Here is a 230,686-nt window from a genome sequence, read left to right on the forward strand (position 1 = left end):
GTGCCAACGCGGAAGATGCCAGGGATATTGCCCAGAGGACGCGTCCGGACGTGATGTTGATGGACGTCAATATGCCGGGCGATGTGTTCGCCGCGGTGCGGTTCATTTCCACGCAGTTGTCGGTGAAGGTGCTGATGCTGACGGTTTCAGAATCCGAAGATGACGCCTTTTTGGCACTGGAAGCCGGCGCGCGCGGGTATGTGTTGAAAGGTGTCAGCGGACCGGAACTCGTCCAGGCGATCAGGTCGGTTGCCAAGGGTGAGACCTATATCACCCCCGAGGTTGCCAACAAGCTGCTGAGTAACATCAAGGAACACGAAGCGGAAGTTCACCCGCTGGATCTGAGCCATCGTGAGGAGCAGGTCATCCGTGAAGTTTCAACGGGGCTGACCAATAAGGAAGTTGCATCAAAGCTGTTGATCAGCGAACAAACCGTCAAGAACCACATGAGCAGCGTGATGCAGAAACTGCACGCCCGAAATCGTGTCGAAGCGGTCGCTGCCCTACGGCGTTATTGGGAGCGCGAAGCGGTTGGGCGACTTCATCCCGGCGCGGGAAAAAACCAAGTGGATCCCCGGAGTGGCTCCTGACTAGAGTTTGAACTGTGCATTGACCGACGTGCCAGAGGCGCAGGAGTCGATGCTGAACAGCCCGCCCAGAGACTCAACGCGATAACGCAATCCGGCGAGCCCCAATCGGGTTCTGCCGGATTTTTCGAGCAGCATGGCATCCGCCGCCATGCCTGGACCCCTGTCCCTGACGCTGATGTTCAATACGTCATCACTGTATTGCGCCTGGATGACCTGACCCTCGCCGTTGGCATAACGGTAAGCGTTGTTGAGGGCTTCTTGCACAAAACGGTACAAACAGAGTTTGAGCGGCAGTGGCGCGACCTTCGGTAGCCGCGCCAGGTTTAATGTGACCTTGGTGCCCGTGCGTTGCTCGTGCCGTTGTGCCACCAGTTGCAACTCTTCCACCAGGCTCAAGTCGTTGATTTCCGGAAGTGCCAGGCCTCGGGACAAATCGCGGACTTCACGCAATGCGTCGGTGGCGGCGCCACGAATGGTTTCCAGCGATTCCTGGTCGACAGCGGAGCAATTTTCGACCAAGTCGTCGAGCCGGATCAGAATCAAGGTCAGTAACTGCGCCGGCCCATCGTGCAGGTCTGCACCAATTCGCCTCAAGGTGAGTTCGTTGACACGGGAAAACTCCTGGGTCGCCGTCGCTATTTTGCGCTGGAGTTCGGCATTGCTGATGTGCAATCGGGTTTGTTCCTGCAGCCGCAAGCGCAGTGCCACTTGTTGTTGTTGGATAATCTTGTCACCGCGTCGCACGATGAAGAAAAGCAGCGTCAGCATGGCCAGCGTCGCGGCGCCAACGACCACCCATACCTGCTCCCGAACCTGATTGACCTCGCGCTTCAGGCTATCGGCCTTTTCATAAAACTCGCCCACCGCGATGATTTTTCCGGAACTGGAGTCCCGCAGGGGTGCGTAGATTTCATAGAGCGGCAGGTTGAGCTCACGTTCGAACTCGTTCTCATCCTCGTCCAGGTCTTTAAGGTCGGTGACCACGTTGCCCTTGAGTGCCTCCCTGATCTCATCGAGTGGAAATTTGTGGTTGGTGATGGCTTTGTTCGTGCTGTAGACCACTGTGCCATCGGCTCGCCAGATCTTGATCGAGACAATGTGCTGTTTTAACGAACGACTTTGCGTGAGGCGGTCCAGGGACTGGACGCTTTCAGCCGAAAGGCCATTGTCCCGGCTCATTTCCTGGACATAGGGCTCCAGAAACGTATCCATGTACTGAGCGCCTGCTTCGGCCGCGCTTTGTACCGCGGCATTTTCTATGCCTACGCTTACCAGATTGCCGACGAAGAACATGGTCAGTCCCAGGATCAGTGCGGCGGCAATGACAAACTGAGTCGAGCGACTCAGATCGCGCGCCTGTGCCGTGATCCGGGTGCGCCAGATTCCGTTGCGGGCCGCATCGGAAACCGGGGCAGGTCCGATCAAATTCTCAGTCTCCTGCGCGATAAAAGTCCCGTTTTTTGATTCGACGTCTGCATTTGGCATCGGCCTGGTTCCCTGAACGTGATCAGTCGGTTGGAAAACCTTGCAACTCAACGGACATCTGGAAAATGCCGGGGCGGGTGTCCCGTGGGCACCACGCCCATGACTGACAGTAGTTCACTGTAGAGCGATTCGACAGCTTCACGGGGGGCTGACAATCTGTGGGTATTGGGGGCAGTGTGACAAGGTCGTGGTGGCGATGCCGGTCTTGCGCCGGTTTATGGGCTTACGCCAGAGCAAGAGGTGACCCAAGTCTTCTACAGCGGCGACTCCCTCGACGATGAAGGAATGGGCTATTCCCTGAGGATCATTGAGTTTGCAATCACATCTCACCGCGCTTCGTGAGATTTTTAAACTGTTGAATGGCATATTCTAAATGTAGGAAGTTTCCCTCAAGCCGCGTCCACATCGCCCACCTTGTTCCACCCCAGCCGCCCAGATAACCTTCTTCCCGTCGCTGCAAAATCAGCGACAAGGGTGTGGAAGCCCTTCACAAGATCTAGGCGCACAGGCGCCACCTAAATTTAAGCAGGCGCTTTTTTCATGTCTGCTGTTAAATTATGGCGGCTGTGCGCGGGGCACTTTCGGGTGCGCCGGGTTCCTAGATCCCCGGTCTTCCACACCTGCGCACAGCTGCCACCCATCATGTGGAAGTGATGCTGGCAGTTCCTTTAATTAATTCTAGGAACGCAAATAATGAAAAAAATAACGCCGGATCCTCCGGAAGCGCCAACTGCTTCCGATCTCGATCAGCTCTCCAAAGCCAGTCATCGCGCTGTCAGTAAACGCCTACGCAATCCGAATCACGCCGATCCCATCTGTCACGTGTTTACCATCGTTCCCAACGTCGACACTGAAACCTTGCTTTGTCACGCCTGCGAAACGCTCGCATCGCTAAACGTCCTCACCACCGACCTGGCTTGTAAGCTCGAAGGTTCACCGCGCAGTCTGGCGTTGTCGATTCAACAGTTGGCGGTAGTTGGGGAGCTGTTGGTGAATCGGGCACTGGATAATGTCGACCCACCCGAAAGTGTATGAATGCACGGCTGGCAATTCTTGTTGGAGGAGGACGCCCATAAGAGGCGTCCTTTTTATTTAAGAACCCACCGCACCTGAACCAACGCTGTCACCCCACAAAGTTTCATCATTCCCGCCGGGCGAACGGCCTAGGATAAAAGCATCAGGTCAACCCATCGCGCCTCCACCCAACAGGACATAGAAAATGATCTCAAACGTCATCAAGGTCGCACTCGTCACCAGTGCTGTGCTGTTGAGCGCCTGTTCGGGGGTGAGCACCACAAACCGCTATTCCGAAGAAAGCGTGCCGTCAGCCGGCTTCGGCCCGGGGCCCACCAATAGCCCCAACAAGATGAATTTCCACGGCAGCGCGCTCGGCAACAGCTTCGGTGAGTACAGCTCGGGCCTGCTGCACGATGACTGATCAGTAACAAATCACCTGGCATCCGCAACGAAAAAGGGCGCCCCTGAAGAGGGACGCCCTTTTTACTGTTCGAAAAAATGTTCTGTCATTTAGCCTCAGGCACCGCTATCCACTGCCCCAAAACCTTCTGATAATTCCCCGTCACTTTGGCCAAATGCAGCCACTGATCCACATACAACTTCCACGTCATATCATCACGCGGCAGCAAGTAAGCCTTCTCCCCATATTGCATGTACTGCGTCGGATTGACCGCACACAACCCCGGTTTGAGTTTCTGCTGGTACAGCGCTTCCGAAGCATCGGTGATCATCACGTCAGCCTTTTTGTCCAGCAGTTGCTGAAAGATGGTGACGTTATCGTGCAGTTGCAATTGCGCCTTGGGCAGGAAGGCATGGACGAAGGCTTCGTTGGTGCCGCCAGCGGGTTCGACCAGGCGAACCGTGGTTTGGTTGATCTGGTCGATGGTTTGGTATTGCGCCTGCTCTTCGCAGCGCACCAGCGGGATTTTGCCGTCGACGTCGAGGGTGGTGCTGAAGAAGGCTTTTTTCTGCCGTTCCAGGGTGACGGAGATGCCGCCCATGCCGATGTCGCATTTGCCGGCGAGCATGTCGGGCATCAGGGTTTTCCAGGTGGTGGGCACCCACTCGACCTTGGCGCCGAGGCTGTCGGCCAGGGAGCGGGCCATGGCGATGTCGATGCCCGAGTATTCGCCGTCCTCGGCTTTAAAGGTATAGGGTTTGTAGTCGCCCGTGGTGCAGACGCGCAGTTGGCCTTGTTGAATGACGCTGTCCAGGTGCGAAGGGCCTTCCTGAGCCTGGGTGCCAAACGATAGCGCGAGCAGGCCACTGAGCATCAGGGGGGTGTTGATGTTTTTCATTGTTGTCGGGCTTTTGTGATGGAGTGGTTTTGAACGGGGGAGTGTAGTGAAACTTTCAGGGAAAACGGGCGCCCGCTACAGGTCGCCGATTTCTGCTTCCGGGCTCAAGGTTCCAAGCCACGCCACCAATCCCACAATCAACACCGCTGCTGCGAGCTCCACCATGACGCTGCGCCGCAACGCATTCGCCGCCACTCGATACTGCCCATCGCGCAAAGAACGCTCAAGCGTCGGCCCTAAATGAAAGCGGTTCAGCGCGGCGAGTACGAGCATGCCTGCAAACAGCGCCACTTTGACGAACAGCAAAATACCGTAGGTGCCGAGCGACAGTTTGGGCCCGGCGATGTAGAGGTAGTTCACAACCCCGCTCACCGCGATGACAACCACGATCACTGCGCCGATGGATTCAAACCGGGTAACGGCTCGAGCCAGCAGACGGATGCGATTTTCGGTTTGCAGTGCGTCGGTCTGTGACATCCAGGCAAACGCAACCAGTGCACCAAGCCAGGCGCCACCCGCTAGCATGTGCAGAATGTCCGCGGTGAAATGCCAGGCGCCTTCATCCATTGCCCCGTGGCCACTCCAGGCCAGGGAAGCAAGGGCGATGCCGCCAGCGATAGTCGCGACGAGCAAGCTGGCGCCAGGTGCACGTCGGTTGAGCATCATTGCGATTGCAGCGACAACCAGCACAATGATCCGCACCAACCAGGCCCGCCCAACGTCCGTTTCCAACACCATCATTTCAATGTGCGGGTACAGTGCGGCGATATTTGATTCACCGCTCATGGCACTTGCCAGCAAAAACATGCCGGCGACGGACAGCAATACGCCGAGCATGATGGTTCCCCTCAATAGCGAGCGAAACGGCAACACCATCCCCGAAATCCGTTCCTGCCCTCTGAGGCTGTACAGACCAAAGAGCGCCACTCCAAACAGCAGCATCAAATCCGTGTACAGCACAAAACGCAGGGTGATGTTGGCCAGTTCGCTCATCGATCACTTCACTTTGAACGCGACATTGCCGGTGATCGGGTGGGTGTCCGACGATACCGCGCGCCACTCGACTTTGTAGGCGCCCGCAGGCAGCGGAGAGACGGGGGTGATGAGCATGGTTTTCGGATCGCCGCCGCCGCTGACTTTGGCTTTCATGGGCATGGGCGAGTGCGCCATGCCGGGCATTTCGGTCATGACCAGTTTCGCCCCGGAAAACTGGGTCACGAGGTTTTCGGAAAAGTGCAATTCGATGGTTCCCGGCGCTGAGCCCTCCGTGCCTTCGGCGGGTATGGAGAAGAGCAGTTTCGGGTGGGCCTGGGCGAGGGCGCTCAGTAGCAGTCCGCTTGAAAATGCGATGGCAATAGCGATGGTTTTGAACGTGCGCATGCAGGGCCTCTTGCCGCTTGAAGCGGCTGATTGTGGGTGATTGGATGATTGGGGTCAGAACCACATGCGCACACCGAGAACCAGGCGTGCCTCGCTGCGGTCCTCGCCTTCGTCGGTGGCAAAATCGGCGGTTTTGCCGTAAGTGCGGTTCCAGGTCACACCGATGTAAGGTGCGAATTCCCGGCGGATTTCATAGCGCACGCGTAGGCCGGCTTCACTGTTGGACAGCCCGGAACCGATACCGCGCTGCGGGTCGTTTTTGCCGTGAAAGTTGAGTTCGGCGGTCGGCTGCAGAATGAGTCGATTCGTCAGGAGGATGTCGTAGTCGCCCTCCAGACGCGCAGCGGTCTGGCCGCCTTCGCCAAGGAAGGCCGTGGCTTGGGCTTCAAAGTTGTACAGCGCCATGCCTTGTACGCCGAAGGCGGCCCAGGTTTGCGGGGGGCCGGGTTTGAAGTCCTGGCGCACGCCGCTCACGAGGTCCCACCACGGCGAAATGGCGTGGCCCCAGAGTGCCTGGATTTCAGCATCTTCGGTCTTGCCGTTGGTGCGTTCGCCTTCGGATCGCAGCCACAGGCGATCGATGTCGCCGCCGATCCAGCCCGACAGATCCCAGGCCAGGGTGCTGCCGTCGTCGGCGTCCTGCCACTCAAGCTTGTCAGCGAGCAAGAGTGAGTTGAGCGCGCGGTCATGCACGGTGTGGCCCTTGGGGCTTGCGTAGACAGCGACGCGGTCGGCTTCGGTCAGCGGCGGGATGGGTGTACGGCTTTCGGCCGGTGCAGCGGGCTGCATTTGGCCGTGATCCATGGGCTGCATCTGGCTATGGTCCATTCCGGTCATCTGGCCATGGTCCATGCCCTGCATGTCATGGGTGGCTGCTATCGCCGACGAAAGCGTCGGCCCGAGGGTGACGAGGGCCAAGGCGATGGGGGCCAAGGCTATAGGGGTGAGCCTGATCATGGGTAGCGCCTCATTCTTCCACGCGAACTTCACGGAACATGCCCATTTCCATGTGGTACAGGAGATGGCAGTGATAAGCCCAGCGCCCGAGCGCATCGGCGGTGACCCGATAGCTGCGTCGGGAGCCCGGTGGCATGTCGATGGTGTGTTTGCGCACCCTGAAATCGCCGTTCTCGTCTTCGAGGTCGCTCCACATGCCGTGCAGGTGGATGGGGTGCGTCATCATCGTGTCGTTGACCAGCACCACCCGGACGCGCTCGCCATATTTGAGGAGCAGCGGCTCGGCGTCGGAAAACTTCACGCCGTTGAACGACCAGGCGAACTTCTCCATATGCCCGGTGAGGTGCAACTCGAGGGTGCGGCCGGGCTCGCGGCCATCCGGATCGTCGAAGGTGCTGCGCAGGTCGGCATAGGTCAGGACCCGGCGACCATTGTTTCTCAGGCCGAGGCCCGGATCGTCGAGTTTGGGTGAGGTGGTCATGGCCTGCATGTCCACCAATGGGTTGTCGTTTTCCGACGCGGGATGGGCTTGCATGCCGGGCATGGCCATGGCGCTGTGGTCCATGCCGGCCATGCTGCCGTGGTCCATCCCACCCATTCCCATGTCATCCATGGTGACCAGGGGACGCGGATCCAGGGGTGGCACAGCCGCCGACAAACCGGCCTTCACCGCCAGCGTGCCACGGGCATAACCCGTGCGATCCATCGATTGGGCGAACAGGGTGTAGGCGTCGAGGGTCGGCTCGACGATCACGTCAAAGGTCTCCGCCACCGCGATGCGAAACTCGTCGACATCCACCGGTTTGACGTAGAGACCGTCGGCAGCGACCACGGTCATTTTCAAACCGGGAATGCGCACGTCGAAGTAGGTCATCGCGGAGCCGTTGATGAACCGCAGCCTCAGTTTCTCACCGGGACGGAACATTCCCGTCCAGTTGGCGTCCGGCGCCTGGCCGTTGATCAGAAAGGTGTACGTGGCGCCACTGACGTCGGCCAGATCGGTGGGGTTCATCTTCATCCCGGCCCACATCTTGCGATCGGCGATCGTCGCGCCCCAGCCGTTCTCGCTGACATCGTGGATGAAGTCGCCGACGGTGCGTTTGTCGTAGTTGTAGTAATCGGATTGTTTTTTAAGGGTCTTCATCAGACTGACCGGATCTTCGTCGGTCCAGTCGGTCAGCATCACCACGTAGTCGCGGTCGTACTGGAAAGGTTCCGGTTCCCTGGCATCGATCACCAGCGGTCCGTAGACGCCGGCCTGTTCCTGCAAGCCGGAATGACTGTGGTACCAGTAGGTGCCGTTTTGCCGGACCTTGAATTGATAGACATACAGGCCACCGGGCTCTATGCCTTTGAAACTCAGGCCCGGTACGCCGTCCATGTTGGCGGGCAGCAGGATGCCGTGCCAGTGAATGGAGGTGTTGTCCTTGAGTCGGTTCTTTACCCGCACGGTCACCGTGTCGCCTTCACGCCAGCGCAGGAGAGGGCCGGGCAGGCTGCCGTTGATGGTCATTGCGGTGCGTGGGGTGCCAGTGATGTTGACCGGGGTTTCGCCGATGAACAGCTCGAAATCGCTGCCGGCCAGCACCTGTGGCTCGCCAGGGCTGGTGATCGCCCAGACCGGTGTGCGCCATAACCCGAGGCCGCCAAGCAGTCCGCCGGCGGTCAGCCCTTTGACGAAGGTGCGTCTTGAAGTGTTGGAGTGCATGCCGTTTTTCCGTCAGCCTGGTGAACGTGTCGACGAGGCTAACGGGCGCTGCCTTTCAGCAGGCTGAGGCGGGGATTACAGTTTTGACAGGCGGGGCGGTGGTTACTGACGCGTCGTAGTCTTTTCGGAGGACGCTACCGTGCCGCTCCCACAATTAATGTATGAAGAAGACTTCAGCCAGCGTTGATCGGGATAGTAGGAAAACAGCAACTGCCCGTCCTTCATTGAGTCGATCAGCCGATGCGCAATCGCCGGCCTTACTGCAGGGCAGCCGAGGCTTCTGCCGATTCGGCCGTTGGCACGAGCCAGTACCGGACTGACGTACGGTGCACCGTGGATGACGATTGCCCGGTCAAAGGCGTTATCGTTGAAGCCTGGCTCCAGCCCTTCCATGCGCAAGGAATAGCCATTTTGGCCGCGATAGCTTTCCTGAGTGCGGAACAGGCCGAGGCTGGTGGCGTAGCTTTCGTTCTGGTTGGAGAATTGGGTGGCCATGTTTTCGCCGCTGTTGCGGCCATGGGCGACGAGTTCGTGGAACAGCAATTTGCGCTTTTTCAGGTCGAACACCCATAACCGTTGCTCGGTCGAAGGGAGGGAGTAGTCGATCACTGCTAGTCTCTGTGCCGGGGCCGCGCCCAGGGCGCGGGTGCATTGGGTGGCGCGTACCGCTAGGGCGATGACCTTGGCATTGGCATTGGGGGCAGCTTTGGCCAGCGCGACTTCAAGCGAATCGGCGTAGGCTGTGGGTATGAAGGCCGACGTCAACAGCAGCGCTGTGAGTAGAAAGCCAAAGCGATGTAGCGCCATAAGTAAATCTCATCAGGAATATATCGAGTCTAGCAGCGAGTGGAACGCTAGCTTTTTGATTTGCGGGAGATTAAGGATTATCCATGGTGCAATTAACAAGGTTATTCGTCATAAGCCGCGTATTTTTTATGGTCTTTCTGATCAGCGGCACTGCTTTTGGTGAAACTTCGCCGATCGTGCAGGTATCTCCTCCAGTTAGCACGGTGTCCGCGGCGCCTGACGATGGGGTTGGCCAGGCGATCCAGGCGGTGCTGGAACCTCTGCAATCGGCGTTCCCGCCACTGCTCACTTCTCGCAAGCACCAGCGGACGGACATTAACCGCGTCGTCCTGGATTTCTATTCCCATCGCAACTATCGTGCCGCCTGGACGAATGGGCGCGATGTCACCCAGTTGTTCAAAAGCCTGAACGAGACCGCATTCGATGGCTTGAACCCTGCGGATTACCGGGGCACTGAACTGCTCCAGGCGCAACTGGCAATGCAGGCTAGCGCGCCAACGCCGGCGCAATCGGCGGCTTTCGATATCGGGTTGACCCGCACCTACATCACCGCGCTGCTGCAATTGCGGCGCGGTAAAGTCGATCCGTCCCGGCTGGATTTTCACTGGAATTTCGACCCGGTGGGGGTTGATCCCCGTGAAGATGTGAACAGTTTCTTCGTCGCCCTCGATGATCACGACGTGGCAGGCGCGTTTGCAAAAGCTCCGCCGCAAGAGGCGGTTTATCGCAGCATGCGCGAGGCGCTGGCGCAGTTGCGTCAGGTTCGGGATGCGGGCGGTTGGCCGAAAGTCGCCGAGGGGCAGTCGCTCAAGCCGGGGATGGACGGTGTTGCAGTCGCCCAGTTACGGGCCCGCCTGGTGGCCGGGGGGTATCTGGAGCCACATAAGAGCAAACGCAGCGATTACGACGATAAAGTCATCGCGGCGGTGAAGAAATATCAAGTCGAACAGTACCTGGGCGCGGATGGGGTGGCAGGGGCGACGACCCTGGCGGCGCTGAATGTGCCGGTCGAGGCTCGGATCGATCAGGTCCGGGTGAACATGGAGCGGGCGCGGTGGTTGCTGTACAAGCTTCAGGGCACTTTTGTCGTCGTCGACATTGCAGGCTACAAAGTGGCGCTGTACCGCGACGGTCAACCGATCTGGCGTTCCCGGGTACAGGTCGGCAAGCCGATTCGCAGTACGCCGGTGTTTCAGTCCGAGATCACCTACGTCACCTTCAACCCCACCTGGACCGTGCCGCCGACGATTCTGGTCAAGGATATGCTGCCCAAGATTCAACAGAACCCGGATTACCTGGCGGCCAACCGGATCAGAGTCCTGGATCGCGACGGCAACGTGCTCGATCCGGCGACTGTCGATTGGTACAACGCTCGCGGTCTGACACTGCGCCAGGATGCTGGTCCTGATAATTCATTGGGGCAGGTGGCCATTCGCTTCCCCAACGACTATGCGATCTATTTGCACGATACGCCCCATCGCGAGCTGTTCGCCAAGTCCGTACGTGCCACCAGTTCCGGCTGCATCCGGGTGGAAAACCCGCTGCAATTGGTCGAACTGTTATTCAACGACCCGGCACGCTGGAACAGCGAGGGCATTCAAAAACAGTTGGCCAATGGCAAGACTGAAAACATCAGGCTCCCGGTCAGGGTGCCGGTGCTGTTGGCTTACTGGACGGTCGACCTGAGTAAAGAAGGGCGGGTAACGTTCAAACCGGACGTTTATGGTTACGACACTCCGGTGCTGCAACAGTTGAACTTGCCTTCGAAACTGCCGGCCCTGGAAATACCGCAGGCAGAAAACCCACTGGTGGTGACAGGGAAAGGCGAGCAATAGTCGTCGGAAAAAAAGTCCGGATGCTTTCCGATGAAAACTATCGTAATGAAAACGAGTCACAGATGATCGTTCGGCATGGATAGGGAATTCAAAGATGGTCGTTGCGCAGAAAAACTCGTCATTCACCAAAGGTCAGCCTCGTGTGCATGGCCTCGATGAGTGCCGCAACATTCAAAAAGGTTCAGTGTTCATCATTGCTTCAGGGGCATCGGCCAAAGATTTTCCTTTGCACAGGTACGCCGATGTTCCAATGATTACCATGAACGGTGCCATCTCGAAATTTACCGGGACAGGTATCAAGCCGTTTTTTTATGTGTGTACCGATCAGGGTTTTTCCGAACAGCAGCCAGATCTTTTTACGCAAGCCATGCGTCTCAGCGAGCGGGTTGCACTATGGGAAAGCCATGTCTGGCATACCACGCTCAAGCCCCAGGGGGATTTGTATCTGCTGAGGCGGGCGCCGAAACTGACATGGCGAGATCTGTTCCGTAGCGATGACGAGCTGATCAGAAGCCGTAAACTTGGCAATGGCCGCAATAAAACCCTGGGCTTCAGCAAGAATCTCAAGCGCGGTTTCTTTGATGCTCGCACGGTCGCTTATCTGGCATTACAACTTGCCTATCACGTGGGGTTCAGCAAGGTATTCCTGGTGGGAGTCGATCTGGACCCGTCGGTGGGCCGATTCTACGAAGTAGCAGGCAAGTTCACCTCTCCCTGTGTGCTCGATGAGCATTTCTTTACGAGAATCCTGCCGTCGTTTGAGATTTTGTCGAAATACGTCATGAACAAGGATTTTCAGGTCTACAACTTATCCGCTAACTCAAGGATCCCTACAAATCTGGTTCCTCGAGTGACGCTCGATGAACTTGACAGGCTCATCTGACTCCCGTCCTTGATCGGTAAACAAACAGGCGCTTTTTTTGCTTGTACCTGGCTCTATTTCACCCGCAAAAACGCCACTGGCGCCCATTGTGCTCTGCTTGATGCGCGATCGGGCAGGGGGCGACCACAACGTATCTGAATCGCTTGATCGGGGACTCCCATTTATCCCCGATAACCCCGTAGACTACGCGCACAAAAATTAAGGGCTTTTGGGCCGGTGCCCAGGCGTTGCCCTTGAAGGATGAGCTTTTTTGCCCACACGCTTTCACGACCCGCACCCCACCCCCGGCGTTGCATTGAAACGCATACCGCTGCGCAAGGCAGCGGTATTGTTTATTGCCACGGTGTGTCTGTGCCTGTGCGCCTTGCTTTATCTGCAACTGGAGCAATCCCGGCGTCATGACCTGAGTCAGGCCCAGGTCGCCTCGTCGAACCTGACGCGGGCGATGGCGCAGCAGGCCGAAGATACGTTCATGAAGGCCGATCTGGTGTTGACCAGTCTAGTGGACTGGATCCAGGTCGACGGTTTCGATGCGCCTCTGCGGCCCCGCCTGCAAAAAACCTTCGCCCGGCGGGTGCAGGCGCTGGACCAATTACACGGGATCCTGCTGTTTGACCAGAAGGGCCAATGGGTCGTGACCTCGTTCGAGAGTCTGCCCCGTGGTCCCGGCGTGGCGGATCGCGAATACTTCAAGTTCCACCAGCAGAATGTGACGTCCGTGGCGCACATCGGCCCGGCGATTCGCAGCCGGGAAAATGGCGAATGGATCATTCCGGTTTCCAAGCGGGTGAACGACAGGAACGGTCAGTTCCAGGGTGTCTTGCTGGCCGGTATCAAGATGTCGTACTTCGACCAGTTCTTCAAAAGTTTCAGCATTGATGACAACGGTTCGATGTTCGTCGCGTTGACCGATGGAACGCTGCTGGCGCGACGGCCGTTCGTGGAGTCGCAGATCGGTACGTCGTTGGCCCAGGGCGAAATCTTCCAGAACCTCCTGCCCCAGACGCCCTCCGGTAACGCGATGTTTACTTCGATGGTGGATGGCGTCGTGCGGTTGTTTGGCTACCGGCAGCTGGAGGCTTACCCGCTGGTGGTTTCGGCGGCATCGTCCAGGGATTCGATTCTGGCGGGGTGGTACGACACGGCGTTTCGCTCCAGCGTCATTGTCGCGTTGGTCATGCTCGGCGTCGGTCTGTTCGGCTGGGTCTTCATCCGGCAGGTGCGTGTCGGTGAGCGGGTCGAGGCGGATTTGCGCGAGGCTCAGCAAGCGCTGGAGCTGATCGCCACCCACGACAGCCTGACCGGCCTGGGCAATCGCCGGTTGTTCGAGCGGGCGCTGGAGATCGAGTTCGGACGCGGCGCACGACAGCAAAGCTCGTTGAGCCTGATCATGCTCGATATCGATTACTTCAAATGTTACAACGACACCTATGGCCATGTGGTCGGGGATCATTGCCTGGCCCAGGTCGCGAGGGCAGTAAAAGGTTGCTGTCATCGCAAGGCCGACCTGGCGGTGCGTTACGGCGGTGAAGAGTTTGCGGTGTTGCTGCCCGACACTGACATTCATGGCGCCATGACCATTGCCGAACAGATCCGCCGCAGTGTCATGGGCAAGAACATCAGCCACACCGGATCGCCCATTGGTTATGTGACGGTCAGCCTTGGTTGCTATTCGTTCGTGCCGACGGGGCAGGACAGCATGGACGTGTTCGTTCAGCGGGCGGACGCGGCGTTGTATCAGGCCAAGCATTCGGGGCGCAATCGTTCGGCCGTGCTGTCGATGGAGGGCGGCGTCGAGGCGCTGATGCGTTCGGATCGTTGAGCGCTTGTCCTGTTGTTTCATCTGCGCAACACCCCGGCGAGCCGGTCGTCCGCCTGTCAGTTCCCGTTCATTTGATCGTCTAGAGTTCCGTTAGCGCTGCCGGCTTCGGCAGGTGTTCCCACCGCACGGACGATCGCTAACATGTTGATAACCCGAGCATTGACAGCCGTAGCTCTCACCCTTGCAGCCTCCGCTATCTTTCCACTGGCCAGTCACGCGCAATCGAAAATCACTTCCGAGGAAGCCCACGCCATTGGCGTTGAAGCCTACGTTTATTTCTACCCGCTGCTGACCATGGACATTACCCGCAAGCAGTTCACCAACATCGAGCCGGGCAAGGAGTTTGGCAAAGGTCCGATGAACATGTTTGTGAGCGTGCCGCAGTATCCGCCCGCGAGTTTCAAAGGGGTGGTGCGCTCGAATTTCGACACCCTGTATTCGATCGCCTGGCTCGACTTGACCAAGGAACCGCTGGTCATCTCCGCGCCGGACACCGCCGGGCGTTTCTATTTGCTGCCGATGCTCGACATGTGGAGCGACGTGTTCGCCTCGCCAGGCTGGCGCACCACAGGCACCGACGCTGCGCAGTTTCTGGTGACGCCACCGGGTTGGAGCGGCACGGTGCCTGCCGGGTTGAATCACTTGCCGGCGCCGACGCCTTTTGTCTGGGTCATCGGCCGGACCAAGACCGACGGCGAGGCGGACTACGCGGCCGTGCATAAGATCCAGGCGGGCTACACCGTGACGCCGCTGTCGCGACTCGGTAAAAGCGCGGAACCGGTCAGTGTCCAGATCGACCCGGCCGTGGACATGAAGACCCCGCCGAAGATCCAGGTCGACACCCTGCCGGCGGCCAAATACTTCGCTTATGCCGCCGAATTGCTCAGCGTGCATCCGGCCCACAGCACCGATCAACCGATGCTGGCGCAGATCAAGCGGATCGGCCTCGAGCCCGGCAAGCCGTTCGACATGGACGCGCTGGAGCCTGAAATCAAGGCTGCGCTGCAAACCGTGCCTGAAGAAGCGCAGGCGTTGATGAAGTGGAAAGTGGAAACCCTGGCACGAGTGGTCAATGGCTGGTCGATGAACACCGATACCATGGGTGTCTATGGCAACTACTATCTCAAGCGCGCGGTCGTTGCCCAGGTGGGGCTCGGCGCCAATCTGCCCGAGGATGCGATTTATCCATTGAACATAGGCGATGCAAACGGCAAGGCGCTCGACGGTGCAAACAAATACGTGCTGCATTTCCCCAAAGGGGAGGCGCCGCCGGTGAACGCGTTCTGGTCGATCACCCTGTACGATCCCGAAGGCTTTCAGGTCGGCAATGGGCTCAACCGTTTTGCGGTGAGCAGCTGGATGCCGTTCAAGAACAACGCCGATGGTTCGCTGGACCTCTATTTCCAGAAAGAAAGCCCCGGCAAGGAGCTTGAGGCCAATTGGCTGCCGGCGCCTGAAGGGCCGTTCAACCTGACCATGCGCCTGTACGGGCCGAAGGCGGAGGCGTTGAACGGCAAGTGGAACCCGCCGCCGGTCAAGCAGATGTAGGTGTCAGGTAGTGGAAGCAGCCGACGACAGTTCACCATCGGCCGCCTTTACGCGTTCAGGTGCCTGTCCCACCGCCAGCACCACCGGTTCCACCGCCTGCCGACCCGGTGCCGCCACCGGCACCCGAACCAGAGCCGGAACCGCTGGCGCCACCGGCACTGCCGCTTGAGGATCCGGTTGAACCGCCATCACCGGCATTGCCGCCGGAGGGCGAGGCGGGGGTGTTGTCGGGCGGCATGACGGGCCCGCTGGTTGCGCGGGATTTGGTGCCTGTCGCATCCGCGTCCTCGCCCGATGCGGCAAAGGACGCCAGCGACGTTGCAGACAATAATCCGGCGAGAAAGAGTGAAGCGACTTTGATGTTCATCATGGTCCGTCTCCCAAAAATGAGTCGTTACCTGATGTTGGTGTGAAAGGCGGGCGGGTTGGTGCCGGCTGGATGACGAGTGGTGTGCGTGGAGTAAAAAGGCAAACCTCCAACCATCGCAACCACCGTCAGGCATCAAGGTCACAACCTTGACACCCGGCCAAATGGAGCGGCGACCATGAAAAAACTGCGGATTGCGACCTTCAACGTTAACGGCATGCGTGCCCGGCTGCCGAACCTGCTGGCCTGGCTTGATCGCGAGCAGCCGGACATTGCCTGTTTGCAGGAGCTCAAGTCGGTCGACAGCGCCTTTCCCGCCGCCGAGCTTGAGGCCAGCGGCTACGGTGCTATCTGGCAGGGCCAGGCGTCGTGGAACGGGGTGGCGATTCTGGCGCGGGATGCACAGCCATTGGAGAGTCGGCGAGGGTTGCCGGGCGATGAGGGCGACAGCCACAGTCGCTATCTGGAAGCCGCCGTGCACGGGGTGGTGGTGGGTTGCCTGTACCTGCCCAATGGCAACCCGCAACCGGGACCGAAATTTGATTACAAGCTGGCGTGGTTCGAGCGGCTGATCCGCTATGCGCAGGTGCTGCAAAGCAGCGAACACCCGGTGGTGCTGGCCGGTGACTACAACGTGGTTCCCACCGACCTGGACATCTACAACCCGCGCTCCTGGCTCAAGGATGCCTTGCTGCAACCGCAAAGCCGCGAGTGTTACCAGCGTTTGCTGGATCAAGGCTGGACCGATTCCTTGCGATATTTGTATCCGGAGGATCGGCTCTACACCTTCTGGGACTACTTTCGCCAGCACTGGCAAAAGAACTCCGGGTTGCGCATCGACCATCTGCTGCTCAATCCGGCGTTGAGCCCTTACTTGCAGGACGCTGGCGTCGATGCCTGGGTGCGCAACGAACCCCATGCCAGTGATCATGCGCCGACCTGGATTCAACTGGACTCGCGAAAGCGTCGTTGATGTTTCCGGCGGGGCGATTGGCTAAATCAATTGTCGGCGGCAGCGGTTCATCCCTTATACATAGCGCCCATTGGCGGAACGATCCGTCGCCTGCGTGCATAAGGACTGAACGATGAGCGAGACACGCCTGACGAGCCGTGGACTGTACCTTCAACGCCTGGGCTTCGATGCGCCCCCGGCGCCGACCCTGGAGACTTTGCGTCAACTTCAACTGCGCCACACCGGTGCCTTCGCGTTTGAAAACCTCACCACGCTGTCGGGCGAACCGGTGCTGATCGACTTGCCATCGGTAGAGCGCAAGGTCCTGCACGGCGAGCGCGGCGGGTACTGCTACGAACTCAACAATCTGTTCCTCGCCTTGCTTCAAGAGTTGGGTTTCGACGCGCGTGGCATCAGCGGCCGCGTGGTCATGGGCCAGCCCGAGGGTGCATGGACTGCCCGAACGCATCGCTTGAGCCTGGTGACCCTGGACGGTGTGCGCTACATCACCGATGTCGGCTTCGGCGGCATGGTGCCCACCGCGCCACTGTTGCTCGATAGCCGGGCTGAACAACTCACTCCCCACGAACCCTATCGCATCGAGCAGCACGCCGACGGCTACACCCTGCGTGCCAAGGTCGGGGACGAGTGGCGAGCGATGTACATCTTCGATTTGCAGCGCCAGGAAGATATCGATTACTCGGTCGGCAACTGGTACGTCTCGACCCATCCCGAATCATCGTTCGCCAGGCAACTGATGGTGGCGCGGACCGGGGAGGGGTGGCGACGCACCCTCAACAATGGCAATTTTGCGATCCATCGCATGGGCCGCGACAGCGAACGCCGGCAGGTGGCCGATGTGCAGGAGCTGACCGCATTGCTGGAAAACGAATTCGGCATCCGGGTGCCGGCCAATGAGACGTTGATGCGTACGCTTGAGCGCCTGATCGAGCCGCAATAAGCGCGTTATCGCGCACACAAAAACGGGGCAGATTGAAACAATCTGCCCCGTTTTGCATCAGGCCTAGGGCCTGGCCTCAGGCTCCAGCACGCGATGAATTTCCCTGAGGGCTTCCGCAAGTTTTTTCTCCAGGTTTTTCAGCTCCGAATTCGTGATCCCCTTTTTGAGGTGCCCGGCAGTGCCGGGCTCTGTAACTTTGCCCTGCTCGGTCAGCAGCGCCCGGCGCAGGGTGTTGTTGATTGCGGTCTGGTAACCATACCCCTCGCTCTCTGCCAGGGCGCGTGCAGCCTCGATGACGACATCATCGAGCATGATGGTGATTCGGGTCTTGCCTTTGCTGGTGGCAACGGCCCCACGCTTGGCAAGGCTGAAGTCGTACTCGTCTTTCATGGGTCAAGCCTCCAGATACTGGCGGCGCTCGTTTTTGCTGGCGAGGCGCGCCGAAATAATTCGAACGAAATTTGGATCACGCCACGTGTACACAACCACCAGCAAACGACCTTTGCCATCGAGTCCGATGGTGATCCAGCGCTGTTCATCATGGTGATCGTCCTGAAGGGTCAGGGCGTATTCGTCATGGAACACCGGTTCTGCGTCGGCGAGGCTGATGCCCTTGTGCTTGAGTTTGTTGGCTGCGTTCTTTGCCTTGTGAAACTGAATTTCGAATGGCTTCATTATGCATACTTTATATGTATATGAAAGAGGGGCGACCATGCCCGAGGGTCGCCAGGAACTCAAAAGACTAGCGGGCGCAGGGGAGAGGACCGGGAGGATGTATTTCAAGGTTTATGGCGCGATGGCACACAGCCTGCATGACCAACCGTTCATAATTTGAATGGCAAGTTGTATACAACTCTATAGACATTTGTCCTGAGTCTTGCATACAGTGTGCGCATAACAAAAACCAGGGAACCCCCTAACATGAAAACGCCCCATGTTTCACACCAACGGCCCGAAGACGAAAATCTCGGGATCGGCGCGAATATGGCTTACGGCCTGCAACATGTTCTGACCATGTACGGTGGCATCGTCGCGGTGCCTTTGATCATTGGTCAGGCTGCCGGGCTGTCGCCGGCGGACATTGGTTTGTTGATTGCTGCTTCATTGTTTGCGGGGGGGCTGGCCACGTTGCTGCAAACCCTGGGCTTACCGTTTTTCGGTTGTCAATTGCCGCTGGTGCAGGGCGTGTCGTTCTCCGGCGTTGCGACAATGGTGGCGATTGTCAGCAGCGGTGGGGAGGGTGGGTTTCAGTCTATTCTGGGGGCGGTGATTGCGGCGTCCCTGATCGGGTTGCTGATCACGCCCGTGTTCTCTCGAATCACCAAGTTCTTTCCACCACTGGTCACGGGGATCGTGATCACTACCATCGGCCTGACCTTAATGCCGGTGGCCGCACGCTGGGCCATGGGTGGCAACAGCCATGCCCCTGAATTCGGCAGCATGGCCAATATCGGCCTGGCGGCGGTGACACTGGTGCTGGTGCTGTTGCTGAGCAAGATTGGCAGCGCCACCATCTCCCGCCTGTCGATCCTGCTGGCGATGGTCATCGGCACGATCATCGCGGTGTTCCTCGGCATGGCGGATTTCTCGTCCGTGACCCAGGGCCCGATGTTCGGTTTCCCCACACCGTTCCATTTCGGCATGCCGACCTTCCACTTCGCCGCGATCCTGTCGATGTGCATTGTGGTCATGGTGACCCTGGTGGAAACCTCGGCGGACATCCTGGCGGTCGGTGAAATCATCGGCACCAAGGTTGACTCCAAGCGGCTGGGCAACGGATTGCGGGCCGACATGCTGTCGAGCATGGTTGCGCCGATCTTCGGCTCCTTCACCCAGAGCGCGTTCGCCCAGAACGTCGGGCTGGTGGCGGTCACCGGAATCAAGAGCCGTTATGTAGTGGCTACCGGAGGCCTGTTCCTGGTGATTCTCGGCTTGCTGCCATTCATGGGCCGGGTCATCGCCGCCGTGCCGACCTCCGTCCTCGGCGGGGCCGGAATCGTGTTGTTCGGCACCGTAGCCGCCAGTGGCATTCGTACCTTGTCCAAGGTCGACTACCGCAACAACGTCAACCTGATCATCGTCGCCACCTCCATCGGCTTCGGCATGATCCCGATTGCCGCACCGAACTTCTACGACCACTTCCCAAGCTGGTTCTCTACGATCTTCCACTCGGGCATCAGCTCCTCGGCCATCATGGCCATCGTGCTGAACCTGACCTTCAACCACCTCACGGCCGGCAACTCCGACCAGCAGTCGGTGTTTGCGGCGGGGACCGAGCGGGTCTTGCGTTATCAGGATCTGGCGGCCTTGCGCGAAGGGGATTACTTCAGTGACGGCAAACTGCACGATTGCGACGGGAAAGAGATTCCGGTGGTGGAAGTAGACCACGGGCATGGAGAGCCGCGGGCGGTGCATGCCAAGAGCGGTGAGCATGTCTGACGTTCATTGCGAATGAAAAGGGCCGATCTGTTGAATAGACAGATCGGCTTTTTGCTGTTCTATCGACCACAAAAACCCCTGAGCCGCCCGGTCAAAGGAATCGCCCTTACCACGCGTCAGACAAAACCTTCTGAATCAATGGTTTACAGCCTTCCAGCGCAGCTGCAAAACAGAAAAACGGCCAGCCATTTGCGCTATCCCTATTAAAGAAGGAAGGGCCGCTGCCGCTTGCCCCGACGCCAGTTACTAAATGTTTCCCTGATCCCTAAAGTATCAAATGGCCATGTCGATAAACTCTTCGAACATGGCACAGACTCGTGGATTCGTTTTGCGGCGATGCGAGAGTGATTAAGGGTGCCAGCTACTCAATTCTTCCAAGGAACGTTAACCCTATGACCTCCATCGTCACGTCAATGTCAACGGCTCAAATTGCCGTTTTGTCAACCAAGCAGATCGCGGCACTGTCGACTTCCGATATTGCCGCACTCAGCACTGCGCAGGCTGCGGTTCTGACCACCAGCCAGATTGCCACGCTGTCGACTGCCGACGTTGTCTCGCTGAGCACGGCCGCCATTGCAGCCTTTAATGCCTCGCAGCTGGGCGCGCTGAACACCCAGGATGTCGCCGCACTCGCTACTGCCCAGGTTGCCGCGCTGACCACCACTCAGGTGGCTGCGTTTTCCACCACCCAGATTTCCGCCCTGACAGCGACTCAGGTCGGTGCACTGGCCATCAACATGACCACTGCCCAGATCGGTGCACTGTCGGCGACTCAGGTCAAAGGCTTGTCCACCACTGTGCTGGGTGCCATGACCGCCACTCCAGTGGCAGCGTTCAGCACCAAAGCCATCGCGGCGCTGACGACCGCCCAGATCGGCGCTCTGTCGACCACGGCCGCCAGTGCAATGACCACCGCTCAGGTCACCGCGCTGACGACTGCGCAGGTTGGCGCCGTTGCCACCAAGCTGTCGACCGGCCAGATCGGCACACTGACCACCGGTCAGGTCTCGGGTCTGACCACCACCGCACTAGCGGGCCTGAGCACTGCTCAGTTGCAGGCGATCTCGACCAAGGACATTGCTCTGCTGTCGACTGCACAGGTATCGGGCCTGTCGACTTCCGCGTTGGGCAACCTGACCACCGCTCAGCTGCAAGCCATTTCGATCACGGACGTTGCCGCGCTGTCGACCACTCAGGTCGGCGCCCTGTCGACTGCCCAGGTTAACGCGCTGACGACCATCCAGGCGGGCGCGTTGACCGGTACCCAAGTCAGCACCCTGGCGGCCAAACTGACCACCGCCCAGGTCGGCGCACTGTCGGTCACGCAAGCAACAGGCCTGAGCACCACGGCAATGGCCGCGCTGTCCACCACTCAGCTGGCGGCCATTTCGACCAAAGACATCGTGGCACTGACCACTGCCCAACTGGGCGCCATTGCCACCGCAGACGTCGCCTCCCTGACGACTGCCCAGGTCACGGCAATGACCAACACCCAGGTCGGCGCTCTGGCGGCAAAAATGTCGACCACGCAGATTGGCGTACTGACTGCCGCTCAAGCGGGCAGTTTGTCGACCACCGTTCTGGGCTCGCTGAGCTCGAACCAGCTGCAGGCCATTTCGACCAAGGACATCGCTGTCCTGTCGACGGCGCAGGTAGCGAGCCTGTCGACCACCGCACTGGGTAACCTGACCACCGCTCAACTTCAGGCCATTTCGGCCAAAGACGTTGCCGTGCTCTCGACCACTCAGGTCGGCGCCCTGACCACGGCCCAGGTCGGCTCGCTGGTGACCACCCAGGTCGCAGCACTGACCAGCACCCAGGTCGGCACTCTGGCTGCCAAACTGACCACCGGTCAGATCGGTACGCTGTCCACGTTGCAGGCTGCGGGTCTCACGACCACCGCGTTGGCCGCCCTGAGCACCGCTCAGGTCGCCGCGATTTCCACCGCGGACATCGCGAAGTTGACCACCACCCAGTTGGGCGGTTTGACAACGGCAGGTGTCGCCGCGCTGACGACCGCCCAGGTCACAGCATTGACCACCGCCCAAGTCGGCGTACTGGCGACCAACCTGACGACCGGTCAAATTGGCGCGCTGACCGTCACTCAGGCAGCAGGTCTGTCGACCACCGTTCTGGGCTCGCTGAGCACCGCTCAGTTGCAGGCGATCTCGACCAAGGACATTGCTGCCCTGTCCACCGCGCAGGTCTCCGGCCTGTCGACCACGGCGCTGGGTAACCTGACGACTGCTCAGCTTCAGGCGATCTCAACCAAAGACGTGGCCGCCCTGTCGACCGCGCAATTGGGCTCGTTGACCACCGCCCAGGTCGGCGCTCTGGTCACTGCACAGGTTGCAGCACTGACCAGCACCCAGGTCGGCACGCTGGCCACCAACCTGACCACTGGTCAGATCGGCACACTGTCGACCACTCAGGTAGCGGGTATCAGCACGACTGCCATCGCTGCCCTGAGCACTGCCCAGGTTGCTGCCATTGCCACCCGTGATATCGCGTCGCTGACAACCACTCAGTTGGGCTCTCTGGGAACAACCAGTGTCGCCGCCATGACAACTGCCCAGGTGGCAGCGCTGACGACCACTCAAGTCGGCACGCTGACCGCCAAGCTGACCACTGGCCAGGTCGCTGCACTGAACATCACTCAGGTCACCGGCCTGGTTGTCGGTAGCCTGAGCACCGCCCAGGTGGCAGCGGTTTCGACCGCTGATATCGGCGCACTGTCGACCACGCAGATGACGGCGATGTCGACCGCTCAGGTCGGTAGCCTGACCACCGGCCAGATTGCAGCCTTGAAGTACACCCAGGTCAGCTCGCTGGGCCAGAACTTCACCACCACCCAGCTCGGCGCTCTGACCACGGCTCAGGCCGCTGGTTTGACCACCTCGCTGCTGGCCGGGTTGAGCACGACTCAGTTGCAGGCGATCTCGACCAAGGAAATCGCAGCCCTGTCGACCACCCAGGTATCGGGTCTGGCGGCTTCGGTGCTGAACGGCCTGAGCACCACTCAGGTTCAGGCGATCGAGGTAGCTGATATCGGCGCCCTGACGACGGCCCAGGCCGGCGCTCTGGCAAGTGCCCAGGTCACCGCCCTGACCAGCAGTCAGGTCGCTGCCCTGAAGTACACCCAGGTCAGCGCGCTGGGTACTAACCTGTCCACCACTCAGGTCGGTCAGCTGTCGGTCGCGCAGGTAGCGGGTATCTCGACTTCGACTCTGGCGGCCATGAGCACCGCACAGGTTGCAGCGATCACTACCAAGGATATTGCTGCCCTGACCACCACGCAGGTGAGCTCGCTGACCACGGCGCAGATCGGTGCACTGTCGACCTCCCAGGTCGGTGCACTGACCCACACTCAGGTCGGCGCCATGACCTCCACCCAACTGGGTACGCTCTCTACAACTCAGATCCCGTATCTGACCCTGTAAGGACGCCGCCCAGGCTCATGAAACGACGCTTGTCCATGCCGCGCATCAGCACGGCATGTTCAAGCGCCGGTGCATCGAGTGCTTTTGAACGCGGGGGTTCGGCAGGCGACTGCCGGCCTCCTGCTTTCACCCCCTGGTTCTGGACGAATCCGGATGTGCCCATTTAGGATGAGCCGCTGCTTTGACTCCTGAGGTACCTCCCGTGGTCCGCCTGCCAGTTTTTTTTCCAACACCGGACATCGCCGGATGTCTTCGTCGCGACCTCGCGATCATTTCTTTCGAAAACCTGACCCTATGACCAATCCAGAAGGGCGTCTTGCGGCGCTACTCGAACAGATCACTGGCGGCCGTTCTGCCGAGGCCTTGCCCGAACTCGATCAATTGCTGAGCCAGCAGCCGGAACATCCTGCCCTGCTTGGGCTCAAGGCCGAAGCCTTGCGCCTGACCGGGAGCTTTGTCGAAGCGGTGGCGGTGTTCAAGCAAGCGGCCGAGAAGGGCGCCGGCGTGCGCAACTGGCTGGCTGCCGGCGTGTTGCTGGCCGCCATGCGCAGCACTGACGACGCCTTGCAGTGCCTGCTCAAGGCCCAGGAGGAGGTCCCCGACAGCGATGAAGTGCTGGACGCGCTGATCACCACGTACTTCAACGCCAACCGCCAGCAGGAGGGCATCGAGTTTGCCCGCCGCCAATTGACGGTCAGTTCCAACCCAAGGCTGTTGACCCACGCAGCCCTGCTCCTGCAAAGCAATGACCTTTACGCAGAGTCCTCCGGCGCCTTCAAGAAAATCATTGAGCTGGCGCCCGAAGACCCTGCGGTGGTCGGTGCGGCCCTGGTGCCCGCGCGCTTCACCTGCGAGTGGGAATGGGTCGAGGCGCTGCAGCAAAAGATCGGTGCCTGGTACGATCAGGGCGTATTCGATGCGCCTCAGGAATACCCGCTGACACACCTGACCTGGTGCCCGGACGAAGCGCGTAACCTCGGCGTGACCCAGGCCTATGTCAAGCGCATGGTGCCGGCGGCCGAGCCTTTGCCGGTGCAGGCTGTCGCTCCACGCCAGGGCAGGCGGATTCGTGTGGGTTACGTTTCCTGCGATTTTCGCAATCACGCGACCATGCACCTGATGGCCGGGCTGTTCGAGTCCCACGACCGTGATCGCTTCGAAGTGTTTGCCTACGATTACAGTGCTTTTGATATTTCCGAGTATCGCCAGCGATTCATCAATGGCTGTGAACATCTGGTCGCCATCCACTCCATGAGCGACCAGCAGGCCGCCGAGCGCATCGCCGCCGACCAGCTGGATATCCTCTTCGATCTGAAGCTCTACACCGGCGGTGGTCGTCCGGGCATCATGGCTTACCGACCGGCACCGCTGCAGGTGGCTTACCTGGGTTACCCGGGCAGCGCAGCGAACAACGACATCGACTACATCGTCTCGGACCGCTTCGTTACGCCTGACAGCAGCACGCCTTTTTATCCCGAAGCGTTCTGCCGCCTGCCGCACACCTACCAGTGCAACGATCGCAAGCGCAGTGCCGCCGCTCAGCCGGCCAACCGCGGTGCCCACGGTCTACCGGACGACAAGGTGGTGTTCGGTGCCTTCAACCAATCCTACAAGATCGATCGCACCAGCTTTACCGTTTGGCTGCGGGTGTTGGCCGAAGTGCCGGACAGCGTGCTTTGGCTGCTGGGCCAATGCGACGAGGCGATTGCCAACCTGACCCATTATGCGCAGCTGGCCGGCGTTGATCCGCAACGCCTGATCTTCGCTCCGTTTGCTGCACCCCAGGATCACCTGGCCCGTCTGCAACTGGCCGACGCTGTCCTCGACACCCTGGTGTGCAACGGCCATACCACCACCTCCGATGCACTCTGGGCCAGTGTTCCGGTGATCACCTCCCGCGGGAAGCATTTCTCGTCGCGGGTCAGCGAGAGCCTGCTCAACGCCATGGAGCTGCCGGAGCTGGTGGGTGTCGACCATGACGACATGGTGCGCATCGCCAGGCGCATCGGCACCGATGCCGGGTATCGGGCGGCGCTGCGTACCAAAGTCGCTGCCAATCGCTTGACGACACCGCTGTTTGATACGCTGCGGTTTACCCGTAACTTCGAAACGGCGATCGAGATGATGACCCGTCAGCATCGTCGAGGCGAGAAGGGGGCCCATATCGATGTGCCGGACTGCGGGCCGGTCGAACCGCCGAGCATCGATCAAGCAAAAGTCGAGGCAGTCGCGACGCCACTGCAAGAAACCTATCCGGCCTGCCCGTTGTGCCAGGGCAGCAGTGAAGCGGTGGGGTTTGCCAACTGCACCGGGCATGAACTGTGGCATGCCGCTCTGCCGCCTTCTCTTGAGTGGATGAAATGCGCGTCATGCGGGCATGTGCATACGCGTCACCATTGGACCTCGGCGGGCGCTACCGAAGTTGCGCGCAAGGCCGACGCCAATCGGCTGGTCATTGCTGCTGATAATTACGACGCCAGGCGGACGGCCTGGGCGCCGGTGGTGGATAAGGTCGTGAATGTGTTGGGCGGCTACCGTACAGTGCTGGGCTCGTCCCGCCAGCCAACCTGGGTGGATGCCCGCTGCGGCGACGGTTCGTTGCTCATGCTGGCGGCTGACTACGGTTTTGCCAGTGCAGGCCTGGATGCACGCCAGGAGCCTGTCGCGCGAATTCGGCAATTGGGCTTCAACGCCGTGCATGAAGACTTCATGGTCCACCTGTTCGATGCCACCTTCGATGTCATTTCGATGATGGATATGCTGGAGCATGTGGCTTATCCACGGGAGGCGCTGCTCAAGGCCGCCCAACTGCTGCGCCCGGGTGGCGTGCTGGTGCTTGGCCTACCGGATCTGAACTCTTCGAGCTGGAAAGTCATGGATGCGGCCGGCACTAATCCGTATTGGCAAGAGTTGGAAAACTTTCACCACTTCAGCCGCGAGCGCCTGATTGCCTTGCTGGCCGAGTGTCATTTCGAGGTGGTCGACATGGCCATCCCGAATCGCTACAGGGCCCATATGGAACTGTACGCGCGGCGCAAATAAGCGCAGCGGTGATGCAAAACGCCCGAGGCATTGGAAATTGCCTCGGGCGTTTTTGTTTATCCGCATGCTCCAGCCACAAAAAAGCCCCTGAACCTTTCGATTCAGGGGCTTTTCGGTATTGCTGTCTGGCTCCACGACCTGGACTCGAACCAGGGACCCAGTGATTAACAGTCACTTGCTCTACCAACTGAGCTATCGCGGAATGGCGCCTATGTTACTGATTCAAAAAGAGAAGTCAAGCATGTGATTGCAAATTGACGGATTCAATGGGACAGACGGTGGTTTATCGGTGATTGGCGGTTACCAGAATCGCTTCATGGGTCTACCATGACCGCCCGGAAGTGGTTGCACGCGCTACCGGCCATTCGCCGAAAAGGTACGCGCCATGACTCACTTGACCCCTTCAATGCCTCGAATCAATGAGGTGTTCCCATGAGCATCGCTCAGATCAGCCTGCCCAAAGGTGTCGGCCCTCACGCCGAAAAGCTGTTCGATGCAATCACCCAGGCCAATACTGCTGAACAATTGAATCGCGCGGGTGGCAAGGCCGAAGGGTTTGTCCTGGGTCTTGAAAGCACCAAGGCGATCAAGAGCCAGGTCGCTGAATCGCTCTATGTCGCGTTTGACGATGCCGCCAGCCAGCGCGCGACCGAACTGGCTTAACCGCCGAAGGTGATCGTGCCGAGCATCAGCTTGGCGTACAGCGCAGTGGCGCCCAGTTGCACCAGCCACAAGGCCAGCCCGCCGAGAAACACGCCGGCTGCGACTTGCATCACCAGGTTATTGCCGCGTTTGGCCGGGGTGCGGGGGATGAAGTCATCCAGGTCGTCGCGGTCACCGCGATCAGCGCGTAGGTCATCGATTTTCATGTCGTTCTCGTCAGAGTCGGGGTGTACATAAAACCTGTAGGAGCGAGCCTGCTCGCGAAAGCGTCAATTCGGTCAATGATGTGTTGAATTCATTACCGCATTCGCGAGCAGGCTCGCTCCCACATTTAATTTATGTGCAGTTTAGAGGTCTCGGTCAGTCCATCGGGAATTATCTGCAGCCATAAAAAACGGGAAGCCCAAAGGCTTCCCGTTTTTCGTCTCACGATGCGGTTCAGATCACCTGAACGATCGCATCCGTTACAACCTTGATGTTGCTCTGGTTCAGCGCAGCCACGCAGATGCGGCCGGTGTCCAGGGCGTAGATGCCGAATTCGTTGCGCAGGCGGTGAACCTGTTCGACGCTCAGGCCGGAGTAGGAGAACATGCCGCACTGACGTCCGACGAAGCTGAAATCGCGCTGCGGGGCGTTTTGCGCCAGCAGGTCGACCATCTGGGTACGCATGCCCTTAATACGCAGGCGCATTTCGGCCAGTTCGGCTTCCCACTGGGCGCGCAGTTCCGGGCTGTTGAGTACAGCAGCGACGATGCTTGCGCCGTGGGTCGGCGGGTTGGAGTAGTTGGTGCGGATCACGCGCTTGACTTGCGACAGTACGCGCGCGCTTTCTTCTTTCGATTCGCTGACGATCGACAGTGCGCCAACGCGCTCGCCGTACAGCGAGAACGACTTGGAGAACGAGCTGGAGACGAAGAAGGTCAGGCCCGATTCAGCGAACAGGCGCACGGCAGCGGCGTCTTCGTCGATACCATCGCCAAAGCCCTGGTAGGCCATGTCGAGGAATGGTACGTGACCTTTGGCTTTCACGACTTCCAGTACGTTTTTCCAGTCCGCCGGGCTCAGGTCGACGCCGGTCGGGTTGTGGCAGCAGGCGTGCAGCACAACGATCGAACCGTTTGGCAGGGCGTTCAGGTCCTCCAGCAGGCCAGCGCGGTTCACGTCGTGGGTCGCCGCGTCGTAGTAGCGGTAGTTCTGCACCGGGAAGCCGGCGGTTTCGAACAGTGCGCGGTGGTTTTCCCAGCTCGGGTCGCTGATCGCCACGACAGCGTTCGGCAGCAGTTGCTTGAGGAAGTCGGCACCGATTTTCAGGGCGCCGGTACCGCCAACGGCCTGGGTGGTAATAACGCGGCCAGCGGCGATCAGCGGCGAGTCATTGCCGAACAGCAACTTTTGCACGGCCTGGTCGTAGGCAGCGATGCCGTCGATTGGCAGGTAGCCACGGGAAGCGTGTTGAGCGACGCGAATCGTCTCGGCTTCGACAACGGCGCGCAGGAGTGGAATTCGCCCCTCCTCATTGCAGTAAACACCAACCCCCAGGTTGACTTTGTCAGTACGGGTATCGGCGTTGAATGCTTCGTTGAGGCCCAGGATTGGATCGCGTGGTGCCATTTCGACAGCGGAGAACAGGCTCATTTTTGCGGCGGCTCTGATAGGGGAGTGGACGGACGTGTCGCGCTCCAGCCGAATGCACTAGAGCGGTGCACAAACGGGGAGCTAGTATAGAGGCCATCTGCAATCGATGGCGACAGACGATTCGGGTTTTGAGCTAAGTTTTTCGGATTATTTTTCGACCGTTAGTCGATTGACTGCGTCAAAGACTGCAAGGGATGTAGGACGTTTGCCTTGAAAGCGCGGGCAATCGACACCACATTGAGCACAATCAAGTTTTTTCCTCGGGCGACGTGTGTCGTTTGCGGCCTTTCTCGTTCCTGTCGGTTTGACTGTGCAGGTGCGATTCCCTGCTCCGAGAACCGAGAGGTATACATGTCTGAATTTCAGCTCGTCACCCGCTTCGAGCCTGCCGGCGATCAGCCGGAAGCTATTCGCCTGATGGTCGAGGGCATCGAAGCCGGGCTGGCGCACCAGACGCTGCTCGGTGTGACCGGCTCGGGCAAGACCTTCAGCATCGCCAACGTGATCGCGCAAGTGCAGCGCCCGACACTGGTGCTGGCGCCGAACAAGACCCTGGCCGCGCAATTGTATGGCGAGTTCAAGTCGTTCTTTCCGAACAACGCGGTGGAGTATTTCGTTTCCTATTACGACTACTACCAGCCCGAAGCCTACGTTCCGTCTTCCGACACCTTCATTGAGAAAGATGCCTCGATCAACGACCACATCGAGCAGATGCGCCTGTCCGCGACCAAGGCGCTGCTGGAGCGCAAGGACGCGATCATCGTCACCACGGTGTCGTGCATCTACGGTCTGGGCAGTCCGGAAACCTATTTGAAGATGGTTTTGCACGTGGATCGCGGCGACAAGCTCGATCAGCGTGAGTTGCTGCGGCGTCTGGCCGACCTGCAGTACACCCGCAACGACATGGAGTTCGCCCGAGCGACCTTCCGCGTGCGCGGCGATGTGATCGACATCCATCCGGCAGAATCCGATTTCGAAGCGATCCGCATCGAGCTGTTTGACGATGAAGTGGAAAGTCTGTCGGCGTTCGATCCACTGACCGGCGAAGTCATCCGCAAGCTGCCGCGTTTCACCTTCTACCCCAAGAGCCACTACGTGACGCCGCGGGAAACCCTGATGGGCGCCGTCGAAGGAATCAAGGTCGAATTGCAGGAACGCCTGGAATACCTGCGTTCCAACAACAAACTGGTGGAAGCCCAGCGTCTGGAGCAACGCACCCGTTTCGACCTGGAGATGATCCTCGAACTGGGCTATTGCAACGGTATCGAAAACTACTCGCGCTACCTGTCCGGGCGCGAAGCCGGGGCGCCGCCACCGACCCTGTACGACTACCTGCCGGCCGACGCCTTGCTGGTGATCGACGAATCCCACGTCAGCGTGCCGCAGGTCGGCGCCATGTACAAAGGTGACCGCTCGCGTAAAGAAACCCTGGTGGAATACGGTTTCCGCCTGCCTTCAGCGCTGGATAACCGGCCGATGCGTTTCGACGAATGGGAAAGTATCAGCCCGCAGACGATCTTCGTCTCGGCGACACCGGGCAACTATGAAGCCGAGCACGCCGGGCGCGTGGTTGAGCAGGTGGTGCGGCCGACCGGCCTGGTGGACCCGCAAGTGGAAATCCGCCCGGCACTGACCCAGGTCGACGATTTGTTGTCGGAAATCAGCAAGCGCGTGGCGGTAGAGGAGCGGGTGCTGGTCACCACGCTGACCAAGCGCATGGCCGAAGACCTGACCGATTACCTGGCTGACCACGGCGTGCGCGTGCGCTACCTGCACTCGGACATCGACACCGTCGAACGGGTTGAAATCATCCGCGATCTGCGTCTCGGCACCTTCGATGTGCTGGTGGGGATCAACTTGCTGCGCGAAGGCCTGGACATGCCGGAAGTGTCGTTGGTGGCCATCCTCGATGCCGACAAGGAAGGCTTCCTGCGCTCCGAGCGCTCGCTGATCCAGACCATCGGCCGGGCGGCGCGTAACCTCAACGGTCGGGCGATTCTGTATGCCGATCGCATCACCGGCTCCATGGAGCGGGCGATTGGCGAAACCGAGCGTCGTCGCGACAAGCAGATCGCCTTCAACCTCGCCAACGGCATCACGCCAAAAGGGGTGTTCAAGGACGTTGCCGACATCATGGAAGGCGCCACCGTGCCGGGTTCGCGCAGCAAGAAGCGCAAGGGCATGGCCAAGGCGGCCGAGGAAAACGCCAGGTACGAAGCCGAACTGCGCTCGCCGGGCGAGGTCGCCAAGCGCATCAAGGCGCTGGAAGAGAAGATGTATCAGCTCGCCCGAGATCTGGAGTTCGAGGCTGCGGCGCAGATGCGCGACGAAATTACCAAGTTGCGGGAGCGGTTGATTACGGTTTGATCTCTAGCGTCTGATCGGGCCTCTTCGCTGGCAAGCCAGCTCCCACAGGGTTATTGGTTGTTCACACATTTTGTGCTCGACGCCAATCACTGTGGGAGCGGGCTTGCCCGCGATGAGGCCGGTGCAGGTGCTACAGAATCAATGGGCTTCCCCAGCCTTCAACCCCGCCGGCAGCTTTTTGGTCAACAACACCGCCAACATGCTGATCCCCAACGCAATCCCGACAAAGTGAAACGCATCGTTGTAGGCCATGATCGACGCCTGCTGATGGGCGATCTCGCTGAGTTTGCCCAGTGCCGCCGTTTCGTTGCCCAGTGTATTGGTCAGCGACGCCAGGCGTTCGGCCACCTGCGGGTTGCTCGGCACAATGGACTCGCGCAAATAGTCGAAGTAAACCTTGGTTCGCGCATCCAGCAGGGTAGCGAGGAGGGCAATGCCAATCGCGCCGCCGAGGTTGCGCAGGATGTTGAACAGACTCGATGCCGACCCCGCATCCTTCGGCAGGATGTACGAAGTCGCGATCAATGAGATGGTGACCATGATCAGTGGCTGTCCCAGCGCGCGGATGATCTGGATCTGATTGAACTGCGGTCCGGCGAAGTCCGGGTTCAGCACGCCTGAGGAAAAACTCGCCAGGCCAAACAGGCCGAAGCCAATCGTGCACAACCATTTTGGGGAGACAACCTTCATCAACTTGGGTACCAGCGGAATCAAGAACAGCTGCGGCACGCCCATCCACATGATCACTTCACCGATCTGCAGGGCGTTGTAGTTCTGGATCTGCGCCAGGTACAGCGGCAACAGATAAATCGAGCCATACAGGCCGACCCCCATGCCGACGCTGGAAATGCTCGACAGGCCGAAATTGCGATTGCCCAGGATGCCGAGGTTGATCAGCGGATTGGGCTTGGAAAACTGCACGATGACAAAGGTGATCAGGCTGATCAGCGCAATGCTGCCGAGGGTCACGATCAGGTCGGATTCGAGCCAGTCCTTGCGATGGCCTTCTTCCAGGAATACCTGCAGGCAACCCAGGCCGACGCCGAGGGTGACAATCCCGGCGTAGTCAGTGCTTTTCAGCAATTCCCAGTGCGCTTCTTTCTTCTCCAGGCCGTACATCAGGCCGCCGATCATGATCAGGCCGGGGGGGATGTTGATGTAGAAAATGTATTCCCAGCCCCAATTTTCAGTCAGCCAGCCGCCCAGAGTCGGTCCGATGGACGGGGCGAAGGTCGCGGTCATGGCGAACATGGCCATGCCTTTGGCGCGATGATGCTCGGGCAGTTTGATCAGTGTCAGGGTGAACGCCAGCGGAATCAGCGCCCCGCCGGTAAAACCCTGAAGTGCGCGAAAAACGATCATGCTTTCCAGGCTCCAGGCCATGGAGCACAGCAGCGAGGCGACGAGAAAACCGAGGGACACCCACACCGCCAAGCGTCGCGCCGAGAGCAACTGCACCAGCCAGGCAGTCAGCGGGATCATGATGATTTCCGCCACCAGGTAGGAGGTGGAAATCCACGAGCCTTCTTCCAGGGTGGCTGACAGCGCGCCCTGAATATCCTTGAGTGAGGAGTTGGTGATCTGGATGTCGAGTACGGCCATGAAGGCGCCGAGCATCACGCTCATCACCGCGATCCAGTCCCGGCGGGTCGGTTCCCCGACCGGTCGGATCAGTTGATCACCGGCCATCGTCAGGGGTGTCTTTGCTGCTTACCTTGGGTGTGACGGCTTCAGGCGCGTCCTTGATGTTCACTTTGGCAGTGACCGACATGCCCGGCCGGATCTTGCCACGCAGTGGATTGTCGGCGGCGAAGGTCAGTTTTACCGGTATCCGTTGCACGACTTTGGTGAAGTTGCCCGTGGCATTGTCCGGCGGCAACAGGCTGAACTGCGCGCCCGAGGCGGCGAACAGGCTGTCGACCCTGGCTTCGATCGGCGTATCGCCGTAGGCGTCAAAGATCAGTTCGGCTTTCTGGCCGGGTTGCATGTGGCCGATCTGCGTTTCCTTGAAGTTGGCCTGAATCCAGATGTCTTCATCGGGCACGATCGACAGCAAATAGGCACCGGCCTGCACGTATTGACCTTCGCGGGCCGCGCGCTGGCCGATCAGGCCGCTGATAGGCGCATGGATCTCGCTGCGAGTGAGGTTCAGTTCGGCCTGGGCCAGATCCGCCTTGGCATTGGCGATCTGCGCGTCGAGGCGTTTGATCTCGGCGGTCAGCGCGTTCACTTGCTGGCGCTGACCCTGGGCGTCCGCCTGGGCTTTGCTCAGTTGTGAGCGGGCGATATGGGATTCGGCGGAGAGGGTGGTGACCCGTTCTTCCGACACGTAACCGGGTTTGCGCAAGGTCTCGGCCCGGTTCAAATCAATCTGCGTACGGCCCAGGCTGGCCTGGCTGGAGGCTACCTGCGCATCGCTGGCGGCAATCAGGCTGGCCTGTTGGGTCAGTTTGCTCTGGGCTTGCAGGCGTTCGGCCTGGCGGGTGGCGAGGGTGGCGCTGGCGCGGTCGACGGCGAGGCGGAAATCGTCACCCTCGAGTCTGATCAGCAGCTGGCCTTTTTCGACGTGCTGGTTGTCCTGTACCAGTACCTGGTCGATGCGCGCGCCCAGCTGGCTGGACACGCGGGTGATCTCGCCCTGGACATACGCGTTGTCAGTGCTTTCATAAAAACGTCCCTTGAAGAACCAATGGGCAAAAAAGCCCCCGGCAATGAGCAGGACGATCAGCAGGAAAATGGACAGGCGACGCTTGAGTTGGGCAGGCATGGGGCAAACTGTAGTCGAGAATATATAAGGAAAGTTACCAGCAGGTGAATCTGGCATACAGCTGATAAACGGTAAATGCCATCGCTTGATATTCGGCCATTCACCGCGGCATACGGGCGTTACAGACGCAAACTTGGCTTAAATGCCCTGTTCACTGGAGCGGGGTGGGGGTCGCCTGTTACCATTCGCGGCTTGATTGTTCTTTGCTTTTCATTCTTTTCGAGACATGCCATGACCACCGTCCGCACTCGCATCGCGCCATCGCCTACCGGGGACCCCCACGTAGGTACCGCCTATATCGCCTTGTTCAACTACTGCTTTGCCAAGCAGCACGGCGGTGAGTTCATCCTGCGGATCGAAGACACCGACCAGTTGCGTTCGACCCGCGAGTCCGAACAGCAGATTTTCGACGCCCTGCGCTGGTTGGGCATCGACTGGAGCGAAGGTCCGGATGTTGGCGGTCCGCACGGTCCGTATCGTCAAAGCGAGCGCGGCGATATCTATCAGAAGTATTGCCAGCAATTGGTCGACCTGGGTCATGCCTTCCCGTGCTTCTGCACCGCTGAAGAGCTGGACCAGATGCGCGCCGAACAAATGGCCCGCGGCGAAACTCCGCGCTACGACGGTCGCGCGCTGCTGCTGTCCAAGGAAGAGGTTGCGCGCCGCCTCGCCGCTGGCGAACCGCACGTGATCCGCATGAAGGTGCCGAGCGAAGGCGTCTGCGTGGTTCCGGACATGCTGCGTGGCGATGTTGAAATCCCGTGGGATCGCATGGACATGCAAGTCCTGATGAAGACCGACGGCCTGCCGACGTACTTCCTGGCCAACGTGGTCGATGATCACCTGATGGGCATCACCCACGTGCTGCGTGGCGAAGAGTGGCTGCCATCGGCGCCGAAACTGATCCTCCTGTACGAATACTTCGGTTGGGAACAGCCGGAGCTGTGCTACATGCCGCTGCTGCGTAATCCGGACAAGAGCAAGCTGTCCAAGCGCAAGAACCCGACCTCGGTGACCTTCTACGAGCGCATGGGCTTCATGCCGGAAGCCATGCTGAATTATCTGGGGCGTATGGGCTGGTCGATGCCAGATGAGCGGGAGAAGTTCTCGCTGCAGGAAATGGTCGACAACTTCGACCTGAGTCGCGTTTCTTTGGGTGGGCCGATTTTCGACATCGAGAAATTGTCGTGGCTCAACGGCCAGTGGCTGCGTGACCTGTCGGTGGGAGAATTCGCCGCACGCGTGCAGAAGTGGGCATTCAACTCCGAATACATGATGAAGATCGCGCCGCACGTACAGGGTCGCGTTGAAACCTTCAGCCAGGTCGCACCGCTGGCCGGCTTCTTCTTTGCTGGTGGAGTTAACCCGGACGCCAAGCTGTTCGAATCGAAGAAACTCTCGGGCGATCAGGTTCGTCAATTGATGCAGTTGATCCTCTGGAAGCTCGAAAGCCTGCGTCAGTGGGAGAAGGACAGCATTACGGCGACGATTCAGGCGGTGGTCGAATCCCTGGAGCTGAAGCTGCGCGATGCCATGCCACTGATGTTCGCGGCGATCACTGGCCAGGCGAGCTCGGTGTCGGTGCTTGATGCGATGGAGATTCTCGGGCCGGACCTGACCCGTTTCCGCTTGCGCCAGGCGATTGATCTACTGGGCGGCGTGTCGAAGAAAGAAAACAAAGAGTGGGAAAAGCTGTTGGGCGCGATCGCCTGATCCTGCGCACCTGACCTTGTAGGAGCCAGCTTGCCGGCGAAGGCGACCTTGATGCTTGCATCGATCTTGCGGGCCTCTTCGCTGGCAAGCCAGCTTCTACAGTTGGAAAACCCCGGATTTGCGGGGGGAGGGTGGTAAGTGGTTGTTATGTCGGCAAAAAATTTCAAATATTTTGAAAAATAAGTTTGACAGCCTTTCGATACACCCTTAAGATTCGCCCCGTCCTCAGCGATGACATCAACGATGAGGGGCTATAGCTCAGCTGGGAGAGCGCTTGCATGGCATGCAAGAGGTCGACGGTTCGATCCCGTCTAGCTCCACCAATTTACACTTCAAGGTCTGGCCACACCGACCTTGAAGCGATCAACACTCAGCGTTGATCAGTTGTATAGAAGGGTTTGCGTCCCCTTCGTCTAGTGGCCTAGGACACCGCCCTTTCACGGCGGTAACAGGGGTTCGAGTCCCCTAGGGGACGCCAGTTTTACAGAAGCGATGTTGCACGATGTCGCTCCGCCGCGAGGCGAAAAATCCGGGGCTATAGCTCAGCTGGGAGAGCGCTTGCATGGCATGCAAGAGGTCGACGGTTCGATCCCGTCTAGCTCCACCAATTTTACAGTTCAAGGTCTGGCCACACCGGCCTTGAATCGATCAGCTCTCAGCACTGATCAGTTGTATAGAAGGTTTGTGTCCCCTTCGTCTAGTGGCCTAGGACACCGCCCTTTCACGGCGGTAACAGGGGTTCGAGTCCCCTAGGGGACGCCACGATTACCCGCTCTGCGGGATTTTATAAGGGTCATTCAATTATTGAATGGCCCTTTTGTTTGTCTGGCGTTTGGCCAAATCTCCCTCTCTCTTTCACACTGTTCTTCAGACCAGCGGTCACATCCACGACTTGCAGAAAATTATTATGAGAATAATATTCTAGTCGTAATATTCGGAGGCATCGATGAACGATAAAAAAGCTCAAACCCGCGAACGCATCCTCAAGGCTGCCAGCGCAGCGCTGATTCAGCGCGGCCCGGCCGAGCCGAGCGTGGGCGAAGTCATGGGGGCGGCCGGCCTGACCGTCGGTGGTTTCTATGCGCACTTCGAAAGTAAGGACGCGATGATGCTGGAGGCGTTCAAGCAATTGCTGGGTCGTCGTCGCGACCTGATTGCCGACATGGACGCCGAGTTGACCGGAGAAGAGCGTCGCGCCCTGGTCGCTGCGTTCTATCTGTCGCGCAAACACCGTGATTCCAGCGAGTCTGCGTGCCCGATTCCGGCCTCGATCGGCGAGCTCGGACGTCTGCCGGAGACGTTCAGAATTGCACTGAACGAGCATTTGGAACTGATGGTCGCGCAGTTGGCGGCCAGTCCTGAAGACACCGACAAAGCCCTGGCCGATATGGCCTTGATGGTGGGCGGTCTGGCGCTGGCACGGGCGCTGGGTCCCGGTGATTTATCCGATCGATTACTGCGCGCTGCCAAGTCGGCGGTGCGTTGACCTGAAGGCAGCAGCCTGAGGAAAGAGCGATGAGCACGTTGAAGTGGGTTCGTGGCGTTAATGGCACCTTGGGTTGGTTTGCTCCGCAACTGGTCGCAAGCAAAATGCGCCTGGCGTTCATGACGCCGCGAGATTTTCCACCGCGTGATTGGGAATTACCGCTGCTGGCCAAATCCGAGCGGATCACCTTGCGTTTCGGCCTCTCGGCATTGCGTTGGGGGCAGGGACCGGCGGTGTTGCTGATGCACGGCTGGGAAGGTCGGCCCACACAATTCGCCAGCCTGATCACCGCGCTGGTCGATGCCGGTTACACCGTGGTTGCCCTCGATGGCCCGGCGCACGGTCGCTCACCGGGAACCGAGGCGAATGTCGTGTTGTTCGCCCGCGCCATGCTCGAAGCCGCCGCCGAGTTGCCACCGCTCCAGGCAGTCATCGGTCACTCCATGGGTGGCGCCAGTGCCATGCTTGCCGTGCAATTGGGCTTGCGTACCGAAACGCTGGTCAGCATCGCCGCGCCGGCACGGATCCTTGGCGTACTGCGCGGTTTCGCCCGCTATGTGCGATTGCCCCCCAAAGCCCGTTCCGCCTTCATTCGCCAGGTCGAGAAGGATGTTGGCATGCGTGCCGCCACGCTGGATGTCGCGCATTATCAACTGGACATGCCCGGGCTGATCGTTCATGCCGAGGACGACAATCAGGTGTCAGTCAAAGAGTCGCAGCTGATCCACGAGGCCTGGTTCGACAGTCGCCTGTTGCGCCTGGAGGAGGGCGGTCACCAGCGGGTCCTCGCTGATCCCCGGATGATTGAGGGTGTGTTATCACTGTTGGCCGGTCGCAGTCTGCAATCGCGCCAATCGGCCTGAGCATCCGTTACACTGCGCCGGTCGAAATCATCTGACCGGGAGTGGGGCATGGGCTGGGATCGGGCAACGCCATTTATCATTGATCTGCAAGTGGGCGCCGAGGACATCGACGGCCTGGGGCACGCCAACAACGCGGTGTACGTGACCTGGCTCGAACGCTGTGCGTGGCGCCATTCCCAGCGCCTTGGCCTGGATCTGGTCGAGTACCGTCGACTGGACCGGGCGATGGCGGTGGTGCGACACGAGATCGATTACCTGGCGGCGGCCTATGAAGGTGACGAACTGCAATTGGCGACCTGGATCGTCGATTGGGATCAGCGTCTGAAAATGACCCGTCACTTCCAGTTGAAGCGCCCCAGCGATAATTCGACGTTGCTGCGTGCGCAAACCACCTTTGTCTGCATCGAACTGTCCACGGGCAAGCCCAAGCGCATGCCGGCGGAGTTCATCGAGGGCTATGGCCCGGCGTTGCTGTCGCAAAATCCGGAAGCAGCCAAGATCTAATGTGGGAGTGAGCCTGCTCGCGATAGCGGTCTGTCAGATACATTGATGTTGGATGTGCAATCGCCATCGCGAGCAGGCTCGCTCCCACAGGGGAATCTGCGATGTTCTGCAGATTCCTGCCGAAACCAGTAAACTGCCGCACGTTTTTCGTTGAGTGTGTTTTTCATGCAAATTGCCCTGGCGCCCATGGAGGGGTTGGTCGACGACATCCTGCGCGACGTGCTGACCCGAGTGGGTGGCATTGACTGGTGCGTGACCGAGTTCATTCGTGTCAATGATCAGTTGCTCACGCCTGCCTATTTCCACAAGTTCGGTCCTGAATTACTCAATGGAGCCCGCACGGCGTCCGGCGTGCCGCTGCGTGTGCAGTTGCTGGGTTCGGACCCGGTGTGCCTGGCGGAAAACGCCGCGCTGGCCTGCGAGTTGGGTTCTGAGGTCATCGACCTGAACTTCGGCTGCCCGGCCAAGACCGTGAACAAGTCCCGTGGCGGCGCGGTGCTGCTCAAGGAACCCGAGCTGCTGAACCGGATCGTCGAGCATGTCCGTCGCGCCGTTCCAGCGCATATTCCGGTGACCGCCAAGATGCGCCTGGGCTTCGACAGCCCGGACGGTTCGCTGGTGTGTGCCACGGCCCTGGCCGAAGGCGGCGCGGAGCACATCGTGGTGCACGCGCGGACCAAAACCGACGGCTACAAGCCGCCAGCGCATTGGGAGTGGATTCCCCGGGTGCAGGACGTAGTCAAGGTTCCGGTGTTTGCCAATGGCGATATCTGGAGCGTCGAAGACTGGCGCCGTTGCCGCGAGATCAGTGGCGTGGAAGACATCATGCTCGGCCGCGGCCTGGTTTCGCGCCCGGATCTGGCCCGGCAAATCGCTGCGGCGCGTGCTGGTGAGGAAGTCGTCGAAATGACGTGGGCCGAGCTGATGCCGCTGCTCCAGGACTTCTGGCTGCAAGCCAAGGCGCAGATGACGCCACGTCAATCGCCGGGTCGCCTGAAGCAATGGCTGGCGATGCTGACCCGCAATTATCCCGAGGCGGTAGAGCTGTTCACCGTCCTGCGTCGGGAGACGGAGCCGGATCAGGTTTCGCGCTTGCTGGGTTTGCAGGTGGCAGAAGCCGCCTGAGAAAAATCTGAAAAAAACCTCTTGAAAAGCAATCAGTGGTCCCTATCTAAGGGTTACGCGATGCCGAATTCGGGTCGCGGAGACAAAAAACCTTGCTGATTGTTTTCAGGAGATTTGAATCATGACTACTGCATTTTCCCTGGCGCCTCTGTTCCGTTCCTCGGTAGGTTTCGACCGTTTCAACGACTTGTTCGAAACCGCCCTGCGCAACGAGCCAGGCAGCACCTACCCACCCTACAACGTCGAAAAACACGGTGACGATCAATACCGCATCGTCGTGGCAGCGGCCGGTTTCCAGGAAGAAGACCTGGAGCTGCAGGTCGAGAAGGGTGTACTTACCATCAGTGGCGGCAAACGTGATGCCAGCGAAGGCGTGACCTTCCTGCACCAAGGCATTGCCCAGCGTGCCTTCAAACTGTCCTTCCGTCTGGCGGACCACATCGAAATCAAGGCCGCCGGCCTCAGCAACGGTCTGTTGAGCATCGACCTGCTGCGGGTTGTTCCGGAAGAGGCCAAGGCCAAGCGCATCCCGATCAACGGGACGCAAAAACCGGCTCTGCAACACTAAGCCGAAGCAACAGGAAGGGCGCCAATGGCGCCCTTCTCTGTGGGAGCAAGGCTTGCCCGCGATGGCGATCTCAAGGACCTCATCGCGGGCAAGCCTTGCTCCCACAGAAGGTTTTTTTACGCCATCACCTCAACAGCTTTTGAAATTCCTCCACCGGCAACGGCTGGCTGTGCAAATACCCCTGGTAAAAGTGACAGCCCAACCCCTGCAAGAACTCAAGCTGCTCCGACGTCTCCACGCCTTCGGCAATCACTTTCAATTCCAGGCTGCGAGCCATGGCGACGATGGCGCGGATGATTTCGGCGTCGTTGGGGTCGGTGGTGGCGTCGCGAATGAACGACTGGTCGATTTTCAGGGTGTCGACCGGCAGGCGCTTGAGGTAGGTCAGCGAGGAATAGCCCGTGCCGAAATCGTCCATGGCAAAACTCACGCCGATTTTTTTCAGGCGGCGCATTTTGCTGATGGTGTCTTCCAGGTTCTGGATGACGATGCCTTCGGTGATTTCCAGTTTCAGCAACGAGCAGGGCAGGCCGTAGCGGGCGAGGCTTTCTTCGATGCGCTCGACGAAGTCATTCTGGCGAAATTGTCGCGGGCTGATGTTCACGCACAGGCTGAAATCCTGCGGGTCCACCCGTCCGGTGGTGATCAGTTGCCTGAAAGCCTGGCAGGCTTCGTCGATGATCCAGGTTCCGACCTCCAGGATCAGGCCACTGTCTTCCAGCACCTTGATGAACTCGGCGGGCGATTGCGCGCCGAGTTCCGGATGGTTCCAGCGCACCAGCGCTTCAGCGCCGACGATGCGGTTGTCCCGGGCGTCGAGTTGCGGCTGGTAATGCACGCGAAATTCACCCCGGGACAGTGCCAGACGCAGATCAGTCTCCATGCGCAGGCGCTCGCTCGCGGCCTTCTGCATGGTGTTGTGGTACATCTGCGCGGTATTGCGCCCCGAGTCTTTGGCGCGATACAGGGCGATGTCGGCGCGCTTGAGCAGGTCGGTCGGCGTCGAGCCATGATCGGGAATCAGCGCAATGCCGATACTCGGTGTCACTTGCAGGCGCTGGCCGTCGAGGAACATCGGCTCGGACAGCAATTCGCGTAACGTATCGGCCAGTTCGCGAACCTGGGTGCTGACCTCGTTTCGCGAACCTTCAAGGCCGCTGAGCAGCACCACAAATTCGTCACCGCCCAGGCGGGCGACCGTGTCTTCCATGCGTACGCTGGCTTCGAGGCGCGCAGTGATGATTTTCAGCACCGTATCGCCCACTGGATGACCGAGCGAGTCGTTGATGTGCTTGAAGTGGTCTAGATCCAGGAACATCAGTGCGCCGCGCAGGTTGTGGCGCTTGAGCAGGGCAATCTGCTGGCTCAGGCGATCCATCAGCAGCGCGCGGTTGGGCAGGTTGGTCAGCGGGTCGTGGTAGGCCAGGTGGCGGATCTGCGCCTCGGCGTTTTTCAGCAGGCTGACGTCCCGTGCGGTCAACAGCAGGCACGCGGTTTCATTGAGGGTGATTGGTTCCACCGAGACTTCGACGGTCAGCAATTCGCCGCGCTTGTTGCGTCCAAGCATTTCCTGGTGATGAACCCGGCCCTTGATCTGCAGTTCGGCCAGCAATGCCGAGCGTTGCTTCTCTTCGGCCCAGATCCCGACCTGGTACACCGTACGACCAATCACTTCGTCTGCGCGATAGCCGGTCAGGCGGCAGAAGCCGTCGTTGACTTCCAGATAGCGGCCGGTATCGCGTTCGGTGATGGTGATGGCGTCGGGACTGGAGTGAAATGCCTTGGCAAACTTCTCTTCACTGGCCTTGAGTGCCGCTTCCGAGCGTTGCTGCTGGGTGATGTCGCGCAGGGTGGTGACGATGCATGGCTGGTCGCCCACGCTGATCTGGCGGCTGGAAATCACGCAGGTCAGCGATTGCCCGTCCTTGTGCTGGACAAGGATTGCTACATTGTTCAGCGCCTGTTCGCGGATCACCTGTTCGATCCGTTGCAGGCTTTTCGCCGAAGCATCCCACAAGCCGATTTCGTCGGCGCTGCGCCCGATGACATCCGTAGCGCTCCAACCGAAAGTCTGGGTGAAGCTGGAGTTGATCTCGATGAACTGCCCGGTGTCCTGGCGGGTCACGCAGATCGGGTCCGGGCTGACTTGGAACAGCGTGGCGAATTTCTCCTCGGAAGCCACCAGCAGTTGTTCGCGTTCGACCTGATCGGTGATATCGAGCAAAGTGCCGGCCATCCGCAGCGGCAGGCCGTTTTCATCGCGATAGAGCCGGGCCCGGCTTTCCAGGTAACGCGAGCTGCCGTCCGGCAGTTGCACCTGATAGGTCAGTTGATAGTTACCGGCCGGGCCTTCGCGCAGGGTGCGGTAGGCATCGCGCATGGAGTCGCGCTCTTCTCCGGGCACGCCCTCGAAAAACTCTTCGAAGGATTCATGGAAGGGTTTCGCCTCCAGCCCGTGCAACTGTGCGGCGCGGGCCGAGCCGTAGAGCATGCCGCTGGGTATGTGCCAGTCCCAGGTGCCCAGTTGTGCCGAGTCCAGGGCCAGGTCGAGGCGTTCCTGGCTGTCCTTGAGGGCGTGTTCGGCGGCCTTGCGCTCGGTGGTATCGAGGAAGGTACTCAACAGATAGGGCTGTCCCTCGAGTTCGACCTTTTGCGCGCTGAGGATGCCATCGTGAATCTGCCCATTGCTGGCGCGAAATTGCACCTCCATGTTGATCAGTTCGCCTTTGGCCTTGGTGGCCTTGACCAGTTGTGCCCGCTGCTCGGGGTGCACCCACAGGCCCAGCTCCAGGGTGGTGCGCCCGATCGCGTCCTGCACCGGCCAGCCGAACAGGCTTTCGAAATACTGGTTGGCCTCGGTGATCAGGCCATCATCCTGGCGGGTCAGCAGGACCATGTTCGGGCACAGGTGAAACAGCGTGGCGAAGCGCTTTTCCGAGCTGCTCAAGGCCTGTTCGCGCTGGCGCTGGTGGGTGATTTCGCGGATCACGCCGATCATGCGTGGGCGACCGTGCTTGTCCGGCAGCAGGCTGCCATTGATCTCCAGCCAATGCAGGCTGCCGTCAGGCCAGCGAATGCGGTGGTGCATCGCTTGATCCAGTGGTGCGCCGGCGATCACTGCGTGGAAGGCGCGGACGGTTTTCGCCCGGTCTTCCGGGGGCAGCAAGTCCAGGTATTCCAGATCGGCCGGCAATGGTTGGCGCGGGTCGAAGCCGAATAGCGCCTGTGTACCCCGTGACCAACTGATTTGCCCGCGCTCGATATCCCAATACCAGGCACCCAAACGTGCGCCGTTCAGGGCAGCCAGCAATTGTGGGGCGCTTTCCCAGCTCTGCTCGGAACGCTTGGGGTCAAGTGCCTGAATACGCGGCATCGGCGGAATACGGTCAACAGATTTCGGCATTGGCAAGCCTTAGGCTGAAGTGGGCATTGGGCACAGGATTTCGCGGCTCTATAGGCGTAGCACAAGTTAGCCATGAGTCCCTGGCAGATCGATTTGGGCATCCAGCAAGGCCATGAAAGCCCGTGCTGCATTCGATAGCGTCCGTTCTGTGTGCAGGATATAGCCTAGCTGGCGAGACAGTTGTATGCCCGGCAGCGGTATTCGTGCAACTTGTTCATCAAGCATGGTGCGCGGCAAGACGCTCCAGGCCAGGCCAATTGACACCATCATCTTGATGGTTTCCAGGTAATTGGTGCTCATGGCGATGTTCGGCGTCAGGCCCTGGGCCTCGAACAGTCGCTGGACGATATGGTGGGTAAAGGTGTTTCCGCCAGGGAATACCGCGGGATGGCGGGCGATGTCTGCCAGGCTGACCTTGCCGTTGTTGAGCAGCGAATGTTCCGGGGCGACCACGAAGTCCAGCGGGTCATCCCACACAGGCGTGGCCTTCACCAGCGCGTGGGGCTCCGGCGCCAGGGTGATGACCGCCAGTTCGGCGCGGCCATGCAGGATTTCCTCGTAGGCCACTTCCGAATCGAGAAACTGAATATCCAGCGCGACGTCAGGGAAGCGTCGTGTGTACTCCCTTAATAACGGTGGCAATCGATGCAGGCCGATGTGGTGACTGGTGGCCAGGGTCAGACGACCGGTCACTTCGCCGGTGAGGTTGGTCAGGGCGCGGCGCGTATCATCAAGGACGTTCAGGATCTGGTAGGCGCGGGGCAGCAGGGCGCGACCGGCCTCGGTCAGCCCCACCTCACGACCCAGTCGATCGAACAATCGCACCTTCAATTGTTGCTCCAGCCCGGCGATGCGTTTGCTGATCGCCGGTTGGGTCAGGTGCAGGCGTTCGCCCGCGCCGGAGAAGCTTCCGGTCTCGGCAATGGCGATAAAGGCATTGAGATTGGCCAGGTCCATGGATGTATTCCAGTTGGTTATTCAAAGCATAAAAAATATGAATTTGAGTTATTCAATGTAACCCCATAGGATCAGCCTCACAAGCCAAAGGGTTATTGAAATCGTCAAGGCCCGGGGCATAGAAACAAGCTGATGAGGAAACCGTCTGATGGCCGGCAAAACGCTCTACGACAAGCTCTGGGATTCGCATTTGGTCAAGCAGCGCGACGATGGCTCTGCGTTGATCTACATCGACCGTCACATCATCCACGAAGTGACCTCGCCGCAAGCCTTCGAAGGCCTGCGTCTGGCCGGGCGCAAGCCTTGGCGCATCGATGCCAACATCGCGACCCCGGACCACAACGTACCGACCACCCCGGAACGCAAGGGCGGCATCGCAGCCATTGCCGACCAGGTCTCGCGCTTGCAGGTTCAGACTCTCGACGATAACTGTGACGAGTACGGCATTGTCGAATTCAAGATGAATGACGTCCGCCAAGGCATCGTCCACGTGATCGGCCCGGAGCAGGGTGCCACCTTGCCGGGCATGACCGTGGTCTGCGGCGACTCCCACACCTCGACCCACGGCGCGTTCGGTGCCCTGGCTCACGGTATCGGCACTTCCGAGGTCGAGCACGTGCTCGCCACCCAGTGCCTGGTCGCCAAGAAAATGAAGAACATGCTGGTACGCGTCGAAGGCCAATTGCCGTTCGGCGTGACCGCCAAGGACATCGTCCTCGCCGTGATCGGCAAGATCGGCACCGCCGGTGGTAACGGCCACGCCATCGAATTCGCCGGCAGCGCGATTCGCGACCTGTCCGTCGAAGGCCGCATGACCATCTGCAACATGTCCATCGAGGCCGGCGCTCGCGTAGGCCTGGTGGCAGCTGACGAAAAAACCGTGGCCTACGTGAAAGGCCGTCCCTTCGCCCCGAAAGGTGCGGAGTGGGACTTGGCCGTCGAAGCCTGGAAAGACCTGGTGTCCGACGCCGATGCGAAGTTCGACACCATCGTTGAACTGGACGCGACCCAGATCAAGCCGCAAGTCAGCTGGGGCACCTCGCCCGAGATGGTGTTGGCTGTCGATCAGAACGTGCCGGATCCGGCAAAGGAAATGGACCTGGTCAAGCGTGGTTCTATCGAGCGCGCCTTGAAGTACATGGGTTTGACCGCCAATCAGGCGATCACCGACATTCAACTGGACCGCGTGTTCATCGGCTCCTGCACCAACTCGCGGATCGAAGACCTGCGCGCGGCTGCGGTGATCGCCAAGGGCCGCAAAGTGGCCTCGACCATCAAGCAGGCCATCGTGGTGCCCGGCTCGGGCCTGGTGAAGGCGCAGGCGGAATCCGAAGGCCTGGACAAGATTTTCCTCGAAGCCGGTTTCGAATGGCGCGAACCGGGTTGCTCGATGTGCCTGGCGATGAACCCGGACCGTTTGGAAAGTGGCGAGCATTGCGCTTCCACCTCGAACCGCAACTTCGAAGGCCGTCAAGGCGCCGGTGGTCGTACTCACCTGGTCAGCCCGGCCATGGCCGCCGCCGCCGCTGTGAACGGTCGTTTCGTCGACGTCCGTGAATTGATCTAAAGGAGCGCAGCATGAAAGCTTTTACCCAGCACACTGGACTTGTCGCGCCTCTGGATCGTGCCAACGTCGACACCGACCAGATCATCCCGAAACAGTTCTTGAAATCGATCAAACGCACCGGTTTCGGCCCGAACCTGTTCGACGAGTGGCGCTACCTGGATGTGGGTCAACCATATCAGGACAACTCCAAGCGTCCGCTGAACAAGGACTTCGTGCTCAACGCCGAACGTTACCAGGGGGCCAGCGTATTGCTGGCCCGCGAGAACTTCGGTTGCGGCTCCAGCCGCGAACACGCGCCGTGGGCGCTGGAAGAGTACGGTTTCCGCAGCATCATCGCGCCAAGCTATGCCGACATCTTCTTCAACAACAGCTTCAAGAACGGCTTGCTGCCGATCATCTTGAGCGACGCTGAAGTCGATGAGCTGTTCAATCAGGTCGAGGCCAATCCGGGGTACCAGTTGCAGATCGATCTGCAAGCCCAGACCGTGACCCGTCCGGACGGCAAGGTGCTGAGCTTTGAGATCGATGCGTTCCGCAAGCACTGCCTGCTCAATGGCCTGGACGATATCGGCCTGACCTTGCAGGACGGCGATGCGATTGCGGCGTTCGAGGCCAAGCACCGTGCGAGCCAACCTTGGTTGTTTCGCGACGCGTAAGTATGCGTAAGGCGTGATGACGCCTTCGCGAGCAGGCTCGCTCCCACATTTGAAATGCGTTTTCCTGTGGGAGCGAGCCTGCTCGCGAAGAGGCCCGAATAAGCACCACAAGACTTAACCCAAAAAGGAAGTCCCCCATGACCAGCACCGCCCAGCACAGCCAGGTAGTCCAGAAACAATTCGGTGAACAGGCCTCGGCCTACCTGAGCAGCGCCGTCCACGCTCAAGGTACCGAATTCGCGCTGCTACAGGCCGAACTGGCAGGGCAGGGCGATGCCCGTGTGCTGGATCTGGGTTGCGGCGCCGGTCACGTGAGTTTTCACGTCGCCTCGCTGGTGAAGGAAGTGGTGGCCTACGACCTGTCGCAGCAAATGCTCGATGTGGTCGCCGCAGCGGCTATCGATCGTGGCTTGAGCAATGTCTCCACGGTCAACGGTGCCGCCGAGCGCCTTCCATTCGCCGATGGCGAGTTCGACTTCGTGTTCAGCCGTTATTCGGCGCACCATTGGAGCGATCTTGGCCTCGCGCTGCGGGAAGTGCGTCGAGTGCTGAAACCGGGCGGGGTGGCGGCCTTCATCGACGTGTTGTCACCGGGCAGCCCGTTGTTCGACACTTACCTGCAAAGCGTCGAAGTGCTGCGCGACACCAGCCATGTGCGTGATTATTCCGCGGGTGAGTGGTTGCGCCAGGTCAGTGAGGCGGGGTTGCATACTCGCAGTACCGCCCGTCAGCGGTTGCGCCTGGAGTACAACTCCTGGGTCGAACGCATGCGCACACCGCCGGTGATGCGTGCGGCGATCCGCGAATTGCAGCAGTCGATGGGCAGCGAAGTGCGCGAATATTTTGAAATTGAGGCCGACGGTTCGTTCAGTACCGATGTGTTGGTGCTGTTCGCCGAAAAATGAGCCCCGAACGGTAGACTTTTTCCGGGTGCGCCCAAGGGCGCACCGACTGATGACATGAGGAAAGCATGAGCAAGCAGATTCTGATTCTCCCAGGTGACGGTATTGGTCCGGAAATCATGGCCGAAGCGGTCAAGGTGCTGGAACTGGCCAACGACAAGTTCGCCCTGGGCTTCGAGCTGAACCACGACGTGATCGGTGGCGCGGCCATCGACAAGCATGGCGTGCCGCTGGCCGACGAAACCCTGGAGCGTGCCCGCACCGCCGATGCCGTGCTGTTGGGCGCCGTGGGCGGCCCGAAATGGGACACCATCGAGCGTGACATCCGTCCTGAGCGTGGCCTGCTGAAAATCCGTGCGCAACTGGGCCTGTTCGGCAACCTGCGTCCGGCGATCCTCTACCCGCAACTGGCCGAAGCTTCCAGCCTGAAGGCGGAAATCGTTGCCGGCCTGGACATCCTGATCGTTCGCGAGCTGACCGGCGGCATCTACTTCGGCGCGCCACGTGGCACCCGTACCCTGGAAAACGGTGAGCGCCAGTCCTACGACACCCTGCCGTACAGCGAAAGCGAAATCCGTCGCATCGCCCGTGTCGGCTTCGACATGGCCATGGTGCGCAACAAGAAGCTGTGCTCGGTGGACAAGGCCAACGTACTGGCGTCCAGCCAGCTGTGGCGTGAAGTGGTCGAGCAAGTCGCCAAGGATTACCCTGAAGTCGAACTGAGCCACATGTATGTCGACAACGCCGCCATGCAACTGGTGCGTGCACCTAAACAGTTCGACGTGATCGTGACCGATAACATGTTCGGTGACATTCTGTCGGACCAGGCGTCGATGCTCACCGGTTCCATCGGCATGCTGCCGTCGGCGTCCCTGGACACCAACAACAAAGGCATGTACGAGCCGTGCCACGGTTCGGCGCCGGACATCGCGGGCAAGGGCATTGCCAACCCGTTGGCGACCATTTTGTCGGTGTCGATGATGCTGCGTTACAGCTTCAACCAGCAGGCTGCGGCCGATGCCATTGAAAAAGCTGTCAGCCTGGTGCTGGATCAGGGCTTGCGCACAGGCGACATCTGGTCGACCGGTTGCACTAAAGTCGGTACGCAGGAAATGGGTGACGCAGTAGTCGCCGCGCTGCGGAATCTGTAATCTTTCGGGCCCGCTGCAAAATTCAACCATGAAAGCAGCGGTCCACATTTCAAGAAGGTGTAGTTGCGATGAAACGTGTAGGTCTGATCGGTTGGCGCGGTATGGTCGGTTCCGTGCTCATGCAGCGGATGCTGGAAGAGCAGGATTTCGATCTTATCGAGCCGGTGTTTTTCACCACTTCCAATGTCGGTGGCCAAGGCCCGTCCGTGGGCAAGGATATTGCTCCGCTCAAGGACGCTTACAGCATTGAAGAGCTGAAAACCCTCGACGTGATCCTGACCTGCCAGGGTGGCGACTACACCAGCGAAGTGTTCCCGAAGCTGCGCGAAGCCGGCTGGCAGGGTTACTGGATCGACGCCGCTTCCAGCCTGCGCATGCAGGATGACGCGGTCATCGTGCTGGATCCGGTCAACCGCAAGGTTATCGACCAGCAGCTCGATGCGGGTACCAAGAACTACATCGGCGGCAACTGCACCGTCAGCCTGATGCTGATGGGCCTGGGTGGCCTGTTTGAGGCCGGTCTGGTGGAGTGGATGAGCGCCATGACCTATCAGGCGGCTTCCGGTGCCGGCGCGCAGAACATGCGTGAACTGATCAAGCAAATGGGCGCGACCCACGCCGCTGTCGCCGATCAACTGGCCGACCCGGCCAGCGCCATCCTCGACATCGACCGCCGTGTCGCCGAAGCCATGCGCAGCGACGCGTACCCGACCGAAAACTTCGGTGTACCGCTGGCCGGCAGCCTGATCCCGTGGATCGACAAGGAACTGCCGAACGGCCAGAGCCGCGAAGAGTGGAAAGCCCAGGCCGAGACCAACAAGATCCTCGGTCGCTTCAAGAGCCCGATCCCGGTGGACGGCATCTGCGTGCGCATCGGCGCCATGCGTTGCCACAGCCAGGCGCTGACCATCAAGCTGAACAAAGACGTACCGATCGCCGATATCGAAGGGCTGATCAGCCAGCACAACCCATGGGTCAAGCTGGTGCCGAACAGCCGTGAGACCAGCATTCAGGAGCTGAGCCCGAACAAGGTCACCGGCACCCTGAACATCCCGGTTGGCCGTCTGCGCAAACTGAACATGGGTTCGCAATTCGTCGGCGCGTTTACCGTTGGCGACCAGCTGTTGTGGGGCGCGGCCGAACCGCTGCGTCGCATGCTGCGGATCCTGCTTGAGCGTTGATCGATTGATGTAATGAGAAAACCCGCGCCTTGAAAGGGGTGCGGGTTTTTTTATGGATTTGTGTCGTGAGCCAGGCCGCCATCGCGAGCAAGCTTTGCTCCCACAGGAGCAAGCGCGCCGCAACCCGGTGGGAGCAAAGCTTGCTCGCGATAGCGTCGGTTCAGTCACCACAGATCCCCATCGAATTGCCTGCATGCCCACCACCCGGTAAAGTGCCGCTCCCCCCGTTTCGCCAGAGGTAAAACCATGAGCCAGTCCTTTGATATTGCCGTGATCGGCGCAACCGGTACTGTCGGCGAAACGCTGGTGCAGATTCTTGAGGAACGCGATTTCCCGGTCGGCGATCTGCACTTGCTGGCCAGCAGCGAATCCGCCGGCAGTTCGGTGCCGTTTCGCGGCAAGAACGTGCGGGTGCGGGAAGTCGATGAGTTCGACTTCAGTAAGGTGCAGTTGGCATTTTTTGCTGCCGGCCCGGCGGTTTCGTTGAGTTTTGCTTCCCGTGCGACCGATGCCGGTTGCTCGGTAATCGATCTCTCCGGTGCCTTGCCGGCAGAAAAGGCGCCACAGGTTGTGCCCGAGGCCAACGCTCAGGTGTTGGCCGGCTTGAAAAAGCCGTTTCAGGTCAGCAGTCCAAGTCCTTCAGCTACCACCCTGGCGGTAGTGCTCGCACCGTTGATGAATTTGCTCGATTTGCAGCGCATCAGCCTGACCGCCAGCCTGGCGGTATCGGCCCAGGGCCGCGAAGCCGTGAGCGAGCTGGCCCGGCAAACCGCCGAACTGCTGAATGTGCGGCCACTGGAGCCGAAATTCTTTGACCGGCAGATGGCCTTCAATCTGTTGGCTCAGGTGGGCAAGCCGGATGAACAGGGCCATACATTGCTGGAAAAGCGCCTGGTGCGTGAGCTGCGCCAGGTCATGGCGTTGCCTGAATTGAAGATTTCCGTCACTTGCATTCAAGCCCCGGTGTTTTTTGGCGATAGCTTTAGCGTGACCTTGCAGTCGGCGAGCGAGATCGACCTGGCCAAGGTCAATGCTGCGCTGGAAGATGCCCCCGGCATCGAGCTGGTCGAAGCCGGCGATTACCCGACGCCGGTCGGCGACGCGGTAGGGCAGGATGTGGTTTACGTTGGTCGGGTTCGCCATGGTATCGACGACCTGTCGGAACTAAATGTGTGGCTGACGTCAGATAACGTACGCAAGGGCGCCGCGCTCAATGCTGTGCAGCTGGCCGAATTGTTGATAAAAGACCTGCTGTAAAAGATACTTGGCAACAAATTTTCGAATGGTTCCGGGCGGGCGTTATGCTTGGCCGGAATGCTGAAGGCGAGTCACCCTGAGGGGCTTTCCGGGGCATGCACGAAACGATCGCGCGCGACGACCCTTCGCCGCCGCGCGCCATGCCTTATGGCAGCGGCATCAACACCTTCTCGCTGGCCGAGGAATGTTCAAACTAAGGATGAGCTATGGTTCAAGTTCGCAAACTGGTGTTAGCAATAGCGGCCGCCTCGGCGCTGTCCTCCGGTATGGCGCATGCCCTCGGACTCGGGGAATTGACCCTGAAGTCGACGCTCAACCAGCCGCTGGTGGCGGAAATCGAGTTGCTGGACGTCAAGGAGCTCACCGCTGCCGAAGTGGTGCCGAGCCTGGCTTCACCTGAAGATTTCGCCAAGGCCGGTGTCGACCGCCAGGCATTTCTCAACGACCTGACTTTCACCCCGGTGTTGAACGCCAGCGGCAAAAGCATCCTGCGTGTGACCTCCAGCAAACCCCTCTCCGAGCCGATGGTGAAATTCCTGGTTCAGGTGATGTGGCCCAACGGTCGTCTGCTGCGCGACTACAGCGTGCTGCTCGATCCGTCCAAATTCTCGCCGCAAACCGCTGAAGCGGCTGCGCAGCCTGCACCGACCCAAGGTACAACACCGGTTACCGGTGCGAGCAAGCCATCCCAGTACACCACCACGCCGCGCGATACTTTGTGGGAGATCGCCGCGAAGGCACGTAACGGCGGGTCGATCCAGCAAACCATGCTGGCCATCCAGGCGCTGAACCCGGATGCCTTCATCGACGGCAACATCAACCGCCTGAAAACCGGGCAGGTGCTGCGCTTGCCGGATCAGACGCAGAGCACCAGCCTGCCGCAACCCAAGGCAATTGCCGAGGTCGCTGCACAGAACACTGCCTGGCGCCAGGGGCGTCGCTACGTCGCTAAACCGGGAACGGGTCAGCAACAGCTCGATGCCACCAACCGCGGCCGCGGTGAAACAATGTCTGCGCAAGCCGGTCCGGATAAGCTGACCCTGGTTTCTGCCGAGTCCGCAAAGGGTCGCGGTAAAGGTGCGGCAGGTGATGCCAAGGCCTTGAACAACAAACTGGCGGTCACCCAGGAAAGCCTCGATACGACCCGTCGTGACAACGCCGAACTGAAAAGCCGCATGGCCGATCTGCAAAGTCAGCTCGACAAGCTGCAGCGCTTGATCGAGCTGAAGAACAATCAGCTGGCCAAGTTGCAGGCCGAAGGCGCTGCGGATGCACCCGCTGCCGCTACTGCCCCGGCCGCTCCGGCGATGTCCGCTGAACTGGCGGCCAGCCCTGCACCAGCGCCCGCCGAACCTGTGCCGGCAGTACCGACTCCGGCTGCGCCTGAGACAGCGGCGGCTCCGGTTTCGGCCGAGCAACCCGCCGAGCCGACGCCGGCAGCTTCCGACGAACAGAAATTCAACGAATTACTGACCAATCCATGGCTGCTGGGTATGGCCGGTGGCGGGGCAGTGGTGGTCTTGCTGTTGCTGTTGTTGCTGGCCCGTCGCCGCAAAGCCCAGCAGGAAGCCGAGAAGCACCTGCGCATGGCTCGCGCCCTGGCTGAAGAACAGCCATTTTCCGCTGATCTGGACCTGCCGGAAAGCAGCTTCGAAGGTCTGGAGGTTCCGCCGCCGAGCGTGAAGCGCGCCACTGTGCCGCCACCTTCACCTGCACCAGCCCCGGCTCCGGCGATTGAGCCGGTGGTGGTGACGGCACCGATCGCTGCACCACTGGTGGCTCCGGCGGCGGAACGTTCCGGCGACGTGTTGGGCAAAGCCCAGTCGCACATCGACGCCGGTCGCCTGAATCAGGCTGCCGCGCTGCTGGAAGAAGGTATCAAGCAAGAGCCGCAGCGCAGCGATGTGCGCCTTAAACTGATGGAAGTTTATGGCCTGCAGGGCGACCGAGATGCATTTGTGGTTCAGGAGCGTCAGTTGGTGGCCAATGGCGACAACTTTGCCCAGGTCGAAAAACTGAAAAGCCGTTTCCCGGCCATGGCGCTGGTCGCTGCCGGTGGTATCGCCGCTGCGGCCGTTGCTGCCGAACTGGACGCGCAATACGTCAAGGACCTGCTGCTGGACGAACCGCAAGCCCCGGCCCCGGCTGCAATTCCAACCGATGACGATTTCGACAGTGCGTTCGATCTGAGCCTGGATGACCTGGATAACATTACGCCGGCAGCCGCGACCCCGGCGCCGCAATCGCAACCTGAGCCTGAGCCTGAGCCGGAAACTGCAACCCTGGACGAGCTGGAAGATTTCCCGCTGGACGACGATTTGAGTTTCGAGTCGGTGCTGCAGCAGCAAACTGAAATCAAGGAAAACCTCGACGATCTGTCAGATTTCGATCTGGACATGGACCTCGGCGGCGAGCCTTCGCCAGCGCTTCTTGCTGAAGACGACTTCCTGCTGGATCTGGATCTGGATGAGGGGGTGAAGGATCTGCCTGTTGCTGAGGCGCCGGCAGTCCCTGAGGTGACATTGGACGATCTGGAGTTGCCCGCTGATTTCGACCTGTCCCTGGCTGACGAAATGGACGCTTCAAAGGCACCGGATGCGTTTGCCGCCGAGCTTGACGACGTCAACGCCGAGCTGGATCGCCTGTCCCAGAGCATCAGCGAGCCGACCTTTACCGTGGACGACGCCCTGGCGACCGTGGACGACGAGCCGGAATTCGATTTCCTGTCCGGTACCGACGAAGTCGCCACCAAGCTCGATTTGGCTCAGGCCTACATCGACATGGGTGACAACGACGGCGCCCGGGACATCCTCAATGAGGTGGTGACCGAAGGTGACGACGGTCAGAAGAGCGAAGCCAGGGAGATGCTTGCGCGTCTGGCTTGATGATATGGCTTTAAACAGGACGGCAGCCCGGTGAGGCTGCCGTTTTTGTTTCTGGCGATGGCGTGATGATGTCTGTCGGGCCGCTTTCGCGAGCAGGCTCGCTCCTACAGTGGACCCGGTTAACCACCATTTGTGTCTCACGCCAATCCTTGTGGGAGCGAGCCTGCTCGCGAAGGGGCCATAACATTCAACACTGTACTGACCGTTGCACTGGCATCCCCGCCCGACAACCTTATAATGCCCACCTTTGCGTACATCAGCAGGCTGTCCCTCCTTGGCAAACATAGATAACCCGGCCGCCGAAATGGCAGCGGAAGGCTTTTTCCGGATCGCATTGGGCGTTGAATACAAAGGCTCGCGTTATCGCGGCTGGCAGCGCCAGGCCTCCGGTGTGCTCACCGTGCAGGAAACACTCGAAAACGCCTTGTCCAAAGTCGCCGATTCACCGGTTTCGCTGCTTTGTGCAGGGCGTACCGATGCCGGCGTGCACGCCTGTGGACAAGTGGTGCATTTCGATACCCAGGTCGAGCGGTCGATGAAAGCCTGGGTCATGGGTGCCAACATCAACCTGCCGCACGACGTCAGCGTCAGTTGGGCCAAGGTCATGCCGGCGCATTTTCATGCGCGGTTCAAGGCTATCGCCCGGCGCTACCGCTATGTGATCTACAACGATCAGATCCGCCCGGCGCATCTCAACGAAGAAATCACCTGGAACCACCGTCCACTGGACGTCGAGCGTATGGCCGAAGCGGCGCAATATCTGGTAGGCACCCATGACTTCAGCGCCTTCCGCGCCGGTCAGTGCCAGGCCAAGTCGCCGATCAAGCAATTGCATCACCTGCGCGTCACCCGTCACGGCAAGATGATCGTGCTGGATATCCGCGCCAATGCCTTCCTGCACCACATGGTTCGCAACATTGCCGGGGTGCTGATGACCATCGGCGCTGGCGAGCGCCCGGTGGAGTGGATGAAGGAGGTGTTGGAGAGCCGCATCCGTCGTACCGGCGGGGTGACGGCGCATCCGTTTGGCCTGTATCTGGTGCAGGTCGAGTACCGCGACGAGTTCGAATTGCCCGAGCGATATATCGGGCCGCACTTCCTCACCGGTTTCTCCGAACTTGACGGCTGACGCCCTCGAGCGCTTTTGTTACCATCCGGGACTTTCCCGGATTTACCGTGAGGTTTTCTCGACATGTCAGCCGTTCGCAGCAAGATTTGCGGGATTACCCGCATAGAAGATGCGTTGGCAGCGGTCGAAGCCGGGGCCGATGCCATCGGTTTCGTGTTTTACGCCAAGAGTCCGCGGGCGGTGACGTTCCAGCAGGCGCGCGCAATCATCAAGGCGTTGCCGCCGTTTGTCACGACCGTGGGTTTGTTCGTCAACGCCAGTCGCTGCGAGTTGGGGGAAATCCTCGACGCCGTGCCGCTGGATCTGTTGCAGTTCCATGGCGATGAAAGCGCTGAAGACTGCGAAAGTTGGCATCGTCCGTACATCAAGGCGTTGCGGGTCAAGGCGGGTGACGACATCGCCGCCGCTTGTGACGCGTATCCAGGCGCCAGCGGTATCCTGCTCGATGCCTATGTCGAAGGTATTCCCGGTGGAACCGGCGAAGCGTTCGACTGGTCTCTGATACCGCAAGGCTTGAGCAAGCCGATCATCCTGGCCGGTGGCCTGACTCCGGATAACGTTGCCGAAGCGGTGGCGCGGGTTCGGCCTTATGCCGTGGACGTCAGTGGCGGGGTAGAGGCGAGCAAGGGCATCAAGGATCACGCGAAGATCAAGGCGTTCATCAAAGCGGCACGCGGATGATGTGACGGCTGGCACACTGCCGCCGTCCACTGCACTGTACAAAACGGCTGAGGATTGATGGGTCGTACGCAGGTCACGCTTCACTGACCCGGCCATCCATCGAACATCGCCGCACACATGAATTTAGCTTTAGGGCATACGCGGGGCTGCGAACCAGAGCGTTCGGGCCGCCGGTACTGGAGAAAGAAAGCATGAGCAACTGGTTGGTAGACAAACTGATCCCTTCGATCATGCGTTCCGAGGTCAAGAAGAGCTCGGTGCCTGAAGGTCTTTGGCACAAATGCCCATCTTGCGAGGCAGTGCTGTATCGTCCGGAGCTGGAAAAGACCCTGGACGTTTGCCCCAAGTGTAATCACCACATGCGTATCGGCGCCCGCGCCCGTATCGACATTTTCCTCGACGTTGAAGGTCGTGCCGAATTGGGTGCGGACCTGGAGCCGGTCGACCGCCTGAAGTTCCGCGACGGCAAAAAGTACAAGGATCGCCTGACCGGTGCACAGAAGCAGACCGGCGAAAAAGACGCGCTGGTGTCCATGAGCGGTACGCTGCTGGGCATGCCGGTGGTGGTTTCTGCGTTCGAATTCAATTTCATGGGCGGCTCCATGGGTGCCATCGTTGGTGAGCGCTTCGTGCGCGCCGCCAACTACGCGCTGGAAAAGCGCTGCCCGATGATCTGCTTCTCCGCCTCCGGCGGTGCGCGGATGCAGGAAGCGCTGATCTCCCTGATGCAGATGGCCAAGACCTCCGCGGTACTGGCGCGTCTGCGTGAAGAGGGCATTCCGTTCATCTCCGTGTTGACCGATCCGGTCTACGGTGGTGTGTCCGCCAGTCTGGCGATGCTGGGCGACGTGATCGTCGGCGAACCGAAAGCCCTGATCGGCTTTGCCGGTCCGCGCGTCATTGAGCAGACCGTGCGCGAAAAACTGCCGGAAGGCTTCCAGCGCAGTGAGTTCCTGCTGGAGCACGGCGCCATCGACATGATCATTTCTCGTCAGGAGCTGCGTCCGCGCCTGGGCAACCTGCTGGCGCAAATGATGGGCCTGCCGACGCCAAAATTCGTCGCCGCACCTATCGAGCCGATCGTCGTTCCACCGGTGCCTGCCAACCTATGACCCAACGTACCCTTGGCGAGTGGCTCGCCTACCTCGAGCAGTTGCACCCTTCGGCCATCGACATGGGCCTTGAGCGCTCGCAACAGGTAGCGTCCCGCATGGGACTGGGCAAGCCGGCGCCTCGGGTGATCACAGTCACCGGCACCAACGGCAAAGGCTCCACCTGCGCGTTCGTGGCGTCGTTGCTGCGGGCTCAGGGCCTGAAAGTCGGTGTCTACAATTCCCCGCACCTGCTGCGTTACAACGAGCGGGTGCAGGTCAATGGCGTCGAAGCCACTGACGCCGAGCTGTGCGAGGCCTTTGTTGCGGTCGAGGCGGGGCGCGGCGATACTTCCCTGACCTATTTCGAGATGGGCACCCTGGCGGCGTTCTGGCTGTTTCAACGCTCCGGGCTCGATGCCGTGGTGCTGGAAGTCGGTCTGGGCGGGCGTCTGGATACAGTCAACGTGGTAGATGCCGACATGGCGCTGGTCACCAGCATCGGCGTCGACCATGCGGACTACTTGGGTGATACCCGTGAATCCGTGGCCTTCGAGAAGGCCGGCATCTTCCGCCGGGGCGCGCCTGCGCTCTGTGGTGACCTGAATCCTCCACAACCCCTGCTGGATAAAGCGCGCGAGCTCAATTGCCCGTTCTTCCTGCGTGGGCGCGATTTTGATCTCGGGATCACCGACCACAATTGGCAGTGGCGCGGTATCGACGCCCAGGGTCGTGCGGTCGAATTGCACGATCTGCCCTTGCTCGATCTGCCGATGGAAAACGCTGCGCTGGCGTTGCAGGCCTATCTGCTGCTCGGTTTGCCTTGGGTGGATGCGCAGATTATCCAGGCGCTGCAAGCGACGCGGGTGGTCGGTCGTCTTGATCGTCGACAGTTTGACTGGCAAGGCAAGCGTCTGAATCTGTTGCTGGATGTGGGGCATAACCCCCATGCGGCAGAGTATCTGGCCCGGCGTCTGGCCAGTCGTCCGCCGGCCGGTAAGCGCCTGGCAGTGTTCGGGTTGCTGGCGGACAAGGATCTGGATGGTGTTGTTGACGAATTGAGTGCTAGTGTCGAGCACTGGGCTGTCGCCCCGCTGGATTCACCGCGGGCGCGGCCGGTTAGCGAAATTTACGAATCGTTGCACAGACGCGGTGCTTCAGTTACGTCTTATGGCAGCGTGGCCGCCGCCCTGGAAGGGCAGTGCGCGCTGGCGACGGGCGACGACGAAATTTTGTTGTTCGGATCATTTTATTGTGTCGCCGAGGCCCTGGATTGGCTGGCCCGGCGCTCCACGGAGGAAGCGGCAGATGGCATTGCTGGATAAAGCCTATAAACAGCGTATGGTCGGCGCCCTGGTTCTGGTGGCGCTGGCCGTGATTTTCCTGCCGATGCTGTTTTCCCGTCAGGACGAGCAGCGTCAGGTGACAGTTGATGTCCCTGCTGCGCCACAAGCGCCTGCGATGCCGCAAGTGCAGGTCGAGCCGGTGGTGGTGCCTGAGCCGCAAGCCTTGCCTCAGGAGCCGGTGCCGAGCGACGACGAAATTGCTCAGGACATGCCGGCAGTACCGACTGCTCCGGCTGTGCCCACTCCGGCGCCAGCCGCCAAACCAGCGGCGCCTGCTCCAGTTCCGGCGCTGGCCGCTAAACCGACGACAGCGCCTGCTCAGCCGATCACGGCTGCGCCAGGCAAGCCCGACACCACGCAAAGCCGCGTTGACGCCAATGGCCTGTCGGTCAGCTGGTCGGTGCAACTGGCCAGTCTGTCCAATCGTGAAAGTGCGGAAAAACTGCAGAAAACCCTGCGCAGCCAGGGTTACAACGCCTATATCCGCTCTGCCGATGGCAAGAACCGGGTGTTTGTCGGGCCGCTGATCGAGCGTGCCGAGGCCGATCGTCTGCGTGACTTGTTGAACCGCCAGCAGAACCTCAAGGGGTTTGTGGTGCGCTTTCAGCCAGAGCGCGGCTAAATCTATCGCCCTGATTTGAAATGCACTGACAATCGCAGCTTACCGATAAGCATGGGCTCTGCTAAAATGCGCCGCCTTATCCGTCTGTAGGCTGCACTGTGCCATTTACCTGGGTTGACTGGGCGATCGTTGCAATCGTCGCCATCTCCGCATTGATCAGTCTGAGCCGTGGCTTTGTCAAAGAAGCACTGTCGCTGGTGACCTGGATCATCGCAGGAGTCGTTGCCTGGATGTTCGGTGGTTCATTGTCCGAGTACCTCGGCGGGTATATCCAGACACCTTCGGCTCGCGTGATCGCGGGCTGTGCCATCATGTTTGTCGCCACTCTGGTGGTAGGCGCAATGATCAATTATCTGATCGGCGAGTTGGTACGCGTCACCGGGCTATCCGGGACCGATCGATTCCTCGGCATGGCTTTCGGCGCTGCGCGTGGCGGGTTGCTGGTGGTCGTGGCGGTCGGGCTGTTGAGCCTGGGGCCGGTACAACACGACGAGTGGTGGCAACAGTCACAGCTCGTGCCAAAATTTCTATTGGTCGCGGACTGGTCCAAAAACCTGATTCTCGGGTGGAGCAGTCAGTGGCTTGCCAGCGGAATCAGCGTACCCGCTGATATACCGTTCAAGGAGCACCTCTTGCCGATGGCCAAAATGCCTCAGTGAGTTGTGTTCAGTTCAGATCCATTAAGTAGGGGTTGCGTCGCATGTGTGGCATCGTCGGTATCGTCGGTAAGTCGAACGTCAATCAGGCGCTGTATGACGCGCTAACCGTGCTCCAGCACCGCGGCCAGGACGCTGCCGGTATCGTGACCAGCCATGATGGCCGGTTATTCCTGCGCAAGGACAATGGCCTGGTGCGTGACGTGTTCCAGCAGCGTCACATGCAGCGTCTGGTTGGCCATATGGGTATCGGCCATGTGCGCTACCCGACCGCGGGCAGTTCGACCTCGGCCGAAGCTCAACCGTTTTACGTCAACTCGCCTTACGGCATCACCCTGGCGCACAACGGCAACCTGACCAACGTTGAACAACTGGCCAAGGAGATTTACGAATCCGACCTGCGCCACGTCAACACCAGTTCCGATTCGGAAGTGCTGCTCAACGTGTTCGCACACGAATTGGCCCAGCGCGGCAAGTTGCAGCCGACTGAAGAAGACGTCTTCGCCGCCGTCACCGACGTGCACAACCGTTGCGTGGGTGGTTACGCAGTCGTGGCGATGGTGACCGGCTACGGCATCGTCGGTTTCCGCGACCCGCATGGCATCCGCCCGATCGTGTTCGGCCAGCGTCACACCGACGAAGGCGTCGAATACATGATCGCCTCCGAGAGCGTGTCCCTGGACGTGCTCGGCTTCACCCTGATTCGCGACCTGGCACCGGGCGAAGCGGTCTACATCACTGAAGACGGTAAGCTGCACACCCGTCAGTGCGCGACCAACCCGTCCCTGACCCCGTGCATCTTCGAACACGTCTACCTGGCGCGTCCGGATTCGATCATCGACGGCGTGTCGGTGTACAAGGCCCGTCTGCGCATGGGTGAGAAGCTTGCCGAGAAGATCCTGCGCGAGCGTCCTGATCACGATATCGACGTGGTCATTCCGATCCCGGACACCAGCCGCACCGCGGCCCTGGAACTGGCGAACCACCTGGGTGTGAAATTCCGCGAAGGCTTCGTGAAGAACCGCTACATCGGCCGTACCTTCATCATGCCGGGCCAGGCGGCACGGAAAAAATCCGTACGTCAGAAGCTCAACGCCATCGAACTGGAGTTCCGCGGCAAGAACGTGATGCTGGTGGACGATTCCATCGTTCGTGGTACTACCTGCAAGCAGATCATTCAGATGGCACGGGAAGCGGGCGCCAAGAACGTTTACTTCTGCTCCGCAGCGCCAGCCGTACGCTTCCCGAACGTCTACGGCATCGACATGCCGAGCGCTCATGAGCTGATCGCGCACAACCGTTCGACCCAGGACGTGGCTGACCTTATCGGTGCAGACTGGCTGATCTATCAGGACCTGCCTGACTTGATCGAAGCGGTCGGTGGCGGCAAGATCAAGATCGAGAAGTTCGATTGTGCGGTGTTCGACGGCCAGTACGTCACCGGCGACGTCGACGAGGCTTACCTGAACAAGATCGAACAGGCACGCAATGATGCCTCGAAGGTCAAGACCCAGGCGGTCAGTGCGATCATCGATCTGTACAACAACTGAGTTTCTACCGGCCCTGAGGGGCCGGTTTTGTATCTGGCTTTTAATTTACGAGAATAGGGAAGGAGTGACAGCATGAGTCAGGATTGGGATGCCGGTCGGTTGGACAGCGACCTCGAAGGCGTAGCGTTCGATACCCTGGCGGTACGTGCCGGTCAGCACCGCACGCCGGAAGGCGAACACGGTGATCCGATGTTCTTCACTTCCAGCTATGTGTTCCGCACCGCCGCCGACGCGGCCGCGCGTTTTGCAGGGGAAGTGCCGGGCAACGTCTACTCGCGTTACACCAACCCGACAGTGCGTGCCTTCGAAGAGCGCATTGCTGCCCTGGAAAGCGCCGAGCAAGCGGTGGCCACCGCCACCGGCATGGCGGCGATCATGGCCGTGGTGATGAGCCTGTGCAGCGCCGGCGATCATGTGCTGGTGTCGCGCAGCGTATTCGGCTCGACCATCAGCCTGTTCGAGAAGTACTTCAAGCGTTTTGGCGTCGAAGTCGATTACGTGCCCCTGGCGGATTTGTCCGGCTGGGATGCGGCGATCAAGGCCAACACCAAATTGCTGTTCGTCGAATCGCCGTCCAATCCGCTGGCCGAGTTGGTGGACATCGCGGCTCTGGCAAAAATCGCTCACGCCAAAGGCGCAATGCTGGTGGTCGACAACTGCTTCTGCACTCCGGCGTTGCAGCAACCACTGAAAATGGGCGCGGACATCGTCGTGCATTCGGCCACCAAGTTCATCGACGGCCAGGGGCGTTGCATGGGCGGTGTCGTGGCGGGTCGCAGCGAGCAGATGAAAGAAGTGGTGGGCTTCCTGCGTACCGCTGGGCCGACCCTGAGCCCGTTCAACGCCTGGATCTTCCTCAAGGGCCTGGAAACCCTGAACCTGCGCATGAGGGCTCATTGCGCCAACGCCCAACAGTTGGCTGAATGGCTGGAGCAGCAGGACGGTATCGAGAAAGTCCATTACGCCGGCCTCAAGAGCCATCCGCAGCATGAATTGGCCCAGCGTCAGCAGAAGGGCTTCGGCGCCGTGGTGAGTTTTGAGGTCAAGGGCGGCAAAGAGGGCGCCTGGCGCTTTATCGATGCAACCCGACTGATTTCGATCACCGCCAATCTGGGTGACAGCAAAACCACCATCACACACCCGAGCACCACCTCCCACGGCCGTCTTGCGCCGCAAGAGCGTGAGGCCGCGGGGATTCGTGACAGCCTGATCCGCATCGCGGTCGGTCTGGAAGACGTGGCAGACCTGCAAGCCGACCTGGCGCGCGGGTTGGCTGCCTTGTGATCGAGTTGTCTACGCCAACCGCCTCCAATGGTCGTGTAGCGCTGGTGACCGGCGCTGCGCGGGGCATTGGTCTGGGTATTACCGCCTGGCTGATCAGTGAAGGCTGGCAAGTGGTGCTGACGGATCTGGACCGGGTGCGAGGGTCGAAGGTGGCGAAGGTGCTCGGCGACAACGCCTGGTTCATCGCCATGGACGTCTCCAATGAGGCGCAGGTCGCCTTGGGTGTTGCCGAGGTGCTGGGGCAATTCGGGCGTCTGGATGCGCTGGTGTGCAATGCGGCGGTTGCCGATCCGCACAACACCACTCTGGAAAGTCTCGATCTGGCTTACTGGAATCGGGTGCTGGCGGTCAATCTCAGTGGGCCGATGCTGTTGGCCAAGCACTGCGCGCCCTACCTGCGCGCCCACAGCGGGGCGATCGTCAATCTTGCCTCGACCCGTGCCGGGCAATCGGAACCCGATACCGAGGCGTATGCGGCAAGCAAGGGCGGCCTGTTGGCCCTGACCCATGCCTTGGCCATCAGCTTGGGGCCGGAAATTCGAGTCAATGCGGTCAGCCCGGGCTGGATCGATGCCCGCGACCCTTCGGTGCGCCGCGCCGAGCCGCTGACCGATGCCGATCATGCGCAGCATCCGGCGGGCAGGGTAGGGACGGTCGAGGACGTGGCGGCGATGGTGGCCTGGCTGCTGTCAAAAAATGCCGGTTTCGTCACAGGGCAGGAGTTTGTGGTGGACGGTGGCATGACCAAGAAGATGATCTACAGCGAGTAGATTGAGCTGAAACTCAGGCATTGATGTTGAATCAGCCGTCGTCTTCGCGAGCAGGCTCGCTCCCACATTAGAAATGCGATCCACTGTGGGAGCGAGCCTGCTCGCGAAAGCGGTCAATGCAGTACCGATTGAAAGAATTTTGTCTTTTTCAGAAAAACTTCAATCCTGCTATTGACTTAGGTTCGTTACCTGCGTAAATTTCGCGGCCTCGGAGATGCAAACGGGTGATTAGCTCAGCTGGGAGAGCGTCTGCCTTACAAGCAGAATGTCGGCGGTTCGATCCCGTCATCACCCACCACTCCCGAGAAGCTTGCGAAAGCAAGAGGTAGGCTGAAATGCCTCCACCGACGCGCAGCGGTAGTTCAGTCGGTTAGAATACCGGCCTGTCACGCCGGGGGTCGCGGGTTCGAGTCCCGTCCGCTGCGCCATATTTTCCGAGTCAGGCTCGCCTGGTTCGAGATTGAAAAGCTACTGAGTTTTCAATCAGACGAGTTACTTGGGCGAAAGTCCAAAGCGATACGCAGCGGTAGTTCAGTCGGTTAGAATACCGGCCTGTCACGCCGGGGGTCGCGGGTTCGAGTCCCGTCCGCTGCGCCATATCTGCATCAAGGCCCACTGAACGCCTTGGTGCTACGAAGCTAGCCATCAGTGCTACTTCGAGTCGATAGCAAAGACCCTGGTCGAAAGACCGGGGTTTTTTGTTTCTGAAATTTGATTTTTCCCTTCCTGTATTTTTCCTGTCAGTTCTCTCTGCATGTCTATCCTCAGATAGAGCCATATTTGCGCGCAAGCGCGACGGGGCGAATCCTGTTCTCGTGTTTGTCGAAATCCACAGCGCACTGTGCCAAAAAGTCGCGGTTTTTTGATCTTTTGGTCAGTTTTTAGTTTTCCGCAAGGTCGTAAATCTATAAACTTAACCCTTCAGTCAGCTTTGCACTGTCATTTCAGCCCTTGAACCGTCAAGAAGGGCTTCTGCAAGACTCGAGAATTCCAGTACATAACCAGAAGGGCGGACCCCGTAACCGCCCAGAGGATGATCCATGTCCAACCGTGAAATATCCCGGCGTTCGTTCCTTCAGGGCGGGCTGGTGGCGGGTGTGAGCGTCACGCTTACACCGCTGAGCAGCCAGGCGCTGGCCGCCTTGATGGAAAACAGCGTGACCGTGCCGTCCGAGCAATGGCTTGGCAACAACGGCAAGGCGCGCGCCCGTAACGATGCCTTGTCCAAGGTCTGCGGCAGCAAGGTCTTTGCCCGCGACATCCGCGCCAAGGACATGCCGGGCTGGCCGCAGCAGCAAGGCCACGCCATGCTGCTCAAAACCATCAAGGCTGACCGTATCTACGACGGCTACGACCTGTCGTGGTTGGGCGCCGAGTTGCAGCCGGACCGGATCGTCACCGCCGAGGACCTGGTCAAGGACGGTATCGTCTTTCCGGAAGAACACGCCCCCGATCCACTGTTGCCGGCTGGCAAGGTGCCGATGTTCATCGGTCACCCGGTGGCGATCCTGATCTGGAACGACTTCGAGCGTTTCCGCCAGGCCAAGGCCCAACTCAAGTTCAACGACAAAGCGATTCGTTACGGCGCTCAGGTGCCGTTCTACGAAGGCGATCCCTACGGTAGCTTCCGCTACGTGCGTGTCGGCGGCGCGACCTCGGCAGATGAAGACGAATTCGCCAGCCTCAAGGATTCGATCCTGTTCCCGATGCTGCGCAACCGCCGTCCGGTGTGGAATTCCCAGCCGAACCTGCACGGCAACCTGACCGAGCGCGGCCTGTTCTACGCTGAGCGCATGAAGCAGCAGATCGACACGCCGCCAGACAACTGGCTGGTGTTCGACGAGCGCTACAAGACCCCATCGATCGAACCAGCAGCAATGGAGCCGGACAACGGCAACGGCTGGTACGACCCGGCGACCAAGACCCTGCATTTTGTGGTGGCGACCCAGTGCCCGCTGGAAACTGCGACCGAGACCGCGAAGATGATCGCGCCGTCGCGTTTCGGCCTGGCCAACCTCAACATGCGCCCCGGTTACACGGTCGGTTACGGCTCCAAAGACCACAACATTTTCGTCTACTACGCAGCGCTGGCGGCCTTGTACGGTGCCGGTGTGCCTGTACGTCTGGCCAACGACCGCTACGAGCAGTTCCAGAGCGGCATCAAGCGTCATCCGTTCGACATCCGCTATCAGCTGGCGGTGGACAAGACCGATCACAGCTTCAAGATTTTCCGCGCCGAAATGAGCGTTGACGGTGGCGGCCGGATCAACTATAGCCCGTCTGTGGCCGCGGTTGGCGCCACGGCGGCGCAGTCGATCTACTACATGCCGCAGAACGACCTGCAGGTCACCGCCTACCATTCCCGTGCCGTAGAAGCCGGATCGATGCGTGGCTACGGCACCCTGCAGAGCATGGCGTCCACCGAGATGATGGTCGATGAAATCGCCGGTCGCCTAGGCATCGATGCCATTGAGCTGCGCCGCAAAAACGCCCTGCGTTCGGGCATGAAAAACACCCAGGGCGCGGTCCCTGCGGGCGCGTTGCGCTTGCATGAAATTCTCGACAAGGCCGCTGCACACGAGGTCTGGAAAAAACGCGACCTGATCAAGATGCAGCGTGAAGCGGCTGACCCTGATCACTGGTATGGCGTCGGTTTTGCCATCTGCCAGAAAGACTTCGGCACCGGTTCCGAAGCGCCGATGGCCAGTATCGAATTCACCGCCGAGGGACGTATCAACCTGCGTCACATCGGCATCGAAATCGGTACCGGCATGTCCACTTCGCAAGCGATGGTCGTGGCCGATTTCCTCGGTCTGCCTGCGCATGAAGTGAAGACCGGTGAAACCGACTGGAAGGAAATGCAGCTGATCACCGGCGGCAACCCTTACATCATGAGCCAGGCTGAACAGGACAGCTTCCTGCGCAACCCGCGCTGGGTCGGCAAGATCGCATCGGCCTCGTCGGCGACCAACTCCGCCTACTACTTCAGTCACGCCACCCGTGAAGCGGCGCGTGTGCTGTTCAACCACGGCCTATGGCCGGCGGCGCTGGAGATCTGGCGACAAGGCCCTTACGGCGGCCAGGCCAACCCTTATGTGGTGCGACGCGAAGACGCTCATTGGGTCGACGGCAAACTCACCGCCAACGGCATGGAGCCATTGCCGTTTGCGATGCTGGCCAAGCGTGCCCATGAGCGCGGTCTGGTCACAGGCGCCACCGTGCACGGTTTCAACCGCTGGAGCTGGGCCGAGGCCGAGTACAGCATCGACGGCGTGCATGAGCGTTTGCCGCTCGATGGCCTGGCGGTCAAGTACGGCGACGGTGCACCGAAGGCGAAACTGGCACAGATGAGCAGCGCCGGTTTCCATCTGCTGGATCGGCAGAACATCGCTTACCCGGTGACCCAGTTGAACAACGCGGCGGTGACTTACTACAGCCCCGTGGCAACGCTGGTGGAATTGAAAGTGAACAAGGGTTCGGCGGAAGTGACAGTGCTCAATCATCACTCGTGGGTCGAGTGCGGTCGGGTGCTGGTGGAAGAACTGGTCAAGGGCCAGATCGAAGGCGGGATCGCCATGGGCATCGGCCACGCGCTGATGGAGGAAATGCCGCTGTACGAAGGTGGGCCGGGGGAGGGTGACTGGAACTTCAACCGTTACCGCTTGCCGATGGCGCGGCACGTGGCGGTCTGGAAACAGACCGCGGAGATCCTGCCGCCGCTGTCGCCGAGCGATCCGTCCAAGGGCATCGCCGAGGTGGTGATGATTCCAGTGGTCGGCGCCATCGGCAACGCCGTGGCCCATGCCATCGGCAAACGTGTCCGCGACCTGCCTATCACTTCTGCACGTATCAAGGAGGCCCTCAATGGCTAACCGTCCGCTTCAACTGACCCTCAACGGTCAATCCGTCGGCCCGGTGGACATCCCTGATGACCTGCCGATGATCGATTACCTGCACGAATACAAGAACCTCACCGGCTCGCGCCTGGGCTGCGGCCAGGGTATCTGTCACGCCTGTGTGGTGATCGTCGATAACCCGGATGGCACCAGCGAAGAAGTGCGTACCTGCATCACCGGCGCGCACTATTTCGAAGGCAAGAAGGTGCGGACCATCGAAGGCCACGCGACCCGTGACGAACAGGGCAAGGTCACCGAGCTGAACCCGATCCAGCAGCGCTTCGTCGACGAGTTCGCCTTCCAGTGCAGCTACTGCGCGCCAGGTTTCGTCAATGCCGCGACGGTGCTGGTGGAAAGGCTGCAGCGTCAGCCAATCGTCAAAAGCCAGCTGGAACAAGTCATCGAGGACAGCCTTGGTCATCACATCTGCCGCTGCACCGGGTACGTGCGCTACTACAGTGCCACGCGCAACGTGCTGACGGATCTTGGCCTGGTCAAGGAGGGTTGAGCATGAAGCATCTACTGACCCGCCTTGCATTGGCGGTCGGCCTGGCTGCGCCTGTGTTGCTGGCGCAGGCGGATGATCAGGTCAAGCGCGGCGAATACCTCGCCCGTGCCGCCGATTGCATGGCCTGCCACACCGCACCGGGCGGCGCGCCGTTTGCGGGCGGTTTGCCGATCGTCTCGCCGTTCGGCACGATCTACGGCACCAACATCACCCCGAGCAAAGAGCATGGCATCGGTTTGTATAACGATGACGAGTTCTTTGCCGCGCTGACCGAGGGCAAGCGCCGCGATGGTGCCAACCTGTACCCGGCGATGCCTTACACCTCGTATCACCTGATGCCCCGTGAAGACTCCGACGCGATTCACGCCTACCTGAAAACCGTCGAGCCGATCGAACGTGCCGCGCCGGTGACCAGCCTGAGCTTCCCGTTCAATGTTCGCCCGGGCCTGATGGGCTGGAACATGCTCTACGGCAAAGACGTGAAGCTGGCGCCGGCCGAGGGCAAAAGCGAAGCCTGGAAGCGTGGCCAATACATGGTCGACGTGCTTGGCCACTGCGGCGAATGCCACACGCCACGGGGGCTGCCGGGGGCGATGCAGCAAGACAAGCGCATGACGGGAGGTCTGCTCAACGGTTATCTGGCGCCGAGCTTGCTGGCCACTGACCTGGCGGCTCGCGGCTGGAATCATCAGGACCTGAGCTCGTTCCTCAAGCACGGCATGAGCGCCCAGGGCACGATGTTCAACGAGATGTTTCCGGTATTCCACAACAGCACTCAGGGCCTGAATGATCCTGATTTGGCGGCCATGGCGACCTTCCTGCTCGGTGATCAGCCACTGGCGGCGAAAGTGCTGACTGATATGCCGTTGGACAAGCTCAGTGCAAGCGCCCAGCGCGGCCGTCAGGAATATTTGAATGTCTGTGCCGGTTGCCATGCGGTCGGTGGCGAAGGCAAGCCGCACATCGCGGTGGCCATGCGCGGCAACACTACATTGCGTCTGGAAGATCCGCGTAACCTGGTGCGGGTGATCGACGATGGCATCGGTGAACAGAAGTTTGCCGGGTTCGAACACATGCAGCCAATGCCGGGCTTCGCCGAAAAACTCAGCCACGAGCAGCTTACTGATTTGTTGAACTACCTGCGTCAAGGGTGGGGCGGTCAGGCGGGTGATCTGGCGGTCAACAAGGTGCAGACGCTGCGCGCAGATGCGCCGCCGCTCGAGCACAAGGCGCACTGACATGCAGCATCTGGATCTGCAAGTGGTGCGCCGGGCGCTGGAGTGGTCGGCGGGCGGACATCGAGTCTGGCTGTGTACTGTCCTCGCCACCTACGGCTCGGCACCCCGTGCGCCGGGTTCGTTGCTGGCGGTGAGTGCAGATGGACAGTGGATCGGTTCGCTGTCCGGCGGCTGTGTCGAGGAAGACTTTCTCGAACGCGTCGCCGAAGGTGCATTCGAGCAAGCGGTCAGCGTCGTGCGCTACGGCGAAGGCGATGACCCGCGCTCGCGGGTCAGCCTGCCCTGTGGCGGCGTACTGGATGTGTTGGTCGAGAAGCTTGAGCCTGATTGCGACGTGCAGTCGCATTTGCGCGAGCTGGAGTCGGCACTGTTGGGACGGCGTCGGTTGATCCGCGAAGTCGACCTGGTTAGCGGCGCACGCAGTCTGTTCGACGATCGCGAACAGGGTGCGCGCGTAGAGCGCGAGATCGACCGGGTTCGACTGCGCGTCGGCGCGGCACAGCGTTTGCTGTTGGCCGGGTACTCCAGCGTGGCGCAGGCTTGCGCGGAATTTGCCGTGGGCCTGGGGTTCGAGGTGATTTTGTGTGATCCGCGTGACGAGGTGCTGCAAGGCGTGGTGCTGGACAACGTGGAGATCCGCCGTCAACTGCCGTCGGTGTTCATCGCCGACGGTGGCTGCCACAGCGATACGGCAGTGGTCGCCCTGACCCACGACCCGCGCATCGATGACCTGGCAATGATGGAAGCGGTGCGAACCGAGGCGTTTTACATCGGAGTGATGGGCTCCCTGCAGACTTCGCAGAAGCGCTTCGAGCGCTTGCGGCGAATTGGTGGTCTGGGGGATGTCGAACTGACGCGGATTCATGCGCCAATCGGTTTGAACCTGGGCAGTAAGACACCGGCGGAAATTGCCTTGGCGGTGCTGGCCGATATCCTGCGGATTCGCAGCGGTATCGCGCGGGATCGGCTCTAACCCCAATACCACTGTGGGAGCGAGCCTGCTCGCGAAGAGGTCGTGTCAGTCAGCATTGATATGTCTGACACACCGTCTTCGCGAGCAGGCTCGCTCCCACACAGTTTTGCAGTGTTACTTAGTAGCCAAACTTGTCCCGCAATCCGTAATACCAGGCGCCCAATGCCGCAAACGGTGTGCGTAGCAATTGACCGCCAGGGAAGGGGTGGTGCGGCAGGTCTGCAAACGCGTCGAAACGCTCGGCCTGGCCACGCAGCGCTTCAGCCAGAACCTTGCCTGCCAAGTGCGTGTAGGTCACGCCGTGGCCGCTGCAACCCTGGGAATAATAGATGTTGTCACCCAGGCGTCCGACCTGCGGCAGGCGCGACAGGGTCAGCAGGAAGTTGCCGGTCCAGGCGTAGTCGATCTTCACATCTTTAAGCTGCGGGAAGGCCTTGAGCATTTTCGGCCGAATGATTGCCTCGATGTTCGCCGGATCCCGCGCGCCATACACCACGCCGCCGCCGAAAATCAGGCGCTTGTCACCACTCAGGCGGTAGTAGTCGAGCAGGTAGTTGCAGTCCTCGACGCAGTAGTCCTGAGGCAGCAGGCTTTTCGCCAATGCATCGCCCAAGGGCTCCGTGGTAATGACTTGAGTGCCGCATGGCATCGACTTGGCAGCCAGTTCCGGTACCAGATTGCCCAGGTAGGCGTTGCCCGCCACGATGATAAATTTTGCCCGGACCTTACCTTGTGGCGTATGCACTACCGGATTCGCGCCACGCTCGATGCGCACGGCCGGTGATTGCTCGTAAAGGGTGCCGCCCAGCGACTCCACGGCAGCCGCTTCGCCCAGCGCCAGATTGAGCGGGTGAATATGCCCGCCACTCATATCCAGCATGCCGCCGACGTATTGATCGCAGGCCACCACTTCACGGATGCGTCGCTGGTCCATCAGTTCGAGTTGCGTGTGACCGAAGCGCTCCCAAAGGCGCTTCTGGGATTCCAGGTGGCCCATCTGTTTAGGGGTGATGGCGGCGAACACACCACCGTCCTTCAAGTCGCACTGGATGTTGTACCTGGCGACCCGCTCACGAATGATCCGCCCACCCTCGAACGCCATTTGCCCCAGCAACTGAGCCTGCTTGGGACCGACACTGCGCTCGATCACATCAATGTCGCGGCTGTAGCTGTTCACGATCTGGCCGCCGTTACGTCCCGACGCGCCGAAACCCACCTTGGCCGCTTCCAGCACCGTTACCCGGAAACCACTCTCCAGCAGGAACAGCGCCGCCGACAGTCCGGTGTAACCGGCGCCGATCACACAGACATCAGTCTCAACATCATCCTGCAGAGCCGGGCGCGGCGGCACCGCATTGGCCGATGCGGCGTAGTAGGACTCTGGGTAGGGGGTGTTCGCCATCCTGCTGCCTCTGTTTAATATATTTTACGAGTGTGTCGATCCTACCCGAGTTAAAAAACCACCGCCAGCCACCGGAAAATCTTCTTTGCAGCCGAAAAATTAAATATTTTGCATATTCATAGGGTTAGCTCGAAAAAAAGGTGTTGACACCCCTCCGGAATTCCGTAGAATGCCGCCTCACAGCAGGCACGTAGCTCAGTTGGTTAGAGCACCACCTTGACATGGTGGGGGTCGTTGGTTCGAGTCCAATCGCGCCTACCAAACAAAATCCGCTCTGCTGGGCGGTCTAGAAGGGCTCACCGAAAGGTGGGCCCTTTTTTGTTGTCTGCGATTTGCAAAGCTTTTGCGAAACACGGCTTACCTCCCCATTTGAAGCGACTCTCCAGACCTACTCAATAATTTTCAACCCTACCGTATTCCTTGCCAATTTCGCGCGTTCGCTCCAGGCGATGGTGTGGCTGGCTTTGTTCCAGCGCACTTTTCGAATGTCACGATCCGCAGCTCTTTCCATGGCGTCAGCGATGAACCGGATATTGATAGTGGCTCCTGCGCACTCTCCCTGATGGAGCAGGGCTGCTTTCCAGGCCTCGAGGTCGCTCATGTTCGAGCGCTCGACGATGACGACCTTCTTGAACCCATTGGCCACAAAATGGATCTCGTAACGCTCCCTCATCACGCATGCGTCCCGGTGCTGATTTCATATGATAAATATTATCATTTGCGAGCGACGGATCGAAATGAGTTTGATCGAATGAAAACCAATTCGTTTTGATATTGAACTGATCGCACCGAATGGCATCCAACCTGAACACGTGACCAAGTGCTTCGCTGGCTTTTGTGCGGGAGACCAATATGGGGAGGCGAGGGATGATCAAGTTCTATGCGACTTATTTGTCCATTTGCCTTCTGCTTCAATGGATGGTGGTCAAGTCGTCCTCGTGGATCGCGTCTCATGTTCTTCTGAAGTGGATTTTGTAACCCGATAACCAGTCACTGTCCTGACAGGTCATGCCGCCACAGTCACACCGCCATTCAGGCGTAGAATGGGCAGTACTACCTCATCTAAGGAGTCGAACATGATCTCCGACCAAATGAACAAGCAGTCATCCGAATCTAAAACCGTCTGGGATCAATACTTCTGCGCGGCGTTGATTGCCGAAAGCAATCTGACAGCACCGGTTGTCGGCGGCGCTACTCACGAAGACAGGCAGAACCTGTTGATCGAGAGGGCCAAAGCCCTCGCTGACAAAATGATGGAAAACAGAAAATAACCAGAGCCCAGCCATCGCGCTGGGCTCTTCACATCTGATACGCCTCACCGATGCTGTGTCGAGTCAGGCAATCAGTTCGACTTTGCCGGTCGCCAGTCGATAGATGCCCCCGACTATTTTCAGTTTGCCGTTACCGAGCGCGTCGGTCAGCAGAGGCGTGGCCTTCTTGAGGCGGTCGACTGTGTTTTTGACATTCTGAACGGTTGCGTTTTCCACCAGGTCTCCGGGCTGGTTGATGACTGTCTCGATAGAGGGTTTGAGTGCGTCAGTCAGTTTCTGGATTTGCCCAGGGAACACGGTGTGCTCTTTTACGGCTTTTATACCGGCCTCGATGGCGCCGCAGCTCTCATGCCCCAATACCAGAATGAGTGGCGCACCCAGCACGGCAACGCCGTATTCAAGACTGGCCAGACCTTCATCTGTGACGAAGTTACCAGCGACGCGTATGGCAAACAGATCACCTCGTGCGGTATCGAAAGCGTACTCGGGGGCGATGCGCGAGTCGGAGCAGCTCAATACTGCCACGAACGGATTCTGGCCGGAGACCAACGCTTCACGTTCGCTCTTGAAGTCGTGTTTCTTGGAGTTGCCACTGATATATCGCTCATTTCCCTTCATCAACCGTTTCAGGGCTTCATCCGGGTTGATCACGTTTTTAGGTTTTGGCGGCGCTGAGGTTTTTTCTGCTGCCTGAATGACCCGGTCGGGCAGGATACCGGCAAGTAGCAGGGCACCGGCTCCTAGCCCGGCAACCCGAAGAAAATGGCGACGATCATTCATTTTTGAAGCAGAGTTTGAATCGCATGATTCACACATGATGTCGTGTACTCAGTTCAATTCGGTGGGAATGACAGCTGTTGGGGGTAGTGTCTGCAGGGCGCTGAGGCACTGGAGTGTTGAAGTCTAGCCGGTCTGCAACGTTATGTTTTCCGCAGCCTCCGGGAGCGCGTCGACGGAGCGTAAACTCGTGAATGGCAAAGTGCGAGGTGGGTGCAAACCCATGGGACATGGGCTACTACTGACAGGTTGATTCAACGACGTCCTGACAGGAGTTTCTCGATGCTGACTCACTGGTTTCTTGCGGCAGTGCATCTTTTGGCGTTTGCGCTTGGGTTCTGGGCCGTTCTGGTTCGTGGTACGAATTTTCGGCGTCTGGCAGTCGGCACGGGGGAGGCTCGCAGCGTGTTGATCGCGGATAACCTGTGGGGGATTTCTGCGCTCATTCTGCTGGTTACCGGTGGGGTGCGAGCCTTTGGCGGGTACGAGAAAGGTACGGATTACTACCTGCATCAGCCGTTGTTCCACCTCAAGATGACGCTCTTCGTTCTTATCCTGCTGCTTGAAGTGACGCCGATGGTGACCTTGATCAAGTGGCGGGTGGCGCTGGCGCGTGGCGCGGGAATCGATACCGGGCGCGCGACGCTGTTTGCGCGCATCAGTCATGTCGAGGCGTTGCTGCTGTTGCTGATGGTGATCGCGGCCACTGGCATGGCACGCGGCGTGACGTTTGGCTAGTCGGGGATGGTCGGGTGCGTCGGCGCTTGAATCTTTAGCCAGCCGTCATTCCGGGGTGAACGGGCTGGCTACTGACTGCATCAGAATTCAGGGAGTTTGTGGCTTGTCCGGGGCGGTCAGGCCAGCCTGAATGCGCTGATAGATCTCTTCACGGTGCACCGCAACGTCTTTCGGGGCGTTGATGCCGATCCGGACTTGCTGACCGCTTACGCCCAGAATGGTGATCGTAATGTCATCGCCAATGTTTATGCTTTCACCGACTTTGCGGGTGAGTATCAGCATGGTCTTCTCCTTGATTGCTTTATGGGGCACCTGATTCGGACAGTGCAGAGGTCGGTGGTATGTATAGATTAGTGCGAAGTCTCACGGTTTGGGTGCCTCTTTCTGACGTGCAGATGCAGCATTAATTCCCAAGGCGTAACTATACAGAGGCCGCAACCATCATTCTCGTTGTTTTGCGCCCATTTTGCGGCACTCGGGACGTAATCATGAGTGTTAAAATCTTCGCTTTAAGCATTCAGAGGGCAACGCTGTGCGCAAAATGGTCTTGGTAATGGCGGTACTGGCGCTGGCGGGATGTGGTGAAGGCAAGCGCGCTGACGCACCGAAGCCGCAGCCGGCAACGATCGCCGCACCTGCGCAGGCATCAGCGCCGCAATGGGACCTGGAAGTGCGGGGTGAATCATCCCAGGCAGTCAGCGACATCAGTGGCTGGTTGATCGAGCACAATTTCATGACCAATGTCGTCCGGGAGAATGGCAAGGTCCGAGTGCTGATGGGGCCGTTCAATTCAAAAGCCGAGGCCGAGGCCAAGCAGGCGGAGGTCAGCGCGGCCATCACCCGGGCGAAGCAGAAGAACATAGAGCTGCTGGTGCTGGAGCGACCGGTCGCTCAGTAACAACGCAATGGCTGTTTCGCGATCAAGCCAGGGCAGTCAAACCAGGGCAGTGCAAGTGGACTTGTTGATGGTCGAGCCCACTGGAAACACAAAGGCCTCGGGGTTGAACCCGAGGCCTTTGTGTTTTTAATGGGCGTTTAACCGCAGGCTTTCATGTCGACCGGGCCGACAAACTCGTTGCCGCGTCCCATGACGCACGCCACGCTCTGGTTGCGTTGACGTTCCCAGGCCTGAACCGGATAGGTTTTGTCCCAGGCTTCATACAGTTGGCGATCCTGTTTCGACAGGCGCAATCCGTACTGCTTGCTCATGTAGAAATAAGTCCGGGCGATCATGCCGCGAATGGATGGGCGAGGCATGACCTTCTTCGCCTTGAAGTCGACCTGAGTCAGGCACGAACCATATTGACCCGATTGCTCCGGCAGCCAGCCGAAACTGAAGTTGCTGCGATCGCCATTCACTTCACCGATGCTGGGCACCAGGTTATGCAGATCGGCCTCGGCCTTCTGATAGACGGAATCGTACCGCGTGCAATTCTTGCGTCCGCCTTCTTGCCAGCATTGGCGCTGATGACCAATCTGCCAGGCGGGAACAATGTGCTCCCACTCGATGCGGGCAGCGCGCTTGGCATTTTTGCGCGGCACATATCCACAGGCCGCGAGGTTCACCCGGTTGCCGGTGTATTTACAGCCGCAATAAAACTCGGTGGATTGTGGTGCGTACAGCTTCCAGGCCACTTTCTTGGCTTCGTCGAAAGTACGTGGCGCATCGGCCTGGGCGCCCATGGCGAACAACAGAAACAGCAAAGCAAAACAGCGGACACTCATTGACTCAATCTTCCTTCGGCACAACCCAGAAAATCTGCACGCCACCATCGTCGCGATAGGCGAGGGTGACGTTGTCGTTCTCGTCGATTTCTTCGAGCAAGCGCTCCCACTCATCCGCGGGCTCGTCCGGAAGACGGAAAATCAGGGCTGCCTTGGCTTTTTGAGCAGTGGGGGAGTTGATGATTTTCTGAACGCGCAAGCCCATGCGGACATAGGCGTCAGGTGAAGCGGAAGTGGTGTCCACGGAATTTTCCTTATTAAGCTGTACGTGCATACAGTATTTAACTGTAGGCATTTTCGCAACTGCTTAAAACTCAAGAAAATCTTCTGACAGCCGTTTTTTCGTTTTGGCGTAGGGCGAAGGGCGATTTTTTATCGGGGGGAGGTGAGAGCCACTCGCCAAGGCTGGCGAGTGGTGAAATCAGTGCCCGACCGAAATCGTTCGGGCGAGGGCGAATCAATACTCCCAGAACATCCTTTGCAACTCTTTACTGTCGTTGGTCTTGGTCAGGGCAACCATGGCCAGGATGCGTGCTTTTTGCGGGTTCAGGTCGTGCGCCACGACCCAGTCGTATTTGTCGTCAGGCTGCTCGGCGTTGCGCAGTACGAAGCCACCGGCGTTGACGTGGGAAGAACGAATGATTTGCACGCCGTCCTTGCGCAGGGCTTGCAGGCTTGGAACGACCCGCGAGGACACAGAGCCATTGCCGGTGCCGGCATGGATGATAGCTTTGGCTCCCGACTGAGCCAGTGCCTTATAGGCGGTGTCGCCAACGTTGCCATAGGAGTAGGCGATTTCAACGTCAGGCAGGCTCTTGATGGTCTTGATGTTGAATTCCGAATCCATGGTGTGGCGCTTGGCTGGCAAGCGGAACCAGTAGGATTTGCCTTCCACCACCATTCCGAGCGGACCCCAAGCGCTTTTGAATGCCTCGGTCTTGATGTTGACCATTTTGCTGACGTCACGACCTGACTGGATTTCATCGTTCATGGTCACGAGCACGCCTTTGCCGCGTGCCTCTTTACTGCTGGCCACGGCCACGGCGTTGTAGAGGTTGAGCATGCCGTCGGCAGACATGGCGGTGCCGGGACGCATGGAGCCAACGACGATGATCGGCTTGTCGGTTTTTTCCACCAGGTTCAAGAAGTAGGCGGTTTCTTCCAGGGTGTCGGTGCCGTGGGTAATCACGATACCGTCGACATCTGCGCTGTCGGCCAGTTCGGCCACGCGGTGACCCAATTGCAGCAGGTTGTCGTTGGTGATGCTCTCGGATGCGATCTGCATGACCTGTTCGCCGCGAACGTTAGCCAATTGGCTCAGTTCCGGAACGCCGGCGATCAATTTGTCGACGCCGACTTTTGCCGCTTGATAGGTAGCGCTGTTGGCCGTGCTGGCACCGGCGCCGGCAATGGTGCCGCCGGTGGCCAGGATCACCACGTTCGCCAGTTTCTGTTGGGTTTCGACTTCTTTTGCCTGAAGGGCTGTTGGCAGGAGTAGCAGGAGGGCCAAGGCGCCCGGAACAAAAGTCTTGATAGCAGATGTCATTATTTTTCTCTCTAGTCGTGACGGTGCTGATGCAGGTTCATCTAGATGTGCCCCGGCGAATCTGAACGCTTGGGGTGCTGGAGAAGAGCAGGATCTGTACCAGTCATGTGTTGCATGGAGAAAAACCTTTAACCTATTGATTTGTTTAAATATTTAAACGAGTCATGCGAAGTGCGGACGCTTGGGATGTCCGGTTATCCGACCGTCTGGCGTTTTTGTGTTCGGCTCACCGAAAAGGATGGCTGTTGAACAGGTCTTTCTGACGGCTCGTGAAACAGAGCTAAAGAAACCCGTGCACAGGTCGATCTTCTTCCTGAGGAATTTTTAATTCATGGAGTTCATATGTCGTTGACTGTCGGTTTTCCAAGTGCATTCGTGATCAACATCGGTGGGAAATCACCGGCGCCCGTCGAATCGTCGACTGAGGTGGAGGGGGGTGAGAAAAAGGCAGTCAGCCCCGGTGATGTTCGCGGTTCTGAATCCGAAAGCGGTGACAGTCAAAGCATTGCGGTGAAGACGCTGCTCAAACGCATGCAGGAACTGCAACAGCAACTGCGCGAACAGCAGCAGCAATTGGCGGCCACGCAAGCCGCGGCGTTTCCAACACCGGACGCCAAGTCGACGGCAGTGATGGCGATTCAGGGCCAGATTGCCGATACATCGGCCGCCCTGTTGCAAGTGACTGCCGCCCTGGTAAAGGAATTGACCAAATCCGCGAGTACGGGAAGCGTGATCAGTACGACGGCATGATAAAAAACAGTCGGTTTTTATCCAGGCTTCGAGCCTGTAAAGGGCATTTCCGGTCGTTGACAAATTTTGACAAGGTTCGCATAGTTCGATCAACGCAAACGTTTGCGCGGCCATGACGGTGGACAAAATCCATCGATAGCGCCAGGTAGCTTACGTCGGCGCAAGCGTTGCTCACAATAATCATAAGATCGGAGTGAACCCATGAAGCTGCCATTCGCTGGACGTCTTCTTGCTGTCGCTATGCTGGCCGCCGCTGCCGCCGCGTTACCTGTCTCTTCGGCTTTTGCCGAAACACCCGCCAAGCCTAAAGTCGCACTGGTCATGAAATCCCTGGCCAACGAATTCTTCCTGACCATGGAAGACGGTGCCAAGGCCTACCAGAAAGACCACTCCAGCGAATTCGAGCTGATCTCCAACGGTATAAAGGACGAAACGGACACCGCCAACCAGATCCGTATTGTCGAGCAGATGATCGTTTCAAAAGTCGATGCGCTGGTCATCGCGCCAGCTGATTCCAAGGCCATGGTGCCGGTGATCAAGAAAGCGGTCGATGCCGGTATCACCGTGATCAACATCGACAATCAGCTTGACCCGGCGGTGGTGAAAAGCAAAAACATCAGCGTTCCGTTCGTAGGTCCGGATAACCGCAAAGGGGCGCGACTGGTGGGTGAGTACCTGGCCAAGCAGCTCAAGGCCGGTGATGAAGTCGGCATTATCGAAGGCGTGTCCACCACCACCAACGCCCAGGCCCGCACCGCGGGTTTCAAGGATGCGATGGAGGCTGCGCAGATCAAGGTGGTGTCCGTGCAGTCCGGTGACTGGGAGATCAACAAGGGCAACCAGGTTGCCTCCGCCATGCTCAGCGAATACCCGCAAATCAAGGCCCTGCTGGCCGGTAATGACAGCATGGCGGTCGGTGCAGTGTCTGCCGTGCGCGCCGCGGGCAAGGCCGGCAAAGTGCAAGTAGTCGGCTACGACAATATCAATGCCATTAAGCCGATGCTCAAGGACGGTCGTGTGCTGGCCACTGCCGATCAGTTCGCGGCCAAACAAGCGATATTCGGTATCGAGACCGCGTTGAAAATGATCAAGGGCGAGAAAGTCGACAGCGCCAACGGTGTGATCGAGACACCGGTAGAGCTGGTTACAAAGTAATCCTCTGGCGACACAGCAGTGCTCGTCCGCCCGGGCGGGCACATGGAGAGTTTTTATGTCCGTTCGCGCCCCGAACGCTGTCCTGTCAGTCAGCGGTATCGGCAAGACCTACGCCCAACCGGTGCTGACCGGCATCGACCTGACGCTCATGCGCGGTGAAGTGCTGGCGCTGACCGGTGAAAACGGCGCAGGCAAAAGCACGCTGTCGAAAATCATGGGTGGACTGGTCGCGCCGACCACTGGCCAGATGCAATTTCAGGGACAGGATTATCGTCCTGGCAGCCGCACTCAGGCGGAAGACCTGGGCATCCGCATGGTCATGCAGGAACTCAATCTGCTGCCCACCCTGTCGGTGGCGGAAAACCTCTTTCTCCATAACCTGCCTAGCAACGGCGGCTGGATCAATCGCAAGCAATTGCGCAAGGCCGCGATCGAAGCCATGGCTCAGGTCGGGCTCGACGCGATCGATCCGGACACGCTTGTCGGTGAACTCGGCATCGGCCACCAGCAAATGGTCGAGATCGCCCGCAACCTGATCGGCGATTGCCACGTGCTGATCCTCGACGAACCGACCGCGATGCTCACGGCCCGGGAGGTCGAGATGCTGTTCGAGCAGATCACCCGTCTGCAGGCGCGTGGTGTGTCGATCATCTATATCTCCCATCGCCTCGAAGAACTGGCCCGGGTCGCCCAGCGCATTGCAGTGCTGCGCGATGGCCATCTGGTGTGCGTCGAGCCGATGGCCAATTACAACAGCGAGCAATTGGTCACTTTGATGGTGGGCCGAGAACTGGGTGAACACATCGACATGGGGCCGCGCAACATCGGGGCTCCGGCGTTGACGGTTCAGGGCCTGACCCGTGCCGATAAGGTTCGTGATGTGTCGTTCGAGGTACGCGCCGGCGAGATCTTCGGCATTTCCGGCCTGATCGGGGCAGGGCGCACCGAATTGCTGCGCCTGATCTTCGGCGCCGATACCGCGGACAGCGGCACGGTGGCGCTGGGCTCGCCGGCTCAGGTCGTCAGCATCCGTTCTCCCGTGGATGCGGTCGGTCATGGCATCGCCCTGATCACCGAGGACCGCAAGGGTGAAGGCCTGCTGTTGACGCAGTCGATCAGCGCCAACATCGCGCTGGGCAATATGCCCGGCATCTCCAGCGGCGGCTTCGTCAACAACGGCGACGAGACCTCCCTGGCCCAGCGTCAGATCGACGCCATGCACATCCGCAGTTCCGGTCCGACACAGTTGGTGTCCGAATTGTCAGGCGGCAACCAGCAGAAAGTGGTAATCGGTCGTTGGCTGGAGCGCGATTGCTCGGTGCTGCTGTTCGACGAGCCGACCCGGGGCATCGACGTCGGTGCCAAGTTCGACATTTATGCGCTGCTCGGCGAATTGACCCGCCAGGGCAAGGCACTGGTGGTGGTGTCCAGCGACCTGCGTGAATTGATGCTGATCTGCGACCGGATCGGCGTGCTGTCGGCGGGGCGTCTGATCGACACGTTCGAGCGCGACAGCTGGACCCAGGATGATTTGCTTGCCGCTGCATTTGCCGGCTACCAAAAACGTGATGCGCTGCTCAACGAAGCAGCGCCTAGGGATCTTCCATGAAAACCGCTTCTTTAGCCGGCAAACCCAGCGGCAATTTTTTTGGCCTCGGCACTTATCTGGGCCTGGCCGGTGCCTTGCTGGCGATGGTGGTGCTGTTCTCGATCCTGAGCAGCCATTTTCTGTCTTACGACACCTTCAGCACCTTGGCCAACCAGATTCCTGACCTGATGGTCCTGGCGGTCGGCATGACCTTCGTGTTGATTATCGGCGGCATCGATCTGTCGGTGGGGTCGGTGCTGGCGCTCGCTGCGTCGACAGTCAGCGTGGCGATTCTCGGCTGGGGCTGGAATGTCCTGCCCGCGGCATTGCTCGGCATGGTGGTGGCTGCGCTGGCCGGAACCCTCACGGGTTCGATCACCGTGGCGTGGCGCATACCGTCGTTCATCGTTTCCCTCGGCGTGCTGGAGATGGCCCGCGGCGTGGCGTACCAGATGACCGGTTCGCGCACGGCGTACATCGGCGATGCCTTCGCCTGGTTTTCCAATCCGATCGCCTTCGGTATTTCGCCGTCCTTTATCATTGCGTTGCTGATCATCTTCATCGCCCAGGCCGTGTTGACCCGTACCGTGTTCGGTCGCTACCTGATCGGCATCGGCACCAACGAAGAAGCGGTGCGGCTGGCGGGGATCAATCCCAAGCCTTACAAAGTCCTGGTGTTCAGCCTGATGGGGTTGTTGGCCGGGATCGCCGCGCTGTTTCAGATTTCGCGCCTGGAAGCGGCGGACCCGAATGCGGGCTCCGGCCTGGAGCTGCAAGTGATCGCCGCAGTGGTGATCGGTGGCACCAGCTTGATGGGGGGGCGTGGTTCGGTGATCAGCACGTTCTTTGGCGTGTTGATCATTTCCGTATTGGCGGCCGGCCTGGCGCAGATCGGCGCAACCGAACCCACCAAGCGCATCATCACCGGCGCGGTGATCGTGGTCGCGGTGGTGCTCGATACCTATCGCAGTCAACGCGCAAGCCGGCGGACCTGAACCATGGCAACGATCAAGGATGTAGCAGCACTCGCGGGGATTTCCTACACAACGGTTTCCCACGTGGTGAACAAGACCCGGCCGGTCAGCGAAGAGGTGCGGATCAAGGTCGAGGCGGCGATCAAAACCCTGGACTATGTACCCAGCGCCGTGGCCCGGTCCCTCAAGGCCAAAACCACGGCGACCATCGGTTTGCTGGTGCCCAACAGTCTTAACCCGTACTTCGCCGAGCTGGCCCGGGGCATCGAGGATTGCTGCGAGCGCAATGGTTATTGCGTAATCCTCTGCAACTCTGACGATAACCCGGATAAGCAACGCAATTACCTGCGGATGCTGCTGGAAAAACGCATCGACGGGCTGATCGTCGCATCGGCGGGTGGTGATAGCGGGTTGGCGCAGGGCTTATCGGGCGTACGCACGCCGATGGTGATCGTAGACCGCGGGCTGGAAGGCGTCGATGCGGACCTGGTGCGCATCGATCACGAATACGGTGCCTACCTGGCGACCCGGCACCTGCTGGAATTGGGGCACCGTGACATCGCCACCATCAGCGGTCCGGCAACGACCCGCGTGGCGCAGATGCGTCTGGCCGGTTTCCGCCGGGCACTGAAAGACGCGGGCATCGAAGTGCGCGGCGAGCGCATGCTGGAAAGTGACTTCACCAGCACCGGTGGCTACAACGCTGCCGCGATCCTGCTGGAGCGCAACCCGCCCAGCGCCATCTTCGCCGCCAACGACATGATCGGTATCGGCGTGCTGCGAGCTGCCGCCGAGCGCAATGTGCGCGTACCGACGCAGCTGTCGGTAATCGGCTTCGACGATATCCAGATGAGTCGTTATGTCTATCCGGCGTTGACCACGGTGGGGCAGTCGATCCTGCAGCTTGGCGAAATGGCCGCCGAAGTGCTGCTGCGCCGGATCGCCACGCCGGATCTGGCGACTGAACAGCGGATCGTGACGCCAAGCATTGTTATGCGTGAATCGACCGCGCCACTGGCCGGTGTGTTTGCCGAATACCGCTAAAACTGATTAAACGAGTAGTGATGAATGCCAGCAAAAGTAGTGGTTATAGGCAGCCTGAACATGGACCTGGTGACCCGGGCCCCGAGGCTGCCGCAGGGTGGTGAAACGTTGATCGGCCATTCGTTTACCAAGGTCTGCGGCGGCAAGGGTGCGAATCAGGCCGTGGCCGCCGCGCGATTGGGGGCTCAGGTGTCGATGGTCGGCTGCGTGGGGCGCGATGCCTATGGTGAAGAGCTTCGCGCGGCCCTGTTGGCCGAGCAGGTCGATTGTCAGGCGGTCAGCACCGTGGACGATTCCAGTGGTGTGGCGTTGATTGTGGTCGATGACAACAGCCAGAACGCGATCGTGATCGTCGCGGGTGCCAACGGCGCACTGACGCCGGCAGTGGTCGGCTGCTTCGATTCGGTCCTGCAGGCCGCCGATGTGATTATTTGTCAGCTGGAAGTGCCGGATGCCACGGTGGGCCACGCGCTCAAGCGCAGTCGGGAACTGGGCAAGATCGTGATCCTCAATCCGGCACCGGCCAGTCGCCCGTTGCCTGCAAATTGGTATGAGAACATCGATTACCTGATTCCCAACGAGAGCGAAGCGTCGACGCTGAGCGGTTTGCCGGTGGACTCTCGGCAAACCGCGCAAGCCGCTGCAAGCCGCCTGATCGAGTTGGGCGCCGGCAAGGTGATCATCACCCTCGGGGCCCAAGGCTCGCTACTGGCCGATGGCCAACGCATCGAACATTTCCCTGCGCCAACCGTGAAGGCAGTCGACACCACGGCGGCCGGCGATACGTTCGTCGGTGGTTTTGCCGCTGCGCTGGCGGGCGGTAAAGGCGAAGCCGAAGCGATCCGTTTCGGCCAGGTTGCCGCAGCGTTGTCGGTCACCCGAGCCGGCGCGCAACCCTCGATTCCCACCTTGTCCGAAGTGCAGGCGTTCAAGACACCATGAAAAAGACACCCTTGCTCAACGTTGCACTGTCGAGGCTGATCGCTTCCCTGGGGCATGGCGACACCGTGGTGATCGGCGATGCGGGTCTGCCGGTACCGCCCGGTGTCGAGTTGATCGACCTGGCCTTGACCCACGGTATTCCGGATTTCATCGGCACCCTGAAAGTTGTTCTCAGCGAGATGCAGGTTGAAAGTCATGTGCTGGCCCGGGAAATCCTGGAGAAAAGGCCGTCGGCACTGGCTGCTCTGGATGAGCTGAGTGGCGAGGGTGCCCTCGGGCAGCGTGATCTGCTCAGTCATGAGCAATTGAAGGTCCTTAGCCGACAGGCCCGGGCGATTGTTCGGACCGGCGAATGCCAGCCGTACTGCAACATCGTTTTGGTCGCCGGGGTGACGTTCTGACAGGTTTTTATGCTCTACCCTGCACAAGGAGTGCGCCCTGTATCGTTATGCCCGGAAACTGCCTCATCTGCTTCGGAGTCTGCTGCTTTTGTCCCTGATTACCGCAAACGGCGCCCACGCGGCGGAAAAGATCGACTTGATCATCGACACCGACCCCGGTGCCGACGATGTGATTGCCCTGCTGTTTGCACTGGCATCGCCGCAGGAGTTGAGCATCCGCGCATTGACCACTGTCGCCGGCAACGTACGCCTGGACAAGACCTCGCGTAACGCAAGGCTGGCTCGTGAGTGGGCTGGGCGCGAGGACGTACCGGTTTATGCAGGAGCGAAGAAGCCGCTGATGCGCAAACCCATCTATGCCGAGGACATCCATGGCAAGGAAGGGCTATCGGGCATCACTGTCCATGAGCCGAAGAAAGGCCTGGCCGAGGGCAATGCGATCCAGTACCTGATCGACACCCTGATGGCGGCCAAGTCCCATAGCATCACCATTGCCATACTCGGACCACAGACCAACCTGGCCCTGGCACTGATCCAGGAGCCGGAAATAGTCCGGGGCATCAAGGAAGTGGTGATCATGGGCGGCGCGCACTTCAACGGCGGCAACATTACGCCCGTGGCAGAGTTCAACCTGTTCGCCGATCCTCAGGCAGCCGAGGTGGTGCTCAAGAGCGGTGTGAAACTGACTTACCTGCCGCTGGACGTGACCCACAAGATCCTCACCAGCGACACGCGTCTGCAGCAGATTGCGGCATTGAACAACAACGCGAGCAAACGGGTGGTCGACATTCTGAATGAATACATCAAGGCTGATATGGAGCACTACGGCATTCCGGGTGGTCCGGTGCATGACGCAACGGTTATCGCCTATCTGCTCAGGCCGCAGCTATTCAGTGGTCGTGAGGTGAATGTCGTGATTGATAGTCGCGAAGGTCCAACCCTTGGCCAGACCATCGTCGATTGGTACGACAGTCTCAAGGCGCCGAAAAATGCCTTCTGGGTTGAAAATGGCGATGCCCAGGGCTTCTTCGATTTGCTGACCGAGCGCCTTGCGCGCCTGAAGTAGCCCTCGGACTGCAGGTGCCTGCCGGCGGTTTTTTACGCCTTGCCGGTATGGGGTGCACCCAAGTGATTGATTTCGTATTTTTCGAAAATTTGCGCGATAAATTGCTGGGCTGCTTCGGTTCCCAGTCCTTTGACCAATAGATCGATACCGATGATTGCCAGCTCTTCCGGACTGCCCGGACTGTAAGAGCTGTGGCCTTGTGGCCACTTGACAGTGATGTTGGCGTCGATGCTTACGGTGGTCATGATGGCGCTCGTGCAGTCGGAAAAGTCGAAGTGTCGAGTTAACCATTTTGCGGCGCTTTTGGCACTCCGACTTAGGAATGAGTAGAGGGCTATGCGACACTGGGTCCTTGATGACTTTTCAAGGACTGTGCTGTGCAGATCGATCTGAACACCCCTGACGGCTTGACCCTTGACGCAGTGCGTCAGCTGCTGGCATCAGCCAGCGACGATGAGCACACGCAATTGCGTGTGACCAAGGGCGGCATCGCCTATATTTCTTCGGGGGTCGTGGGCGGCACCGATATCGACGGATTGCTGTTCCGACTGGAAACCTGGGCCAAGGGTTCCGGTTATGTCGGGCGTGTCGCAGCCAGCGACGAGGTCTGGGTGATGCAGATTTTCAATGCGCTGAAACAGAACTGGCCGAAACCGGCCTTTGATTACATCGACGTCTATTGAGCGTTATTAATATTCAGTCACGATTGAAGGGTGAAGTGCAGGGTAGTGCTCAGGCAAACTCGCCGTTTGTCCGTAGTCAAAGGGCAGATCGTCAGTCTTCCCGTGAAACCAAACGCCGGAATGGCGGTCGCACGATCTCAGCTTAACTCTCGAAAATAGGAGGCTTCATGCCTTGGAAGCTCGCGTCATTGGGTACTTTGTTGGCCGTTGCCATGCTGGCCGGCTGCAGCACTGCCACCACCGAGTCGGCAACTGACCCTGTAACGACGACTGACACAGGTTACAGCCGTTGCGAGGCCAAAGCGGCCGAATTCACCATTGGCAAACAGGCTTCACCTGAATTGCTGGAGCAGGCGCGTACACGGGCCGGCGCACAGAATGCGCGGTTCCTCCTGCCTACCGACATGGTGACGATGGAGTACCGCTCAGATCGTCTGAACCTCAATACCGATGCCAATCGGATCGTCACCCGCGTCAACTGCGGCTGATCGTTCAGGCTTTTGCATTGCCCACAAAAAACCCCGTCACATGGACGGGGTTTTTTTAGTGCGCCTGGATATTACTCTGGGCGAACTTGAGCAGCTTGCATACCCTTTTGGCCTTTCTCAGCCACGAAGGAAACGGTTTGGCCTTCTTTCAGGCTTTTGAAACCGTCGCTTTCGATAGCTTTGAAGTGTACGAACAGGTCGTCACCGCCACCTTGAGGAGTGATGAAGCCGAAGCCTTTTTCATCGTTGAACCATTTAACGGTGCCGGTTTGGCGATTAGACATGGTGTATCTCCAAGAAACATATATTTTCAGTAGTACTGTGCTGCTCAGGCCAACTGGGCACACCGGGGTATCATAGTCGAAATGTTCGCTTTGGGAGCCCCCCGCGGGTGCTGTTTGCCCTACAGTCGCACATTCTTTGTTGCCTGATATGGCTGAAAGCCCCGGTTTTAAAGGCTTTCAGTCGAAAGTAAAGGTGATAAAAAAAGCTGTAAAACCTGCATAAATCGTAGGAAAAAGCGATTTTCAGAGGCCATTCATCAGCTGAAAGCGCTTTTTTACCGCCTTGCCAGGCTTATTTTTTCGCCGGGTTGGTGGCCTTGCACTTGGAAATCTGGGTCAAAGCCTGTTGCTGCAGTTCCGCGCTGGCTTTGTTCTCCATCAGGGATTTCAGGTCGCTGGCCGGGTACGATTTGAGTGCGTCGGCGCCACAAGCGCAATGGGCTTTTGCCGCGGCCTCACCGATAGTTTGTGCGGCCGCAGGTACGCATTGCGCCATGTATTTCTCGCGTTCGCCCTTTGGCCAGTCAGCGTGGGCGGCTAAAGGCAACAGCAGGGCGATGGGTGCGACTACAGCGAACAAACGATTCAGACGCATGCTGGGATACTCCTTGTGGGTCAATGTGTAGTTATCTGAGGGGTAGACCGGGCTTCAAGTTCAGCACTCTGGCATAAAAACGATTGATTTACCCCGTTGGAAAAGCTGTATCCCGCGACGACCGTTCATCTGTGTTAGCATGCTTGGCTCGCGTGTTTACAGGTATCGGTTGACCTTCAGTCCCGGCCGCGGTGAGCGCGCGAATAACCCTGATTTGAATCCCAGTCACTCTGGTTCGGTTTTCCGGTTGGCCGCAAGGCTCCTGCCGCTGTAAGGCAGGCGTTCGTCATTGAATGGCCTGGACCGGATCTTGTACTGGCTCATCCCAACCCACGTGACCTTTGGTAGGGGTCACCACTAGGAGAGGAGGCGCCATGCCAACTATTACTCTTCCCGACGGCAGTCAACGTTCATTCGATCACCCGGTTTCCATCGCCGAGGTCGCCGCATCCATTGGTGCTGGCCTGGCCAAGGCCACCGTGGCCGGAAAGGTCAATGGCAAGCTGGCCGATGCCAGCGACATCATCGACAGCGACGCTTCGCTGCAAATCATCACGCCAAAGGATGAAGAGGGGCTGGAGATCATTCGCCACTCTTGCGCCCACCTGGTGGGTCACGCGGTCAAGCAGTTGTACCCGACCGCCAAAATGGTCATCGGTCCGGTCATCGACGAAGGTTTCTATTACGACATCGCCTTCGAGCGTCCTTTCACTCCGGACGACCTGGCCGCCATCGAACAGCGCATGCAGCAGCTGATCGAGAAAGATTATGACGTGATCAAGAAAGTCACTCCGCGCGCCGAAGTGATCGAAGTGTTCAAGGCCCGTGGCGAAGACTACAAACTGCGCCTGGTCGAGGACATGCCGAACGAACAGTCCATGGGGCTGTACTATCACGAAGAATACGTCGACATGTGCCGCGGTCCGCACGTGCCGAACACTCGCTTCCTCAAATCCTTCAAGTTGACCAAGTTGTCCGGCGCCTACTGGCGTGGCGATGCCAAAAACGAGCAATTGCAGCGCGTTTATGGCACGGCGTGGGCCGACAAGAAGCAGCTGGCTGCCTATATCCAGCGCATCGAAGAAGCCGAGAAGCGCGATCACCGCAAGATCGGCAAGCGCCTGGGCCTGTTCCACACCCAGGAAGAGTCTCCGGGCATGGTGTTCTGGCACCCGAACGGCTGGACCCTGTACCAGGTGCTCGAGCAGTACATGCGCAAGGTGCAGCGCGACAACGGCTACCTGGAAATCAAGACGCCTCAGGTCGTTGACCGCAGCCTGTGGGAGAAATCCGGGCACTGGGCCAACTACGCCGACAACATGTTCACCACCCAGTCGGAAAACCGCGACTACGCCATCAAGCCGATGAACTGCCCTTGCCACGTGCAGGTGTTCAATCAAGGCCTGAAGAGCTACCGCGAGTTGCCGATGCGTCTGGCCGAGTTCGGTGCCTGCCACCGTAACGAGCCATCGGGCGCATTGCACGGCATCATGCGTGTGCGTGCGTTCACTCAGGATGACGCCCACATCTTCTGCACCGAAGAGCAGATGCAGGCTGAATCCGCTGCGTTCATCAAGCTGACCATGGACGTCTACGCCGATTTCGGCTTTAAAGACGTCGAAATGAAGCTCTCCACTCGTCCGGAAAAGCGCGTCGGTTCCGATGAGTTGTGGGATCGCGCAGAAGCGGCACTGGCTGCAGCCCTTGATAGCGCGGGCCTGCCGTACGATCTGCAGCCGGGTGAGGGCGCGTTCTATGGTCCGAAGATCGAGTTCTCGCTGAAAGATTGCCTCGGCCGTGTCTGGCAGTGTGGTACCCTGCAGCTCGATTTTAACCTGCCTGTCCGTCTGGGCGCCGAATACGTCTCCGAAGACAACAGCCGCAAGCATCCGGTGATGTTGCACCGGGCGATCCTGGGTTCCTTCGAGCGTTTCGTCGGAATTCTGATCGAGCACTACGAGGGTGCATTCCCTGCGTGGCTGGCGCCGACCCAGGCAGTGGTGATGAATATCACTGATAAACAGGCAGATTTTGTCGCCGAAGTGGAAAAAACTCTCAACGAAAGCGGGTTTCGTGCCAAGTCTGACTTGAGAAATGAAAAGATCGGCTTTAAAATCCGCGAGCATACCTTGCTCAAGGTTCCCTATCTCTTGGTTATTGGAGATAAGGAAGTCGAGATGCAGACTGTCGCTGTGCGTACTCGTGAAGGTGCTGACCTGGGCTCGATGCCCGTCGCCCAGTTCGCCGAGTTCCTCGCGCAAGCGGTTTCCCGGCGTGGTCGCCAAGATTCGGAGTAATTATTATTAAGCGTGAAATGAGACAAGATAAACGAGCTGCACCGAAAGCCCCGATCAACGAGAATATCTCGGCACGCGAGGTTCGGTTAATTGGCGCTGACGGCGAGCAGATTGGCATCGTCTCGATTGATGAAGCGCTTCGTATTGCTGAAGAAGCCAAGCTTGATCTGGTAGAAATCTCCGCCGACGCTGTCCCGCCTGTTTGCCGGGTGATGGACTACGGCAAATCGATCTTCGAAAAGAAGAAGCAGATTGCTGCGGCGAAGAAGAACCAGAAGCAGATTCAGGTAAAAGAAATCAAGTTTCGTCCAGGGACGGAGGAAGGGGATTACCAGGTAAAACTGCGCAACCTGGTACGTTTCCTGAGTGACGGGGACAGGGCCAAGGTATCCTTGCGATTCCGCGGCCGTGAGATGGCCCACCAGGAGCTGGGGATGGAACTCCTCAAGCGAGTTGAAGGTGACTTGCTCGAGTACGGTTCGGTCGAACAGCATCCTAAGATGGAAGGACGCCAGCTGATCATGGTCATCGCCCCGAAAAAGAAGAAGTAATCAACAGGGCACGGCAGGCCTTCTGATTATGTTTATCAACTGAATGCGGAGTATCCGAACATGCCAAAAATGAAGACCAAAAGTGGTGCTGCTAAGCGGTTTCTGAAAACTGCTAACGGTATCAAGCACAAGCACGCTTTCAAGAGCCACATCCTGACCAAAATGTCGACCAAGCGTAAGCGTCAACTGCGCGGTAGCAGCTTGCTGCATCCGTCTGACGTGGCAAAAGTCGAGCGCATGCTGCGCCTTCGTTAATTTTAGTCAAGAATAGAGGAAGTAACTCATGGCTCGTGTAAAGCGTGGCGTCATTGCCCGTAAGCGTCACAAAAAAATTCTGAAACTTGCTAAAGGCTACTACGGCGCACGCTCCCGCGTATTCCGTGTTGCCAAGCAAGCGGTAATCAAGGCAGGCCAATACGCCTACCGTGACCGTCGTCAGAAAAAACGTCAGTTCCGCGCTCTGTGGATCGCTCGTATCAACGCTGGTGCTCGTATCAACGGTCTGTCCTACAGCCGTTTCATCGCCGGCCTGAAAAAAGCGTCCATCGAGATCGACCGTAAGGTTCTGGCTGATCTGGCAGTGAACGAAAAAGCGGCGTTTGCTGCGATTGTCGAGAAAGCTAAAGCCACCTTGGCTTAAGTACCCCCGACAGTCACCCGGCCTCACCTCTGTGGGGTCAGGTGTTAAACGTCATAAATAGGGGAAGAGCCTTCAAGCTCTTCCCCTATTTTGTATCTGGAGTCTGTACATGGAAAACCTGGACGCGCTCGTCTCTCAAGCTCTAGAGGCTGTGCAAAGCGCTGAAGATATCAATGCCCTGGAGCAAATCCGGGTTCACTACCTTGGCAAAAAAGGTGAATTGACTCAGGTGATGAAGACCCTGGGGAATTTGCCGGCAGAGGAGCGTCCGCAAGTCGGCGCGCTGATCAACGTCGCCAAGGAGCGTGTCACAGAGGTTCTCAATGCGCGCAAGGCGTTGTTCGAGGAGGCTGATCTCGCAGCCAAGCTCGCCGCCGAATCCATTGACGTGACCCTGCCTGGCCGCGGCCAGACCTCAGGCGGTCTGCATCCGGTTACCCGGACTCTGGAGCGTATCGAGCAGTTCTTCACCCACATCGGCTACGGCATCGCCGAAGGCCCTGAGGTCGAAGACGACTACCACAACTTCGAGGCGCTCAACATCCCAGGCCATCACCCGGCCCGGTCGATGCATGACACCTTCTATTTCAATGCCAACATGTTGTTGCGCACCCATACCTCGCCGGTACAGGTCCGCACCATGGAATCGAAACAGCCGCCGATCCGCATCGTCTGCCCAGGCCGTGTGTATCGCAGCGACTCCGATATCACCCACTCGCCGATGTTCCACCAGGTCGAAGGCCTGCTGGTCGACCGCGACATCAACTTCGCCGACCTGAAGGGGACCATCGAAGAGTTCCTGCGCGTGTTCTTTGAAAAAGAACTGGCAGTGCGCTTCCGTCCTTCGTACTTCCCGTTCACCGAGCCATCCGCTGAAGTCGACATGGAATGCGTGATGTGCAGCGGTAAAGGCTGCCGTGTCTGCAAGCAGACAGGCTGGCTGGAAGTCATGGGTTGCGGCATGGTTCACCCGAACGTGCTGCGCATGTCCGGGATCGACCCGGAAGAGTTTTCGGGCTTTGCCTTCGGCATGGGCGTTGAGCGTCTGGCCATGCTGCGTTACGGCGTGAACGACTTGCGTCTGTTCTTCGACAACGACTTGCGGTTCCTCGCGCAATTTCGCTAGTCGTAACGAATTCTTAGGAGAGCAGGATGAAATTCAGTGAACAATGGCTGCGTGGCTGGGTAAGCCCGCAGGTAAGTCGCGACGAGCTGGTTGCTCGTCTGTCGATGGCCGGTCTTGAGGTCGATAGCGTAACGCCGGCCGCCGGTGTTTTCAGTGGCGTGATCGTGGGCGAGGTGCTGAGCACCGAACAGCACCCGGACGCCGACAAGCTGCGCGTTTGCCAGGTCAGCAATGGCTCGGAGACCTTCCAAGTCGTGTGTGGCGCACCCAACGTGCGCCCAGGCCTGAAGATCCCGTTCGCCACCATCGGTGCCGAGCTGCCGGGCGACTTCAAGATCAAGAAAGCCAAGCTGCGTGGCGTCGAGTCCAACGGCATGCTGTGCTCGCAAGCCGAGCTGCAAGTAGGAGAGGGCAACGACGGTCTGATGGAGCTGCCGGCCGATGCGCCGGTCGGTCAGGACATTCGTGAATACCTGAACCTGGACGATGCCAGCATCGAAGTCGATCTGACGCCGAACCGTGGCGACTGCCTGTCTCTGGCTGGTCTGGCCCGCGAAGTTGGCGCGCTGTACGCCGCTCAGGTCACCCGCCCGGTGGTTGCACCTGTTCCACCTGCGCACGATGAAGTGCGTTCGGTTGAAGTGCTGGCACCCGCTGCCTGCCCGCGTTATCTGGGTCGTGTCATCCGTAACGTCGACCTGACCAAACCTACACCGTTGTGGATGGTCGAGCGCCTGCGTCGCGCCGACGTTCGCAGCATCGACGCTGCCGTCGACATCACCAACTACGTGATGCTGGAGCTGGGTCAACCCCTGCACGCATTCGATCTCGCCGAAATCAACGGCGGCATCCGCGTGCGCATGGCCGAAGAAGGCGAGAAGCTGGTACTGCTCGACGGTCAGGAAGTCAGCCTGCGTAGCGATACCCTGGTGATTGCCGACCACACCCGCGCGTTGGCAATCGCCGGCGTCATGGGTGGTGAGCACAGCGGCGTCAACACCGCGACCACGCGTGACATCTTCCTGGAAAGCGCGTTCTTCGATCAGATCGCCGTCGCTGGCAAGGCCCGCTCCTATGGCCTGCACACCGATGCGTCGCACCGCTACGAGCGCGGCGTGGACTGGAAACTGGCCCGTGAAGCCATGGAACGCGCCACTGGCTTGCTGCTGGAGATCACTGGCGGTGAAGCCGGCCCGATCATCGAAACCGTCAGCGAGCAGCACTTGCCGTCGATCGCGCCGGTCACCCTGCGTGCCCAGCGCATCACCCAGATGCTGGGTATGGAAATGGACTCGGCTGAAGTCGAGCGTCTGCTCAGCGGCCTGGGTCTGACGATTACGGCCGACGGAGCAGGGCAGTGGCGAGTAGAAGTGCCAAGCCATCGCTTCGATATCAGCCTGGAAGTCGACCTGATCGAAGAGCTGGCCCGTCTGTACGGTTACAACCGTCTGCCGGTTCGTTACCCGCAAGCGCGCCTGGCGCCGCAAGCCAAGGCCGAAGCACGTAGTGATCTGCCGGAACTGCGCCGTCTGCTGGTTGCCCGTGGTTATCAGGAAGCAATCACCTACAGCTTCATCGATCCGAAACAATTTGAGCTGTTTAATCCGGGTGTTGAACCACTGCTGCTGGCCAACCCGATATCCAACGACATGGCTGCCATGCGCTCGTCGCTGTGGCCTGGCCTGGTCAAGGCGCTTCAGCACAACCTGAACCGTCAGCAGGATCGCGTTCGTTTGTTCGAAAGCGGTTTGCGTTTCGTCGGTCAGCTCGAAGGCTTGAAGCAAGAGCCGATGCTGGCGGGTGTGGTTTGCGGTAGCCGTCTACCGGAAGGCTGGGCGCAAGGTCGCGATGTCGTCGACTTCTTCGACGTCAAGGCAGACGTGGAAGCTGTGCTGGGCTTCGCCGGTGCACTGGATGCGTTCACATTCGTGCCGGGCAAGCACCCAGCGTTGCACCCGGGTCAAACCGCGCGCATCGAACGTGAGGGCCGACTGGTCGGTTTCGTCGGCGCCATCCACCCGGAACTGTCGAAAACCCTGGGTCTGGATCGCCCGGTATTCGTTTTCGAGCTGGTTCTGGCGGAAGTGGCGTCGGGCAAAATGCCAAAATTCCACGAGTTATCGCGTTTTCCTGAAGTGCGTCGTGACCTTGCCCTGATTGCGCACAAAGACGTCGCAGCCGCGGCAGTACTGGACGTAATCCGTGAAAATGCAGGCGAATGGCTGACAGACCTCAGGCTATTTGACGTGTATCAGGGTAAAGGCATTGATCCTGATAGAAAAAGCCTCGCAGTCGGCTTGACCTGGCAGCATCCATCGCGCACTCTTAATGACGATGAGGTGAATTCCACGACGCAAAACATCCTCACCTCGCTCGAACAAAGGTTGAACGCCACGTTAAGGAAGTGACGTATGGGGGCTTTGACGAAAGCTGAGATGGCGGAACGTCTGTACGAAGAGCTGGGCCTGAACAAGCGGGAAGCCAAGGAATTGGTCGAACTGTTTTTCGAGGAAATCAGGCACGCTCTTGAAGACAACGAGCAGGTCAAATTGTCCGGTTTCGGCAATTTCGACCTTCGGGACAAACGCCAGCGGCCTGGCCGCAACCCGAAAACGGGTGAAGAAATCCCGATCACGGCTCGCCGTGTGGTCACCTTTCGTCCAGGGCAGAAGTTGAAGGCCCGAGTTGAGGCTTATGCTGGAACCAAGTCATAACGACGAGCTTCCCGTCATCCCAGGCAAACGCTACTTCACCATTGGTGAAGTCAGCGAGCTGTGTGCGGTTAAACCGCACGTGCTGCGCTATTGGGAGCAGGAGTTTCCTCAACTCAACCCCGTCAAACGCCGCGGAAACCGTCGGTATTATCAGCGCCAGGACGTGCTGATGATCCGGCAGATCCGCGCGCTCCTTTACGATCAAGGATTCACCATCGGCGGCGCACGTCTGCGCTTGTCCGGTGATGAAGCCAAAGACGACACAACGCAATACAAGCAAATGATTCGCCAGATGATCGCTGAGCTCGAGGATGTTCTGGTGGTCCTCAAGAAATAAATTCTGCTTTTAAATACTTCCAGTTTTCAAAAGCTTGCGATATATTCTTGAGCGTTCCTCGAGAAGAGGAACAGGTTACACGCCTAGTCGGGGCGTAGCGCAGTCCGGTAGCGCACTAGCATGGGGTGCTAGGGGTCGAGTGTTCGAATCACTCCGTCCCGACCATTATTCCTGAGTAAAATCAGACACTTAAGCCGATCAGCTAGATCGGCTTTTTTGTGCCTGTGAGAAACCTCCACTTTAGGGCACATATAGGGCGCATGAGGAACATGTCTAGAACTCTCGCAGTTTTTGTCCTGCATGTGCTGCCCTAACATCGGTTGAAAACCTTTTCCTGTGCGTGTCTTTTTTCTCCGTGTGTTGAATTTCGGGATGTCTTTCAAATGCCGTTTTTTGGCGTGATTTCGGGGCTCACTTTGGTCGTGCCACGTCTCGTAAGAGTCAGTGAGGCGTTTTTCGACTCGCGTTATCCATCGGGCGCTCGGTATGCATCATGAGTTTGCCTGCGCTTTGAGACGGCTTTTAGGGCTTGTATAGCGCTGATAGTCTGATGCTCCGTCTAGCACTCGTCTCTACTTTGTTTCGATCCATCGTCCTTTGACTCCGCATCCCTTTCCAAGGTTTCTGCGTCGGCGCCTGAGTTCGCGCCAGAAGCTTCCTCACCTTTTTTATCGGCCTTGTCCTCCTTGGCTTCTGTACCGCCCTGGTTCACACCAGGAAGAGCTGCTGGAGGCACGGCAGAAGCTCCAGTCTTTTCGACAGCAAGCGCAAAGAGTGGGCAAAAGGAAAGCAAACCTGCGAGTGTGAGTGCAGTAGCTCTTTTGTTCGTCATGATGGCGGCCTTTCAGGAAAGACGAGTTACTGCATTGGAAGGGTGTGCAGAGTAAAGGTGCTGAAAGAGTGACGAGTGGCAGGAACGAAAAAGCCCGCCCAGGGCGGGCCGTCTTTTGCCATTTGCTGCCTGTCGCGAAGGGTGGCAATCGACTCAAAGCGGCCGGTGACGGTATCTACGAAATATGGGCGATTCAAATTGACCTTAGTCGACTTACAAAAAGCATTGTGACTAATCTTTCTGAGTGATGGCTTTTTGATATGATCAGGTTTTCCAATGGGGAGCTTGGCGCACTGAAGCGCCGAAAAAACGCTGTCTAGCTTCCAGCCACTGTCCTTCCTGGTAAGTGCAAAAATGCAGAAGTTGAAGCGATTCCCCCAGTTAGCGTCGGTGACTGTGATCACGGTATCCAATTGAATGCGTGCGATATGGAAAGGAGTCATGGAGTGAGTATTCCTGAAGGAGCTGCCAGCGGTGTTGTTCGCAGCTTTGTAGAGTCAAAGGCATACGGATTTATCGATGGTGACGATGGCGAGAGTTACTTCGTGCACATCAAAGAAGTGCAGGGCGGTGTTCCCCTGGTTACCGGGCAGCAGGTCTGGTTTATCCCTAAACCCGCTCCCAAAGGGTCAAAGGCTACTCAAGTCGTTGCCGGTCAAGCACCAACCCTCATTTATATTGAGCCCGACAATTTCATTGTGAGCAAAGCGCCTGTTCCGAATGGCGTTGAGGTGATTGTGGTTGTCGGCAACGGGTGGGCCGAATCGAACGACCCTCATCGCGCACGGGAGGACCTGATCCAGTTGGCCAAATCGTACGGTGCCAACGCGATCATCAACAACAACTTGGAGCGATACACGCAGCAGCAGACCTGCTCCAATTACAAATTTACGATGCACCGCCAACATGGTGATTTCGCGGTAGTAAAAAGAGTTGGCAGCAGCTCAGATCCGGCCGTCATTGAAGCCGCCCAGCAGCAGATGCAAGCTCTCATCGACTGGTGGGAACAGAAGAACCCACCGACTCCCGAAATCATCGCCGAGCCGCGAGAGCCGGTCAGCCTGAGCACCTTGGTGCCCCCAGCAAAGGTCAAGTTTGTCGCGGTACTCCTCTGGAGTTGGTCGTGCACGGTCGTGAAAATCATGTGGCTAATAGGGCGTCACTTTGCGGAGAAGGGCATCGCCAAGTTCAGGGGCGCTCAGAACATCTGATCGGATGCTCCAATTGGGGCGTTACTCGCAAAAAGAAAATTTGCCAATCACAGAATTGCCAATACTCAAGGAATGCAAGGATGAAGACCGCTCTCTGGTCCTACATGCGGGGTCTCGCGTCTGGCATGGTTATCGCTGGCGTGCTGGCGGGTTGTAGCACTGGTGGTGCTCGCGATGAAAGCGGGCAACTGGTCGAGGATGTTTTCGGGGCTTTCACGAAGGGCGAGATCCGCTTGCATTGCGAACTTAGTTGCTCCGGATCGAAAGGAACGAAAAGTAAGCGATGGACCGCGCTATACAAACAACAGGCTTGGCGCGATCTCGCTATTGAAGTGGCAGAACTCAATTTCGCAAGCGATCATGAGTACTTCTATCTGGCGCGCTCAGCCGAGGGCCTGGGTTTTAACCAAGCGGCGCAGACCTATTACCTACTCGCAAAAAACGCCGCTCACAAATGTGAGAGCTACACCTGCAAGGATGTAGACGTGGCAGAGGAGGTCCATCGTGGTCTGGAGCGCGTTGACGCCGCTATTGAATCGCATACCTTGATTGCTTTGCCTGCAATTGAACCGATCAGCACACCATCGCCTTCGACTGCTCCCACAAGCAACGCATTACCGTCGCCCAACTCCGGTCTTGGTGGCCGCACTGAGGAACAAGTGACCGTTACCTACATGAATGACACGGGTGATACGGTCTACAACCTTGATTATCACTTCAAGTCGGATCACAAAGGTGATGCGGGCGGCGGCGTACTGTCGCTCGCTGCGGCGGGCCAATCGGGCACCATGGGGTATGGGTTGTTGGTGCAGATCGGTTACGTCTCAAGCCAAAGCTACAAGTACCGCACCGCGCGGGATGATTCGGGCAAGTTGCTGGAATATTCGCCATTTGTGGACGAAGTAATTTCCTGCAAAGGCTCTAAGTGCGTGCGAAACGAAGCCGCGCGAATCCCATTGCCGCGCTCCTACCTCGAAGCGCGTGCGACGACGGGCCTGAAGATTCATTTGAAGGGCAAAGGCGGGACGCAATCCATCGAAGTCCCAGCGTCGGTTGTCACTCAATTCCTAGGCTCGGTACCGTAATAGCGTCAATCGTGCGGTGGGAGGCTTCCCCCTTTCGAGGCTGCTGTTGGCCGTGAACTGCATTCCGCTAAGGGCAGCTAATGGCCGGTTGCTGCCCGTCACCACCGGTTGCAATCGACCCAAAGCAGACGTCCACGGAGCTGGTTCAATGATTGCTATGGTTCCAGCCAGTCAGTATGAAGCTTCGGAAAACGCTCTTGCAGCCACTCAATAAAAACTTGAACCTGTGGTGCCAGATGCGTCCGGCTTGGGTACAGCAACGACACAGGGCGAGGGGCTGGTCGATAGGGCCTTAGAATTTCCACCAAACCGCCGCTATCCAGATACTCAGCCACGGTGATGCCTGGCGCCTGGATGATCCCGAAGCCCGACACGCCACACTGAACGTATGCGTTCGACTCGGTAACGGTGATGCCCGCGTTACTCACAAACGTTCGATCCTGACCTTTTACCGAGAAATGCCAAGGCAATGTCCTGTTGCTCTGACCGGACAAGAAGTTGACGCCTCGATGGGAGGCCAGACCGTCGAGAGTCTCGGGTTCGCCATGCTCGTGCAGATACTCGGGCGCGGCACACGTCACCATGGTCGCCATCGCGATAGGGCGAGCGATCAAGGTCGAGTCCGGTAGATCGCCGATGCGCAACGCACAGTCGACGCCTTCACCGATCAGGTCGACGGCCCGATCAGTTACGCCCAATACCATGTTGATACCAGGGTACGAGGCGGTAAATTCTTTAAGGCTTTTGATGAATTCCATTTGCGCGAAAGCGGTCGGAATATCGACGCGAAGTCGGCCTGCGAGCGTTGCTCCGGAGCGGTCAAACATTGAGGTCGCAGCAGATATACCGGCCAGTATTTCCTGTACCCGCTCATAGAACCGCTCGCCCTCGGCCGTGAGTGCCACCTTTCTCGTGGTGCGCTGGAACAGGCGCACGCCCAATGACGTTTCCAATTCCTGGATATACCGAGTGACCTGAGGTCGTCCTATGTCCAGTGATTCGGCGGCCTTGGTAAAGCTGCCGAGTTCGGCAAGCCTGGCGAACAGTCGCATCGATTGAAGCAATTCCATGACGTCTTTCCTATGAACCCGCCTACGAAGTTGAGCCAGATTGTTATCCAAGGATAGAACAATCATGTCTTTTTCCACGCATTTATTGCGCACTGTCATAGGAGAAAAATGCATCCAAGGCGGAACCGGCTCTGGTTCGAGGCCATTGACGTGTATTTGGAGATTCGCAATGAAAGCTTGGTTATTGAAGGATTTCGGACTCGACAACCTGCAATTGGGAGAGGTAGCGACGCCACAGCCAAAGCCTGGGGAGTTGCTGGTCAAGGTCGGTGCTGTCTCCCTCAACTTTCGCGACAAGGCAATTGTCGACGGCATTTATGAGCCGCACAGGGTGCCCAAACCACTGATCCCGGTGAGCGATGCCGCCGGCACGGTGGTAGCGGTCGGTGACAACGTCACGCGTTTCAAAGTCGGTGATCGCGTCAACTCGCATCTTTACTCACGTTGGCTGGATGGCGAGCCAGGGCCGAACGAACCCGATTACTGCTTCGGTTCGCCGTTGCCTGGCGGTTTGGCCGAATACATGATCATCCATGAAGACAGCGCCGTCGCTGCCCCCGACAATATGAGCGACGAAGAGGCGGCAACACTTCCTATTGCTGCGCTCACAGCATGGTATTCGCTCGTGGACTTTGGACAAATCCAGTCAGGCCAGACCGTATTGGTTCAAGGCACTGGTGGTGTGTCGATATTTGCCGTACAGATCGCTAGTGCGCTTGGCGCGAAGGTGATCGCAACGTCGAGTAGCGATCAGAATCTGCAAACCGTGAAGGGCTTGGGGGCCGTGGCGGGCATCAACTACAGAACGACTGCGAACTGGGCGGACGAGGTGCTGAAGCTGACCGAAGGCAAAGGGGTGGATCTTCTATTAGATGTGGCTGGCGGCAGCGGCATCAATCAATCGGTCGCAGCAACGAAGGCTTCGGGGCGCATTGCGCAGATCGGCTTTCTGACAGGGCAAACCGTTGAACTCAATCTGATGCCACTGATTTTCCGCCAGACGACCATTCGCGGTATCGCCGTGGCGCCGCGCTCATCATTCGACCGGATGAACGCCTTCCTCAACGAACACAAGATCCGTCCAGTGATCGATCAGGTATATCCGTTCGAGAGAGCACGAGAAGCATACGAGCACCTCGCGAGGGGAGCATTTGGAAAGGTTGTGATCAAAATTGCTTGAAAATATTAAGGCGTCAATATGGCGCCTTTTTGCCTATCGCAGCAGATTCGACTCCGGAGTAGAGCCGGGCGAGACTCAGACTCAAACGTTCGCTATTGGCCGATTTCTGCCCGTTGCGGGGGCAGCCACCGACCCATTGCAGCCGTTCGATAGCGACTGCAAATGGCAAAAGTAGCTTGACGCAAAGGCCGGTAACCGATCCCAGAGACACTCGGAAACGTCTCTGGATTCAGGGTCGTTTATTTATCTGAAGGGTTTGTCGCCAACGATGGCCGCACGCTCCATTTTGCGATGGCAGGGCGGATAGTCCATCACCGCATAATGCTGGGTGCAGCGGTTGTCCCAGATCGCAACGCTATAGGGCCTCCAGCGCCAACGCACTTGATACTCGGGATTGTAGGCCTGGCTGATCAGGTACTGCATCAGGTCGGAACCGCCCTTGTTGTAGTCCTGGCCGAACCGGACACGTCCCTCGCTGTGGTAATTCACGAAGTGGGTCGCGAATGCGTTGACGAACAGCACTTTCTCGCCGGTTTCGGGATGTGTGCGCACCACCGGGTGTTCGGCATCCGGGTATTGCGTCTTCATCGCCAAGCGCTTTTCCTGCGGCATGGCAGCTGCGAAAGAAGCGTTGAAGCTATGACTGGCGATCAGACCCTCGATTTCCTGCTTGACGTATTCCGGCAATTTTTCATAAGCCAAGACCATGTTCGCCCACATGGTATCGCCGCCGACCGGTGGGCATTCGATGCAACGCAGTACCGCGCCCATCGGGGGCGCTTCACGAAAGGTCGTATCGCAATGCCAGGAGTTTTCGTAGCGATCCGCCGGTTTCTCCGGAGTCTTGTAGATTTGCACCAGGCCTGGGGCCTCCGGGTGGCTGGGGACCATCGGGTGGGTTTCGAGCTGGCCCATGCGCATCGCGAAGGCCATGTGGTCTTTGCGTGAGAGCTTCTCAAAATCCTGGTCGCGCAGGAACAGCACTTTGAACTTCAAAAGCGCCGCGTAAATGTCATTGAACAAGCCATCATCGCGCACTGCGTCACCGAGGTTTACATCGTGCAGTTCTGCACCGATGGCACAGGTCAGTTGTTCGACTCGCATTGCGTCTCCATTTCAATTGTTAATTGCCAGGCCGTGGTCTTTGCAGTGAAGTCATGCCTTGGTTCACGGCGGCGTTTGTTATTGTTGGACCAATCTGTGGGAGTGCGACGAAGCGGGATATGGGTATCCGGCAGGTGTTGCAGGCTCTTGTGAGCAGAGCCGGGTCGCGGCCTTATAGTAGGTAACAGGAGAGCCAGAATGTGGGCATTGCAGGACAATTTCTTCGCTTTTTGGGACGACGAAAATGAGTCGATGCCTGAGGGTGGAGTTAAAAGCGTCGAGGATGCGTTGGTTCAGTCGACGTGGATGACCGCTAGGCGTGTGAGTCGCCCCTGAACCTATCTTCTGAAGTGATTAGATCGGGGGTGTTGCTTTGCTCTCTCGGTAGGATGTGGCCCAAGCCGAAGGCGTCTTGCCGAACTGGCTGCGGAACCAGCGTGAAAAGTCTCCCGCAGAAGAAAATCCGAGAAGTTCGGCAACCTCATACAGTCGGCGCTTGCTATTGGCTAAATACTCTTCGGCGAGTTCAGTACGAACAGCGTTGATGATCGTTGTCACGCTCTGTCCTTCGCTCGCCAGGTGACGGTTAAGTGTGCGTCGATGCATGCCAAGGTGTTGGGCAATGCCATCGACAGAACACAGCCCGCTTGGCAGCAGCATCTTGGCGATTTGACGTACTCGCTGCGTCGGCTCGTCCTGCTGATTAGCCATCTGCATGTCCAGTGATCGCTTGACCTCCCGATTCAACGCGGGGTCAGCCGCAGGAATGGGCATGTCCAGATCGCGCCCTCGGCAAATGATGGCATTGAGTTCCTGTGAAAACTCGATAGCGGGTCCTAATACGCGGTGATGGATTTCCAGGTTGGATGGGCATTCATGGGTGAAGCAGACCCTTATCGGGCGGAAGGTATTGCCGCTCAGAATACTCAACGTACGCAGCATGATCCCGGTCGACTGTTCGATAGCCTGGCGCCAGACACCATGATGCCCCTGCATGTTCACGCCCACATGCAGCAAGGTCAGATCGCCCGCATCTTCAAGCCGCAATTGCACACCGGCGTTATGCAGGCGCATATAGCGGAAGCAAGATTGCAGCGCTGCCCGAAGTGTTGGTTCTTCGCGGATTAGCAACGCCAACATGCCAAAGTTGGAAAGGAGTCTGTGCTCTGCCATTAACAGCCCAAAAGCCACTTGCCCGGACAGACGCGCGGACTCCTCCAGAAGCCATCCCACCGAGTCGCTACTGATCATGATATTCGGATCGTCGAGGATGCTGGCCGGCAGTTTGGTCAGTCGCAGCATACGAAAAGGATCGAGCCCCACTGAACGGGCAACCGGCTCATAGCCGGTAAGGCTGGCGCTTCGCGTGAGGCTATACATGTTTTCCTCGTGTCCCAGATTCCCAATTTTGTGTCCTAAGAAGCTTAGTGCGAAACACCTTGTCCGGGCTACCTTCAACTCCGACAACGACAAAAAATGGAGGTAGTAAATGGATACGCCCGCTGCAATGCGCATTGGTCAGTCGCTCGCCGCAATGGGGCAAGTGGATGCCGACGACCCAGACGCATTCAACCACTGCTTTGCTGAAATCAACGGCATTCGCATGCATTACGTCGACGAAGGGCAAGGCCCACTCGTCATTCTGCTGCACGGGTTTCCCTATCTCTGGTACATGTGGCGGCGCCAGATCCTGGCGTTGGCCGAGGCTGGTTATCGGGTCGTCGTCCCTGATCAACGGGGATTTGGGCAGACAGATCGACCTGACGCCATCGAGGCCTATGACATGAGCCAGGCCGTCGGCGATATGGTTGGTTTGATGGCGGCCGTGGGCGAAACATCTGCGGTGATCATTGGGCATGACTTGGGCGCTTGGGTGGCCCAGGCGTCGGCCATGCTGCGACCGGATCTGTTCCGCAGCCTCGTGATGCTCAATACGCCCGTGCCCCCACGGGGCAAGATCAAACCAACCGTAGCTTTACAGGCAATGGCAAAGGGCAGGGTGTACCACCATCTGTATTTCCAACAGCTCGATAAGCCGGATCGCGAGTTAGCGAATGATCCGCGCAAGACATTGCGCAGTGTCTTCTACTCGATCTCCGGCAATGCAGTCGGAGCAGAACGCTGGCGCTTGTTCGTCGAGCCTGGTGAGCCCATTCTTAATGCTTTCACGGAGCCCAAGGGGGAGTTCCCCTCATGGTTGAGTGCGCGGTCGCTCGACTACTACGTCGCGGAGTACACACGTACAGGGTTTACCGGTGCGTTGAATTACTACCGCTGTCGCGACCGGAACTGGGAAATCACAGCGTTTCTCGACGGGGCGGTCATTCGCCAGCCAAGCATGTTCATCGGTGGTGCTGCTGATCCGTCACTTGAACCCGCCGAAATACGTGGCTTTTACGAGCAACTCGACACCTGTTTGCCTGGATTGCGGAAAAAGGTGCTGCTTGCCGGTGTGGGCCATAGCGCGGCGGAAGAGCGCGCCGACCAAGTCAACGAATTGCTGCTGGAGTTTCTTGAGCAGTTGGAACGCTCGGGCCTGCGTTCTGCACTGTAGGTGGTGGCGCTCACGCACGGTGCATCGTGACATTCGAGCGGCTAAGGGGTGATTCGATGTAACGCACAACCGGCATCCCTAAACACCGGGGATGCCGGTACTTCTCATGCCATCCGGATCAGTTGAACGCCGTCAGATCTTTCGGCGTGATGTCGTGTTGCTCGCAATAGGCAAGGTAGCGATGCAATCCGGATTTCCAGTTTTCGAGCGCAACGATGTTGTCGTTCCCGTCCAGGAACGCGAGATCGCCCGTCACGTGAACCAGCGTCAGCACATACCCGCTGGCGCTTCCCGTGCTGACGACTTCGGGGGTGTGAGTCGATGCGGCAGTCTCATAGACGATGCTGCCAGGGCCGGCGATCCAGTCATGCTCCTTGTATTTCCACCGGCCTTCGATTGTGTAGACCATCACCGTTCCAGTGTGATGGTGCTTGGGGAGTTGCATGTCTATCGGCGCCTTCATCATGACGATCCATTCACCACGGATCGGGTCGAGTTTGAAGTACTTGAGCAGGACGTTTTCCGCATAGGGTGTGAACGGCACCCACGGCAATGTTTCACCATCGATGACGGCAGTGTCGACGTGTTCGTAGAGCATGGGTCTCTCCTTTGACGCAGTTCAAATCGGGTATTCGGTGGCAGCCAAGATCGCCCGACCATCGGTGATGGTCGGGGGCTTGGAGGCTCCACCGAGGATTCGGGATCAGGTGAGCGGGGTGCCCGCGAGAGTGGCGCGCAGCATCTTTCGTGGTGCATTGCCGTAATCAGCCACGGCGTAGTGCTGGACTTGCAAGTTGTCCCACATGGCAATCGTGTTGGTTCGCCATTTCAAGCGTACCTGGTACTCCGGGATCGCGGCCTGAGACGTCAGGTAGTTCATCAAATGATGAGCCTCCGGCATGAAGTCCTGTCCGTAGCGGATATCCTCGAAGTTGAAAAAATTCGAGAAGTGCGTGGTGAACGCGGAGTTGACGAATAGCACCTTTTCGCCTGTTTCTGGATGAATCAGCACCACCGGGTGTTCGGCGGCAGGGTTTTTCGCAGCCATGGCGTGACGTTCTTCACGTGGCAACTGGGCACCAAAGGAGTGCTCGGCACTGTGCTTGGCGTATAGACCATCGATCCGTTGTTTGATGGCTTCCGGCAAATTCTCGTAAGCCATCACCATGTTTGAGAACAGAGTGTCGCCACCGGATTCAGGACCCTGCTCGCAGCGCAATATCGCTCCGCGAGGCGGTGCCGGTTTGAAGGTGACATCGGTATGCCAAAGGTTTTCGCGACTGGCCTTTTCGACAAAGCTCTTGGGTTTACTTGGGTCGAGATTGCGGTACAACATCAGCAGTTTGTCTGCTTCTGGATGGCTCGGCGCCATGGGATGACCTTCCAGGCCGCCGAACTGTGCGGCGAACAGTTGTTGTTCCAGAGGGCTGATGTTCTGATCTCGAAAGAACAGCACTTTGTGTTTCAACCACAGCGCCCTGATTTCCGCGATCAGGTCGGGGTCCTGGGTCGCATCGGCTAGATTGATGTTGCTGAGTTCGGCGCCGATGGCTGGGGAACAAATCTCCACCTTGATTGAATGCTGTCGGACTGAAGGGCGGATTATGGCGACCGCCGAGGGGTTGATAGGTGAAGGAGTGTCTTGGTCTGCGGCGACTGTTGTCATTATTGTCTCCAATACGTGCTGTTCAGCGGCGTGCAATATGGGCATCCGCTATAGGTAGCGCCCCCGGCTGATTGAACAGGGGCGCTCCTATAGTAGGTAACTCGGGTGCAATGCTATGGGCGCAACGGGACAGTTTCTTCGCGTTTTGGGACAAGAAATTGAGGTAAACGGGGTGTGTTTTGAGTTCAATCGGGTGTCTGCTTCTGGCCGTTCTCTGCCGATCATGGTTGGAAAACGTGCTGGTCAAATCACGTGCAATCGATTGTCAGAACGCATGCAAATGACTGGTCAGGTCGAATGCAAACGGGTGGTGAAGTGGAGTGCAATTGCGCAGCAAAGGGCGAGTGTGGTGATCCTACTAACATGGAGACTAGTCGTAATCCCGAGGTCTGTGCCATTAGTCGGGTAGGGTGCTTTCATGTTCAGCGCACCGCGTTCTCATCCATTTCTCGGTCGAGATCATATGGCCAGGGCTACCACAGATTTCGCAGATACGTAGAGACATCGCCTGTGCGAAAGATACGTAAGCACTGGTTTCGGCCGTTTTGCCCATGGTAGTGACCATTAGCTCCCCAAATTTCTCTTTTATCCCAGTTATGTGTTGCGGTAGCTCCGGTTTTTTCTTGGTTTGCTCCTGCATCAGCGTGCACAGGGCCTCTGTAATCGCGTACCAGCCACTTCCGCACTCTATTGGGATGGGAGGGCGGTCGTCCGAGCGTTTAGGGAGAATCGCAGGAAAGTCACTATAGAGTGCTTGAGCTAGGTCATTGCGCATCTGCTGATACCGTCTCTGGTAGCAATTGATCACTTGGGAGGGGATACGGCCTACTTGGTTTTGGAGGGATCTACCTGGGATTCGGGGTGTGTTGGTTGTGAGTTGAATCGTATCTGTGCAATTGATTCGTTGATGAAGTTTCGCTCAGCGGGAGTGATGGGCGATCTCAAAAAGCCCTTTCCATCAGGCCTTAATGCTGAGGTGTTATGTGGCCGGCCTTTATCTTTTAGTGTTCGATTTTTCATCGGCGGTAGCGGATCGGAACTCCGTTTTAGGTAGAAATCAGGAGCATGTGCAGGAACAGATTCAAGCCGTTGATGAGCTTTGTACAAGTCGCTGATAGAAAGCCAGCCGAGCGGAGCAAGGGACAGGATCCCATAGATGCTGCCGGTTTTTGTCTCTACCCAGAGGCTTTGCTTAGCTCCATAGATCGCCAAAACCGGAGACGTTATGATTTTGTGGCCATCAGCAAATTCGCCCTCCGTGCTCGCATCAATGTGCCTCCAGATATGGCCTGAGAGCAATTCCGACTGATCAACAGTTGCGTACGAGACGAAGCCAGTAAATCTTTCCATCCCGGAGTCGTGCTTGAGGCGCGCGATTTTATCGTCAATTGAATCTTCCATTGGCATTCTCTCTTTTCTATTTAGGTGCGTAATTTGAGGAGGCGGACTGCTGATTGTCCGATGCCAAGCTCATTTTCAGTCATCGGTGTCAGGATCGAGCGCGTCGGTCGACAGCTGTAATTAACTCGCCGGAGTACAGTCTGCGGAATGAAATGCGGTCACCTTCTTGCCATTTCAGTTCCTCGCATAGGCCAGGAGTGAGCTGTAGCACCATCGGCCCTTCCACTGACTCATGCACGTGGGCATGCCAGGCAGGCGCAGAACGATCATTGAGCGAACGCCTCATGATTTGGAGGTCTTCTGGATTCACTTCGGGGCGATAACCGGGGCTCAGAGCCCAGTACCCTGCTCTATGAGCATTCTTTGAGGGTTCCGACGCATGTATGTCTTCAATGTCTGAATACACCACTCCGCCGGTTGTTGCGTGCAAAAGCCGAGGGCAAAGTCGCTTCTTGCGGAAATATCCATCGATGACTGCGCGGACCTTCAACCAAATTCTGAACATGGTTCCTCTCGCTCCTGCTCACGAAGTCCTGCCCATAAAGGTCGCACGTAGTGTTGGCGCAATGCAAATAAATATAAAAATGTGTCGAGTTCGCTATGGTGCTTAGGTAGATGTGCGTGCCTGATTCTACCTTTTTGGGTGGGGTATCAGGTGGATCTCAATCAAGCGCTCGGACGGGCGCTGCGGCACGTGCGTAAGAAGAAAGGACTCACGCAAGAGGATTTTGAGCCCATTACGTCGCGGAGTTACATCAGCAAGGTGGAGGGTGGATACCATCTACCTACACTCGACAAGACAGTCGAAATTTGCGACCGAATGGGTGTTTCGCCTTCTCTGCTCCTCTCCCTGACTTTTTTGATCGCAAATGAATCTGAGGATGTTTCTGGTCTACTGGACCGTCTAAAGGGCGAGCTTGATGCAATTGGGATTCCGCGGAAGTAGTCTCCAAACTTAACTCTACGTTTGAATAACTTCATGTAATTATCTATCACGACTTTGAGCAAGCTAGGGAAAGTCTCTAGCTACTGTAAAGACGTATCCGCCTGAGATTTGCTAGCGGGGGACCTGCTCCGCAGAAATGGCCAGTGGTTTTACCAAGTGTAAGTAGAGCTAATAAATTACACCGGTTGAAACGATTCCCGTGACTTTTGGTATTGTACATTTTGAGGGCAAGTGTTTCATTGGCGGGCACGAGAATGTTCGGCGCGAATCAAAGATAAGCTTGCCACCTTTGTTAGGTTTTTTGTATTACTGTATTGCGTAGAATTGTATTTTCGGTGCGTATTAAGATAGTGCTAATTCGAATATTCTATTAAAGATTAATTGGAAGCCTCATGGAGTATTGTAGGCTATTATTTTGCGGTGATTTGTCGCTGATTTTGTAACGCGGGCCGTCCTCCTCAGTTGCTATGAAGTCCATTTCAGTTTCTATTTTGTATTTGATGCCAGTCAGCACCTCCTGCATCATGTTGAACGCACTCGCCATAACGCTCTCAACTAGACGACGGTATTGATCCCACGTTATTTCTTCACGTGTTGGCTTCTGGAATGAGAAAAAGAAATTATTGTCAAGAACCCTGGAAGGCGTGATACGCGAGGCAATCATCGGCCTACGAAATTTATCGGCTTCAACTCTAATGGCGAAGTACCCGTTTTTACTTTTGTAAGCCGTTGACTTCTTTACTGCATCGTACGAGAGTTCGTATTTGATTCTATAGTCAATTGCTTTTCGTGCTCCGTTGTAAATTTCTTCTCTTTCTCTTTCTCTTTTGTGTGATTTTTCATCTCTTGTTTTAGCAAATTTCTGTATGCTTGGAATAAGTATTTTGTCATATAGGATGCCTTCGTTAATTGTAAGTGCTTGAAATGTGCAGCGTGAGCGTTTGAGTTTTCTGCCTGAAATTTTGTTTTTTTTGAAATCGTAAGATATGCCGACTATATCCCCATCTTTGATGCTGAACTCAACACCAACACCTGATTTTTTTAGATGCTTGACAAAGTCAACAATATTTCCGTTGTTAACTGTTGTCTTTTCTACAGCATTCGCGATTCTAGCGATTAGTGCGTGTTTCCAGTGCGGTTCAGGATTCTCGCTGCGCATGATTGGGCCAATTTCGGTTTCTCTTAACTGAATGCCCCAAGTGTCTTCTGGCATTGCAGTTATTTGTAGGCCGTATTTAATTTCAATTAAACGAAGAACCTCCATCATTTTTCTGTAGTCATTACCTTCATCAAGAAGATATCCAGTTTCCATGCTTGTGCGATTTCCAAGAATGTGGATATGCTCTTTGTCAGTGTCTTCATGAAGCTGAGCGAACCACTTATAGTTCTGGTTATACCCTAAGGCCTCCATGACCTCGATTGCGACGTTTCTCCAATCAGGTAAGTCAAGATGTTCACCTGGTGCTATCGACACCGCGTAGTGTGTATGACACATCCCGGGCCCCTTTCCAAGAAGGCCTGCACGGATTGTGGATGGCGAATCCATTTCTTCCACAAGGCTATCAATAAGGTCTTCTAGAGGCTTCCCGATACCGGCTACTGTAGTTACGTTGCCGCCGAGAAATTTTGCGTGTTCGCATTTGTGCTCGTGATTTATTCCGAATACGTACTTTACGCGAGTGCGACTAGAGTTGGTTTCATTTTTGAATTTTCGTCCGATTGTCATTTCCTATTCTCCCATCGTTTGAAGGCTATTTATGTGTCTTATGGCTCGTTCTCTGAGTAGTTTAAGTAGTTCTGACAATCCAAGTTCGATCTGGTTTAAATCGCTTGAGCCCTTTATGTAAATTGCGTCTCTGATCTCGTTAAGGATATATGTAATAGCGTTTTGAAGTGCTTGATCCTCTTCAGGCACAAATACTCGGGGTGGGATTTTAGAACGAAGTCCAGAAATGCGTAGGAACGTTGAGGGTGAGTCGTGTCCGCACTTTTGCATGATTGCCAATAAATGCTGGTATTCATTGTCTGAGAATCTTGCATTGATTATTTTTGTTCTTAGTTCTGATTGGGTTAGTTTTGGTCTGCCCATTTCATGCTTTCCATTTTTTATTGTTTTATTGTGATGCAGGTTTATGGTTTCTGATTGATCTGGTCTTGATTTTACATGGCGCAACCCCCGAAGGGGTGTGAGCATCCGGCGTGTTGGTATAGTTCGAGGTGGCGATTACGGAGTAAGCGTAAACTCATAACTATACCAAGACATTGCTGGCTCCTTCGATTTTTTCTCTGAGATAAAGTTGGTTTTGGTTTATCTTTAAATATAATAACACATTTGAAAGATGAGGTTTTTATCGGGAGTTATGGGGGCGGATTTATTTTTATCTTTATTTGAATTGGGTTTGCTTTGATTTTTCGGATTTGGACTGCTTGTTTGATAAATATTGCCTGAAGCTTCCGCAGGTATGAGCGCTGTAACTGGTAGCTATCGTTTGGTCGGATCGATAGGTGATAAACTTTTGATGTGTGCTATTTATAGCACGAGCACGCAGTATTAACTAAATATCATGTATAATAGAGGTATAACTATAAAAATAAGGGTGTTGTTATGCTGAGTAGTGATCAGTTTGAAAAGGGGTCTATCACGCTTCGAGTGAGAAAAACCGTAGTGGCAATAGTCTTGTCTAAATATCATAAGCCTAACAAAGTTATAAGGTCTGTCCCGCTTGATCAGATTGAACAGGAGTCCGCAGCAGTTTTGCAGTTGCTTGGTTCATATCGTAGGGGGCATGAGAAGTGGAATGTGTTTATTTCATCGACACTGCCTAAGATTCGTCGCAAGCGAGAGGAGGAAGCAAGATTATTGAGTTACGAGGAGATTTCCAGTTCCTTGAGCGACGTTGCCTGGTCTCTTAAAAAACACCGTGAACGAGATCGGAACGGTCATCACGGTGGCCGTGAGTTAGCCGTTAAGGTCTGGCTAGCCTGGCAGGACATTCGACCAACAATTAGTACTTCCACATACTGGGGGGTCTCGGAGGAGATGGCGAAGGTAGGGTTGGTTTTGAAAACTGGAAAAAAGTAAGTTTTTTCGGCTACGAATTAGCTTGTTTTGGCGTCTTCTTGTAACTCGCCTCGGCCGCCTTTTTTGTATGCTGCTAGTCATTGGTGCTGTTTATGTGGCGGGCTTATGGTGGACCGCGCGCCGTGCCGGCCCCGCTTGTCGCATAACCTTAAACGAAAAATTGACCCAGGCAGCGCTCCGTCGTTAACTGTACATAAATACAGTATTTGTAGAAGGCGTCGCCATGAGCTTTACAGTTATCGGCCCACTCACAGCTGGAGGCCTCAAGCTTCCGCGCTGCTCCTTTCGCGTTCCCGCCGGCTTTCCTTCACCGGCTGCTGATCACATCGAACAGCACATCTCGTTGGACGAAGTCCTTAACATCCGTGCTCCGCATGTGTACCTGGTCTCCATTGCCGGAGACAGCATGCAGGGGGCGGGTATCTTTGATGGTGACTTGGCGATAGTCGACCGCGCACTTGAAGCGGCCCACAACGATATCGTAGTGGCGCTGTTGAACAATGAACCGGTGTGCAAGCGGCTGTGCAAGCGCGAAAGCCAGATGATTTTGCTTTCAGAGAATCCGAAATACCCGCCTCGCTATGTGCTTGAAGGTGATGAGCTGGCCATTTGGGGCGTTATCACCCACAGCGTGCGCAGCCATGACTGAACGGCCGCCACCGGTGTTCGGACTGATTGACTGCAATAGCTTCTATGCCAGCTGCGAGAGGGTGTTCCGGCCTGACCTGGCTCGCGTGCCCATCGTCGTGCTGAGCAACAACGATGGTTGTGTCATCGCCCGTAGTTACGACGCCAAGCCGTTCGTGAAAATGGGGGCGCCTTACTTTCAGATCAAGCACACGCTCAAGCAGCACGGCATCGTTGCGTTCTCCTCTAACTACGCCTTGTACGGCGACTTGAGCGAGCGGGTGATGACGCTGATTGAATCGATGGTGCCGGCAGTGGAGGTCTACAGCATCGATGAAGCGTTTGTCGATCTCATGGGGATCGCCGACCTCAATGCACTAGGGCGTCGGATTCGAAGCCAAGTGCTGCGTTGTACGGGAATACCCGTCGGAGTTGGTATCGCTCACACCAAGACCCTGGCCAAGTTGGCAAATCACACAGCCAAGCGCTTGCAGGCGCAGACTGGTGGCGTGGTCAACATCTGCGATCCATTCAAACGTGACTGGGTTCTGCGAAACACGGACGTATCCGAGGTGTGGGGTGTTGGCCGGCGCATGAAATTGCACCTGGATGCGATGGGTATCAAGACAGCAATGGACCTGGCGAAGACTGACCCGTGGGCTCTGCGTAAGAATTTCAGCGTAGTTATCGAGAAGACGGCCAGGGAGTTGGCCGGCACGCCGTGTCTTGAGCTGGATGAACCTGATCCGCCGAAGCAGGAGATTTGCTGTAGCCGCATGTTCGGTAAGCGTCTCACCGAGTTGCCTCCGATCAAGGAGGCCGTGGCAACCTACATGATGCGAGCCTCGGAAAAGCTTCGCGCTCAAGGCTCGTTGTGCAAAAAGATCCGGGTGAGTATCCGCACAGGCATGTTCAACCCCGAAGAAGCCAAGTTCGCCAACGGAGTGGTGGTCGACCTGCCGTATCCCACCGACGATGTGCGGCTGTTGACCAAGGCCGCGGTGGACGCGCTTGAGCGTGTGTACCGGTCCGGATTCAAATACAGCAAGGCAGAAGTATTGTTACTCAACCTTTGTCAGCCGGGTGAATACACCGATGATTTGTTCGCGGAGTTTCAGCCTGCCGAGGCAACCCGGGTCATGGCGGTGATGGACCAGATCAATGGGCGATGGGGTAGGGGGACGCTGCGTGCAGCCAGTGTGCCGAGCAATCCGGCGTGGGGGATGCGACGGGAGATGATGAGCCAGAGTTTCACGACCCGGCTGGACCAGCTTTGGACAGTTCATTGTTGTTAGCAATCAACGCTACGTGCATTTCCAGGTGACTACTCAACACCGGACTGGAAATCGCGCTTCTACGTAAAATCCTCACCTGCTGACGTGCCGATAAATTTCAGACTCAGTGTAGACGCGCACGCTGCAATTTTTGCGAAGCGTTTTTACACGCTCTGGGCCGTTTGCTGCCTATCGCGAATGTTTGAACAAGCAGGCGAAAGCGGTCATTCCGGCGTCATCATCAGTGCTAGTGTCATCTTGATGAATTCTTCGTTTCGGTCTATCGCAGCGAGAGCGCCACGAACGTTCTCCGCTACTTCAGAGGCGCCGCGTTTCTCAACCCGGTTTGTAAGCTCCATTATGGCGGCTTCTAAGGCGAGCTGATTTTCGTTGATCTTGAACAGCAGGGAAGGCAGCAGGTCTGAGTTTGGCATTGTGTTTCCTCCGTGGAGAGAAAAGATAGCGAGGTGCTGAGTCTTCGGTAACAACACGACGCAGGTTGGACGCCTAACCCAGCGGGCTACTCAAGTCCACTCAAAAAGCTATACAAATTTGCTGCTTCCGGTGAAAGACGCGCGGTGTCAGAGACTCCGACATAAAGCGTACGCGAAGCCCAGTCGCCTTCTATTGGTATCGCGCGAAGCTTCGAAACAAGCAACTCGGGATGGACTGCGCCGAGCGGTAGTATGCCGATCCCGAGCCCCGCGTCGATCATGCGGCAGATACCGTCAAAACTGCTTACCTGGATGCGCACCTTCAATATTTTTCCGGTAGTGCCTGCTGCATCATTGATGCGACGCAGGAGCGAGCTGCCCTGGTTCAGGGCAACGTAGTCATAATCCAATGTATCAGCCAGCGTCACGCTTTCCCGCTGAGCAAGCACATGGTCCTGCGGAGCGAGGACCACAAGTCTGTCGCGTCTGTAGGGTCGTGTTTCCAATCTGAGCGCGGGGATGTTATCGGCAAATATACCGATTTCGGCGCGCCCATCTTCCACTGCCTGAATGGTCATGTCGCTGAGGGCCTCTTCCAGACCAATGCGCACGTGTGGATTGGAGGCGAGAAACATTGTCAGATCTTTAGGTAGAAACTGAATCACGGCAGAAGTGTTGGCAAATAGCCGTACATGCCCCCTGACACCATTGGCGTAGTCACTGGCGTCATGAGCCATTCGCTGAGCGCCTTCTAGAATATTTCGTGCATGCTCTGCCAGGCCTCGACCAGCGGGCGTCAATTGCAGCCCTCTCGGGACTCGGATGAATAGCGTGCAGTCCGTCACCCTCTCAAGTTCTGCCAAGCGTTTACTGGCTGCCGAAACTGTCATGTGTGCGCTGTCTGCTGCTCTGGTCAAGTTTTCACAATCGGCAGTGAGAACCAGCAGGCGCAGTGACACCAAATCAAGCTGAAGTAAATTGAGCATGACTACCCGATCCGTTTCCATTTTGGAAAGGATAGTGGAAATCTTTGAAATTCTCACGACGTTGTTTTAGGGAGATGATCCGGCCAACACCTCCAACAAGAACGGAAACCGTCATGAGCCTACCCCTGGATGGCATCAAGGTTATTGAAATGGGTCAGTTGATTGCTGGCCCATTCGCCGCGAAGATCCTCGCCGAATTTGGCGCCGAAGTGATCAAGATCGAACCGCCGATCACTGGCGATCCCCTCCGCAAGTGGCGCTTGCTGCACAACGGCACTTCCGTCTGGTGGGCCGCGCAGTCACGCAATAAACAATCCGTCACCCTTGACCTGCATCATTCTGAAGCTCATGACGTGGTCAGGCAGTTGGTGAAGGATGCCGACGTCCTCATCGAGAATTTCCGCCCGGGGACCCTTGAAAAATGGGGGTTGGGCTGGGAGGCACTCAGCGCGATCAATCCGGGCTTGGTCATGCTTCGCGTGTCCGGATACGGCCAGTCTGGTCCGTACCGAGACCTGCCGGGCTTCGGTGTCATTGGAGAGGCCATGGGTGGTTTGCGCCATCTATCCGGTGAACTCGGCCGCACACCAGTACGCGTGGGTGTGTCGATTGGCGATTCGCTTTCTGCGCTTCACGGCGTGATTGGCGTGCTGCTTGCGTTGCGTCACCGCGAACAGAATCGTGGCGCAGGTCAGCAGGTGGACGTGGCTCTTTATGAATCCGTGTTCAACATGATGGAGAGCCTGATACCGGAACATTCTGTGTTCGGAACCGTGCGCGAACCTGCGGGCAGCAGCTTGCCTGGCATCGCGCCCACGAATGCCTACCGTTGCCTGGACGGAAAGTACGCGTTGATCGCCGGCAACGGCGACAGTATCTACAAACGACTGATGGAAAAGATCGACCGTCTGGATTTGGCCAATGACCCTGAGCTTCAGCAGAACGATGGTCGAGTACGCCACGTCGCCAGAATCGACGCCGCGATTTCGACATGGACCGCGGAGCGGCCTCTCGACGAGATACTGGTCGCGCTAAAAAACGCGAACATCCCGTCCGGGAAAATCTACGACGCAGCAGATATCGCTGCGGACCCTCACTACCACGCGCGAGAAATGCTGCTCCCCAGTCAACTGGATGACGGCACGCCAGTCACGTTGCCCGGCATCGTTCCCAAGCTGGCAGCGACACCCGGACAAGTGCGGTCCCGGGCACCGACGCTGGGGCAGCACACCGACTCGGTACTCGATGGCTTGGGCATCAGTGCCCAGACACGTGAGCAGTGGCGCGACCGCGGCATCATCTAATAATCGGGAGTTACCTGAATGAAACGCTTGTTCATGCAGGAAGTCGCTACCCGTGACGGCTTCCAGAACGAAAAGACCTTCATCGAAACTGAAGACAAAATTGCCCTCATCAATGAGCTGAGCCAATGCGGCTACGCCAAGATCGAAGTGACCTCGTTCACTTCGCCCAAGGCGATCCCGGCCCTGCGCGATGCGGAGGCGGTGATGGCGGGCATCAAGCGTGAGCCCGGCGTGGAGTACACCGTACTAGTGCCTAACGTTCGAGGTGCAGAGCGTGCACTCGGGTGTGGGATCGACGAAGCCAACCTGGTGATGTCGGTCAGCGAGCCGCATAACCGTTCGAATCTGCGCATGAATCGCGAGCAATCTTTCGCACAGTTGAAAGATGTCGTCGGCGTCATCGGACAGGGGCCCGTTGCCGTTAATGTGTCGCTGTCCACGGTGTTTGGTTGCCCGATGCAGGGTGATGTTCCGGTCGAAGATGTACTGGGCTGGATTGAGCGTTTTGCGGCGCTGGGTGTTCGCGGAGTGACGCTATGCGACACCACAGGCATGGCGTACCCGTCACAGGTTCAGGCGTTGTCCCGGCGAGTGCGCGAGCAATTTCCACACCTGCAAGTGACGCTGCATTTCCACAATACACGCGGCATGGCCTTGGCCAATACGCTGTCGGCGCTACAGGCGGGAATCAATCGTTTTGACGCCTCGCTGGGCGGGTTGGGAGGTTGCCCTTACGCGCCTGGCGCGAGTGGCAACGTCTGCATGGAAGACCTGGTGCACATGCTGGACCTGATGGGTTATGACACCGGCATGGATATTGACCGCGTGCTTGCTGCATCGGCGCTCCTCCCTGGGCTCATCGGTCATGACACGCCAAGCCAGATTCTCAGGGCCGGCAAACGTTTGGACCTGCACCCGATCCCCGAGCACGTGCACAGCCTCAGCAAGCAGGTCGCCAACGCGGACAAGGAGCGTGTGCAATGATCGATCATCTCGACCATCTGGTGCTCACCACCATCAATCTTGAGGCGTGCAAGGACTTCTACGTCCGTGTCATGGGAATGCGCCTGGAAACCTTCGGCAACGGTCGGTTGGCGTTCCGCTTTGGCAATCAGAAAATCAATGTTCACGTGCGTGGCCACGAGTTTGAGCCCAAGGCGCATCTGCCGGTGCCAGGCGCTCTCGACCTTTGCTTCATCGCTAGCACGGCGCTGGATACGGTGGTTGCGCATTTGCAGGCGGAGCAATGGCCAATCATCGAAGGTCCTGTCCAGCGAACCGGTGCAACAGGCCTCATTCGTTCGGTCTATGTGCGTGACCCGGACCTTAATCTCATTGAGATATCCGAACCTCTCGATACCTCCATACGCTGAAGAGAGCACTTGCCATGAACATCGTTTTTCTTGACGGCGCCAGCCTGCCGTCCCCGTTGTCGTGCCCGCCCGAAGCCACTCACTGGACCGAGCGCGACAAGACACCGTTGGAGCAGGTAGTCGAAGCACTGGTCGATGCCGATGTGGCGATTACGAACAAAGTCCGTATTGATCGCTCCGCCCTTGAGCATTTGCCACGCCTCAAGCTCATCTGTGTGGCGGCCACCGGTTATGACTGCGTGGACATCGCCGCGTGTCGCGATCAAGGCGTGACAGTCTGCAATGTGCCGGCATACAGCGCGGTCAGCGTGGCCGAGTCGGTCATTGGGTCGCTCTTTGCACTGCGCCGTCATTTGCTCGCCTATCGAGCCGCTTCTGTGACGGACTGGCCGACCTCGTCCCATTTCTGCGTCCACGGTGCACCGATCCAGGATCTGCAAGGTTCAACCTTGGGGATCGTAGGTCGGGGCGATATCGGCAGTCGCGTTGCACGCCTGGCGCGAGCGCTGGAAATCAATGTGCTGTTTGCCGAGCATCGCGGCGCTTCGCGAGTGCGCGAGGGCTATACCGCTTTCGATGAAATCCTCGCCAAAGCCGATGCACTGACACTGCATTGTCCGCTGACCCCTCAGACCCGTTATCTCATTGGCTCCGCGGAAATTGCGCGGATAAAACCCGGCGCGTTGCTGATCAACACCGCTCGCGGCCCCTTGGTCGACGAAAACGCGGTGCTGGCAGGTCTCGCCAGCGGCCAATTGGGTGGCGCTGCGCTGGATGTGCTCTATGCAGAACCTCCTCGCGCCGACCATCCGCTGCTCCACAGCGAGCATCCCAACTTAATCGTTACTCCTCATGTGGCCTGGGCGAGCCAGAGCAGTGTGGCAAAACTGAAAAGCGTACTGGCGGCAAACATTGCGGCGTTCGCAGCGGGTACACCGATCAACGTGGTGACCTAAAACGTAGTCGATCTCATAAAAATCTATAGGTGGAGCCATGACAAAAACAATTAGCTCTTCGAACGCAACTCCTGACGTGATTGTGCCTCGCAGTAAGCCCTTCTATCAGCACCTGTACGTCCAGGTGTTGGCGGCTATCTTGTTAGGAATAGTCTTGGGGCATTACAGCCCTGGGCTTGGTGAGCAGATGAAACCTCTGGGCGATACTTTCATCAAGCTCATCAAGATGCTTATAGCCCCGATCATTTTCTGCACCGTTGTCAGTGGTATCGCCAGCATGCGTGATCTCAAGCGCATAGGCCGTATCGGATTTAAGTCTCTGGTGTACTTCGAGGTGCTCACTACCATAGCGCTGGTTATTGGGCTGATTGGTGTGAACCTGCTTAAGCCTGGTGTTGGGATGCATATCGATCCTGCAACGCTGGACTCTTCTGCAATTGCTGGATACGCGAAGGCGGCGCATGACCAAAGTGTCGTAGGCTTTCTGACCCATATCATTCCGAGCACAGTGTTCGGTGCTTTTACCGACGGGGACATCTTGCAGGTCCTCTTCATCTCCGTTCTGTTTGCCTTCGGTTTGCAGCTGTTGGGGGAGGCAGGAAAGCCACTTTTGAACACCATTGATCTGGTGGCCAAAGCGTTCTTTCGCATGCTCAAGATCGTGATGTACCTCGCGCCACTGGGTGCCTTTGGCGGTATGGCATTTACGGTAGGCAAATATGGTGTCCAGTCACTGGGAGCCTATGCAAACCTGCTGGTCTGCTACTACATCACGGGGCTGGTTTTCGTCTTCGTGGTATTGAACCTTGTGGCCCGGCTGGCAGGTTTCAGCCTGTGGAAGTTTCTCAAGTACATACGAGAGGAGCTGGTTCTGGTGTTGGGTACTTCATCATCTGAGTCCGCGCTTCCCCGTCTGATGGACAAGCTGGAAAGGCTCGGATGTGAAAAATCCACTGTGGGCCTGGTGGTACCCTCGGGTTACTGCTTCAACCTCGACGGTAGCTGCATCAACATGACGGTGCTGGCGATTTTCATCGCCCAGGCGCTAGATATCGACGTGTCTCTTTATCACCAGGTAACGTTGCTGTTCATCCTTCTGCTGACTTCCAAAGGAGCAGCGAGTGTGACTGGAGGGGCATTCATAACTCTGGCTGCGACTTTGGGGTCCATAGATGTAATACCCGCCGCAGGCCTTGTATTGGTCCTGGGTGTTTACCGCTTCATTTCCGAAGGCGGTGCGCTGATCAACGTGATTGGCAATGGCGTAGCTACGCTGTTCGTCGCACGCTGGGATGGTGCGCTAGACAGGGAGCAGCTCAAGCGCGAGCTGGGTTAGCAGTTACGCTTTCGGCCCTTTGGCTTGCTGCCACGCACGGTAAGTTGAAGGGCTGCGAGCGTTTTTAACCTTCATTAGAAACATCCCATCTGCTTCCTCTGAATATCTTTCACCGAGACCTATTCCACTTTCCCCGCAAATGACATCGCATCGGACCCGCAGTGTGCGCGCTCGATAAGGTCCGGCATTGATCGCCCAAGTGATTCTGGCTTGAAAAAAAAGCCCCTTTAAAGGGGCCTTCACGTTTGCCAATCATACTATCGTTCAGGCTGGTGTAGCCTTCAAACAATGCGCGGCGCGGCCCTCCCATTTGGCGATGACCAAGGGCGCCAAAGCGTTGCCCAGCACATTCAGGGCAGTTGTCGGCATTTCCATCAGTCGGTACACCCCGGCGATGAATGCAATGCCTTCCAGCGGCAGACCCGCGCTGGCCAGCGTGGCTGACAAAATCACGAACATGAACCCCGGTACGCCAGCAGCCCCCTTGGACGTCAAAACCATGGTAACCACAAGCAACGCCTGATCGCCAAAGCTCAGATCGATGCCATACAGCTGTGCCACGAACAAGGTGCCAATGCCGAGGAACAGAGAAGCACCGTCCAGGTTAAAGGAGTAGCCCACCGGCACGACAAAGCTGACGAGCGAAGGTGGCACGCCGTAGGTTTCCAGTTTTTTCATCAACTGCGGCATGACGGCTGCTGAACTGGCGCTGGAAAACGCCAGGATCAATTCATCCTTGATATGGCGCATCAGTGCGAACAGATTAATCCCGCAGAATCGCGCTATCAGGTTCAGTACCACCAGGACGAAGAGGGCAATCGCCACGTAGCTGACCATGATCAGCTTCGCCAGTGGTAGCAGAGAGCTGAAACCGAAGTTGGCGACCGTCACGGAGATCATTCCAAACACGCCGATGGGCGAATAGGCCATGATCATCGAGGTGACCTTGAACATCGCTTCCGACACACCACGCAGAAGAGCGATCACCGGCTCTTTGCGCTCGTTGCTCAGTTTGGAAACACCCAGGCCGAACATCACCGCGAAGAACAGCACGGAAAGCAGACTGCCCTGTGCCATGGCGTTAATCACGTTGTCGGGGATAATCCCGACGATAATCTGCCCAAGACTATGACCGGCACCATTGCTGGTTGGAAGGGTAATAGCGGCGGCTCTCAGGTTTGCCAGATCTGTGCCGGCTCCGGGTTTGAGCAGGTTGCCGATCACCAGTCCGACGATGATCGCCAGGGTGGTAATGCTGAAGAAATAGGTCAGCGACTTGACCCCGATCCGGCCAAGGGATTTACCGTCACCGTGACCGGCGATGCCGACCACCATGCAGGAAAATACGATGGGGACGACGATCATCTTCATCAGCTTGATAAAAATGTCGCCGGCCGGTTGTAGGAGATTGTCGACCAACCAGGGACGCGACTCAGGAAAACGGTGTAGCAGGGCGCCGATGGCGATGCCGGCGAGCAGGCCAATCATGATTTGCCAGACCAGCGCGATACGTGGCGAGTACATGGGGATGCCTCATTTGAAGAAATGATTATGAGTGTTGTTCTAGGCAGTCAATGAGCAGCCGTCCGATGGCTGTCGGGTGTTGCGATAAACCGTTAGCGCAATCGGAGGCACGCCTCTTTGAGGCGATGGCAGCCTTCTTCGATGACGTCCAGGGAGCTGGCAAATGACAGCCGGATGTAAGGCGACATGCCGTACGCGGTACCGCTGACTGTGGCCAGTCCGTGTTCCTTCAGGAGGTAGGCGACCAGCTCTGAATCGCTTCGGATGATTTCGCCGCTATCGCTGGTTTTGCCCATAAGTCCGCTGACATTGGCAAATACATAGAACGCCCCATCTGGTGGGGTAAAGCTCAGGCCGTTGATCGGTTGCAACAGCTCCAGCATGCGGTCGCGACGGTGCTGGTAGACCTCACGCATGCCGGCTATCGGTGCCTGGTCACCCGCGAACGCCGCAACCGCAGCCGCCTGGCTGACTGAACTGGGGCAGGTGGTGGTCTGGGACAACAGCTTACCGATGGCTGCGATCAACCAAGCGGGGCCGGCGCCGAAGCCCAATCGCCAACCGGTCATGGCGTAGCCCTTGGAGGCACCATTGACGATCAGCGTGCGCGGCTTGAGTTCAGGCGCGATTCGGGTCAGGGACACATGCCGGGCATCGCCGTAAACGAACTGTTCATAGATCTCGTCGGCCATGATCAAAACATGCGGGTGCCGATGCAGAACCTCAGCCAACGCAAGCAATTCTGCTTCGCTGTATACCGCACCGCTAGGATTGTTCGGCGTGTTGAGAATTACCCATTTGCTGCGTGGAGTAATTGCCTGATCCAGAGCCTCAGGTGAAAGCTTGAAGCCGTTGGTTTGGTCACCGGGGATGATCACCGGTTTAGCGTCGTTCAACCGCGCGATGTCCGGGTAGGACACCCAGTACGGCGTGTGCACGATGACTTCATCGCCGAGATTCAGGGTCGCGGCCAGCGCGTGGTAGATGATGTGCTTACCGCCACAACCGGCGACCACCTCATCAAGTCCGTAATGCAGGCCGTTATCACGCTCCAGCTTCTGGCAGATGGCTCGGCGCAAGGCGAGCGTGCCGTTGGTGGCAGTGTAATGCGTGTCACCGCTGCGCATCGCGGCAGCCGCCGCTTCAAGTATGTGAGCCGGGGTGTCGAAATCCGGCTCGCCCATGGTGAAGTTGACGATGTCGCGGCCCTGGGCGCGTAATTCGGTGACCAGAGCGTTGGCAGCGATGCTAGGTGAGGGCTGAATGCCCAGCACTCGATCTGACAAAAATGCAGTACTCATAATGGTTCCCCTCAATCGGCCAGGCCGGCTTGTTGCAAGACCTTGTCCATCCAGCTCTGGCGCAGGGCTCCGGTGGCGATTTCGGCTTTGACCTCTTCTTCATGGGCGGCGTGTTGCGCGGCGCGGCGCAGTACTTCGGCGGCGTCTGTCTGAGAGAACGCCACTAGGCCATCTTCGTCCCCCACCAGCAAATCACCAGCTTGAATCACCATACCGCCAATGGAGACCGGCACATTGATCTCTCCAGGTCCGCTTTTGTACGGGCCGCAGTGCATGACGCTTCGGGCGTAGCAAGGGGTGTCGTCGAAGCTGGCGACATCACGAATCGCGCCGTCGATGACGAAACCGACGCAGCCACGCTGCTGAGCGTACAGTTTGACGAGTTCGCCGATCACTGCGTTGTTGGTGTCGCCCTGGGCGTCGACCACCAGTACGTGGCCGGGCTGGAGCATGCTCATGGCCTTGTAGATCAGCAGGTTGTCACCTGGACGGGTTTTTACGGTTAGGGCCGTACCCACCAGTTTGCCGCTACGGTTGTAACGGGTCAGGCCGCGAGCACCGATGTGGCGGCCGAGGTTATCGCTAATGTGTGGTGTGACCACATTGGCGAAGGCTTCGAGCACTTCGGTTGCGGCCAGCGGCGGGTTGGGAAGAATGCGTGAACCGGGCAAGGACATGGCTGATCCCCTTGAGAATGAGTTGGCAGCCGATCTTGGCTGTGGCTCGATCTTAGGGGTGATAAATAAACAGTTTTAGCGATATTTTATTATGAGATAGCATCGATTTTTATCATGTGGTGTTGTCGATGATCACCTTCAAGCAGCTCGACGCGTTGTACCGGATCGCTGAACTCGGCAGTTTCGAAGCTGCGGCGAACAAACTCAACATCTCACAGTCGGCGATTTCTAAGCGCATACAGGAGCTGGAAGAAACCTTCGACGTGGAAATTTTCGACCGTAGCAAGCGCAATGCGTGACTAACCGAAAAGGGTGGGGGCGCTTGACGTTGTTCGGCGTAGGTGTGAGTTATCTACCTAAGGCGTGTCTGTCGCATTTGATCGGGCGTGGTGCGTTGCGGGCATTGGCCACCACACCTGGATTGCCGCGGATCCGCCACGCCGCACTGCACAGATCGGCTGTTTGGCCTGAACCAGAACGTCGCAAAGTTAGCAGTTGCCTGTCGTGATTTTTCAAAACTGTTGTTGTCATTGTGAAAGACGCGAATAGAGTGTTGTCGACCATTGGGGCGTAAAGCTGCCGGTGGGCACCGGCAGAAATCGGCCAGAAACTGCCCTTCAGTGGGGCCGTAGTAGCCTCTTGCTAGCCTATGTGGAAGCTTCTGAGTATCCTGCGAACACCACATCGCCTCAAGTATCAGTCTCGGGGCCAGGAAGCATTGAGGAACGGAGTCAAGACCAGATGTTTCAATCTAGGTTAGGCCTATTTGACGGAAACTCTTGGGAATCGCTTTTACAGCGAATACTCAAGCATCGGCACGGTGCAGATGGCTATGTCGAAATGCCCCCTTCACCTGGGGATTGGGGAATCGAAGGGTATGTAGCTACCGGCATAGCGTTCCAATGCTATTGCCCTAACAAGCACTACAACCCTGACATGCTATATATAAAGCAAAGAGACAAAATCACAAAAGATATTGGCAAGCTGAAAACAAATGAGGCAGAGCTTTCTGCGCGACTCGGCCACACCCTTATAAAAAACTGGTGCTTTGTCACGCCAGAAATTTGGGATAACAAGCTACTAAAACATGCAAAAACAAAGGAAGCCGAGGCTAGAGCCTGGAATCTTTCCATACTTAGCCCAGACTTCAGGATTGATCTGCACACAGCGGATCACTATGAAACCGACATCCATGCATTTCAAGCATTGCAAGGAAAAGCTCTTCACATCCCTGGTATTACTCTAGACTTGCCATTTTTTGACACGGAAAGCATAAATTACGAAGAAAATATACTGCGAAAATCTATCGCCAGGGTAGCAGCGGGTTTTCGAAAAGTTGTACTCGACATGGAGAACGGCACTCACAAGGCCAAGGTGGAACGCCTCTATTCTTCAACGCTTGAGGGCTTTCTTAAATATAACCGCTTCCATGACGAACTGAACAAAGCCTCACCTTTACTATACCAAAAGGTTAAGCGTATTCTCTCAGTATTCCACAATCATGTGGAAGAGTGGTCTGATACCCTCAACGCTACACCCGACGTGCTCACTGAAAAAATCAGAACCGAACTAACGGACCTTCTGATTCGAGAGCTTAACCCCTCAGTTGACTATGCTCTTGCTTCACAAATAGTGGCCAATGAGATTTCATACTGGCTGGGCGCCTGCCAACTCGACTATAGTGAGTAAAATATTATGGCCACGCTCAAATTTACCCCTCGCCCCGCACCAGTCTTGGCGGAACACAGGCCGCTATACAAGATTGCACAATGCCTCTTAATAATTAAAATTTGCGGTCGCTCCCAAAAATGCAGCCTATTGAAGCTCCATCTTATAAATTGGGCTTTAAAAAAAGACTCTCGTATTGCCGACCTCCAGGCTGCCATCCAAAATAAGCAGCTATCTATACCTGTCTGGGGGTTCGACCCAGCTCTTGCAGTAGCCCTCCAAATAGCTGCGGAAGAAAACTTATTGAGGCCGGAGGAGACTGGAATAATAATCCTTCCCGCAGGCGAGGAATTCCTTCTAAAAATCAATAGTGACCCTGAATTTTTAGCTAAAGAAAAAAAGCAACTCGACCTGCTTGGCAAAAAGCTCACCGAGAAGATGGTTACAAAGACAGCCAGGGACTGGGAATAAAGAATGCATATCAAATCTTTTCGCATAGACATCTCCTGTTCAGGAGCACAGTTCGGCTTCGCCACAACCTTTCAAAAAGGTCTGAATATTATTCGCGGATCCAACTCCTCGGGCAAAAGCACCATCGTGAACTGCCTGCTATATTCGCTTGGTATGGAGGAGCTTGTAGGCGGCAAGGGGGAGGCAGCACTCTCTTATGCTGTTAGAGACTATGTTATTCATGACGACAAAAAGCATCACATAACTGAGTCTTATGTAACCGTAGAACTAGAAAATCATCTTGGCGAGATGAGCACGATCAGACGCTGGATCAAAAGCGAAACTCACAATACAAAACTAGCTGAAGTATTAGAATCCCCCATGCCTGGCTCAGGCACGCGCCGCACTAGTTACAAGTTTATTCACGACAACTACAGCGCCGTTTACCAAGAAGGCTTTTTCACTTATCTTGAGCATTTTTTAGGCCTCAACCTCCCCAAGATTCACGACTCCAACGGAAAGCAGGTCAAACTTTACCTCCAAGCTATTTTTGCTGCGACTGCAATTGAACAAAAACGCGGCTGGACAGACTATATAGCGAATATACCCTACTATAGCGTCAGCAATGCCCGCGTGCGGGTTGTCGAATACCTGCTTGGCCTAGGTGTGTTCGATCAAGAATCTCAGCGCATGGAGTTGGATTTGGAGTCCATCAGCCTGAACAATGACTGGACATCCAAGCAAAAAGAACTCTCCTCTCAAGCAGCACTTCTACGCCTAAATCTAACTGGAATCCCAAACAAGATAGCTTCAGATTTCGATCAAAACAACGTTGAAGCGTTGCGCAGTGCGAATGGTGAGCAGTCGAACCTTTACACAACCATCGCAACACTAAAGAAACAGTACAGGGACCTTGAGCTGGCTATCAATCCTGACAGTGGCTCTCCGAACTCTCCAATTTCTGAGGAACTGCAACAACAGACGGCACTCGTCACTAAGCTGGTGGGTGATTATGAAACATCGCTGAGCAATTTCACGATATTCAACTCAACTCTAAGCACTCACATTCAGATCAAGGCACAAACCCAGGAAGAGCTGACACGTAACAAAACCACGAAAAAGTTAAGGGAATATGGCGCAAGCAAGCACCTTCATGCCGCAAGCGACTCTTGCCCGACGTGCCACCAACACATTGAGGATTCACTGATCAGCATAAATCTGACCGGGACCGCAATGGATATTGAGACGAACATCCATTATCTAGAAAGCCAGGCAAAAATGCTCGCCAAACAAGAAGCGGGCCTGGAGCTGAAAATTCGTGACGCTGAAATTATATGCCAAAATTTTTCAGGTCAGCTTGAGAAAGAGCGCTCCGTACTTTCGTCCCTACGCAAAGATGCAGCCAAAGGCAACATAGTCTCTCAAGCTGCTGTGAAAAAGCAGGTTTTGCTAGAGTGGGAGATTGAACGCTTGGAGGACTTCTCCGACAAACTTGAAGACGCACTCGCAGATATGGCAAAACTCGCCACCGCATTGAAGGTAAACCAAGACAAGAGAAGGCTACTACCCAAAGATAGATATTCTGAAGAGGATAAAAGGCGTATCCGAAGATTCGCGCAACACTTCAGGGGCAACGCGGGAGAGTTCGACTACCATAGCGCGGATGTCGCGGATATCGTATTCAACGAAGACTCTCTTTTGCCCCAGCTATCGCGACTGGAACTGCGAGAAATCATGGACTCGCCTTCAGATGCCAAGACAAAAGCGCAGGCCGTTCGCAATGGAAATATGGCGCAAAATTCTAGTGCAAGTGACTTCGTTCGCTTGATTTGGAGTTACATCATGGCTCTTTACCAAACAGCATCAAGCGGGGACATCAACGGAAATCACCTCGGATTCATCATGATGGACGAGCCTGGCCAGCACTCCATGGCCACAAAAAGCCAACAAGCGCTATTCCGCATGCTTGCCAGTCAAAATAACTTCCAAGCAATCGTTGCGGCTTCTTTTGATGACCTTGATGCCGTTTTCAAAGAATCAACCGAGGGTGTGAAATTTAAATACATCCATCTAGAAGAAAAGTGCATCGCACCGTTTCAAGGCGTATAGACCGCAACCTAAATGGCTACAGCCTATCTATCTTCTCAGGCTGTAGCAGCCCTATCTCTTCTCGTTGATCTAGAGGTCGCATGTGCAAAATAGTTGCAACATGCACCGGATCATCAGCCCAGCTACCCGTGGCAGCACCAACTGCTGCCGGACTGGCGTTGAGCCAACCCCTCTGCCATAAATCTTTCAGCGCAGTCGGGTATAAAATCGGCCTGTTCTTTCCACCTAAATGAATCACGGTTTGAGTCATGAATAGGCCTCAGGCCAGCGTCAATCCGGCGTGACTGACCGTCTCTGACCGATTGTTGCCTGTCGCGAAGGGCTGCATTCGACCCGTAGCAGCCCCTCACGCCCAGCAGCAGTCTGCCAAATTGTAAACATAAATCCGTAACCAACAGATGGCTGGCTATGGCACGAATCAGGCTGACGGGAGGTAGGTACACCAGAGCTTCTTATTCTCGGCATTCCTACCGGGCTTCCAATAAACCTCGCCAGACAACTCGTTAGGCACCTTGTAGACGAGCTTCGTGTTGAGCTTGATGAGAGGGTTCAACGACCGCAAACGGATTCCGTAGCCATCACTCATGATGGTTTCAGTCGTATCGAATTTGAAATTTTTATCATCCTTGCTGATGAACAAGCTGCCTTCGAGTGGTAGCCGACCTTCGTTGTCAGTGTTCTTGAAGGTCGCATTCACGGTGAGGAATCGCGCATCAGGATCTGGCTTCACAGTGGAGTAGCGGTTGCCGGTGTCGATGGATTTGCTGATGGTGCAGTCATTAACCGTCACATCGAAGTAGCCTACTTGACCATGCATGGCTTCCTGCTTCGCTTTAAGCCCTTTGAGGTAGCTTGTTGCATAGATGTTGTAGCTGTTCGTCGCGGTGTCGCCAATGGCGTCTATACGGCAGAAGAGAGTATCGGCGGTGTCCTTGGTCCACTTATGGTTCTTGTTCTGCTCAATGCGCGCATTTTCAGCCACGGTAAGGTCATGGGTCATCTGCAATGCAAGCCCTTTCTGCTTAGCTAGATCCTTGATTTTCAGAACATCGGCATTGAAGTCTGCGCCTTTCCGGCGTGTGTAGAAGTCGGCCAAAATCGCATCTCTACCAAGCGCGAAGCGTAGAATCTGTGCTGTCGAAATGTCCTTCTGGTTAGAGAAAAAGTAGTCGTTCTCTTCCTCTGTGAGATTGGACCCATCGAACGTTACGGCTGAACAATCAGGCAGTTCAGTCTTCGTCGTGCCCTTCTTGGCAGTGGCGGCAGAGGCGAAGCCAGGTATTGCGAGACTGGTCATCAGAGCCAAGGCAAGGCGGCAGCGGCGCATTTCAAATCCTTTGTGCAAGTGGTGTGATGGGCGAAGCCTATTCGTATGGCATGTGGCTATCAACTGAGTCGTCCCGCATTTTATAGACGCGCTCGAATGACTGCTTTTGGCCTATTCTGCCTGTCACGTCTAACCGCAATCGATCCAGAGCCGGTGGAGTCGCTAGCCCACCAGGCCGGTAAACCCGCTCTATTAGTCGAATTTTTGCAGTACCAAAATGAATTCGAGTTGATGATCAATAAAATTAGCCAGCAGGGGGCCTGCGTCGCGCCACGGGGGTGGGAGTCGCGGGGACGCTTGGTTTGTGTGCTGTAGGTGCTACACGCGCTCTGGTCGAGTGTGGTTCAGTCGTTTTACCCTTTCTCTGCTTTGAACTCTTATATGAAGTATCCGATCCTGACCGTTTTCTGGCGTGCTGCGCAGGAATCTGTGGGGTGGCATCATCCTCTACAAAGGGATGAAGCATGACCTTGACCTTATGCGTTTAGGTGGCTTTGGTCTCTCCGCCGATGTCAACGACGAACAACTTTGCACCTGCCTTAGCTGTTGCGTCCAAGGCGAAGGTGACCTCTAGTTCCACATCTCCCATTTCGAAAAATGGATCTTCTTTATCCACAGCGGCACGGAGTTCCTGTTTAACCTCCTTGATAAAGTCCACAAGGCTGATCATCCCTTTCATTGCTTAACCCCATCCACGAAATTGTTAAGTCGCAACACCCATTGGGGGCATTACCGCGATCCGAGAACTCATCGATTACTCTGCGCCTGCGCTAGGTGGCCGTGGCTAGCCGCGGACCGGGAGGCAAGTCCTATCACGAATTAGCTCCATTGTCTAAACGGCTCGCATAAACAGCAGCGCTAACACTAAGCCCGATGACTGCTTATGGCCGATTGCTGCCTGAAGATCGAGGTCCAAAGCAGACTATTGCTGGCCTACTCCCGCGCAGCGGATCACGCCAGAAACCCGCTGCGCGGAATGGTGCCAGTGCCGATATTCACCTACGCAGCGTTGCTGTCGTGGTTGATTATCGCCGGCCGTATTGGTGGTCACATTGGGTTGATCGGAGCGTTGAGGTTGGCGTTTACATGTTGATCAATTTTTTACAATACAACGATTACTGGGATTTTACTGGTGCAGGTTGGTCCGTGGGTTTAGCAATAATTGTCTTGAGTTCTGCACTCATGGGGAATTTCAGGTTCAAGCCGTTAGGGGGGATAGGCTGAGTAAACCATTTATCGTAAATCGCGTTGATTTCACCTGAGACGAAAAGGGCTTTGATCGAATCATCGACGACTTTTTTGAGACTTGGATCACCTCGACGCATTGTACAGCCGTAGATTTCATTGGATTGCGGCGTTCCTGTGACCACCCAGTCCTCTGGTTTCTTAGCCTTGGCCATCTCGCCTGCCAGCAGTGCATCGTCTTGCATAAAGGCAATGGCACGGCCGGACTCCAGCATTTGGTAAGACTCGCCAATGTCCTTTGCAGAGATGACGTTCATGTTCATTTTTTTCTCGGCGTTCATTACCTTGAGCATCCGCTCGGCAGTGCTGCCAGCAGTTGTCACGACGTTCTTGCCGTTGAGATGGTCAAAGTCTTTGTAGATCGAATCCTTCCTGACCAACAGTCGAGTGCTGGCTTCGAAGATGCCAACTGAAAATTCGACTTGCTGCGCCCTTTCTTCGGTATTGGTAGTAGAGCCGCACTCCAGATCGACAGTGCCGTTTTGCACAAGCGGGATGCGCGTTTGTGACGTCACCAGGTTGTACCGTACGTTCAGCTCGGGCATATCCAGTTCTTGCTTGATAGCGTCGACAATTTTCAACTGGATGTCATGGGAGTAGCCAACTGGTTTACCGGAAGCGTCGGCGAAGTAAGAAAACGGAATTGAAGAGTCTCTGTGGCCCAGGGTTATGGTCCCCGAGTTCTTGATTTTTTTAAGTGTACCGGTGAGTTCGGCAGCCATCACTGGCGTGAAAGTTAACGCAGCAGTCAGAGTAACGCCCAGGATTGCAGGGATGACTCGCATCAAAAGCTCCTCATAGGTGTGAGGCGAGCCTTTTTCTGACTCGCCCATCTTTGGCTCAGCGGACGTTCTCGCTGGGCTTGGCGACTTGCTAATTGTTAGTGCCGGTCCAACCAGACGGTCTGCGCATTACAGAATTCGCGCACACCGAAATGCGACAGTTCACGACCAAAACCGCTTTTCTTCACGCCGCCGAAAGTGACGCGTGGGTCGGTTGCGCAATAGCCATTGATGAATACGCCTCCGGTTTCCAGGTCGCCGGCCAGCTTCTGCGCCAGTTCGACATTGCGTGTGTAGATGGTCGAGGCAAGCCCGAATTCACTGTTGTTGGCCAGTTCCAGTGCATGTACGGCGTCCCGTGCGGTGATGATCGAGGCAACGGGCCCAAACAATTCCTGTTTGAAAGAGGTCATCTGGTCGGTGACATCACCGAATACCGTAGGCTCGTAGAAGTTGCCAGGACCTACGGCCTTTCTGCCTCCCAACAACAAGGTCGCACCTTCTTCCAGGGTGTCTAGCACCTGACGATCTAGTTCATCGCGTAGATCAAAGCGGGCCATGGGGCCTATGTAAGTGTCTGTGGCCAGTGGATCGCCGATGGTCAGCTTGGAGGTGGATTCGACAAACTTGCGAGTAAACTCCTCGACAACGCCTTGCTCGACAATTAAGCGTTTGGCAGCCGCGCAGACTTGTCCGGTGTTTTGGTATCGGCCAATTACAGCGGCTTTGACAGCTTCGTCCAAGTCGGCGTCGTTGAGCACAATGAAGGGATCTGAGCCACCCAGTTCTAACACACACTTCTTTAAGGCTGCACCCGCCTGCGCGCCAATAGCCATGCCCGCTCGGACGCTTCCAGTGAGCGTGACCGCTGCGATGCGAGTATCTTTTATCGCGGTGGATACACCGTCGGGTGTGACATTGATCACTTCAAACACACCTTCGGCAAACCCGGCGCGCTTGAACGCATCTTGCAGCAGGTAGGCGCATCCCATCACGTTCGGCGCATGTTTTAGGACGTAGGTATTTCCGGCAATCAACGCTGGAACGGCACCGCGCAGCACCTGCCAGATGGGAAAGTTCCAAGGCATAACGGCGAGAATCGGACCCAAGGGACGATATTCAATTCGTGCCTTACCACCCTCAACCTGAGTGGGTTCGGCGGTCAGCATGGCGGGGCCGTGTTCGGCGTACCACTCGCAGAGCTGCGCACACTTTTCAATCTCACCGCGCGCTTGAGTTGTGGGTTTGCCCATCTCTTGCGTGATCATCTTCGCCATCGTTTCTGCGTTGTCGCGTAATGCCCTTGCCAAAGTGATCAGTGCTTGCGAACGCATTTCGACGGGTTGGCTACGCCAGATGGAAAACCCTGTAATCGCACGTGTCAGTGACGCCTCCAGTTCCGCTGCGGATTCGAAGGGGTACTGGCCGATCTGCTCACCATTGGCGGGGTTGATCGAAATGGCATGGGTAAGGCTGGAAACGTTAGTCATGACACCGTCCTGCTGGGTGGGAGTGGATGCATAGCTTCTAAGCAACAGCGCCGGTGTTGAATCAGATCGCGCGAGCCAAAATGGATTGCGCGCGACCTATGACCGGCGCATCGACCATTTGCCCATCCAGCACGAAAACACCTTCACCTGAGCGAGCAGCTTCGATAATGCGTCGCGCCCAATGCAATTCTTCCTGGCTGGGTTTTAGCGCCTGATGAATGATCGTGACTTGGGTTGGATGGATACACAGCGCGCCACCAAAGCCCATGTCGCGTGCAAAATGAACAGCGCGCAGCAGCCCTGCGGTGTTCTGAATCGACGGAAACACGCCGTCCAACGCTGGAGCGAGCGCTGCAACTCGGGTGGCGAGCAAAACGGCGTAGCGAGCATGGCTAAGGATTTCTTCAGCGGCAGGGCTGCCAGTAGTCAGGTTCAGGTCCAGACCCAGATCCAGACTACCGAACGACAAGCGCTCAACGCCTAGAGTGCCGGCAATCTCGTTGAGTGCTGACAAGCCCTTGGCGCTTTCGATGATTGGCCAAATCGGTTTTTCGGTACCCGCAGCAGTGGTTACCTGTTTCGCGCTTTCTGCTTTGGGTAGCAGAATTCCGATCACGCCGGCGTGGCGCCGGCAAAGGTCCAGATCCGCAACATGAGCCCAGTGATCCGGGGCATTCACACGGACCAGAATCCGCGCATCCGGGGTTTCGCTCAGGAACGCCTCAAGATTATCCCTCGCCTGCTCCTTGAGGTTTTCTTGCACGGCATCTTCCAAGTCCACGATGACCCGATCCGCACCGGTGGCAATAGCTTTTGGGATGCGCTCTGGTCGAGTGGCCGGTACAAACAGGGCGGAGCGAACAATTGATTTGCTCATGACGTTGCTCCATTGCTGAACTCGATCTCTCCGACTTGTGCTGTGCCGTCCTGATTGCCAGCCCAGACCTGTGCCTTGCCGTTTTCGATTAGACGTCCGCCCACCTCGAAAGGCTGTGGCGAAATCAGCGGCCGTATTCCACGGAAAGTGAAACGCTCCAGGCGCGCAGTTGGATGCGCTTTGGTGAAGGCACGCAAGTTCAACGTTGCGATCAATGGACCATGTACCACCAACCCTGGATAACCTTCGATCTCTGTCACATAAGGCCAGTCATAGTGAATTCGATGGCCATTGAAGGTGACTGCGGAGTAACGGAACAGCAGGGTGGGGGATGGCTCGATCCGTTCCTGCCACTGGCCTTCAGGTAACGTTTCGGTGCCGTGCAGTTTGGGCGGGGTAGGTTCTCGGTAAACAATGTCCTGTTCATCTTGCAGGGCGAGTTTTCCGCCCTGGAAAAACTCATGACGTACCGTGACGAACAGCAAGGAACCCGTGCGACCGTGCTTCTCCTCGACGTTGAGGATGGTCGATACACAGGTCACTTCAGCCTCCACCTTTAACGGCTGGTAAAACTCAATTCGGCTGCCCGCCCACATGCGGTTGCGGTTATGGGCCGGCGGCAAAAAGCCCCCAAGCGCTGGATGGCCATCCGGCCCCAGTTCGCTGGCACCCACCGGCTCCTGAAAAAATGCCCAGTGCCACAGCGGTGGCAGTGGCTCACCGGGTTGTGGAGCCGACTCGCCCAATGTCGCGGCAATGCGTCTGACCAGAGTGAAACTGATCTGGTCCTGGCTTTCCTGACGTCGTCCAATCCAGGCGGAAAAATCGGAACTGCTCATATTATTTGCTCCAGTCGGTCAGTGATCAGGCCAGCGCAGCCATTTCTGGAATCGCTTCAAAAAGATCCGCCACCAGCCCGTAATCGGCTACCTGGAAGATCGGCGCCTCTTCGTCCTTGTTGATCGCAACGATCACTTTGGAGTCTTTCATGCCGGCTAGGTGCTGGATCGCGCCGGAGATACCGACGGCGATGTACAGCTGTGGAGCAACGATCTTGCCGGTTTGACCGACCTGCATGTCGTTGGGTACGAAACCTGCGTCGACCGCGGCGCGGGAAGCACCTACGGCAGCGCCTAGCTTGTCGGCCAAGGCGTACAGGTGTTTGAAGTTGTCGCCGTTCTGCATGCCGCGACCGCCGGAAACGACGATCTTGGCAGCGGTCAGTTCCGGACGGTCTGACTTGGCCAGGTCTTCGCCGACGAAGCTGGAGATACCAGCATCGTGAGCAGCAGCAACCGACTCCACGGAAGCAGAACCACCTTCAGCGGCAACCGGGTCGAAACCGGTAGCACGCACGGTGATCACTTTGACCGCAGCGTTTGACTGAACGGTAGCGACGGCGTTACCGGCGTAGACCGGGCGCTTGAAGGTGTCAGCGCTTTCGACCGAGATGATCTCGGAGACCTGGTCAACATCCAGCTGAGCGGCAACGCGCGGTAAGATGTTTTTACCGTTGGAGGTGGCGGAGGCTAGGACATGGCTGTAAATCGATTGCTGCTCGATCACCAGGCTGGCGACTAAAGGGGCGACATTTTCTGGAAGCAAGTTGGCGTATGCAGCGTTGTCGGCCACCAACACTTTTGCCACGCCAGCAATTTTTGCCGCGGCTTCAGCTATGGCACCCACGAATGCGCCGGTTACCAGCACGTGGATGTCACCACCGATTTTGGTAGCGGCCGCCACAGTGTTTAGCGTGGCTGGAGCCAGCACTTTGTTGTCCTGCTGGTCATTTGAATAGTCAGCAATAACTAAGATAGTCATGATTAGATTACCTTCGCTTCGTATTTCAGTTTCTCGACCAGTTCAGCCACCGACTTGACCTTGATACCCGCGCTGCGTGCAGCAGGCGCTTCGACTTTCACGGTCTTGTTGGTGGAGGTGATGGAAACGCCCAAAGCGTCCGGAGTCCGCACTTCGAGAGGCTTCTTCTTGGCTTTCATGATGTTTGGCAGGGACGCGTAGCGCGGCTCGTTCAAACGCAGGTCGGTGGTGACGATGGCCGGCAGTTTCAGGGAAACGGTCTGCGCGCCGCCGTCGATTTCACGGGTAACACCCACGCTGTCGCCGCTGATTTCGACTTCCGAAGCGAACGTGCCCTGACCGTAGCCGCTCAATGCAGCGAGCATCTGGCCAGTCTGGTTGTTGTCGCTGTCGATGGCTTGTTTGCCAAGGATCACCAGCTGAGGCTGTTCCTTGTCGACAACAGCTTTCAACAGTTTGGCAACGGCCAGCGAAGTCAGGTCTTCGGCGGATTCGACGAGGATGGCGCGGTCGGCACCCAGAGCCAGCGCGGTGCGCAGTTGCTCTTGAGCGGTGGACGGGCCGACGGAGACGACGACGATTTCAGTCGCAACGCCTTTCTCTTTCAGGCGTACGGCTTCTTCCACTGCGATTTCGCAGAATGGGTTCATCGACATCTTGACGTTGGCGAGGTCGACACCGGAATTGTCCGCCTTCACGCGAACTTTCACGTTGTAGTCGACTACTCGTTTCACAGCTACCAGGATCTTCATTGGGCAGTGTTCTCTCAAAAACTTTGATCGTTGCAGGCAAGCTTTTTGTTTTCAGATCAAGGCTAAATCGCCCCGGCTGCGCGCATTTGTTCAATACGATCCGTACCCAGCCCCAGTTCCCTGAGCACCTGTTCGGTGTGCTGACCGAGGCCCGGTACGGCATCCATACGTGGCTCGAATGAGCTGTTGCTGCCTGGAGGTACCAAGCTAGGAACGGTGCCGGCAGAGGTTTCGACTTCCCGCCAGCGATCACGCGCCTGAAGTTGCGGATGGTTCCAAACACCTTGCATGTCATTGACCCGAGCATTAGCAATTTGCGCATGCTCCAACCGATCAAACACGGCATCGAAATTGAGTGTGGAGAACGATTCAACGATGAGTGCCCGCAGTGCTTGGCGGTTTTCGACGCGCTTGAAGTTGGCAGAGAAACGTTCGTCTTTCGCTAGTTCAGGAGTAAGCAGTACCTTGTCGCAAAACAGCTGCCACTCTCGCTCGTTCTGCAAACCCAGCATCACTGTGGTTCCGTCACCGATGGGGAAGGGACCATACGGGTAAATCGTGGCGTGCGCGGCTCCGGCGCGAGGCGGAGGTGTAGCGCCGTCGTAGGCGTAGTACATCGGGTAGTTCATCCACTCGACCAGGCTTTCCAGCATGGACACATCGATGTGGCTACCTTCGCCAGTGCGTCCACGCATCAGCAAGGCAGACAGAATTCCGGTGTAGGCGTACATGCCGGCCGCGATGTCAGCAATCGAGCAACCGGCCTTGGCCATTTCTTCCTCACCCGGTCCGCCGGTGACCGACAGGAATCCGCCTTCGCTCTGGATCAACAGGTCATAGGCTTTTTTCTTTTCATAGGGTCCGCCTGCGCCGTAGCCTGAAATGTCACAGACAATCAGGCGTGGAAATCGCTGATGCAAAGCCTCAAATGAAAGTCCCATTCGTGCTGCCGCACCCGGCGCCAGGTTCTGCACCAGGACATCGGCAGTGGCCAGCAAACTGTCCAGCACCTCGGTGGCCGAATCTTGTTTCAGATCGAGGGTCAGGCTTTCTTTCGAGCGATTGGTCCAGACGAAGTGCGAGGCAAGACCGTTCACGCGTTGGTCGTAACCTCTGGCGAAGTCTCCCGCGCCAGGGCGCTCGACCTTGATCACACGCGCACCAAGGTCGGCCAGTTGTCGGGTGCAGAAGGGCGCTGCAATCGCATGCTCAAGGCTGACGACGGTAATCCCATCGAGTGGACGGATACCTTTGGGTTGGCTCATGATTATTATCTCTCTTGTCATGGCTCCCCAGTCGCGCCTGCTCAAGCCGACGCACTGGGCTTTACGCTGTTCCTTTAGAAGGAGCGCGGCAGTTCAAGCAGGTGTTCGGCAACATACGACAGGATCAGGTTGGTGGAGATGGGAGCAACCTGATACAGGCGGGTTTCACGGAATTTGCGCTCGACGTCGTACTCGCAGGCAAAACCAAAACCGCCGTGGGTCTGCAAGCACGCATTGGCGGCTTCCCAAGAGGCTTTCGCCGCCAGGTACTTGGCCATGTTGGCGCTGGCCCCGGCGTTGATGCCGCTGTCGTATTCCTCGCAAGCACGCCAGCGCATCAGGTCAGCCGCTTCGATTTCAATGTGTGCTTCAGCGATGGGGAACTGAACGCCTTGGTTCTGCCCGATAGGGCGTCCGAACACGACGCGATCACGTGCATAGGCGCTGGCTTTTTCGATAAACCAGCGACCGTCGCCAATGCATTCGGCGGCGATCAGTGTGCGTTCAGCATTCAGGCCATCCAGGATGTAGCGGAAACCTTTGCCTTCCTCGCCGATGAGGCTATCGGCGGGAACTTCTAGATTGTCGAAGAACAACTCGTTGGTTTCGTGGTTGACCATGTTGGCGATTGGTTGCACGGTGAGGCCGTTACCAATGGCCTCTCGCAGGTCCACAAGGAAGATCGACATGCCTTCGGACTTATTCTTCACGTCGGCCAAAGGCGTGGTACGCGCGAGCAGGATCATCAGATCGGAATGCTGGACGCGCGAGATCCATACCTTCTGCCCGTTGATTACATACTTGTCACCGCGTTTGACCGCTGTGGTTTTGATCTTTGTTGTGTCGGTTCCAGTAGTAGGCTCAGTCACTGCCATCGATTGCAGACGCAATTCTCCGCTGGCCAGTTTTGGCAGGTAATAGCTTTTCTGCGCCTCGCTGCCGTTACGCAGCAGGGTGAACATGTTGTACATCTGCCCGTGAACGGTGCCTGAGTTACCGCCGCAGCGATTCACTTCTTCCAGGATCACCGACGCTTCGGCCAGTCCCAGGCCCGATCCGCCGTATTCGGTCGGGATCATCGCCGCCAGCCAACCAGCGTCAGTCAGGGCTTTGACGAAGGTTTCCGGGAAGCCTTTTTCTTCGTCAATCCTGCGCCAGTAAGCGGCATCGAATTCGGCGCACAGGGCGCGCACGCCCTCGCGGATGGCATTGAGTTCTTCAGAGTTACGGTCAGTCATTATTATTCTCCTCAACGCGTCACGCACGACATCGGCCCCGCGTGACGAAGTCCGGGCACAGGGGGATCAGATCGGGTTGAAACCCAATGCGGCCCGGAAGCGATTTTTGACGTAGTGACCATCACGTGGCGGCAGCACCCGTGGCGGGTTCTCGGCCTTGATCTTTATGGTTGCCAGCTTGACGCCATCGCGGGTGGCGAAGCGCTCACGCAAGTTGTGGACGCCTTCCATGTCACGGATTTCATCGGTCCAGCTGAAGCCGCAGGTCTTGGCGACCTGATCCAGAGAGATGCCGAAACCCGCGTGACTGACCTGCATGCCGGTCTCGCCAAAGTGACCGTTGTCCAACACTGCAATGGTCAGGTTGGCGGGTTTTTGCAGGGCGACAGTGGCCAGGGCGCCGAAGCCCATGAGCAACTCACCGTCACCCGTGACGACAACAACCGACTTGTCAGGCTGTGCATTGGCCAGGCCCAGGCCAACCGTAATGGCACTGCCCATGGCGGCCCAGAGGTAATAATTCAGATCATTGTCACCAGCAGCCATGACGTCATAGGACGCCGATCCCAGACCGGTTACGACCAGCACGTCCTTACGGTCGGCCAGGAGAGTTTTCACCACTTCGCGGCGGCACAGGGTGTGGTTTGCGCTTACTTGACCCATTTCTTTTCTCCAATCAGGCGCTGACCCAGCAGCAGGGCAGTGGAGGAATCTCCGTTGAATGCCATGGTCGCGGCACCGTGTAGAAGGGGAGCGACGTCTTCCGGGACATCCGCGCGCCAGGTCATGACCTTCATCAGGTTCAGAGAGGCTTCCGTTGCCTGACCCATAGGGTTCTGCCACGCGTTGAATTCGGCCCAGTCGCCTCGCATGGTGACGACCATTAAAAGCGGGAAGCCGGCGCAGACTTGAAGTGCCAAGGTGTTTATGCAGTTCCCTACGCCGCTTGATTGCATCAACAGGGCACCGCGCTCGCCACCCAGCCAAGCACCTGCCAGGTAGCCGATGCCTTCTTCTTCGGTGGTGAGGACGACGGCCTTGATATCGGGGTCTGCATAGGACATACGGATAGCCGCCGAATGGCCTGCATCTGGTACGAAGACCACGTGTTTGACGTTGTGGGCCTTGAGCACGCGGAACACGTCCTCCTGCCAATCCTGTCCCACGGTTTGTTCAGCTTCTGTTGACATACCCATCTCCCAAGCAGTGCTGCTTTTGTGTTTTCACACATTCTGGGAGTGCTGGAACCGAACTACGACTACCGTTTTTGTCTTTGAGATATGCCCATTTTGTATAGCTTGATGATGCTTGGCTGACGGAACAGTACAGAACTGATATCGATCAATCTGGATGCAAAAGTAAAAAAGCCCTCACAGCGCACTGTCGTGGGCAGGCGGTGAGGGCAAAGGGAAAGGGAGGTAAGGGGACGATCAAGACTTGCGTTGCAGGGTGTGATAGCCCAGCACTGTTCTGGCTTCCTTGAGGGATTTGCCTTCAGCGATCAAGGTGCGAATGTGCGATTCCACCGCTTCGATTGAGCGGGCACAGGCGGCCACTTCATGGGCTCGATCCCGTGGCACGATTACCACGCCGTTGGCATCGGCGACCACGATGTCTCTGGCACACACGCGGGCCTGGCCGATGGACACCGGCTGATTGACAGATTCGACTTCGACGCGATCCTTCCCGGTGCGCATGAACCGGCCTTTGCTGAACAGTGGGTAGCCGTCACCGAGTGCCTTGCTGACATCCCGACAAACACCGTCAATAACGGTCGCTGCAATCCGTCTGCTTCCGGCGTATTGAGTCATGATGTCGCCCCATACGGTGCAATCGGTGCGCCCGTCGTTGTCGATCACTACCACGTCGCCTTCAGCCACATCATCAATGAAATCACCGACTGTTCCCGGTGGGCAACTGGCGGTGACATAGCGAACGGTAAAGGCCGGCCCGACTACCACTTGCCGATAGTTGTCCAATGGCATGACTCCCAGGCACTGGCCAGGCAGGCCCAGTTTATCCAAGGCGTCGGACACACCTGGAGTATCCAGGCCTTCAAACAGGGCAACTAACTCTTTGTCTTGCGGGGACATGTGTAACACCTCATGGCGATGATGGAATCGTTCAGACAGAAGCCGTTCACATGATCGGCTCGGCTTCGTTCGCTATGCACTTCAAACCGGGATGTTCAATCTCGGCCGAGGCTCCGAAATAGTCAGCAAGATGATGAAACTGATGAATGAGCCAACCGCTAGCCAGGCGAACACGTAGTTCCAGCCATAGTTGTCTAGTAGCAACCCAGTGATGAAAGGCGTTGCCGCCGCACCCAACTGACCGATCATATTTACGATGGCGTTAGAAATGGGGAACGTTTTTTTGGTGGTCAGCCCCATCGGGTAAACCATGTAGGAGGAGAACCCAAGGCTCAGCACAACGCCGGTCAGCATCAGCAATAAGCCGTAGGGCAGGGGTTCGGCGGGCGAATTGATCAGCAGGTACATCATTAGCGATGTGCCAATAGCGGACAGCAACATGCCGGGTTTACGTCGCCCACCCATCAGGCGATCCGAGCAGAAACCACCCAGCAGATTGCCGAGCACGGCACCCACCCATGGCGCAGCCGACACCAATCCCATATTCATGATCGAGAACTGTTTGACGGTCATCAGGTAGGTAGGAATCCAGGCCAGCAGCACGCTCGACACGCCCAACTGAAAGCAATAGCTGGTTGCGCAGCCCCAGATATTCCAGGACTTGAATACATGCCGATTGGACTCCAGAGGCGCCTCATGGCGAGCACGTATGACTCGATCAAGTTTACCCATCCAGGCTGGAGTTTTCCGAGGGAGCTTTTGCTGGCTGGCTTCAATGCTACTGGTTTCTTCGACGATATAGCTCAGCTCAGACGCGTTGACGAAACGGCTTCTTGAGGGATGGTCCGTAACCAGGAAATACCAGACTATGGCCAGTACGATGCCGGGCACGGCAAAGAAGTAGAAAATCTCTCGCCAGCCCCAGACCGAAATAATCACTGCGCACAGGGGGGGCACAATCACCGGCCCGAACTTCACGGCGGACAGAAAGATCCCAGAGGCCGTGCCTTTTTCCCGCGCTGGAAACCAGTTGTTGATGGTAGTGGTCATGCTGATCGGCAGTGGGCCTTCGGCGACGCCCAAGCCCAGGCGATAAAGCTTAAGTGCCAGCAATGAACTGGCTGTACCCACCAGGCCTGTCAGTAGAGAGGTCAACACCATCGCACCGGGCAGAATCCGGCTGACCCCAAAACGCCCAAAGGCGAAGCCTGACGGGATCTGTGCCAAAGCATAAGCCAGCAGAAACAGACTCATCAGGCCGCCAGCCTCGGCGTTACTCATCTCGAATTCTTTTCGAATAAACGGAAGCGCTACGCCCAGGTTAGCCCGGTCTGCGGCAGCGATGGTGTAAATCAGAAAAATCAGGGCAGCGACTACCCAGCGGTAATTGCTGCGCACAGCTGGTTTTATGACTTCAGGCATAGACATTGGGCGGACCTTATTTTTCTGGTGGCGTTATCCGGCCAAAGTAATGATTGTGAAACTACAAAAAAAGCGACAAATACTCCTGACAACAGATCACTTTTTTTGATGGAATGGCGTTGCTCGGAAAAGCGCAGTCGTAGCATTGATCAGGCGAAAAAAAACCGGGCTGTGGGCCCGGTTGTGGCATTGCGCGCTTGGGGAGCATTCTTCAGTTCGCGAGGCCGGCCTTTTCCAAAACCTTGTCTAGCCATGACTGATCAACAGCACCGGTGGCGATTTCAGCTTTTACTTGCTGTTCGTGAGCATCATGCTCTCGTGCTTTGAACAACACCTGTTCGGCGTGTTCGGGAGAGAAGGCAACCAGCCCGTCTTCGTCTCCGACAATGATATCGCCCGGGTTGATGACCATCCCCCCGATTGACACTGGGACATTGATCTCTCCCGGGCCGCTTTTGTAAGGGCCGCAATGCACCACGCTGCGGGCATAGCAAGGCGTTTCTTCAAAACTGGCGACATCGCGGATGGCGCCGTCGACGACAAAACCGACGCAGCCACGTTGTTGCGCATACAGCTTGATCAGCTCACCGATGACCGCATTGGTCTCGTCACCCTGGGCGTCGATCACCAATACATGCCCCGGTTCGATCAGCGTTAGGGCCTTATAGATGTAAAGGTTGTCGCCGGGGCGAGTCTTCACCGTCAGGGCTGTGCCCACTAGTTTGCCGGTGTGGTTATAGCGAGTCAGCCCTCGGGCACCGATGTGCCGCCCGAGGTTGTCACTGATATGCGGGGTGACGACGCTCTGAAAAGCGTCCAGTAGCGAGCGTGAGACCTGAGGTGGAGAAGGGTAAATACGTGAACCGGGCAATGACATAGCGACCTCTATCAGCGACTGAACCCTTGTGGGCCATGCGTTCATAGTAAGAAAGGTCGCTTCGTACTATTAGCGATATTTATCTATGAAAAAACATCGCTTTTATTCTGGTTCTGGGGTCAGCGTTACCACACCATGCGGCTGAAATCACAGCAGCGTGCTGCCAGACGTGCAACCTCGACACTGAGTCCCTGAAGACGGTCGGCTCTGTGTACGGCGATGTAATGGATCGGAGGTAGTGCAGGCTCAGTTTCGATGACCTGTAGCCGGCCCTGATCCACCAGCGGCGAAAGACACTGACGAGGTAGGTAGCTGACGCCGACACCGGAAAGGGTCAGCCCCAACTGGGCAATCAGGTAATTGCTTTTGATTGTACGGTTGACCCGAACATCATTTTCGGCAAACCAGCGTTCGTAAATCAGCCCGGTGCCGGAGCCGCCGCCTTGAGTAAGAACGGTGTATGAAGAAATGGCCTGTATGTTCATGATCTCGTCACCCTGATGCAACGAAGGAGCGCACATCCAAGCGTTCTCCACCGAATTCAGCGGCGTGCTGACGAAACGTGCGTCGGCAAAGACGTCGGGGACGATAATTAGATCGAGCTGGTCGTTCTCAAGTTTTGCCACCAGTTCGGTGCTGAGTTCGACCGAGGGCTCCAGTACTACTTTGGGATAAGCAGCACGTATACCCTCCACCAGAGCCGGCAGCCAAGTCATGGCGGTCAACTCGGTGACGCCGATGCGAAAGCGCCTAACCAGCACTTCTTTGGAGCTGATGCGTTCAAGAAGGTAATCACGCTGACGCAGAATTTCCGTTGCCTGCTCGAACAGTTCCGTGCCTTTTTCTGTCAGGCGCGCACTGCGTTTGGAACGATCAAAAATCGGCATGTCGAAGGCATCTTCCAACTCCTGAATACGCTTGGAGATAGCCGACTGGGACATGTTTAATTTCATTGCTGCGGATTCGAAGCTACCCAGTTCGACGATCCAGTAAATAGCTTCCAGTTGCTTGAAGGTGATCATTTCTCAGGCTCGGTTGAAAAAAAGTTGTTGATTATCGAGCAAAACAATCGAGTTTTTGCAACTTATAAACAGAAAACCCGGCCTTGGCCGGGTTGGTTATCAACGACAGATTAACGAAGGCTCATACAGAACGTGCGGATCGCCTCGCAGGCCTGGCGCAATGAAGCATCATCCAACGCATAGGCGATACGAATGTAAGGACCCAGGCCGAAAGCACTGCCATGCACCACCGCTACATCTGCTTCATCGAGTAACGCATGTGCAACATCTTCGTCGGTGTGCAGTACTCGGCCACCCGGTGAGATACGGCCGATCAATCCGGTGCAGGAAGCGAACGCGTAAAAAGCTCCTGCGGGACTAGCACATTCAATACCTGGTGTGTTGTTCAGTAGCGCCACCATCAAATCGCGACGGCCCTGGAAAGCGGCACGGCTTTCACGGATGAAGTCCTTGGGGCCCTCCAAAGCAGCGAGGGCAGCCTGTTGCGAGATTGAGCTGGCGCCAGAGGTTTGCTGACCTTGCAGTTTTTCCATTGCCTCCAGCAGCCAGCGTGGTCCCGTAGCAAAACCGATGCGCCAACCGGTCATGGCATAGGCTTTAGATACACCGTTCATGGTCAGTATTCGCGGTGCTAGCCGCGGTTCGACCTGGGCCAGGGTATGGAATGTTTGATCGTCGAAGATCAGATGCTCGTAGATGTCATCAGCCAGAATTAGCACATGGGGATGAGCCAACAACACCTCAGCCAAAGCTTTCAGTTCGTCTCGACTGTACACCGCGCCGGTCGGGTTGGATGGCGAGTTGAGGATCAACCAGCGGGTCTGCGGCGTAATCACCGCGGCTAACGCCGGTGGTGTTAGCTTGAAGCCGACACTTGCATCGCAAGTCACTATTCTGGCTTCACCTCCACACAATTGAACCATCTCCGGATAGCTCACCCAGTAGGGCGCCGGCACGATGACCTGATCGCCCTCATTAAGGGTCGCAGCCAAGGCGTTGTAGATCACCTGTTTGCCACCGTTACAGACGAGGGTGTCCTGCCAGCTGACATCCAGGCCATTCTCGCGACGGAACTTGGCCGCCACCGCTTCTCGAAGTGAACGTACTCCGGCAACTTGTGTGTAGCGGGTATGGCCGTTTTCGATGGCGGCGACAGCCGCTTCGCGAACATGTTTGGGCGTATCGAAATCTGGTTCGCCGGCGCATAGCGAAATGATCTTCGCACCTTGTGCCCGGCGTTCCGCTACACGGTCCATGATCCGATAAGTGGCTGATGGTTGTGCGCTGGCCAGACGTTGATTCAGTCGTTGAATAACGGCGCTCATGCGCGGGTTCTCCACTCGGTCAGGTTCATCAGTTCCAGTGTTGAGCGGCCTTCGGTCAATGCCTGCATCATCAGCGCTTCCTTGTTCGCACGTGCCTCGCCTTCGGCCAGGGTGCGTGCCGCATCAGCCTTGGGAAGGATAATCACGCCGTCTTCATCGGCCACAACCAGATCGCCCTGAGCCACGAAAGCACCGTTGAAGTTAAAGGGTTGTCCAACTGAGGGCGCGCTTACCTTGACGGTGCCTTTCACCGATATTCCACGGGCAAAGACCGGGAACTGGCGTTTCTTCATGGCTGCTATATCTCGTACGCCGCCATCAATGACAAGACCGACCACACCAGCGGCTTCGGCCGCCACTGTGAGCACTTCGCCCCAGTAACCGGCGATGAAGCTACCTGTGCCTACAACCAATACGCTGCCACGAGGTACTCGTTCCATGGCCAGGTGCAGGGCAAGGTTGTCACCCGGCGAACATTCCAGCGGGTAGGCGGGGGCGGCGATGAAGGCGCCGTCCCAAACGGGACGGATCGCACTGTCGACCGCGCAAGGAAGGTGGGACGCTTCATAAAGCGTCGAGCTGCCCAACACTTTTGCCCGTTCGTGGAAATTCAGGGGGAGGGGGAGCGTGGTCATCAGACTTTCCTCTGCAAGCTGTGGTAACCCAATTCAGCACGGGCTTCTTTAAGGGTTTTTCCTTGAGCGATCAGGGCGCGAATGTCGGCTTCGACCGATTCGATCTGACGAGCACAGGCAGCCACTTCAGTTGCACGAGCGCGGGGGACGATAACCACGCCATTGGCGTCGGCGACCACGATGTCACGGGAGCAGACTCGGGCTGTGCCGACAGACACTGGATGGTTCACCGATTGAACTTGTACGCGGTCTTTGCCAGTGCGCATAAAGCGGCCTTTGCTGAAGATCGGATAGCCCTCGCCCAGCGCTTTGTTTACGTCACGGCAAACGCCGTCGATGACCGTTGCCGCGATCTGCCGGTTACCGGCGTACTGGGTCATGATGTCGCCCCAGACGGTGCAGTCGGTACGGCCGCCATTGTCGATGACCACCACATCACCGGGTGCCACGTCTTCGATGAAATCGCCCACGGTGCCAGGCGGTACGCTAGCCGTGACGTACTGCACAGTGAAGGCCGGTCCGACGATGACCTTGCTGTAGTTGTCCAGCGGCGCCACGTCGAGGCATTGACCGGGCAGGCCTAGTTTGTCCAGGGCATCGGAGACGCCAGGGGTGTCGAGGCCTTCAAATAAAGCGACCAGGGTTTGATCTTCAAGATTCATCAGGCGTGCTCCACATGAATCGCTTCGAATTGGGTGTCATGCATGACCTCGGCTACCGAACGGCCGCTGCGCACTGCCTCGACCATTGCGTCCTGGCGGCGGACGATGCGCTCGCCAAGATCGACCACTTTCTCAATATAGGCTTGTGGGACGAACACAGTTCCGCAGGTATCGGCAATGACATAGTCGTCTTCACTTACGTCGACTCCAGCGACTTTTATGGTCACGGCCGCGTCGATCTGTATGACTCGATTGCGGGCACTGATCATGGTGATCCCGCGTCCGAAAACCGGGTAGCCAATCGATTCGCTGCCGTCGATGTCTCGACTGAAACCATCGATCACAGTGCCGCGTACTTTCTTTCGGGCCGACGCGTTGGCCAGGATGTCGCCCCAGCAGGAGATGCCCTCGATACCGCCTGCGATCACCAGTACTCGGTCGTCGCTGTCGATCTGTTCAACCACTGGGGTAATCAGATGCGCTGTAGGTGCACTGTCAGACTTCGGGGCCAGTTGTACCGTACTGGCGCGGCCAACGATTTTTGGGCAGTTCCACAGTGGGCGCAGCCCCACAGTGGCACCAGGCAGGCCAAGGAAGTCGAGCGCATCGGACACCGTGTTGGTATCCAGCGCTGCCAAGCGATTTAGCAAACTCTCATGGATCATGGGGTAGTCCCTCTAGTGACGAGGGACTCAGTGTCGATTAGAGCGTTTGATAGGTATATTACTAATCACAGAAGTATTAGATACGTTAAACCTATGGGTTAATCATGATCAACTTTCGTCTGATTCGTCATCTCTGGTTGTTCCTGGCGGTCGCTGAAGAACAGAACTTTGGCCGCGCGGCCAAGCGTTTAGGAATGTCCCAGCCGCCGTTGAGCGAGCAAATTCAAGTGCTGGAGCAGGCCCTCAAGGTCAAGTTGTTTGATCGCTCGCGACGTGGTGCAAAGTTGACGCCGGTGGGGGCGGCGATTCTGCCGGCCGTGCGTAAGTTCGCCGACCAACTTGAGCGCCTGGAACTGGCCGTGGAAGAGGCAGTGGCGGGGCAGTCGGGGATGTTGACCATTGGAGCGATTTCCACGGCGATGTTCGATGTCTTGCCAGGTTTGATCGAGCAATTGAAGAACGACTACCCGCACCTCACCGTGTCCGTGCGGGAAATCGACAGTGTTGAAGCCGTGCCGGCGCTGGAAGCCGGAGATATCGACTTGGCGTTCGCCCGCCTGGATGGTGATTTGGGTGTCTCGATCAAGTCACTGCCGCTGTTGGAGGATCGCCTGGTGGTGGCTTTGCCCAGTGATCACACCTTGGCTTTGCGCACCCGAATCAGTTTGTCCAGCCTTTCCAACGAGCCCTTGGTAATGTTTTCTCGAAAGGTCAGCCCGGTCTATTTCGACAATCTGATCGCGACCTGCCGAGCCAGTGGCTTCTCCCCTCGCGTGTTGCATGAAGTGCGCTCTGTGGCCTCGCAAATCGCCTTTGTCAGCTACGGTCAGGGCATCGCACTGGTGCCGGCTTCGCTGAAAAAAATGGCCCCGGCCAATGTGGTATTTCGACCGCTTAACCAGAAGCTTAATGTCGTGACCACTGCTATGGCCTGGAATGCGGATCGGCCTAATCCGCTGGTGGAGGAAGTGGTAGACCGTTTCCGTACCAAGGCATAAGTCGGCCAATATGTGCGTTCATCGTTTGATAGGTTTGACGTATGAAAGTGTTCCCTGATTAGGAATTTACAGAACATAAGATTCCCTTGAAATTGTAGGCCTGGTTGCCGGCGAACCTGCCCCGGCGCTTCCTTTTCGCTCAAGGAGTCAATAACGTGCCCTCACCAGAAAGTTTCAGTCACGTGCAACTCCCTCTGACGGTGGAGGGTGTTCAGTTGAACGTGGCTGCCATCCATCGCGAGGGATCCCTGGCGCCGATTGTGTTCCTGCATGGTTTTGGTTCGACCAAAGAAGACTATGCCGACATCGTGCAGCAGCCAGCATTTTCTGGTCACCCCTTCATCGCTTACGACGCACCGGGTTGCGGTGAAAGCCAGTGCAATGACCTTTCCAAAATTTCCATACCCTTTCTGATGCAGACGGCATTGCAGGTGTTGGCGCATTACGGCATTGAGCGCTTCCATCTGGTAGGCCACTCCATGGGTGGGTTGACCGCACTAATGTTGGCCCATCAGTTCCCGGGCCGGGTACTCAGCTTCGTCGATATCGAGGGCAACATCGCCCCGGAAGACTGCTTCCTCAGCCGGCAGATTGTTGACTATCCGAGCAACGATCCCGAGGCGTTTTTCGCGGCATTTATCGAACGTGCCCGCCACGCCCCGGCCTATGCCAGTGCACTTTATTCCGCGAGCTTGCGGCACAAGGTTCGTGCCGGTGCGGTACGGGGAATTTTCCAGTCAATGGTCGACCTCTCCGATAACGCCGACCTGATGGGTAAGTTCCTCGGGTTGGAATGCCCTCGAATGTTCATGTATGGCGAACAGAACGCCTCATTGTCCTATCTGCCGCATATCCAGGCCGAAGGTGTGCGGCTGGCGCCCATTCCTGATTGCGGGCATTTCCCGATGTATTCCAACCCCATCGCGATGTGGCAACAGATCGCCGATTTCCAGTCGAGCAGCCTTACGCGGTGAGTCTGGTCGTCCTGAGGGCTTCCAGATTTTTCACGGAAGCCCTGTAAGGCCGCGAAATTGAAATTCAAATGCTGGTTCAGTCACTCGCTGCTTTCGGGCGGCGATGTGTGCAGGCGCGTGCGTGCCTGAAATTCGTGTACCTATAACAACAAGAGGTTCGACCCATGCTTGAAGTCATTAACAGTTTTCTTTCCGGCAAGCTCCTGATCGTGCTCATCGTAGGCCTGGGCGGCTACTTCACGGTGCGTTCACGCTTTGTCCAATTCCGCCATTTTTTTCATATGTTCGGCGCGTTCCGCGATAGTGTGCAAAAAAGTGCAGGCCAGATCAGCTCGTTCCAGGCATTGATGCTCAGCCTGGCTGGTCGTGTAGGTGCAGGTAACATCGCAGGTGTCGGGTTAGCCGTAACGTTGGGCGGCCCGGGCGCCGTATTCTGGATGTGGGTCACGGCCCTGGTCGGTATGTCCACCAGCTTCTTTGAATGCAGCCTGGGGCAGTTGTACAAACGGTGTGATGCGAATGGGCAGTTCCGGGGCGGGCCGTCGTATTACATCCAGCACGGGCTGAAGCAAGCGTGGCTGGGCAAGGTCATGGCCTTGCTGCTGCTGGTGACCTTTGGTTTCGCCTTCAATGGGCTGCAATCCCACGCGGTGACTCACTCACTGAATAATGCTTTCGGTTTCTCTACAGCCTACTCCGGCATTACGATTGCCGTACTGCTTGGCCTGGTCTTCATAGGCGGCATCAAGCGAATCGCTGCTGTCTCGGATCTGCTGGTGCCTGTTAAAACGCTGGCTTACATCGGTGTCACTGTCTATGTGATCGTGCTCCAGTTTGATCATGTTCCGGGCATGCTGGTGACCATTTTCAAAAGCGCTTTCGGTCTGGATCAGGCCTTTGCCGGTCTGGTCGGCAGTGCCATTGTGATGGGCGTTAAGCGTGGGGTATTTGCCAACGAGGCGGGGCTTGGTAGTGCACCAAACGTGGCTGCGGTGGCGAAAGTGGATCACCCGGCAGCTCAAGGTGTGGTTCAAGCCTTCAGCGTGTTCCTCGATACCTTTGTGATCTGTACCTGCACGGCGCTGTTGATTCTGCTGTCGGGCTTTTACATGCCGGGTTTTGAAGGTGATGGGCTGGTACTCACCCAGAATGCGCTTGCTGCTGTAGTTGGAGACTGGGGACGCACTTTTATCAGCGTGGCGTTGGCTCTGTTTGTGTTCACTTCGATCCTCTACAACTACTACCTGGGCGAAAATAATCTGCGTTTTCTGCTGGGGGATAAGCGCGCTCCCATAATGATCTATCGTGGGCTAGTGTTGCTGCTGATCCTGTGGGGAGCCATCCAGAATCTGGAAACGGTCTTTGCCTTTGCCGATATCACTATGACGCTGCTGGCCTTCGTGAATCTGATTGCCCTGGCGTTGTTGTTCAATGTCGGGATGCGTTTGCTGCGTGATTACGACCAGCAACGCAAGGCTGGCATCAAGACGCCGGTCTTTGATTCAAGTCAATTCAAGGATCTTGATCTTGATTTGCAGGCATGGCCGAACCGGGACCAGGTGACCAAAGATATCCACGAACTTTGCACGCAGGTAGCATCCGCTACCCCGTGATGTAAAAAAGGGCCCATGGATCATCATGGGCCCTTTTAACTAATCGCAGTAAGCGTCAGTGTTTCAGATCCTCGCAGCTTGCGACTTAGTGCAACCCCTCAGCCCGGTGCGTTCTTCGATCTCACCCGAACCGCTGATGTAACCATAGCGCGACAGGTTCGGCATCAACATTGCGGCGATGAATGTGATGGTCACTACAGCCGCGACATAGAAGAAAAAATACTCCTCTATACCCTGTGACCGCAGAGACAAGGCTACGTATTCGGCAGTGCCGCCGAATGCCGCATTGCCTACCGCATACGGAAATCCCACACCTAACGCTCGTACCGCTGGTGGGAAAAGTTCGGCTTTGACGATCCCGGCAATGGGAGTGTAAAGCGATGCGATAGCGAGGCCGCCAAATACCAGCAGGAACGCCGTAAATGGACTGCTGACTGATTGCAGTGAATAGAGCAGAGGGATCACCAGCAGCATGGCCAATCCGGAAAACATCAGCATGTGAGCCTTGATCCCGATACGGTCGGCGAGCAGACCGAAGAGCGGCTGGCAGAACATAAAGCCAACCAGTGCCGCCGTCATGATGAAGCTCACTGTTTCCGGACTAAACCCCGCAGAGATCACCAGAAATTTCTGCATGTAAGTGGTGAAGGTGTAGAAGTAAAGCGAACCGCCAATTGTGAACGCCACCACTAGAGCAACGGCACGTTTGTGTTTGAACATGCCGCGCAGAGAGCCGGCATCTTTACGATTCATGTCTTTTTTGGTGGCGGTTTCATGCATGGCACGTCGCAGATACACCACCACGATGGAACTCAGAGCACCGATAAAAAATGGAATTCTCCAGCCCCATTCGCGCAACTCCTCGCCAGTGAGGGTTTGCTGAAGAATAACCACCGTCATCAGCGCCAGGAGTTGGCCCGCGATGATGGTGAAGTACTGGAATGATCCATAGAAACAGCGTCGACCCGGCGTCGCGATTTCACTGATGTAGGTAGCACCTGTGCCGTACTCCGCGCCTACAGACAGGCCCTGAATCAGTCTGGCTACGACGAGCAAAATTGGCGCAGCTACACCAATCGTTTCATAGGTTGGCATGACGGCTATCAATAGCGAACCGGCGCACATCATGAACACTGAGATGATCATTGAGACCTTGCGGCCGCGGGTGTCGGCAATCCAGCCGAAGATCCAGCCACCGAGAGGGCGCATGAAAAAACCGACGGCAAAAACTCCGGCTGTAGCGAGCAGTTGGCTCGTGGTGTCACCTTTGGGAAAAAACGAAGCCGCGAAATAGATGGCGGTGTAGGCGTAAATGAAAAAGTCGTACCACTCCACTAGATTGCCCGAACAGGCACCCATGATTGCTCTGACGCGATTCGGACTTTTTATCTGATCGGCTTTTGCCGTGTGGACTGTTGAGTCGCTGGTTGATGCGGACATGTTGTTCACCCTTTTTCCAAGGCGAGACGATACGAGGCGCACGCTGATGCGTGTCCAACGTTGCTAGCTCGATGGGTTGATCTGCTTAACGCAGCGGCTGTAATCCTGTGGTGGCCAAGGAACATGAAGAGGGGGGATGTACGCGAGAGGTCAGCTGTTTGCTGAGCGTGTAAGGCGGGTCGGTCAGGTAACGAGAAATGAAGTAAGTCATGGCGCAAGCCCTCGAATCTTATTCTTGTAGTCAGTCGATCAGCTATTGGCGTCGACGTTGATTGCACGCTACCGCAGAGTCACGAGGGTAATAAGCCGTCAGCCAGGCCTAACTGATATACCGAAATTTTATAGCTTGCCTCGCAGCCCCGGCGGGGCAAGGTACACAGCCTGCTCGCAAGCCTGCATGTCCTACGCAACGGAGGGAATGTGGCGTTCCCGGTGACGCTAATGCGTTTACACTCACACTACTTTCGACGCATTTCGCGCCGAGCCCGACTTTGACTGGCCTGGTAATGGATGTCGTTCAACTCAAGACTCTGATTCATGTTGCCGAGCTTGGCAGTCTCAGCAAGGCTTCTGACCGACTTCACATCGCACAGCCGGCACTCAGCCGACAAATTCGATTGCTGGAAAAAGAACTCGGCACCTATTTGTTTGATCGGCATGGTCGGGGAATGGAGATCACCGATGCCGGCCGTGAAGTTTTGGCACATGCCACCCGAATAATGGAGGAAATGGAGTCTATTCGAAGTTCGGTTGTGGGCGGGAAGTCTTCCTTTCGGGGCACAGTGGTGATTGGTACAACACCGACGGTAGCGGAAATTGTCACTGTTCCGCTGGTTCGAAAAATCAAAGAGGAACACCCGAATCTAGCCATCAGATTTTCCTCGGCCTTCAGCGGTTACTTGCTGGATTGGGTTCAGCGTGGCGAATTGGAGCTTGCGATTTCTTATGACCCGCAACCGCTGCATACGCTTCGTATCGTACCGGTGATGATGGAAAACCTGCTGTTGGTTGGTCCCGCTAGCGCTGGACTGCGCATTGATACGCCAGTGTCTTTCGAATCTTTGGCGGAGCAACAATTGGTATTGCCCAGCGCTCGGCACAGTCTTCGCGTCATTCTGGACAACTGTGCGCGTGAAGTAGGAATCAAGCTAAAGACCAGCGTTGAAGCTGACTCTTTCGGCGCGATGATCGACCTGGTGCGCAATGGCTTTGGTTTAACCGCTTTGCCATTGGCATCGATTTACGCGCAAATCGAATCTGGCGTGCTCAGTGCTGCGCCGTTAGTCGACCCCATTCCTATGCGTAAATTGGTTCAGGTCTTTCCCGCGGACAGGAGAGTTAGCCCGGCTGCAAAATTTGTTGGGGATGCGTTCATCGAGATTGCCGCCGACTTGGTAAGTCGCAAAATCTGGGCAGGGCACATGCTTTGAGCAATCAAAAAATCGACTCGTCAGTAAGCCCCAAATAACAACGACCAATCCTTGACCATGAACCTCTGAGGGAACCCTCCGTTGTCTTTCAATAGTTTGCCGCTCGTGCTCATCCCAGGACTGCTTTGCGATGCGCGTCTCTGGGCACATCAAAGGTCAGTCTTGGAAAATTCAACGCAAATTTGCATTCCAGATGTCTCTCAAGACTCCAGTATTGCTCAGATGGCGGAACGGACTCTGGATGAGGCACCACCCTTTTTTGCGCTCGCGGCGTTGTCCATGGGTGGATATGTGGCGATGGAGATCATGCGGAAGGCACCTGAACGAGTGTTGAAGTTGGCACTGTTAGACACGATGGTGCGACCGGACGATGAAGCCCGTGCCAAGGCGCGCCGTGGCCTGTTAGCTCTCGCACAACTAGGTCGGTTCAAAGGCGTAACGCCGCAACTGCTCCCCAAGCTTGTACATCCCCGCTGTATTGGAACGGCTATTGCCGATAGCGTACAGGGAATGGCTGAAGCAGTCGGGAAGGAGGGATTTGTTCGGCAGCAATTGGCGATTATAGATCGTCCTGACTATCGACCTTTATTGAAGAGCGTTGTGGTCCCGACTTTGATTGTTGTTGGTGAAAACGACGAAATTACACCGCCAGAAGAGTCCGAGGAGATCCATCGTGGCATACCGCATTCTCGATTGGTCGTGCTGCCCCAATGTGGGCATCTGCCACCGCTTGAACACCCGAATCTGACGACTCTGCTGTTGAGTCGTTGGCTCGAAGATAGTTTACACGCTTGAAGCCAGTCGATTTTGTAACCGTGGCTTTCCATTCCTCCTTATCTTTGATGACTCGTTTTGAGCAACCTTACTCGATTACCTGGCATATTCGGCATCTTCCTATTAGGAATGCTGCAAGTTTTGGTCTGGGGAGGCTCATTCTTCCTTATGGCCGTAATGGCCGATCCAATCATGAAAGAGACGGGGTGGGCTAGCCAATGGGTGTATGGCGCATTGTCTCTGAGCATTCTTGTTTCCGCGGTATTGGCTCCGTTGATCAGTCGACTGATCGCCCGCTATGGCGGTCGTCTGGTTCTTGCGAGCAGTGGTCTAGGAGTCGCCATTGGATTGTTTATGATGGCCAACGCCACTTCATTACCGTTTTTTTTACTGGCTTGGGCAGTAATCGGTATTGGCATGGCGCTTGGATTGTATGAAGCATTATTTGCCACTTTAGGCTCACTTTACGGGGAGCGAGCGGGCGCTGCGATTACTGGAATAACGCTGATTTCTGGATTTGCGACAACGCTTTCCTGGCCGGCAGTTGCGCTGTTGATCGAGTACGTAGGTTGGCGTTCCACGTGTTTGGCTTATGGATTGATGTTGGTACTCACCGTGGCACCGCTTTATATATGGGTGCTACCGGGTGGCTCAGTTTCACTTACAAAAAAAGACGCGTTGTACGACGAAAACCTTTCTATCAATCAACGGGTTTACTGGCTCCTCACGATGATTTTTGCGTTGGGTGCAGTGATCATGACGGCAATCTCCGTCCAGTTGATTTCCTTGCTTCAAGGTCAGGGGTATTCACTTGCAGCTGCCATTGGGTTCAGCGCTTTACTGGGGCCGAGCCAGGTAGGTTCGCGTGTTCTGCAAGTGTTTTCGAGAAAGCGACATCCCATTTGGACGACCTTGATCTCTGTCGTATTTGTGGCAATCGGTCTGTTAATTGTGACCATCGCGCCAGCGACGACGGCTCTCGGTCTCGTACTTTATGGTGCCGGTAACGGTTTGCGAGCGATTGTCCGCGGGCTTCTGCCGCTGACGTTGATGTCGCCAACGCATTATGTTTTGTTGATGGGGCGCATGGCTCGACCTTCACTCATTGGACAAGCACTAACACCACTCGCTGGTGGTTACTTTTTGCAAGCGTGGGGGGCGGGCAGCGTGCTTGCTGGACTGAGTTCGTTGGCTGTATTGAATGTGATACTGGTACTGTTCCTCCTACAACTAGTTCGAAAACAACACCACCATCCGAGCCGATGAGAGTATCCCCGATAGTCGTCGTGCCATCTTAAGAATTTTCGGTAACGCCGTCCTCAAGCTATTCAAGCCCTATAAACTTTTGCCTCGGTGACAATTCTCTTCGGGTAGTGCGTTGAGCAGATTGTTATAGAGGGGCTTCCACGACGTTTGCGCTTGTGAAGCGTAGTGCTTGTGCCGAATTCCTCCTAGACGATCTAGGTAGGTTTGGTTAGTGGAGGGCACAATGGGTTTAGAGTTATATGGCTAAACAAACTGGATATATTTGTTTTCTCTCCATTGTTAGATTACGAAGAAAAATCTACTAGACGGTCCAGAGAATGGCGCTAACGCAACGACACCTTGCGTTTCCCGCAATGTGCGGAGTGGCCGCAAGTTTTTTGATCTGGTAATTACAATAAAAATGCCACCGCAGTACCAGTGGCTCGCTTTGCTCCCACTGGACCCTTCCCGACGCTTGCGTCGGGTGCGCCGCAGGCTGCCTTCCAGCAGCCGCTATCTCCCTGGCTGGCGCGGGGGGAGAGTTTTAGAGAGGGGGGGGCAACCTAGGATGTGTGGTGAATACCTTAAGGGGCAGCATCCTACATCCTACATCCTATATCGAGGACGAGCTTATTTTAGCTAGGCTGTACATCATTCTATTTCCGATTTGTTCTTTGTGGAGAAGCCCCGTCTCGACTGCTTTTGTCATTTTGGGTGTCGCATTCCTCGCAGTAATGCCTAGAAGATTCCCTAGGACAGCACTAAGTTTTCCCGACGACTTCGCTTTATCATCAGCAAAAATGCTGCGAAAGACAGCCTCCAGCTTTTCGTCTTTGTCTATGGACTCATCCGCTTGAACGAGGTTGAACATCAGCTCCTTGCCATCAAGCCATTTTTTGCCAGGATCTTTCGGCCCTCTGAGCGAAAACACGACGCTGTGACTCCCTTGCTTACTGCCTTCGACAGCTAATGAGATTACGCCGTTAACCTCTCCATGAATGCTTGAAGCGCCCCGTATGGCTTTAGCACCGCCGTTACCATAGGTTTCCTTGCGTGCATGATGGACTATGATATGAGCGGCGTCGCCAGATAGCTGGCGGGCTCTCAGCATGACCTTTGTCATTTCCGGATTACTATTTTCGTCTACTCCGTGCATACGGGCTAGGACGTCGAAAATAATTAGATCTGGTTTGAGCGCTTCTATTTGAGCTTGGAGCGTGCGCGTGTCGTCCTCGTTTAAGATGTCAATTGATTTGTAGTCACTGCATCTAAAAAAATAAGAGTTGTTAACAAGCTTATTCTTGCTATTTGCGTACATGGTAACGACTCGCTCAGCTGACAAGCGCTTACTAAGCTCGAAGTCGATGTAAAGAACTTTTTGACGGGATGTACATTTGTAACCAAAAAACTCGGTACCTTCACTGGCGGCAATTGCTATTTGAAGTGCCAATCTTGACTTGCCAGATTTTGGTGCGCCCGAAACAATCCATTGATCTCCTTTTTCGATTAGGCCTTCAAAAACCCATACTGGAGATGTCTCGTAGTCTTCTAAGATTGCACGCGCTCCCCAGCGCTGAATCAAATCATTTACATCTACAAACTCAGTCATACTCATAGCCTCGGGGGTGTAGCCCTACATTCAAGCGCTGTAGAATTTAGTATTCATGTAGCGTTGCTGTGTTGGACTGTTGTTTTATATGTTGAGTCTATGAACAATTTTCAGCCTGTCAACAAATATAAAAGACAGCTGAATTGACAGGGTTGGTGTCAATGTGGCTGTCAAAAGTTTAAGTTCTGTTAATGTTGTTTTGAAAAATGCGAGTATCAATGTGGTTGTCATTATTGGTCGTTTTGGACGCTAAAAAGCCGAAAACCTTATTGAGCCTATCGCCGGACAATCTGCAAAACAAAAAAACGAATATTCCCAGGGGGAGCGGGGGATGACCGACAGTAAACGACCCGAAGTGGCCATTGAAAGATGGCCATTCGAGGCTCGAAACCCTCTCCCAAAAGATGGCAACTACCCAATCGAGGAAGCGCTCGGCGCGCCCTCCACACCTGAGGGGCACAAATTTAGCCAACTCGCCCCGCGACCACATACCTGGGCATGCGTACTTTCTAAGCCGACCAAGTTGAGCGGAGCGGATGGGGTGGCCAGGCGCCCTGGCCGAAATGGTCACTTTCCGCGAAGTGCGTTGAACAATTGGTGGAATGGGGAACGCCAACGTGGCATTCAGCAGTCGCTTAAACCATATGCCTAAAAAATACGACTGGATTCCGAGATAAAGAAATTCCCAACCAGTGATTTGTCATGGACTATAGGGGTTTTTAGCTGCCTCTTTATGAGGCAAGCACTGGTAGCTTCGGGAGCCCGTGGATGAACATCAAGATTGAGGCGCTGATCGCTCGTAAGATCGGCTTCGCTTCCCACCAGAACGCCATTCCGCTTGTACGAGAATTGAGCATTTGGAACCAGGAAGAAACAAATCTTGAAAATCTAATACTGACGTTAAGCACCGACCCAGATTTCGTTGAAAGCCGGTCTTGGCATGTTGATCGGATTCACGCGGGTGATCGCCTCAGCATTTCTGAGCGCGACATCAAGCTTAACGCAGGCTATCTGTCCGGGCTGAGTGAAAGCCTGAGCGCCGATGTGGTATTGCGTTTGTCCCAAGGCGAAAACCTACTCGTCGAGCAGCGCTTTCCCACTGAACTGCTTGCTCGCACTGAATGGGGTGGTTTGAGCGCAATGCCAGAGTTGCTGGCAGCTTTCTGCATGCCCAATGATCCATCGGTAGACCGAGTGCTCAAAGCCGCTTCTCAAGTCTTGCGGAGAGCAGGAAAGAAAGACGGCATTGATGGCTATGAAAGCAAGTCACGCACGCGCACATGGGAGCTTGCCTCCGCCATTTGGTCTGGTGTGTGCAGCTTTCAATTGAGCTATGCGTTGCCTCCAGCCAGTTTTGAGCAACAGGGTCAGAAGATCAGGCCGCCATGCGTCATTCTGGAAAACGGCGTGGCGACCTGTCTGGATACGGCATTGCTGTTCGCTGCGGCTTTGGAGCAGGCTGGATTGAATGCCCTGCTTATCATGACAAAGGGGCACGCGTTTGCAGGCGTTTGGTTGCAGCCTCAAGAGTTTTCTCAACTGTTGACTGACGAGGCGTCGGCAGTACGCAAGCGCATGGATCTGAAGGAAATGGTGGTTTTCGAGACCACCTTGGCGACCCAATCGCCGGCGCCGAATTTTAGCCAAGCCGTCGCAGCTGCGGAGCGGCAACTAGATGATGAGCAGTTCATCATGGCAATCGATTTGCACCGTGCTCGGATGCAGAAGATCCGCCCAATGGCGCTTGTGTCAGCAGTCATTGCATCCGATGTAACAGACGATTCTCCGCCAGCTGCTGAAGGCTTGGAGGAAGCCCCAGCATTGCCAGGGTTCGATGTCGAAATCAACGAGGGTAACGAAAGTCCTGCCGGTAAATTAACGCTGTGGCAACGCAAGCTCCTCGATCTGACTACTCGCAACCGTTTACTGCATTTGCCAGACAGCGCTAAAGGCGTGCGTCTTCTCTGTCCTGATCCAGCAGCTCTTGAAGACCTTCTTTCGAGTGGCCAGCGTATTCGAGTGGTGCCGGTACCTGACCTGAATAGCAGTGGTCGTGATGTGGCCGTGTACGAGCAGCAGAATAATGAAAGCCTGGTAGACGAAGTCGCCCGTCAAGCACTCGCGCGGGGTGAAGTGCTCGCCAGTCTGGAGAAGATCAAGCTTGAAGCAACCTTGATCGAGCTTTTCCGAAAGGCGCGTAGTGATCTGGAGGAGGGCGGGGCGAACACGTTGTTTTTGGCAATCGGCTTTCTTAAATGGAAGAAAAGTGCCGAAGACCCGAAGACCTACTCCGCACCACTGATTTTGCTGCCGGTGAAACTTGAGCGCAAAAGTGCCTTGTCTGGGGTGACGCTGACGTTGCTCGATGAGGAACCGCGTTTCAACTTAACTCTACTTGAATTGCTGCGTCATGACTTTGAGTTGGTGATACCCGGGCTCGATGGCGAGCTACCAAGTGATGAAAGCGGCATCGACGTGACTGGCATCTGGAACATGGTGAGGCGAGCGGTACGCGACGTGCCCGGATTTGAGGTGAGTACCGAGCTAGTTTTGGGTACTTTCTCATTTGCCAAATATTTGATGTGGAAGGACTTGAATGCCAACGGGGCACAACTGCTGCAAAGCCCATTGGTCAAACATTTGTTGGAGCCTAAAGAAGCAGGTGAAGGCTTCTCTGGCTCGGACGAGTTTCCCAGGCCTGAGCGTCTGGACTCATCAGTAACGCCTGCTCAGCTTTTTGCGCCATTGCCAGCTGACTCTTCGCAGTTATCTGCCGTGGTGGCATCGGCTGGCACTCATAGTTTCGTAATGGATGGACCTCCGGGAACCGGTAAGTCGCAGACCATTGCCAACATGATTGCTCATAACCTTGCACTAGGCCGTCGCGTTTTGTTCGTGGCAGAGAAGCGTGCTGCCCTCGACGTGGTTTATCGTCGCTTAGCGGAGAAAGGGTTAGGCGAGTTCTGCCTGGAGTTGCACTCAAGCAAAGCGTCCAAAGTTGAAGTGCTCAAGCAGTTGGATCGCGCATGGGATGTGAGTGACGCGTTGAGCGCTGAGGATTGGGAGCGTGAGGCTGCTCGATTGCAAACTCTGCGGTCACGACTTAACCGGTTGGTCGAGGTCCTTCATCGACGTTGGAGCAACGGTCTTTCCCTGCATCAGGCGATTGGTCGCGTCGTTCGTGATCACGGTCCTCAGACGCCGAGACTGGCTTGGCCACCAAGCACACAGCACGATGCTGCCGAGTACGGCCAGTTACTTGACCTCTCGCGTCGGCTTGGACTTAACGGTGCTGCCGCGCGCGACCTGTCAGTTAAGTTCGGCGCTCTGGCGCAGACCCAATGGTCAAATGCCTGGCAGGCAGAGATTGCTAGCACCTCACGTGAGTTGCCCCTGGCACTTGACGCCTTAAATGTTTCGAGTGAAAGGCTGCTTAACCTTACGCACCTGTCGTTGCCAGCGGTCGAAGTAATGCAGGTCCAGCAGCTAAATGAGCTGGCAACCCTGATTCTGGAATCCCATGGCCTAAACCTTTCATTCGCATTCGCTCCCGACGCCGTCACGCGAATCGAAGCAGCCCGGCGTGCTTGCCAGTTGATCGAGAGCTATCGCGAGCTAGAAGAAAACCTGTCGCTGAATTATGCCGACGAAGCCTGCCGTCGCATTCCATTCGAGGTAATTAACAATGAATGGCGCGAGGCTGAGGGTAAGTTCTGGTTCTTGGCTACTTTCGCCAAGAAAAGGGTAGCTAAGAAATTAGCCGCTTTAGGTGGCGCAGCGGGTTTACCGGACACCCTAAGCGACCTCGCAATTTTCGAGCGTTTGCATTCGCAGCTAGTGGAGTTGGACGCATTGGCAAGTGACATGCAGTCGATCCCTGGCTGGCAAGGTCTGACCAGCGACACCTCCCGTACACTGCGGACCATCACACTGGGTGAAAGTCTGCGCGGGCTGCTGAGTGGTTTGGCCAAATCACCCGACCACTTGGTTTCATTGCGCGGCGCAGTCGCGCGTCTGGTCATCGATGCAAATGAAATGTTGGTGCCAGGTGGACAAGTCAGTGCAGCGTTATCAGCGTTGCAACAAGCCTTGTCCCGCTACGACGAGGCCGCTCGGCTGTTTGCTGGTTTGGCTGCAACAAGCACAGAGACGCATCCGACCGTTGCTGCTCTGCGGGCCACTTCTCTTTCCATACAGCAGCAAGAAGAGCAGCTAAAGGCTTGGTGCGATTGGTGCCGTGTGCGCGAGCAGGCTGCCGAGGTCGGTTTGGCCAGTCTGGCTCAAGCATTGGAAACAGGAAGCCTTTTACCATCGGCAACCGAGCATACCTTTGTCACTGCCTATGCATATTGGTTTGCGACACAGGGCATCGACAGCGAACCGGTTTTGAGAAACTTCGTCGCTGCCGAGCACATGAGTGACATCGGGACTTTCGTTCGTTTGGACGACGAACTGGCGAAACTGACGGTGCGTTATATCCGGGCGAAACTATGCGGCCTAATCCCTTCCAAGAATGACATCCATAAGAGCAGCGGCTTCGCCATTCTCAAGCATGAATTGCAGAAGTCCCGTAGACACAAACCAGTCCGGCAGTTGGCAATTGAGATGGGGGACGCGCTGAATCGCCTCGCACCGTGCATGCTCATGAGCCCACTGTCGATTGCGCAGTTCTTGCCTGCCGATCAGCCCCCATTCGATCTGGTCATCTTCGACGAGGCTTCTCAGATTGCTCCATGGGACGCAATCGGTTCGATAGCTCGGGGCAAGCAAGTTGTTATTGCCGGTGACCCTCGTCAGATGCCGCCTACGAACTTCTTTAGCCGTGGACCAAATGCTGGCGACGACGATACAGCAGAAGACATGGAGAGCATCCTGGACGAATGCTTGGGAGCAGGGGTGCCGAGCCACAGTTTGAGTTGGCACTACCGTAGTCGCCATGAAAGCCTGATTGCGTTCTCCAACCATCGTTACTACGACAGTAACTTGATTACTTTCCCAGCAGCTGAAACTCGCGCAAGTGCCGTGGAGTGGCGCAGGGTTGAGGGCGTGTATGCAAAAGGCAAAGGGCGTTACAACCAGGCTGAGGCTGAAGCCATTGTCAGCGAGACAGTCAAACGTCTAACCGATCCTGCGTTCGTCGCTGCGGGTCATTCAATCGGGATAATCACGCTCAACTCTGATCAGCAAAAGCTGATCAACGATCTGTTGGACGCTGCCCGTAAGCAATACCCACAGATTGAGCCGTTTTTCCAGGATACCCAGACCGAACCTGTCGTCGTCAAAAACCTGGAAACGGTCCAGGGCGATGAGCGAGACCTGATTATGCTCGGAATCGGCTACGGACCAACCGAGCCGGGTGCGCAGGTTATGTCGATGAACTTCGGCCCTCTCAACAAGGACGGTGGATGGCGCAGGCTAAACGTCGCCATCACTCGGTCACGTCGAGAGATGTTGGTGTTCTCATCCTTCGATCCGTCAATGATCGACCTTAACCGGACCAATGCTCGCGCGGTCCGGGATTTGAAGCACTTCATAGAGTTTGCTCAGCGTGGCCCTAGGGCTTTAGCAGAAGCGGTACATGGCTCGGTTGGAGGATACGACTCGCCGTTCGAAGAAGCTGTTGCTCAAGGGCTACGGCGACTCGGCTGGCAAGTAGTCCCACAAATTGGAGTATCGCGTTTCCGTATTGACCTCGGCATTGTTCACCCTGACCGTCCAGGTGACTACTTGGCTGGCGTTGAATGTGATGGAGCTACTTACCACAGTGCCGCCACCGCTCGGGACCGGGATAAAGTCAGAGGGGCGATTCTCAGCGGCTTGGGATGGAACCTGGTGCGACTTTGGTCCACGGAATGGTGGGTAAATAAGGAAGGCGCCTTGCAGAAGCTGCACATAGCTCTAAACGACCTTCTGGCTCAATCCCGAGTAGAGGCAGTCGATAGTCAAGTAACCGAGGAGCCACCGGCCGCTCCAATCGTTATCGATTTCTCACACGACTCCGGCATTAGTGATGAGTTGCCAGAAGCGCCCATTAGCTCCGTGAGTAAATTGCCGTCGGAGATTGCGGACGTTCGCATTGCTCGCGCTCACACTGATCAACCTATTTCTCAGGGGCAGAGGGGGGAATATCGCGTCGCCGATCTTTCTACTCTTGCGCACATGATCCAACCCGAGCAGTTTCACTTACCGCAGTACAGTCCGGTGCTCCGTCAGATCATCGAAGAGGTGCTACGCCAGGAAGCCCCAATTCTCGACGCACTCTTAGTCCAGCGTATCGCTCGCGCACACGGTTTCCAACGATCAGGACGGCTTATTCGAGACAGAGTTCTGGAACTGGCCGAACAGCACCATCACGTTCGGCAAGAAGGATTTGAGGCGGCATTTGTCTGGCACGCCGAGGGCGATGTGATGGAGTGGTCGACATACCGTGTTCCGGCATCGGCCGATGACGCGCGTTCAATCGAGGAGATCGCGGCGGAGGAGTTGCGTATCGCCGCGAGCATTATCGATGCTGGAGACCGAGCCCTTGAGGTTGCCAGGTTATTAGGTGTTAGACGTCTCACAGGGGGGGCGCGTGAACGCATTGAGCGAATACTGAACGCATAGGGTCTGATTGATTCGTCGTGGTGACCTTAAAATGACTAATGAATGGTCATTGCGATGCTAAGTCTTTGGAGCGACAGTTGGCCAGCAATCACTTGTAAGTGAGCAATGTGAATTCGTCGTGTTGGACGCCTACGCATGATGAAATCACTAGGAGTGGTCTAGTGCTTTGCGGATACAAAAAAGGCACCTAGAGAAGAGGTGCCTTTCTATAACTGCGCGGTCATGAGACCTCCAGTTTTATTGCTTTACAAGCTGGACATCCAGTGTGATATCTGGCTTTCTCGCCATGCGACTGCCTGACTTCCGAGCCGGACACGCTTAGGAAATTTTCCTTCTTTTTCCCAGCGGTTGATCGTGGATCTGGAAACTCCCACCAAGTCTGCGACACTCCCAAATCTCAAAAAACGCTCTTTCAATTCCTTTCCACTCATGTAGCCTCCTTTCGGCCAGTTAGTTTTGGCATACTATTTGCTTTGGCTGATTTTGTCAATATTTTTAATTGATGAGTATTGACTTGAGTGGCTTGTTGTGAGTGTCATTCAGGTTGACATTTTCAAGGCGGTTGATTTGCCTCTGAATTAATTGACTAGCCCTTGAAAACCGATTTCGTCTTCTGGATCTCTGCTTGCGTCCTTATCCTATTCTTTAAGTAAGTAATTGCCCTGAGGGCCGGTAATTACCTCAAGTGTCGCGCCCAGAAGGAGCCAGGCTCGCTTCATTTTCCTTGCGTAGTCGTGGCGGTGATAGATGCTTTTAACTGTGCTCTCTTGGAAATGGTCAAGGATAGGTGTGCCAGCTGAGATGTGCTCCTCAGAGGAGTGAATGAGTTTTAAGCTTGATCGTCCGTTTGCTGGAAATAAAAAGGCACTCAATGTTGAGTGCCTTCTATACCTGCGCGGTCATTTAGACCTCCAGTCCTGTTTACAGTCTAGCCATAAGCTCATGAATATCGCTCTGTCGCCAGGCTAGCGCCTATGCTCCCAGTTGAGTGCGTCTGGGATGCCTTCCTTCTTTCATCTGTTGATGGTTGACCGAGTAACCCCGATCAGTTGGGCGACGCTGTTGAAACGCAGAAAACGATCTGTGGTGCATGCGCTCATGGTGCTTCCCTGTGGCTGGATGGAAATTGCACGGCAGTAGCAAGATGCCGTGAAGTCAATGGGTTGGCGCCAAAAATTGATCAATCGGTTTTTGCAGGTGGGCTTCAGGGCGACGCAGGGAGGGGTTGGCGAGGGTGAAAGTTCCTCGCTTTACAGGCGCTTCGCGGCGCCCTCTCTGCTTCGCGCTAAGAGGCTTCAGTAGGCACAGGTTTTATATAATGCTGTTTCACCAAGTTCAGGAAGCCGATCTCATCGTCAATATCTTTCAGGTGATCTTCGTCCGCCTCGTCCAGGAATCGCTCTCCTGCTGGGCCTGTTATAACTGCAAGTGCTTCACCTAGGATGTGCCAAGCCCGTTTCATTTCCCGTTCGTAGTCATATCGATGGTAGGTAGATTTCATTTTGTTACCTTCCACGTGATTAAGGCATCGTTCTGAAACCTCACCAGGAACCCCGAGTTGCTGCATGAGGGTTGTTCCCGAGCGGCGAAGATCATGGGTCCTCCATGGACCTCCATCCAGGACCAGGCTTCTAGTTTGGATGGTCCGACCTTCCAGAGGCGGCTGACCCTCGGGAAGTTGTCGGTCTCGCGCATGATTCGCAGCTTGTTTGATATTGACGGGTTTTTGTTCGTTTTGGCCGGGGTAGAGCCATGGAGTATGGCCGGTGAGTTTGTGCAGCTCACGCAATAGGGACAGTGAGTAAGTTGAGAGGCTGATCACGATCTCGCGCCGCGATTTGTTCCTTTCGGCTGCAATAGTCCACTCATGTCTATTCCAGTTCATCTCACTCCAAGGGGCTTGGCATAACTCGTTGATGCGACATGTCACCGAAATCTGGAGCATGTAAATAATGTGCGTAACCCGATTTAAACTTGAGGTGTGAAGGGCTTGGTCCAGCTGCCTAATCTCACGAGTGCTCAAGGCCCGCTCGCGTGGCTTTGACGGCTTTCCAACATCCTTTTTCTTGATCTCGTTAGTTGGGTTGGAAGAAACAATCTTACGACCTTTAGCGAAATCAAAGAATTGCCGCATTTCCGATAAAGCTTGCTGGGCCCTACGGTTCACGCCGCGAGCAAGCATCTGGTCCAGAATGGTATGGATATCTACTACGGTGACATCCTTGATCTGTTTTTTGCCTATACAGGGGAGGACGTCATTTGTGAATAGTCTTCGTAGATCCTCGCCTTTGTCCGCACGGCCCGATGGTAAGGCAGACGCCATCCAGCGTTCGAATGCATCGTCAACGCTCACCCGGGATGCGATTTCTAGGGCCTTGGCTTCAATCTCAAGTGCTCTCTGTTCTGCTTGTTTTTGTCGGTCGCCCATGGGATCCATGCCGCGGCTGATGTCCGTTTTCGCCTTCAGCGCGGCGTCTCTGGCATTGGCAACTGTCACCGCTGGAAACTCTCCCAGCGGCAGGCGCTTGTTACCCCATTTATCGCCGATCTTAATCCGGTATCGAAGGGACCATTCTTTACCCTTTGAGTTGACTCTCAGTTCCAGACCTGGGACCGTCTCATCTAGCAATTCGAACTGCTTGCTCTCTGGTTTGGCATTCCTGCACAGGGTTGTTGCTCTCTCGGTGTGCCTTGGGATTTTTTCCCGTGCCATGTGGGCTCCGTATCTAAGGATTTGGGTGCATGATACACGCCTTTCGTTTAGGGCACATAGAGGGCACATGAGGGTCTCTGAGTTGTGCTGAATCCAGTTGGATAAGGTTTTGGCTTGAAGGCTTGTAAAATATGGTGTCACCCCTATAAACACTGGCTTGCATGCTGTCGGTTGGATCTGGTTGGAAGGGTAGCGCACTAGCATGGGGTGCTAGGGGTCGAGTGTTCGAATCACTCCGTCCCGACCATTATTCCTGAGTAAAATCAGACACTTAAGCCGATCATCTAGATCGGCTTTTTTGTGCCTGCGCAAAATTCGCGCAATACTACCTGGTGATTTTTCGCTGATGTTCACGTTCGGAAATTCATCTGATCAGGTGATTTTCCGCCCATCCTTACCGGCTTTCTCGTACAGGTACAGCGACAGCGCTCGCACTACGAGGAAGCCCGATATCTCTTCCTCCCTTTACCCCAAGTAGCGATTCGCCGCCTCCTGGTCGTCTTTGATCGTTCTTAGCTCCTCCACGGTGTGCCGCTTGCGTGTTTCTTCTTGATTCGATTGATCGTGCTTAACACTCACGGGGGTACGCTTTTCCGGGATTCTGTTTTGCAGCAGGTGTGTGGCTTTTGCAGACAGGGTGAGTCAGGAATGTTTGGTGCAGATGGATATCCGGTCGGTCCATCCTACTCAGGAAATGGCGCGCTGGGCTGCGGTAGCAGTGGACCTGCTGGGGGCTGCCTGAGAGGTATTACTGTACAGAGTGATGAGGCGTGCATTGACTGGAGCTATTTCGACGGCGGTTGATCTGATCGTTGAATCACCCGACGGGCCTTCGACGGCCGCATAGTAAAAACATCTCTCGATTTCCACCAACCCCAGAATAGGCGACACAAGGGCTCTCAAAAGATAAGAATATTTTTTCCGTCGTGTTAGCATTCCGCATCAGAATTGACACAGAGCTTGGGCGATGGAAGGAAGAGGCAAGATCGAATTTGCAAATACACTTCGTGGATTTGCAGCCATTTTTGTGTTGGTCTCTCACTATTTTGGTGTCTTTTGGCTAAATCGAAGTGCGACCGCCTCACTTATAAATGCGCCTGAACTTCCATTAGAAACCCATGCAGTGCCTAATTATATTTCGTTAATAAATTCATGGCATATATTCAATGCAGGGGCTTTTGGTGTGGCTCTTTTTTTCTTGATAAGTGGATTTGTTATACCATTTTCATTTAAAAGACTTGGAGGTTTAGAGTTTATTTTTAATAGAGGATTTAGGATAGTTCCAACATATGTGGTTGGGTTTTCTCTATCGCTTTTATCTGTGTGGGCGATTGGTAAATATTTTTCTGTGTCATGGCCATTCTCGCTCAATGAGGTATTGATTCACTATGTCCCTGGGTTGCGAGATATTCTATGGTCTAAAAATATCGATGGGATTATCTGGACCCTTGAAATAGAAGTTAAGTTCTACGTTGTTTGCGCATTGATCGCATGGTTATTTAAGTCAGGGTCGAAATGCGTATTTGTAGCACCTGTGGTTTTATTTGTGGCATGCCTGTACCTCAATAGTTTACTGCCAGGTCTGCTCCAGAGCGGTTCTGTTTTTTATACGAAGGCGTTGGCGTTGTTGTTTTCCGCTAACTACATAGTATTTATGTTTATTGGTGTGGTGTTTCATTATGCACATAAAAATATAATCGATGATCGGTCTGCGATCTTCGGGGTGGCGCTATTGTTTGGTGCATTTGCATATCTTTGGCAGGATGGACCGAACGCGCCATCATTTTTTCTTATATGGAATTATGGGTTGGCTCTTCTGCTATTTTCCTTTGCGTATGCTTATCCAGCATTGTTCTCGTCGACGCGAATTTTTGATTTTCTTGCCAATATTAGCTATCCCCTATATGTAATCCATGGTGTGTTTGGTTATGCTCTTCTCCGTGTGTTCATGGATTTTGGAATGAAAGCTTGGCTTTCTTTGGTGATAGTCACAGCGGTGGCGATTTCTGTTTCATGGCTGCTACATGCAGTGGTGGAAATGCCGTCTCAGAAAATAGGCAAATATGTGTTGTCGTTTTTATTTAAAAGGGTTTCCCGTGAACCAGCAGACGCCCCTCAGGTATCAGGCATTGCGCGTTAATAAATTTTAATTTTGAGAATGGCCCGCTGAGCGCGGGCTTTTTTTCGTCCGGAGAAAATTCTTGGCCATCACCGCGCAGCAGTTATTGCAGATCTTCCAGACCGCTGGCGCCAACGCGGGAGTTTTTGCCCCTTCTGCAATACAGCGATGCATAGGTTCCAGATTGTCGGGTCTAAGCGCGTGGCCGCGTTTATTGCCCAGATCGGGCAGGAGTCTGACCAGTTGGTCTACGTCCGTGAAATTTGGGGGCCGACGTCCGCCCAGCGTCGGTAAGGACCGTCGGTATCTGGATGTGGCAAGTCAATAGCTACTGAACAATCATCGCCAAAAATCAGGCGAGCCATCAGGCTGATCTGACGCGGGTTGCCAACGCCAGTGCAGCGCAAGCCGACAAGCAATAGAGAAACAGCAGGCTGCCGGGCTGGCACTGCCGACCTTGACCAGAAAGCCAAAAAGGAGAAGACCGATGCCCTCGCTGAAAATGAAGACTGTACCGCGCGACTGCTGACTCTGCTCGCCGGCTGCGCGTCGCGTGAAGTTGTCGTACCAGTGGCGGGGACTGGCCCAGTATCACCAGCCCCTCCGCGCTGGGTGATGCAGGAACCATCGAACTCTTTAGAGTTTCTGCATCAACTATTTTCAATATCCGTGCCGGGATCATTATCGATCATGCAGCTCTAAGGGCGTTACAGGAGTATGTGCGTGAGGTGTGCTTGCGCTAAGTGCACCTTCATTACGCCATGACACGAAGGATTGCTTGAGTGGTCTCTGGGGAGAAACGTCATCTTGAAGGCCCGTCTCTACCCATTCTTCCTTTTTGGGTAGCCGTAACGTGCCAAACACCAGGTCTATAACTGGAAAGAACGCTGCATAGTTTGAGTTGTGGTATCGCGCGTCCCTCCCGTGATGCAGTCTGTGCCATTGTGGACCTGAGATTATTGGGGTGAAGGGGCCCAATGAGAAGCGGACATTCGCGTGATTGAAGTAACCCCAGCCACTGAACAATATCAATGAGCCTAGATACGGAACCGTGTTCCCCCCACAAATTATTGCGGTAGGTATGTGTGCAAGAAAAAAGCCTATCAATGCGCCCCCTACGCTCTGGCGTAGGGAGGTTGAGGCATTCATATACGCGTCGCTGTGATGCACTCTATGGAATGCCCACAGGGCTGAAAATTTGTGTTCAAGTCGATGGGTCCAGTATTGGAAAAAGTCCCAAATGAATGCATAGATGAGTGTGGCAAGGATACCCCCAACTATGCCTTTTGATTGCCAATCGGGAACCGTGCGCTCAAGCACTGATATGCTCGGTAAAAGTTGCGCGCATCGATTCAATAGTGGGGCGACAAAAGCTGAGCCGATTAGCAAGAAAATGAAGACCTTGACGTTGTGCCACCTACCTTCAAAACCGGGGTCAGTTACGGCGGGCTTCCACCGCTCAAGAACCCAAACACCAACAGTCATCATGACTGCAAACATCACTTCTTTTGCGATGCCTTGAATCACCTGGATGATGTACTGCAAGAAATCGTTCATCGCCGCCCCAATTTTGGTGGGCGAGTCTACAGAGACCCGGCTAGTCAGGTCCAATGCGATCGACAGGCGTCGGGGCTGAAACGATGGGTCCGCTGCTCGATGTCAGGCAATTTTGAGCGATCACTGGGTGGAGAATGTAGAGCAGCGTGGGGGTTGGGGTGCCGGCTTCAAGATCTGGATATCTTCTTCGAGCATGCTCGCGTAGTGCCTGACGTTTTACCAGTCTCGACGCAGTACGGAGCCACTCGCTGGTTCGCGCAACGCTTCCTTGTGCTGTGGCAGCTGCCGTGGTTTCAGCTGCCACCCTGGTGTCAATTTCAATCAAACTTGCGCTGACCTTTGAGAAAGGATTTTTAGTCGGGATAGCCGTGCAGTTGTTCAAATCACTATACGCAAAAAGGCCGCCAACTGAATTCCCAGTGCCGATCAGGCGACGTTACAGAATCGATTCAGACCCGTTCACCGCTGCAACGGCTGCTCATAATCGAGCTGCCAATAGCGTTCAGGAGAGCCCATGTCGGCGCGTTTGGCGGTTCCGAATAGCGGAAGTTGACTCTGATAGGCGCCTACGGCGTAGGCTTTCTTTATTATGCTTGAGGTGGGAAATTTAACCGCCCTCATTGTCAGTCCAGCCTGCTTCCAGGCTGCGAGCCGAGTAATGACCAGACCCGGAAACTGCCGATAGGTAGCCTCCTCATAGACGAACCAATTCATTGGGTGGTCAGGTACTCCATCCTCTGTGTATTGTTGTGCAAGACGTAACGCTTCGCGCACCGCCAAGCAAGCGTTGCTAGTCAGCAGATGGTCGGGGTGGCGAAGCCCCATAGGCATGAGAACGGTCCCACCCCTTTGCTCGATGATTGTTTTTAGCGCAGGTACCAGGTCGGTCGTTTGATAACTGCGACCGTATTGGCTATCCCAGAAGCTGAGCCACTCGTTTCTCGCACCCAGTCTGCGCATCGACTCCGTATCTTCATCACGTCGCGCAAGCACCGCCTGATATCCACTACTAAAACCTGTTGCTATATCCCAAGCCGGGGCTGCTATCTCAGGATCAGGCACGCCAGCGAATACTGTAATGACAAGAGCGTCTCGACTCTCAGCCAAAAGGCAACCGCAACTGAAGACAGCATCATCTAAATGGGGGGAAATTACGGTAAGTCGTTTGGGGATTGGCAAAAGCATTTGATTTCCACTTCCCGACTGCAGATGTATAAGCGTTTGTCACTTCATCAATTCAGGGAACCGGTGCCTCTCCTCAGTTATAGTCAAGCTTGAATATCAGGCGCTCAAGGAGTTGCCGAAAGCGCTTCGGCTTCAGGAAAAACATTGTATTTAAAAGTGAGTATTATTTGCAGTTCAACGTTCGCCGCAACCGAGCGCGGGGTCGATAGGCGGCAAGCATTGCAGTGTGGCCAGCTCCAACAGCGTGAAGTAGCCATTCATCCAACCCGCGGTATCTATGTGGTAGACATTCCCGAGTACAGCCGGCTGCCAGAGTGGCGTATGGCCCACGATCACGGCCCGCACGCCATCGACACCGGCGTGGTTTTCGTCGGTCAGGCGCTTGCGTGACCACTGAAGGATGGCGGCAACGTGGTCGGCCTCTTTTGCCGATCCGGAAAGGGCTGTAATCATTTCTCCCCAGCTTGCGCACGGAACGTCGGCGTGCACGATGCCGATCAGGCCCTGGGCGGTCTCGACTTCGATCACCAGGGGTAAGTCCTGAAGGATACTGGCGTACCCGTCTTGCTCAATGCTGGATAGCCCGTAGAACCACGCACCACCGTTGATGAAGTGCATGCTGCATTGATTGCTTAAGCGGCCGGCAGCGTGCGAATCAATAGCCATTTGCTCATGGTTGCCACGCACTGCATGGAACCAGGGCTTGCGCAGGAGCCATTCATCGACATCCAGTGACTCGGGCCCACGATCAATCAGATCACCGACGCTGAACAGGCGGTCAGCGGCAGGATCGAATCCGACTGCATCCAGCGCGGTCTGTAGCCGGGTGAAGTGGCCATGAATATCCCCGACTGCGAAATCCCGGCCAACCGTGTTTGCGGCGAAGTGCTTCACGCGCGACAGCTCGGTAGTTTCGAACATTGGATGCTCCGACGCGGCAGAAGGCGGCCAGGTTATTGCGTTGGCGATGGCTGGCTCTGCATCAGCGGCCCATCGCCAAGCGTTCCTTTAAATTCTGGCATAGCTTTGCCGCGCCCGCTTTTAGCCGACGAGAACGCTGTTCTCTTTCACTTAAACATACCAACTGAAATCGCCCGTCATTAACCAAGACGATCATAGGCTCTTCTGGCATTTATCCTCGGCGTTAACATATTTCTGACGTCAAATATTTACACTAATAAAGTTGATCGAAAAGCAATTGGTCTTAGTGCAATTTATTCATACGCCATGCTGAAACTTCAACCATAAGTATCACAGCGTCCAACTAGAACAAGAGGCGAGGAGTATTGCGACCCGACAAAAGACAAAATTCTGACAACAAAAAACAGTCACATTCTCCCTATAAGTCGGTGATACATCATGATCAAGATCATGGCCTGCTTTTTAATAGGAGTTGTTACTGCAGGATGCAACGGCATCGTAAAACCCGATCTTTCGGGTGGTACTAATGATTCATATTTTTTAGTCTTCTCTGGCTTTCCCGTGCCGTATCTGTACATGGCCTCGGCGGTGCAATGGAACGATGACTACGCCGTCACCACCCGCCATACGCCATTCATCCCCAATGTGACATACAGCTGCAGCACCCACTGCGATCTTGTCTTCATCAAGCATAAAGCCAACGGCCACTACCCATCATGGCGCGCACCGCGTGTGGGCGAGAGCATTACGGCCGTGGGGGGAAGTCCCTACCTCGTGACCACTACCGGGAAAGGCAAGGTGTATCAAACGCCTTTCGTCAATGCAGATGAACACAGCGGTGATCTCTACGCCATCCATGATGCCCCGCTGGTCAAGGGGATGTCCGGTGGGCCGGTCATTGCCAATGACGGCAGTGTCGTCGGCATCAATATCGGTTTCTACTCCACCACATTAAACGATGTGAGTAGCAACTCCGGGGTCAAGGGCGCTGAGAGGATCAGTATCTTTATCCCTTACTCGATCATTCAGCGCGAGTGGGGGATGTTGCAGGCAAAGCTTACTAATCCGCACGGACCGAAGTATGCCGCGAAGTAACCCAGGAGCCGGCTTGCTGGCGAAGACGACAGCCCGGCCAACAAGGCAGTGTCTGGCTCCTACAGGTATAGGAAGCATTACTTCTTCGGCGGTTTACCGCTGGAGGGAATATGCAAGTAAGACATCACACTTTCGGTCAGTTCAGTTGCAAGTTTGACGGCCTCTTTATTGCGCGCCATCACACCCGCCACCAGTCCTTCGATCAATGCGAGGACGGCAATGTTGGAGCTGGTCATGACCGGATGATCGGCGGGGGCAAACAGCACGTGTTCGGCAATGCCGGTGAGAGGCGATGCGGGGGAGTCGGTGATTGCCAGCACCGAGGCGCCGCGCTCATTGGCAAAACGTGCGAGTTGCAGGGTGTCGAGGGAATAGCGTGGCAGGGAAATCGCCAGCAATACGTCCTGATCGGTAATGGCGGCCAGACGGTAAGCGGCGTTTTCGTTGCCGCCCTCCATGCTGATGGCCGTGGCGTCCGCACAGAACGGCATCAGGGTCGAGGCGGCGAGGCCGGCGAAGTAGACACTGTTGCCAAAGCCCAGGATGTAGATTTTGCGAGCGTTGATCAAGCGGGTGACGAATGCTTCGAAGGTGTCTGCATGGTTGTTCGTCGCCGCGGTGGCGAGGTTGCTGGTGGCACTCTGAATTTGCTCATGCAGGCCAAATGCGCCACCAGGGCGATGCGCCAGTTCGTTGCGCAGTTTGTCCACTGGCGACACCATTTGTTGCAACGTCGCGACCAGTTCGGCCTTCATGCCGGTGTAGCCACCCAGGTTCAGCGCCTTGGCCAAACGATTGACCGCTGCTGGTGAGGTGGATGTTTCAAGAGCCATTTCTTCGATAGTCAGCGTCGCGGCCCTGAGCGGGTGACGCAGGATAAAATCCGCCACCTTGCGCAGTGACGGCGGTAAATCGGGAACGATTTCCGCGAGTTTGCGCATCACTGGCGCGGCATAGACCGTGGTGTCTTTCGAAGGGCTCGGCATATCCGGTTCAACACTTCCTGAGGGTTGGAAAAGGGGCAGGGGGCGAACGCATAACCTGTGGGAGCGTGCGGGCGGCATTCCCACAGGGTTTTGCGTTGGCTGGAGTGTAAGGTTATTTCAAGCTGCCGGACAGAAACTGCTGGAGGCGTTCGGACTGCGGATTGACCAGCACTTCGCGCGGATCGCCACGCTCTTCGACCTGGCCTTTATGCAGGAACACCAACTGATTCGATACTTCCCGTGCAAAACCCATTTCGTGGGTTACGACCACCATGGTGCGTCCTTCGAGTGCCAGGTCCTGCATGACTTTAAGTACTTCGCCGACCAGTTCGGGGTCGAGTGCCGACGTCGGTTCATCGAACAACATCACTTCAGGCTCCATGGCCAGTGCACGGGCAATGGCCACCCGCTGTTGTTCACCCCCCGACATATGCGCCGGCCAGGCATCCTTGCGGTGCGCCACGCCGACTTTGTTCAGATAGTGTTCGGCTTTTTCCCGCGCCTCTTTTTTGCTGATGCCCAAGACATGCACCGGCGCTTCCATGACGTTTTCAAGGGCACTCATGTGCGACCAGAGGTTGAAGTGCTGAAACACCATCGATAATCGCGAACGCATGCGTTGCAGCTGTTTGGGTTCGGCGGCCTTGAGCCCGCCGAGCTTGTTGGTCACCAGTTTGAGCTGTTCGCCATTGAGCACGATATTGCCTGCATTGGGCTGCTCCAGCAGGTTGATGCAGCGCAGAAAGGTGCTTTTGCCTGAACCGCTGGAGCCGATGATGCTGATGACGTCACCGGCTTTCGCCTCCAGGGACACGCCCTTGAGCACTTCGTGGGTGCCGTAGCTTTTGTGAAGGTCCTGAATTTCAAGTTTGTACATGGTTTCAACTCTCTGGAATCAGTCGCTGAGCAAGCGGCCTTGGCGAATGGGGGTACTGCCGGCCACTTTGGCCAGCCACAAACCGGGCTGGGCAAAGCGCAGGCGTTCGCGGGCATAAAGGATGCCGTCGGTGCTGGCGTGCACCACGCTGTGCTGATCGGTCAGCGGATCAATGACTTCGAACAGCGGATCGCCGACCTTGACGCGGGCGCCCAACGGTTGCAGATAACTCACCACCCCCGGATGCGGTGCATAGGCGTACTGGGCGCCGGCGAACGGTGTCGCTTCACAACGACTGGGTGGCGCGGCGGGCCAGTCACCGCTGATCAGGCCTTGCTCGGCGAGATAGCCGAGAATGGCCTGCGCACTGTCGACGCATTGCTCGCGTTCGGTATCAGCCATGCCGCGCAATTCGATCGTTGTGGCAACGCATGCCAGCGGAATATTGGCTTCAGGAAAGCGATCGGCCAGGTGTTGCCAGGGAATCGCACAGGCTTCATCGAAAGCGCTGCCACCCGCGGCCTCGGCCAGCAGGGCAACGCCAGCGCCGAGACGGGCGGCCAATGACTGCAAGCGCGACCAGTTTTGCGGCATCGCATACAGCAGCATGATCGACTCGAAGTCGCAGTGCAGGTCCAGCACCACATCGGCATCACAGGCATGCTGCATCAACAGGCGCCGCAGGCCATCGAGCTCCGATGTCGGCGGCGACAGGTTTGCGAGGGCATCGCCCATGGCACGGCGAATCAGCGCGATGTTGGTGTCGGCATCGTCTCCCAGGCAACCTTCCAGCATCGGCACCACGGCGTCGGTGAGCTCCGGAAAATCGCGGTTGAAATTTTTCCCGCTGGAGAACTCGAAACGACCTTGATGGGTGGCCTGGAACATCTGTGCGATACCGATCGGATTGGCCATCGGCACCAACTCGATCACACCGGTCAGGCGACCTTGTTCTTCCAGCGCTTGCAAGTGACGCTTGAGTTCGACGGCGACGCGCATCCCCGGCAGCTCGTCGGCATGCAGTGAGGCCTGGATGTAGGCCTTGCGGGGGCCGCTGCCAAAACGAAACACGGTCAGCTTTCGTTCCGTGCCCGAGGCACTCCACGGCAAGAGATATTGAATGTGCTTCATAAAGCTCCTTAGTGCTTGCGCGGTGCCAGATAAGCCAGCCAGCGGCGCTCGGCCAGCTTGAACAGGCGAACCAGGATGAAGGTCAGGGCCAGGTAGATAAGGCCGGCGGTGATGAACGCCTCGAATGGCAGATAGAACCGCGAGCTGACGGTTCGCGCGGCCCCGGTGATATCAATCAGCGTGACGATCGACGCCAGGCTGGTGGTCTGCAGCATCATCAGCACTTCGTTGCTGTACTGCGGCAGCGCCCGGCGCAAGGCTGACGGCAGGAGAATGCGGCGATACAAGGTCAAGCGCGACATGCCCATGGCTTTGGCGGCTTCGATTTCGCCGTGGGCCGTGGACTTCAGGCTGCCGGCCAAGAGTTCCGCGCTGTAGGCACTGGTGTTGATCGCGAAGGCCAGGCAGGCACAAAAGGTGGCACTGGACAGGTAAGGCCAGAGCACGCTTTGACGCACCGCTTCGAACTGCGCCAACCCGTAGTAGATCAGGAACAATTGCACCAGCATCGGCGTGCCGCGAATCACGTAGGTGTAGAGCCAGGCCGGGAAGTTGATCAGCGGCGACCGGGATACCCGCATCAGCGCCAGTGGAATCGCCAGTACCAGGCCAACCGCCAGGGAAATCAGCAGCACTTTCAGGGTCACCAGGGCGCCACTGAAATACAGCGGCAGGTTTTCCCAGATCAGGTTGTAGTCGAGAATCATGGGGGGCTCCCGGTTACAGTTCGGCGGCTTTGACGCCGACCGAGTAGTGTTTTTCCAGATAGCGCAGGACCAGCAATGACACGCTGGTCAGCATCAGGTAGAGCGCGGCGACCGCGAGGAAAAACGTGAACGGTTCATGGGTGGCGTCCGCTGCGTTCTTGGCTTTGAACATCATGTCCTGCAAGCCGATCACCGAGATCAGCGCAGTGGATTTGGTCAACACCAACCAGTTGTTGGTGAACCCGGGGATGGCGAAACGGATCATCTGCGGCACCAGGATCCGCCAGAACACCTGAACGCCACTCATGCCATAAGCCGCACCGGCCTCGCCCTGGCCTTTAGGGATCGCCATGAAGGCGCCACGAAAGGTTTCCGAGAGGTAGGCACCAAAAATGAAGCCCATGGTGCAGACGCCGGCGATAAAGGGATTGATGTCGAAGTAGCGGGTGTAACCGAGGGCCAGGGCAATGCGGTTCACCAGGTCCTGGCCGCCATAGAAGATCAGCAGGATCAACACCAGGTCAGGAATACCGCGAATCAGGGTGGTATAACCTTCGCCCAGCAGCGCCAGCCATTTGAACGGTGACAGACGAAAGGCGGCGCCGATCAGGCCCAGGGCAATCGCCATGGCCATGGAGATCAGGGCCAGGTTAATGGTCAGCCAGGCGCCATCGAGAATGCTCGATCCGTAGCCGTGTAGCATGATGAAGTTCCTCAGGCGAGCGCCGGGAGGCGCGCGAGACAAGCCGTAAATGACGCCCGCCAGTGCCGGCGCCAGGGTTTCGGGTAAAGGCTTATTCGCCGTAGATATCGAAGGCGAAGTACTTGGCCATCACTTGCTGGTACTTGCCATTGGCGCGGATGGCGTCGATTGCGGCACTCAGGCGCGCAACGTTCGCACTGTCGCCTTTGCGCACCGCGATCCCGGCGCCTCTGCCGAAGTATTTCGGGTCGTTGATGTCCGGCCCTGTCAGGGCGAACCCTTTGCCCAAAGGTGTTTTGATAAAACTCTCATCGGTGTTGACGATGTCGGCGAGCGTGGCATCCAGGCGACCTGATGCCAGATCGAGGAAGGCTTCATTTTGCGAGCCGTAGCGCACTACCTCGACGCCGGCTTTTTCAAGCTGTTCGGTGGCGAAACGGTCGTAGGTCGAGGAACGTTGCACGCCGAGTTTCTTGCCTTTGAGATCGACCTGCGGATCGGTGATCGCGTTGCCGGCCTTCATCGCGAACTTGCCCGGCGTGTGGTAGTACTTTTTGCTGAAGTCGACTGACTTCATCCGGTCTTCAGTGATCGACATCGACGACAGCACAGCATCGATCTTGCGCACTTTCAGCGACGGGATCATGCCGTCGAACTCCTGGATGACCCACTCGCATTTGACCTTCATCTCCTCGCACAGCGCGTTGCCGATGTCGTAGTCGAAACCACTGACGTTGCCCTCTGGCGTCTTGAAGGAGAAGGGCGGGTAGGCGGCTTCGATACCGATACGCAGGCTGTCTTCGTCGGCGTGTGCCAGAAAGCTTGCGGCGCACAGTGCCAGAGCACCTAGAAGTTCTGTCTTGTTCATATTGTTGACTCCTTGGAGGGGGCGTTTGGATGACGCGGGAATCTGCCGTCCGATCCGCGGAGGTGGATCGGTCCTGGAGATTCCTGGGGATATAAATGACATATAATGTTTCACAAATCAATATTGTGAAAATAAACGTGTCAGTTCGAGGCGACAGAAGGTGTTCGGAAGGACGGTAATCGCCGTCATGCCACCGAACCTTTGAATGAAAAAAGGGCGCCGGAAACGCTAATACCGGTCAGTCAAGGTGAAAGACCTGTGGGAGCGAGCCTGCTCGCGATAGCAGACTGTCAGGCAATGCAGGTGTTGGCTATGTAGCCGCCTTCGCGAGCAGGCTCGCTCCCACAGGGGGATTGGGTGGATGGGGTGGTGTGGGGTGTTTCCCTCAAAACCGCCCCAACCGGTACGCCTCAACCGCAGGCAATGCATGGACCGTCGTGGCACCCACAGGCGAGACCATTCGTCCGATTATCTCAGCCGTCACCGCCGCCTGAGTCAGTCCCAAATGCTGATGACCAAACGCAAGCAACACCTTGCCGTCGCACACCTTATCGATGATGGGCAGTGAATCCGGCAGCGAAGGACGAAACCCCATCCACGGCGTTGCAGCTTCGGCATTCAGATCATGCTTGAACAGGCCTTTGCTCAATCGGTGCAACTGCCAGGCGCGCTCCATGCTCGGGGGGCTGTCGAGGCCGGCGAATTCGACGGTGCCGGCCAGCCTCAGGCCATCGGCCATGGGCGTCATGATGAATTTGCGCTCCAGTGAGGTGACGGCGAAAGGCAGGCGCTCGTGTTCATGGGGCAACATCAGGTGATAGCCGCGTTCGGTGTCCAGGGGGACTTTCTTGCCGGTCAGCGCGTTGGTGAGTCGGGCGGAGTGGGCGCCGCAAGCAATGAGAACCTGGCGGGCGGTCAGGCTGCCCTGGTGGGTGAGCAGTGACACGCCGTCCTGCTGCACACGCCCGTCAACCACCTGTTGCTTGATGAACTGCACGCCGCTGGCCCTGGCGGCTTTGACCAATTCGCAGACAACCCGGTAGGGGTCCAGAAAATGCCCCGTGCGCGGGAAGAACAGCCCGCCCTGAAGGTGCTCGCTCAGCTGCGGAGCGACCTCACGTACTTCACTCGCCTGCCATAAATCGACGGGCACGTCCTGTTGGCGCATGCGGGCCTGCAACCCGTCGATAGCCTGTCGCGATTCGGGGCGCTCGAACACCAGCAGCGAGCCGTCCTCTTTCAGCAGGTCCGCACGGGCAATCGCTTGCAGCAGCCGTTGCCAGGCGCCAAGGCTGCTTTCGTTGAGTGCACGAATGCCGGCCACGGTGCGCTGGAACGGCGCCGGTCGCAGGTTCAGCAACAAACGCATGAACCATGGCATGGCGCGAGGCATGTATTTCCAGTCCAGGCGCAAAGGCCCCATCGGGTCCATGAGCATCGCCGGCAGGCGCTTGAGGATGGACAGATCGGCGATGGGAAACACCTGCTCGGTCGCCAGATGCCCTGCGTTGCCGAATGATGCTCCCTGGCCGGGGTCCTGGTGATCGATGACCACCACCCGCCGACCCTGGCGTGCCAGGCGCAGGGCGCAGGCGACGCCGATGATGCCGGCGCCGATCACGGCGATGTCCACCGGGTCGTGCGGATTGTTTGAAGTGAGAGGCATGTTCCTAGGCTTCCCTCTGGCCGTCGAGCAGGCGGCGCAGCTGCAGCGGGTTGCTGTGCTTGAGCGCGGCGGGTAACAAGGTGTCCGGGAAGTCCTGATAGCAGACCGGCCGCAGGAATCGCAGGATGGCGGCTGTGCCTACAGAGGTCGTACGCGGGTCGGAGGTAGCCGGGAAGGGGCCGCCATGGACCATGGCGTCGCACACCTCGACACCCGTTGGCCAGCCATTGACCAACAGGCGACCGGCCTTGCGCTCCAGGGTCGGCAGCAGTGCCCTGGCCTGGTCCAGGTCGGCATCATCCAGGTGCAAGGTGGCGGTCAGTTGACCTTCAAGATGCTCGGTGACCTGGCGGATCTCCTCGTCGTTGGCGCATTGCACGATCAGCGATGCGGCGCCGAACATCTCTGCCTGAAGATGCTGGTCAGCGAGAAAATCCTGTGCACGGGTGACGAACAGATGGGCCTGGCCCTGGTTCGGTCCTGTTCCCGTTTGACCCGTCACCACGCGCTGAGCGTGGGCGTTTTCGGCCAGTGCGCCGACGCCTTGCTGATAGGCGTTGAAAATGCCCGGGGTGAGCATGGTCTGGGCGGGGCTGCGGTGGACGAGGCCGGCAGCGGTGGCGATGAAGTCGTCCAGTGCGGGGCCTTGACGGGCAATCACCAGGCCAGGGTTGGTGCAAAACTGGCCGGCACCCTGGGTCAGGGACGCGACGAAGCCCTGGGCCAGCCCTTCGCCACGGGTCTGCAAGGCGGCCGGAAACAGGAACACCGGGTTGATCGAGCTCATTTCCGCGTACACCGGGATCGGCTCGGGACGCGCCTGGGCCGCCTTGCACAAGGCGATGCCACCGCTGCGCGAGCCGGTGAAACCCACGGCCTTGATGCGCGGATCGCAGACCAGGGCAATGCCCACTTCACGGCCGGAACCGAACAACAGCGAGAACACGCCTTCGGGCAGATCACACTTTTTCACGGCACGAGCCACCGCGCGGCCCACCAGTTCGCTGGTGCCGGGGTGGGCGCCGTGGGCCTTGACGATCACCGGGCAACCGGCCGCCAGTGCCGAAGCGGTGTCGCCGCCGGCGACAGAGAACGCCAGTGGAAAATTGCTGGCGCCGAACACGGCCACCGGCCCCAACGGCACCTGGCGCTGACGCAGATCCGCGCGTGGCAGCGGCTGGCGTTGCGGTTGCGCGAGATCAACGCGAACGTCCAGCCATTCTCCGGCACGCACCGTGCGGGCGAAGGTGCGCAGTTGTTGGCAGGTGCGGCCACGTTCACCCTGGATACGTGGGAGCGGCAGGCCTGTCTCGGCCATGGCGCGTTCGATCAACTCATCGCCCAGCGCTTCGATTTCATCGGCAATGGCTTCGAGGAATTCGGCGCGTGCGCCCAGGGGCGTTTCGCGATAGCCGTCGAAGGCTGCCCAGGCCAGTGCGCAAGCCTGTTCCACCTGCTCGGCGGTGCCGCCAGGATAGGCCGGTTCGAGCGGTTGGTCGGTGGCTGGATTGATCGCCCGGATCGCTTCGCGGCTGCCGCAAATGGCGTGCGGGCCGATCAGCATGTTGCCTGTCAGAGTCATGGCGCTTCCTGAAAAATTTGGGTTGATCCTGTCCCACAGCCGGCGCGCTTTCACGCGCCGCTGTGGTCGTGTGCCGGGTGTCAGACCAGGTTCTGCTCTTTCGACCAGTTCGCGTACCACTGGCGGAACAACCCGTACTGGGCCTCGGCGTATCGACGCTGGGCATCGGTGAGCGCATCGGTCTCGTTGAAGTGCAGGGTGTATTCCTTGTCGCCGTTGAGCACCATCAGGTGCTTGTAATAAAGCACCAGATCGCAGCCTTCGTCGAAGGACGACAGCACGGCCAGCGCGGATTCCAGTTCGCGTGCCAGGCGCCGGGCCTTTGCGTCACCTTTGGCGGCCTGCTTGCTCAGGGCCACCAGTTGCAGCACTTCCCGCGGTAGTGCGTTGCCGATGCCGGTGATGGCACCGGTGGCGTTGCAGTTGACGAAGCCATGAACCACCTGGGTATCGACGCCCACCATGAGGGTGACGTCGTCGTCCTTGGACGTGATGTTCTCGGCGGCGTAGCGCAGGTCGGCAGCGCCGCCGAACTCCTTGAAGCCGATCAGGTTCGGGTGCTCGCGGCGCAATTCGAAGAACAGATCGGCGCGGGTGGCGAAGCCGTAGTAAGGGCTGTTGTAAATCACTGCCGGAAGATTCGGGGCGGCGTTGAGGATGGCGGCGAAGTGTGCCTTTTGCGCGGTGGCCGAAGCGCCACGGGACAGCACGCGAGGAATGACCATCAGGCCATGGGCGCCGATCCTGGCCGCATGGGCCGCGTGAGCCACCGCTTCGCGGCTGTTGACGGCACCGGTACCGACGATGGTCGGGATGCCGGCGGCGACCAGGCGCGCCACGCCTTCCTGGCGCTCGGCCTCGGTGAGCAGGGGCCAGTCGCCCATCGAACCGCAGTACACCACAGCACTCATGCCGATATCGATCAGTTCGCGACCCTTGGCCACCAGGGCGTCAAAGTCCGGTTTGCGCTCGGCGGTGCATGGGGTCATCAGCGCGGGAATGCAGCCAGTGAAGATGTTATCGCTCATTGTTGTAGCTCCTTGGAACATTCATTCAGATTGATAGGAAGGCACGGGGGCTCAAATGCCCCACGCGAAGGGATCCTGTTCGTCGATCAGCAGCGTGCTGTCGGCAGTCATGTACGCGCGGCCGGTAATGAACGGGCGGATGCGTTCGCCTTCCCATTCGTAGCGGCCTTCAAACTGGCTGGCGGTGATGCTGGCCTGAACCCAGCGCTCGCCCGCGGCCAGTTTTCCATCGGCCGCCAGGCACGCCAGTTTGGCGCTGGTGCCGGTGCCGCAAGGCGAACGGTCGTAGGCCTTGCCTGGGCACATGACGAAGTTGCGACTATCGGCGCGGTCGTCCTCGGCAAACAGTTCGATATGGTCGATGAGGGCGCCGTCTTCGCCGTGGATGCCCTGGTCTTGCAGCGCCTTGAGCATCGCCCAGGTGTACTCGGTGAGGGCTTCGACGTTGTCCAGTTGCAGCGTCTTTCCATGGTCGGATACCAGGAAAAACCAGTTGCCGCCCCAGGCGATATCGCCGTACACGCGACCATGGCCGGGCACCTCGACGGCGACCTGTTGGCAGTAGCGGTAGGCGGGCACGTTACCCACGGTCACCGCCCCGTCTGCGTGCAACGTGGCGCTGACCTGACCGACCGGCGTATCGATCTTGTGCACGCCAGGGCTGATATGACCCAGGTGATGCAGGGACGCGACCAGGCCGATGGTGCCGTGGCCGCACATGCCGAGGTAACCGGCATTATTGAAGAAGATCACGCCGCAGGTGGCATCCGGCGAGACCGGCTCGCAATACAGGGCGCCCACCAGCACATCGTTGCCCCGGGGCTCCAGCAGGCAGGCGCGACGCCAGCGGTCATGTTGGTCGCGCAAGGCATCGCGCTTTTCGGCCATGGAGTTGCCGGGCAGATCGGGAAAGCCTTTCATCACCAGGCGAGTGGGTTCGCCGCCGGTGTGGGAATCGATGACATATACTCGTTTCATGAACCTGTCCATTGAGTGATTTGAGGGTTTCAGGACGAAGCCCGCACCTGGGCGCCTGCGGGACGTTGGCCAGTAGCAATACCGGTAGTGGTCAGCGCGGCTTCGCTTTCATCGTCCTCGGTTTCGAGACGGACCAGATGCGCCGGCACGCCGGTCGCCGCGCCCCAGTAATAGATACCCATGGCGCAGGCCGCCACGACCAGGGTGTCGAAGGGATGGCTGAGGACGCCAATGCCACCGAAGCTTCCGAGTTTGGACAGCACGATAGTCACGGCGTAGAAACCGATCAGCCATGCGGATGAGCGCACTTGCTGGCCCAGGTTCAGGTGATGGGTCGGCACGAAGCGACCGCACAGCAGGTAAACCACGAACATCAGGATCTGCAGGCCGAGCAACCAGGACACGGTGCTCCAGCCCGACCAGTAGACGATCAGCGCGGCGATGATGAACGACAGCGGCCCCAGCACACTCATCCACTTGACCCGGAACGGACGCGGCATATCGGCGGCGTTGCGGCGCAGTGCGGCCACCGTCACGGGCGCCACGGCGTAGCTGAGCACCAGGGCGGCCGATACCACGTTGATCAGCGCTTCCCAGGACGGGAAGGGCAGGGTCCAGAACACCGACAGGGCAAAGGTCAGCCACAGCGCCGGGCGCGGGATGCCGGACTTTTCGTCGATGCGGGTGAAGACTTTGAAGAAGGTGCCGGTTTGCGCCCAGCCATAGATGACCCGCGGTGTGGCGTTCATGTAGATGTTGCCGCAGCCGCTGGGGGAGATCACCGCATCGGCGACCACCAGGTAGGCCAGCCAACCTACGCCCAGCGCCAGGGCGATGTCACGGTAAGGCAGCGCCAGTTCCTTGGTGACCCCGGCCCAGCCGTTGGCCAGCATTTCGGTGGGCACGCCGCCGAGGAAAGCGATCTGCAACAACACATAAATGGCGGTGGAGAGCAGCACGGAGAGGATCAGTGCAATCGGAATGGTGCGTTGCGGGTTCTTCACTTCACTCGCCACCGAGATGATGGGCGTCAACCCGAGGTACGCAAAGATGACGCCGCCGGCGGACACCGCCATCTCCACACCCGAAAGGCCGAATGGCGCGAAGCCCTGGGCCTGGAAGTTTTCCGGCTTGAAGAAGGTGAACAGCACGCCGATGACCAGCAACGGCACGACGAACTTGAACACGCTGACCAGGTTATTGGCCTTGGCGAAGGTCTTCACGCTGCGATAGTTGAGCAGGAAGAACAGGCAGAGCAGACCGAATTGCACCAGCCAGCCCACCACCGTGGGGTCGCTGGAGCCGGCCTTGGTCAGCCCGGGAAACCACGCGGCGGCATATTGGCGCGAGGCGACCACCTCGATCGCCACCAGGCTAGAGAAGGCGATCAGCGTGATAAAGCCCATCAGGTAGCCGAGCAGCGGGCCATGGGAGTACACCGGATAGCGAACCACGCCACCGGCACGGGGCAGCGCCGCGCCCAGTTCACAGTAGACGATGCCCAGCAGCAGGACAGCAAAACCGCCCAGCAGCCAGGAAAAAATCCCGGCCGGTCCCGCGATGGCGGACACGTGACTGGCCGCGAACAACCAGCCCGAACCGAAGATCGCCCCCAGTCCGATAAACGTGAGGTCTATCAATGAAAGTTGCTTTTTGAACTTGCCGTTGCCTGACATGGCGTCGCCTTCTTGTGAGTTATTGGATAGGCAGGGGTGATGTCACTGGGGCTATAGCGTGAACCCGTCAGCCTGGCCGCGATTGATGTTTTCCATTGGCATGGATGACGAAATCAGCACAGTGCGGAGGACGGCGAGGTGCCCTCGACAGGATGACGGGGTTGCGGCAACCTGCTCGGCGTGCGCCGTATCAAGGGTGTTTTGCCTGGGCAAAGAGGGGAGGGAGTTTCATGACGCAGAATGCGCTGGCGATCCTGTGCCAGGGGAACGACGCCAGTCGTCCTCAGACCATCGATGAATTATTGGCGGGCGTGGCACTGCTGCTGCCGATGCTGGACGTGATTCCCAATGCGGCGATCTTTATCAAGGATGTCCAGGCGCGCTACGTCATGGCCAATCGCACCCTGGTTCAGCGCTGCGGGCTGAAACACTTGCAGCCCCTGCTGGGGAAAACCAGTGCCGAGGTCTTCCCCGCGCAGTTGGGGCCTGGCTATACCGAACAGGATCGACGGGTTCTGGAGCAGGGGTTTGTACTGGAGGACCAACTGGAGCTGCATCTGTACGGCAGTCGAGAGCCCGGTTGGTGCCTGACGCATAAACGGCCGTTGTATAACCGTAATGGTGAAATCATCGGCCTGGCGGGGATCTCGGTCGACTTGCAGTCGGCCAGTGAGACACATCCGGCCTACCAACGCCTGGCGGCTGTGGACGAGTACATTCGCACGCATTTCAACCGGCGCGTCACCCTGGGCGAGTTGACGCGGATTGCCGGCATTTCAGTGGCGCAACTGGAACGATACTGCAAGCGTGTGTTCAACCTGACGCCGCGACAGATGATCCAGAAAGTTCGCCTGGAGCACGCGCATCGCCTGTTGCATACCGACATGCCCATCACGGATGTCGCACTGCAGTGCGGCTATACCGACCACAGCGCGTTCACCCGCCAGTTCAAGGCATTGACCGGCTTCACTCCGCGCCAGTACCGGCAGGTCACCCTCGGTGAATCATGACGATCAAAAACCGGCTACCTGTGCGACGTGATTGTCCTGCGCTGCGGCCATCAGGTGCAGCGGCACCTGCTGTTGTTTCTCCAGACACGGAATTTCAAAGCTACCCACGATCTGAAGCTGTCGCTCATTCAACCCGGTCGCCTCCTCTTCTTTTGCCTTGGCCATTCTCGCGTGGTTCGCTGCGATTTCATTAAGAGTTGACACGTTACATCTCCGGTGACTGACCAAGCGTATTGCTGGAGGCCTTAAGCATTAGTTTGAGGGGCGGGCGTGTCAGAATTATGTCGTTCTGAGGCCGCTACGACCGCCTGTGCAAGCCGTAAGCCAGACAGGGGCGCGTTTTGCGCCCCAGGTTTTGATTTGCGACGAAAGGTTGTGTGATCACCACCGGACCCACCAACACCTGTAGGAGCTGGCTCGCCAGCGAAGGCGGCGAGTCATTCAACATGGATGACATCTGACCCACCGCTTTCGCCGGCAAGCCGGCTCCTACAGAAAACGGAGGGCGGCGGGTCGATCAACAGGGACGTCGCCTGACCCACCGCTTTCGCCAGCCATCCCTGTTCCGGCTACAACCGGTACTTGATGACAATCCCCTTGAGCTTGCGCCCCTCGATGGCTTTCACATCGCGCGCCCACAGCGGCCCATTGGCATAGGCGCCCACTGTCCCGATATGGTCATAGACCACCACCACGGCATCACCACCCAGCTTGGCGGATTCCTCGCGCAATTTCTGTTCGACCTCGGCAATCGGTGGTGCGGGATCGACACTGGCGTCAATCAGCACTTCACCCAGGCGAATGTGCGGGCGCAGGGGTTCGGAGCGCAGCACCACGACTTCGCTGGGCACCGTTGGCGCGGGATGCTCGACGCCGACGTAGGCAGTGGTATGGGCATCGACAGTGGCGCAGCCACTGAGGGCGAGCAGTGCAGCGGTGAGCCCTCCGGCCAATAGCGACAATTTGAAACGGGCAGACCAGGAAGGGGCAGGCATGGTGGATTTCCTCCGGACAATCCGCTGGGGATGGCATGTTGACGGTAGCAGACGGTCGGGGAGTTGCCAGAAAGCCCAACCTGTTCAGGTTGGGCCCTTTCATGCATGGAACATCGTCGAACGTGTAGGAGCCGGCTTGCTGGCGAAGGGCGCGCCGACGTGTGACAGGTACATCGCTTTCGCTGCGGTGCGGCGATCCGACAAGCCAGCTCCTACAGGAGGGCATTGAGTGTTGTCATTGATCCTTTTCGCAGTTGACCATCCACGACACCCCAAAACGGTCGACCAACATGCCAAAACGAGCGGCCCAGAAGGTGGCCTCCAGTGGCATTTGTACATTGCCGCCTGCTGACAGCGCAGAGAACACCCGTTCCGCTTCGGCAATGCTGTCGACATTCAACGAAATCGAGCATCCGCTCATTTCTTCGGTGGGGCGGTCGGGTGTGGTATCCGAACCCATGATTGCCTGGTCGCCCACCGCCAGCCGCGTATGGATGATCAGGTTATGCAAGTCCTGGGGCACATGCTCGCCGGCGGGTGTTTCACCGAAGGTCAGCATGGCTTCGATCCGGCCCTTGAGGCATTCGGCATAGAAGGTGAACGCGGCTTCGCAGTCGCCATTGAAGATGAGGTAGGGATTGATTTTCATGGTTTGGCTCCCGGTCATTGAGGGACACATCGGATTGGACGCTTCGTTCAGGTGCGAATTCCGATGACATCGACTGGGCAAGCAAAGCGCTAAATGGCGGTGGGAGCCTGGGTTTCTTTAGACGATTTTTCGATAGACCGGGCAAGGCTTATCGCTTCGTTCGCGCGACGTGGCGCCAACAAACGCTCGATGCCGCCGCTCACCAGGTTTTCCAGCAGCTCATCATGCTCATGTTCGTCAAGCGAATGGCGAGCCAGCCAATCGGGCGCGCTATTGAGCAACCTGGCAATGGCATGCCCGGCCGCCAGAACGCCCGGCTCACTGAAGCGCGTTTTGGCCCCGAGCATCACCAGCAACCGGCGCTCATATTGCTCGCGCAGGTGCCGGACCCGAGCCTGTTGTTCTTCATTCAGGCAGCGGCTATCGCGCTCCACCAGCCGGAAATGCCACGGCATGTCACGGTGCAGGTTCAGGTGCGCGCGAATCAGGCTGTTGAGCCGGTCGCGTTTGGCCGGGGCTTTTTGTTCGATGCGGCCAAGGGTGGCCAACAACTCTTCGTAAAACTCCTCGATCAGGTCGAGCAGCAAGTGCTGTTTGCTCGGGTAATGGTGATACAGCGAGCCAGGGGAAAGCCCCAGGCACGCGGCGAGCTCGCGCATGCCGACCTGACCGAACCCCTTGCTGGCAAACAACTCCAGCACCTTGTCCCGGTACTCGGCGAAACGCGAGCAACGCTCAGGCGTAGACATGGAAGCCACGCCCCGTCTTGCGGCCCAGGTAACCGGCGGCGACCATTTCCTTGAGCAGCGGCGCCGGGCGATATTTGCTGTCGTTGAAGCCTTCGTAGAAGGCTTCCATGATCGCCAGCAGGGTGTCCAGGCCGATCAGGTCCCCCAGGGCCAGCGGGCCGATTGGCTGGTTGCAGCCCAGGCGCATGCCGGCGTCGATGTCTTCGGCACTGGCCAGGCCTTCCTGGAACACCAGGATCGCTTCGTTGATCATTGGCACCAGAATCCGGTTGACCACGAACCCCGGACGGTTGCCGGCGGTGATCGCGGTTTTGCCCAGCGCAGTTGCCATGTCCAGTGCCAGGGCGTGGGTGGCGTCGCTGGTTTGCAGGCCGCGGATGACTTCAATCAGGCCCATCACCGGCACCGGGTTGAAGAAGTGCAGGCCGATAAAACGCTCAGGCTGGCTGACACTGGCGGCAAGCTGGGTGATCGACAGCGACGAGGTGTTGGAAGCAATCACGCAGTCGGCGCTGACCTGTGCTGCGATCTGCTGCAATACCCGCAGTTTGAGTTCGAGGTTTTCCGTGGCGGCCTCGATCACCAGTTGCGCGTTATTCAGGCTGCTGTAGTCGGTGCTGGTGCGGATCTTGTCGAGGGCGGCGAGTTTTTGCTCCGGCGTCAGGGTCTCTTTGGCGATCTGCCGATCAAGGTTCTTGCCGACGGTCGCCACGGCTTTTTGCAAAGCGCTCTCGGAGATATCAAGCAAGGTCACGTTGAAACCGGCCAAGGCGCAAACTTGCGCAATACCGTTGCCCATGGTGCCGGCGCCGATCACGCCAATGTTTTGCAAATTCATGTTGCCGTCCTTCCGCTCAAACCCTGCGATACCTTGGCCGTAAGGGTGGCCGAAGGCGTACTATTGCCGCGAGTCTAGAGCCGGCGGGGCGGTTGTCCTATGCCGAAACTGTTCAACGGCACTGGTGTTTTTTGCCATTTCGAATGATGGGGAGCGTAGCGTTCAGATGCGGGAAAAGGACTCGGTGGCCGCCTACTTCGTGCAGGCGATGATCCACGGGCTGGGGGACGATCCGCAGCGAGTGCAGGCCGTGCTGGAACAGGCGGGCATCGATCCGGCGCTGATGCAGCAGCCCACCGCCCGGGTTTCGGCCAACGCCTTTGCGGCGTTGTGGCTGATTCAGATCCGCGAATTGAATGACGAGTTCTTCGGGCTCGACTCCCATGGCATGCCGCCGGGCGCTTTCGCCCTGATTTGCCGCGCATTGATTCAGGAGCCCGACCTGCATAAGGCCATGCGTCAGTGCCTGGCCAACTTCGCCCTGTTCCTGCGCGACTTTCGCGGCACGCTGACCGTGCGCGGCAAACGGGCGCTCATCAGCATGGATAGCCATTCGGCGAACGATGACGTCGCTCGGTTTGGCGAAGAGACCTTTCTGGTGTTGATGATCAGCCTGCTGTGCTGGCTGGGCGGTCGACGCATTCCCATCGACCGCGCGGATTTTCGCCACGAGCGGGTGTCCCTCAGTGACGACCGCCTGCTCTGGGGACCGAACCTGACCTTTGGTGCCGAACGTACTGAGATCGAGTTCGCCAGCCACTACCTGCGTCTGCCGGTAGTGCAGGATCTGGCCTCGCTGAAAGTGTTTTTACGCACGGCGCCGCAATGGCTGGTGATCCGCTTCCGCAACCAGCACGGCCTGGCGTCACAGGTGCATCAGCGCCTGCGCAACAGCCATTACAGCGATTGGCCGACCTTGCAGGCCTTTGCTCTCGAACAGCACCTGAGCCCCAGCACCTTTCGCCGCAAGCTGGAACGCGAAGGCTGTTCCTATCAGGAGATCAAGGACGAAGTGCGCCGCGCCGTGGCCTTCGAGCAATTGCGCCAGAGCCAGGCGAGCATCAGCGACATCGCCGAGCAATTGGGCTTTCAGGAACCGAGTGCGTTTCATCGCGCGTTCAAGAAGTGGACGGGGGAGAGTCCTGGGCGGTATCGGGCAAGGTTTCAGGCGTAGATAACGTGGGTCTTCGATTAAGTGTTTGTAGGACTTTTCCCTGATATTTGCCCGCTAAATCCCGGCCTTTAACCTTGAAACGTCTTGTGACGACAGCGACTTCGCAACTGATGGCGCGAGTTGCTGAGGTGAGGTATTTCTTTGCCCGAATCAAAGCTTTCAATGGATTGAAAACTTGCATGGATGAATTGATCAAGGAAGTGATACCGCTACTCCAGTATTTGATTCCGGGATTTTTAGCCGCCTGGATCTTTTATTCACTGACAGCCTTCAAGCGGCCAGACACCTTTGGACAAATAGTTCAGGCGCTTATTTTTACCTTTGTGATCCAGTCGCTGGTTGTCGGTTTGGGAGCGTTGCTGTTGGTTGCAGGTGAACGGTTCTTTTCAGTTGGCATGTGGGACAGAAAATCAGAGACCTTATGGTCAGCGGTGATTGCGGTCTTGATGGGGTTTCTTTCCTGCCACATTGCCAGTAGCGACAAGCTTCATGCTCTGCTTCGTAAGCTGAAAATAACCCGGCAATCTTCATATCCTTGCGAGTGGTACAGTGCTTTTTCAACGCGGCAGAGACATGTGGTGCTGCACCTGGTCGATGGTAAACGCCTGTTTGGCTGGCCGATAGAATGGCCGGCGGAGCCTGCAAGAGGGCAGTTCGTTCTTGAGTACCCTCACTGGATTGAAGATGCAGACCAGAGGTTTCACACCGGAGCTGAGGTGATTGTTATCGATGTTTCAAAAGTACAATGGGTCGAACTCCTGAAAACAATAGGGTAAACAAATGACAAGCAGAGCACCGCAAGAAATGCCGCCTGAAGTGCGGCGGCTAATGGAGGAATGGATTAACGGCGGTCCTCCTCCCCCAGGCTTGGTGATTCCACTCGGCCCTCCACCTTCAAGAAAAGAATCCGAGAGACCGCGTCGGCGAAACCGATAAATATGCCCGCGGTCCTTACCCGCTTCTCCTCATTGCTCGACCAGTCCCGACGCGCTCTGCTGCTGGTCTGGGGAACCTCCCGTGGCCTGTTCCTCGGCCTGGTGCTGGCAACACTGATCGCCGGGGTACTGCCGGCGCTGGCGGCGTGGTTGGGGCAGCGCATTGTCGATGCGGTGGTGTTCGCCATGCAGTTGCATGCGCAGCAGGGCAGTGCGCCGCTGTGGCCAGTGCTGCGTTATGTGCTGTTGGAGGCGGGGGTGCTGGCGATGCTGTCTGCCACCCAGCGTGCCTTGTCTGTCCAGCAGTCGCTGTTGCGTGTGCAGCTGGGGCAGAAGGTCAACACGATGATTCTGGAAAAGGCCCAGACGCTGTCGCTGGTGCAGTTCGAGAATTCCGAGTTCTACGACAAGCTGGTGCGAGTAAGGCGTGAAGCCTCGACCCGGCCGTTGGCGCTGGTGATGAAGTCGCTGGGGTTGACCCAGAACCTGATCGTGCTGATCAGCTTCGGCGTGTTGCTGGTACATTTTTCGCCGTGGGCGTTGGTGCTGTTGGTGGTCGGCGCGTTGCCGGTGTTTTTTGCCGAGGCGCATTTTTCCGGCGATGCCTTTCGCTTGTTCACTCGCCGTGCACCGGAAAGCCGGCAGCAGACTTATATCGAAACGTTGTTGTCCCATGAGGCCTACATCAAGGAGGTCAAGCTGTTCGGTTTCGCGCCGCTGCTGTTGCGGCGCTATAGCGAAACCTTCGCCCGGCTCTATGCCGAGGACCGGCGGCTGACGCTGCGTCGCGATGGCTGGGGTTTCGCGCTCGGTCTGCTCGGCACCGGGGCGTTTTATCTGGCCTATGCCTGGGTGGTGGTCGATGCGGTCCACGGCAACATCAGTCTTGGGCAGATGACCATGTACCTGGTGCTGTTCAAGCAGGGGCAGTCAGCGGTGAGCAGCAGTCTGAGCGCCATCAGCGGTCTTTACGAAGATGGCCTCTACCTGTCCAGCCTCTATGAATACCTGGCCGAGCCCGTGGTGGTCGATACCGGGCATCTCATTGTCGGTGCAGTGCCGGGTGACGGCCTGCGTTTCGAGAATGTCGGCTTTCGTTATCCGGGTGCCAGTCGGGCGGCGGTGGAAGGTGTCAGCTTTCATCTTGCACCGGGGCACAGCATGGCGCTGGTGGGGGAGAACGGTTCGGGCAAGACCACCCTGATCAAGCTGCTGACCCGTTTATACCGTCCCGATCAGGGGCGAATCCTGCTGGATGGCAGCGACCTGCAGGCCTGGGAGGAGGACGCGCTACGTCGGCGTATCGGCGTGATTTTCCAGGATTACATTCGCTACCAGTTCTCTGTCGGCGAGAACATCGGCGTGGGGGATACCCTGGCGTTCCAGGATGAGCAGCGTTGGCAAGAAGCCGCTGCCGAAGGCATGGCCGCGCCTTTCATCGAGCGCCTGGATCGCGGTTATGCCACGCAACTGGGGCGCTGGTTTGCCGGTGGGCAGGAGCTGTCCGGCGGGCAGTGGCAGAAGATCGCTTTGTCCCGTGCCTACATGCGCCGTGACGCCGATATCCTGATTCTCGACGAGCCGACTTCGGCGCTCGACCCGGCGGCGGAAGCGGCGGTGTTCGAGCATTTCAGCCGGCACACCCAAGAACGCATGACCCTGCTGATTTCCCACCGTTTTTCCAGTGTGCGCAACGCCGATCACATCATCGTGCTCGATCAGGGCAGGATTCTTGAGCGCGGCGATCACCACCGCCTGGTCGCGGCGGGTGGGCGCTATGCGCAATTGTTCGACTTGCAGGCGCGGGGCTATCGATAACCCTCAGGAGTCCTGCGCGTCCCGTGAAACCGTCGGGCCGGCGATCTGCGGTTTGGCTTTCATCAAACCGTCGAGTGCCTGGCGATACTGGTTACCGCCCAGGCTCATGCTGTTGTTGTGCGTCCCGCCGGGGATCAACAACAGGCGTTTAGGTGGGTTGGCGGCATTGAACAGTTGTTGGCTGAAGCGCGAAGGCATGAATGGATCGGCCAGGCCATGGACCACCAGCAACGGCATGTCGATGTCGACGATCTTGTCGATGGAATCGAATTTCTGCGAAAGCAGCCACCGCACTGGCAACCAATTGATAGGCAGGTTGTTGCCGGCCACCTCCGCCACGGCATCGCCCAGCGAGGTGAAGGTGGACTCGATCACCAGACCGTGCACGGGCACGGCGACCTGCGCCTTTTTCGCTTCGGCGGCCAGGTCTGCCGCGAGGTCGATTGCCACCGCGCCGCCCAGGGAATGACCGTAGATCAAGCGTTTGCCGGCATCGGGTTGCATCACCGTGAAGCGCTCCCAGGCGGCACGGGCGTCTTCGTACACGCTGGCTTCCGACGGCAGGTCGCCTTTGCTCTGGCCAAAGCCGCGGTAATCGATCGCCAGCACCGAATAGCCCATGGCGCGCAATTGCTCTATGCGAAAGGCCTGGCCGGTGAGGTTCCAGCGCACCCCGTGCAAATAGAGGATCGAGGGGGCGTCGCGACGTGCCGCAGGCCACCACCAGGCGTGCAGGTTTTGCCCGGCCTTGAAACCGGGAGGCTGGATGTCGAATTCCTGGACGTCCTGCGGCAAGCCGCTGTACCAGCTTGCGGTGCCCGGTTCGATGCGGAACAACAATTCGCGCTCCTTGTACTTGAGCGTACCACAACTCGCCGGCAGCCCGACGACCAGCGCAACCATGCACAGCAGCGGCAGCCAGCGTCGGCGCAGACGGGTGAGGAGGGCGGAGGGCATTGGGTGGTTCGCCGGGAAGACATGAAGCCCGCGTTGTAACAGATGCGCGGGTGAGGCGGGGAAAATTTAGACCTGTGGGAGCGAGCCTGCTCGCGATTGCGATTGTCCAGTCGCCTGATATGTCGACTGACAGACTGCAATCGCGAGCAGGTTCGCTCCCACAGGGGTTAGTGTTGCTCCAACGGATCACTTCACCCGCAAAACAATTTTGCCAATATGATTGCCCGCTTCCATCTGCGCATGGGCCAGCGATGCTTCGTCGAGCGTGTAGACCTTGTCGATCATCGGCAGGCAACGACCGGCCGCCAGCACCGGCCATACATGTTCGCGCAATTGCCGGGCGATCTCGGCTTTCTCTTCCCGAGTGCGGGAACGCAACAGCGAGCCAGTGACGATGGCGCGTTTGGCCATGATCGCCAGCAGATCGACATCCTTGGCGATCGCGCCACCCAGGAAGCCCAGCATCACCAGCCGACCCTCGAGGGCCAGGGCCGCGACGTTACTGTTCAGGTACGAACCGCCCATGATGTCGAGAATCACATCGACGCCCCGCCCCGCGGTTTTTTCGGCGATGACCTGGGCGAAATCCTGATCGCGATAGTTGATCGCCTCGGCACCCAGCTCGCGAATCACCGCAGACTTTTCTTCACTGCCGGCCGTGGCGAAAGCCACTATGCCAAATTCGCGGCAGAGCATCAGCGCGGTGGTGCCGATGCCACTGGTGCCGCCATGAATCAGGGCCCGTTGACCCTTGCGGGCGCCACCCATCTCGAACAGGTTGGCCCACACGGTGAAGAAGGTTTCCGGAATTGCCGCAGCGTGCTCCCAGTCCAGGCCCTCCGGAATCGGCAACGTCTGACTGGCCGGGACCGCGCAATACTGCGCATAGCCACCGCCATTAGTCAGCGCACAGACCTTGTCGCCGACATTGAACTCGCTGACACCTGCGCCGACCGCGACCACTTCACCGGCCACTTCCAGTCCCGGGATCGGGTTCATGCCGGGCTTCATCGGGTACTTGCCGGCACGTTGAATCACATCGGGGCGGTTGACCCCGGCGGCACGCACGCGGATCAGCACTTCACCGCTGCCGGCGGTGGGCACGGCCGCCTGGCGCGGTTGCAGGACTTCGGGACCACCGGGTTGGGTGATTTCGATGAGGGTCATGGTCTGGGGAAGTGTCATGTGGGATACCTATCAAAAGTGAAATCAATTCAAAAACTATAGGAGCAAGCTTGCTCGCGAAGGCGGTGTGTCAGGTAACAACAATGTTCAATGGGCCGACGTCTTCGCGAATGGGCTCGCTCCCGCATAGGATGGGGTTATCAGGCGAACAGCCAATTCCAGCAACAACGCACAAACAAACGCCCCCGCCGCAATCACGAACATCAACCCGTGATGCCCACCACTGGCATTGAACAACGCCGAGTACGCAAACCCGGACAGGGCCTGAACGGTGGCGAACGAAACCGTGGCGCGACTCCAGGCGACCTGTTGTTGATGATGCTCGGGGATCAGTTCGTGAACCCGGGCCAGCGCCAGAGGCACGATGCCCGGCGGGAACGAACCGATGATCACCGCCAGCAACGCCAGTGCCGCGAAAGAACTGGAAATCGACAGCAGGCCGATCGCTATCGCCTGCACTGCCAGCACCAGGCGAATGCCCGGCTTCGCTCCCAGTTGATCGGCCAGAAAACCGTAGCTCACCGGCCCGACAATTGCGCCGAGGCCATACATGACCCAGATCAGCGCGCCGACATGTTGTCCGGCCCCCAGCCCGCGGGCCACGTAATCCACCAGGAACACCATGGCCGGCACCAGCCCGGCCGCCATGAGCGCGTATTGGGCGAACAGCAGGTAGACACTTGGATTCATCGAAGTCGAAGGGGCTTTGACTGGCGTCGAAGCCGTTGCAGGGGGCGCGGACGAAGGCCAGCCGAACCAGCTGACCGCTGTCAGGACCAGCGCCAGCAGGCCGAGGCCGAGCCAGGTTTGTTGCAAGCCCAGGCTCAGCAGCGGCGGCACGATCGTCCCCGACCCGGCAATGCCCAGGCCAAGACCGAGAAAGATCGCACCACTGGCCAGGCCTTTGCGCGAGGCCGGCACATGGGGCAATACCGTCGCCGCGACCAGCACCATGATCGCGCCACCGGCAATGCCGGACAGCAAGCGCCAACCGAAGAACCAACTCACCGATAACGGAAAGGCACAGGCGAAAAACGCCAGGGTCACTGCCAGCATCATCAGCCGCAGCACCGTTTTGTTGGACGTGCGCCGAGCCAGCGGATGGCCGATCAGCGCACCGATCAGGTAACCCACCAGGTTGGCGGCGCCAAGGAACACGACGTCGCTGGCGGAAAACCAGTGGGCTTCGATCAACGAGGGAATCAACGGCGTATAGGCGAATCGCGCCAGGCCGATGCTGACCAGGCTGGCGCAGAGGCCGGCGAGGATCGGCAACCAGAGCGCGTTGCGCGTTATGCCGGGAGGAGCGGTTGAGCTGGGCATGAGCGTTGTCCTGTGGGTATTCTCTGGTGACCAGCATAACGATATCTTTTGATGCAATAATGCTGCGAATTTGCGTTTCAGTGATGCGTAAACGCATCAATGCATCGTCAGGAGGCCCCTATGAATTGGGATGACGCACGGGTATTTCTCGCGGTCTGCCGCGAATCGACGTTGCGCGGCGCCGCAAGGGTGCTGGGTGTGGATCAGGCCACGGTGGGTCGGCGGATCGCAGCGCTGGAAAAATCATTGAGCGCGACCCTGTTTCTGCGCACCTCCGAAGGCTACGCACTGACCGCCGTGGGCGAAGCGGCGATGCGTGCGGTGGAGAAAATGGAGCATACGGCGCTGGAACTTGAGCGGCGGATTCAGGGGCTCGATGAACGGTTGACCGGATGTGTGCGGGTCACCACTACGGACTCCCTGGCGATCGATTTCCTGATTCCAGCCATCGCCCGTTTGCATCGCCACCACCCCGATGTGCGGGTGCAACTGAATGCCTCCACGCAAATCCTCAGCCTGGCCAAGCGCGAAGCCGACATTGCCGTGCGTAATACCCGGCCGGATAACCCGGACTTGATCGCTCGGCGGATCGCCCGTTGGCCGGTGGGTCTGTTTGCTTCGCAAGATTACGTGGACGCCCACGGTATTCCGGAGCCGGGAAAGGCGTTCGAGGGCCATGACCTGGTGGTGTATCAGCCGTATTTGCAGGGAGGCAAGGACATGACGCTGGTCAGTGAGCCGCTGGGGCGCGGACGGATTGTCTCGAGCCTGAGCTCCAGCCTGCTGGTGCGCCGGTCCATCGCGGCGGGGATCGGGATTGGGGAAATGTCGGTGTACATGGGGGAGAGGGACGGGCTGGTCAGGCTATGGCCGGAGCGCACCCGACCGCTACCCTACGATGTGTGGCTGGTGACCCATGCCGACCTGCGGCACACCGCCAGGGTGCGGGTGGTGATCGATGAGATCGTCGAGGAGTTTTCCAAGGCGGGTGAATAACCTGCGAGCCTGCTCGCGATAGCGGTGGATCAGTCCCTATGTTGAATGTGTAGCCGCCATCGCGAGCAGGCTCGCTCCTACAGGGATTTATGGCATTTCGGGCAATTCCTGCGCACGCAAATCGAACACCAGTACCTCGGCATCCACGCCGTTGCTCAATGTCAGCAACTGTTCTTCGCGAACCCGCACACCATCACCTTCCTGCAAGGGCATGCCGTTGAGTTCGACACTGCCCCGTGCCACATGCACATAGGCGTAGCGATTGGCGGCCAGTTCCAGAGTTGCGTTTTCCTGGCCATCGATCAGACCGGCATACACCCGCGCATCCTGGCGCACCTTCAGCGAACCCTTGGCGCCGTCGGGGGAGATGATCAGTCGCAGGCGACCGCGCTTCTTCTGCGGGCTGAAATGCTCCTGTTGATAGCGCGGTTTGGCGCCACTCACCTCGGGCACGATCCAGATTTGCAGGAAGTGCACCGGGCGTTTGTCCGAGTGGTTGAATTCACTGTGTGCCACGCCACTGCCGGCGCTCATCAACTGCACGTCGCCAGGACGGATCACCGAGCCGGTGCCCAGGGTGTCCTTGTGTTCCAGCGCGCCGTCGAGCACGTAGGAGAAAATTTCCATATCCCGGTGCGGGTGCTGGCCGAAGCCTTTACCGGCGGCCACGCGGTCATCGTTGATCACCAGCAGATCGGAAAATCCCTGCTCCCTGGGATTGCGATAGTTAGCGAAGGAAAAGGTATGGAACGACTTCAACCAGCCATGGTTGGCCATGCCACGATCAGAAGCTTTGCGAAGGGTCAGCATGATGGATTCTCCTGAGGGACGTGAATTCGTCCGAGTGAGGAGAAGGTTAATGGTTACTGGTTGGTGCAATAAGTAGATGGAAATTGAAATACTGTCGCATTCAGGTTGACAGTAATATTGGCGACGCTGACTTCGCACTTCGCCATAATGCACACCAACGCAAGGCACCTAACCTGTGGGAGCGAGCCTGCTCGCGAAAGCGGTCTGACCCTCACCTCTTCGTTGAATGTGAAACCGTTTTCGCGAGCAGGCTCGCTCCCACAGGGGATGGCGTCCAGCAGACTGATCTATTGATGACTCCAGTGATGTTGAACCCATGAAAACCGTGGCAATGGTGCTGTTCCCCAACTTTCTCCTGCTCGACATGGCCGGGCCCATGGAGGTGTTTTCCATTGCCAATCGGTACCTCAAGCCTGACGACCACTATGTGCTGACGACCATCGGTACCGAGCCTGGTGCGCTGCGGGCGTCCAATGGCGTGAGCGTGCACGCCGATGTCGATATCGATCAGGCCTGTGACGGCTTCGATCTGCTGCTGGTGCCCGGTGGTCCCGGCGCCTACAACGAAAAACATCCGCGGTTGCTCGACTGGCTCAAGCGCTGTGTCAGCCGATCCGCAAGCTATGGCTCGATTTGCACCGGCGCGTTTGTGCTGGGACATGCCGGTTTGATCGACGGCTACCGTGTGACGACCCACTGGCACTACACCGAGCGCTTGATCAAGGCCTTCCCCAGGACCACCGTCGAGACCGACCAGATTTTCGTTCAGGACCGCAACCTCATCACGTCCGGTGGCGTTACTGCCGGCATTGACCTTGCGTTGTCAGTGGTTGCCGAAGACCATGGCAAGAAAGTCGCGCAGGATGTGGCCAAGGTGTTGTTGGTGGTGATGAAACGCCAGGGCGGCCAGGCGCAGTTCAGCCCGTTGATGGCGGCGGTGGCACCCCATGAGACGGCGATCACCCGGGTGCAGAACCATGTCCTCGAGCATCTCGACGAACCCTTCAGCATCGAACGCATGGCCGGTCTGGGTGCCATGAGCCCGCGCCACTTCGCCAGGGTGTTCGCCCGTGAAGTGGGCATGACGCCCATGGAGTTTCTGCAAAGTGCGCGCATCGATTGCGCCCGCAATCTGTTGGAAACCACGGAGTTGCCGCTCAAGACCGTGGCCTTCAAAAGCGGCTTCGGCAGCGTGCGGCACATGCGTTTTCTGTTCGGTGAAAAACTCGGACTGACCCCGGCGCAGTACCGCGAGCAATTCAGCTAGCGTTCTTGTCCGTCGTGCGCACCGTAATGGCCGTGACGCTCCCCCCGTGATGGTTGTACCGTCACCGAGGCCTGCCAAGATAGCCGGGAACTCATTGCAAGGAAGGTACGGAGCCTGGATGGACTCGCGTGCCGAGCAGGCTCCCGGCGGGTGAAGGTGCATGAACAGCCTACGAGACATACACAGCGAAACGGTGCTGCGCTTCGGCCCCTACGCATTTCATCTGAATCAGCGGCTGGTGCTGGAAGGCGACCAGCCGCTGCGCCTGGGCGGACGGGCCCTGGATATCCTGCAGGTGCTGGTCGAGCACGCGGGCTCGGTGGTCAGCAAGGACGAACTGATCGCTCGGGTCTGGCCGCGTTCAGTGGTCGAGGAAATCAATCTGCGCGTGCACATTGCCGCGCTGCGTCGGGCTTTTCGCGACGGGCAGAACGGGCATTGCTACATCGTCAACATTCCGCAGCGCGGCTACAGCTTTGTCGCGCCGGTGCGGCAGGCCTCGCCGCTCACGCCCATCGCGCTCGAAAGCCCGCCATCACACCCACAAAAGCCCCGCCATAACCTGCCGGCACGCCTGACACCGGTCACCGGACGCGATGCGGTAGTGGGCAGTCTGGTGCGCCAGTTGCCGGTGCAGCGCTGCATGTCCCTGGTCGGGCCTTGCGGTATCGGCAAGACCACCGTTGCCCTGCGGGTCGGCGAGCTGCTGTTGCAGCACTATCGCGACGGCGTATGGCGGGTGGATCTGGCAATGCTCGATGACCCGGCACAGGTGGTCGATCACCTGGCGCGCACCCTTGAGCTGGACACCGGCACCGCCCTGGAATCGCTGGGGCAATGGCATGCGCTGCTGATACTCGATAACTGCGAACACGTGCTGGAACGCTGCCGGGCCCTGGTCGAAACGCTGATGGCCTCGGCGCCGCGCCTGTCGATTCTGGTCACTAGCCGCGAACCGCTGCTGGCCACCGGCGAAACACGACTGCCGTTGCCGCCGCTTGTGGTTCCGCCGAGGTCGGCGTTGCGCAGTGTCGATGAAGTCATGGGCTATTCGGCGGTGCAGCTGTTCGTCAGCCGTGCCCGGGCTCGTCAGCAAGGGTTTGCCCTGCGCGAACAGGACCTCAAGGCCGTGCGCGAGATCTGTCGGCGGCTCGATGGTTTGCCACTGGCGATAGAGCTGGCGGCGTCGCAGATCGACGCGCTGGCGCTGGTGGGTTTGCAAGCGCAACTGGATAACTGCTTCCAACTGCTGACCCAGGGTCGGCGCACGGCAGTCCCCCGGCATCAGACCCTCAAGGCTGCGCTGGACTGGAGTTATGAACGGCTGAGTCCGGTGGAGCAAACCGTGTTGCAGCGCCTGGCGGTGTTCAAGTCGGCGTTCACCCTGGAGGCGGCGATGGGCGTGGTGGATTGCGCCGCGCTGTCGACTGCCAATCTGGGAAAGGTGCTTCAGAGCCTCGCGCTGAAATCGCTGCTTTCCCTGGAGCAAGCCAACGGTGTTTCCCGTTACCGCTTCCTCAACACCACCCGCGGCTATGCCCTGGAAAAACTCGAATGTAGGAGCGAGCCCGCTCGCGATGGTCGCTAACGATTACGCGTGTTTTTCTGGTTAAACGCGGCGTGCTTAAGTCCATCGCGAGCAAGCTCGCTCCTACAAAAAAAAGCGCCTCGGCATCAAATCCGAACGTTGTCCTGCAACTCGTCGAGTAAACGGCGCACGGCGATCAGGTCCGGCGTTGCATGTCCTTCGGTGAAACGCTGGTAGATCGGCGTCAACAGTTCATGGGCTTGGCGGTAGCGCCCCTGACGCTGCCAGAGCCTGGCCAGCGAAGTGGCGCTGCGCAGTTCCCAGGCCAGCGCGCCTTGGGATTTCGCCACGTTGAGCGCCTTGAGCAAGGTGGTTTCGGCAGTACAGTTTTTCACCGGGCAATCGACGGCCAGCAGCGTATCGGCACGGGCCCTTAGAATCTCTGCGGTGCTCCAGCCTGCCGCGCCGCTGTCGGCACGTTGCAGCAAATCGTCATCGATGAACCCGGGGCCCAGCGTGACCATGATTTCCTTGATCAAGCCGATGCCCGGACGTTGCGATGCCTGCGCATCGGCACCGTCGATGACTTGCGCATACTGCCGGGCCCAGGTGTAGAACAGCAGCACCGAGTTTTTCTGTGCCTGTTCCAGCAGCAGGTGCAACAGTTCGCGAGCGGTGCGGGTGTGGCCGTTGTAGTGGGCGATCAGGCAACCCGAGAGCGCCAGGGTGTAGCAGATGGACGTGCCATGGTTGATCTGCAAGGCAATGTCCAGCGCCTGTTGGGCCGTGCGCCAGGCCTGTTCCGGTTGCCCCTGCAACCAGAGAATGCGCGCCAGGATGGTCAAGGCGGCGACGCTCTGGTCGTACTGCACGCCAAAACCATGGGTGAAGCGGTTGAGGTGGCCGCTTTGGGCCATGCGCTGGATCACCTCTTCGGCATTCAACCGCGCCCGTGACTGATCCCCGGCAAAGTGCAGGGCCAACACCCGCAGGCGATGCGTGCTGAGCGACAGCACCGGGTCGCCGTGCAGGCCCAACTGGTCGAATTGCTGGCTCTGCTCCAGGGCCATCTGATAATTGCCACAGCTGAGGTTGACCGCCATGTGCCCGGAAACGGCGCGCAGCTCTCCGACCACGTCATTGCATTGTCTGGCCAGGGTTCTGGCGGTGACGAAAGCGCCGATGGTTTCCTCATTGCCGCCCTGGACGTGATAGCAGGCGCTACCGAGGGCCAGCTTCAGGTTCATTTTCAAACGCGGGCAGGGCTCGGGCGCAGCGTCGAGCAAGGCCAGGGCCTTGCGCACATGACCGCCGTGCTCCTTGAGCAGTGACAGTTCTTGCCAGAGTGGTGTGGACGCCGCCGTCAAGCGGATCGCCAGCATTTGCGGTCCCCGGGTATTCAGGCCCCAATCGAGGGCCGCGCGGATGTCTTCCAGGCCACGGGCGTAACGCTCGATCCACAGCGCTGTCGGCGTCTGCTCCCAATTTTTTTGCGCCTGATGCATCAAGGCAAGGCAGCGTTCGGCGTGGCGTTCCCGGGTGGCGGGCAGTTCGCTGGCCTGTTCGAGTTTTTCCAGGGCATAGCGGCGGGTCGTGTCGAGCAGGCGGTAGAACACTTCTTCATCGCCCACGTCCACACTCAACAGGGACTTGGCCACCAGTTGCATTATCGAGCCAAACACTTCTCGGGGTTCGATGTGCTCGCCTACGATCACCGCCGCTGCCGACTCCAGGGTAAAGCCACCGCGGAAAACGCCCAGTCGGCGCAGGCAGGTTTGTTCGCAGGCGCTGAGCAGTTCGAAACTCCAATCCAGCGTGGCGCGCAGGGTCTGATGCCGGCCCGGGGTTGCCTGGCTGCCGTGGGGCAGCAGGCGAAAGCTGTCCTGCAGTTGCGCCAGCAAACCACCCAGGCCAAGGCTGGGGACTTGGGCGGCCGCCAGCTCCAGGGCCAGTGGAATGCCATCGAGGCGGCGGCAGATGTCGACTGCCAGTGGCAACTCGGCATCGCTCAGTTCGAAACTGTCCTGGCTGGCCATGGCTCGCTCGACGAACAGCTGCAGCGCGGAAAAGCTCAGGGCCTGGGCACGGTCCAGCACGGCAATGGGCGGTGGGCAGTCCAGCGACTCAAGGCGCTGGATGAACTCACCCTCGGCCCGCAGACCCTCGCGGCTGGTGGCCAGGATGTGCACCTGCGGTGCGCCACGCAGCAGGCTTTCACAGAGCAGGGCGACGTGGTCGATCAGGTGTTCGCAGTTATCGAAGAGCAGCAGCATCTGCCGTTCGCGCAGGAACAGGGCGAGGCTGTTCAGCGGTTCGGCGTCGTGCAGGGACAGGTCCAGTAGCGTGGCCAGGTGACCGGCGATCATCAGCGGGTCATTGATCGGTGCCAGGTCCAGCAGGCGAATGCCGTCACGATATTGACCGATAAGATGTTCGGCCACGCGCAGCGCCACGGTGGTCTTGCCGATGCCGCCTGGGCCGACCAGGGTGATGAAGCGCTGGCGCGGCAGCTGCGTCACCAGGCTGTCGACCAATGCCTTGCGACCGATCAGGCGAGTGCGGCGCAGGGGCAGGTTGTGGCCGCTCGATTCAACCGGAGCGTTTTGCGGGCGCTGTCCGATTGATTCCAATGAATACGGTGCAACGAAGCTGTAGCCGCGCTGGGCCACGGTGATGATATAGCGCTGGCCGGCCTGACCGTCGCCGAGCGCCTTGCGCAGGGCCGCCATGTGCACCCGCAGGTTGATCTCTTCCACCACAGTGTTGGGCCAGACTTCGGCAATCAGTTGTTGCTTGCTGACCACGTTCCCGGCGTGCTTGAGCAAGATCAACAGGATGTCCATGGCCCGTCGGCCCAGGCGCAGGGGCTGGTCGGCCTCCATGATCAGGCGCTGTCCGGGGTAGATCCTGTAGGGGCCGAAATGCACAGCCTGTTCGAGGAAAAGGGTCAACGGGTCACTCCTGCCTGGGGCCTTTCAGTTCGCGGTTTTCGAGCATATTCCCCAGATTTTTTCGCCAGCGCAATGCAGGACCTGGGTGACGGCCGGGGTTCGCTTCGGACTGTCGGTTGCCACGCACTGATAGTCGCTCCGTGTTTATTGGGCGTGGCGTCTATAACGCGGCGCCGGGGCTTTTGGCGCGTCATGAAAAATTAACAACGTTTAACTCGTCCTGCGTCCGGTCTACCCCCAAAACTCACCTTCTTCAACTTCCACCCGGTCATGTGGGAGCGAGCCTGCTCGCGAATGCGGCGGCACATTCAACATCGTCAGTGACTGATACAACGCGTTCGCGAGCAGGCTCGCTCCCACAAAGGACACCGGAATGAGCAACGTAGTGGTGGTCTATCACAGTGGCTACGGGCATACCCGTGTCATGGCCGACGCCGTGGCCCGGGGTGTGGAGCGGCATCCGGGCAGCACCTGCCTGCTGGTGGCGGTCGAAGACGTGGATGAGCACTGGGACCACCTGCACCGCGCCGACGCGATCATTTTCGGTGCCCCGACCTACATGGGCAGTGCCTCGGCAGCCTTCAAAGGCTTCATGGACGCTACAGCGGCGTTCTATCTGGCGCAACCGTGGCGCGACAAGCTGGCGGCCGGTTTCACCAATTCCGGCTGCCTGTGCGGTGACAAGCTCAACACCCTGCTGCAGATGGCGGTGTTCGCTGCCCAGCACTCGATGATCTGGGTCGGCCTCGACCTGCTACCCGCGCGCTCCGGCATCGGCGTGTTCGATGGTCAACTCAATCGCCTCGGCAGCTCCCTGGGCGCGATGGCCCAGTCGAATGTCGAACAGTCCCCTGACGAGGCGCCACCGGCTGAAGACCGTTGCACCGCCGCGCACCTGGGAGAGCGAGTCGCGCGGCTGGCCGAGCTGATGGGACGCGCATCTGCCTGATTCAACTCAAACCAACAACCCCACCCCACGTAAAGGAGCACGCCCATGAGTACGTTTATCACCCGCGACGGTACCGAGATTTACTACAAGGACTGGGGCAGCGGTCAGCCCATCGTCTTCAGTCACGGCTGGCCGCTGAATGCCGACAGTTGGGAATCACAGATGATGTTCCTGGCGTCCCAAGGCTACCGGGTCATCGCCCACGATCGTCGCGGCCACGGCCGCTCCAGCCAGCCTTGGACCGGCAACGACATGGACACCTACGCCGATGACCTGGCGCAATTGATCGAGCTGCTGGACCTGAAAGACGCCGTATTGTTCGGCTTCTCCACCGGTGGCGGCGAGGTGGCGCGCTACATCGGCCGCCATGGCACTGGTCGCGTGGCCAAGGCCGGGCTGATTTCCGCGGTGCCGCCGCTGATGCTCAAGACCGAAACCAATCCTGGCGGATTGCCCATTGAAGTGTTCGATGGCATTCGCCAGGCGTCGCTGGTGGATCGTGCGCAGCTGTACAAGGACCTCGCCAGCGGCCCCTTCTTCGGCTTCAACAAACCCGGCGCCAAGCCATCCCAGGGCATGATCGACTGGTTCTGGATGCAGGGCATGACCGCCGGCCACAAGAACGCCTACGACTGCATCAAGGCATTCTCGGAAACCGACTTCACCGAAGACCTCAAGAAATTCGATGTGCCGACCCTGGTGGTGCATGGCGACGCCGACCAGGTGGTGCCGATCGAAGCGGCGGGCATTGCTTCGGCAGGGTTGGTAAAGGGTTCGCAGCTGTTGATCTATCCCGGTGCACCCCATGGCTTGACGGATACCCACAAGGACCAACTCAACGCTGATCTGCTGGCGTTCCTCAAGGGCTGACCGATTCCCCCTCTGTGGGAGCGAGCCTGCTCGCGAATGCGGTGTGTCATTCAGCAGTAATGTCGACTGACACTCCCATTCGCGAGCAGGCTCGCTCCCACAGTGGGGATCACTCACTTCCGTATTGGTGCCGGCCTACAGGGTGGTCTGGTGAAGGGAGCGCACCGTCCGGCAACGCCAGGCAAACGGATTGATGCCTTCGCTGCGGGTGAACATGTGGCAGAAGTGCGCCTGATCGCAGAAGCCGCACTCCAGGCTGATTTGCGTGAGGCTAAGGTCGGTATGCTGGATCAACAGCTTGGCCCGGGCGATGCGTTGCTGGCGAATCCAGTCCTGGGGCGAGAGGCCGGTGCTGCATTTGAAGGCACGGGAAAAATGACTGCGCGACAACGCACAGGCCTGGGCCAGTTCAGTCACTTCCAGGGATTCACCCAGGCGCTCGAGGATCAGCTGTTTTACCAACCGCTCGCGCCACGGACTGAGGCCGCCGGCGCTTTTCTTTTGCGTTTCAGTGACTGTCGCGTGGGCAGTTTTTTGCTGCAAGTGAGCCATGGCGAATGTCCGGGTCGGTAGGACTGATTCTTGAATCCGAGGGCTCTGGCTTGCGAGTTAAACGTTGTTAATTCCTCGTCCGTTGCGGGAAGTCTTGCGTAAAGTCAGACACAATCGTCATCCTCGCACCTGGCCCCGACACACAAGGAACCCGTGCCTATGAACCGAAACGATCTGCGTCGCGTCGACATGAACCTGCTGGTGATTTTCGAGGCGTTGATGTTCGAAAAGAACCTGACCCGTGTTGCGGAAAAGCTGTTCATGGGTCAGCCGGCGGTGAGTGCCGCCCTCGGCCGGTTACGCGACCTGTTCGACGATCCGCTGCTGTTGCGCAATGGTCGCGGCATGGAGCCGACGGGGCGGGCGCTGGCGATTCTCAAGGAACTGCAACCGGCGATGGACACCATCTCCGGCGCAGTCAGCCGGGCCAAGGAGTTCGATCCGGCGACCAGTTGCGATGTGTTCCGCATCGGGTTGTCGGACGATGCCGAGTTCGGTCTGTTTCCACCATTGCTGCGTCAGTTGCAGGAAGAGGCACCGGGAATCGTAGTCGTGGTGCGCCGGGCCAATTACCTATTGATGCCGGCGTTGCTGGCGTCCGGGGAAATCTCCGTCGGTGTGAGCTACACCACCGATCTACCGGCCAATGCCAAGCGCAAGAAACTGCGTGACATCCCCTGCAAGGTGTTGCGTGGCGACACTAGGCCGGGGCCGCTGAGCCTCGATGAATACTGCGCGCGACCCCATGCGATGGTGTCGTTTTCCGGTGACCTGAGCGGCAATATCGACCTCGACCTGGCCAAAGTCGGACGGTGTCGCAAAGTGGTGCTTGGCGTGCCGCAGTTCAGTGGCTTGCGCGCATTGCTCGCAGGCACCGAGATGATCGCCACCGTGCCGGATTATGCAGCTTGTGCCTTGGTGGAAGGCTGTGACTTGCGTGCCGAGGATCCACCGTTCGAGATTGAAGCGGCGCAGTTGTCGATGGCCTGGAGCGGGGTGCATGACAACGACCCGGCGGAGCGCTGGTTGCGCTCGCGCATCAGTCAGTTCATGTCGGCGCCACTGGATATTTCGGCGACTGCCTGATTCTTACTGATATCCCCGATCCCCTGTGGGAGCAAAGCTTGCTCGCGAAGGCGGCCTGACAGCCGACCTGGCTTTTGCTGACTGAGTACATATCCATTTCTGCGGTAACGGCCGCTTATGGTTTCGCCCTTACGGCGAGGCACTTTTTTCAAACGCCAAAAAAGTACCCAAAAAGGCTCGCCCCGGCGTCCGGCCCCTCGCCAAGGCTCGGGGTTCCTTCGCTCCGGTATCCATCCGGGGACACTGCCCTCCGGTTGGCTTCGCTGCACCTACATGCAGCGTGTTCGACTGCGTCGAACGGCGCTGCGCGCCACTCCCCGGATGAACACCTCCACTCAGCCTCCCGAAGGGGCGGGTGGATCAAAAGCCAAAGCAAAGCGAGGCGAGCTGACACTCGACCTGCTTTGGCGGACGCGCCCAATCCTCTGTGGGAGCTGGCTTGTCGGGGCGCCGCATCGCAGCGATGGCGGCCTCACAGCCAACCTGAGTTTGCGGATGAACGCGTTCCCCTGTAGGAGCGAGCCTGCTCGCGAAAAACGTCCAGACAACGCGGGCATCCAGGCAGCACGCGTCATCGTTGACGTCCTTCGCTGGCAAGCCAGCTCCTACAGGGAATCGGGGACGCTTGAAACAATCAGGTCGGCTGTCAGGCCGCCTCGCTTTGGTTTTTGATCTGGGCGCCCCGTAAAACCACGCTGGCCGAACGCAGGCATTGCTCCTTGGGTAAACCGGCAGGACGCCGGTTTAGCCGCGCTGGGCCAGGGATGGCCCATCGCGGCGACCCACGGAGCAATACCGGAGTGAGGGCATGCCGAGCCATAGCGAGGCACCGAGTGGTGGGGCAAGAGCGCTTTGGTTACTTTCGCGCTTTTCGAAAGTGACTCGCCGTAAGGGCGAAACCATAAGCAGCCATTACCGCAGCAATGGATATGTACACCATCAAAAAATACGTCGCCTGACACAAAGCCTTCGCTGGCAAGCCAGCTCCTACAGGAAATGGGTGAGCCAACCGATCCACGCGCCCTCCCAAAAAGAGCACGTACATCCAATTTTTTCCTCCCCCGCCCCGGCACTATTTCGCTCAACCTGATTCGCCGGAGCCTTTCGTCATGCCTCAAGCCCATTCCCAGAGCACGCCAGCCCCGGGGTTCGATGAAATCGTGACCCTGATCGTCAAACACCGGATCAAGAGCGGTTTTGAAGCGACCTATGAAGCCTGGCTGCGCAATATCGTCAAGGTGGCCGGGCAGAGCGAAGGGCATTTGGGGGTGGACGTGGTCCGTGGCAAGCACGCCGGCCTGCAAATGTTCACCTGCGTGCTGCGCTTTTGCTCCACCGAGGCCATGCAGCGCTGGCTCGATTCGCCGCAGCGCCAGGCATTGGTGGATGAAGCCGCGCCGATGCTGGCGGACGGCGACCAGACCGAGGTCAATCCGCTCAACGAATTCTGGTTCGCCCCGCTGGCCGATGCCGCGTCGCCACCGCCGCGCTGGAAGCAGGCAGTGGTGACGTTGCTGGTGATTCTGCCGCACACCTTGCTGGTGCCACTGCTGTGGGGGCCGCTGTTGAAGCTCAATGCCTTCCTTTCCAATTACGTGGTCGCCACGTTCCTGATCACCCTGACCATCGTACTGTCGGTGGTGTACGTCTTTATGCCGCGGGCCACGCGCCTGTTCGCGCCGTGGCTGGAAGCCGGCCAGTCCCATTCCACATTGCCTTAAGGAGCCGCGATGAACGCCGATCTGATTTTGTTCAATGGCCAGTTTCATACCGTTGACCGGGAAAATCCGCACGCCAGCGCCGTGGCCATCCGCGACGGCCGCTTTGTCGCGGTCGGCAACGATGCCCAAGCCATGGCGTTGCGCGGCTCGGGCACGCAGGTGATCGACCTCAAGGGTCGTTGCGTGATTCCCGGCCTCAACGACTCGCACTTGCACCTGATCCGCGGTGGCTTGAACTACAACCTTGAATTGCGTTGGGAAGGCGTGCCATCCCTGGCCGATGCACTGCGCATGCTCAAGGAACAGGCCGATCGCACACCGACGCCGCAGTGGGTTCGGGTGGTGGGGGGCTGGAACGAATTCCAGTTCGCCGAAAAGCGCATGCCGACCCTCGAAGAGCTCAATCAGGCGGCACCGGACACTCCGGTGTTCGTCCTGCATCTGTACGACCGCGCGCTGCTCAACCGTGCCGCGTTGCGCGTGGCCGGTTATACCCGTGACACGCCGAACCCGCCGGGTGGCGAAATCGTTCGTGATGCCAATGGCAACCCCACCGGCATGCTGGTGGCGCGACCCAACGCGATGATTCTGTACTCGACCCTGGCCAAGGGGCCGAAGCTGCCGCTGGAGTATCAGGTCAACTCGACCCGCCAGTTCATGTGCGAACTCAATCGCCTGGGCCTGACCAGCGCCATCGATGCCGGCGGCGGTTTCCAGAATTATCCGGACGATTACCAGGTGATCGAGCAGTTGGCCAAGGATCAGCAACTGACCATTCGCATCGCCTACAACCTGTTCACCCAGAAGCCCAAGGAAGAGCTGACCGACTTCCAGAACTGGACCGGCAGCGTCAAGTTGCACCAGGGCGATGATTACCTGCGGCACAACGGCGCCGGGGAAATGCTGGTGTTCTCAGCGGCGGATTTCGAGGACTTCCTCGAACCGCGCCCGGACCTGCCGCAAAGCATGGAAGACGAACTGGAACCGGTAGTGCGCCACCTGGTCGAGCAGCGCTGGCCGTTCCGTTTGCACGCCACCTACAACGAATCCATCAGCCGCATGCTCGACGTGTTCGAGAAGGTCAACCGCGACATTCCGTTCAATGGCTTGCCGTGGTTTTTCGATCATGCCGAAACCATCACCCCGCAGAACATCGAGCGGGTGAGGGCGCTGGGTGGCGGTATCGCGATTCAGGACCGCATGGCGTTCCAAGGTGAATATTTTGTCGACCGCTACGGCAAACAGGCCGCCGAAGCCACGCCGCCGATCAAGCGCATGCTCGCCGAAGGCGTGCCGGTCGGTGCCGGTACCGACGCCACCCGAGTCTCCAGCTACAACCCCTGGACCTCGCTGTACTGGATGGTCAGCGGCCGTACCGTCGGCGGCCTGGCGCTGTATGAGGAAGGTTTGCCGCGCACCACGGCGCTGGAACTGTTCACCCACGGCAGTGCCTGGTTCTCATCCGAGCAGGGCAAGAAGGGCCAGATCAAGGTCGGGCAACTGGCGGACCTTGCTGCGCTGAGCGCGGACTTTTTCAGTGTCGAGGAAGAAGCCATCAAGTGGATCGAGTCGGTGCTGACCGTGGTCGGCGGCAAGGTCGTGTATGCCGCCGGGGATTTCGAGAAGCTGGGACCTGCCAGCGTGCCGGTGCTGCCGGACTGGTCACCGGTGGTGAAGGTCCCGGGTCACTGGCGGCCGGGCTCGCCGATGCAGGCGCAGGTGCACCAGTGCAGCGGACCTTGCGCGGTGCATTCCCACAGCCATGAGCGGGCGCGCCTGTCGAATGCGCCGGTCAGTGATTTCGCGGGTTTCTGGGGCGCCTTCGGCTGCTCGTGCTTCGCCTTCTGATCAATCCCCATAAGCGCCGATGCCAATACCTTTAGGTACAGGGTCCGGCGCAGCAACAAACCATCATCCACCAAGGAGTTTTTTCATGAGCAACGTTTCGTACTCTCGCCTGAACAAAGATGACGCCGTTGTGCTGCTGGTCGATCACCAGACCGGCCTGATCTCGCTGGTGCAGGATTTCTCGCCCAACGAATTCAAGAACAACGTGCTGGCCCTGGGTGACATCGCCAAGTTCTTCAAACTGCCGACCATCCTCACCACCAGTTTCGATAAGGGCCCCAACGGTCCGATCGTGCCGGAACTCAAGGCGCAGTTCCCCGACGCACCGTTCATTGCCCGTCCGGGCCAGATCAACGCCTGGGACAACGAAGATTTCGTCAAGGCCGTCAAGGCCACCGGTCGCAAGCAACTGATCATTGCCGGTGTGGTAACGGACGTGTGCGTGGCGTTCCCGACCCTGTCGGCCATTGCCGAAGGTTTTGAAGTGTTCGTGGTGACCGACGCTTCCGGCACCTTCAACACCAGCGTGCAGCAAGCGGCGTGGGCGCGCATGTCGGCTGCCGGTGCACATCTGCTGAACTGGTTCTCCGTGGCCTGCGAGCTGCAAGGCGACTGGCGTAACGATATGGAAGGCCTGGCCAACCTGCTGTCGGAACGCCTGCCGAACTACCGCAACCTGATCAACAGCTACACGACCTTCACTGCCAAATAAACGCATAACCCCTGTGGGAGCGAGCCTGCTCGCGAAAGCGGTTTGACAGTCACTGCAAAAGTGTCTGGTCTACCGCCTTCGCGAGCAAGCCCGCTCCCACATTGTTTTGCGCAAGGGGGTTAAAAAGGTGAAAAACCGCTATAGAGTGCCCTGACTGTCACCCAGGGCATGACAATGAACCCATTCGAAGACATGCGTATTTTCTGCCAGGTCATGGACTCCGGCAGCTTCACGGCAGCCGCCGATCAATTGGGCCTGTCCAAGCAGTTCGTCAGCCGACGCTTGATGCAGCTTGAGGAACGGCTGGGTGTGCGGCTGCTCAATCGTTCGACCCGGCGCCTGGACGTCACGCCCCTGGGCCAGAGTTATTACGAATCGGCCCTGCGCCTGCTCGGTGAGGTTGAGCAAGTGGAGCAGGGTATCGCCGGGCAAACCACCGAGCCGCGCGGCACCCTTCGTGTCAGCGCGCCATTGTCGTTTGCGCTGGCGCACCTGGGCAGTCTGCTGCCAGCGTTTTTGCAGCGCTATCGTGACGTCACGGTGGAAGTGGACTTGAGTGATCGCCCGGTGGACCTGCTCGGTGAGGGCTACGACCTGGCCCTGCGCATCGGCCTGCTTGAAGACTCAACGCTGATCGCCCGCCGCCTTGCGTCAATCGAGCGTGTGTATTGCGCGAGCCCGGCTTACCTGGCCGAGCGTGGCACGCCGCTCAAACCGGACGATTTGCTCAGCCATGACTGCCTGCCCTATGGCCACGGTCGTCAGGTGCAATGGCGCTTCGCCGGGCAGGGCAAGCCACTGTCCGTCAACGTCACCGGGCGGATGCGGGTCAACAACGGCGAGTTGCTCAAGGACGCGGCGATTGCCGGGATGGGCATTACCTACCTGCCGACCTTTATCGTCGGTTCGGCGCTGAAGGATGGCAGGCTGGTGCCGGTGCTGGAGGCGTTTCGGCCGGAGCCGCTGACGCTGTCGGCGGTGTACCCGCAGCATCGTCAGTCGTCACGACCGGTGCAGGCGTTGGTCGGGTTTTTGCGCGAAAGGCTCGATAGCTCACACGATCCCCTGTAGGAGCGAGCCTGCTCGCGAAGGCTGAGTGTCAGGCGACGCAGTATTGAATGACAGGACGCCTTCGCGAGCAGGCTCGCTCCTACAGGGGGGGAGTGCATCAGTTCGCGCGTTTGTCGTCACCCGGTTCGCCGCCGGCGTGAACGCCGTGATCGTCTCCCGGTTCACCCGCCGTATGCATTCCGCGGTCATCGCCCACTTCGCCGGCGCGATGAGCCCCACGGTCATCACCCACTTCGCCGGCGCGATGAGCACCACGGTCATCGCCCACTTCGCCCGCGCGATGAACGCCGTGATCGTCACCGGCTTCACCGGCATGAACCCCATGATCGTCACCCGGCTCGGCATGGTCGCTGCTGCGTCCGGAGTTTGAAGCGGTGCCGCCGGAGTGCCCCTGGCCATGGTCGCTGCCACTGTGACCACTGCCGCTTCCACCGCCATTGCCGCTTCCGCCGCCGCCCCCACTACCGCCGCCGTTACCGCCGCCACCATTCCCGCCGCCGCCACCGCCGCCACCGCCGCCGCCGCCGCCACCACCGCCACCGCCGCCACCGCCACCGCCGCCACCACCACCGTCTTTCGCGTGGGCACTCGACACATCGGACAGACTGTCCGGAATCAATACGGTAGACGCCGACAAAACCGCGCCAATAGCTACTGCAAGTAAAAGCTTGTTGATGTGCATGTCGTTCTCCGTTTTCTTTTTTCAAGTTGGAACGTTGATGAACAATGCAACGTGCTGCTTGGTTCCTTTATTCAGTAGGAACGTTGAAAAACACCTCAACGTACTGATTTATTCAGTTGCGACGTTGAAGCCCCCCTGCAACCCGCCGCCATGGCCCGTTCCAGAGGGTCAGTGGATGCTGGAGGCCAGCTCGAAAATCGGGATGTACATCAGGATCACGATCACCCCGATCAGCAGGCCGATGAAGGTCATGAGCAAGGGCTCGAACAGCCGCACGAACCACTCGATCCAGCGGCTGATTTCTTCGTCGTAGAAGTCGGCGCTGCGCTCCATCATCTGTCCCAGATTGCCGGACTGTTCGCCGGCGCGCAGCAGGCGCAGGGATACCGGGGTCACCAGGCGATTGAGTTCCAGCGCGGTCGACAACGATTGCCCTTCGCGCACCCGTTCGCAGGCCTGATCCAGGCGCGTGCGGGAAGCCACGGTGAGCAAGCCACGGACCATGCCCATGGCGGTGACGAGGGGAATGCCGCCTTGCAGCAGAATCCCCAGGGAACGGTAGAAACGCGCCAGTTCGTACATGAAGATGCGCTGGTGCACCGCCGGGAGTTTTTCGATCAGGCGGTCCACGCCCCGGCGAAAGGACGGCTGTCGCTGGAGCAGGGTGAGGGAGACGATGATCGCCAGGAAGGCACCGAAGAATTCGCCCTGGTGGGCGTGCAGGAACATGCCGCTGCTCATCAGCACCTGAGACAGCCACGGCAAGTTGGACCCCAGCCCTTCGAACACCAGGCTGAAGCGCGGCACCACGTAACCCATCAAAAACAAAACCACGCCACCGCCCACCACCAGCAACAGCATGGGGTAGATCGAAGCGCTGACGATCTTCTGGCGAACCTCGTCCATGCGCTGGCGATAGCTGACGTATCGGCCCAGGGCATCGCCCACGGCACCGGTTTTTTCACTGGACTGCACCAACGCCACGTACAGCGGGGGGAACACCGCCGACAGCTGGCCCAATGCCTGGGAGAACGATTTGCCTTCATAGAGCAGGCGCACCAGTTCGTTCAAGGTTTTGCGAGCCTGTGGCGCGGTTTCTTTTTCCGCCAGGCTTTCCAGCGCATCGATCAACGGCAGGCCAGCGTTGAGCAACGTCGTCAGTTCCTGGCTGAACAGCACCAGATTGAACGTCTCCCGCTGCTTGAGGCGCAACGCCCGCCAATGTCGCTCGGCGTGCAGGCTGACCACCCGCAGGCCCTGGTCTTCGGCGATGCGCCGGGCTTCACTGTGGCCCGGCGCTTCGACGGTCATCGATACCACACCGGCCTTGCCGACTGCTTTGAGGTGAAAACGCATGGTCGCCATCCCCGTCACTGCCAACTGGTGATTTCGGCGTTTTCACCTTCGCCACCGGGTTGGCCGTCCTTGCCCAGGGACAGCAGGTCGTATTCACCGTTTTCGCCAGGGCAGCGGTAGGTGTAGTTACGGCCCCATGGGTCCTGTGGCAGTTTTTTCTGCAAGTACGGGCCGGTCCAGTGGGGTTCGTCACTGGGCGCGGTGACCAGCGCCTGCAGGCCCTGTTCGGTCGACGGGTAATGGCCGACCTCCAACCGGTACAAATCCAGGGCCTTGCCCAGACCTTCTATTTGCGCCTTGGCCACTTTCACTTCGGAGCGGCCCAGCTGCGCGAAATACTTCGGCGCGACGATGCCGGCCAACAGCCCCAGCACCACCAGCACGACCAACAGTTCAAGCAGGGTGAACCCGCGCTGGGCTTTGGGAAAAGAATCACGCGGGGCGCAATACAGTCGCTGTTTCATGATGACCTCACACTCGGCAGAAAGGATCGCAGCGGGTTGATGCAATTGAGGCGTATGCAATTGCCATGCAAGGGATTGCCAAAGACTTTGTCTTCCCCCCGAACCCCCCGTGCCAAGGCCCTTTGCGGTTTCGGCACAGTGCTTGCGTATGGCTGATAAACGAGCGGCCATTGGGGCAATACCCCCATTTTTCGGGGCCGGGCAGGGGAGGTAGAACAATGAAAACTCTCACCGCAGGACTACTCGGCCTGACGCTGCTGGCAGGCACCGCCCAGGCCGATGTGTTCGTCTCGGTGGACGCCAGGGGCAACTTCGTCCTGTCCAACGTCCATCGCCCCGGTCGCCACTATCAGCGGGTCATTCATGAGCCCCAAGCGGCCGTGGTCAGCATCGACCGGCAGCCGCAGATGATTGCCGCACGGCCCTATGCCGAGCTGGTGTCAAAGGCCGCCACGGACAATCAATTGCCCGCAGCGCTGCTGCACGCCGTGATCCAGACCGAATCCCACTACGACGCCCGCGCCGTGTCGCCCAAGGGCGCGGGGGGGTTGATGCAGTTGATGCCCGACACCGCCCGTGAGATGGGCGTGGCCAATGTCTACGACCCCAAGGCCAACATCCAGGGCGGCGCCCGCTACCTCAAACGCCTGATGACGATGTTCGACAACGACATTGCCCTGGCCGTGGCCGCCTACAACGCAGGTCCCCAGGCCGTGCTCAGCCGTGGCGGCGTGATCCCGCCGTTCGCCGAAACCCAGCGTTATGTGCCCAGCGTGTTGAACCAATACCGGCGTTTGCAGGGGCTGTCGGCGGATGCCCCGTTGTGAGTGAAAGCCCCGGGGTGGTTTTCCCCAACAGTGGGGAATAGTGGCCCCGGCGAAAAAGTGGGGAAAAAGTGGGGAATTTTCCCCCTGCGAATTAAGTGATGACTGTAACTGGCTGAAAAATAGATGAATTTTTTATGGCATGCAGATTGCTCAAGGGAGTTATCGAGAATTATTCCCTGTGAGCGCCCACAGCGAGGCCCGTGATCATGACCGGCATACACCATGTTCCCACCATCCTCCCCTGGCTGTTGTTGGCCGCGTCCATGCTGGGCATCGAGTTCGCCGAAGCCGCTGTACGTTGCGAACGCAACCTGACGGCGAATGTCGTGGCGCTGGACCAGCCGCTGATGTTCAACCGTCTCGGGGCGCAGAACGTCAATGGCATGATGTTCGCCTTGCGTCGCGACGTGGTCGATGACCGTCAGGTTTCCCTGGACCAGGGGGGCGCCGCGGTGCCGGGCAAGGTGTCGTTGCGGCCGGACAAGCGCCCGCGTCCATTGGTCCTGCGGGTCGCCGCTGGTGACTGCCTGACGGTCAACCTGCAAAACCTGCTGGCCTACCAGGCCAACCCTGGTGCCCATGATGAGGGCGGCGAAGTAGAGGGTGAAGAAGGCGGCATCGAAATCGGCGCTGGCGGTGAAGCCTTCAAGGCTGACGAACAGGTCGCCGACCGTCATGTCGGCTTCCAGGTCAACGGCATGCAAGCGGTCAACAGTATCGATGACATCTCTTCTTATACCGGGCGCAACGCCAACACCCTGGTCGCCCCCGGCGCCAGTCGTTCCTACACCCTGTACGCCGAACGCGAAGGTGCCTTCACGGTAAGCAGCCGCGGCGCGACCTTTGGTGGCGAGGGTGCGGCCGGCAACAACGCCAATGGCCTGTTCGGCCAAGTGGCGGTCATGCCCAAGGGCGGTCGCAGTTACCGCAACACCATCACCGAAGAAGAGATGCGCCTGGCCAGCACCGGCCGCACCCCGGCCGGTCATCCGATTGTCGATTACCAGGCACGCTATCCACAGCGCCAACCGTGGATCCGCGAAGGCAAGGCCGGCAAGCCGATCATCAACATGGTCGACGGCAATGAAATCGTCTCCAGCGAAGCCGATGCGATTGTCATGGGCAGCAACGCCGACGGCAGTTTCCCGGCCTCGACCTATCCGCTGGAAAGTATTGGCAAACGCAATCCGGCCATCCCCAACCGGCTGGAGCCGTTCCGCGATTTCTCCGCGCAGTTCCAGGATGAAACCGCAGTGACCCAGGCCTTCCCGGCTTACTGGGCCGACCCGGTCATGGCCCACGTACTGGAGCCGACCCGCGATTCGTTCATGATCAACTACGGCTCCGGCGGCATGGGCGCCGAAGTGGTCGCCAACCGCCTGGGTGTGGGGCCGATGCACGATTGCCTGTCCTGCGCCTATGAAGAGTTCTTCCTCAGTGCCCATACCGTCGGCGACGTGGCGATGCTGGTGGACGTACCGGCCAACGCCGGGCTGGAAGGCATCACCCCTGGCCAGACCCCGCGCGCCGATCAGGTCGGGGTCAAGGCGACCACGGCGCTGTATCCGTCGGAGCCCTCGAACGTCGCCCACAGCTACATCGGCGACTTCGTCAAATTCCGCAACACCCACAACGGCTACGAGCATCACATCTTCCACTTGCACGGCCATCAGTGGCTGTTCAACCCCAACGACGACAACTCCGACTATGTGGACGCCCAAGGCATCGGTCCGGGCGCCGGCTACACCTATGAAATCGCCAACGGTGGTTCGGGTAACCGCAACCGGGTCGCGGGCGATGCGATCTATCACTGCCACTTCTACCCACACTTCGCCCAAGGCATGTGGGCCATGTGGCGGGTGCATGACGTCTTCGAAGAAGGCACCCGGCTCGAAGTCTCGCAACAGGGCGCCGATGGTTTCCACAGCGAGCCTTATGCCCTGCGCAGCGGCAAACCGGCGGCAGGCGCACGGGCCTTGCCCGACGGTGAAATCGTTGCCGGCACGCCGATTCCGGCGGTGGTGCCGCTGCCCGGCAAAGCCATGGCACCGATGCCAGGCAAAGTCGCTGTCGTACCGAAGATCGGCGAAGCCCTGGTGGCCGCCAACGATGATGACGATGATGAGGGCGACGATGACGGCGAGCATCATGGCGGCGGTGCTCATACCAACAGTGCGGCCATCGGTTCCCTGGCGCTGATCGATCGCAGCGATGCCAACCGCAATGCCGACGGCACCCTGAAAAACCCTGGCTATCCCTTCTGGATCGGTGGCATGGAAAGTTCGGTCGGCCAACGCCCACCGACCCCACCGCTGGACATGCTCGACGCCGCCACGGCACAGAGCTTGAAAGCCAGTGGCAAAGCCCTGTGGGCCAACCTCGATCCGAATCAGTCCGGTGGCTGGAACGGCGGCTTGCCGCGCCATGCCCTGGGCGGCGTGTCCGAGGGGGGCGAGGCCCAGACCGTTACCACGTCGCTGGACTTCTCCAAGTCGGTGACCCGCGCCAAACCGATCTACCTGCCGGAAGAAGGCACCGAAGTCGAACAGTCGGCCATGGCCTTCCACGCGAAAAAGGATCACCCCAGTTACGCCGTGCTGCCGGGCAGCCAGATCGTGGCGCGCAACTTCCGCACCAACGGTGCGCTGCCGATTGCCGGCGCCCCGTATTACGAACCCTGCATGGATGACCGGCAGAAACGCCTGACCAGCAGCGCCGGCACCGGCGAGTTCAACAGCGGCGAGCGCCTGGACGGCATGTCTTTCATCGGTGCCTCGACCTTCACCGCCGACCGTCCACGGGTCTACAAGGCAGCGAACATCCAGTTCGACGCGGTGTACAACAAGGTCGGCTACCACTTCCCGCAAGCGCGCATCCTGGCGTTGTGGGAAGACGCCTGGCCGGTGATCACCAAGCAGCGTCCGCCAGAGCCGCTGGTGATGCGCATGAACACCTTCGACTGCGTGCAATACCAGCAAACCAACCTGGTGCCGGCCACCTATGAGATGGACGACTATCAGGTGCGCACGCCGACCGACGTGATCGGCCAGCACATCCACCTGCCGAAATGGGACCTGACCGCCGCGGACGGTTCGTCCAACGGCTGGAACTATGAAGACGGCGTGCTCTCCCCAGGTGCCGTGCAGGAACGCATCCACGCCATCCGCGAATACAACCAGTGCGAAGGCACTGACCCGCGCGACGGTACGCCAGCCTGCCCGAAAGCCAAGAATCACCCGTACTTTGGCCAGTTCGGCCGGGCCGATTGGGTGGGGGCGCGCACGGCGATGCAGCGCTGGTTCGTCGACCCGGTGGTGAACACCCAGGGCGTCGACCGTGGCCTGGGCACCATTTTCACCCACGACCACCTGGGCCCATCGACCCACCAACAGATTGGCCTGTACGCCACCGTGCTGGCCGAGCCGGCCGGTTCCACCTGGTTCCACGCCGAAACCGGCGAGCCGTTGTACAGCGGCACGCGGCAGGATGGCGGGCCGACTTCGTGGCAGGCGGTGATTTCCACCGGTGACCTGGACAATGACGGCAAGAACGACAGCTTCCGTGAGTTCTTCCTCGAATACAGCGACTTCCAGCACGCCTATGAAGCGGGTGTGTACGTGGGCGCAGGTCCCAATGGCGTGCCGAACCCGCAAGCGTTCCCGGCCACGGCCGACAGCTTCCGCTACGCGATCAACCCGCCGGTGCGCGACAACACCAGCGAGTTGCTCGAAGCGGTGGTGGAACTGCGAGGCGGCGTGAAACCGGGCTGCCCGAGCCGGCCTTGCCCGCAGGCGATCTCGGTGGATGACCCGGGCATGTTCGTCGTCAACTACCGCAACGAACCGCTGGCCCTGCGGGTGTTCGACCCGAACAAGGTCGGCCCGGACGGCAAGCGCGGCATGCAGTCCGATGGCCTGGGCGGCGATCTGGCGTACGCCATGCAAAGCCGTACCGACCGTGCGATCCCGGCGATGAACCTGGCGCCGAACCTGATCACCTCGGCCACCGGCCCGACCGGCGGCACCACGCTGTTCCCGCCGCACATCAACAAGGGCGGTGCGGAACCGGGTGATCCGTTCACCCCGATGCTGCGGACCTACACCGGTGACAACGTGCGGCTGCGGGTGCATGCCGGCGGCCATGAAGAGGAGCACAACGTCACCCTGCACGGTGTGAAATGGCTGCAAAGCGGTTCCGGTTTCGGCAACAGCTCCAACTCCGGCTGGCGCGCGTCGCAGATGGTCGGGATCTCCGAGCAGATGGGCTTCAATGCGCCGGTGTCGATGATGTCCAGCGCGGCGGCGACCACCGGTGACTATCTGTACACCATGGACGCGTCCATCGAGGGTTACTGGAACGGTATCTGGGGCGTGATGCGCAATTACACCGCGCAACGCAACGATCTGTTCGCGCTGCCGAACAACCCGAAACCGACCGGCATGCGCAACACCGTGGCGTTCGATGGCATCTGCCCCCGGATTGGCGCCAACCCGAACGGCATCGGCACCCGGCCGACCGTGCAACGCAATTATGAAGTGGTCGCGGCGCTGGCCAACGACATCCTGGCCAATCCACTGGGCCTGTCCATCGGCGACCCGTCGGGTCTCGGCCAGCATGTCGGCGGGCCGTTGAAACCGGCGGGGGGCACCCTGGTGCTCAACTCGCGGACCGTGAGCATTCCACAGGTCACGGTGACCGATCCCGAGGATGGCGAAACCTTCACCATCGGCGGGCAAAGCGGGCCGCTGCATGACCCGACCGCGATCCTGTATGTGCGCAAGGCCGACCTCGATCCGATCACCGGCAAGCTCAAACCCGGTGTGCCGGTAGAACCGCTGATCCTGCGTGCGGCGGCCGGTGATTGCATCAACATCACCCTGGAAAACCGTCTGCCGAGCGTGATGCCGGACCTGGCCCAGACCGCGATCTTGCAGGGCCTGGCCAAGCGTGACCGTAACGACGGCATGGGCTCGACCACCTTCAATAACAACCTGCTGCGGCCCTCCAGTCATGTCGGCCTGCACACGCAACTGCTGTCGTATGACATCACCAAATCCGACGGCGCCAACGTCGGCGCCAACCCGATCCAGACCGTGCCGCCGCGTGTCGGCAACACGGGCGCGTACCCGACCCGTACCTACCAGTACTACGCCGGGCACCTGGAGCGTGAAGGCAAGCCGATCACCCAACTGGGGCGCAACGTCGACAACATCAACGCCACGGCGGTGGAGTTCGGCGGGTTGAACATCACCCCGGCGGACGTCATCAAGCAGCCGCAAAAAGGCCTGGGCGGTGCGATGAGCATCCTGCCGGCCGGCGCCACCTGGGTCGAGGATGCCAAACGTGCATCGGCCACGGTGACCGCGCCGGGTCAGGCCACCTACCGCGACTTCGCGATGGTCTGGCAACGCGCCCTGAACACGCGCTGGGCCAATGGGCGGCCGGTGGAAGGCATTGCCTCGGAAGGCATTGCCTCGGAAGGCAACGGTGTACCGAACGATCCGAAAGACAACGCCAGCATGGCCATCAACTACAAGATCGAACCGATGTGGTTCCGCTTCGGCCTGGCCCCGGACGCGCCGTTCGGTCACGCCGACGGCCATGGCTACGGCGATGTGCCGAACGCGCACATGGCCTACAGCAACGCGCTGGTGGGCAGCGACCCGCAGACGCCGGTGTTCTACGCCAAGCCGGGGCAACCGTTCCGCACGCACATCCTGATGCCGTCCGGTGGCAGCCGCGGCTCGACCTTCCAGCTCGATGGTCACGTCTGGTCGGTCAACCCGTTCCAGTCCGAGAAAAGCGATGTGGGCGGCTTCCCGATGGGCACGCCGGGCGTCGGTTCGGTGAAGTTCGGACTCAACCCGATGTCGATGTACATCGGCGCCCGGGAAAGCTTGCTGCCGGCGGCGCACTTCAGCTTCATGCACCCGAGCGCCGGCGGCAGCAACGCGATACCGGGGGACTACCTGTACCGCGACAACGCGTCCTTCGGTAATACCGCCGGGTTGTGGGGGTTGCTGCGGGTGACCAATGAGCCGGAACCGGCACCGGTGCCGTAACGGTCGGGAAGGGGTGGTGGGCAACACCACCAAACCTGTGGGAGCAAGGCTTGCCCGCGATGGGAGCGCCTTGGTTTTGCGGTGTGGCTGCTGACGCCATCGCGAGCAAGCTTTGCTCCCACAGGGTCGAGATTGGCCGTGCGGTCGTGGGAGCAAGGCTTGCCCGCGATGGGAGCGCCTTGGTTTTGCGGTGTGGCTGCTGACGCCATCGCGAGCAAGCTTTGCTCCCACAGGGTCGAGATTGGCCGTGCGGTTGTGGGAGCAAGGCTTGCCCGCGATGGGAGCACCACGGTTTTGAGGCAGGCACAGATCTGGTAAAGGGGAGAAGTGGCATGAACAGGACCATCACATTCGCCAGTTGTGCCCTGGTTATCGGGGTGGCGCTGATCTGGCTGGGGGTATCGCGCACGTCGCCCCCGGTCATGCTCAGCGAGGTGACGCTGCCCGACACCTGGACCGGCCAGACCCTGGAACGTGATGGCGTGTCCGTGGTGCTCGACATGCGGGCACTGGCCGAAGATGGCGTGCTGCGTGAAGGCGAATTCGCCGATGTGCGGTTCCGTGTCACTGACAAGGCTTCAGGCCAACCGCTGGCAGGCGTTGCCCCGGGTGCCTGGCTCGACCCGGAAACCGTGGCCGCCGACCAGGCCCAGGGGCGCGAACAGAGCTGCAAATCCCGGGTCGGCGTGTTCCTTAAATCGAGTATCGGCGCGCGCCCGCTGCTCGACCTCAATAGCTACTTCCTGCTGGTGATGAACCGCGATGCCAGCGTCTCGGTGGTCGATCCCTCGGTGTCGGTGGGCGGGATCACCAGCACCCTGACCCGGATCGACCTCAAGCAACCGCCGATGGACTGGGTGACGCCGCGGGACAACAAGCGGGTCTTTGTGTCGATGCCGGCAGCAGGCGAAGTCGCTGTGATCGACAGCGAACAATTCAAACAGCTGGACTCGGTGGCGGCCGGCAGCAACCCGGTGCGGGTGGCCTTGCAACCGGACGAACGCTTGCTGTGGGTCGGCAACAATGCCAAGGCCGCGGAGCAGTCCGGGGTCACCGTGATCGACACCACCAGCCTGAAAACCCTCAAGCACCTGGCCACGGGCGGCGGGCACCACGAAATCGCCTTCAGCAAGGACAGCCGTTTTGCCTTTGTCAGCAACCGCGACGATGGCACCCTGAGCATCATCGATATCGCCAGCCTGACCCTGATCAAACAACTCAAGACCGGCTCGCACCCGCTGTCGGTGGTGTACTCGCCGCTATCAGGCGCCGTGTACGTGGCCGACGGCAAGGACGGCACCGTCACCGTGGTCGATGCCGCGAGCCAGTCGGTGCGGCGGGTGATCAAGATGAAACAGGGGCTGGGCCCGATGGGCTTCAGCGCCGACGGCCGTTTCGGCATCGTGCTCAACACCCTGGAAAACCGGGCCTCGGTGATAGACGCCGCCACCGATTCGCTGATCCATGAACTGGACGTGTCCGCCGAACCCTATCAAGTGGTGTTCACCAAGGCCTATGCCTATGTTCGTGGCCTGGCGTCGTCCAAGGTGACCATGATCAACCTGTCGTCGCTGGGGGAAGGCCGCCAGCCGATCAGTCAGGGATTCGAGGCGGGTACCCAGCCACCACGCCTGGCCGGCGACTTGCCGCTGGCGTCGAGCCTGGCGGTGTCACGGGACGACAATGCGGTGTTCGTGGTCAACCCGGTGGACAACACCACCTACTTCTATGCCGAAGGCATGAACGCACCGATGTCCGGCTATCCCAATCGCGGGCAAGTGGCGCGGGCGGCGCTGGTCATCGACCGCAGCCTGCGCGAGGTCGAGCCGGGCCTGTACAGCGCACGGATCAAACTGCCGCCGGCAGGGCGTTTCGACGTGGCGTTCCTGCTCAATCAACCGAACATCATCCATTGCTTCAGCACCGTGGTCGAAGCGAGCAAGAACACCGTGCAACACGCCGGTGTGCCGAAAGTGGAGTTCATGCTCGACCACTCCACCGTCGCGCTGGGTAGCCCGTACGTGGTGCGCTTGCGCATCGTCCAGGGCAAGCAAAAGGCCCGGCTCAGCGGCGTCAAGGACGTGCAGGTGCGCTACTTCCTGGCGCCGAGTTCACGGTCTCAACGGGTGGCGGCACGGGATGTCGGCAACGGGGTTTATGAAGCCCCGGTCACCCTCGACCAGACAGGCGCCTGGTATCTGCACGTGCGTGCGGCATCCCTGGGCGCGACCTTCGACGACCAGACGTTTGCCAGCGTTCGGGTGTTGCCCGGCGAAACTCATTGAGAGGACATCGACATGAACCGATTTGCACATCGTGGACTGCTGACGCTCTGCCTGCTGGCCGTTGGTGTCGGCCAGGCCCTGGCTCACTCGGCAGATGAGCACGCCGGCCACACCCGAGCGGCGAAAAGCGCCAGTTCGGAGACTGCCCAGGTCAGGTTCGCCGACGTGGCACTGGTGGACCAGAACGGCAAGACCGTGCGCCTGGAAAAGGACCTGGTGCAAAACAAGATCGTGGTCATGAGCTTCATCTACACCAGTTGCACCACGGTCTGCCCGGTGGTGTCGTCGATCATGGGCAAGGTGCAAAAGCAGCTGGGGGCACGGGTCGGTACTGAAGTGCAGCTGGTGTCGATCAGCATCGACCCGCAGCGCGACGACGCCAAACGCCTGAACGATTACGCGCGTACCTTCCAGAACGGTCCGGGCTGGAGCTGGCTCACCGGCTCCCCGCAGTCGGTCAACGAAACCCTCAAGGGCCTGGGCAGCTTCAGCGGCGATTTCAAAAACCATCAACCCTTGATCCTGGTGGGTGACGGCAACAGCCGCCACTGGACCCGTTACTACGGTTTCACCGACCCGGCCGTGCTCAGCCGTGAAGTGGAGAAACTCAGCGGCGAGCGCAACGCCCACGCCAAACACACTGCCATTGCCATGGAGCATCAGCCATGAAAGCGCTCGCCTTGATCCTCCTGACCATGTGCTTCTGCGTGATCAGCTTCCTGGCGTTTTCCCATGAAGGGCATGGGCAAACGGTGCCGGCTGCCGCTGAAGCGCCGGCGGCGTCCGGGATGCCTGCGGCGTCTGTACAACAACCGGCCAGCGGTACCCACGATGCCAAAACCTGGTTCACCGACACCCCGTTGCAGGACCAGAACGGCAATACCCTGCGCTTCTACAGCGACGCACTACAGAACCGCGTGGTGCTGCTCAATGTGATTTACACCAGTTGCAACGATGCCTGCCCGTTGATCACCCAGAAACTCAAGCAAGTGCGTGAAGTGCTGGGCGACAAGGCGGATGGCGTCACCTTTATCTCCCTTACCAGTGATCCGCTGCGGGATACTCCAGCGGTACTCAAGGCTTACACCTTGAAGCAGGGCGTCGATGGCCCCCACTGGCTTTTTCTTACCGGCGACAAGGCGCAAATGGATCTGGTCCTGGGCCGTATCGGCCAGATCGTGCCGACCCCCGAGCAGCACTCCACGCAGTTGATCGTTGGCGACGTGGCCAACAAGCGCTGGAGTAAAATCCGCCCCGATGCCCCGGCCGCCGCCATTGCCCAGCGCTTGCAGTTGCTGACAATGCCCGTGGCCGGTCGCTGAGTGCGCGTCATGAAAAACGCCCTCATCCTCGGCCTGCTCCTCCTCGCAAGCGTGAGCCTGACCGCCCGGGCGCTACCGCTGTCTCCCGGCGAAAGCGCCGGCAAACGGCTGTACCGCGAGGGTGTGTCGGCCAGCGGTGAGCCGATCATGGCCCGGGTCGGGGCGGCGGACATGGTGCTGCCGGCGACCAGCCTGCCGTGTGCCAATTGCCATGGCATCGATGGCCTGGGGCGTCCCGAGGGCGGGGTGCGGCCGCCGGAATTGACCTGGTCGCGGCTCACCAGCACCTATGGCCAGCAGCAGATCAATGGGCGCAAGTATCCGGCGTATACCGAAAGCACATTGGCCAGGGCGGTGCAGGAGGGGCGCGACCCCGGCAACAATCGTCTCGACCCGGCGATGCCGCGGTTTGTGCTGTCGATGAACGATCAGCGCAACCTCACGGCCTACCTCAAGCGTCTGGCCGAGGACCGCGATCCGGGCCTGAGCCCCGACAGCCTGCACCTGGGCACCTTGCTGCCGGCCACGGGCGCGTTGAGCGAGGAGGGCGCCACAGTGGCGGCGGTGCTCAAAGGCTGCATCGCGCGCATCAATAAGGCGGGCGGGATTCATGGCCGGCAGTTGCACCTGACCATTCTCGACCCGGGGCCCGATCGTGCCAGTGCCGTGCAGGCGTTGAACCAACTGATCGAACAGGAACAGGTGTTCGCCCTGATCGCTCCGCTGGCACCGGCCCTCGAGGCGGAACTGGCACCGCGCCTGGAACAGGCCGGTGTGCCGTTGATCGGGCCACTGTCATTGCAAGGCCCGGCCCAGGTCAGCCGGCAGATTTTCGAACCGCTGCCGGGGTTGCGTGAGCAAATGATTGCCTTGGCCGATTACGCCGCCACCAGTCTGCGGGTGTTGCAAGGGCCCACGCTGATCACCTACTCGGACGAGCCCGGCCAACGGCAGGCCGCGGAGAACCTCGCCCAGTACCTGCAAGACAACGCCTGGCAGAAAGTGCGCCTGCAACTCTGGCCGTCGGCGCCGGACGAATTGCCGCTGGGCTCGCGCTCGGTGTTCTATCTGGGCAACAGCAGCGGGTTCAGCCGCCTGGCCGAACGCTTGCAGACGGCGGGTCAGGTGCCCTACCTGTTCGCCGCGTCGAATCAGGTGGCAGGCGATTTGTTGCAGATGCCCAGCGCCTTTTCCCGGCGGGTGTTCCTGGCCTATCCGTTCGTGCCCGGCGACTGGACGCCGGGCGGGCGGCTGGCCCTGACCCAATTGCGTGAACAGCAGAAGCTCGGTGGCGAGCATGCGGTCCTGCAGGTCGGCGCGTTCAGCTCGATGATGTTGTTCAGCGAAGGCATGAAAAGGGCCGGGCGCGACGCCAGCCGCGAAAAGCTGGTCAGCGCCCTGGAGGGCCTGCATGACTTCGATACCGGACTGACCCCGCTGATCAGTTTCGGACCGGGTCGCCGCCTGGGCCTCAACGGCGCCCATGTGGTCACGGTGGACCTGTCCGACCAGCGTTTCTATCTGGTTGCCCCTTACAAACCCATTGCCGCGATGCCCTGACCGGAGGCCGAACATGAAACTCAACACTGTGCTGATCCTGTTGACGTTGTGGGTGCCTGCGGCGTTTTGCAGCAATGGCCAGGTCGCGGCCCGGGTCAATGGCGAGGAAATTTCGCAGTTGCGCCTGGAGCGCTATTTTGCCGAGTACCTGGAGGATCAGGGCCGGGCGGTCGCCAGCATCCGCAGTCCCAGCGCGTACAAACAGTTGCGCAAGGCTGCGCTGGACGCCTTGATCGACAAGGAATTGCTCTGGCAGGAAGCGGTCAGGCGCGGGGTGGTGATCAGTGATGCCACGGTGCAGAGCCAGGTGGACCAGACGCGTCAGGCCATGGGCGGCGCGCAGGTGTTCGCCCGGCGCCTGGAGGATGCCGGTTTCGATGAGGCCGCTTATATCGAGTACACCCGCCGGGACCTGGCGGCGCAGAAAATGTTCAGCGAACTGACCCGGGTCAGTGAACCGGACGAGCAACAGGTCCATGCTTTTTTCGAAGAGTACCGCGCCCAGATGATCCGGCCCGAGGAAATACAGGTCAGGCATATCCTGATCAAGGTGCCTCAGGGTGCGGATGCTTCCACTGTTACATCCGCGAGACTACGATTGGAGGCAATGCGCAAGAGGATTGCTGAAGGGGCAGACTTCGCCAGTGTCGCCCGCAGCGAATCCGAAGACGCATCGGCCAGCCAGGGTGGCGATCTGGGCTACTTTCCCCGCGGGCGCATGCAGCCCGAGTTCGAGGCGGCAGCCTTTGCCCTGGCACCGGGAGCCGTCAGTGAACCGGTACGTACGGCGGTTGGCTGGCACTTGATCTATTTACAGAACCGAATGGAGGCAGCGGATGTCACAGAGGAGCAAGGACTTGACATGGTTCGGGCTTACCTTGCCCGACAGAAACAGGTCAAAGCTCGTCTGCAGGTTCTGGCACAGCTGCGTTCCAGCAATCGGATCGAACGGATCGACGACGATTGAGCGGTTCCCCAACAGTGGGGAAAAGGTTCAATGCACACCCGTTCGGTTTTCCCCGCTTTTGGGGGGTGGGGTACGTGGACGAAAAGGCATTGTTTTTAAATTCAAGGACATGAAGCGATAAAACGACCGGCGCTCAGCCTGGCATGAAGTGTGCGTTAGACCTTGTAAGGCGCGCACTCCGCCAGGTTCGGTATTCGGCCCTGCGGTTTCAAGGAGTCCACCTTGTTAAACAAAATACTGGTTGTCGAAGACGAACAGCTGCTTGCCAAAAACCTCCAGGATTATCTGCAGGTGCAAGGGCTGGAAGTCCGGATTGCTCATAACGGGGCAGAAGGCATCGATGAAGCCGAAAGATTTGCCCCCGATGTGATGGTGTTCGATTACCGCTTGCCGGATATAGAAGGCTTTGAGGTGCTCGATGCCGTCCGCCAGAACAGGAGCTGTCATTTTGTGCTGATCACAGGGCATCCAACCGCAGAGGTTTGCGAGCGGGCCCGGCAACTGGGAGTCAGCCATATCCTGTTCAAACCGTTTCCATTGGCGGAACTGGCCCGTGCAATTCTTGATCTTCTGGGGATGCAGCGCGAACCCAAGACAGGCATGAACACATCCGAAGGATTCGTCGAACGACGCCAGAGCAGGACCGAAAGTTTCCCGCTGCAGTTGTACGACGGTAGTTGGGTGCTTGCCGATCGCCGAAAAAATTCGGCCGCCAGGGCGCCAGACGACGAACAATTGCTCACCGGGGAGTAGTGGCGCGACAAGACGTTCCGGCACCCGCCGCAATTGCTCGCCGCGCCGACAGGGCTCAAAGCCCCGGGCGTTGGAGAGCAAGCCATGGACCGTCTATCCCTTGTCGTCGATGCAGTGCCGCTCGAATGTGTACCGACCCGGTTTTCCAGTGAACAATTGGCCCAGGCCCGTTCCTTGGCCGCCAGTTCCGGCGAGCGAGTCCTGCAAGCCCTCGGGGAGCTGTGCGATCTGGCCCCCATGCCCTTCATCCAGTGCCTCGGCGCTACCCTGCATTATCCGGTGCTCGACACCGACAGCCTGTTTCAAGCCACCCCGGTGTTCGACCGGGTCACCCTGGCCCAATGCCTCAAGCGCGAATTCACCCTGCTGCGGCACAACGATGAGGTGATTGGCGTATTTGCCGACCCCTTCGACACTGCCCGCCTGGCCTGGATCGACGATTGCCTGCACGGCGCACCGCTTTACCTGGTGCACGCCGACGACCTGAAAGCCTACCTGGCGCGCCACGAAGAGAGCTTCCACGCCGTGGAGTCGCTCAACGCCCAGGCCGACGGCAGTACTGAGATCGATACCCTGCAAAGCCTGTCCCTGACCAGCATCAGCGAAGACTCCAGCGTGGTGGTCAAGCTGGTCAACTCGACTCTCTACGACGCCCTGAAAATGCACGCCAGCGATATTCACCTGGGCACCACCGGCAGCGGCCTGGTGATCAAGTACCGCATCGATGGCGTGCTGAACAACATCAGCAAGATCCAGGGCAGCGAGTTCGCCGAGCAGGTGATTTCCCGGGTCAAGGTCATGGCCGAACTGGACATCGGCGAAAAACGCGTGCCCCAGGATGGCCGCTTCAAGATCGGCATCAGCGGTCGGCAGATCGACTTCCGGGTGTCGATCATGCCGAGCATTTTTGGCGAAGATGCGGTGCTGCGGGTGCTCGACAAACAGGACCTGGCCGACAAGGTTTGCGGCGTGCAGTTACAGGCCCTGGGCTTTGAAGAGGAAACCCTGCGCCAACTGCGCCGCCTGGCCGCCGAACCCTACGGCATGGTGCTGGTCACCGGCCCCACCGGCAGCGGCAAGACCACCACGCTGTACGCGATGATCACCGAGATCAACCACGGCGTGGACAAGATCATCACCATTGAAGACCCGGTGGAATATCAGTTGCCGGGCGTGCTGCAAATTCCCGTCAACGAGAAGAAAGGCCTGACGTTCGCCCGCGGCCTGCGTTCGATCCTGCGTCACGACCCGGACAAGATCATGGTC

General features: G+C 58.0%; 200 protein-coding genes, 10 tRNA genes and 2 pseudogenes (2 of these 212 only partly in view). 119 read left to right on the forward strand and 93 right to left on the reverse strand.

The window, feature by feature from the left end; translation table 11 throughout:
• A protein-coding gene (locus LAB08_RS08755) for a response regulator (protein WP_096512597.1) crosses the window boundary here: on the forward strand, positions 1–590 show its 3' portion. 106 nt of this gene lie to the left of the window's left edge; only the last 590 of its 696 coding nucleotides appear in the window; its start codon lies off the left edge, out of view; its stop codon occupies positions 588–590.
• Here LAB08_RS08755 and LAB08_RS08760 read toward each other — a convergent pair whose 3' ends face one another.
• Positions 591–2,075 carry a sensor histidine kinase gene (locus tag LAB08_RS08760; protein ID WP_096512596.1) on the reverse strand — a complete coding sequence of 495 codons (1,485 nt, stop codon included), beginning with the start codon at positions 2,073–2,075 and terminating at the stop codon, positions 591–593. It abuts the gene before it with no gap.
• 693 nt (positions 2,076–2,768) lie between these two features.
• On the opposite strand from LAB08_RS08760, the gene LAB08_RS08765 reads away from it, so the two are divergent.
• Both LAB08_RS08765 and LAB08_RS08770 read left to right on the forward strand, forming a co-directional pair.
• A complete protein-coding gene (locus LAB08_RS08765) occupies positions 2,769–3,110 on the forward strand; it encodes a DUF6124 family protein (protein WP_096512595.1) in 342 nt (113 codons plus the stop codon).
• A gap of 184 nt (positions 3,111–3,294) precedes the next feature.
• Positions 3,295–3,513 (forward strand): hypothetical protein, encoded by a 219-nt coding sequence (locus tag LAB08_RS08770; protein ID WP_096512594.1) that lies wholly within the window; start codon positions 3,295–3,297, stop codon positions 3,511–3,513.
• A gap of 85 nt (positions 3,514–3,598) precedes the next feature.
• Here LAB08_RS08770 and LAB08_RS08775 read toward each other — a convergent pair whose 3' ends face one another.
• The 6 genes from LAB08_RS08775 to LAB08_RS08800 form a co-directional block, all read right to left on the reverse strand.
• On the reverse strand, positions 3,599–4,366 hold the full coding sequence (locus LAB08_RS08775) for a transporter substrate-binding domain-containing protein (RefSeq protein ID WP_436799355.1): 768 nt from the start codon (positions 4,364–4,366) through the stop codon (positions 3,599–3,601).
• A 99-nt stretch (positions 4,367–4,465) separates the two neighbouring features.
• Positions 4,466–5,383, reverse strand: coding sequence for a copper homeostasis membrane protein CopD (gene copD, locus LAB08_RS08780; protein ID WP_096512592.1), 918 nt, complete (start codon positions 5,381–5,383; stop codon positions 4,466–4,468).
• A gap of 3 nt (positions 5,384–5,386) precedes the next feature.
• The gene (gene copC / locus LAB08_RS08785) at positions 5,387–5,770 is read right to left on the reverse strand and encodes a copper homeostasis periplasmic binding protein CopC (protein WP_096512591.1); all 384 of its coding nucleotides are present in this window, start codon (positions 5,768–5,770) and stop codon (positions 5,387–5,389) included.
• A gap of 54 nt (positions 5,771–5,824) precedes the next feature.
• Positions 5,825–6,727: a copper resistance protein B gene (locus LAB08_RS08790; RefSeq protein ID WP_096512590.1), complete on the reverse strand. Its 903-nt coding sequence runs from the start codon at positions 6,725–6,727 to the stop codon at positions 5,825–5,827.
• 10 nt (positions 6,728–6,737) lie between these two features.
• Entirely contained in the window at positions 6,738–8,435 is a 1,698-nt protein-coding gene (locus LAB08_RS08795) for a copper resistance system multicopper oxidase (RefSeq protein ID WP_096512589.1), read from the reverse strand.
• Between the two features lie 102 nt (positions 8,436–8,537).
• Entirely contained in the window at positions 8,538–9,242 is a 705-nt protein-coding gene (locus tag LAB08_RS08800) for a murein L,D-transpeptidase catalytic domain family protein (RefSeq protein WP_096512588.1), read from the reverse strand.
• A gap of 83 nt (positions 9,243–9,325) precedes the next feature.
• Here LAB08_RS08800 and LAB08_RS08805 point away from each other — a divergent pair, with 83 nt between their 5' ends.
• The 4 genes from LAB08_RS08805 (at position 9,326) to LAB08_RS08820 (ending at position 15,330) form a co-directional block, all read left to right on the forward strand.
• Positions 9,326–11,077, forward strand: a complete 1,752-nt coding sequence (locus LAB08_RS08805; RefSeq protein WP_096512587.1) for a L,D-transpeptidase family protein — start codon at positions 9,326–9,328, stop codon at positions 11,075–11,077.
• Positions 11,078–11,171: 94 nt separating this feature from the next.
• Positions 11,172–11,960, forward strand: a complete 789-nt coding sequence (locus LAB08_RS08810) for a WaaZ-like lipopolysaccharide core biosynthesis protein (RefSeq protein WP_096512586.1) — start codon at positions 11,172–11,174, stop codon at positions 11,958–11,960.
• A 250-nt stretch (positions 11,961–12,210) separates the two neighbouring features.
• On the forward strand, positions 12,211–13,782 hold the full coding sequence (locus LAB08_RS08815) for a sensor domain-containing diguanylate cyclase (RefSeq protein WP_096512585.1): 1,572 nt from the start codon (positions 12,211–12,213) through the stop codon (positions 13,780–13,782).
• Positions 13,783–13,923: 141 nt separating this feature from the next.
• On the forward strand, positions 13,924–15,330 hold the full coding sequence (locus tag LAB08_RS08820; RefSeq protein WP_096512584.1) for a DUF1254 domain-containing protein: 1,407 nt from the start codon (positions 13,924–13,926) through the stop codon (positions 15,328–15,330).
• Between the two features lie 55 nt (positions 15,331–15,385).
• On the opposite strand, the gene LAB08_RS30285 is transcribed toward LAB08_RS08820, so the two are convergent.
• A complete protein-coding gene (locus tag LAB08_RS30285; protein ID WP_096512583.1) occupies positions 15,386–15,700 on the reverse strand; it encodes a hypothetical protein in 315 nt (104 codons plus the stop codon).
• Positions 15,701–15,875: 175 nt separating this feature from the next.
• Here LAB08_RS30285 and LAB08_RS08830 point away from each other — a divergent pair, with 175 nt between their 5' ends.
• Together LAB08_RS08830 and LAB08_RS08835 are read left to right on the forward strand one after the other, a co-directional pair.
• The gene (locus LAB08_RS08830; protein WP_096512582.1) at positions 15,876–16,670 is read left to right on the forward strand and encodes an exodeoxyribonuclease III; all 795 of its coding nucleotides are present in this window, start codon (positions 15,876–15,878) and stop codon (positions 16,668–16,670) included.
• 112 nt (positions 16,671–16,782) lie between these two features.
• Entirely contained in the window at positions 16,783–17,610 is an 828-nt protein-coding gene (locus LAB08_RS08835; RefSeq protein ID WP_096512581.1) for an arylamine N-acetyltransferase family protein, read from the forward strand.
• A 63-nt stretch (positions 17,611–17,673) separates the two neighbouring features.
• On the opposite strand, the gene LAB08_RS08840 is transcribed toward LAB08_RS08835, so the two are convergent.
• Both LAB08_RS08840 and LAB08_RS08845 read right to left on the reverse strand, forming a co-directional pair.
• Positions 17,674–18,000, reverse strand: coding sequence for a BrnA antitoxin family protein (locus LAB08_RS08840; RefSeq protein ID WP_096512580.1), 327 nt, complete (start codon positions 17,998–18,000; stop codon positions 17,674–17,676).
• Between the two features lie 3 nt (positions 18,001–18,003).
• Positions 18,004–18,285: a BrnT family toxin gene (locus LAB08_RS08845; protein WP_096512579.1), complete on the reverse strand. Its 282-nt coding sequence runs from the start codon at positions 18,283–18,285 to the stop codon at positions 18,004–18,006.
• Positions 18,286–18,531: 246 nt separating this feature from the next.
• Here LAB08_RS08845 and LAB08_RS08850 point away from each other — a divergent pair, with 246 nt between their 5' ends.
• From LAB08_RS08850 to LAB08_RS08860, 3 genes are all read left to right on the forward strand, one after another.
• Positions 18,532–20,049 (forward strand): nucleobase:cation symporter-2 family protein, encoded by a 1,518-nt coding sequence (locus LAB08_RS08850; RefSeq protein WP_096512578.1) that lies wholly within the window; start codon positions 18,532–18,534, stop codon positions 20,047–20,049.
• Between the two features lie 392 nt (positions 20,050–20,441).
• Positions 20,442–23,489 (forward strand): beta strand repeat-containing protein, encoded by a 3,048-nt coding sequence (locus LAB08_RS08855; RefSeq protein ID WP_096512577.1) that lies wholly within the window; start codon positions 20,442–20,444, stop codon positions 23,487–23,489.
• 294 nt (positions 23,490–23,783) lie between these two features.
• Complete coding sequence (locus LAB08_RS08860; RefSeq protein WP_172901622.1) at positions 23,784–26,531, forward strand: O-linked N-acetylglucosamine transferase family protein; 2,748 nt, start codon at positions 23,784–23,786, stop codon at positions 26,529–26,531.
• 126 nt (positions 26,532–26,657) lie between these two features.
• Here LAB08_RS08860 and LAB08_RS08865 read toward each other — a convergent pair.
• Positions 26,658–26,733 (reverse strand) — tRNA-Asn (locus tag LAB08_RS08865).
• A 230-nt stretch (positions 26,734–26,963) separates the two neighbouring features.
• On the opposite strand from LAB08_RS08865, the gene LAB08_RS08870 reads away from it, so the two are divergent.
• Positions 26,964–27,194 carry a hypothetical protein gene (locus LAB08_RS08870; RefSeq protein ID WP_096512575.1) on the forward strand — a complete coding sequence of 77 codons (231 nt, stop codon included), beginning with the start codon at positions 26,964–26,966 and terminating at the stop codon, positions 27,192–27,194.
• Here the strand turns inward: LAB08_RS08870 and LAB08_RS08875 are convergent.
• Both LAB08_RS08875 and LAB08_RS08880 read right to left on the reverse strand, forming a co-directional pair.
• A complete protein-coding gene (locus tag LAB08_RS08875) occupies positions 27,191–27,400 on the reverse strand; it encodes a hypothetical protein (protein WP_096512574.1) in 210 nt (69 codons plus the stop codon). The two genes, LAB08_RS08870 and LAB08_RS08875, sit on opposite strands and share 4 nt — an antisense overlap.
• 232 nt (positions 27,401–27,632) lie before the next feature.
• On the reverse strand, positions 27,633–28,829 hold the full coding sequence (locus tag LAB08_RS08880) for an amino acid aminotransferase (protein ID WP_096512573.1): 1,197 nt from the start codon (positions 28,827–28,829) through the stop codon (positions 27,633–27,635).
• A 351-nt stretch (positions 28,830–29,180) separates the two neighbouring features.
• Between LAB08_RS08880 and uvrB the strand changes: the two genes are divergently transcribed.
• On the forward strand, positions 29,181–31,196 hold the full coding sequence (uvrB, locus tag LAB08_RS08885; protein WP_096512572.1) for an excinuclease ABC subunit UvrB: 2,016 nt from the start codon (positions 29,181–29,183) through the stop codon (positions 31,194–31,196).
• A 138-nt stretch (positions 31,197–31,334) separates the two neighbouring features.
• On the opposite strand, the gene LAB08_RS08890 is transcribed toward uvrB, so the two are convergent.
• Both LAB08_RS08890 and LAB08_RS08895 read right to left on the reverse strand, forming a co-directional pair.
• Positions 31,335–32,885 (reverse strand): MDR family MFS transporter, encoded by a 1,551-nt coding sequence (locus tag LAB08_RS08890; RefSeq protein ID WP_096512571.1) that lies wholly within the window; start codon positions 32,883–32,885, stop codon positions 31,335–31,337.
• Positions 32,875–33,963: an HlyD family secretion protein gene (locus LAB08_RS08895; protein WP_096512570.1), complete on the reverse strand. Its 1,089-nt coding sequence runs from the start codon at positions 33,961–33,963 to the stop codon at positions 32,875–32,877. Before LAB08_RS08895 ends, LAB08_RS08890 begins: the two co-directional genes overlap by 11 nt.
• Positions 33,964–34,194: 231 nt before the next feature.
• On the opposite strand from LAB08_RS08895, the gene gltX reads away from it, so the two are divergent.
• From gltX to LAB08_RS08945, 10 genes are all read left to right on the forward strand, one after another.
• Positions 34,195–35,676 (forward strand): glutamate--tRNA ligase, encoded by a 1,482-nt coding sequence (gene gltX / locus LAB08_RS08900; RefSeq protein WP_096512569.1) that lies wholly within the window; start codon positions 34,195–34,197, stop codon positions 35,674–35,676.
• A 247-nt stretch (positions 35,677–35,923) separates the two neighbouring features.
• Positions 35,924–35,999, forward strand: a tRNA-Ala gene (locus tag LAB08_RS08905).
• Between the two features lie 79 nt (positions 36,000–36,078).
• Positions 36,079–36,154 (forward strand) — tRNA-Glu (locus tag LAB08_RS08910).
• 53 nt (positions 36,155–36,207) lie between these two features.
• Positions 36,208–36,283, forward strand: a tRNA-Ala gene (locus LAB08_RS08915).
• Positions 36,284–36,362: 79 nt separating this feature from the next.
• Positions 36,363–36,438 (forward strand) — tRNA-Glu (locus LAB08_RS08920).
• Positions 36,439–36,622: 184 nt separating this feature from the next.
• On the forward strand, positions 36,623–37,162 hold the full coding sequence (locus tag LAB08_RS08925; protein WP_096512568.1) for a TetR/AcrR family transcriptional regulator: 540 nt from the start codon (positions 36,623–36,625) through the stop codon (positions 37,160–37,162).
• A gap of 29 nt (positions 37,163–37,191) precedes the next feature.
• The gene (locus LAB08_RS08930) at positions 37,192–38,025 is read left to right on the forward strand and encodes an alpha/beta fold hydrolase (RefSeq protein ID WP_096512567.1); all 834 of its coding nucleotides are present in this window, start codon (positions 37,192–37,194) and stop codon (positions 38,023–38,025) included.
• A 48-nt stretch (positions 38,026–38,073) separates the two neighbouring features.
• On the forward strand, positions 38,074–38,529 hold the full coding sequence (locus LAB08_RS08935; protein WP_096512566.1) for an acyl-CoA thioesterase: 456 nt from the start codon (positions 38,074–38,076) through the stop codon (positions 38,527–38,529).
• A gap of 165 nt (positions 38,530–38,694) precedes the next feature.
• Positions 38,695–39,654: a tRNA dihydrouridine synthase gene (locus tag LAB08_RS08940; RefSeq protein ID WP_096512565.1), complete on the forward strand. Its 960-nt coding sequence runs from the start codon at positions 38,695–38,697 to the stop codon at positions 39,652–39,654.
• A 121-nt stretch (positions 39,655–39,775) separates the two neighbouring features.
• The gene (locus LAB08_RS08945) at positions 39,776–40,222 is read left to right on the forward strand and encodes an Hsp20 family protein (protein ID WP_096512564.1); all 447 of its coding nucleotides are present in this window, start codon (positions 39,776–39,778) and stop codon (positions 40,220–40,222) included.
• Positions 40,223–40,346: 124 nt separating this feature from the next.
• On the opposite strand, the gene LAB08_RS08950 is transcribed toward LAB08_RS08945, so the two are convergent.
• Positions 40,347–43,625, reverse strand: a complete 3,279-nt coding sequence (locus tag LAB08_RS08950; protein ID WP_096512563.1) for a PAS domain S-box protein — start codon at positions 43,623–43,625, stop codon at positions 40,347–40,349.
• 66 nt (positions 43,626–43,691) lie between these two features.
• On the reverse strand, positions 43,692–44,582 hold the full coding sequence (locus LAB08_RS08955) for a LysR family transcriptional regulator (RefSeq protein ID WP_096512562.1): 891 nt from the start codon (positions 44,580–44,582) through the stop codon (positions 43,692–43,694).
• Positions 44,583–44,730: 148 nt separating this feature from the next.
• Between LAB08_RS08955 and leuC the strand changes: the two genes are divergently transcribed.
• From leuC to LAB08_RS09070, 23 genes are all read left to right on the forward strand, one after another.
• Positions 44,731–46,149 carry a 3-isopropylmalate dehydratase large subunit gene (leuC, locus tag LAB08_RS08960; protein WP_096512561.1) on the forward strand — a complete coding sequence of 473 codons (1,419 nt, stop codon included), beginning with the start codon at positions 44,731–44,733 and terminating at the stop codon, positions 46,147–46,149.
• 11 nt (positions 46,150–46,160) lie between these two features.
• On the forward strand, positions 46,161–46,805 hold the full coding sequence (leuD, locus tag LAB08_RS08965; protein WP_096512560.1) for a 3-isopropylmalate dehydratase small subunit: 645 nt from the start codon (positions 46,161–46,163) through the stop codon (positions 46,803–46,805).
• A 137-nt stretch (positions 46,806–46,942) separates the two neighbouring features.
• The gene (locus LAB08_RS08970) at positions 46,943–47,710 is read left to right on the forward strand and encodes a class I SAM-dependent methyltransferase (RefSeq protein WP_096512559.1); all 768 of its coding nucleotides are present in this window, start codon (positions 46,943–46,945) and stop codon (positions 47,708–47,710) included.
• Positions 47,711–47,775: 65 nt separating this feature from the next.
• Positions 47,776–48,858 (forward strand): 3-isopropylmalate dehydrogenase, encoded by a 1,083-nt coding sequence (leuB, locus tag LAB08_RS08975; protein ID WP_096512558.1) that lies wholly within the window; start codon positions 47,776–47,778, stop codon positions 48,856–48,858.
• A gap of 68 nt (positions 48,859–48,926) precedes the next feature.
• Positions 48,927–50,039 (forward strand): aspartate-semialdehyde dehydrogenase, encoded by a 1,113-nt coding sequence (gene asd / locus LAB08_RS08980; RefSeq protein ID WP_007975660.1) that lies wholly within the window; start codon positions 48,927–48,929, stop codon positions 50,037–50,039.
• A gap of 246 nt (positions 50,040–50,285) precedes the next feature.
• Positions 50,286–51,296, forward strand: coding sequence for an aspartate-semialdehyde dehydrogenase (locus LAB08_RS08985; RefSeq protein ID WP_096512557.1), 1,011 nt, complete (start codon positions 50,286–50,288; stop codon positions 51,294–51,296).
• Positions 51,297–51,502: 206 nt separating this feature from the next.
• Positions 51,503–54,181 carry a FimV/HubP family polar landmark protein gene (locus LAB08_RS08990; RefSeq protein WP_096512556.1) on the forward strand — a complete coding sequence of 893 codons (2,679 nt, stop codon included), beginning with the start codon at positions 51,503–51,505 and terminating at the stop codon, positions 54,179–54,181.
• Positions 54,182–54,485: 304 nt separating this feature from the next.
• Entirely contained in the window at positions 54,486–55,310 is an 825-nt protein-coding gene (gene truA, locus LAB08_RS08995; RefSeq protein WP_096512555.1) for a tRNA pseudouridine(38-40) synthase TruA, read from the forward strand.
• A 63-nt stretch (positions 55,311–55,373) separates the two neighbouring features.
• Positions 55,374–55,991 carry a phosphoribosylanthranilate isomerase gene (locus LAB08_RS09000; RefSeq protein ID WP_096512554.1) on the forward strand — a complete coding sequence of 206 codons (618 nt, stop codon included), beginning with the start codon at positions 55,374–55,376 and terminating at the stop codon, positions 55,989–55,991.
• A 191-nt stretch (positions 55,992–56,182) separates the two neighbouring features.
• The gene (gene accD, locus LAB08_RS09005) at positions 56,183–57,103 is read left to right on the forward strand and encodes an acetyl-CoA carboxylase, carboxyltransferase subunit beta (protein ID WP_096512553.1); all 921 of its coding nucleotides are present in this window, start codon (positions 56,183–56,185) and stop codon (positions 57,101–57,103) included.
• Entirely contained in the window at positions 57,100–58,407 is a 1,308-nt protein-coding gene (gene folC, locus LAB08_RS09010; RefSeq protein ID WP_096512552.1) for a bifunctional tetrahydrofolate synthase/dihydrofolate synthase, read from the forward strand. The genes accD and folC overlap by 4 nt, the downstream gene beginning before the upstream one ends.
• The gene (locus LAB08_RS09015) at positions 58,391–59,050 is read left to right on the forward strand and encodes an SPOR domain-containing protein (RefSeq protein WP_096512551.1); all 660 of its coding nucleotides are present in this window, start codon (positions 58,391–58,393) and stop codon (positions 59,048–59,050) included. The genes folC and LAB08_RS09015 overlap by 17 nt, the downstream gene beginning before the upstream one ends.
• 98 nt (positions 59,051–59,148) lie before the next feature.
• Positions 59,149–59,709, forward strand: a complete 561-nt coding sequence (locus tag LAB08_RS09020) for a CvpA family protein (protein WP_096512550.1) — start codon at positions 59,149–59,151, stop codon at positions 59,707–59,709.
• Between the two features lie 41 nt (positions 59,710–59,750).
• The gene (purF, locus tag LAB08_RS09025) at positions 59,751–61,256 is read left to right on the forward strand and encodes an amidophosphoribosyltransferase (RefSeq protein WP_095193313.1); all 1,506 of its coding nucleotides are present in this window, start codon (positions 59,751–59,753) and stop codon (positions 61,254–61,256) included.
• 72 nt (positions 61,257–61,328) lie between these two features.
• The gene (locus tag LAB08_RS09030) at positions 61,329–62,540 is read left to right on the forward strand and encodes an O-succinylhomoserine sulfhydrylase (protein ID WP_096512549.1); all 1,212 of its coding nucleotides are present in this window, start codon (positions 61,329–61,331) and stop codon (positions 62,538–62,540) included.
• Entirely contained in the window at positions 62,537–63,310 is a 774-nt protein-coding gene (locus LAB08_RS09035; RefSeq protein WP_096512548.1) for an SDR family oxidoreductase, read from the forward strand. The genes LAB08_RS09030 and LAB08_RS09035 overlap by 4 nt, the downstream gene beginning before the upstream one ends.
• Before the next feature lie 222 nt (positions 63,311–63,532).
• Positions 63,533–63,608, forward strand: a tRNA-Val gene (locus LAB08_RS09040).
• A 53-nt stretch (positions 63,609–63,661) separates the two neighbouring features.
• Positions 63,662–63,738: transfer RNA gene (locus LAB08_RS09045), tRNA-Asp, on the forward strand.
• 92 nt (positions 63,739–63,830) lie between these two features.
• Positions 63,831–63,907, forward strand: a tRNA-Asp gene (locus LAB08_RS09050).
• A 443-nt stretch (positions 63,908–64,350) separates the two neighbouring features.
• On the forward strand, positions 64,351–67,182 hold the full coding sequence (locus LAB08_RS09055; protein ID WP_096512547.1) for a xanthine dehydrogenase family protein molybdopterin-binding subunit: 2,832 nt from the start codon (positions 64,351–64,353) through the stop codon (positions 67,180–67,182).
• The gene (locus tag LAB08_RS09060; protein WP_096512546.1) at positions 67,175–67,714 is read left to right on the forward strand and encodes a (2Fe-2S)-binding protein; all 540 of its coding nucleotides are present in this window, start codon (positions 67,175–67,177) and stop codon (positions 67,712–67,714) included. Before LAB08_RS09055 ends, LAB08_RS09060 begins: the two co-directional genes overlap by 8 nt.
• Positions 67,715–67,716: 2 nt before the next feature.
• Entirely contained in the window at positions 67,717–68,952 is a 1,236-nt protein-coding gene (locus LAB08_RS09065) for a c-type cytochrome (RefSeq protein WP_096512545.1), read from the forward strand.
• Between the two features lies 1 nt (position 68,953).
• The gene (locus LAB08_RS09070) at positions 68,954–69,925 is read left to right on the forward strand and encodes an XdhC family protein (protein ID WP_096512544.1); all 972 of its coding nucleotides are present in this window, start codon (positions 68,954–68,956) and stop codon (positions 69,923–69,925) included.
• Between the two features lie 118 nt (positions 69,926–70,043).
• On the opposite strand, the gene LAB08_RS09075 is transcribed toward LAB08_RS09070, so the two are convergent.
• On the reverse strand, positions 70,044–71,327 hold the full coding sequence (locus tag LAB08_RS09075; protein WP_096512543.1) for an NAD(P)/FAD-dependent oxidoreductase: 1,284 nt from the start codon (positions 71,325–71,327) through the stop codon (positions 70,044–70,046).
• Positions 71,328–71,511: 184 nt separating this feature from the next.
• Here LAB08_RS09075 and LAB08_RS09080 point away from each other — a divergent pair.
• A tRNA-Val gene (locus LAB08_RS09080) sits at positions 71,512–71,588 on the forward strand.
• Between the two features lie 127 nt (positions 71,589–71,715).
• Here the strand turns inward: LAB08_RS09080 and LAB08_RS09085 are convergent.
• Positions 71,716–72,000 (reverse strand): hypothetical protein, encoded by a 285-nt coding sequence (locus tag LAB08_RS09085; RefSeq protein ID WP_096512542.1) that lies wholly within the window; start codon positions 71,998–72,000, stop codon positions 71,716–71,718.
• A gap of 403 nt (positions 72,001–72,403) precedes the next feature.
• Between LAB08_RS09085 and LAB08_RS09090 the strand changes: the two genes are divergently transcribed.
• Positions 72,404–72,598, forward strand: a complete 195-nt coding sequence (locus LAB08_RS09090; RefSeq protein ID WP_096512541.1) for a hypothetical protein — start codon at positions 72,404–72,406, stop codon at positions 72,596–72,598.
• Between the two features lie 63 nt (positions 72,599–72,661).
• Here the strand turns inward: LAB08_RS09090 and LAB08_RS09095 are convergent, their stop codons facing one another.
• Positions 72,662–73,414, reverse strand: coding sequence for a carbonic anhydrase (locus LAB08_RS09095; RefSeq protein ID WP_096512540.1), 753 nt, complete (start codon positions 73,412–73,414; stop codon positions 72,662–72,664).
• A 243-nt stretch (positions 73,415–73,657) separates the two neighbouring features.
• Here LAB08_RS09095 and LAB08_RS09100 point away from each other — a divergent pair, with 243 nt between their 5' ends.
• Positions 73,658–74,113 carry a DUF2214 family protein gene (locus LAB08_RS09100; protein WP_096512539.1) on the forward strand — a complete coding sequence of 152 codons (456 nt, stop codon included), beginning with the start codon at positions 73,658–73,660 and terminating at the stop codon, positions 74,111–74,113.
• A gap of 87 nt (positions 74,114–74,200) precedes the next feature.
• Here LAB08_RS09100 and csrA read toward each other — a convergent pair whose 3' ends face one another.
• Positions 74,201–74,395, reverse strand: coding sequence for a carbon storage regulator CsrA (gene csrA / locus LAB08_RS09105; protein WP_007938114.1), 195 nt, complete (start codon positions 74,393–74,395; stop codon positions 74,201–74,203).
• Positions 74,396–74,645: 250 nt separating this feature from the next.
• Between csrA and LAB08_RS09110 the strand changes: the two genes are divergently transcribed.
• Positions 74,646–75,011, forward strand: coding sequence for a penicillin-binding protein activator LpoB (locus tag LAB08_RS09110; RefSeq protein WP_096512538.1), 366 nt, complete (start codon positions 74,646–74,648; stop codon positions 75,009–75,011).
• Positions 75,012–75,148: 137 nt separating this feature from the next.
• Here LAB08_RS09110 and LAB08_RS09115 read toward each other — a convergent pair whose 3' ends face one another.
• The 3 genes from LAB08_RS09115 to LAB08_RS09125 form a co-directional block, all read right to left on the reverse strand.
• Positions 75,149–75,838 (reverse strand): endonuclease, encoded by a 690-nt coding sequence (locus tag LAB08_RS09115; protein ID WP_096512537.1) that lies wholly within the window; start codon positions 75,836–75,838, stop codon positions 75,149–75,151.
• A 4-nt stretch (positions 75,839–75,842) separates the two neighbouring features.
• Positions 75,843–76,133, reverse strand: coding sequence for a DUF1654 domain-containing protein (locus LAB08_RS09120; protein WP_096512536.1), 291 nt, complete (start codon positions 76,131–76,133; stop codon positions 75,843–75,845).
• A gap of 162 nt (positions 76,134–76,295) precedes the next feature.
• Positions 76,296–77,384 (reverse strand): asparaginase, encoded by a 1,089-nt coding sequence (locus tag LAB08_RS09125; RefSeq protein ID WP_096512535.1) that lies wholly within the window; start codon positions 77,382–77,384, stop codon positions 76,296–76,298.
• Positions 77,385–77,726: 342 nt separating this feature from the next.
• Here LAB08_RS09125 and LAB08_RS09130 point away from each other — a divergent pair, with 342 nt between their 5' ends.
• The 8 genes from LAB08_RS09130 (at position 77,727) to LAB08_RS09165 (ending at position 85,304) form a co-directional block, all read left to right on the forward strand.
• Positions 77,727–78,134 carry a hypothetical protein gene (locus tag LAB08_RS09130; RefSeq protein WP_096512534.1) on the forward strand — a complete coding sequence of 136 codons (408 nt, stop codon included), beginning with the start codon at positions 77,727–77,729 and terminating at the stop codon, positions 78,132–78,134.
• Between the two features lie 201 nt (positions 78,135–78,335).
• Positions 78,336–79,289, forward strand: a complete 954-nt coding sequence (locus tag LAB08_RS09135) for a sugar ABC transporter substrate-binding protein (RefSeq protein ID WP_096512533.1) — start codon at positions 78,336–78,338, stop codon at positions 79,287–79,289.
• 55 nt (positions 79,290–79,344) lie between these two features.
• A complete protein-coding gene (locus LAB08_RS09140) occupies positions 79,345–80,898 on the forward strand; it encodes a sugar ABC transporter ATP-binding protein (protein WP_096512532.1) in 1,554 nt (517 codons plus the stop codon).
• Positions 80,895–81,872, forward strand: coding sequence for an ABC transporter permease (locus LAB08_RS09145; RefSeq protein WP_096512531.1), 978 nt, complete (start codon positions 80,895–80,897; stop codon positions 81,870–81,872). The genes LAB08_RS09140 and LAB08_RS09145 overlap by 4 nt, the downstream gene beginning before the upstream one ends.
• A gap of 3 nt (positions 81,873–81,875) precedes the next feature.
• Entirely contained in the window at positions 81,876–82,895 is a 1,020-nt protein-coding gene (locus LAB08_RS09150; RefSeq protein WP_096512530.1) for a LacI family DNA-binding transcriptional regulator, read from the forward strand.
• Positions 82,896–82,919: 24 nt separating this feature from the next.
• Positions 82,920–83,837, forward strand: a complete 918-nt coding sequence (gene rbsK / locus LAB08_RS09155; protein WP_096512529.1) for a ribokinase — start codon at positions 82,920–82,922, stop codon at positions 83,835–83,837.
• Positions 83,834–84,238 carry a D-ribose pyranase gene (gene rbsD, locus LAB08_RS09160; RefSeq protein ID WP_096512528.1) on the forward strand — a complete coding sequence of 135 codons (405 nt, stop codon included), beginning with the start codon at positions 83,834–83,836 and terminating at the stop codon, positions 84,236–84,238. The genes rbsK and rbsD overlap by 4 nt, the downstream gene beginning before the upstream one ends.
• Positions 84,239–84,275: 37 nt before the next feature.
• A complete protein-coding gene (locus LAB08_RS09165) occupies positions 84,276–85,304 on the forward strand; it encodes a nucleoside hydrolase (RefSeq protein WP_096512527.1) in 1,029 nt (342 codons plus the stop codon).
• 32 nt (positions 85,305–85,336) lie between these two features.
• Here LAB08_RS09165 and LAB08_RS09170 read toward each other — a convergent pair whose 3' ends face one another.
• Complete coding sequence (locus tag LAB08_RS09170) at positions 85,337–85,549, reverse strand: hypothetical protein (protein ID WP_096512526.1); 213 nt, start codon at positions 85,547–85,549, stop codon at positions 85,337–85,339.
• A 132-nt stretch (positions 85,550–85,681) separates the two neighbouring features.
• Between LAB08_RS09170 and LAB08_RS09175 the strand changes: the two genes are divergently transcribed.
• Entirely contained in the window at positions 85,682–85,987 is a 306-nt protein-coding gene (locus LAB08_RS09175) for a hypothetical protein (RefSeq protein ID WP_096512525.1), read from the forward strand.
• Between the two features lie 167 nt (positions 85,988–86,154).
• The gene (locus LAB08_RS09180) at positions 86,155–86,475 is read left to right on the forward strand and encodes an I78 family peptidase inhibitor (RefSeq protein ID WP_096512524.1); all 321 of its coding nucleotides are present in this window, start codon (positions 86,155–86,157) and stop codon (positions 86,473–86,475) included.
• A gap of 71 nt (positions 86,476–86,546) precedes the next feature.
• On the opposite strand, the gene LAB08_RS09185 is transcribed toward LAB08_RS09180, so the two are convergent.
• Both LAB08_RS09185 and LAB08_RS09190 read right to left on the reverse strand, forming a co-directional pair.
• On the reverse strand, positions 86,547–86,759 hold the full coding sequence (locus LAB08_RS09185) for a cold-shock protein (protein ID WP_003179963.1): 213 nt from the start codon (positions 86,757–86,759) through the stop codon (positions 86,547–86,549).
• 292 nt (positions 86,760–87,051) lie between these two features.
• The gene (locus tag LAB08_RS09190; protein WP_096512523.1) at positions 87,052–87,354 is read right to left on the reverse strand and encodes a hypothetical protein; all 303 of its coding nucleotides are present in this window, start codon (positions 87,352–87,354) and stop codon (positions 87,052–87,054) included.
• Between the two features lie 374 nt (positions 87,355–87,728).
• Between LAB08_RS09190 and thrS the strand changes: the two genes are divergently transcribed.
• The 9 genes from thrS to LAB08_RS09235 all read left to right on the forward strand — a co-directional run bounded on the left by thrS (position 87,729) and on the right by LAB08_RS09235 (position 95,184).
• Positions 87,729–89,651, forward strand: coding sequence for a threonine--tRNA ligase (thrS, locus tag LAB08_RS09195; RefSeq protein WP_096512522.1), 1,923 nt, complete (start codon positions 87,729–87,731; stop codon positions 89,649–89,651).
• Entirely contained in the window at positions 89,651–90,202 is a 552-nt protein-coding gene (gene infC, locus LAB08_RS09200; protein WP_169843736.1) for a translation initiation factor IF-3, read from the forward strand. The genes thrS and infC overlap by 1 nt, the downstream gene beginning before the upstream one ends.
• Before the next feature lie 60 nt (positions 90,203–90,262).
• Positions 90,263–90,457 (forward strand): 50S ribosomal protein L35, encoded by a 195-nt coding sequence (rpmI, locus tag LAB08_RS09205; protein ID WP_002553160.1) that lies wholly within the window; start codon positions 90,263–90,265, stop codon positions 90,455–90,457.
• 28 nt (positions 90,458–90,485) lie between these two features.
• Positions 90,486–90,842: a 50S ribosomal protein L20 gene (gene rplT / locus LAB08_RS09210; protein ID WP_007905879.1), complete on the forward strand. Its 357-nt coding sequence runs from the start codon at positions 90,486–90,488 to the stop codon at positions 90,840–90,842.
• A gap of 109 nt (positions 90,843–90,951) precedes the next feature.
• The gene (gene pheS / locus LAB08_RS09215) at positions 90,952–91,968 is read left to right on the forward strand and encodes a phenylalanine--tRNA ligase subunit alpha (protein ID WP_007940232.1); all 1,017 of its coding nucleotides are present in this window, start codon (positions 90,952–90,954) and stop codon (positions 91,966–91,968) included.
• A 26-nt stretch (positions 91,969–91,994) separates the two neighbouring features.
• Positions 91,995–94,376 (forward strand): phenylalanine--tRNA ligase subunit beta, encoded by a 2,382-nt coding sequence (pheT, locus tag LAB08_RS09220; RefSeq protein ID WP_096512521.1) that lies wholly within the window; start codon positions 91,995–91,997, stop codon positions 94,374–94,376.
• 3 nt (positions 94,377–94,379) lie between these two features.
• The gene (ihfA, locus tag LAB08_RS09225; protein WP_002553164.1) at positions 94,380–94,682 is read left to right on the forward strand and encodes an integration host factor subunit alpha; all 303 of its coding nucleotides are present in this window, start codon (positions 94,380–94,382) and stop codon (positions 94,680–94,682) included.
• On the forward strand, positions 94,663–95,019 hold the full coding sequence (locus tag LAB08_RS09230; RefSeq protein WP_003179985.1) for a MerR family transcriptional regulator: 357 nt from the start codon (positions 94,663–94,665) through the stop codon (positions 95,017–95,019). The genes ihfA and LAB08_RS09230 overlap by 20 nt, the downstream gene beginning before the upstream one ends.
• A gap of 88 nt (positions 95,020–95,107) precedes the next feature.
• Positions 95,108–95,184 (forward strand) — tRNA-Pro (locus LAB08_RS09235).
• A 394-nt stretch (positions 95,185–95,578) separates the two neighbouring features.
• Here LAB08_RS09235 and LAB08_RS09240 read toward each other — a convergent pair.
• On the reverse strand, positions 95,579–95,851 hold the full coding sequence (locus tag LAB08_RS09240) for a hypothetical protein (RefSeq protein ID WP_096512520.1): 273 nt from the start codon (positions 95,849–95,851) through the stop codon (positions 95,579–95,581).
• Between the two features lie 26 nt (positions 95,852–95,877).
• Entirely contained in the window at positions 95,878–96,294 is a 417-nt protein-coding gene (locus LAB08_RS09245; RefSeq protein WP_157755732.1) for a hypothetical protein, read from the reverse strand.
• 3 nt (positions 96,295–96,297) lie between these two features.
• Here LAB08_RS09245 and LAB08_RS09250 point away from each other — a divergent pair, with 3 nt between their 5' ends.
• Together LAB08_RS09250 and LAB08_RS09255 are read left to right on the forward strand one after the other, a co-directional pair.
• The gene (locus tag LAB08_RS09250; protein ID WP_157755731.1) at positions 96,298–97,062 is read left to right on the forward strand and encodes a cold-shock protein; all 765 of its coding nucleotides are present in this window, start codon (positions 96,298–96,300) and stop codon (positions 97,060–97,062) included.
• An 80-nt stretch (positions 97,063–97,142) separates the two neighbouring features.
• Entirely contained in the window at positions 97,143–98,147 is a 1,005-nt protein-coding gene (locus LAB08_RS09255; protein WP_096512517.1) for a hypothetical protein, read from the forward strand.
• 155 nt (positions 98,148–98,302) lie between these two features.
• Here LAB08_RS09255 and LAB08_RS09260 read toward each other — a convergent pair whose 3' ends face one another.
• Positions 98,303–99,217 carry a LysR family transcriptional regulator gene (locus tag LAB08_RS09260; protein ID WP_096515490.1) on the reverse strand — a complete coding sequence of 305 codons (915 nt, stop codon included), beginning with the start codon at positions 99,215–99,217 and terminating at the stop codon, positions 98,303–98,305.
• Positions 99,218–99,386: 169 nt separating this feature from the next.
• Here LAB08_RS09260 and LAB08_RS09265 point away from each other — a divergent pair, with 169 nt between their 5' ends.
• Entirely contained in the window at positions 99,387–100,397 is a 1,011-nt protein-coding gene (locus tag LAB08_RS09265; protein WP_096512516.1) for a zinc-dependent alcohol dehydrogenase family protein, read from the forward strand.
• A gap of 243 nt (positions 100,398–100,640) precedes the next feature.
• Here LAB08_RS09265 and LAB08_RS09270 read toward each other — a convergent pair whose 3' ends face one another.
• Positions 100,641–101,501 (reverse strand): TauD/TfdA dioxygenase family protein, encoded by an 861-nt coding sequence (locus LAB08_RS09270; RefSeq protein WP_096512515.1) that lies wholly within the window; start codon positions 101,499–101,501, stop codon positions 100,641–100,643.
• A 354-nt stretch (positions 101,502–101,855) separates the two neighbouring features.
• Positions 101,856–102,881, reverse strand: coding sequence for an AraC family transcriptional regulator (locus LAB08_RS09275; protein WP_096512514.1), 1,026 nt, complete (start codon positions 102,879–102,881; stop codon positions 101,856–101,858).
• Positions 102,882–102,990: 109 nt separating this feature from the next.
• Here LAB08_RS09275 and LAB08_RS09280 point away from each other — a divergent pair, with 109 nt between their 5' ends.
• Positions 102,991–104,055: an alpha/beta hydrolase gene (locus LAB08_RS09280; RefSeq protein ID WP_197706303.1), complete on the forward strand. Its 1,065-nt coding sequence runs from the start codon at positions 102,991–102,993 to the stop codon at positions 104,053–104,055.
• Between the two features lie 118 nt (positions 104,056–104,173).
• Here the strand turns inward: LAB08_RS09280 and LAB08_RS09285 are convergent, their stop codons facing one another.
• From LAB08_RS09285 to LAB08_RS09295, 3 genes are all read right to left on the reverse strand, one after another.
• A complete protein-coding gene (locus LAB08_RS09285) occupies positions 104,174–104,653 on the reverse strand; it encodes a 2,4'-dihydroxyacetophenone dioxygenase family protein (RefSeq protein WP_096512513.1) in 480 nt (159 codons plus the stop codon).
• A gap of 105 nt (positions 104,654–104,758) precedes the next feature.
• A complete protein-coding gene (locus LAB08_RS09290) occupies positions 104,759–105,631 on the reverse strand; it encodes a TauD/TfdA dioxygenase family protein (RefSeq protein ID WP_197706315.1) in 873 nt (290 codons plus the stop codon).
• 915 nt (positions 105,632–106,546) lie between these two features.
• Positions 106,547–107,122, reverse strand: a complete 576-nt coding sequence (locus LAB08_RS09295) for a hypothetical protein (RefSeq protein WP_096512510.1) — start codon at positions 107,120–107,122, stop codon at positions 106,547–106,549.
• 655 nt (positions 107,123–107,777) lie between these two features.
• On the opposite strand from LAB08_RS09295, the gene LAB08_RS30590 reads away from it, so the two are divergent.
• The gene (locus tag LAB08_RS30590) at positions 107,778–108,068 is read left to right on the forward strand and encodes a helix-turn-helix domain-containing protein (protein WP_157755730.1); all 291 of its coding nucleotides are present in this window, start codon (positions 107,778–107,780) and stop codon (positions 108,066–108,068) included.
• Positions 108,069–108,438: 370 nt separating this feature from the next.
• On the opposite strand, the gene LAB08_RS09305 is transcribed toward LAB08_RS30590, so the two are convergent.
• Complete coding sequence (locus tag LAB08_RS09305) at positions 108,439–109,794, reverse strand: relaxase/mobilization nuclease domain-containing protein (RefSeq protein ID WP_217910646.1); 1,356 nt, start codon at positions 109,792–109,794, stop codon at positions 108,439–108,441.
• A gap of 1,579 nt (positions 109,795–111,373) precedes the next feature.
• Between LAB08_RS09305 and LAB08_RS09310 the strand changes: the two genes are divergently transcribed.
• Both LAB08_RS09310 and umuC read left to right on the forward strand, forming a co-directional pair.
• A complete protein-coding gene (locus LAB08_RS09310) occupies positions 111,374–111,799 on the forward strand; it encodes a LexA family protein (RefSeq protein WP_096512506.1) in 426 nt (141 codons plus the stop codon).
• Complete coding sequence (gene umuC, locus LAB08_RS09315) at positions 111,792–113,072, forward strand: translesion error-prone DNA polymerase V subunit UmuC (protein WP_096512505.1); 1,281 nt, start codon at positions 111,792–111,794, stop codon at positions 113,070–113,072. The genes LAB08_RS09310 and umuC overlap by 8 nt, the downstream gene beginning before the upstream one ends.
• A gap of 203 nt (positions 113,073–113,275) precedes the next feature.
• On the opposite strand, the gene LAB08_RS09320 is transcribed toward umuC, so the two are convergent.
• Together LAB08_RS09320 and LAB08_RS09325 are read right to left on the reverse strand one after the other, a co-directional pair.
• Positions 113,276–113,485 carry a hypothetical protein gene (locus LAB08_RS09320; RefSeq protein WP_096512504.1) on the reverse strand — a complete coding sequence of 70 codons (210 nt, stop codon included), beginning with the start codon at positions 113,483–113,485 and terminating at the stop codon, positions 113,276–113,278.
• An 86-nt stretch (positions 113,486–113,571) separates the two neighbouring features.
• Positions 113,572–114,471 (reverse strand): LysR family transcriptional regulator, encoded by a 900-nt coding sequence (locus LAB08_RS09325; RefSeq protein WP_096512503.1) that lies wholly within the window; start codon positions 114,469–114,471, stop codon positions 113,572–113,574.
• Positions 114,472–114,584: 113 nt separating this feature from the next.
• Here LAB08_RS09325 and LAB08_RS09330 point away from each other — a divergent pair, with 113 nt between their 5' ends.
• Genes LAB08_RS09330 through LAB08_RS09350 form a run of 5 tightly spaced genes read left to right on the forward strand, consistent with a single transcriptional unit; the run spans position 114,585 to position 119,440 of the window.
• The gene (locus LAB08_RS09330; RefSeq protein ID WP_096512502.1) at positions 114,585–115,775 is read left to right on the forward strand and encodes a CaiB/BaiF CoA transferase family protein; all 1,191 of its coding nucleotides are present in this window, start codon (positions 114,585–114,587) and stop codon (positions 115,773–115,775) included.
• An 18-nt stretch (positions 115,776–115,793) separates the two neighbouring features.
• On the forward strand, positions 115,794–116,759 hold the full coding sequence (locus LAB08_RS09335) for a hydroxymethylglutaryl-CoA lyase (protein WP_096512501.1): 966 nt from the start codon (positions 115,794–115,796) through the stop codon (positions 116,757–116,759).
• On the forward strand, positions 116,756–117,148 hold the full coding sequence (locus LAB08_RS09340; protein WP_096512500.1) for a VOC family protein: 393 nt from the start codon (positions 116,756–116,758) through the stop codon (positions 117,146–117,148). The genes LAB08_RS09335 and LAB08_RS09340 overlap by 4 nt, the downstream gene beginning before the upstream one ends.
• A 14-nt stretch (positions 117,149–117,162) precedes the next feature.
• Positions 117,163–118,104 carry a D-2-hydroxyacid dehydrogenase gene (locus LAB08_RS09345; protein WP_096512499.1) on the forward strand — a complete coding sequence of 314 codons (942 nt, stop codon included), beginning with the start codon at positions 117,163–117,165 and terminating at the stop codon, positions 118,102–118,104.
• Positions 118,105–118,141: 37 nt separating this feature from the next.
• Complete coding sequence (locus LAB08_RS09350; RefSeq protein ID WP_096512498.1) at positions 118,142–119,440, forward strand: dicarboxylate/amino acid:cation symporter; 1,299 nt, start codon at positions 118,142–118,144, stop codon at positions 119,438–119,440.
• A 264-nt stretch (positions 119,441–119,704) separates the two neighbouring features.
• On the opposite strand, the gene LAB08_RS09355 is transcribed toward LAB08_RS09350, so the two are convergent.
• From LAB08_RS09355 to LAB08_RS09365, 3 genes are all read right to left on the reverse strand, one after another.
• Entirely contained in the window at positions 119,705–120,964 is a 1,260-nt protein-coding gene (locus tag LAB08_RS09355) for a cation:dicarboxylate symporter family transporter (protein ID WP_096512497.1), read from the reverse strand.
• Between the two features lie 92 nt (positions 120,965–121,056).
• Positions 121,057–122,265 carry a pyridoxal phosphate-dependent aminotransferase gene (locus LAB08_RS09360; protein ID WP_096512496.1) on the reverse strand — a complete coding sequence of 403 codons (1,209 nt, stop codon included), beginning with the start codon at positions 122,263–122,265 and terminating at the stop codon, positions 121,057–121,059.
• Positions 122,266–122,276: 11 nt separating this feature from the next.
• A complete protein-coding gene (locus LAB08_RS09365) occupies positions 122,277–122,942 on the reverse strand; it encodes an RraA family protein (RefSeq protein WP_096512495.1) in 666 nt (221 codons plus the stop codon).
• Positions 122,943–123,070: 128 nt separating this feature from the next.
• Here LAB08_RS09365 and LAB08_RS30735 point away from each other — a divergent pair.
• The 4 genes and pseudogenes from LAB08_RS30735 to LAB08_RS09385 all read left to right on the forward strand — a co-directional run.
• Positions 123,071–123,238, forward strand: a pseudogene (locus LAB08_RS30735) (LysR family transcriptional regulator); the annotation flags it as partial.
• Positions 123,239–123,683: 445 nt separating this feature from the next.
• Positions 123,684–124,631, forward strand: coding sequence for a hypothetical protein (locus tag LAB08_RS09375; RefSeq protein WP_096512494.1), 948 nt, complete (start codon positions 123,684–123,686; stop codon positions 124,629–124,631).
• A 6-nt stretch (positions 124,632–124,637) separates the two neighbouring features.
• Positions 124,638–125,081: a hypothetical protein gene (locus LAB08_RS09380; protein ID WP_096512493.1), complete on the forward strand. Its 444-nt coding sequence runs from the start codon at positions 124,638–124,640 to the stop codon at positions 125,079–125,081.
• A 3-nt stretch (positions 125,082–125,084) separates the two neighbouring features.
• Positions 125,085–127,169, forward strand: coding sequence for an AAA family ATPase (locus LAB08_RS09385; protein WP_096512492.1), 2,085 nt, complete (start codon positions 125,085–125,087; stop codon positions 127,167–127,169).
• Positions 127,170–127,587: 418 nt separating this feature from the next.
• Here the strand turns inward: LAB08_RS09385 and LAB08_RS09390 are convergent, their stop codons facing one another.
• The 20 genes from LAB08_RS09390 to LAB08_RS09485 all read right to left on the reverse strand — a co-directional run bounded on the left by LAB08_RS09390 (position 127,588) and on the right by LAB08_RS09485 (position 146,667).
• On the reverse strand, positions 127,588–128,496 hold the full coding sequence (locus LAB08_RS09390; RefSeq protein WP_096512491.1) for a DUF4352 domain-containing protein: 909 nt from the start codon (positions 128,494–128,496) through the stop codon (positions 127,588–127,590).
• Positions 128,497–128,980: 484 nt separating this feature from the next.
• A complete protein-coding gene (locus LAB08_RS09395) occupies positions 128,981–129,175 on the reverse strand; it encodes a trypco2 family protein (protein WP_157755729.1) in 195 nt (64 codons plus the stop codon).
• A gap of 436 nt (positions 129,176–129,611) precedes the next feature.
• Entirely contained in the window at positions 129,612–130,526 is a 915-nt protein-coding gene (locus tag LAB08_RS09400; protein ID WP_096515486.1) for a transporter substrate-binding domain-containing protein, read from the reverse strand.
• A 95-nt stretch (positions 130,527–130,621) separates the two neighbouring features.
• Positions 130,622–132,013: an aldehyde dehydrogenase family protein gene (locus LAB08_RS09405; RefSeq protein ID WP_096512487.1), complete on the reverse strand. Its 1,392-nt coding sequence runs from the start codon at positions 132,011–132,013 to the stop codon at positions 130,622–130,624.
• Between the two features lie 61 nt (positions 132,014–132,074).
• Positions 132,075–132,890: an HpcH/HpaI aldolase/citrate lyase family protein gene (locus LAB08_RS09410; RefSeq protein ID WP_096512486.1), complete on the reverse strand. Its 816-nt coding sequence runs from the start codon at positions 132,888–132,890 to the stop codon at positions 132,075–132,077.
• A complete protein-coding gene (locus tag LAB08_RS09415) occupies positions 132,887–133,729 on the reverse strand; it encodes an HTD2 family dehydratase (RefSeq protein WP_096512485.1) in 843 nt (280 codons plus the stop codon). The genes LAB08_RS09410 and LAB08_RS09415 overlap by 4 nt, the downstream gene beginning before the upstream one ends.
• 25 nt (positions 133,730–133,754) lie before the next feature.
• Positions 133,755–134,711: an electron transfer flavoprotein subunit alpha/FixB family protein gene (locus LAB08_RS09420; protein ID WP_096512484.1), complete on the reverse strand. Its 957-nt coding sequence runs from the start codon at positions 134,709–134,711 to the stop codon at positions 133,755–133,757.
• Between the two features lie 2 nt (positions 134,712–134,713).
• Positions 134,714–135,463, reverse strand: coding sequence for an electron transfer flavoprotein subunit beta/FixA family protein (locus tag LAB08_RS09425; protein ID WP_096512483.1), 750 nt, complete (start codon positions 135,461–135,463; stop codon positions 134,714–134,716).
• A 62-nt stretch (positions 135,464–135,525) separates the two neighbouring features.
• Positions 135,526–136,728 (reverse strand): CaiB/BaiF CoA transferase family protein, encoded by a 1,203-nt coding sequence (locus tag LAB08_RS09430; RefSeq protein WP_172901621.1) that lies wholly within the window; start codon positions 136,726–136,728, stop codon positions 135,526–135,528.
• A gap of 74 nt (positions 136,729–136,802) precedes the next feature.
• Positions 136,803–137,966: an acyl-CoA dehydrogenase family protein gene (locus LAB08_RS09435; protein WP_096512481.1), complete on the reverse strand. Its 1,164-nt coding sequence runs from the start codon at positions 137,964–137,966 to the stop codon at positions 136,803–136,805.
• Between the two features lie 66 nt (positions 137,967–138,032).
• On the reverse strand, positions 138,033–138,629 hold the full coding sequence (locus tag LAB08_RS09440; protein WP_059405613.1) for a thiamine pyrophosphate-dependent enzyme: 597 nt from the start codon (positions 138,627–138,629) through the stop codon (positions 138,033–138,035).
• Positions 138,617–139,156 (reverse strand): thiamine pyrophosphate-binding protein, encoded by a 540-nt coding sequence (locus LAB08_RS09445; protein WP_019579805.1) that lies wholly within the window; start codon positions 139,154–139,156, stop codon positions 138,617–138,619. Before LAB08_RS09445 ends, LAB08_RS09440 begins: the two co-directional genes overlap by 13 nt.
• Before the next feature lie 240 nt (positions 139,157–139,396).
• Positions 139,397–140,059 carry an RraA family protein gene (locus LAB08_RS09450; protein WP_096512480.1) on the reverse strand — a complete coding sequence of 221 codons (663 nt, stop codon included), beginning with the start codon at positions 140,057–140,059 and terminating at the stop codon, positions 139,397–139,399.
• An 81-nt stretch (positions 140,060–140,140) separates the two neighbouring features.
• Positions 140,141–141,487 carry an MFS transporter gene (locus tag LAB08_RS09455; protein WP_254007510.1) on the reverse strand — a complete coding sequence of 449 codons (1,347 nt, stop codon included), beginning with the start codon at positions 141,485–141,487 and terminating at the stop codon, positions 140,141–140,143.
• A 205-nt stretch (positions 141,488–141,692) separates the two neighbouring features.
• Complete coding sequence (locus LAB08_RS09460) at positions 141,693–142,358, reverse strand: RraA family protein (protein ID WP_096512478.1); 666 nt, start codon at positions 142,356–142,358, stop codon at positions 141,693–141,695.
• A 125-nt stretch (positions 142,359–142,483) separates the two neighbouring features.
• Positions 142,484–143,380: a LysR family transcriptional regulator gene (locus LAB08_RS09465; RefSeq protein WP_096512477.1), complete on the reverse strand. Its 897-nt coding sequence runs from the start codon at positions 143,378–143,380 to the stop codon at positions 142,484–142,486.
• A gap of 110 nt (positions 143,381–143,490) precedes the next feature.
• Positions 143,491–144,705 carry a pyridoxal phosphate-dependent aminotransferase gene (locus tag LAB08_RS09470; protein ID WP_096512476.1) on the reverse strand — a complete coding sequence of 405 codons (1,215 nt, stop codon included), beginning with the start codon at positions 144,703–144,705 and terminating at the stop codon, positions 143,491–143,493.
• Positions 144,702–145,340: an RraA family protein gene (locus tag LAB08_RS09475; RefSeq protein ID WP_096512475.1), complete on the reverse strand. Its 639-nt coding sequence runs from the start codon at positions 145,338–145,340 to the stop codon at positions 144,702–144,704. The genes LAB08_RS09470 and LAB08_RS09475 overlap by 4 nt, the downstream gene beginning before the upstream one ends.
• On the reverse strand, positions 145,340–146,002 hold the full coding sequence (locus tag LAB08_RS09480) for an RraA family protein (RefSeq protein ID WP_096512474.1): 663 nt from the start codon (positions 146,000–146,002) through the stop codon (positions 145,340–145,342). The genes LAB08_RS09475 and LAB08_RS09480 overlap by 1 nt, the downstream gene beginning before the upstream one ends.
• Positions 146,002–146,667 (reverse strand): RraA family protein, encoded by a 666-nt coding sequence (locus tag LAB08_RS09485; protein WP_096512473.1) that lies wholly within the window; start codon positions 146,665–146,667, stop codon positions 146,002–146,004. Before LAB08_RS09485 ends, LAB08_RS09480 begins: the two co-directional genes overlap by 1 nt.
• Positions 146,668–146,771: 104 nt before the next feature.
• Here LAB08_RS09485 and LAB08_RS09490 point away from each other — a divergent pair, with 104 nt between their 5' ends.
• The 3 genes from LAB08_RS09490 (at position 146,772) to LAB08_RS09500 (ending at position 150,252) form a co-directional block, all read left to right on the forward strand.
• On the forward strand, positions 146,772–147,665 hold the full coding sequence (locus LAB08_RS09490) for a LysR family transcriptional regulator (RefSeq protein WP_096512472.1): 894 nt from the start codon (positions 146,772–146,774) through the stop codon (positions 147,663–147,665).
• Positions 147,666–147,820: 155 nt separating this feature from the next.
• On the forward strand, positions 147,821–148,639 hold the full coding sequence (locus tag LAB08_RS09495; protein WP_096512471.1) for an alpha/beta fold hydrolase: 819 nt from the start codon (positions 147,821–147,823) through the stop codon (positions 148,637–148,639).
• Positions 148,640–148,803: 164 nt separating this feature from the next.
• Positions 148,804–150,252 carry an alanine/glycine:cation symporter family protein gene (locus LAB08_RS09500; protein ID WP_096512470.1) on the forward strand — a complete coding sequence of 483 codons (1,449 nt, stop codon included), beginning with the start codon at positions 148,804–148,806 and terminating at the stop codon, positions 150,250–150,252.
• Positions 150,253–150,315: 63 nt separating this feature from the next.
• On the opposite strand, the gene LAB08_RS09505 is transcribed toward LAB08_RS09500, so the two are convergent.
• On the reverse strand, positions 150,316–151,692 hold the full coding sequence (locus LAB08_RS09505) for an MFS family transporter (protein ID WP_096512469.1): 1,377 nt from the start codon (positions 151,690–151,692) through the stop codon (positions 150,316–150,318).
• A 506-nt stretch (positions 151,693–152,198) separates the two neighbouring features.
• Here LAB08_RS09505 and LAB08_RS09510 point away from each other — a divergent pair.
• The 3 genes from LAB08_RS09510 to LAB08_RS09520 all read left to right on the forward strand — a co-directional run bounded on the left by LAB08_RS09510 (position 152,199) and on the right by LAB08_RS09520 (position 155,162).
• Complete coding sequence (locus LAB08_RS09510; RefSeq protein ID WP_096512468.1) at positions 152,199–153,122, forward strand: LysR family transcriptional regulator; 924 nt, start codon at positions 152,199–152,201, stop codon at positions 153,120–153,122.
• Between the two features lie 81 nt (positions 153,123–153,203).
• Entirely contained in the window at positions 153,204–153,917 is a 714-nt protein-coding gene (locus LAB08_RS09515; RefSeq protein ID WP_096512467.1) for an alpha/beta fold hydrolase, read from the forward strand.
• Positions 153,918–154,025: 108 nt separating this feature from the next.
• Entirely contained in the window at positions 154,026–155,162 is a 1,137-nt protein-coding gene (locus tag LAB08_RS09520) for an MFS transporter (RefSeq protein ID WP_096512466.1), read from the forward strand.
• A 592-nt stretch (positions 155,163–155,754) separates the two neighbouring features.
• On the opposite strand, the gene LAB08_RS09525 is transcribed toward LAB08_RS09520, so the two are convergent.
• Positions 155,755–156,750, reverse strand: coding sequence for an AAA family ATPase (locus tag LAB08_RS09525; protein ID WP_157755728.1), 996 nt, complete (start codon positions 156,748–156,750; stop codon positions 155,755–155,757).
• Positions 156,751–157,518: 768 nt separating this feature from the next.
• Between LAB08_RS09525 and proA the strand changes: the two genes are divergently transcribed.
• On the forward strand, positions 157,519–163,356 hold the full coding sequence (proA, locus tag LAB08_RS09530) for an anti-phage protein ProA (protein WP_096512464.1): 5,838 nt from the start codon (positions 157,519–157,521) through the stop codon (positions 163,354–163,356).
• Positions 163,357–163,601: 245 nt separating this feature from the next.
• Here the strand turns inward: proA and LAB08_RS09535 are convergent, their stop codons facing one another.
• Together LAB08_RS09535 and LAB08_RS09540 are read right to left on the reverse strand one after the other, a co-directional pair.
• Positions 163,602–163,787, reverse strand: a complete 186-nt coding sequence (locus tag LAB08_RS09535; protein WP_096512463.1) for a helix-turn-helix transcriptional regulator — start codon at positions 163,785–163,787, stop codon at positions 163,602–163,604.
• Positions 163,788–164,641: 854 nt separating this feature from the next.
• Positions 164,642–166,069, reverse strand: coding sequence for a tyrosine-type recombinase/integrase (locus tag LAB08_RS09540; protein ID WP_172901620.1), 1,428 nt, complete (start codon positions 166,067–166,069; stop codon positions 164,642–164,644).
• 967 nt (positions 166,070–167,036) lie between these two features.
• Here LAB08_RS09540 and LAB08_RS09545 point away from each other — a divergent pair.
• Both LAB08_RS09545 and LAB08_RS30295 read left to right on the forward strand, forming a co-directional pair.
• Positions 167,037–168,209, forward strand: coding sequence for an acyltransferase family protein (locus LAB08_RS09545; RefSeq protein WP_096512461.1), 1,173 nt, complete (start codon positions 167,037–167,039; stop codon positions 168,207–168,209).
• A gap of 61 nt (positions 168,210–168,270) precedes the next feature.
• A pseudogene (locus LAB08_RS30295) lies at positions 168,271–168,473 on the forward strand (glycoside hydrolase family 19 protein); the annotation flags it as partial.
• 396 nt (positions 168,474–168,869) lie between these two features.
• On the opposite strand, the gene LAB08_RS09555 reads toward LAB08_RS30295, so the two are convergent.
• The 3 genes from LAB08_RS09555 to LAB08_RS09565 all read right to left on the reverse strand — a co-directional run bounded on the left by LAB08_RS09555 (position 168,870) and on the right by LAB08_RS09565 (position 171,851).
• Positions 168,870–169,745 (reverse strand): sterol desaturase family protein, encoded by an 876-nt coding sequence (locus tag LAB08_RS09555; protein ID WP_096512460.1) that lies wholly within the window; start codon positions 169,743–169,745, stop codon positions 168,870–168,872.
• A 459-nt stretch (positions 169,746–170,204) separates the two neighbouring features.
• On the reverse strand, positions 170,205–170,930 hold the full coding sequence (locus tag LAB08_RS09560; RefSeq protein WP_096512459.1) for a PIG-L family deacetylase: 726 nt from the start codon (positions 170,928–170,930) through the stop codon (positions 170,205–170,207).
• Between the two features lie 174 nt (positions 170,931–171,104).
• Positions 171,105–171,851: a metallophosphoesterase gene (locus tag LAB08_RS09565; protein WP_096512458.1), complete on the reverse strand. Its 747-nt coding sequence runs from the start codon at positions 171,849–171,851 to the stop codon at positions 171,105–171,107.
• A gap of 438 nt (positions 171,852–172,289) precedes the next feature.
• On the opposite strand from LAB08_RS09565, the gene LAB08_RS09570 reads away from it, so the two are divergent.
• Positions 172,290–172,946, forward strand: coding sequence for a S1 family peptidase (locus LAB08_RS09570; protein WP_096512457.1), 657 nt, complete (start codon positions 172,290–172,292; stop codon positions 172,944–172,946).
• A 77-nt stretch (positions 172,947–173,023) separates the two neighbouring features.
• On the opposite strand, the gene LAB08_RS09575 is transcribed toward LAB08_RS09570, so the two are convergent.
• From LAB08_RS09575 to LAB08_RS09625, 11 genes are all read right to left on the reverse strand, one after another.
• Positions 173,024–173,932, reverse strand: coding sequence for a MurR/RpiR family transcriptional regulator (locus tag LAB08_RS09575; RefSeq protein WP_096512456.1), 909 nt, complete (start codon positions 173,930–173,932; stop codon positions 173,024–173,026).
• Between the two features lie 112 nt (positions 173,933–174,044).
• Complete coding sequence (locus tag LAB08_RS09580; RefSeq protein WP_096512455.1) at positions 174,045–174,809, reverse strand: ABC transporter ATP-binding protein; 765 nt, start codon at positions 174,807–174,809, stop codon at positions 174,045–174,047.
• A gap of 18 nt (positions 174,810–174,827) precedes the next feature.
• Positions 174,828–175,940, reverse strand: a complete 1,113-nt coding sequence (locus tag LAB08_RS09585) for a succinylglutamate desuccinylase/aspartoacylase family protein (protein WP_096512454.1) — start codon at positions 175,938–175,940, stop codon at positions 174,828–174,830.
• Positions 175,941–175,948: 8 nt separating this feature from the next.
• Positions 175,949–176,647 (reverse strand): ABC transporter permease, encoded by a 699-nt coding sequence (locus tag LAB08_RS09590; RefSeq protein ID WP_096512453.1) that lies wholly within the window; start codon positions 176,645–176,647, stop codon positions 175,949–175,951.
• A gap of 13 nt (positions 176,648–176,660) precedes the next feature.
• Positions 176,661–177,350, reverse strand: a complete 690-nt coding sequence (locus LAB08_RS09595; RefSeq protein WP_096512452.1) for an ABC transporter permease — start codon at positions 177,348–177,350, stop codon at positions 176,661–176,663.
• A 91-nt stretch (positions 177,351–177,441) separates the two neighbouring features.
• Positions 177,442–178,218, reverse strand: a complete 777-nt coding sequence (locus LAB08_RS09600; protein WP_096512451.1) for an ABC transporter substrate-binding protein — start codon at positions 178,216–178,218, stop codon at positions 177,442–177,444.
• A gap of 385 nt (positions 178,219–178,603) precedes the next feature.
• The gene (locus LAB08_RS09605) at positions 178,604–179,884 is read right to left on the reverse strand and encodes an NAD(P)/FAD-dependent oxidoreductase (protein ID WP_096512450.1); all 1,281 of its coding nucleotides are present in this window, start codon (positions 179,882–179,884) and stop codon (positions 178,604–178,606) included.
• A 4-nt stretch (positions 179,885–179,888) separates the two neighbouring features.
• Complete coding sequence (locus LAB08_RS09610; RefSeq protein WP_096512449.1) at positions 179,889–181,466, reverse strand: aldehyde dehydrogenase (NADP(+)); 1,578 nt, start codon at positions 181,464–181,466, stop codon at positions 179,889–179,891.
• Positions 181,467–181,546: 80 nt separating this feature from the next.
• Positions 181,547–182,494, reverse strand: a complete 948-nt coding sequence (locus tag LAB08_RS09615; RefSeq protein WP_096512448.1) for a dihydrodipicolinate synthase family protein — start codon at positions 182,492–182,494, stop codon at positions 181,547–181,549.
• A 51-nt stretch (positions 182,495–182,545) separates the two neighbouring features.
• Positions 182,546–183,472 carry a 4-hydroxyproline epimerase gene (locus LAB08_RS09620; protein ID WP_096512447.1) on the reverse strand — a complete coding sequence of 309 codons (927 nt, stop codon included), beginning with the start codon at positions 183,470–183,472 and terminating at the stop codon, positions 182,546–182,548.
• A gap of 29 nt (positions 183,473–183,501) precedes the next feature.
• A complete protein-coding gene (locus LAB08_RS09625; protein ID WP_096512446.1) occupies positions 183,502–185,148 on the reverse strand; it encodes an APC family permease in 1,647 nt (548 codons plus the stop codon).
• A 230-nt stretch (positions 185,149–185,378) separates the two neighbouring features.
• Here LAB08_RS09625 and LAB08_RS09630 point away from each other — a divergent pair, with 230 nt between their 5' ends.
• On the forward strand, positions 185,379–186,158 hold the full coding sequence (locus tag LAB08_RS09630) for an AraC family transcriptional regulator (RefSeq protein WP_096512445.1): 780 nt from the start codon (positions 185,379–185,381) through the stop codon (positions 186,156–186,158).
• 3 nt (positions 186,159–186,161) lie between these two features.
• Here LAB08_RS09630 and LAB08_RS09635 read toward each other — a convergent pair whose 3' ends face one another.
• The 5 genes from LAB08_RS09635 to LAB08_RS09655 all read right to left on the reverse strand — a co-directional run bounded on the left by LAB08_RS09635 (position 186,162) and on the right by LAB08_RS09655 (position 189,389).
• On the reverse strand, positions 186,162–186,362 hold the full coding sequence (locus LAB08_RS09635; RefSeq protein WP_096512444.1) for a hypothetical protein: 201 nt from the start codon (positions 186,360–186,362) through the stop codon (positions 186,162–186,164).
• A gap of 365 nt (positions 186,363–186,727) precedes the next feature.
• Positions 186,728–187,153, reverse strand: a complete 426-nt coding sequence (locus LAB08_RS09640; RefSeq protein ID WP_096512442.1) for a YajG family lipoprotein — start codon at positions 187,151–187,153, stop codon at positions 186,728–186,730.
• Positions 187,154–187,388: 235 nt separating this feature from the next.
• Entirely contained in the window at positions 187,389–187,802 is a 414-nt protein-coding gene (locus LAB08_RS09645; protein ID WP_096512441.1) for a VOC family protein, read from the reverse strand.
• 89 nt (positions 187,803–187,891) lie between these two features.
• Positions 187,892–188,551 (reverse strand): TetR/AcrR family transcriptional regulator, encoded by a 660-nt coding sequence (locus tag LAB08_RS09650; RefSeq protein WP_096512440.1) that lies wholly within the window; start codon positions 188,549–188,551, stop codon positions 187,892–187,894.
• A complete protein-coding gene (locus tag LAB08_RS09655) occupies positions 188,538–189,389 on the reverse strand; it encodes a 3-hydroxybutyryl-CoA dehydrogenase (RefSeq protein ID WP_096512439.1) in 852 nt (283 codons plus the stop codon). Before LAB08_RS09655 ends, LAB08_RS09650 begins: the two co-directional genes overlap by 14 nt.
• Positions 189,390–189,555: 166 nt before the next feature.
• Here LAB08_RS09655 and LAB08_RS09660 point away from each other — a divergent pair, with 166 nt between their 5' ends.
• From LAB08_RS09660 to LAB08_RS09670, 3 genes are all read left to right on the forward strand, one after another.
• Complete coding sequence (locus tag LAB08_RS09660; protein ID WP_096512438.1) at positions 189,556–190,563, forward strand: AraC family transcriptional regulator; 1,008 nt, start codon at positions 189,556–189,558, stop codon at positions 190,561–190,563.
• A gap of 179 nt (positions 190,564–190,742) precedes the next feature.
• Positions 190,743–191,339, forward strand: a complete 597-nt coding sequence (locus LAB08_RS09665; protein WP_096512437.1) for a DUF6338 family protein — start codon at positions 190,743–190,745, stop codon at positions 191,337–191,339.
• A 162-nt stretch (positions 191,340–191,501) separates the two neighbouring features.
• Positions 191,502–193,316, forward strand: coding sequence for an ABC transporter ATP-binding protein (locus tag LAB08_RS09670; protein ID WP_096512436.1), 1,815 nt, complete (start codon positions 191,502–191,504; stop codon positions 193,314–193,316).
• 3 nt (positions 193,317–193,319) lie between these two features.
• On the opposite strand, the gene LAB08_RS09675 is transcribed toward LAB08_RS09670, so the two are convergent.
• The 3 genes from LAB08_RS09675 to LAB08_RS09685 all read right to left on the reverse strand — a co-directional run bounded on the left by LAB08_RS09675 (position 193,320) and on the right by LAB08_RS09685 (position 196,781).
• Positions 193,320–194,273 (reverse strand): alpha/beta hydrolase, encoded by a 954-nt coding sequence (locus LAB08_RS09675; RefSeq protein WP_096512435.1) that lies wholly within the window; start codon positions 194,271–194,273, stop codon positions 193,320–193,322.
• A 186-nt stretch (positions 194,274–194,459) separates the two neighbouring features.
• On the reverse strand, positions 194,460–195,458 hold the full coding sequence (locus LAB08_RS09680; RefSeq protein ID WP_096512434.1) for an NAD(P)H-quinone oxidoreductase: 999 nt from the start codon (positions 195,456–195,458) through the stop codon (positions 194,460–194,462).
• Between the two features lie 87 nt (positions 195,459–195,545).
• A complete protein-coding gene (locus LAB08_RS09685) occupies positions 195,546–196,781 on the reverse strand; it encodes a YbfB/YjiJ family MFS transporter (RefSeq protein ID WP_096512433.1) in 1,236 nt (411 codons plus the stop codon).
• Positions 196,782–196,901: 120 nt separating this feature from the next.
• Between LAB08_RS09685 and LAB08_RS09690 the strand changes: the two genes are divergently transcribed.
• Positions 196,902–197,777 (forward strand): LysR family transcriptional regulator, encoded by an 876-nt coding sequence (locus tag LAB08_RS09690; RefSeq protein ID WP_096512432.1) that lies wholly within the window; start codon positions 196,902–196,904, stop codon positions 197,775–197,777.
• An 87-nt stretch (positions 197,778–197,864) separates the two neighbouring features.
• On the opposite strand, the gene LAB08_RS09695 is transcribed toward LAB08_RS09690, so the two are convergent.
• Positions 197,865–198,587, reverse strand: coding sequence for a pirin family protein (locus LAB08_RS09695; RefSeq protein WP_096512431.1), 723 nt, complete (start codon positions 198,585–198,587; stop codon positions 197,865–197,867).
• Positions 198,588–198,903: 316 nt separating this feature from the next.
• Between LAB08_RS09695 and LAB08_RS09700 the strand changes: the two genes are divergently transcribed.
• Together LAB08_RS09700 and LAB08_RS09705 are read left to right on the forward strand one after the other, a co-directional pair.
• Positions 198,904–199,854 (forward strand): GlxA family transcriptional regulator, encoded by a 951-nt coding sequence (locus tag LAB08_RS09700; RefSeq protein WP_096512430.1) that lies wholly within the window; start codon positions 198,904–198,906, stop codon positions 199,852–199,854.
• A gap of 160 nt (positions 199,855–200,014) precedes the next feature.
• Positions 200,015–201,442, forward strand: a complete 1,428-nt coding sequence (locus LAB08_RS09705; RefSeq protein WP_096512429.1) for an ATP-binding protein — start codon at positions 200,015–200,017, stop codon at positions 201,440–201,442.
• Positions 201,443–201,528: 86 nt separating this feature from the next.
• Here LAB08_RS09705 and LAB08_RS09710 read toward each other — a convergent pair whose 3' ends face one another.
• Entirely contained in the window at positions 201,529–204,333 is a 2,805-nt protein-coding gene (locus tag LAB08_RS09710; protein ID WP_096512428.1) for an ATP-binding protein, read from the reverse strand.
• 373 nt (positions 204,334–204,706) lie between these two features.
• Between LAB08_RS09710 and LAB08_RS09715 the strand changes: the two genes are divergently transcribed.
• Together LAB08_RS09715 and LAB08_RS09720 are read left to right on the forward strand one after the other, a co-directional pair.
• On the forward strand, positions 204,707–205,282 hold the full coding sequence (locus LAB08_RS09715) for a flavodoxin family protein (RefSeq protein WP_096512427.1): 576 nt from the start codon (positions 204,707–204,709) through the stop codon (positions 205,280–205,282).
• A gap of 45 nt (positions 205,283–205,327) precedes the next feature.
• Complete coding sequence (locus LAB08_RS09720) at positions 205,328–206,152, forward strand: alpha/beta fold hydrolase (RefSeq protein ID WP_096512426.1); 825 nt, start codon at positions 205,328–205,330, stop codon at positions 206,150–206,152.
• Between the two features lie 135 nt (positions 206,153–206,287).
• Here LAB08_RS09720 and LAB08_RS09725 read toward each other — a convergent pair whose 3' ends face one another.
• Positions 206,288–206,704 carry a helix-turn-helix domain-containing protein gene (locus tag LAB08_RS09725; protein WP_096512425.1) on the reverse strand — a complete coding sequence of 139 codons (417 nt, stop codon included), beginning with the start codon at positions 206,702–206,704 and terminating at the stop codon, positions 206,288–206,290.
• Between the two features lie 159 nt (positions 206,705–206,863).
• Between LAB08_RS09725 and LAB08_RS09730 the strand changes: the two genes are divergently transcribed.
• The 5 genes from LAB08_RS09730 to LAB08_RS09750 all read left to right on the forward strand — a co-directional run bounded on the left by LAB08_RS09730 (position 206,864) and on the right by LAB08_RS09750 (position 213,142).
• Positions 206,864–207,790, forward strand: a complete 927-nt coding sequence (locus LAB08_RS09730) for a LysR family transcriptional regulator (protein ID WP_096512424.1) — start codon at positions 206,864–206,866, stop codon at positions 207,788–207,790.
• Between the two features lie 1,109 nt (positions 207,791–208,899).
• Positions 208,900–209,511, forward strand: a complete 612-nt coding sequence (locus LAB08_RS09735; protein ID WP_096512422.1) for an antibiotic biosynthesis monooxygenase — start codon at positions 208,900–208,902, stop codon at positions 209,509–209,511.
• Between the two features lie 9 nt (positions 209,512–209,520).
• Complete coding sequence (locus LAB08_RS09740; protein ID WP_096512421.1) at positions 209,521–211,359, forward strand: amidohydrolase; 1,839 nt, start codon at positions 209,521–209,523, stop codon at positions 211,357–211,359.
• 85 nt (positions 211,360–211,444) lie between these two features.
• Positions 211,445–212,071 (forward strand): isochorismate family cysteine hydrolase YcaC, encoded by a 627-nt coding sequence (ycaC, locus tag LAB08_RS09745; RefSeq protein WP_096512420.1) that lies wholly within the window; start codon positions 211,445–211,447, stop codon positions 212,069–212,071.
• Positions 212,072–212,245: 174 nt separating this feature from the next.
• Positions 212,246–213,142, forward strand: a complete 897-nt coding sequence (locus LAB08_RS09750) for a LysR family transcriptional regulator (protein WP_096512419.1) — start codon at positions 212,246–212,248, stop codon at positions 213,140–213,142.
• 97 nt (positions 213,143–213,239) lie between these two features.
• Here the strand turns inward: LAB08_RS09750 and LAB08_RS09755 are convergent, their stop codons facing one another.
• From LAB08_RS09755 to gspG, 3 genes are all read right to left on the reverse strand, one after another.
• Complete coding sequence (locus tag LAB08_RS09755) at positions 213,240–213,824, reverse strand: hypothetical protein (RefSeq protein WP_157755727.1); 585 nt, start codon at positions 213,822–213,824, stop codon at positions 213,240–213,242.
• A gap of 168 nt (positions 213,825–213,992) precedes the next feature.
• Positions 213,993–215,180 carry a type II secretion system F family protein gene (locus tag LAB08_RS09760; protein ID WP_096515484.1) on the reverse strand — a complete coding sequence of 396 codons (1,188 nt, stop codon included), beginning with the start codon at positions 215,178–215,180 and terminating at the stop codon, positions 213,993–213,995.
• Positions 215,181–215,194: 14 nt separating this feature from the next.
• The gene (gene gspG, locus LAB08_RS09765; RefSeq protein WP_096512417.1) at positions 215,195–215,644 is read right to left on the reverse strand and encodes a type II secretion system major pseudopilin GspG; all 450 of its coding nucleotides are present in this window, start codon (positions 215,642–215,644) and stop codon (positions 215,195–215,197) included.
• A gap of 218 nt (positions 215,645–215,862) precedes the next feature.
• Between gspG and LAB08_RS09770 the strand changes: the two genes are divergently transcribed.
• The 9 genes from LAB08_RS09770 to LAB08_RS09810 all read left to right on the forward strand — a co-directional run.
• A complete protein-coding gene (locus tag LAB08_RS09770) occupies positions 215,863–216,471 on the forward strand; it encodes a lytic transglycosylase domain-containing protein (protein WP_096512416.1) in 609 nt (202 codons plus the stop codon).
• A 206-nt stretch (positions 216,472–216,677) separates the two neighbouring features.
• The gene (mnxG, locus tag LAB08_RS09775) at positions 216,678–222,533 is read left to right on the forward strand and encodes a manganese-oxidizing multicopper oxidase MnxG (RefSeq protein WP_096512415.1); all 5,856 of its coding nucleotides are present in this window, start codon (positions 216,678–216,680) and stop codon (positions 222,531–222,533) included.
• A gap of 332 nt (positions 222,534–222,865) precedes the next feature.
• Entirely contained in the window at positions 222,866–224,818 is a 1,953-nt protein-coding gene (locus LAB08_RS09780; RefSeq protein ID WP_096512414.1) for a YncE family protein, read from the forward strand.
• A 12-nt stretch (positions 224,819–224,830) separates the two neighbouring features.
• Positions 224,831–225,487: an SCO family protein gene (locus LAB08_RS09785; protein WP_096512413.1), complete on the forward strand. Its 657-nt coding sequence runs from the start codon at positions 224,831–224,833 to the stop codon at positions 225,485–225,487.
• On the forward strand, positions 225,484–226,140 hold the full coding sequence (locus LAB08_RS09790) for an SCO family protein (RefSeq protein WP_096512412.1): 657 nt from the start codon (positions 225,484–225,486) through the stop codon (positions 226,138–226,140). Before LAB08_RS09785 ends, LAB08_RS09790 begins: the two co-directional genes overlap by 4 nt.
• Before the next feature lie 9 nt (positions 226,141–226,149).
• Entirely contained in the window at positions 226,150–227,700 is a 1,551-nt protein-coding gene (locus LAB08_RS09795) for a cytochrome c/ABC transporter substrate-binding protein (RefSeq protein ID WP_096512411.1), read from the forward strand.
• Positions 227,701–227,713: 13 nt separating this feature from the next.
• Entirely contained in the window at positions 227,714–228,667 is a 954-nt protein-coding gene (locus tag LAB08_RS09800; protein WP_096512410.1) for a peptidylprolyl isomerase, read from the forward strand.
• A 222-nt stretch (positions 228,668–228,889) separates the two neighbouring features.
• Positions 228,890–229,420 (forward strand): response regulator, encoded by a 531-nt coding sequence (locus LAB08_RS09805; RefSeq protein ID WP_096512409.1) that lies wholly within the window; start codon positions 228,890–228,892, stop codon positions 229,418–229,420.
• An 84-nt stretch (positions 229,421–229,504) separates the two neighbouring features.
• Positions 229,505–230,686, forward strand: the 5' portion of a protein-coding gene (locus LAB08_RS09810; RefSeq protein ID WP_096512408.1) for a GspE/PulE family protein. The gene runs 525 nt beyond the window's last position; only the first 1,182 of its 1,707 coding nucleotides appear in the window; the start codon lies at positions 229,505–229,507; its stop codon lies off the right edge, out of view.

It is taken from the genome of Pseudomonas izuensis, assembly GCF_002356535.2.
Taxonomy (GTDB): Bacteria; Pseudomonadota; Gammaproteobacteria; order Pseudomonadales; family Pseudomonadaceae; genus Aquipseudomonas; species Aquipseudomonas izuensis.

Coding starts and splice junctions, on each gene's coding strand:
- LAB08_RS08760 (WP_096512596.1), bottom strand. CDS start 2,075: ATGCCAAATGCAGACGTCGAATCAAAAAACGGGACTTTTATCGCGCAG.
- LAB08_RS08765 (WP_096512595.1), top strand. CDS start 2,769: ATGAAAAAAATAACGCCGGATCCTCCGGAAGCGCCAACTGCTTCCGAT.
- LAB08_RS08770 (WP_096512594.1), top strand. CDS start 3,295: ATGATCTCAAACGTCATCAAGGTCGCACTCGTCACCAGTGCTGTGCTG.
- LAB08_RS08775 (WP_436799355.1), bottom strand. CDS start 4,366: ATGCTCAGTGGCCTGCTCGCGCTATCGTTTGGCACCCAGGCTCAGGAA.
- copD (WP_096512592.1), bottom strand. CDS start 5,383: ATGAGCGAACTGGCCAACATCACCCTGCGTTTTGTGCTGTACACGGAT.
- copC (WP_096512591.1), bottom strand. CDS start 5,770: ATGCGCACGTTCAAAACCATCGCTATTGCCATCGCATTTTCAAGCGGA.
- LAB08_RS08790 (WP_096512590.1), bottom strand. CDS start 6,727: ATGATCAGGCTCACCCCTATAGCCTTGGCCCCCATCGCCTTGGCCCTC.
- LAB08_RS08795 (WP_096512589.1), bottom strand. CDS start 8,435: ATGCACTCCAACACTTCAAGACGCACCTTCGTCAAAGGGCTGACCGCC.
- LAB08_RS08800 (WP_096512588.1), bottom strand. CDS start 9,242: ATGGCGCTACATCGCTTTGGCTTTCTACTCACAGCGCTGCTGTTGACG.
- LAB08_RS08805 (WP_096512587.1), top strand. CDS start 9,326: ATGGTGCAATTAACAAGGTTATTCGTCATAAGCCGCGTATTTTTTATG.
- LAB08_RS08810 (WP_096512586.1), top strand. CDS start 11,172: ATGGTCGTTGCGCAGAAAAACTCGTCATTCACCAAAGGTCAGCCTCGT.
- LAB08_RS08820 (WP_096512584.1), top strand. CDS start 13,924: ATGTTGATAACCCGAGCATTGACAGCCGTAGCTCTCACCCTTGCAGCC.
- LAB08_RS30285 (WP_096512583.1), bottom strand. CDS start 15,700: ATGATGAACATCAAAGTCGCTTCACTCTTTCTCGCCGGATTATTGTCT.
- LAB08_RS08830 (WP_096512582.1), top strand. CDS start 15,876: ATGAAAAAACTGCGGATTGCGACCTTCAACGTTAACGGCATGCGTGCC.
- LAB08_RS08835 (WP_096512581.1), top strand. CDS start 16,783: ATGAGCGAGACACGCCTGACGAGCCGTGGACTGTACCTTCAACGCCTG.
- LAB08_RS08840 (WP_096512580.1), bottom strand. CDS start 18,000: ATGAAAGACGAGTACGACTTCAGCCTTGCCAAGCGTGGGGCCGTTGCC.
- LAB08_RS08845 (WP_096512579.1), bottom strand. CDS start 18,285: ATGAAGCCATTCGAAATTCAGTTTCACAAGGCAAAGAACGCAGCCAAC.
- LAB08_RS08850 (WP_096512578.1), top strand. CDS start 18,532: ATGAAAACGCCCCATGTTTCACACCAACGGCCCGAAGACGAAAATCTC.
- LAB08_RS08855 (WP_096512577.1), top strand. CDS start 20,442: ATGACCTCCATCGTCACGTCAATGTCAACGGCTCAAATTGCCGTTTTG.
- LAB08_RS08860 (WP_172901622.1), top strand. CDS start 23,784: ATGACCAATCCAGAAGGGCGTCTTGCGGCGCTACTCGAACAGATCACT.
- LAB08_RS08870 (WP_096512575.1), top strand. CDS start 26,964: ATGAGCATCGCTCAGATCAGCCTGCCCAAAGGTGTCGGCCCTCACGCC.
- LAB08_RS08875 (WP_096512574.1), bottom strand. CDS start 27,400: ATGAAAATCGATGACCTACGCGCTGATCGCGGTGACCGCGACGACCTG.
- LAB08_RS08880 (WP_096512573.1), bottom strand. CDS start 28,829: ATGAGCCTGTTCTCCGCTGTCGAAATGGCACCACGCGATCCAATCCTG.
- uvrB (WP_096512572.1), top strand. CDS start 29,181: ATGTCTGAATTTCAGCTCGTCACCCGCTTCGAGCCTGCCGGCGATCAG.
- LAB08_RS08890 (WP_096512571.1), bottom strand. CDS start 32,885: ATGGCCGGTGATCAACTGATCCGACCGGTCGGGGAACCGACCCGCCGG.
- LAB08_RS08895 (WP_096512570.1), bottom strand. CDS start 33,963: ATGCCTGCCCAACTCAAGCGTCGCCTGTCCATTTTCCTGCTGATCGTC.
- gltX (WP_096512569.1), top strand. CDS start 34,195: ATGACCACCGTCCGCACTCGCATCGCGCCATCGCCTACCGGGGACCCC.
- LAB08_RS08925 (WP_096512568.1), top strand. CDS start 36,623: ATGAACGATAAAAAAGCTCAAACCCGCGAACGCATCCTCAAGGCTGCC.
- LAB08_RS08930 (WP_096512567.1), top strand. CDS start 37,192: ATGAGCACGTTGAAGTGGGTTCGTGGCGTTAATGGCACCTTGGGTTGG.
- LAB08_RS08935 (WP_096512566.1), top strand. CDS start 38,074: ATGGGCTGGGATCGGGCAACGCCATTTATCATTGATCTGCAAGTGGGC.
- LAB08_RS08940 (WP_096512565.1), top strand. CDS start 38,695: ATGCAAATTGCCCTGGCGCCCATGGAGGGGTTGGTCGACGACATCCTG.
- LAB08_RS08945 (WP_096512564.1), top strand. CDS start 39,776: ATGACTACTGCATTTTCCCTGGCGCCTCTGTTCCGTTCCTCGGTAGGT.
- LAB08_RS08950 (WP_096512563.1), bottom strand. CDS start 43,625: ATGCCGAAATCTGTTGACCGTATTCCGCCGATGCCGCGTATTCAGGCA.
- LAB08_RS08955 (WP_096512562.1), bottom strand. CDS start 44,582: ATGGACCTGGCCAATCTCAATGCCTTTATCGCCATTGCCGAGACCGGA.
- leuC (WP_096512561.1), top strand. CDS start 44,731: ATGGCCGGCAAAACGCTCTACGACAAGCTCTGGGATTCGCATTTGGTC.
- leuD (WP_096512560.1), top strand. CDS start 46,161: ATGAAAGCTTTTACCCAGCACACTGGACTTGTCGCGCCTCTGGATCGT.
- LAB08_RS08970 (WP_096512559.1), top strand. CDS start 46,943: ATGACCAGCACCGCCCAGCACAGCCAGGTAGTCCAGAAACAATTCGGT.
- leuB (WP_096512558.1), top strand. CDS start 47,776: ATGAGCAAGCAGATTCTGATTCTCCCAGGTGACGGTATTGGTCCGGAA.
- asd (WP_007975660.1), top strand. CDS start 48,927: ATGAAACGTGTAGGTCTGATCGGTTGGCGCGGTATGGTCGGTTCCGTG.
- LAB08_RS08985 (WP_096512557.1), top strand. CDS start 50,286: ATGAGCCAGTCCTTTGATATTGCCGTGATCGGCGCAACCGGTACTGTC.
- LAB08_RS08990 (WP_096512556.1), top strand. CDS start 51,503: ATGGTTCAAGTTCGCAAACTGGTGTTAGCAATAGCGGCCGCCTCGGCG.
- truA (WP_096512555.1), top strand. CDS start 54,486: ATGGCAGCGGAAGGCTTTTTCCGGATCGCATTGGGCGTTGAATACAAA.
- LAB08_RS09000 (WP_096512554.1), top strand. CDS start 55,374: ATGTCAGCCGTTCGCAGCAAGATTTGCGGGATTACCCGCATAGAAGAT.
- accD (WP_096512553.1), top strand. CDS start 56,183: ATGAGCAACTGGTTGGTAGACAAACTGATCCCTTCGATCATGCGTTCC.
- folC (WP_096512552.1), top strand. CDS start 57,100: ATGACCCAACGTACCCTTGGCGAGTGGCTCGCCTACCTCGAGCAGTTG.
- LAB08_RS09015 (WP_096512551.1), top strand. CDS start 58,391: ATGGCATTGCTGGATAAAGCCTATAAACAGCGTATGGTCGGCGCCCTG.
- purF (WP_095193313.1), top strand. CDS start 59,751: ATGTGTGGCATCGTCGGTATCGTCGGTAAGTCGAACGTCAATCAGGCG.
- LAB08_RS09030 (WP_096512549.1), top strand. CDS start 61,329: ATGAGTCAGGATTGGGATGCCGGTCGGTTGGACAGCGACCTCGAAGGC.
- LAB08_RS09055 (WP_096512547.1), top strand. CDS start 64,351: ATGTCCAACCGTGAAATATCCCGGCGTTCGTTCCTTCAGGGCGGGCTG.
- LAB08_RS09060 (WP_096512546.1), top strand. CDS start 67,175: ATGGCTAACCGTCCGCTTCAACTGACCCTCAACGGTCAATCCGTCGGC.
- LAB08_RS09065 (WP_096512545.1), top strand. CDS start 67,717: ATGAAGCATCTACTGACCCGCCTTGCATTGGCGGTCGGCCTGGCTGCG.
- LAB08_RS09070 (WP_096512544.1), top strand. CDS start 68,954: ATGCAGCATCTGGATCTGCAAGTGGTGCGCCGGGCGCTGGAGTGGTCG.
- LAB08_RS09075 (WP_096512543.1), bottom strand. CDS start 71,327: ATGGCGAACACCCCCTACCCAGAGTCCTACTACGCCGCATCGGCCAAT.
- LAB08_RS09085 (WP_096512542.1), bottom strand. CDS start 72,000: ATGAGGGAGCGTTACGAGATCCATTTTGTGGCCAATGGGTTCAAGAAG.
- LAB08_RS09090 (WP_096512541.1), top strand. CDS start 72,404: ATGATCTCCGACCAAATGAACAAGCAGTCATCCGAATCTAAAACCGTC.
- LAB08_RS09095 (WP_096512540.1), bottom strand. CDS start 73,414: ATGTGTGAATCATGCGATTCAAACTCTGCTTCAAAAATGAATGATCGT.
- LAB08_RS09100 (WP_096512539.1), top strand. CDS start 73,658: ATGCTGACTCACTGGTTTCTTGCGGCAGTGCATCTTTTGGCGTTTGCG.
- csrA (WP_007938114.1), bottom strand. CDS start 74,395: ATGCTGATACTCACCCGCAAAGTCGGTGAAAGCATAAACATTGGCGAT.
- LAB08_RS09115 (WP_096512537.1), bottom strand. CDS start 75,838: ATGAGTGTCCGCTGTTTTGCTTTGCTGTTTCTGTTGTTCGCCATGGGC.
- LAB08_RS09120 (WP_096512536.1), bottom strand. CDS start 76,133: ATGCCTACAGTTAAATACTGTATGCACGTACAGCTTAATAAGGAAAAT.
- LAB08_RS09125 (WP_096512535.1), bottom strand. CDS start 77,384: ATGACATCTGCTATCAAGACTTTTGTTCCGGGCGCCTTGGCCCTCCTG.
- LAB08_RS09130 (WP_096512534.1), top strand. CDS start 77,727: ATGTCGTTGACTGTCGGTTTTCCAAGTGCATTCGTGATCAACATCGGT.
- LAB08_RS09135 (WP_096512533.1), top strand. CDS start 78,336: ATGAAGCTGCCATTCGCTGGACGTCTTCTTGCTGTCGCTATGCTGGCC.
- LAB08_RS09140 (WP_096512532.1), top strand. CDS start 79,345: ATGTCCGTTCGCGCCCCGAACGCTGTCCTGTCAGTCAGCGGTATCGGC.
- LAB08_RS09145 (WP_096512531.1), top strand. CDS start 80,895: ATGAAAACCGCTTCTTTAGCCGGCAAACCCAGCGGCAATTTTTTTGGC.
- LAB08_RS09150 (WP_096512530.1), top strand. CDS start 81,876: ATGGCAACGATCAAGGATGTAGCAGCACTCGCGGGGATTTCCTACACA.
- rbsK (WP_096512529.1), top strand. CDS start 82,920: ATGCCAGCAAAAGTAGTGGTTATAGGCAGCCTGAACATGGACCTGGTG.
- rbsD (WP_096512528.1), top strand. CDS start 83,834: ATGAAAAAGACACCCTTGCTCAACGTTGCACTGTCGAGGCTGATCGCT.
- LAB08_RS09170 (WP_096512526.1), bottom strand. CDS start 85,549: ATGACCACCGTAAGCATCGACGCCAACATCACTGTCAAGTGGCCACAA.
- LAB08_RS09180 (WP_096512524.1), top strand. CDS start 86,155: ATGCCTTGGAAGCTCGCGTCATTGGGTACTTTGTTGGCCGTTGCCATG.
- LAB08_RS09185 (WP_003179963.1), bottom strand. CDS start 86,759: ATGTCTAATCGCCAAACCGGCACCGTTAAATGGTTCAACGATGAAAAA.
- LAB08_RS09190 (WP_096512523.1), bottom strand. CDS start 87,354: ATGCGTCTGAATCGTTTGTTCGCTGTAGTCGCACCCATCGCCCTGCTG.
- thrS (WP_096512522.1), top strand. CDS start 87,729: ATGCCAACTATTACTCTTCCCGACGGCAGTCAACGTTCATTCGATCAC.
- rpmI (WP_002553160.1), top strand. CDS start 90,263: ATGCCAAAAATGAAGACCAAAAGTGGTGCTGCTAAGCGGTTTCTGAAA.
- rplT (WP_007905879.1), top strand. CDS start 90,486: ATGGCTCGTGTAAAGCGTGGCGTCATTGCCCGTAAGCGTCACAAAAAA.
- pheS (WP_007940232.1), top strand. CDS start 90,952: ATGGAAAACCTGGACGCGCTCGTCTCTCAAGCTCTAGAGGCTGTGCAA.
- pheT (WP_096512521.1), top strand. CDS start 91,995: ATGAAATTCAGTGAACAATGGCTGCGTGGCTGGGTAAGCCCGCAGGTA.
- ihfA (WP_002553164.1), top strand. CDS start 94,380: ATGGGGGCTTTGACGAAAGCTGAGATGGCGGAACGTCTGTACGAAGAG.
- LAB08_RS09230 (WP_003179985.1), top strand. CDS start 94,663: ATGCTGGAACCAAGTCATAACGACGAGCTTCCCGTCATCCCAGGCAAA.
- LAB08_RS09240 (WP_096512520.1), bottom strand. CDS start 95,851: ATGACGAACAAAAGAGCTACTGCACTCACACTCGCAGGTTTGCTTTCC.
- LAB08_RS09245 (WP_157755732.1), bottom strand. CDS start 96,294: ATGACTCCTTTCCATATCGCACGCATTCAATTGGATACCGTGATCACA.
- LAB08_RS09255 (WP_096512517.1), top strand. CDS start 97,143: ATGAAGACCGCTCTCTGGTCCTACATGCGGGGTCTCGCGTCTGGCATG.
- LAB08_RS09260 (WP_096515490.1), bottom strand. CDS start 99,217: ATGGAATTGCTTCAATCGATGCGACTGTTCGCCAGGCTTGCCGAACTC.
- LAB08_RS09265 (WP_096512516.1), top strand. CDS start 99,387: ATGAAAGCTTGGTTATTGAAGGATTTCGGACTCGACAACCTGCAATTG.
- LAB08_RS09270 (WP_096512515.1), bottom strand. CDS start 101,501: ATGCGAGTCGAACAACTGACCTGTGCCATCGGTGCAGAACTGCACGAT.
- LAB08_RS09275 (WP_096512514.1), bottom strand. CDS start 102,881: ATGTATAGCCTCACGCGAAGCGCCAGCCTTACCGGCTATGAGCCGGTT.
- LAB08_RS09280 (WP_197706303.1), top strand. CDS start 102,991: ATGGATACGCCCGCTGCAATGCGCATTGGTCAGTCGCTCGCCGCAATG.
- LAB08_RS09285 (WP_096512513.1), bottom strand. CDS start 104,653: ATGCTCTACGAACACGTCGACACTGCCGTCATCGATGGTGAAACATTG.
- LAB08_RS09295 (WP_096512510.1), bottom strand. CDS start 107,122: ATGGAAGATTCAATTGACGATAAAATCGCGCGCCTCAAGCACGACTCC.
- LAB08_RS09305 (WP_217910646.1), bottom strand. CDS start 109,794: ATGACAATCGGACGAAAATTCAAAAATGAAACCAACTCTAGTCGCACT.
- LAB08_RS09310 (WP_096512506.1), top strand. CDS start 111,374: ATGAGCTTTACAGTTATCGGCCCACTCACAGCTGGAGGCCTCAAGCTT.
- umuC (WP_096512505.1), top strand. CDS start 111,792: ATGACTGAACGGCCGCCACCGGTGTTCGGACTGATTGACTGCAATAGC.
- LAB08_RS09320 (WP_096512504.1), bottom strand. CDS start 113,485: ATGCCAAACTCAGACCTGCTGCCTTCCCTGCTGTTCAAGATCAACGAA.
- LAB08_RS09325 (WP_096512503.1), bottom strand. CDS start 114,471: ATGCTCAATTTACTTCAGCTTGATTTGGTGTCACTGCGCCTGCTGGTT.
- LAB08_RS09330 (WP_096512502.1), top strand. CDS start 114,585: ATGAGCCTACCCCTGGATGGCATCAAGGTTATTGAAATGGGTCAGTTG.
- LAB08_RS09335 (WP_096512501.1), top strand. CDS start 115,794: ATGAAACGCTTGTTCATGCAGGAAGTCGCTACCCGTGACGGCTTCCAG.
- LAB08_RS09340 (WP_096512500.1), top strand. CDS start 116,756: ATGATCGATCATCTCGACCATCTGGTGCTCACCACCATCAATCTTGAG.
- LAB08_RS09345 (WP_096512499.1), top strand. CDS start 117,163: ATGAACATCGTTTTTCTTGACGGCGCCAGCCTGCCGTCCCCGTTGTCG.
- LAB08_RS09350 (WP_096512498.1), top strand. CDS start 118,142: ATGACAAAAACAATTAGCTCTTCGAACGCAACTCCTGACGTGATTGTG.
- LAB08_RS09355 (WP_096512497.1), bottom strand. CDS start 120,964: ATGTACTCGCCACGTATCGCGCTGGTCTGGCAAATCATGATTGGCCTG.
- LAB08_RS09360 (WP_096512496.1), bottom strand. CDS start 122,265: ATGAGTACTGCATTTTTGTCAGATCGAGTGCTGGGCATTCAGCCCTCA.
- LAB08_RS09365 (WP_096512495.1), bottom strand. CDS start 122,942: ATGTCCTTGCCCGGTTCACGCATTCTTCCCAACCCGCCGCTGGCCGCA.
- LAB08_RS09375 (WP_096512494.1), top strand. CDS start 123,684: ATGTTTCAATCTAGGTTAGGCCTATTTGACGGAAACTCTTGGGAATCG.
- LAB08_RS09380 (WP_096512493.1), top strand. CDS start 124,638: ATGGCCACGCTCAAATTTACCCCTCGCCCCGCACCAGTCTTGGCGGAA.
- LAB08_RS09385 (WP_096512492.1), top strand. CDS start 125,085: ATGCATATCAAATCTTTTCGCATAGACATCTCCTGTTCAGGAGCACAG.
- LAB08_RS09390 (WP_096512491.1), bottom strand. CDS start 128,496: ATGCGCCGCTGCCGCCTTGCCTTGGCTCTGATGACCAGTCTCGCAATA.
- LAB08_RS09395 (WP_157755729.1), bottom strand. CDS start 129,175: ATGAAAGGGATGATCAGCCTTGTGGACTTTATCAAGGAGGTTAAACAG.
- LAB08_RS09400 (WP_096515486.1), bottom strand. CDS start 130,526: ATGCGAGTCATCCCTGCAATCCTGGGCGTTACTCTGACTGCTGCGTTA.
- LAB08_RS09405 (WP_096512487.1), bottom strand. CDS start 132,013: ATGACTAACGTTTCCAGCCTTACCCATGCCATTTCGATCAACCCCGCC.
- LAB08_RS09410 (WP_096512486.1), bottom strand. CDS start 132,890: ATGAGCAAATCAATTGTTCGCTCCGCCCTGTTTGTACCGGCCACTCGA.
- LAB08_RS09415 (WP_096512485.1), bottom strand. CDS start 133,729: ATGAGCAGTTCCGATTTTTCCGCCTGGATTGGACGACGTCAGGAAAGC.
- LAB08_RS09420 (WP_096512484.1), bottom strand. CDS start 134,711: ATGACTATCTTAGTTATTGCTGACTATTCAAATGACCAGCAGGACAAC.
- LAB08_RS09425 (WP_096512483.1), bottom strand. CDS start 135,463: ATGAAGATCCTGGTAGCTGTGAAACGAGTAGTCGACTACAACGTGAAA.
- LAB08_RS09430 (WP_172901621.1), bottom strand. CDS start 136,728: ATGAGCCAACCCAAAGGTATCCGTCCACTCGATGGGATTACCGTCGTC.
- LAB08_RS09435 (WP_096512481.1), bottom strand. CDS start 137,966: ATGACTGACCGTAACTCTGAAGAACTCAATGCCATCCGCGAGGGCGTG.
- LAB08_RS09440 (WP_059405613.1), bottom strand. CDS start 138,629: ATGGGTCAAGTAAGCGCAAACCACACCCTGTGCCGCCGCGAAGTGGTG.
- LAB08_RS09445 (WP_019579805.1), bottom strand. CDS start 139,156: ATGTCAACAGAAGCTGAACAAACCGTGGGACAGGATTGGCAGGAGGAC.
- LAB08_RS09450 (WP_096512480.1), bottom strand. CDS start 140,059: ATGTCCCCGCAAGACAAAGAGTTAGTTGCCCTGTTTGAAGGCCTGGAT.
- LAB08_RS09455 (WP_254007510.1), bottom strand. CDS start 141,487: ATGTCTATGCCTGAAGTCATAAAACCAGCTGTGCGCAGCAATTACCGC.
- LAB08_RS09460 (WP_096512478.1), bottom strand. CDS start 142,358: ATGTCATTGCCCGGTTCACGTATTTACCCTTCTCCACCTCAGGTCTCA.
- LAB08_RS09465 (WP_096512477.1), bottom strand. CDS start 143,380: ATGATCACCTTCAAGCAACTGGAAGCTATTTACTGGATCGTCGAACTG.
- LAB08_RS09470 (WP_096512476.1), bottom strand. CDS start 144,705: ATGAGCGCCGTTATTCAACGACTGAATCAACGTCTGGCCAGCGCACAA.
- LAB08_RS09475 (WP_096512475.1), bottom strand. CDS start 145,340: ATGACCACGCTCCCCCTCCCCCTGAATTTCCACGAACGGGCAAAAGTG.
- LAB08_RS09480 (WP_096512474.1), bottom strand. CDS start 146,002: ATGAATCTTGAAGATCAAACCCTGGTCGCTTTATTTGAAGGCCTCGAC.
- LAB08_RS09485 (WP_096512473.1), bottom strand. CDS start 146,667: ATGATCCATGAGAGTTTGCTAAATCGCTTGGCAGCGCTGGATACCAAC.
- LAB08_RS09490 (WP_096512472.1), top strand. CDS start 146,772: ATGATCAACTTTCGTCTGATTCGTCATCTCTGGTTGTTCCTGGCGGTC.
- LAB08_RS09500 (WP_096512470.1), top strand. CDS start 148,804: ATGCTTGAAGTCATTAACAGTTTTCTTTCCGGCAAGCTCCTGATCGTG.
- LAB08_RS09505 (WP_096512469.1), bottom strand. CDS start 151,692: ATGTCCGCATCAACCAGCGACTCAACAGTCCACACGGCAAAAGCCGAT.
- LAB08_RS09510 (WP_096512468.1), top strand. CDS start 152,199: ATGGATGTCGTTCAACTCAAGACTCTGATTCATGTTGCCGAGCTTGGC.
- LAB08_RS09520 (WP_096512466.1), top strand. CDS start 154,026: ATGCTGCAAGTTTTGGTCTGGGGAGGCTCATTCTTCCTTATGGCCGTA.
- LAB08_RS09525 (WP_157755728.1), bottom strand. CDS start 156,750: ATGACTGAGTTTGTAGATGTAAATGATTTGATTCAGCGCTGGGGAGCG.
- proA (WP_096512464.1), top strand. CDS start 157,519: ATGAACATCAAGATTGAGGCGCTGATCGCTCGTAAGATCGGCTTCGCT.
- LAB08_RS09535 (WP_096512463.1), bottom strand. CDS start 163,787: ATGAGTGGAAAGGAATTGAAAGAGCGTTTTTTGAGATTTGGGAGTGTC.
- LAB08_RS09540 (WP_172901620.1), bottom strand. CDS start 166,069: ATGGCACGGGAAAAAATCCCAAGGCACACCGAGAGAGCAACAACCCTG.
- LAB08_RS09545 (WP_096512461.1), top strand. CDS start 167,037: ATGGAAGGAAGAGGCAAGATCGAATTTGCAAATACACTTCGTGGATTT.
- LAB08_RS09555 (WP_096512460.1), bottom strand. CDS start 169,745: ATGAACGATTTCTTGCAGTACATCATCCAGGTGATTCAAGGCATCGCA.
- LAB08_RS09560 (WP_096512459.1), bottom strand. CDS start 170,930: ATGCTTTTGCCAATCCCCAAACGACTTACCGTAATTTCCCCCCATTTA.
- LAB08_RS09565 (WP_096512458.1), bottom strand. CDS start 171,851: ATGTTCGAAACTACCGAGCTGTCGCGCGTGAAGCACTTCGCCGCAAAC.
- LAB08_RS09570 (WP_096512457.1), top strand. CDS start 172,290: ATGATCAAGATCATGGCCTGCTTTTTAATAGGAGTTGTTACTGCAGGA.
- LAB08_RS09575 (WP_096512456.1), bottom strand. CDS start 173,932: ATGCCGAGCCCTTCGAAAGACACCACGGTCTATGCCGCGCCAGTGATG.
- LAB08_RS09580 (WP_096512455.1), bottom strand. CDS start 174,809: ATGTACAAACTTGAAATTCAGGACCTTCACAAAAGCTACGGCACCCAC.
- LAB08_RS09585 (WP_096512454.1), bottom strand. CDS start 175,940: ATGAAGCACATTCAATATCTCTTGCCGTGGAGTGCCTCGGGCACGGAA.
- LAB08_RS09590 (WP_096512453.1), bottom strand. CDS start 176,647: ATGATTCTCGACTACAACCTGATCTGGGAAAACCTGCCGCTGTATTTC.
- LAB08_RS09595 (WP_096512452.1), bottom strand. CDS start 177,350: ATGCTACACGGCTACGGATCGAGCATTCTCGATGGCGCCTGGCTGACC.
- LAB08_RS09600 (WP_096512451.1), bottom strand. CDS start 178,218: ATGAACAAGACAGAACTTCTAGGTGCTCTGGCACTGTGCGCCGCAAGC.
- LAB08_RS09605 (WP_096512450.1), bottom strand. CDS start 179,884: ATGCCTCTCACTTCAAACAATCCGCACGACCCGGTGGACATCGCCGTG.
- LAB08_RS09610 (WP_096512449.1), bottom strand. CDS start 181,466: ATGACTCTGACAGGCAACATGCTGATCGGCCCGCACGCCATTTGCGGC.
- LAB08_RS09615 (WP_096512448.1), bottom strand. CDS start 182,494: ATGAGCGATAACATCTTCACTGGCTGCATTCCCGCGCTGATGACCCCA.
- LAB08_RS09620 (WP_096512447.1), bottom strand. CDS start 183,472: ATGAAACGAGTATATGTCATCGATTCCCACACCGGCGGCGAACCCACT.
- LAB08_RS09625 (WP_096512446.1), bottom strand. CDS start 185,148: ATGTCAGGCAACGGCAAGTTCAAAAAGCAACTTTCATTGATAGACCTC.
- LAB08_RS09630 (WP_096512445.1), top strand. CDS start 185,379: ATGACGCAGAATGCGCTGGCGATCCTGTGCCAGGGGAACGACGCCAGT.
- LAB08_RS09640 (WP_096512442.1), bottom strand. CDS start 187,153: ATGCCTGCCCCTTCCTGGTCTGCCCGTTTCAAATTGTCGCTATTGGCC.
- LAB08_RS09645 (WP_096512441.1), bottom strand. CDS start 187,802: ATGAAAATCAATCCCTACCTCATCTTCAATGGCGACTGCGAAGCCGCG.
- LAB08_RS09650 (WP_096512440.1), bottom strand. CDS start 188,551: ATGTCTACGCCTGAGCGTTGCTCGCGTTTCGCCGAGTACCGGGACAAG.
- LAB08_RS09655 (WP_096512439.1), bottom strand. CDS start 189,389: ATGAATTTGCAAAACATTGGCGTGATCGGCGCCGGCACCATGGGCAAC.
- LAB08_RS09660 (WP_096512438.1), top strand. CDS start 189,556: ATGCGGGAAAAGGACTCGGTGGCCGCCTACTTCGTGCAGGCGATGATC.
- LAB08_RS09665 (WP_096512437.1), top strand. CDS start 190,743: ATGGATGAATTGATCAAGGAAGTGATACCGCTACTCCAGTATTTGATT.
- LAB08_RS09670 (WP_096512436.1), top strand. CDS start 191,502: ATGCCCGCGGTCCTTACCCGCTTCTCCTCATTGCTCGACCAGTCCCGA.
- LAB08_RS09675 (WP_096512435.1), bottom strand. CDS start 194,273: ATGCCCTCCGCCCTCCTCACCCGTCTGCGCCGACGCTGGCTGCCGCTG.
- LAB08_RS09680 (WP_096512434.1), bottom strand. CDS start 195,458: ATGACACTTCCCCAGACCATGACCCTCATCGAAATCACCCAACCCGGT.
- LAB08_RS09685 (WP_096512433.1), bottom strand. CDS start 196,781: ATGCCCAGCTCAACCGCTCCTCCCGGCATAACGCGCAACGCGCTCTGG.
- LAB08_RS09690 (WP_096512432.1), top strand. CDS start 196,902: ATGAATTGGGATGACGCACGGGTATTTCTCGCGGTCTGCCGCGAATCG.
- LAB08_RS09695 (WP_096512431.1), bottom strand. CDS start 198,587: ATGCTGACCCTTCGCAAAGCTTCTGATCGTGGCATGGCCAACCATGGC.
- LAB08_RS09700 (WP_096512430.1), top strand. CDS start 198,904: ATGAAAACCGTGGCAATGGTGCTGTTCCCCAACTTTCTCCTGCTCGAC.
- LAB08_RS09705 (WP_096512429.1), top strand. CDS start 200,015: ATGAACAGCCTACGAGACATACACAGCGAAACGGTGCTGCGCTTCGGC.
- LAB08_RS09715 (WP_096512427.1), top strand. CDS start 204,707: ATGAGCAACGTAGTGGTGGTCTATCACAGTGGCTACGGGCATACCCGT.
- LAB08_RS09720 (WP_096512426.1), top strand. CDS start 205,328: ATGAGTACGTTTATCACCCGCGACGGTACCGAGATTTACTACAAGGAC.
- LAB08_RS09725 (WP_096512425.1), bottom strand. CDS start 206,704: ATGGCTCACTTGCAGCAAAAAACTGCCCACGCGACAGTCACTGAAACG.
- LAB08_RS09730 (WP_096512424.1), top strand. CDS start 206,864: ATGAACCGAAACGATCTGCGTCGCGTCGACATGAACCTGCTGGTGATT.
- LAB08_RS09735 (WP_096512422.1), top strand. CDS start 208,900: ATGCCTCAAGCCCATTCCCAGAGCACGCCAGCCCCGGGGTTCGATGAA.
- LAB08_RS09740 (WP_096512421.1), top strand. CDS start 209,521: ATGAACGCCGATCTGATTTTGTTCAATGGCCAGTTTCATACCGTTGAC.
- ycaC (WP_096512420.1), top strand. CDS start 211,445: ATGAGCAACGTTTCGTACTCTCGCCTGAACAAAGATGACGCCGTTGTG.
- LAB08_RS09750 (WP_096512419.1), top strand. CDS start 212,246: ATGAACCCATTCGAAGACATGCGTATTTTCTGCCAGGTCATGGACTCC.
- LAB08_RS09755 (WP_157755727.1), bottom strand. CDS start 213,824: ATGCACATCAACAAGCTTTTACTTGCAGTAGCTATTGGCGCGGTTTTG.
- LAB08_RS09760 (WP_096515484.1), bottom strand. CDS start 215,180: ATGCGTTTTCACCTCAAAGCAGTCGGCAAGGCCGGTGTGGTATCGATG.
- gspG (WP_096512417.1), bottom strand. CDS start 215,644: ATGAAACAGCGACTGTATTGCGCCCCGCGTGATTCTTTTCCCAAAGCC.
- LAB08_RS09770 (WP_096512416.1), top strand. CDS start 215,863: ATGAAAACTCTCACCGCAGGACTACTCGGCCTGACGCTGCTGGCAGGC.
- mnxG (WP_096512415.1), top strand. CDS start 216,678: ATGACCGGCATACACCATGTTCCCACCATCCTCCCCTGGCTGTTGTTG.
- LAB08_RS09780 (WP_096512414.1), top strand. CDS start 222,866: ATGAACAGGACCATCACATTCGCCAGTTGTGCCCTGGTTATCGGGGTG.
- LAB08_RS09785 (WP_096512413.1), top strand. CDS start 224,831: ATGAACCGATTTGCACATCGTGGACTGCTGACGCTCTGCCTGCTGGCC.
- LAB08_RS09790 (WP_096512412.1), top strand. CDS start 225,484: ATGAAAGCGCTCGCCTTGATCCTCCTGACCATGTGCTTCTGCGTGATC.
- LAB08_RS09795 (WP_096512411.1), top strand. CDS start 226,150: ATGAAAAACGCCCTCATCCTCGGCCTGCTCCTCCTCGCAAGCGTGAGC.
- LAB08_RS09800 (WP_096512410.1), top strand. CDS start 227,714: ATGAAACTCAACACTGTGCTGATCCTGTTGACGTTGTGGGTGCCTGCG.